This window comes from Variovorax ureilyticus (genome assembly GCF_037889935.1).
GTDB lineage: Bacteria > Pseudomonadota > Gammaproteobacteria > Burkholderiales > Burkholderiaceae_C > Variovorax > Variovorax ureilyticus.
This window is the reverse complement of the sequence record NZ_JBBKZU010000001.1, coordinates 1-224153: the sequence shown is the minus strand read 5'-3', so window position 1 is coordinate 224153 and position 224153 is coordinate 1. Positions and strand designations below refer to the sequence as shown.

The following is a 224153-nucleotide window of genomic DNA, read 5'->3' as shown; positions in this document are numbered from 1 at the left end:
GATGGCGGTCGGCGCCACCTGGATCACGTACTTCGCGGCGCTCTACCTGAACTTCTGCGACTTCTCGCGCTTTGCCAAGAACAAGGATGCCGTGCGCACGGGCAACCTGTGGGGCCTGCCGATCAACCTGATCGCCTTTTCGCTGGTTGCCGGCGTCACGACCATCGCGGCCTTCAAGGTCTACGGCGAAGTGCTGCTGCATCCCGAGCAGATCTCGGCCAAGTTCGACAGCTGGGTGCTTGCCCTGATCGCAGCGATCACCTTCGCGGTCGCCACGCTGGGCATCAACGTGGTGGCCAACTTCGTGTCGGCTGCGTTCGATATCTCGAACACCTTTCCGAAGGTGATCAGTTTCAAGCGGGGAGGGGTGATCGCCGCACTGATCGCGCTCGTGCTCTACCCCTTCGCGCCGTGGGAGGGCAACGCAGCCCATTTCGTGAATGCGATCGGCGCCACGATGGGTCCGCTCCTGGGCGTGATCCTGGTGGACTACTACATCGTGGCCAAGAGCAACATCAACGTCGCGGCCCTCTACCAGGAGCATGGCGAGTACCGGTACGAAGGCGGATGGAACGTCAACGCGCTGGTCGCGACCGGCATCGGCAGCCTGTTCTCCACCTTCCTGCCCAACTTCACGAACCTGCTGCCGGCCTGGTGGAACATCTATGGCTGGTTCATCGGCGTGGCGGTCGGCGGCGGTGTGTACCTGGTGATGGCCACGCTGCGCCCACGGCACGCGACGGTCACCGCCCACGCCTGAGGGAGCGGGCAATGACTGACCCGATCAACCGGCTTCGTCGCAGACTCGTTGCAGGCGGCACGGGCGCCGTCGCCGGCCTCGGGCTGGGCCCGCTCGGCCGGGCCGCCTTCGCGCAGGCCGCGACCGTCGAGATGCCCTTCGTCAATGGCAAGCGCAACCTCGCGGCCTACCCCGAAAAGCGGCCGCTGATCGTGCTGACCTCGCGCCCGCCGCAACTGGAAACGCCGTTCGAGGTTTTCAACGAAGGCCTGCTCACGCCCAATGACGCTTTCTTCGTGCGCTACCACAACGCCGGCATTCCCACCTCGATCGATGGCGACAGGCACGTGGTCAGGATCGGCGGCAATGCGGTCGGCAAGCCTTTCGAGCTGACGGTGGCCGAACTGCGTGCGCAGTTCAAGCCGATCGAGTATGTGGCGGTCAACCAGTGCTCCGGCAACGGCCGTGGACTGTTCGAGCCGCGGGTCACGGGGGGGCAATTGGGCAACGGCGCGATGGGCAACGCGCGCTGGGTCGGCGTAGCCCTCAAGGACGTCCTGGCACGTGCGGAACCGAAGAGCAGTGCCCGCCAGGTGACGTTCAAGGGACTGGACATGGCGCTCTTCGGCGGCGGCGACTTCGTCAAGGCGCTCGACGCCGGTCACGCGATGGATGGCGAGGTGATGCTCGCGTGGCAGATGAACGGCGCCGACATCCCCATGCTGAACGGCTACCCGCTCAAGCTCATCGTGCCGGGCTACTACGGGACCTACTGGGTCAAGCACGTCTCGGAGATCCAGGTGATCGACACGGTCTTCGACGGCTTCTGGATGAAGACGGCCTACCGCGTGCCCGACAACGAATGCGCCTGCGTGGAGCCCGGCACCGTGCCGGCGGTGACCCGGCCGATCGGCCGCTTCAACGTGCGCTCGTTCATCACCTCGCTGGCCGACGGTGCGCACGTGCGGGCGGCCCAGACGCTCGTCGTGCGCGGCGTCGCATTCGACGGAGGGCAGGGCATTCGCGAAGTCGCCTGGTCGGACGATGACGGACAAAGCTGGCGCAGCGCCAGGCTCGGCAACGACATGGGGCGCTATTCGTTCCGGGAGTTCTCCTTCGGCTTCACCCCCAGGAAGGGAAACCACGTGCTGCGCGTGAGGGCCTGGAACCGTTCCGGCCAGAGCCAGCCCATGGAAGCGCTCTGGCAGCCCGCGGGCTACATGCGCAACGTGGTCGAGCGAGTCAAGGTGCTTGCCGCGTAGGGAGCGACAACATGAAATGCAGCGCCTTCATTACCGCGATCGCTTCCGCGCTGGCCCTGTGCATCGGGGCGGCGAGTGCCGGCGCCGCCGAAAGAACGATCACCTTGCCGCCGGACGGCGTGCAGCTCAAGGCGAGCACGTTGCCCGGCTACGAGAAGGCGCAAGCCAACTGCATGACCTGCCATTCGGCGGAGTACATGCTCTACCAGCCGCCCACCGCGCCACGCCCTTATTGGGAGGCCATGGTCAAGCGGATGAAGCAGGTTTTCAACGGCCCGATCAATGAAGAAGACATGCCACTGATCGTGGACTACCTCGTGAAGACCTATGGCAACGAGCAGCCCAAATAGGTATTGAACCGTTCGCCCGCTTTGCGGGGTGAACCGTCATGGCCGGGTAGTGCAGAGCACCGAAGGCCGCGATGCGGATGACCGGTAGCGGAGCCGTGGGCATTCGAATCTCTGGAAGGGAAAGAAAGCGGGCGAAGGCTCGACGCCGGATCGGCCTTCGCGTCCTTGATTTTACATAATATACATTGTGTTCGAATTCAGTCCGAGAAGGATCGGCGGGGCAACGGCGCGCTTCACTCGACACCGCCTGCGCTCACCACTTGCCGTCCGCGGGTCTCTTGGCCTTGGCTCCGGCCTCGTTGATCATCTGGAGCGCGTCCGTGCGATTGGCCTTCTGCGCGAAATCGGCGGCGGTCATTCCGAGCTGGTTCTTCATCAGCGGATCCGCGCCTTCTTCGAGCAGCAGCTTCACCGCAGCCGCCGAGCCGTACATCGCGGCCATCATCAGCGGCGTGGTGCCGTTGGGCGACTGCGCGTCGATGAACGCGTCCTTGTCGAGCAACTGCTTCATGATCGCCACATGGCCGTTGGTCGCGGCGTAATGCAGCGGCGTCCAGCCGGGCTTGTTGATGTCGGCGTCGCGCTCTATCAGCTTGGTGACGACGTCCTGCTGGCCCTTGATCGCGGCCAGCATCAACGGGCTTTCGTCCTTCGGATTGCGCGCCTCGACGTCGGTCTTGGGCCAGTCGATGAGGACCTGGATCACCTTCGGCGACGGTTCGCGCAACGCGATCAGCAGACCGGTCTGGCCCTGCGCATCCCGGGTGTTGGGATCGAAACCGCGATTCAGGAGGCTCTTGACGCCGCTCGCGTTGTCCGCACGGACAGCCCTGAAGAAGTCGTCGAACGAATCCGCATGAGCCGCAAAAGTCCCTGTGATAACAATAAGATATAGAAGTTTTTTAAAGTAATTTTTCATGATTTTGCGACCGCAAAGAGGCGGTCGAAGTTGTCGCTCGTCGCGTTGCCGATCGTTTCAACCGGCACACTCCGCAGTTCGGCGATCTGCTGTGCGACGAAGGGAACGTACGCTGGACTGTTCGTCTTTCCGCGGTATGGCACCGGGGCGAGATACGGACTGTCGGTCTCGATGAGCATCCGGTCCAGTGGCACGAATGCCGCCACATCCCGCAGGTCCTGCGCCTTTTTGAAGGTCAGGATGCCCGAGAAGGAAATGTAGAAACCCAGGTCGAGCGCGGCCCGGGCCACTTCGGCAGTCTCGGTGAAGCAATGGAAGACCCCGCCTGCGCTCCCCGGTCCTCCGTCCTCGCCCTCCTCCTTCAGGATGGCCAGGGTGTCGGCCGAGGCTTCCCGGGTGTGGATTACCAGCGGCTTGCGCGTCTGCTGCGCAGCCCGGATGTGCACGCGAAAGCGGTCGCGTTGCCATTCGAGGTCGGCGATGCTGCGGCCGCCCTTGCGCTCTTCCATCTGGTAGTAGTCGAGTCCCGTCTCGCCGATGGCGATCACTTTCGGGAGTGCCGATCGACGCACCAGGTCATCCAAAGTGGGCTCAAGGACATCTTCGCTGTCCGGATGGACGCCTACGGAGGCCCAAAAGTTGTCGTAACCGGCCGCGAGGGCTTGGACGTCGTCGAATTCTTCGAGGGTCGTGCAGATGCAAAGCGCCCGGTCGACCCGCGCGGCCGCCATGGCGGCGCGGACCTGCGGCATCTGGTCCGCGAACTCGGGAAAGGTCAGGTGGCAGTGGGAGTCGGTAAACATCGCGGGATGGAATGAGCAGGGCGCTGTCGCGCCGCTGGCGGTCCGCGCCCCGGAAGCACGGGATTCGGATCAGATGGTCTGGGTGGGACGGTCGGAAGCCATGGTGCCGCCGAGCGCCTCCTCGATGCGCGCCTTGAGCTGGCGCGACTTGTCGTCGGACGGAAAGCGGATGCCGACGCCCGGCGCCCGGTTGCCAGCCGCGCGGGACGGCGTGATCCAGGCCACCTTGCCGGCGATCGGATAACGTTGCGGATCGTCCGGCAGGGTCAAGAGCACGTAGACGTCGTCGCCGAGACGGTATTCGCGAGAGGTCGGAATGAAGATGCCGCCCTCGGCGAACAACGGAATGTAGGCTGCATAGAGCGCGCCCTTTTCCTTGATGGCCAGCTGGATGACGCTGGGCCGGACGGGCGCGGCGGGGGTGGAAGCTGCTGGTGTATTCATGGGCGGCGGCGTGCGGAGTTTAGGGTGGTTCGCGCTTCGCTCACAAGCGCTTCGAGCATGAGGCCCGCATTGAACGGGTGTTCCGCGGTTTTTGCCGCATTCGCGAGCGACTTCGACCAGCGCGCCAATGCGCCCCTGGGCGGCACTGGCGGCAGGTCAGCGCTGTCGAAGAAGCGCGGTTCGGCGCCGCTGTCGGTTGCCATGAGGTCGTGGCAAAGCTTCTGCAGGACGTCGATCGCCTGCGCCGGCGCGTGATCGGCCAACGCACCGACATCGCCCCGCACCATCGCCTTGGGCAGCAATCCCCAGGCCTTGGGCGACTGGCCCTGGGCCGCGAGGCGAAGCGCATCGCTTGGTCGTCCGCCAGCCGCGCGCAGCAGGGCGGTCGCATCGGCCGCCGCAACGCCCTGTCCGACCAGCCAGTCGCGTGCTTCCTCCGGCGCCGGCCAGGGCAGCGTGAAGCCAAGGCAGCGGCTGCGAATCGTCGGCAAAAGCTGCCACGCCGCCTCGCTGGCGAGGACGAATCGCACGTCGCCGACGGGCTCCTCCAGCGTCTTGAGCAGCGCATTCGCGGTGATCGTGTTCATGCGCTCGGCCGGATAGACCAGCACCACCTTGCCGAGGCCGCGTGCGCTGGTCCGCTGAGCGAAACCGACGGCATCACGCATCGCCTCGACGCGGATCTCGCGACTCGGCTTGCGCTTCTTGTCGTCGATGTCGGCCTGCGCCTTTTCATCGAGCGGCCACCCGAGCGCCTGCATCGCGACTTCGGGCATGAGCACGCAAAGGTCCGCATGCGTGCGGACCTTGATGGCGTGGCAGCTGGGGCAGTGCCCGCAGGCGCCCTCCTTCCTGGCCTCTTCAGGCTGCTCGCATAGCCAGGCCGCGGCCAACGCAAGACCGAGCTCGTATTGGCCCAACCCTGAAGGCCCCTGCAGCAGCCACGCATGGCCCCGCTGGCGCAGCAACTCGGCGAGCGGCTTGCGCAGCCACGGCGAGAGCGTGTCCGCGCTCACTGGGCAACCTCCGTGCCTCGCACTGCGGTGCGAGCCCCCTTCGGAACGGCCGGGCGGGGGCTCATGGCGCTCCTCCGCTTTGCGATGCAACGAGGCCGCGCTCGGCCAGGGCCGCTTCGATCTGCTGCCACACCGCCTCGCGCGACTGGTCGGCGTCGATGCGGACGAACCGCGGCGCGTCTTTCGCGCGCGCGGCATAGCCTGCCGCGACGCGCTTGAAGAACTCCACCGGCTGCGACTCGAACTTGTCCGGCACGCGCGCCCCGGCCAGCCGCTCGGCCGCGATCTCCGGCGCCAGGTCGAACCAGACCGTGATGTCGGGCTGCAGGAGCCCGCGGGCTGCAGCGTCCGCATCCGCTTGCACCCACCCTTCGAGTGTCGACAGCACCGCCGGATCGAAGCCGCGCCCCGCCCCTTGATACGCAAAGGTCGCGTCGGTGAATCGGTCGCACAGCACGACATCGCCACGCGCCAGCGCCGGCTCGATGACGCGCACGACATGGTCGCGCCGGGCCGCGAAGACCAGAAGCGATTCGGTCAGCGGGTCCATGGGCTGTTCGAGGATCAGCGCGCGCAGGGTTTCGGCCAGTGGCGTGCCGCCAGGTTCGCGCGTGCGCGTGACCTGTCGGCCCTGCGCTGTGAACAGCGCTTCGAGCGCATCGATATGGCTCGATTTGCCGGCACCGTCGATGCCTTCGAGCGTGAGGAAAAGCCCCTTCATTGACCGCTCCGCTGGTTCGGATCGGTGGTGCCGCGCTGATAGCGGTTCACCGCCTTGTTGTGCTCGTCGAGCGAGCTGCTGAACTGACTCGTGCCGTCGCCGCGCGAAACGAAATAGAGCGACTTGCTCTGCGCCGGCTGCACCGCGGCCAGGAGCGCCGCCTTGCCCGGCATGGCGATCGGCGTCGGCGGCAGGCCGTTGCGCGTGTAGGTGTTCCACGGGGTGTCGGTCTGCAAATCCTTCTTGCGCAGGTTGCCGTCGAAGCGCTGGCCCATGCCGTAGATCACGGTCGGATCGGTCTGCAGCGGCATGCCCATGCGCAGCCGGTTGTGAAAGACGGCCGAGATCTCCGCACGGTCCTGGGCCTTGCCCGTCTCCTTTTCGACAATGCTGGCGAGAATCAGCGCCTCGTCGGGCGTCTTGAGCGCCACGCCGGACGCCCGGGCCGCCCAGGCCGCTTCGAGCTTCTTGTCCATGGCGCGCATGGCGCGCTGCAGCAGCGCGAAATCGGTCGAGCCTTTCGAATAGGTATAGGTGTCCGGAAAGAAGCGTCCCTCGGGATGTTGCCCTGCCCGGCCGAGCCGGGTCATCAGCTCCTCGTCGGTCAGTCCGACGGTTTCGGCCTTCAGCTGGTCGGCCTTGGCGAGCGCCGCGCGCACCTGGCGGATGTTCCAGCCTTCCACAAGGACGATGCTGCGCGTGGCTTCCTCGCCGCGCACCAGCACGCTCAGCAGCGTCCGTGGCGTGATGCCGCGCTCCAGCTCGTAGCTGCCGGCGCGCATCTGCCGATCCTGACCCGAGAAGCGGAACCACCAGTAGAGCAGTTGCGGGGGCACGTCCACGCCGGTGTCGGCGACGGCTTGGGCGATGCCGCGCGGCGTGGTTCCCGGCTCGATCGACAGGTCGACGCTCGGTGCCGGAAGCCGCAAGGGTTGGTTGACCCACCAGAGGCCCGCCGCGCCGATGCCCAGAGCGCCCAGGGCGGCCAACAGAAAGATCGTGAGGAAGAAGCGGCGCACGGAATCCGGCGAAGGGAGCAAAGAGAGTGGGAAGCGGCGGAAGCCCTGCCGATCGAACGGATCGGGACCGGCCATGATAATTCAGCGATGACCTCAGTCGTTCTGAATGGCGTGACCGCCCTCTCCCACCTCGGTGTCATCCGGGCCGAAGGCCCCGACGCCGCCAGTTTCCTGCATGGCCAGCTGACCCAGGACTTCGCGCTGCTCGACGCCGCCGAAGCCCGGCTTGCAGCCCTGTGCACCGCCAAGGGGCGGGCGATCGCGAGCTTCATCGGCATCCGCCCGCAAACGGACCGGATCCTGCTCGTCTGCAGCCGGGACATCCTGCCCGCGACGCTCAAGCGGCTGTCGATGTATGTGCTGCGCGCGAAGGCCAAGCTCACCGATGCGAGCGACGAATTCGCGCTCTACGGCCTCGCCGGCACGGCCCTGGCGGCCAACGACGTCGATCCGGCCTCGCTGCCCGGGCGCTCCATCGCGGTGGGTGAAGCACATGCCGTGACGCTCTATCCCTCCGACCGCATTCCGCGTGCCCTCTGGATCGCGCCCGCCGGCAGCGCCGCGCCGAAGGGACCGGCCGTCGACCCGGCACTGTGGCAATGGAGCGAAGTGCGAAGCGGCATCGTGACGCTGACCTCGCCGATCGTCGAAGCCTTCGTGCCGCAGATGATCAACTACGAGTCGGTCGGCGGCGTGAACTTCAAGAAGGGTTGCTATCCAGGCCAGGAAGTGGTCGCGCGAAGCCAGTTCCGCGGGACGCTGAAGCGGCGCACCTACCTGGTCCAGGCGAATGACGAGATCGCAGCCGGACAGGAAGTGTTTGCCGCCGGCGACCCCGGGCAGCCAGTCGGACTGGTCGCGCAGGCGGCTCCGGCGCCCGGCGGCGGATGGGCCGGGCTGATCTCGATCCAGATCGCGGCGATCGAAGCAGGCGGCCTGCACGCACGCGCAGCCGACGGGCCGGCGCTCACGGTCGAGCCCCTGCCCTATCCCCTGCTGGAAGACATCTGAGCGATTCAGCAGCAGCGGCCCTTGCCGCTGCCATAGCGCGCCTCCAGCCGCTCCCTGAAGAACGCCTCGTAGCTCATGGGCTCGCGATCAGGATGCGTGCGTTCCATGTGGCTCAGATAAGCGTCGTAGTCGGGCATGCCGACCATCAGGCGCAGCGACTGCACCACCGAGCGCGCCAGATAACGCCCGGATTCCGTGAGGCTGGCGCCTGCGGTTCTCATGATGCAGCGGCCGGCACCGGCATCGGCTCGAAAGGCGTCTCGCGCGCAGTCGGCTTGCTGGCCGAGCGCGCGGCCAGGCAGCTCTTCACGCTGTAGACGAGCACGCTCAGCACCACGAAGATGAAGAGCCCGCACAGCGCGGCGTCGAGGCGGTCGTTGAAGACGATGCGCGACATGGCTTCCGGCGTCTTGGCCGGGGCGATGAGAACGCCCTGTGCCAGGCCGTCGGCGTATTTCGCCGCGTGCGACAGGAAGCCGACCTTCGGGTCCGGCGAGAAGATCTTCTGCCAGCCGGCGGTCAGCGTGCAGACCAGCAGCCATGCGGCCGGCGCAATGGCGACCCAGGCATAGCGCTCGCGCTTCATGCGGTACAGCACCACCACGCCCAGCATCAGCGCCACGGCGGCGAGCATCTGGTTGGAGATGCCGAAAAGCGGCCACAGCGTGTTGATGCCGCCGAGCGGATCGACCACGCCCTGATAGAGGAAGTAACCCCAGGCGGCAACGCACAGGAACGTCGCGGTCAGGTTGGCCACGACGAGGTCGGTACGCTTCAGCACGGGCACGAAGCTTCCCAGCAGGTCCTGCAGCATGAAGCGGCCGGCGCGCGTGCCGGCGTCCACCGCCGTCAGGATGAAGAGCGCCTCGAACAGGATCGCGAAGTGGTACCAGAAGGCCATCATGGCCTGCCCGCCCACGACCTGGTGAAGGATGTGGGCCATACCCACCGCCAGCGTCGGCGCACCGCCCGCACGGCCGAGGATGGTCGTCTCGCCGACGTCCTTGGCGGTCTGCAGCAGCATGTCGGGCGTGACCGAGAAACCCCAGCCGGAGATCGCCTGTGCCACCGCGTCCGGCGTGGAGCCGACCAGCGCGGCCGGGCTGTTCATCGCGAAGTACACGCCGGGATCGATGCACGCGGCCGCGACCAGCGCCATCACCGCGACGAAGGATTCGGCCAGCATGCCGCCGTAACCGATGAAGCGTGCGTGACGCTCGTTGTCCAGCATCTTCGGGGTGGTGCCCGACGAAATCAGCGCATGGAAGCCCGACACCGCGCCGCAGGCGATGGTGATGAAGAGGAACGGGAACAGGCTGCCAGACCAGACCGGTCCATTGCCCTGCGCGAACTGCGTGATCGCCGGCATCTGCAGCTGCGGCGCGACGAAGACGATGCCGATCGCCAGCGCGATGATCGTGCCGATCTTCAGGAAGGTCGAAAGGTAGTCACGAGGCGCGAGCAGCAGCCATACCGGCAGACTCGCGGCGATGAAGCCGTAGCCGATCAGCATCCATGTGAGCGCCTTGCCGTCGAAGGTGAACATCGCGGCCCAATCGGGGTTCTGGCTCACCACTTGGCCGCCGTAGATCGCGAGCATCAGCAGCGCGAAGCCGATGATGGAAATCTCGCCGATGCGGCCCGGCCGGATGTAGCGCAGGTAGATCCCCATGAAGATCGCGACCGGAATCGTCGCTGCGACCGTGAACGTGCCCCACGGCGATTCGGCGAGCGCCTTCACCACGATCAGTGCCAGCACCGCGAGGATGATGATCATGATCATGAAGGTGCCGAACAGCGCGATCATGCCGGGCACCGTGCCCATCTCCTGCTTGATCAGGTCGCCGAGCGAGCGGCCGTCGCGCCGCGTCGAGATGAACAGCACGATGAAGTCCTGCACCGCCCCGGCGAACACCACGCCGGCCAGGATCCACAGCAGCCCGGGCAGATAGCCCATCTGCGCCGCGAGCACCGGCCCGACCAGCGGCCCTGCACCCGCGATGGCCGCGAAGTGGTGGCCAAACAGCACGTTCTTGTCGGTCGGCACGTAGTCGAGCCCGTCGTTGTGGCGATGGGCCGGCGTCATGCGGCTGGCGTCGAGACCGAGCACCTGCTGCGCGATGAAGAGGCTGTAGTAGCGGTACGCGATGAGGTAGGTGCAGATGGCCGCGACGACGATCCACAGCGCATTGATGGATTCGCCTCGCGACAGCGCCACCGTTCCGAGTGCGAAAGCGCCGACGACGGCGACGACGAGCCACACCAGGTGGCGGCGAAGGGTTTGCATACGGATGTCTCCTGAAGCTGTTCCCGGCGAGTGTCGCGAGAGACAACTTTCTGCGCATCGGTTGCACTGCGCAAGCACCCCTCGCGGGATTGCCTAAGGGATAACCCTCAGTGTTTCCTCGCGTGCTCGACCGCGTACTTGATCAGCTCGGCCTGTCCCTCGATGCCCAGGCGGCGCTTGATGCTCTGCCGGTGCGCCTCGACGGTGCGCACGCTCAGGCCCAGTTCGAGCGCGATCTCCTTGCTCGATGCGCCACGCCCGAGCGCCGAGAGGATCTCGCTTTCGCGCGGCGTCAGCAGCGGCCGCGGCGCCTGGTTGCGGAAGAGCCGCTTCGAAACCGCCGGGCTCAGGAACGTACCGCCCGCCGCCACCGCACCGATGGCCGCGACGATCTCGCTGGCCGGCGCATCCTTGAGCACGTAGCCGCGCGCACCGGCCTGAAGCGCCTGCTGCACGTACTCGGGGTTGTCGTACATGCTGAGCATGACCACGCGCACCTGCGGCTGCCGTTCCTGGAGCCGGGCGGCAAGTTCGATGCCATTGATGTCCTTCATGCCGACGTCGGCCAGCACGAGGTCGGGCTCGAGCGCCTCGATCATCGGCAGCGCCTCGGCGGCGCCGTCCGCCTCGCCGACGATGTCGATTTCGGGCAGCGACGAAAGGCGCGCACGCAGCCCGTCGCGCACCAGCGGGTGGTCGTCCACCAGGAACAGGCGAATGGTGTCGTGGTTCCTCATGCAGCCCCCGGACCTTCGAGTGCCACCTCGGCAACGATCGAGGTGCCGGACGCTTCGGAAAGCACATCCAGATGCCCCCCGATCGCCGCGATGCGTTCGCGCATGTTGCGCAGGCCGATGCCGGCGCGGGGGTCGGCCTGCATCGCTTTTTCATCGAAGCCGCGTCCGTCGTCGGTGATGTCGAGGCGGACGTAAAAGCCATCGAACGCGAGCGAGATGTCGACCTTCGTGGCATGCGAATGCTTGTGCACGTTCGTCAATGCCTCCTGCGCGACACGGAACAGCGCCGTCTTCACTTCCTGCGGCAACTCGCGCGGCGTGCCGTGGATCGACACCGCCGCCTCGATCGGCCCCTCGTCGCCGAACTCGGCGCCCAGCCGTTCCAGCGCCGCCGGCAGGCCCAGCGTGTCGAGCAGCGCCGGACGCAGCCGGTGCGAAATGCCGCGCACTTCCGAAAGCGATTCATTGAGCCGCTGCAGCGCCTTCGACAGCGACGCCGGCACCGCCTGCCGACCTCGCTCCAGCGCGTCCACCGCCGATTCGATCAGCAGCTTCGCGGACACCAGGGTCTGGCTGGTGCCGTCGTGCAGTTCGCGGGCCAGATGGGCGCGTTCGTCCTCCTGCGACTGCACCACCTGGCGCGCGAGCTGGCGCAGCTTGGTTTCGGCGACACGGTGCTCGCTCAGGTTCAACAGCAGTCCCGTTGCGCTCACCACCGCGATCCCGAGCGCTGCGATCCCGACGATCCACAGCATCGTGGTGGTGAGGTTGGCGCTCATCTGCTGGTCGAGGCGATGCATCGCGGTATCGATGTCGTCGAGATACAGGCCGGTGCCGACCATCCAGTTCCAGCGCGGAAGAATGGTCACGTAGCCCAGCTTGGGCGCCATCTGCTGATTGGACGGCTTGCGCCACTCGTACTCGACGTAGCCGCCGCCGTTGCGCGCCTGCGCGATCAGCTCCTGGATCGTGGGGCGGCCCTTCGAATCGCGCAGTTCCCAGAGCCGTTGCCCGACCAGTTCGGGCTGCCGTGAATGCATCAGCGATCGGCCTTCGAGGTCGTAGACGAAGAAGTAGCCGTCATCGCCATAGTCCAGCGCGGCCAGCAGGCGCAGCGCCTCGGCGCGGACCGCCTCGTCGTCCTTGCCGGTGTCGTAGAGCGGTCGCACGACACTCACCGCCAGATCGACGTAGCTGCGCAGTTCGTTGCGCCGCTGCGCCATGTAGGTCTGTTCTGCCAGTTCGCGCTCGCGCTGCGCGAGGTCACGCTCCTGGTGCCGCACCGCGAAGGCGACCAGCACCAGCGCCGTCAGCAGCGGCACGATGGCGAGCGCAACGATCTTCGTGCGGAGATTCATGGGGCGGCAAGACTACCACCGCCGCCCTCCCCGCTCCGGCGCCGAGTCAGGCCAGCTTCAGGCCAGCTTGAGCAGCTCGGCAGCCAGTTCCTTGGGCATGTCGACCATCACGTCGTGGCTGCACGGCAGCTTGATCGAGCGCCAGCCGGGCGCCGATTCGACCTTCGCGGCGAAGTAGCGGAATGGACTCGGATCCCAGCCATCGGCCAGGATGTAGAGCCGGTTCCTGATCGAATCGCCCGCGCCGGTGAGCAGGAGCGGCATCTCGAAGGTCGCGAGCGCCTGGGGCCGGCACAACCGGTCCACGCGTGCGCGGTTGGCTTGTGCGATGTTGAACATCTCGGCCGGAATCGGCTGCATCAGCCCGCCGTGGCCTTGCAGCGCCGTGCCGCGGAAGGCGCCGACGAACTGCGCCGCCACCTCGGGCGCGAGCGCCTTGTCGATCAGGCGGATCAGCGAATCGCCGTTCTCAGGCACGAAGGCATCGAGATACACCAGGCTGCGGATGCGCTCGCTCATGCGGTCGGCAACACCGGTGATGACCATGCCGCCATACGAGTGCCCGACCAGGATCACGTCGTTCAACTCTTCCCACTCGATGCAGCCGCAGACATCGCGGACGTGGGTTTCGAGCGTGACGTTCTCCGCCGACTGATGAAAGCGCTCGCCGACGCCCGTGTGAGTCGGCGTGAACACCGTGTGTCCGGCCGCGCGGAGCGCATTCGCCGTTTCCCGGTAGCACCACCCACCATGCCACGCGCCGTGAACGAGAACAAAGTTGGCCATCGCCGTGTCTCCGAAACAATTCGAAGCGGCCATCTTGAGCGGCACCCGACCGGCGTGCCACGGGGTTTCCCCGGCGGGAAATGCCGAGAGCGTGAGCCCAGAATCCCGCGGAACCGGCTAGGCCGGGCCGCCGGGATTGCCCCCTGCAAGGGGGTGCAGAGCCACACGAAGTGGGCGAGGCTGGGGGTGGGTCAAAGCTTTCGGCGCATTTCGATGTGCGGGATGCCGGCTTCCTCGAAAGGCTCGCCGTGCGGCGCATAGCCGAGGCGCGCATAGAAGTTCTCGGCGCTGCGCTGGGCGTGCAGCATGATTTCCTTGTCGCCGAGTGTGGCCGCCGCGGCTTCGAGCGCGCGCAGCACCGCTTCGCCATGGCCGCCGCCGCGCAGCGTGCGATGCACCGCCATGCGCCCGACGCGGCCGAGTCCGGGCGACTCCTGCATCAGCCGACCGGTCGCAATCGCCTGCCCCAGCCGGTTGCGCGCGACCGCATGCACCGCGATCGCGTCATGCTCGTCCCACTCCAGCTCCTTCGGAATGCGCTGTTCGTCGATGAAGACGTCGCGCCGCACCTTGCCCGCGCCTTCGCCGATCGCATCCCAGTTGCCGGTGACGACCTCGCGCATCGGCTCCCCGGCCTCGTAGGCCGCGAGGATCTCGCGCAAGAGCGGCGGCACCGGTTTCGACGTCTGCGTGGCGGGATCGGCGTAGACGTAGACCAGCTCGCAGGTCACCAGCAACTCGTCGCCGCGGAACAGGCCACCCAGGAACAGGATCGACGAATTGCCCACGCGCACGCACTTCATGCCGACGTCGAGCACGTCGTCCACCCGTGCCGAGGCATTGAATTCGACCGTGGCCTTGCGCACGTACAGATCGCCGCCAAGCGACAGCATCGCCTCTTCGTACGGCAACGCCATCGCGCGCCAGTAGTCGGCGATCGCGGTGTCGAAATACATCAGGTAGTGCGCATTGAAGACGATCTTCTGCATGTCCACCTCGGCCCAGCGCACGCGCAGGCGGTGGAAGAAGCGGAAGTCGGATTTCTTGAGGGTCGTCGTCTCGGTCATGGCTGTCGTCATGGTTGCAAGGCTTCTCTGAGCGCGCGGGCGGCGTCTTCATGCGCCTGGAGCGCTTCGGGGATGGCGCGGCCCATCTTGACGAACTCGTGGATCACGCCGCGATAGATTTCCAGTTCGACCGGCACGCCCGAGGCGCGAAGTTTGTCGGCGTAGGCGACGCCTTCGTCCACCACCGGGTCGCATTCGGCGAGGCCGATCCAGGCGGGCGCGACGCCGTCCACGTCGTCGGCGTTGAGCGGCGCGAACCGCCAGTCGTCGCGATCGGCCTTCGAGTTCACGTACTGGGCGAAGAAATAGCTGATGAGCGCCTCGCCGAGCAGCGGGCCGGTGGCGAAGCGAAGGTGCGAGGCGGTGTCCTGGTGCGACGTGGTTCCCGGGTAGATCAGCATCTGCAGCGCAATGGGCAAACCGGCATCGCGCCCTTGGATCGCGCACACCGCGGCCAGCGTGCCACCCGCGCTGTCGCCGCCGACCGCCATGCGCGCGCCGTCGAGCCCGAATTGCGCCGCGTTCCTCGCCAGGTGCTGGAGGCCGTCCCATGCATCGTTCGACGCCGTCGGGAACTTGTGCTCGGGTGCGAGCCGGTAGTCGAGCGAGACCACCGCGCAACCGCTCTTCTGGCTCAACACGCGGCACAGGATGTCGTGCGTGCCGATACTGCCGACGGTGAAGCCGCCGCCATGGAAGAACATCAACACCGGCAGCACCTCGTTCGAGGGCGCATAGAGCCGCGCCGGCAGCGCATGGCCATCGCGCGCCGGAAGCAGGAAGTCCTCGACGCGCGCGAGCTGCGGCTTCGGCACTTCGAGCACGCCGGCGCCTTTCTCGTAGGCGGCGCGGGCCTCGGCCGGTGTCAGGGCGTGGAGCGGCGGGCGGCCGGCGCGCTCCATCCGCTCGATCACGTTGGCCATCTTAGGTGTCAGCGCGCTCATCGGGTCCATGCCGGGCGGTTTGTCCCGGTTGCGTCAAGCGCAGGGGTTTCAGGAGTGTCCAAGGTGCTCGGTGCTTGTTAGATTCGAGGACCCGCATCGTACCGTCCGGACCCCGACCCCATGGCTCTCATCCAATACCTCACCCAGATCCAGTTCGACTTCGGCGCCATCCAGCTGCTGCGCAGCGAATGCGAGCGCGTCGGCATCACGCGGCCGCTGGTCGTGACCGATGCCGGCGTGCGCGCCGTCGGCATCCTGCAGAAGGCGCTCGATGCACTCGGCGACCTGCCCAGCGCGGTGTTCGACCAGACACCGTCGAACCCGACCGAGGCCGCCGTGCGCGCCGCCGCCGCGATCTATCGCGACCAGCGCTGCGACGGACTGATCGCGGTCGGCGGCGGCTCGGCCATCGACTGCGCCAAGGGCGTCGCAATTGCCGCGACGCACGAAGGCCCCCTCAAGACCTACGCCACCATCGAAGGCGGCTCGCCGAAGATCACCGACCGCGTCGCGCCGCTGATCGCGATCCCCACCACCAGCGGCACCGGCAGCGAAGTCGCGCGCGGCGCGATCGTCATCGTCGACGACCACCGCAAGCTCGGCTTCCACAGCTGGTTCCTGATGCCCAAGGCCGCGATCTGCGACCCCGAACTCACGCTGGGCCTGCCGCCCAAGCTCACGGCCGCCACCGGCATGGACGCGATCGCGCACTGCATGGAGACCTTCATGTCGGCCGCCTTCAACCCTCCGGCGGACGGCATCGCGCTCGACGGGCTGGAGCGCGCGTGGGGTCACATCGAACGCGCGACCCGGGACGGCAGCGACCGGGAGGCACGGCTCAATCTCATGAGCGCGTCGATGCAGGGCGCGATGGCCTTCCAGAAAGGCCTGGGCTGCGTGCATTCGCTGAGCCACAGCCTCGGCGGCATCGATCCGCGGCTGCACCACGGCACGCTCAACGCCCTCTTCCTGCCGGCGGTGATCCAGTTCAATTCGGGCGCCGAATCGGTGCGCAAGGAGCAGCGGCTGCAGCGCATGGCGCAGGCCATGCACCTCGATTCGCCGGGCGATCTCGGTGGCGCGATCCGCGACATGAACGCGCGGCTTGGGCTGCCGCAGGGGCTCGCCGAGGTCGGGGTCACCACCGACATGTTCGAGAAGATCATCGACGGCGCGATGGCCGACCACTGCCACAAGACCAATCCGCGTCTCGCCACGCGCGAGGACTACCGGCAGATGCTTGAAGCCTCGATGTGAGGTCCGCATGGCGCACGACCACCACCCCGACCACGGCCACGACGACCACAGCGAGCTCGGCGAGATGGACCTGCGGGTCCGCGCGCTCGAAACCGTGCTCACGGAAAAGGGCTACATCGACCCGGCCGCGCTCGACGTGCTCATCGACACCTACCAGACGAAGATCGGCCCCCGCAACGGTGCCCGCGTGGTCGCCAAGGCATGGGCAGACCCGGCGTTCCACGACTGGCTGCTGAACGACGCGACCGCTGCGATCGCCTCGCTCGGCTACGCCGGCCGCCAGGGCGAGCACATGGTCGCGCTGGCCAATTCAGACGAGCAGCATCACATGGTGGTCTGTACGCTCTGCAGCTGCTATCCGTGGCCGGTGCTCGGCCTGCCGCCCACCTGGTACAAGAGCGCGCCATACCGGTCGCGTGTCGTGAAGGACCCGCGCGGCGTGCTGGCCGAGTTCGGCGTCGAGTTGCCCGCGTCGACGCGCATCCGAGTCTGGGACTCGACCGCCGAAGTGCGCTATCTCGTGATCCCGCAGCGCCCGGCCGGCACCGAGGGCTGGAGCGAAGAGCAGCTCGCCGACCTCGTCACGCGCGATTCGATGATCGGCACCGGCCTCGCCCTTGCGCCGGGAGCGGCGCCGTGACCTACATCAGCCACGCCGACCTCGGCGGCAAGGACGTTCCCGGCCGCATCGTGCCGGAGCCGGAGGACGAACGCTTCCATGCCGGCTGGGAAGCACGCGCGCTCGCGCTGACCCTCGCCATGGGCGGCACCGGTTCATGGAACATCGACGCCAGTCGCAGCGCCCGCGAAACGCTGCCGGCCTATGCGCAGATGAGCTACTACGAGATCTGGCTCGCGGCGCTCGAAAAGCTCATGGCGGAGCGTGCACAGGTCATGCCCGACGAGATCGCGGCCGGCCACATGCTGCATCCGCCGCAACCGGTGAAGCGCGTGCTGCGCGCGGCCGACGTGCCGGGGGTGCTCGCCAAGGGCACGAACGTCGAGCGGCCGGCCACCGGGCCGGCGCGCTTCACCGTCGGCCAGCGGGTGCGGACCCGTGCGGGTCACGTCGATCACCACACGCGACTTCCTGCCTACGTGCGGGGCAAGTCCGGGACCATCGCCCACCGGCATGGCGTGCACGTCTTCGCCGACGCGCACGCGCAGGGCCTCGGCGAAGAGCCGCAGTGGCTCTACACGGTCGTCTTCGCCGGCGAGGACCTGTGGGGACCGGGCTCGGAGCCCGGCCTCAGTGTTTCGGTGGATGCGTGGGAGAGCTACCTGGAGGCCGCCGAATGACCGCCGCGACGCCCTTGCTGCCCGGGATGCCGACCGACGACGGCGCCCAGCCGGTCTTCCGCGAGCCCTGGGAGGCCCATGCCTTCGCGATGGCGGTGACGCTCCACCAGCGCGGCCTGTTCACGTGGCCCGAATGGGCGCTGGCCCTCGCAGGGCAGATCGCCGCCGCGCAGGCCGCCGGCGATGAGGACCGCGGCGATACCTACTACCGGCACTGGCTCGCCGCGCTCGAAGCGCTCGTCGCGGCCAAGGGCGCCAGCACCGCCGATGAACTCGCACGTTACCGCGACGCCTGGGACCGAGCCGCCGACCGCACGCCGCACGGCCAGCCGATCGAGCTGCGTCCGCGCGATTTCGGCTGAGGCCATGCCCATCGTCTGGCTCTATGCGGCCCTCCTCGCGCTGCTCTTCGTCGGCCTGAGTTTCCGTACGCTGGTGATGCGGCGACGCCTGCGCATCGTGATCGGCGACGCAGGCGACGAGCGCATGCTGCGCGCCATGCGCGTGCATTCCAACTTCGCGGAATACGTGCCGTTGAACCTGCTGCTGATGTACTTCGTGTCGTCGACGCTGCCGCAGCCCTGGTTCCTTCACGCGCTGGGCATCTCGATCCTGCTCGGGCGCGTGCTGCATGCCGTTGGCGTGAGCCAGATCAGGGAGCGCTATGGGTTCCGCGTGACCGGCATGGCGCTCACCTTCGCGCCGATGCTGGCGTCGGCGCTGACGCTGCTCGCGTCCTATGGCCGAACGGGGAGCGGCTGAATCAGCCCTTCCGGCCGCCGAACACCAGGAGCGCGCCGCCCACCACGATGGCCGAAACACCGGCCCAGATCGGGAAGTTCACTTCCTGCTTCTCCTTGATCGCCAGCTCGATGGGTCCGATCTTGGCCTGGTGGGTTTCCTTCGTGTAGCTGAAGCCGCCCATCCCGAGGGCCACGATGCCCGCGACGATGAGGATCAGGCCGATGACGCGCGTCAGGTTCATGAACTCTCTCCGATGCGCCTCGACTTTAGCCGGCCATCGGCCACAAGTCACAGGGGCAGCACATCGTCCGTGCCTCCGCGATGCAGGAACTCGGCGAGTTCGTCCGCCAGCCGTTGCGACTCTTTCGCGGCGGTACTCCATGCCTTGACCCGCGCCGGCACATCGTTGCCGTAGCGCACGAAGTCGTTGCGGTCCGGCAGCTTGCCATTGGGCAGGCTGCGAACCCATTCGGGACTGGGCGCGAGCACCACCATGCGATCGAGGAAGCCGGTGGCCTTGTGGCGCCACTTGAGTCCCTTGTCCAGCCAGCCAGGCACCACCGCCTTCTGGAAATGCGGATACAGCACGATGCCGTCGGCATTGCCGTAGTCGAGATGCAGGTGGTAGTCGGTGATGCCGCCGTCCCAGTAGGCACCGCGCGGCGCACCCGGAATGTCGTGCACCGCTTCGAGCATGAACGGGATGGAGCACGAGGCCTGAAGTGCCAATTCGAAGTTGCCCTTGATCAGCTCGACCTGCCGCGTGCGGAAATCGCGCGTGCCGAAAGGCAGCGCCGCACCCGGCGTGGAGAACACCACCCGCTCCAGCCACGCACCGAGGCTCTTGCGATGCACGCTGTTGGTGATGAAGGCACCGAGATACCCGACCGGCGTACGCGCCCTGCCTTCACGGCCCAGGATGTGCCGGCCGCGCGCGGTGATCACGTGAAGCCTGTAGCGCGAATGACGCAGCACCTCGTCGATGCGCCCGCCATAGAAGTTGCGCAGCCCCTCGCCGAACTGCGCGCTGACCTGCCGCGCCGTCAGCCGCTTCTGCCCCGGAGGTACTTCGAAGTGCTGGTGGATGTAGCCCTGCTCGAACTGCACGAAGGCGTCCTTCGTGTCCTGCAGGCAGGCATTGGCGAGGCGCCATGCACCGATGGATGCGCCGACCAGATCGACCGGCTGCGTCGATTGCGGCAGCCAGTCGCCGAAGAGAAAGCGGTCGATCGGCCCGAGGATCAAGCCCTTCGGCCCGCCGGCGGCGCCGGGGACGGTGCGAACGTCCTGCGGACGCAGGCCGTTCGCGGCGATGTGTTCGCGGGCGGCAGGCCCGGCGTAGATGCGAAGCGCCCTCATGCCCTGCCCGCTGCCGCGTCCAATTACTTGCGCAAGCCCTGCAGCTTGGCGAACGCGTTGGCCATCTGGCCGGCCGGCTGCGGCGAGTTGTCGCGCCGCGAGCCCTGCTGGTAGCCGCGCCCCGCGCCTTCGAAGCGGTTCTCGCGCGGACCATCGCGCCGCGAAGGCGCGGCATCGAGCTTCATCGAGAGGCCGATGCGCTTGCGCGCCACGTCGACTTCCATCACCTTGACCTTGACGATGTCGCCGGTCTTCACGACCTCGCGCGCGTCATTGACGAACTTGTGCGAGAGCTGGCTCACATGCACGAGGCCGTCCTGGTGCACGCCCAGATCGACGAACGCGCCGAACTGCGCGACGTTGCTCACCGTGCCTTCGAGGACCATGCCCTCGACCAGGTCGGTGATGTCCTCCACGCCTTCGTTGAAGCGCGCGACCTTGAAGTCGGGACGCGGATCGCGGCCGGGCTTTTCCAGTTCGCCGAGGATGTCCTTGACCGTGATGACGCCGAACTTCTCGTTCGCGAACAGTTCGGGCTTGAGCGTCTTGAGCATGTCCGCGCGGCCCATCAGCTCGCTCACCGGCTTGCCTGTCTTTTCGATCATCTGCTCGACGACCGGATAGGTTTCGGGGTGCACGCCGGTCATGTCCAGCGGATTGGCGCCGCCGCGAATGCGCAGGAAGCCCGCGCTCTGCTCGAAGGTCTTCGCGCCGAAGCCGGTCACGTCCAGCAACTGCTGCCGGCTCGCGAACGCGCCGTTGGCTTCGCGCCAGCGCACCACCGCCTTGGCCACGCTCGACGACAAACCCGAGACGCGCGACAGCAGCGGCACGCTAGCGGTGTTGAGGTCGACGCCGACCGAGTTCACGCAGTCCTCGACCACCGCGCTCAGGGTGCGCGCGAGTTCGCTCTGGTTCACGTCGTGCTGGTACTGGCCCACGCCGATCGATTTGGGATCGATCTTCACGAGTTCGGCCAGCGGATCCTGCAGCCGGCGCGCAATGCTGGCCGCGCCGCGCAGGCTCACGTCCACGTCGGGCATTTCCTGCGCCGCGAATTCGCTCGCGGAGTAGACCGAGGCGCCCGCCTCGCTCACCACCACCTTCTCGATGGCGTGCGTGCCGGCGCCGGCCTGGGCGCTCATCTTAGCCAGCAGCTTGATGAGGTCGGCGGCGAGCTTGTCGGTCTCGCGGCTGGCGGTGCCGTTGCCGATCGCGATGAGGTTCACGCTGTGCTTGGCGCAGAGCTTGCCGAGCGTGTGCAGCGAGCCTTCCCAGTCCTTGCGCGGCTCGTGCGGGAAAACGGTCGCGGTCTCGACGAGCTTGCCGGTGGCATCGACCACCGCCACCTTCACGCCGGTGCGGATGCCCGGATCGAGGCCCATCACCACGCGCTGGCCGGCCGGCGCGGCGAGCAGCAGATCGCGCAGGTTGTCGGCGAAGACCTTGATCGCGACCTTCTCGGCGTCTTCGCGCAGTCGGGTGAACAGGTCGCGCTCGGTCGACAGCGCGAGCTTCACGCGCCATGTCCACGCCACGCACTTGCGAATGAGGTCATCGGACGCGCGACCCGAGTGGCTCCAGCCCAGGTGCAGCGCGATCTTTCCTTCGGCGATCGACGGCTTGCCCGGCTCAGGTTCGACCGGCAGCGCGAGCTTCGCGTCCAGGATTTCGAGCGCGCGGCCGCGGAACACCGCCAGCGCGCGATGCGAGGGCACGCGCCCGATCGGCTCGTCGTAGTCGAAGTAGTCGCGGAACTTGGCGACCTCGGCGTTGTTCTCGTCCTTGCCCGCCATCAGGCTCGACTTGAAGAGGCCTTCGCTCCACAGCCATTCGCGCAGCTTCTGCACCAGCGCGGCGTCTTCGGCCCAGCGCTCGGAGAGGATGTCCCGCACGCCGTCGAGCACGGCCGGCACCGTCGAGAAATCGGGGCCCGGCTTTCCGTCGTCGAGCGTGGTGGCCGGCTGCAGGAAGGCCTTGGCCTCGACTGCCGGATCGAGCGTCGGATCGGCCAGCAGCTTGTCCGCCAGCGGCTCGATGCCGAACTCGCGCGCGATCTGGCCCTTGGTGCGGCGCTTCTGCTTGAAGGGCAGGTACAGGTCCTCGACCTCCTGCTTGGTCGGCGCGGCTTCGATCGCGGCGCGCAGCTCGGGGGTGAGCTTGCCCTGCTCGTCGATGTTCTTGATGACCGCGGCGCGGCGGTCCTCGAGCTCGCGCAGGTACGAAAGGCGCGCTTCGAGTTCACGCAGCTGGGTGTCGTCGAGGCCGTTGGTCGCCTCCTTGCGGTAGCGGGCGATGAAGGGCACGGTGGCGCCCCCGTCGAGCAGCTCGACGGCGGCCTTCACCTGGTGCTCGCCGACCTTGATCTCTGCGGCGAGCTGGCGAATGATTTTCTGCATGCTGAAAGGACGTCCCTGAGTCCGGCGCCAGGTTTCAGGCGCGTTGCGAATGAAGCGAAAGCGCGGAAGTTTGCCATAGGCAGTGGGGTCCACCCGGGTGATGACTTCGCATTACCTCGTGTATCGAGTTGCCTCCACGGACGCCCCACAATGGCCTGCAATGGGCCTCCTCAAGAAACTCCTGCGCGTTCTCGCGGCGATCGTGATCGTGCCGGTGCTGCTGTTCGAGGAATGGGGCTGGGAGCCGCTCGCGCGGCTGGTCGCGCAGCTCGCGCGCCTGCCGATCTGGGCGCGCGTCGAGCAGGCCTTGCGCAACCTTCCGCCGTGGGGCGCGGTGCTCGCCTTCTTCGTGCCGGTCGTCCTGCTCTTTCCGATCAAGCTCATCGGCCTGTTTCTGCTCGCGGAAGGTCACGCGAAAAGCGCTGTGATGCTGCTCCTGGCAGCCAAGCTGGCGGGCACCGCGATCGTGGCGCGGCTCTTCCAGCTCGTCGAGCCCGCGCTGATGCGCATCCCGCTGTTCGCACGCTGGTATCCCCGCTGGAAGGGGTGGAAGGACCGGCTGATGTGCATGGTCCGGCAAAGCCTGCCCTGGCGCGTCGGCCGCACGATCAGCAACAGCGTGCGGCGCTCGTGGCGCAGCTTCCGGCGCGCACGCTGAGCGCTTTTTTACCCGGGTAGATTGCGCTTCGATTTTTGCCCGGGTATTATTCGCGCCCATGTCTCCCCCCCCCGAAACCCATCTCACGGCCTTCGCCGGCTTCCAGCGGATCGCGTCGGGTCCCCGCGCCAAGGTCATCGCCCAGGTGCGCAAGCAATGCGCCGGCTCCGGGCAAGTGCAGCCCTTCGTGTTCGACGACAGCACCGGCGAGCGGCTGGACATCGATCTGCGCGAAGGCGAAGGCGCGCCTGCCATCGCGAACGACGAGCCTTCCGCGCGCGGCGTCGGGCGGCCCAAGCTGGGCGTGGTCGCGCGCGAGGTCACGCTGCTGCCGCGCCACTGGGAGTGGCTGGGCCGCCAGCCGGGCGGCGCATCGGTCGCGCTGCGGCGGCTGATCGACGAAGCGCGCCATGTGCACGCCGACCGCGACGCGCAGCGCGCCGCGCGCGAAGCCACCTACCGTTTCATGACGGTCATCGCCGGTGATCTGTCCGGCTTCGAGGAAGCGGCCCGCGCGCTCTTTGCCGGCGATCGCGCACGTTTCGACGCACACATCGCCAACTGGCCCGAAGACGTCCGGGCACATCTGCACAAGCTGGCTACGGCGGCCTGGAGTGCCGCCGCATGAGCCGCCCGGCCGTTCCGAAGGCGAATACCGAAGCGCTGCTGCGCGAAGGTACTCCAATGAGCCATCCGATGCAGACCCAGACCGCGCCCCATCCCATCGATCCGGAAGACATCCAGCACGCCGGCGAGATCACCGCGCCACCGGCGTCGGTGGCCGACCCGGTGCCGCCGCCGGTCGCCTCGCACGCCAATGCCCGCGCGGCTGCGATGGCGACCCGGCCGCTGTGGAAGACCTTCCTCGTCTTCCTCGCGCCGATGCTGCTCAGCAACATCCTGCAGTCGCTGTCGGGCACGCTCAACAACGTGTTCCTCGGCCAGATGATCGGCGTCGGCGCGCTGGCCGCGGTGTCGGGCTTCTTCCCGGTGATGTTCTTCTTCATTGCCTTCACCATCGGGCTCGGGGCGGGCGCCTCGGTGCTGATCGGCCAGGCCTGGGGGGCGCGCGAGCCGGACAAGGCGCGCGCCGTCGCCGGTACGACGCTGACAGTCGGCGTGCTGTTCGGCCTCGGCGTGGCGCTGTTCGGCGGTGCCTTCACCGAGCCGATGCTGCGCATGCTCGGCACGCCGCACGACATCCTGGCCGACGCGACGAGCTACGCGCGGATCATCCTGATCGCGATGCCGGGCCTCTTCATCTTCCTTCTGTCCACCGCGATGCTGCGCGGCGTGGGCGACACGGTGACGCCGCTCTACACGCTGATGATCTCCACCCTGATGGGCCTGTTCATCACGCCGGCGCTGATCCGCGGCTGGTTCGGCCTGCCGCAGATGGGCGTGGCGAGCGGCGCCTGCGCGACCGTGATCTCCTTCGTGGTCGCGACGACGTGGCTCGCGTTCCATCTGCGGCGCAAGAAGAGCCCGCTCGCGCCCGATGGCGATTTCGTGCGGCATCTGCGGGTGCGGCCGGCGCTGCTCAAGGCGGTGCTCAAGGTCGGCGTGCCGACCGGCGTGCAGATGATCGTGGTGTCGCTGGCCGAGCTCGCGCTGCTGTCCTTCGTGAACACCTACGGGTCGGATGCGACCGCCGCCTACGGCGCGGTGAACCAGGTCGTCGCGTACGTGCAGTTCCCGGCGATCTCGATCGCGATCACCGCCTCCATCCTCGGCGCGCAGGCCATCGGCGCGGGGCGCACCGACCGCCTCGGCGCGATCACGCGCACCGCGCTGATGATGAACCTCGTGCTCACCGGCGCGCTGGTGGTGCTGGGCTACCTGTTCTCGCGGCCGCTGATGGGCTTCTTCATCACCAGCGAGCCGGTGATCGAAGTCGCGCAGACGCTGCTGCACATCATGCTGTGGAGCACCGTGATCTTCGGCATGGGCTCGGCGCTCTCGGGGATCATGCGCGCGAGCGGCTCGGTGCTGGTGCCGACCAGCATCTCGATCTTCTGCATCGCATTGATCGAAGTGCCGGTGGCGTGGTGGATGAGCCACCGCATCGGCCTCAACGGCATCTGGGTCGCGTACCCCGTGGCCTTCACGGCGATGCTGACGATGCAGGCCTGCTACTACCGCTTCGTGTGGCGCAAGAAGACCATCCGCCGATTGATCTGACGATGCCGCAAGCGCTGCCGGTGCTGTATTCGTTCCGCCGCTGCCCCTATGCGATGCGGGCGCGGATGGCGATCGCGGCAAGCGGCCAGCACTGCGAGCTGCGTGAAGTCGTGCTGCGCGACAAGCCCGCCGAACTGCTCGCTGCATCGCCGAAGGGCACGGTGCCGGTGCTGGTCGACCCGCACGGCATCGTGATCGACCAGAGCCTGGACATCATGCTGTGGGCGCTTAGGAGCAACGACCCCGAAGGATGGCTGCGCCCGGCGCACGGAACGCTGGACGGCATGCTGGCCCTCGTCGCCGAGTGCGACGGCACGTTCAAGCGGCACCTCGATGGCTACAAATACCCCGATCGGCAGCCTGAGGCCCTGCGCGATGCGGCCCTGCACCGCGCGGAAGGCGCCGTCTTCCTGAAGGCGCTGGATGTGCGCCTGCAGTCCTTCCGCTGCCTGTTTGGCGACAAGCCCGCCCTCGCCGATATCGCAATCGCGCCCTTCGTCCGCCAGTTCGCGCAGGTCGATGCGACATGGTTCGACGCGCAACCCTGGTCACGACTGCATGAGTGGCTCTCGGCGCGATTGAAGGCGCCGGTCTTCGCACAGGTCATGGACAAGTACGCGCCCTGGCGGGCTGGCCGACCTGGGATCAGATTCCCTGCATGAATCGGCGCTTCCGGGAGATGTGCGCGCGCCCCCTAAATGACCGGCGATTGCACTTTTCGTGACACCCCGCCTACAACTTGCCTCGTGGGCGCCGATAGGCAGAGCCATGGACACGCCAGATTCACACCAGCCGTCGGGAGTGCTGCCCCAGCTCCCCAGAGACAGCATCCTGCAGGACGACGGGGAGCACCTTCTCGTCTCGACCAAAGGCGTGGAAGGCTCCAGGAGCGACGGCATCCTGCTGCGCCGCTGCGCCTTCTCGCTGACGACGCCGCTGGGCTGCGAATTCCTCGGCCAGTACCGCCACCTCTCGGACGGCCTCTGGCACGCCACCATGCGCAGCAAGCGCCGAGACGACGGCTCCACCGGGCCGCCGCAGGTCGGCATCTATGCGACGGAACTCGATGCGATGGTCAATCTGTGGGCCAATCGCCGGTCATTCGACCTCGGCCAGCGGGCCTGATCCGGGAGGCGCGGGAAACAGGCAGTCCCTATTCGAACGCCTCGTCCCCCGTCGGCTCGAAGTGCGGCACCGCATTCATGTTGTGCCGCAGCGTCGACAGCGCCCAGTACATCCGCTTTCTCGCACGGCTCTGGTTGCCGAGCGGCCGATGCTCGGCAATGGTGTGCCAGGGGTTGTATGAAAGCCGCTTGGCAAATTCCATTTGCGCGGGCGAATCGAACTTCTGGCGGGGCAGGCGCAAGGTCGCGACGCTGATGCGCGGCGAGAGTTTCTCCGGCCACAGCACGCCCGCGTTCTCGATCGGCATGAGGTGCGAGTCGGTCTGCATCTGGATGCGGAAGTCGAGTTCCACGTCGCCTTCTGCGAGGGAAGCCACCATCGCGTTGCGCAGATAGTCGTCGGGCGGACGCAGCGGCAGGCGCGGGATCGGCGTGCGCTTGTTCGTCTTCGGCCACACCGAGTACTGCATCGCTTGCCCTTCGCCCATCAGGTACGGCACGCAGCTGAAGTACGGCGCCTCGAAGGGGCTGCTCTGCGTCTTGATGAAGAGCGACTGCATCACGAGGTCGAGGATGTGCGACTCGCGCAGGTTCACGAAGTAGAAGATCTGCGCGTTCTTCACGCTCTCGATCTGCAGGGCCGCATTGCAGCGCGCGTCCGGCGTCACGAAGGTGGGCGTGGAGACGGCGAACATGTCCAGCGTGTGCTTCTCCTCGTCCATCAGTTTGTCGCCGGGCACGCCCATGAGCTTGATGCTGATGCTCATGAAGCCCACGTCGTCGATGTCCGGGGTGATGTAGGGTCCGGGCCCCGAGAAGCGCACCCATGCGCGAAAGGTCTGCGGCTTCGCGTAGATGCCGCGCTTCATGTGTTCCGGGATGTCTTCGTGGACGACGAACTCGCCGCGCACGATGCCCTGCGTCTTGGTGTTGCCGCCGCGCTCGAAGCCGCCGGGCTTCCACAGGTCGGTCATCTGGCGCGTGAAGCTCTTGACGATGGAATCGGTGAAGCTCTCCTCGTCGGGCAGCAGGCGTTCTTCCGCGATGCCGAGCCCTTCGTTCTGACGCCGGCTGTTGATCAGCGATGTGGTGAAGCGCGCCAGCGGATCGCGCAGGAAGGCGTCGAACGCCGGCCTGAACAGCGGATCGAAGCGCCGCTCCAGACGGATGAACGCCATGCCCGCATCGCTGACCATGTTGCGCCACAACGAGCCCGTGTTGGCGCGCGGCGTCGGACGGCTGGCGTTCGAATTCATGGCTCTCCCTTCGCGATATAGCGCAGCGCACGAAGCCCGGGCAGGAAGAAGTACGCCCCGCCGAGCACGGTCACGAACTGCGGCAGGCCGCACACCCGCTGCGCCGGTCCAGCGGCCACGGGCATCGAGAAGCAGTCGGTCGCGGTGCCGTCGGCGCGCGGGAGGTGGTTGCCGATCAACGGATCGCTTTCGTCCGGCGATCCGTTGAAACGGATGCCCGAGAGCCAGGCCGACTGCACGAATTCGAACTGCCGCGCGATGTTCGCGCCGAGGCAGATGAAATGCAGCCCGGTGCCCTCCTGCGGCACCTGTCCTGCGACGGCGTCGGCAAGCGAGACGCCGGGGCCGTATTCACGCCCGCGCCGCAGCAGCCGATGGAAGCGCGTCGAGGCGACGAGATCGCCCGCGAGCGCCTCGGCATCGAAGCCGAGTGTTCGCTTGGCCCAGGAGACGAAGCCCGGCGGCCCTGCCGGCAGATCGGCATTGCGCGGGTTGCTGCGGCGGATGTGCGCACCGATCGGGCAGCGCAGGCCCGCGTCGTCGTCGCGGTAGGTGAAGCTGTTGCGCGGGTCGTCCTCGCCGTCGATCGCCTCGTTGGTACGGCCCACGAGCGGCTCGCCGTCCATCGTGCGGCCGACCATCGCTTCGGCGAGCCGCTTGCGGTCCGTCGGGTCGCCCTGCACCTGCGCGTCGATGAAGCGCCAGAAGCCGGAGACATCCTGCTCGAGCTGCCGCAGCACGAGGTAGCTGCCGTTGCGGCCGAAGTCGGCCTTGTCGGGCGCCTCCTCTGCGGGCGAGAGCAGCGCATCGGGATCGCGCTGCGGATCGAGCAGCGGCCGATCGGTGTAGCCGCCGTATTCGTTCGGATAGCCCAGCAGGTACTCGCCGAGACACGAGAGATTGGTGTAGTCCTCGCGCTCCTCGTCGCGCGCCGGGCGCTCGCGCTGCCAGTCGATCGTGGGTTCCGAGATGCCGTCCACGAAGCCGAAGGGCTCGACGCCGTCCATGTCGGACGTGCCGAGGCCGGCAAGCTGCACGAAGCCCTCTTCCGCGCCAGCCATCGCCTCCATGCCCCAGGCTTCGAGGCCGCCGGGTTCGGCATAGAGCATCACCATCACATGCGGGATCGCCTCGGGCGCGCCGCCCCACTGCCACTGCGCGGGATCGCTCGGGCCAATGTCGCCCAGCCGCCGTGCGTGCGCCGGATCGCTGCTCATGCCGACGATGAACTCGCTCGAGAAGCCTTCGATGATGTCCTCGGCCACGCCGAGCGCGCGCAGGCCTTCGCTCGTGAAGGCGATCTGCAGCGCGGTCGTGGGTGGCGGCTCCTGCGTCATGGCGCTGGTGATGCGCGCGTTCGCGAGCCACGCACGCGCGGCATCGGCATTCGTCACGCGCAGCAACAGGAAGACCGCCTGCGTCATGCGCCTGTAGCCGAAGCGCACGATGCCCTGGATGTCCTCGTAGTCGACCTGTCGCGCCGGGCGCCTCATAGCAGCCTCACCCATGCGAGCGCCTCTTCGTCGCTCATCGATGCCATCTCGAAGCCTTCGCGGATGCGCTGGTTGCGGTTCAGGTCCGTGAGGGTGAGGCCGGGGTAGGCCTTGTACCAGACCTGCGTGGGCAACTGGTGTCGGCGCTGGTAGTACTTGAAGCGCAGTTCGTGGCGCGCCCCGCCCTTGATCAGCCAGTCGGTGCGCGGCCAGCCGAAGCCGTTGCTGAAGATCAGGTTCAGGCCCCACGCGGCCTTGTTGATGAAGTCGTCCATGTAGCTCTCGTGGCTGCCGTCGTAGTTGCTCGCGAACAGCACCCGCGCCTTGTCGTCAAGGAAGACCCAGCGCGCGAAGTGGATCGTCTGCACGCGCGCGAGATGCCCTCGGCCGAAGACATGGCGCGCCGCGTAGTCGATCAGCAGCAGCAGGAGCTGCGTCAGCCTGCGGCGGAACCAGCCGGGCTTGACGGGACCGAGCGCGGTGAAGCTGTTGGTGAGGTCGTGGTCTTCGAGCTGCTGCATCTCGCGCACCGCGGCCCGCTCGGGGCGCGGACAGAACTCGGGATCGCTCTTCTCGTGGCGACGCAGCAGCACGATGGCGAAAGGCGCGAGCACGATGATCAGCGGCAGCAGGATCAGCCCGATCAGGGGAATGCCCACCGCGTGCAGGACATTGCGCAGTTGCCAGTCGAAGGGCGTGCGCTCCTCGGATGTCAGCAGTAGACGGCCCTGGAGCTGCTCCTCCTGCACGAAGGCCATCAATGCGTGGCGCGCGGCCTGCGGATCATCGGCAGCGGTTCCGTCTCGCGGCACCTGCGAAGACAGCGCTTTCTGCAGCGCGGTGTTCTCGCGGACCTGCCTGACGGTGCGGCCGATCCAGTTCACATAGCCCGCAGAGGTGGGCGTCTGATGGGCCTTGAGCCAGGCGAGCAGATCTCCACGCGCATCGAAGCCTTGGCAGTGAGCGAAGATGCGACGCAGCCCCTCGCCTGCCTTGTCGGCGAACTCCGCGAGCTGCGCCTGCGCCGGCCCGTCGCATTCGCCGAGGAACGCGAGATACAGCGGCGCCTGCGGCCTCGGAAGATCGAAGACCTCGAAGTCGGCGCCGACGGTGTCGGGGAGTACGGCGAAGCGCGCGAAGTGCAGGCGCTCGAATTCGCCAAAGGGCACGAGTGCATTCGCAGGATCGGCCATGCCCGGCAACAGGTTCATCGTGTCCAGCAGCGCACGCAGCCCGGACTCCCGGTCCGGCACGATCGCTGCCACCACCATGAAGTGGGATTGGGGCGTCACCGCATCATCAGAACTTGAGGCAGAAGTCGATCAGCCGTTCCTTGCCCCAATACACCTTGCCCAGGTAGAAGTCGGGCGAAATGAGGCGGATCTCGTCGCGGATCCAGTGCGCGACCAGCGAGGTGGCGGAGTAGTCGAGCACGATGCACTCCTTGCCGTCGAGCCAGCTCTCGCCCTTGCCGACCTTGGCGACGATCGCTTCGACGCCGAAGGGCGTGACCTTGTTCTTCAGGACGCCCTTCTCGGCATCGAAGACTTTGCCCTGCCACCCGAAGAAGTTGATGATCTTCGCGATCGATTCCGTGTAGCGCGTGCCGGGCGCGATGATCGCGGTGCCCTCGGCTTCGCCGTTGGGGATGTCGCCGGCCGGGCTTGCGCGGAACAGGTCGTCGAGCTGCTGCTGCGACATGTCCAGCAACTGCTGCACGTCATATGCCATACGCCTTCTCCTCGGGGGGAAGCCCCTGTGTTCACAAAGTGTCTGCCGACCGACGGGGGGCGTCAATTTGCCGAAAGAGGTGTGCGCCCCGCCTCCTGCAGCAGCACGTCGGCCGCCTTCTCCGCGATCATGTAGACCGCCGCGACCACGAAGAAGCCCGGGATGCGCGGGAACACCGAGGCATCGACCACGCGCAGGCGCTTCACGCCGTGCACCCTGAAGGTGCTGTCGAGCACGCCGCCCTCTTCCTCCGCGCCGATGGGGCACGAGCATGAGGCGTGATGGCCCCATGCGGTGTCGCGCACGTACGCGGCCAGCGCCTCGTCGCTCTGCGCATCGGGGCCGGGTGCGATCTCTTCGGCGATCCAGCCGCTCTCGATCAGCGGTGCGGTCATGCGGCGCACGAAGCGGATCGCCTCGACCACCGCCCGAAGGTCTTCGCTCGTCCCATCGCTGTGTTCGTCGAAGTAGTGGAAGTCGATCTCGGGCGTGTCGCACGGGTCCGCCGAGCGCAGGCGCACGGTGCCGGCGCGATTGCGCGTATGGGCCTTGAGCACCGCCCATGTGAGTCGGTCCTGGTAGTCGCCGATCCACTTCGAGAAGCCGCTGAAATAGCCCTCGAAGCGCGCCAGCAGCGCCATGCAGAACAGGTCCGGTGCCTGCCCGCCCCGCTGCGCGGACTGCGAACGCTGCACCACGCCGAGCGCCGCACCGTTCGACGCATACATGCCCGACTCGCCGTTGTTCCAGTGGCGCCACAGCGTGTCGTCGCGATCGAAGCGCGCACCATCGAGCACTTCCCACGGCGCGCGCATGCGGTGGGTGACCGCCACCTCGTAGCGGTCCTGCAGATTGCGCCCGACGCCCGGAAGATCCACGCGCACCGGGATGCCGAGTGCCCTCAGGTGATCCGCGGGACCGATGCCGGAGAGCATGAGCAATTGCGGCGTGTTAAACGCGCCGCCGCACAGGACGACTTCGCGCTGCGCCCGGACCTCATGCAGGTCACCGTTCGATGAACGCGGATGGGCATGGGCGCGATAGAGCCTTTCGCCCTTGCGGTACTCGACGCCGCTGACGCCGCCATCGGAATCGAACAGCAGCCGCGTGGCGAGCGCACCCAGTTCGATGTGCAGGCGATCGGGATGCCGACCTGCGACATCGACGAGCCGCTCGCGCACGCCAGTACGCCGGTGGTCCCGGGTGGAAAGGGGGGTGTAGCAGATGCCCTCGAAGTCCTTGCCTGCAGCGCGCCGTGCATTGGGATCACCCATGCCGCCGCGCAGCCAGCGCAGCGTGCTGAGCAAGGGCGTGGGCAGGCTGCTCGTGAAGGTCCGCGCGGTGTCGCGCAGCACGCGCACCAGGCCGTCGTCGCCGAGCACGGTGAGCGGGATGGCCTTCTCGGTGCGCAGCCAGCCGTGCCAGCCATGCCCGGTCGGATCGAGCCCGAGATGCCGCAGCGCCCGCCACACCGGGCGATGGCGGCAGTCCTCCACCCGCTGCGCATAGCGCCGCATGTGGCTCGCACGCCAGGAGAGATCGCCGGTGAGCTGCGCGATGTGGTCCCAGTCCGAGGCATGCGGCAGCATGAAGATCATCGCGTTGTGCGCGGTGCAGCCGCCGAGGCCCGCCGCACGCGGATAGAACACGCCCTGCCCCGGCGCGTACTTCCAGTCCCGGGCCTGCTGCGCCTCGTCGGCGTAGTGGCGCACATGGAAGTTCCAGCTCATCGCCGGGTTCTCGCAGGCGAAGGCATGGAAGGCCGGCACGTCGTAGTCGTCCGGCAGGCGGCTGTCGCCCGCGCGCGGATCGCCCCCGGCCTCGATCAGGAAGACGCGCATGCCCGCCTCGGCGAGCCGCGCCGCCAGCGTGCCGCCGCCCGCGCCCGATCCGATGACCACGTAGTCCCACTCGGTCGGGTCGGATCCGTGCATGAGGCGCGGCCGGCGTCGCGGTCAGAAGGTCTTGAGAAAGGCGATCAATGCGCGCTTGTCGTCATCGCTCAGCACCGGCTCGCGGCCGAACGATTTCTCGTCGGCGCTCAGGCCCTCCTGCTGGTTGAATTGCGCGGTGCCGAAATAGTGGCCGCGATTCACCACGAAATCGGGGCACTTGCTCAACTCCAGCATCGGGCCACGCACTGTGGAGAAATGCTTGCGCAGTTCCTCGTCGCTCGCGCCTGCGGGCACCGTGGCGAGCGTGCGCTTGAGCTTGACGAGAAGTTCCCCCACGTCCTTCACATGGCTGATCTTCTCGTCGACGCCATCGGCCTCGGCGCGCAGCTTGAGATTGGCCAGCAGGTTCACCGGCACGCCCTTGGGAATCGGCCCGAGCACGACGTCGCCTTCGTCCTTGACCAGCCACGGCAGCCAGCGGTGCAGCATGCCTTGCAGCGGCTGTGCCGCTTCGGGCACGAAGCCCGCGGGAACGGTCACGGTGCTGCGCTCGGTCGTGCGGTCGATCATGCCGCCGGCCTTCGCGCCGAGTTCGGGATCGGTCTTGCGCTTCTCGGGCCACAGCATCTGTTCGATCGAGGCATCGAAGACCTTCATGCGTGCTTCGACCGAAGGGTTGTTGTCGGGGTCCGCCTCGCCGACCGTGTTGTTCAGGAGGAACGGCGCGGTCGACCACGCGCTGATCAGCGAAGGCACGCGCGTGAAGCCGCGCCCGCCCGCGGGCATCAGGTAAGGCTTCGGCTCGCCGGTGAAGGGATCGACGATGGTGATGGTGCCCACCGAAGGCAGGTTCTTGTAGGTCTGCGACGAGAAGTTGTCCCAGATGTTGCCGCGCAGCGCGTTGGTCGCAAGCGGGCTGCACGCATTGGTGCGCAGCAGCGTCACGGGGATGCGCTGGTCGGTGGAGAGGTAGTTGCCGTCCAGGAAGTCCGGCGCCTGGACGACCTTGCGCATCTGCGCCTTGTACTCGTCGGTCTGCGTCCAGTTCCAGTAGCGCTTGAAGCATTCGACGTAGCCCGGTCCGGCGCAGCGCGCAGGCGTCAGGCCGAGCGATTCGGGCAGCGGCGGCGCCTTGCTCGAATGGCAGCGCGCGCAGGTGTCCGCGAACGCGACCTTGCCGCGATCCAGCGTGGCGGCATCGGCCCCGTATTTGTCGCCGCCGGGGGCGTCCTTGAGGTGGTCGGGCTTCGCAGCCTTCAGGAAGAACTTCGCCGTGTCGAAGTTGCCGATCTCGGTGGCCTGCCAGTAGCTCGAGTTCTTCTGTGCCGATGCGATGAGGATCGGCGTGATCGTCTTGCCGCCGGCCACGGGATTGAAGTGCAGCAGCCACTCCTCGCTGAAGAGGCCGATGTTCAGGTACACGCGATTGAGCGCCCCCAGGAGCCCGACAGAATCCGCGCCATCCTTCAGCACGCGCGGCGTGCGCACGATGCTGTCGCCCTTCGAGAAGAACCCGGTCAGCGGCCCGTCGGAGAGGAAGTCGTTGAACTGCTTGTTGTCCAGCTCGCCGCCCGCGAGCTTCTCGGCGCCGAGCCGCTTGGCCAGGCCCATGCGCGCGCCGAACTCGTACACCGCGTTCATGGTGCGCGGGTTGTTGATCATGTCGGTGGAGACCAGCGAGGTGTCCATCGTGCCCGGCCGGTAGGTGTGCGCGAGCTGGTACATGTAGTTGGTGCGGCCCTCCGGCTTGTTCGAGTTGTGGATGAAGAGCCGGTCCACCCACATGTACTGCGCACCCACCGACGAACTCAGGTTCTCGAACTTCGGGCTGTTCGGATCCGCGGGCGGCTTCACCGGGCTCGGCCCGAGGTGGCAGAAGCCGCAAGACATCCCGACGCGGTACGGCCGCACGAGGTCCTTGCGGTTGTAGTAGCTCGGGTCGGTGTAGTACTTCTCGGCATCCCATTCCTTGGCGGCCTTCTCGTCGAAGGCGGGATTGGGAAAGAGCCTGAGGCCCGCGATGCCGGTCGCATAGCCGTAGTACGAACCCACCGGCTGCGTGGTGCCATCGCCCAGCGGCTGGCCGCGCGAGCCGATCTTGACGCCCGGATACTTGCTCTCGTTCTCGAAGGGGTCGGGTGCGCAGTCCTTGCTGCGCACGTCGAGCCACAGGCCGCGGCGGTTCTTGTCGGGACCGGTGGCGTTCTCGAAGCAGGGCTCGTTCACCAGCCCGAAGTACTTCCACCGATTGGCGCGCGAATAGCCCTGGCTCGGATGCGAGCTGATGATCTTCAACAGGTCGAAGGCGCCGAAGGTGTATTCGGTCATCAGGTTCCAGAAGCGGTCGTTGCCGCCGCTCCAGACCAGCCACATGTTGCGGCCGCGGATCTCGTCGGGCGAGAGCGCGATGCCGTTGTCCATGTCGTGGAAGTAATCCTCTTCAGCCTGCGGAAACGACTTGGCGTCGCGCCCGGCCAGCCGGGCCTCGTCGAGAACCTCGCCGGGCTTCGGGCCCTTGGAACACGCCGCAAGCACGGCGCAAGCGAGAAGCGGCAGGAGACTTGCCGCGCGCCAGCTACTCTGGGTCATGCTTTCCCTCCTGCGTCAGCGCCCGCGCCCGCGCGAGCGGACGGCTGAGATGGCGCAGTTTGGAGGGGGGTGCCCGCCTTGGGTATCAGCCATGCGCGCTAACGCGAAGGGAGTATGCGGCGCAGCGCAGTGCAAAGGCCCTTTCAGCGCGTCTTGCCGGCCTTGCGGTAGCGCCCTGTGACCTCCGCCACCATCGCCTCCTTCGGCAGCAGCTTGGTGCCGCCGACCCACAGTTCGGTCGCCCTGCCCTTGCCGTCACGCACGCGGCGCACCGTCTGCCCCGGGCTGTTGAATGCGGAGGTCTTGCGGATCGTCCCCTCGTCCTTGCCGGTGATCGTGAACTCGGTCGTGGCACTGTCGAACGGCGTGAGCATCGCCGGCGCGATCTGGCAGACCACCTTGCCCATCGCGACCAGATCGGTGGTGCCCCACATCGACCACCAGCGGCCGTTCCAGTCCTGCAATGCCTTCGCCGGTGCGCCATGCATACCAAAGGCGGAAAGGATGCTCGCGATGCCGTCGACCCATGCAAACGCCAGGCCGTCGATCGCGTTGGTGAGAACGGTGATGGTGAAGCCCGTCGCCGGAAAGCGTGCCGTGCGCGAGATGAAGCCCTGCAGGCTGCCGGTGTGGCCGAACCATTCCTTCGGCCCGCGCTCGTTCATCATCGTGCCGAAGCCGTAGTGGAACTCCAGAGTGTTGCACTCGTCGCGCCAGCGGCGATGCATCATCTCGCGCCGGCTGGCCGGCGAGAGGATGCTCTTCCTGCTCTCGGGCGCGAGCTGCGCGAAGAAGCGGGCCACATCCGAAGCAGTGGAGACGAACCCGCCCGCCGGCGCGATCGCGTTGCAGGCGTTGTCGCCCGGCACGATCAGTCGCTGACCGAACGGGAACTCGGTGGTGTGGCCCGAAGCCATGGGCGCGGACTTCGGCAGTTGCGGCATGTCGGGCACTGTCTCTTTCAGACCGGCGGCTTCGATCACGTTGCGCGCGATCCAGTCCGTGTACGCCGTTCCGCTGACCTCCTCGATCAGGATGCCGAGCAGGCCGTAGCCGTGGTTCGAATACTTCAGCTGAAGTCCGGGCTCCAGCGGCTGCTTCTTCCTGAGTTCGTCCAGCAGTTCGGCGCGCGACAGATAGGGCCGACGATCGAGGAACTGGCCGGCGTCCGCACCATCGCGCACCACGCCCGCCCCGTGCGACAGCAATTCGCCGATGCGCGCCTTGGCGAGATCCTTGTGCAGGCCGCCGACGTAGTGGCCAATGGGATCGTCGAGCCCCAGCTTGCCCTGTTCGCGCAGCAGCATCACGCCGCTGGCGGTGAAGGTCTTGGAATGCGAAGCGATGCGGAAGCGATGCCGCGGCGTCATCGGCTTGCCGGTGCGCATGTCCGCGACACCGACGCCGAACTCGGCCATCACCTGGTCGCCCTGGGCGAGGGCCACTGCGCAGCCCGGCTGACGGTGGCGTTCGATCTGGAAGTCGAGCCACCGGGGGATGTAGTCCAGGGCGGCGGGCATCCACGAGGGACTCTTTTTCTCATTCCTCTTCATGGGCTCTCGGGTCTCCGATCAGAAAAAGGGGCCGGGAGTGTAGCCGGCCGGCGGCCGATGAAGAACCACGCGCTCAACGCACTCAGCAGCGCCAGCGCCGCACAGATGCCCATCACCCACCGGAATCCCGACACGAACGCCGCGTTCACCGCATGCCGTAGCGCCTTGCCGCTCGCCTCGTCCACGCCGGGCGGGAGCGCCGCGCCCGCAAGCTGGCTTCGCTGCGATTCGAGAAACGCCGTGGCCTGCGCGGATGCACCCGCATCGCGCAGCCCCGCCGCCAGCTGCGAATCGAACGCCCACGCCATCACCACCCCGAACAGCGCGATCGCGAGCACCGCGGCCGCGCGGGACACCGCGTTGTTCACGCCCGATGCGACACCCGCCAGGTCCGGTCCGACGGCGTTCATCACGGTCGTCGTGAGCGGCGCGACGGTCACGGTCATGCCGAAGCCCAGCACCACCACCGCGGGCAAGAACGCGGTCCAGTAGTTGACGCCCACGCCCGGCACCGAGAAGAGCGCGAACCCCACCGCTGCGATGCTCGGCCCGATGACGAGAGGGCCGCGCGGTCCGAAGCGATCGACGAGCTGCCCCGCCCATCCCGACAGCGCGAACATGATGAGGATGAATGGCAGCAGCGCCGCACCGGCCGCTGTCGCCGAATAGCCTTGCACCTGGATCAGGTTGAGCGGGAAGAAATAGAGCCCGCCACCCAGCGCCGCATAGAGCAGCAGGGTCAGCAGATTCGCCCCGCCGAAATTCCCGATGCGCATCAATGACAGCGGCAGCATCGGCGAGCGCACGCGCAGTTCGACCACCACGAACGCGATAGCGGCGACGACGCCCGCGACGAGCGCGGCGAGCACCGTGGGCGCGTTCCAGCCCTGCGTCGGCGCTTCGATGAAGGCATAGACCACGCCGCCCAGCGCAAGCGTCGCGAGCGCAGCGCCCGGCACGTCGAGCCCGGCCGCCGACTCGCCGCCCCGGCTTTCCGGCACATGCCGCCACACGATCAGCAGCACCGCGATGGCCATGGGCACATTGACCAGAAAGGCCCAGATCCACGAATAGCGGTCGACGAGGAAGCCGCCGAGCACCGGCCCGATCGCGGCGGTGATGCCGCTGAAGCCCGACCATGTGCCGATCGCGCGGCCGCGCTCTTTCTCCGGGAACGATGCGCTGATCAGCGCCAGGCTGCCCGGAACGAGCATGGCGCCCCCTACGCCTTGCGCGGCGCGCGCGAGGATGAGCTGCTGCACATCGCGCGACAGCGCGCATGCGACCGAGGCGATCGCGAACAGCGTCACGCCGATCGCGAAGATCCTGCGTCGCCCGAAGCGATCCCCCAGCGCGCCGCCGACCAGCAGCAGCGCCGCAAGGAACAGCGCGTACGACTCGACCACCCATTGCGCCTGGAAGGCCGTCGCGTGCAGGTCCGCCTGGATCGCTGGCAGCGCGACGTTCACCACCGTGCCGTCGATGAAGGCCATGCTGGAGCCGATGATCGCCGCGGCCAGCACCCAGGGCCTTGCGGCCGGCGCGCAGTCTGCCGTCTCGCAGCCGTGGCGGATCAGCGCGTCGTCGCCCGGCGGCTTGCCGATCTGGGTCATTGGGTAACCTCCGTGCGTTGCACTGCGGTGCGAGCCCCCTTCGGAGCGGCCGGGCGCGGGCTCATGGGTTGCCTTCCACTTGCCATCGAAGGCTCGCCAGTATGAAGGCAAGCGGCACGCGCCGTGCAAGGCGATCGAATGCGTGCATGCCAACGCACCCTGCGTGCTAGATTGCCCGCCGGCAGCGGCACGATGCCGCGCAAGGACGAGAGGGCTGCAATGGTTTCCCGGTTGTTAAAGTTCCTGAAGTGGACTGCGCTGGTGCTGGTCATCGTGATCCTCACGGCAATCGCCCTGCGCACCTACGACATCCACCGCGGGCCGCCGCTCGAGCTGTGGCACACCTTCGTTCCCCACGAACTCTCTCGCGACGCGCTTCGCAAGGCCGACTGGGCCGCCTACATCACCGCCGAGAACAGCGCCTTCGACGAAGTGCGCACCCAGGTCACCGAGAAGCTGCCGCCCGAAGCGCAGGTGCCCAGCAACCGCTACTACAAGGACAGCGTGATCTATCCGTCCCGCTTCGCGCAGGACTGGAACCGGTCGTACATCCTCGAGCCCGAAGGCGCGCCGCGCGGCGCGGTCGTGCTGTTGCACGGGCTGACCGATTCGCCCTACAGCCTGCGCCACATCGCGCGCCTGTACCGCGATCGCGGCTTCGTCGCGGTGGCGATCCGCATGCCGGGCCACGGCACGGTGCCCTCGGGGCTCACGAAGGTCGATTGGGAAGACTGGTCGGAGGCCACGCGCCTCGCGGTGCGCGAAGCGCGGCGGCGCGCGCCGGCGCCGATGCCGCTGCATGTGGTGGGCTTCTCCAACGGCGGTGCGCTCGCGATGAAGTTCGCGCTCGACGGGCTCGATGACCAGGCCCTCGCACGACCCGACCGCGTCATCCTGATCGCGCCGATGATCGGCATCACGGAACTCTCGCGCTTCGCGGGCGTGTTCGGCTGGCCGGCGATCTTCCCGGCGTTCGCGAAGGCGGCGTGGCTGGGCATCGTGCCGGAGTTCAACCCCTTCAAGTACAACTCGTTCCCGGTCAACGGTGCGCGGCAGTCGTCGCTGCTCACGCGCGACCTTCGCGCCCACATCGCGCGCGAGGAAAGCGCGGGCAATCTCGCGAAGCTGCCGCCGATCCTCACCTTCCAGTCGCTGATCGACTTCACGGTGAGCACCCGCGCGATCGTGACCGGCCTCTATTCACGCTTGCCGGCCAACGGCAGCGAACTGGTGCTCTTCGACCTGAACCGCAGCGTCAAGTTCGGCCCCCTGCTGCGCTCGGGCAGCGACCTGCGGCTGGACCGCATCCTGCCGGCCGCGCCGAGAAACTTCCGCTCGACCATCATCACCAACACCGGGCCCGACAGCCGTCAGGTGGTGGAGCGCGTCACCGAGGCCGGCGCGACCACCGAGCAGACGCGCACGCTGGACCTGGAGTTTCCGCTGGAGGTGTTCTCGCTCTCGCACCTCGCGCTGCCCTTTCCGATGAACGATTCGCTGTATGGCATGCGGCCCGACAACACCGACGAATTCGGCGTCAACCTCGGCTCGCTGGCGATGCGCGGCGAACGGGGCGCGCTGATCATCAGCCTCGATTCGCTGTCGCGGCTATCGTCGAATCCGTTCTTTCCCTACATGGCCGAGCGCATCGGCAACGCCATTCCGGCCCAATAGCTTCAGGCGTGGCGGGGGGTGGGCTGGCGCGTGCGCAATGTGCTGAACACCGCCGCGACCGCCGCGCAGCAGGCGGCGATGGTCAGCGCGATCACCTGGCCCTTGCCGTCATGCGGCGGCCAGAAGCTGAAGACGCCGGCCAGGATCACCGCGCCCAGCGTCTGGCCCGTGAGCCGCGCCGTGCCCAGCATGCCGCTCGCCGCACCGCTGCGATGGGCCGGCGGCGAGGTCACGATCGTGTGGTTGTTGGGCGACTGGAACAGCCCGAAGCCGAGGCCGCACAGCACCATGCGCCAAGCGATGTCTGCGTTGCCCGGATGCGCGGGCAAGGCGGCCAGCAGCGCCAGTCCCGTGGCGAGCGTCGCCAGGCCGATTCCGCCGAGCAGGCCATCGGGATACTTGCCGATCAGTCGCCCTGCGATCGGCGCCATGAAGACGATGGCGAGCGGCCATGCGGTGATTAGCAGGCCGGCTTCGAAATGCGAACGGCCATACGTCTCCAGCAGCAGGAACGGCAGCGCGATGAACGACAGCATCTGCGCGCAGAACGCGCCGACCGAGGTGCCCATCGACAGCGTGAACACCGGAATGCGCAACAGGTCGACCGGAAAGAGCGGCACCGCGAGCGAGAGCTGCCGCCGGATGTAGACGAACCCGACCGCCACGCCCGCCAACAGGATCGCCCACGCCCCGGCGCCAACGCCCTGCCCCGAGTCGCCGCGCACGCCAAGCCGGTCTGCGCCAATGAAGATCAGCGAGAACATGAGCACGTTGAGCAGCACGTCGATACCCGAGAAGCGACGCCCCGATGCCGGGGCGGCTTCGCTGACCGGCAACGCCTTCATGCCAAGCACCAACACGAGGATGCCCAACGGTACGTTGAGCGCGAAGAGCCAGGGCCACGAAGCGACCGACAGGATCGCCGCCGCGACCGATGGCCCCGCGACCGATGCAGTCGCCACGACCATCGAGTTGATCGCCATGCCGCGCCCAAGCTGCGAGCGAGGGTAGACGAGCCGCACAAGCGCCGAGTTGACGCTCATGATCCCCGCCGCGCCCAGTCCCTGCAGCGCCCGCGCGCCGATCAACATGCCGAGCGAATTCGAGAAGGTCGCCAGCACCGACGCCGCCGCGAAGAGCGCCATGCCCACCAGGTACACACGCCGGTAGCCGATCAGGTCGCCGAGCGAGGCGAGCGGCAGCAACATCACCAGCGTCGCGATCTGATAGGCGTTGACTACCCAGATCGCATGGGAAGCGTCGGACTTCAGTTCTCGCGCGATGCCGGGCAGCGCGAGGTTGACGATCGTGCCGTCGAGCACCGCTACCGCGATGCCGAGGATGATGACCACCATCGCATGCCAGCGTTGCGGTATCGGCAGGCCGTCGCGGGCGCCGACAGCGGGTGTACGTGCTGCTGTCGCCGACATCGATTCACCCGGCCGCGTAGCGGGTTGCCCGGCGGCCTCCGAGCGTGATCCAGGCGAGCACCACCGCGATCAACGCGCCGCCCGCCATGCCCGCGACCATCGGCAGCGGCCGCCCGTCGGTGAAGAAGCCCACGACCGTCATGACCACCGCACCGGTGAGCATCTGCAGCGTGCCGAGCAGCGCCGAGGCGGTGCCGGCGATCGCGCCGTGCTGTTCGAGCGCGAGCACCGAGGTGGTCGGGATCACGAAGCCCATCAGCGCGCTCGCGATGAAGTACAGCGCGATCAGCACCGCGAGCGCGTCGCCGCCGCCCAGGTAGTAGAGGAACATCGCCGTCATCACGAGGCCGCAGGCGCTGACGCTGGTCTTGACCACGCGCACGATGCCGAAGCGTTCGCACAGCATGCCGTTGAGCTGGGCCGCGCCGAAGAAGGCCGCGGCATTGACGCCGAAGGCCACGCTGTACATCGTGGGCGACAGGCCGTAGTGGTCGATCATCACGAAGGAGGAGTTCGCGAGATAGGTGAAGAAGCCCGCCATCGCGAACGCGCCGATGAAGACGAGCCCGAGGTAATGCGTGTCGCGCAGCAGGACGCCGTAGGCGCGCAGCGCGCTGCCCAGGCTGCTTTCCACACGCTCCGCGGCGGGCCGGGTTTCCTTGAGCACCCACGCGATGGTCGCCAGCCCGATCACCGCCGCGATCGAGACCGCCCAGAACACGCCGCGCCATCCGGTGAGCGCGATGACTGCGCTGCCGGCCAGCGGCGCGAGGATCGGCGACACGCTGAAGACCAGCATCAACAGCGACATCAGCCGCGCCGCGTCGTTGCCGGTATGCAGGTCGCGCACCACCGCGCGCGGGATCGCCATGCCGGCGGCGGCGCCGAGGCCCTGGACGAAGCGCAGCGCGATGAGTATCTGGATGTCGGTCGCCAGCGCACAGCCGATGCTCGCGAGCGCGAAGAGACCCAGCCCGAAATACAGCGGCGGCTTGCGCCCTACCATGTCCGACACCGGCCCGTACAGCAGTTGTCCCACGCCGAGCGCGAGGAAGAACACCGTGAGGCTCATCTGCACCGGCCCGATGGCGGCGTCGAGGCTGCTGCCGATCTCGGGCAAGGCGGGGAGGTACATGTCGATCGCGAACGGTCCGATGGCCGACAAGAGGCCCAGCACCAGCGCGATCCTGAAGAAGCGCGAAGAAGTCACCCGGCAGATTGTCGCCAAGGTCCGGATGATCAGTGCGATGCACGAAGCACAGAGATGTGCTAGCCCCCAGCCTCGCCCACTTCTTGTGGTTCGGGCATTTCCTGGCAGGGGGCGGCCCCGGCGGCCCGGCGAAGCCGGTTCGGCGGAGTTCCTGGTTTCTGCGTCAGAAAAGCGGTGCGGTACCGCTTTCCGGCCGCGCGCCCTCGATCGCCAGCATGCGCAGCTTCGACGCCGCACCGCCGTGAGCCGAGAAGCCGCCCCACTTGCCGCCTGCAGCAAGCACGCGGTGGCACGGCACCACGGGTGCAAACGGGTTGAGTCCGAGCGCCTGACCGACGGCTCGCGCCAAGCCCTTATCCCCGAGTTCCTCCGCGATGTCTCCGTAGGTCCGCGTGCGGCCGGGCGGGATTCGCCGCGCGATCGCGTAGACGCGCTGGTGAAACTCGCTCACACCATCGAGGTCCAGCTCGATCTCGGCGAGGTCCAGCGGCTCACCCTGGAGCAGCGCCCGGATCGAGGCCATGGCGCGCTGCACCTCGGGCGGCGGCTCGCACTCGTTCAGCGCCGGAAAGCGCCGCGCCATGCGCGCCCGCGTGGCACTGTCCCCTGCTTCGGGCAACTGCACGCCGACCAGCCCGCGCGGCCCCCACGCGATGCCGCAAGCGCCGATAGCGGTCGTGAACAGCGCGAAGCCGGTCGGGTTCATGGCGGTGGCCCGCAGCTCAGGCCGCGCAGGTCGGAATCTGGTTCGCCTTCACCGCCGACACACTGCCGGCGATCGCATCGGCCAGCCTGGCGGTGACGCGCTGCGCGCCTTGCGCCAGCGCATCGAAGCCCGGGCCCACCGGCTCGGAAATCGACAACTGGCAGCCGGTGGCCGGGCTCTCGTCGGTGCGGCGCACGGTCCAGGTGAAGCTGGCATCGACCCGCTTTCCTTCGACCGCATCGAATTGGCCCAGTTGCACCGCGATGCGTGTCGCGGGCTGGCCGCGCTGGCGCCCGGTCTTGGTCACGTCGACCGCGCCCAGCCGGCTTGCGATGCCGCTGCCGAGCGCATCGCGCAGTTCGTCCTCGAACGACGAGGACCAGCGATGCTGTTCGAGGATGTCCACTGCCGGGCTGTCCGGCGTGTCCTTCTTGCGCACCACGAACTGCGGCCGCGCGAAGCGTTCGGGCATCGCGATCGGCGCGAGTTCGATGTAGGCCGGCGCAGCACCGGTCTTCGCTGCGGCAGGCGATGGCGGGCTCGCTTCGGCGAGGCTGTAGTACTGCGGCCCGCCGGCACTGCCGCAGGCGGCCATCAGACAGGCGGTGGCAAGCGCCGCAGCGGCGAGGCGGAAGGGGTTGTTCTTCATTTCTGCTTGTCCTCCGGTTTGCCGCGCAGCAGGGATTCGGGATGCCGCTCGAGGTAGTCGGTCAGCACGCGCAGCGAGCCGGCGGCGCGCGTGACCTCCTGGAGCGTCTGGCGCAGGTCCTGCTGCAGCGGCGAGTCGTCGGCAATGGTTTTCTCGGCCGTGCTCAGCGTGCGGCGCACGTCTTTCACTGCGGCGGCCATCTCCGGCGAGACGTTGTCGTTCAGGCCCTTGATCAGTTGCTCGCTGGAGACGAGCGTCCGGTTCAACGAAGCGATGGACTTGCGCAGGTCGCCGCTGATCTCGTCGAACGGCACCTTGTTGAGCTTGCGCGCGATTTCCGTGATCTGCGACTGAAGCTCGTCCAGGCTGTTGGGCGCGGTCGGCAGTTCCAGCGGATTGCGCGTGGTGTCGAGCTTGGCCGGCGGCGCATCGGGGAAGAAATCGATCGCCACGTAGACCTGCCCGGTCAGCAGGTTGCCGGTTCGCAGCTGGGCGCGCAGGCCCTTGCCGACGAGAAACTGCCACCGGTCGAGTTGCGTGAAGCGCGGGTCGGGCTGGGTGGTCGCGCGGCGCCGTAGACGGTCCGGATAGATCTGGATCACGACCGGCATCTTGAACTCGCGCTCGTCGCGATCGAACTCCACCCCGATGGACTTGACCTCGCCGATCACCACGCCGCGGAAGTCCACCGGCGCGCCCGGCGACAGCCCGCGCAGCGACTGGTTGAAGTAGAGCAGCATGGTTTGCGACGGTCCGTCGGGCTCCTTCATCGCGGAGGTTTCGTCGTTTGAGAGCGTGAAGGCCGTGTTCTCCTGCGCCACGGGTCCGCTCACGTCGTCGGGCGACTGGAAGGCGATGCCTCCGAGCAGCACGGTCGCCAGCGACTGCGTGCGCACCTTGAGGCCGCCCGCGCCGAGTTCGACGTCGAAGCCGCTCGCATGCCAGAAGCGCGTGTTGACGCCGACGAACTTGTCGTAAGGCGCATTGATGAACACGCGCAGCGTGACGCCACGCCCGTCGCCATCCAACTCGAAGGCGGCGATCTGGCCGACCTTGATGCGGCGGAAATACACCGGCGAGCCGATGTCGAGCGAACCCACGTCGCGCGCGCGCAGCAGGAACTGCCGCCCGGATGCGTCGCGCGTCACGATGGGCGGTGTCTCGAGGCCGGTGAATTCGCCCGAGCTGTCCTCGGAGGTGCCCGCATCCGCGCCGATGTACGCGCCAGAAAGCAAGGTGCCGAGGCCGGAGATCCCCGACGTGTCGAGCCGCGGCCGGACCACCCAGAAATGCGTGTCCTTGGCGGTGAAGCCCGAGGCTTCCTTCTTGAGCTGCACCAGCACGCGCACGTGCGACCGGTCGTGCGCCAGGCGGATGTTCTGCACCGTGCCGATCTGCACGTCCTTGTACTTGACGGCGGTCTTGCCGGCCTCCAGCCCTTCGGCGGTGCGGAAGGTCAGCACGATCTCGGGGCCGCGCTCCATCAGCAGCTTGACGACCAGCGTCACGCCGACCAGTGCCGCCACGATGGGGATCAGCCAGATCAGCGACGGCAGCCAGTTGCGCCGTTTCGCGACCGCCGGTGCGGCCAGCGGGGGTGTGGTCATGCGGTTTCTCCACTTCTCTTCATTTCGTCCTCGGCGCTGGCTTCCGGCGCGGGTGCGTCCCGCACGTCCCAGGTGGAACGCGGGTCGAAGCTCAGCGATGCGAGCATGGTCAGCACCACCACCGCACCGAAGGCGGCGATGCCGAATCCTGCGGTGATCTCGGCAAACCCATGGATGCGCACCAGTCCGGCAAGCAGCGCCACCACGAAGACATCGAGCATCGACCAGCGGCCGATCACTTCGAGGATCCGGTAGAGCTTGGCGCGCTCCAGCTGCCGCCAGTCGCTGCCGCGTTGTGACAGGTAGGTGAGCAGCGTCAGCGCCGTCAGCTTGAAGAGCGGGACCAGGAAGCTCGCGACGAAGATCAGCGCAGCGAGCCCGTACGCGCCCGAGACCCAGAAGTAGATGACGCCGCTCAGGATGGTGTCCTGCTGCGTGCCGAACAGGCTCTTGGTGATCATCACCGGCAGCATGTTCGCCGGCAGGTAGAGGATGGCCGCCGCGATCAGGTAGGCCCAGGTGCGGTTGAAGGTGTCGGGCTTGCGGCTGTGCAGCTTCGTGGCGCATCGCGCGCAGGGCTCGCCCTCTGCAGCGCCTTCCCACACGGAGCCGCAATGGTGGCAGCTCTTGAGGCCGCACCGCACCGCGGTTTCGACGACAGGGGCCAGCGGATCGCTCATGGCTCTTGTCCCGGCCGCGGCTCGAAGGCCATTTCCCAGAAGGCGCGCGGGTTGAACGAAATGACGGCCGTCAACAACACCGTGAGCCCCGCGAAGGCCCAGAGCGCCGGCCCGGCGATGACCTGCGCCATGCTGCTCAGCTTGATGATCGCCACCAGCACGCCGAGCAAAAACACCTCGACCATGCCCCAGGGCCGAAGCGATTGCAGCAGCTTCACCAGCACGCCGAAGCCCGCCGGACGGCGCTCGTAGGCCATCGGCACCAGGAGGTAGGCCAGGATGCACAGTTGCAGCAGCGGAAAGAGGATCGTCGTCGCCAGCACCAGCAACGCGACCGGCGACATGCCTTCGGAGGTGAGCGCGACCACCGCCCCGGCGAGCGTGGTCTCGCTCGACAACCCTTGCAGCTCCATCTCGACGATAGGGAACAGGTTGGCGATCGCGAAGAGGATCAGGCAGGCCACCGTGAGCGGCAGGATGCGCGCGCTCTGGTCGCCGGCGTGCCGGTCGAGCTCGGTGCCGCAGCGCGGACAGTGCGACACCTCGCGCGGGCGCAGCGCGACGCGGCGGTAGATCGCGTCGCAGCCTTCGCAGACGATGGCGTCGGGGATTTCTTTCATGGCTTGGGCCGCCCATTGTCGGTGACGTTGGCGACGAGAAAATCAAGCACCGCCCGTACCCGCGCCGGAAGCCTCCCGGCCTTGCCGAGATAAACGGCGTGGATCGGGGCGACGTCTCCCGGGTTGAATTCCTCCATGACCGGCACGAGGCGGCCCGCGTCGATGTCGCCCTGGACGTGGTAGCGCGACAGTCTCGCGAGCCCGAGTCCTTCCACCACCAGCACGCGCAGCGTCTCGCCATCGGCCGCGCGCACATTGCCGGCGGCGGGCATCTCGATCGTGCGGCCGTCCACGCGCAGCGCCCATTCGGCCGACCTTCGGTGACGCGTGTAGCCGAGCCTGTTGTGCGCTTCGAGCTCCTCCGGCGTGCGCGGGGTGCCGTAGCGCGACAGGTAGGCAGGCGAGGCGACGATCACCTGCCGCGTCGTGCCCAGCCGGCGCGCGACCAGGTCGGACGGCGGCAGTTCGCCCCAGCGGATCGCGACGTCGGCGCGCTCCTCCATCAGATCGACCACCCGGTCGGTGAGCGAAAGATCGAGCGTCACGTCGGGATGCTGCCGGGTGAAGCGCGGGATCAGCGGCGCCAGCACATGGTGCCCGAAGGACACGCTCGCGTTGATGCTGACCCGCCCGCGCGGCAGCGCACCGGCGGCGGCGCAGCGCTCGGCCTCGTCCATGTCGGCCAGCACGCGCACGCTGCGCTCGTAGAAGTTGCGCCCCTCGGGCGTGAGTTGCAGCTTGCGGGTCGACCGGTGCACCAGTTGCGTGCCCAGCCGCCCTTCCAGCCGCAGGATCAGCTTGCTGACCGCCGAGGGCGTCATCCCCAACACGCGGGCGCCGGCCGAGAAACTGCCGCGATCGACCACCTGGACGAAAGCTTCCATTTCTCCGGAGCGATTGACTTCGATACGGGGCATGGCGATTGGCGATTTGTGACTTCAGATCACAGCTCTATATCCGACGCGCATTCTAGTCACGAAGCGGCGGCGCCCGCACAGTACGGGACATCATGCCCATCGCCCTACTCGCCCTCACCGCCGGTGCCTTCGGAATAGGCACCACCGAATTCGTCATCATGGGCCTGCTGATGCAGGTCTCGTCGGATCTTCATGTCTCCATCGCCACCGCCGGCCTGCTCATCTCGGGCTACGCCGTCGGCGTGGCGGTCGGGGCGCCGCTCTTGACCATCGCCACGCGCCGCATGCCGCGCAAGACCGTGCTGCTCGCGCTGATGGCGATCTTCACCATCGGCAACATCGCCTGTGCGCTGGCCGCCAACTACGAGATGCTGATGGCCGCGCGCGTCGTCACCTCGCTGGCGCACGGCACCTTCTTCGGCGTCGGCTCGGTCGTCGCGACCGGCCTCGTGCCGCCGGAGCGCCGCGCATCGGCGATCTCGATCATGTTCACCGGCCTGACGGCCGCCACCCTGCTCGGCGTGCCGGCCGGCGCATGGCTCGGGTTGCACTTCGGCTGGCGCGCGACCTTCTGGGCCGTGGCGCTGATCGGCGTCATCGCCTTCACGGTGCTCGCAGTCTTCGTGCCGCGCGGCCAGGCCGACGGCCAGCAGGCGCCGCTGCGCGAGGAGATCGCGGTGCTCGGCCGGCCGCAGGTACTGCTCGGCCTCGCGGTCACCATCCTCGGCTTCGCCGGCGTGTTCCTGGTCTTCACCTTCATCCAGCCGCTGCTGACGCAGGTCACCGGCGTGGCGGAATCGTCGGTCTCGCCGATCCTGCTGGTCTTCGGCGGCGGGCTGGCGATCGGCAACCTGCTGGGCGGCCGGCTCGCGGACCGCGCACTGATGCCCGCGCTCATCGGCACCCTGCTCGCGCTGGCCGTGGCGCTCGGCGCGATGCAGTGGCTGATCCACACGCCGGCCACCGCCGTGCTCTTCGTGCTGCTGCTCGGCATCGCCTCCTTCGCGACGGTCGCGCCGATGCAGATGCGCGTGCTGGAAAAAGCCGCGGGCGCCGGCCAGAACCTCGCATCGAGCCTGAACATCGCGGCCTTCAACCTTGGCAACGCGCTCGGCGCATGGGCCGGCGGCATGGTGATCGACCACGGCCCGGGCCTCGCGGCACTGGGCTGGACCGCCGCGCTGTTCACTCTCGGCGGCCTGGGCATCGCACTCTGGAGCCGCGCGCTCGACCGGCGCGTCGCGTTGCCCGACTGCGCGAGCGTCGGCGCCTGACACACGCCCAAGCCCTTCCTGCGATCAACCGAGAACCTCGTGGAGCAACGCTATCTCGGCAACTCCGGCTTCAAGGTGCCGGCACTCGGCTTCGGCACAGGCACCTGCAGTGGCACGGCCCGCTCTTCGGCGCTTGGGGCATCAGTTCTCGGGACCAACCCGCAGCGGCTCAGCCGGTCAAGCCTCGACCAGCACCTCGAACCCGCCCCAGAACATGCGCTTGGCATCGAAGGGCAGGTTCTTGGTGTCCATCATGTCGGCCAGGCGCGGGTCGCTCATCACCTTTGCGTTGACCTCGTCGCGATGGTCGCGCGATTCGAAGACGATGTATGAGAAGACAACCGTCTCGCCGTCCTTGAGCAGGACGCTTTGAGGAAAGGACGTGACCTCTCCGGACTTCACGTCGTCGGCGATGCACTCGCGGTACTCGAGCGCACCGTGCTCGCGCCAGATGGCGGCGGCGCGCTGCGCGAGTTCCTTGTACTTCTCGATGCTGTTCTTGGGGACGGGAAGGACGTATCCATCGACATAGGCCATACAAGCATCTCCTGGATGTGATTGGCAACGACACCGAACCGTGAGTTCAGTTTAAGCAGCCTCCCCTGCCGCACCCAAGTCCCGCGCACCGGTGCGGGCATTGGCCCGCACCATGGATGAGCCGCCGTTACTCGGCGCGAAGCTGCGCGCGCAGGTTCACACCGATCTCCGGGCGCTCCAGGAAAGGATCGGCCGGGTTCTCGATGGCGACGATGTGCTCCATCCGGCTCTTCACGTTGCCGAGCGCCTTCGGGTGGCTGAACACGTAGAACTGGTTCGCGCTGATGGCATCGAACACCTTCTGCGCGACTTCCGCGGCCGTGACCTTGCCGCTGCTCACCGCCTTGTCGCTCATGGCCTGACCGATGAGCTGGCTCTTCGTCGGCTTTCCGGCAGCGAGTTCGCCCGGCCGGTTGCGCTGGCTCTGGCTGATGCCCGTGGGCACGAAGTACGGGCACAGCAGGCTCGCGCCGATCTGATCGGTGACGAGCTTCAGGTCCTGATAGAGCGTCTCGGTCAGGCTCACCACGCCGGCCTTCGCGGTGTTGTAGATGCCCATGTTGGGCGGCGTCAGCAGGCCCGCCATGCTCGATGTGTTGACGATGTGGCCGCGGTACGACGGGTCCTTGGCGGCGGCTTCGAGCATCATCGGTGTGAAGAGGCGCACGCCGTGGATCACGCCCCAGAGGTCGACGCCCAGCACCCATTCCCAGTCGGCCACGGTGTTTTCCCACACCAGCCCGCCCGCGCCGACGCCCGCGTTGTTGAAGACGAAATGTGGCGCACCGAAGCGCTCCTGCACGGCCTTGGCGAGGTCTTCCATCTGCTTCGCGTCGGCCACGTCCACCTTGCGCGCCATGACCTGCACGCCGGCGGCTTCCATCTCTGCCTTCGCCTTGTCGAGCGCGTCCTGCTGCACGTCGATCAGCACGAGGTTCATGCCGCGGGCCGCGCCGATGCGTGCGCATTCGAGGCCGAAGCCGGAACCGGCACCGGTGAGAACGGCCGTTGTGCCCTTGAAATCCTGAATCATTTGCGCGTGTCCTTTCGTCTCTTGGGTGGTGTGCGAAACCGCTATTGAAATACGGAATTCCGCTCGGCGCAGTCGCGAAGGTGATGAAGCTCGCCCCCAGGCTGCGCGCACTGCGTGTCGCTTCGCCAACCCCCTGCCGGGGGCAATACCGGCGGCCCGGCAAAGCCGGTTCCGCGGTATTCCTGGGCTAGGATGGCACGTGGAAGCTACCCAGGAGGCACGCAATGGCGATTCCCGCTTCGGACATCAAGTTTTCCGGCTCGATCCCAGCCCTCTACGACGAGTACCTCGTCCCGCTGATCTTCGAGGCGTATGCCGCCGAAACCGCGCCGCGGGTCGCCGCCCTGGCGCCGTCGCGCGTGCTGGAAACTGCGGCAGGCACGGGCGTCGTGACGCGCGCGATGGCGCGCATGCTCCCGGCCAGTGTCGAACTGATCGCCACCGACCTGAATCAGCCGATGCTCGATCGCGCCGCCGCCACGGGCACCCAACGGCCGGTGCACTGGCAGCAGGCCGACGCGATGAAACTGCCCTTCGAGGATGCAAGCTTCGACGCGGTGGTCTGCCAATTCGGCGCGATGTTCTTTCCGGACCGGTCCGCGGCGTACGCTGAAGCGCGTCGCGTGCTCCGACCGGGCGGCACCTTCGTCTTCGCCGTCTGGGACCGGATCGAGGACAACGAATTCGCCGACGTCGCGACGCAGGCGCTGGCCACGCTGTTCCCCTCCGATCCCCCGCGCTTCATGGAACGGGTGCCGCACGGCTACTACGAACGCGAGGTGATCGAGCGCGATCTTGCCAACGCGGGATTCGCTGCATCGCCGGGCTTCGAAACCATCGCCGCACGCAGCCGCGCCGAATCGGCGCACATCGCGGCCCTGGCCTATTGCGAGGGCACGCCGATGCGCAACGAGATCGAAGGCCGCTCGGGCAGTCTGACCGAGGCCACCGCGGTCTGCGAGGAAGCCTTGGCGCGGCGGTTCGGCACCGGGCCGATCGACGGCAAGATCCAGGCGCACATCATCACTGCGCGCCGCTGAACCCGTTCAGCTCTCGACCTTGCGCAGCACATAGCCCACGCGCGGGAAGTGCACGTGCACCGTGCCGAAGCGCTCGCCGGTGCGCCGCAGCGTGTAGTGCGTGCGCGTGGCGGCGATGAGTTCGCCGTCCGTCGGCTCCGGGCCGAAGGTTTCGGCAGTGACCGTGACGTGTGAACCGAGCGGAATCCCGTGGTCGTCCTGGAAGGTGCTGTCCGACAGCAGGGTGTGCGGCAGCGAGGCGCGGGCGACCTCGAAGGCCTGGGCCTCGTCGAAGGTCTCCATCGTGCCGTGGCCGATGCCCGCCATGCGGTCGAGCCAATCCACCACCGCGGGCGTGAGCTGCAGGATGTCGGCCATCGACGGCGTGCGCTTGCGCGTGAACCACAGCGGGTGGTAGCAGGCGAAGTCCGCCACCGTCGGGTAGCCGCCGAGCAGGTAGTCGGTGTCGTCGAGCATGTCCGACAGTCGCCGCAGGTACGACTTGTAGGCCGATGTGGCGTCGCCCGGCCGCAGGCGCACCATGTTGCTGCTCATCGCCTTGCGATCCTCGCCGAAGGCCTTGGCGGCCTCGGGCGGCGCTTTGGCGAAGACATCCGCCGCCCCCTTGCCGCTGAGGTTGTGAGCCATCGCGGCCCAGAAGAGGCTGCTGTCGGCCCACTGGGCGACCACCCTCGACAGGCCCTTGCCCGGCTCGGGATAGAGCGACGGCAGCGGCGTGAGATGTTCGAGCACGTCGCAGATCAGCGCGGTGTCGCAGTAGATGTCGGCGCCGATCTGCAGCACCGGCACCCGGCGGTAGCCGCCGGTGAGCGCCACGTAGTCGGGCTTGGGCATGATCGACGGAACGATCACCGACTTCCACGTGAGCTTCTTGTAGCCCATGATCAGCCGGACCTTCTCGCTGAAAGGCGAGGTCGCGTAATGGTGGAGGATCAGTTCTGCCATGGAAGTCCTTCGCGTTGCGTGGGTTCAGTGCGGCTGCGCGCGCGAAATGATCGCATCGAAATCGACCGATGAGCCCAGTGTGCCGAAAACATGGCCCCAGTCACCACCCAGGCGAGATGCACAGAATGCGCTCGTGACGTCGCCCGGCGCGGTCTGCGCGAGCAAGGCCGCCTGGACCGCGAGTGCCACGTCCTGGGCCAGGCGGCGTGCTTCGATCTCGGTCGCCATCGCCTCGATGCGCGCGGGCAAGGCATCGGCGAGACGATCGAGCGCCGCATCGGTGCCGCGCGCGGGCGCAAGCTCGTGCGCGATCGCCGCGACCGCATCACCCTTGCGCAAGCCGCGCAGCAGATCGAGCGCCATGATGTTCCCCGCGCCCTCCCAGATGGAGTTGAGCGGCATCTCGCGATAGATGCGCGCCATCACGCCTTCACCGCCCTCTTCCACGTAGCCGTTGCCGCCGAGGCATTCCATCGCCTCCTGCGCGAAGAGGCTGCCGCGCTTGCAGATCCAGAACTTGGCGACTGGCGTGAGCAGGCGGGCCATCAGGCGCTCGTGCTCGTCGTCCTGGTGGTCGAACGCGCGCGCGAGCCGGATCGCAAGCGCCGTGGCGGCTTCGCTTTCGAGCGCCAGATCGGCCAGTACGTTCTTCATCAGCGGCTGCTCGATCAGCGGCTTGCCGAAAGCGCTGCGCTGCGCGGTGTGGTTGAGCGCCAGGCTCAGCGCCTGCCGCATCAGCCCGCTGGTGCCGAGCGCGCAGTCGAGCCGCGTCATCGTGCCCATTTCGAGGATTTGCGGGACGCCGCGGCCCTCCTCGCCGACGAGCCATGCGCTCGCGCCGCGGAACTCGACCTCGGAGCTGGCATTGGCCTTGTTGCCGAGTTTGTCCTTCAGCCGCTGGATCTGGATCGCGTTGCGGCTGCCGTCATCGAGCACGCGCGGCAGGAAGAAGCACGACAGTCCCGCGGGCGCCTGCGCGAGGATCAGGAACGCATCGCACATCGGCGCGGAGAAGAACCACTTGTGGCCGGTGATCTCGTAGCGCTCGCCCCAAGCATCGCTGCCGACGCGGACGGCCCGCGTGGTGTTGGCGCGAACGTCCGAGCCGCCCTGCTTCTCGGTCATTCCCATGCCCATCGTCACACCCGGCTTGTCGGACCAGGGCTGGAGGCTCGGGTCGTACCAGAGGCTGGACAGCTTCGGCCCCCAGTCCGCATGGACGGCCGCGTTGCCGCGCAATGCGGGAGCGACCGCGTAGGTCATCGAGATCGGGCACAGGATGGACGGCTCCAGCTCGGTGAACAGCATGAAGCCGGCGGCGCGATGGACATGCGCCGAAGGGCCGGACGCCGCCCATGCCGCACCGTGCAGGCCGGCGCCGACGGCCGTCGACATCAGCGCGTGGTAGCTCGGATGGAACTCCACCTCGTCGATGCGGCGCCCGAAGCGGTCGTGCGTGTGCAGCACCGGCGCGTGGATGTTCGCGAGCCGCGCATGCGCCTGCATCTCGGCCGAGCCGAGCGCCGCGCCCAGATGGCCGAGGGCGGCCGTGTGCAGCTGCGGCGCGTTGAACTTCAGCGCATCGCGCAGCGGCCGGTTGCTCTCGAAGAGGTTGTAGCCGGTCAGCGGAGCCGGCTGGTTGAAGACTTCATGAGTCGCATCCATGGCCGGTCTCCGTGAGGTTGTCAGATCAGCTTGACGAGCTGCTTGCCGAAGTTCCGGCCCTTCAGCAGGCCGAGGAATGCTTCGGGCGCGGCCTCGATGCCCTGCGCCACCGATTCGCGCGGTCGCAGCTTGCCGCTGGCCACCAGGCCGCCGAGTTCCGCCAGCGCTTCGGGCCAGACTTCCATGTGCTCGCTGACGATGAAGCCTTCGAGCTTGATGCGGTTGATGAGGAACAGCGACGGGTTCGCGAGCGGCAGCGGCTGGCCGTCGTAGCCCGCGATCATTCCGCACAACGCGACGCGTGCGAAGGCGTTGGCGCGCAGCAGCACGGCGTCGAAGATGTAGCCGCCGACGTTCTCGAAGTAGCCGTCGATGCCGTTCGGGCAGGCTTCCTTGAGCGCCGCGCTCATGCTCTTGACGTCGGGATGCTGGCGGTAGTCGATGCAGGCGTCGAAGCCGAGTTCGTCGGTCACGTACTTGCATTTGTCGGCACCGCCGGCGATGCCCACCACGCGGCAGCCGCGCGCCTTCGCGAGCGCGCCGAAGGCACTGCCGACCGCGCCGCTCGCAGCGGTGACGACCAGCGTCTCGCCGGCCTTGGGGTTGATGATTTTCACGAGGCCGTACCAGGCGGTGACGCCCGGCATGCCGACCGCGCCGAGGTAGTGCGACAGCGGCACATGCGTGGTGTCCACCTTGCGCAGCATGCCGGGTTGCGAGGCATCGACCACGCTGTATTCCTGCCAGCCGCCGAAGCCGACGACCTTGTCGCCGACCGCGAACTTGGGATGCCTGCTTTCGACGATCTCGCCGACGGTGCCGCCCTGCATCACCTGCCCGAGCGGCTGCGGCTGCGCGTAGCTCTTCGATTCGTTCATGCGGCCGCGCATGTAGGGGTCGAGGCTCATGTAGTGATGGCGGACCAGCACCTGGTTGTCCTTGAGCGCGGGCGTCTCGCTGGTCACGAGCTTGAAGTTGCTGGCGACGGCTTCGCCTTCGGGGCGGTTGTCGAGGATCTGTTGCTTGTTGATGGGCATGGAAGTCTCCGTATCGGATTCAGTCTGTGGAGGGCGGGCGCATGTCGTTGGCGCTCGCGGGTCCGGTCGGCAGTCGTCGCTTCACGTACTTGAAGGTGCCGGTGGCGTGCGCGCAGATGCGGTCCTGCGCGTCGTAGATCTTCGCTTCGGTGAAGCCCATCGTCGCGGTTCGCGTCAGCAGCTTGCCGCGCGCGATGAGGGGGCCGACCGAAGGCGCCATGAAGGTGGTCTTCATCTCGATCGTGACCACGCCGATCTCCGGCGTCTCGCTGCGTGCCGCGGCGGCCATGGCGATGTCGAGCATCGTCATCACCGCACCGCCGTGCGTCACGTCGAAGGTGTTCAGGTGCTCCGGCTTCGCCGTATAGCGCAGCTCCGATTCACCGCCCTCGAACTTCGTGATCTGGAAGCCCAGGTGGCGCGCGAAGGGAATCTGATCCGTGTAGGACCGCAGGTTGATGGTGTCGTTGGTATCCGTCATCTCAAGCGCCGAGAACCACACTCACGCCGCCGTCAACAGCCAGCCATTGGCCCGTGATGTGCTTGCCCGCATCACTTGCATAGAGCAGCGTGATGCCCTTCAGATCTTCGTCGTCGCCGAGGCGGCCCAGCGGCGCATGCGATGCCATCTTTTCCTCGCCGATCGACTTGATCAGGCCCGCCGCCATCTTCGTCATGAAGAAGCCCGGGCAGATCGCGTTGACGTTGATGCCGTACTTGCCCCACTCCGCCGCCAGCGTGTGCGTGAAGCCGATGACCGCGCTCTTCGAGGTGTTGTAGGCGATGGTCTGCATTTCCGGCGGGTTGCCGTTCAGGCCCGCGATCGACGCGATGTTGATGATGCGCCCGCTCTTCTTCGGGATCATGTAGCTGCGCGCGATCTGCTGCGACAGGATGAAGTAGCCGCGCACGTTGAGGTTCATGACCTTGTCCCACGCCTCGACCGGATGGTTCTCGGCCGGCGCGCCCCAGCTCGCACCGGCGTTGTTGACCAGGATGTCGACCGCGCCCAGGCGCTCCAGGGTTTCATCGGCGAGGCGGCGCGTGTCTTCTTCCTTCGAGCAGTCGGCGGCGATCCAGCGCGCGTCGATGCCGGCGGCCTGCAGCTCGGCCGTGGCCTGTTCGAGATCGTCCGCCTTGCGCGAACTCAGCATGACCTTCGCGCCCGCCTCGCCGAGCGCATGGGCCATCTGCAGGCCGAGGCCGCGCGAACCGCCCGTGACGAGCGCGACCTTGCCGGTCAGGTCGAAAAGTTGCTGGATGCTTCGTACAGTCATGGTGTCTCCAAATCAGTTGTTCAACATTTCAGCTCGCGACCCTGGAGCCGCCCCGGCCAAGACCAGGGCACCCGCGGAACCGGCTTTGCCGGGCCGCCGGGTGCGCCCCCTCGAGGGGGGAAGCGGCTACACGAAGTGAGCAAGCAACGGGGGTGGGTTCATGTTTCGTAGTCGAGCACGGTGCGCGATTCGCGCAGGCCGCCAAGGACGCCCGACACCTCGACGTGCACCGGGTGCTCCAGGTAGGCCTGCAATGCCGCCCTGTCGTCGAAGGCCGAGACGAGCACGACATCCACGTTGGCCTCGAGGCCTTCGGTGCGGACCGCCGCTTCGAATTCGCGCATGCCGGGCACCAGGCCCTTGCAACTGTCGAGCTGGGCCTTGAACTTGGCCGCGTCGCCCGGGTTCTTGAGCTTCCACATGACGATGTGTTTGATCATGGCTGTTCCTCGGGTCACTTGTTCGAAAGACGGGAGCGCACGTAGATCAGAACGACGCCCACGGCGGCGGCCACCGCACCGGGCACGGCCATCGCCCAGCCCAGCGTCTCGGCGCCTTCCTGGCGCCCGGTCGCGATGCCGAGGATCAGGGCCAGCAGCCCGCCGTAGATCAGGATCCAGATCCATTTTTCCAGTGTGGCGTGCGGTTTGGTAGCGGTCATCAGAAAGCCTCCTCGGGCAGTGCGGCACAAGTCGGGTCACGCGACTCCACGACATTGAGCCACGCGCCGATCTTGGGCAGTTCGTAGTTGAAGAAAAAGTCCGTTGCGCCGACGCGGCCCGCGGTGGCCGGCTGCGACTTCGCGGCATCGGCCTCCAGGGCGCGCTCGGCGACATCGAGCCAGATCCAGGCCAGCACCACATGGCCGAAGGCCTGCATGTACGGCACCGCATTGGCCAGCGCTTCCTGCGGATTGCCGGTGGCCCATGCGGCCTTCGTTGCGGAAGCGATGCGTTGCAGCGCCGCGCCGAGCGACTTGGCGTGGCCGGCCAGCGCGGGCTGCGCAGCGGCGCGCCGGATGGTATCCGCGATCCGCCCGCCCAGCAGCGTGAGGCCGCGCCCGTCTTCCATCAGCACCTTGCGGCCCAGCAGGTCCGCGGCCTGGATGCCGTGGGTGCCCTCGTGGATCATGTTCAGCCGGTTGTCGCGCCAGTATTGCTCGACCGGGAAATCGCGGGTATAGCCGTAGCCGCCATGGATCTGGATCGCCAGCGAGTTGGCTTCGAGGCACCACTCGCTCGGCCAGCTCTTGGCGATCGGGGTCAGCACCTCCAGCAGCAGCCGTGCGTCGTCGGCGGCCTCGGGCGTGCCGGTCTTCTGCTCGTCGACCAGCCGCGCGCAGTAAAGCTCCAGCGCGAGCGCGCCTTCGCAGTACGCCTTCTGCGCCAGCAGCATGCGGCGCACGTCGCTGTGTTCGATGATCCGCACCTGCGGCTTCGCGGAATCCTTGCCCGCGGGCCCGGCGGGACGCCCTTGTGGGCGCGTCTTCGCGTACTCGAGCGAGGCGTGATAGCCGGCCATGCCGAGCATCACCGCCGCGGTGCCCACGCCGATGCGCGCCTCGTTCATCATGTGGAACATGCAGTGCAGGCCCTTGCCGGGCTGGCCGACCAGGTAGCCGACCGCGCCGGCCTTGCCGCCCACCGGGTACTTGCCTTCGCCGAAGTTGAGCAGCGTGTTGGTCGTGCCGCGCCAGCCGAGCTTGTGATTCAGGCCCGCGAGCGCGACGTCGTTGCGTTCGCCGGTCAGGTTGCCCCGCGTGTCGACCATTCGCTTGGGCACGATGAAGAGCGAAATCCCCCGCGTGCCGGGAATCAGCTTGCCGTTCTCGTCCGGGATCTTGGCGAGCACGATGTGCACGATGTTCTCGGTCAGCTCATGGTCGCCGGACGAGATCCACATCTTGTTGCCGGTGAGGCGGTAGCGCGGGCCGAGCGGATCGTTCTGGAAATCCGGGCCGTCCGGCACCGCGCGGGTCGCCACATCGCTGAGACTGGAGCCGGCCTGTGGCTCCGACAGGCACATGGTGCCCGCCCAACGGCCCGAGAATTCATTCTTGGCGAAGACCTCTTTCTGCATCTCGGTGCCGTGCACCATCAACAGGTTGGCATTGCCGCTGGTCAGCATGTTCGAGCCGATGCTGACCGACGCCATCGCGAAGAAGGCGTTGGCCGCCGCCTGCACGGTGTACGGCAGCTGCATCCCGCCGATGTCGTAGTCCTGCGCCGCGCTCATCATTCCGGATTCGACGAACGCCTTGTGGGCGTCATGCGTAGCCTGGGGAAGGATCACCTTCTCGCCATCGAAATGCGGCTCCTGCGTGTCGACGATGCGGTTGAACGGCGCGTACTTCTCGCGCGCGATGCGCTCGCAGGTGTCGAGCACCGCGTCGAAGGTCTCGCGCGAATGGTCGGCGAAGCGCTCGCGCTCGTTGAGCGACTCGGCATGGAGCCAGTCGTACAGAAGAAAGTCGAGGGTGGGACGAAGGCTCATGATCAATTCTCAATGAACGGCCCGGGGAAAGGCCAGAAACCCCGTGGAACCGGCCTTGCCGGGCCACTGGGGTTGCCCCCGGTAGGGGGTGGAGAGCGACACGAAGTGCGCGAGCCTGGGGGCGAGCTACAAGATTTCGAAGACACCGGCAGCGCCCATGCCGCCGCCGATGCACATCGTGACCACGACTTTCTTCGCGCCGCGGCGCTTGCCTTCGATCAGCGCATGGCCGGTCAGGCGCTGGCCGCTCACGCCGTAGGGGTGGCCCACCGCGATCGCGCCGCCGTTGACGTTCAGGCGGTCACCCGGGATGCCGAGCTTGTCGCGGCAGTAGATCACCTGCACCGCGAAGGCTTCGTTCAGTTCCCAGAGGTCGATGTCGCTGACCTTCAGGCCCAGGCGCTTGAGCACCTTCGGCACCGCGAAGACCGGGCCGATGCCCATCTCGTCAGGCTCGCAGCCCGCGACCGCGAAGCCGAGGAAGCGGCCGAGCGGCTTCAGGCCCTTCTGCTCGGCGTACTTCTCGTCGACGACCACGCAGGCGCCGCCGCCGTCCGAGAACTGGCTGGCGTTGCCCGCCGAGATCAGGCCGCCGGGCAGCGCCGAGCGGATGCCGCTGATGCCTTCCTTGGTGGTGCCGGCGCGGATGCCTTCGTCGTTCTCGACGGTGACTTCCTTCGTGCGCAGGCCCATCACCGGATCGGCCACGCCGGCCAGCACGGTGATCGGTGCGATCTCGGCCTTGAAGAGGCCCGCTTCGAGCGCGGCGGTGGCCCTCTGCTGGCTGGCGGCGCCGTACTCGTCCATCGCATCGCGGCCGATGTTGTAGCGCTTGGCGACCTGCTCGGCCGTCTGCAGCATGTTCCAGTAGATCTCGGGCTTGTGCTTGACCAGCCACGGATCGGCCAGCATGTGCTTGTTGGCCTCGTTCTGCACGCAGGAGATGCTTTCGACGCCGCCTGCGACGTAGACATCGCCCTCGCCCGCGATGATGCGCTGGGCAGCCGTCGCGATGGTCTGCAGGCCCGACGAGCAGAAGCGGTTGATGGTCATGCCCGAGGTCGTGATCGGCAGGCCGGCGCGCAATGCGATCTGGCGCGCGATGTTGGAGCCGGTCGCGCCTTCTGGCGTCGCGCAGCCCATGATCACGTCATCCACTACGGCCGGGTCGATGCCGGCGCGCTGGACCGCATGCTGCACCGCGTGGCCGCCGAGCGTGGCGCCGTGCGTCATGTTGAAGGAACCCTTCCAGCTCTTCGCGAGCGGCGTGCGGGCGGTGGAAACGATGACGGCGCTGGTCATGATGTGGTCCTTTTGAAGAAGAGGAATGTCGGTTACTGGGGCTGTGCGGTGTCGCGCAGCAGCTGCTGATAAAAGTTGATCGCCTCGCCGTAGTTCGAGATGGCCAGACGCTCGTTGGTGCCGTGGAAGCGCGCGAGGTCCTCGCCCTTCGCGCGGAACGGCGAGAAGCGATAGACCTGGTCGCTCACGAGGCTGAAGTGGCGCGAATCGGTGGCAGCGACCATCAGGCCCGGCGCGACGATGGCGTCCGGAAAGGCCTGCCGGACCGAGCGCTCGATGGCGCGATAGCCGTCGCCATCGGTCGGCGAAACGGGCGACGGCTCCGAATTGCCCGGATAGCGCTTGATCTGGATCGCATCGTTGCCGAGCGCGGCCTTCAAATGCGTCTCCACGCTGTCGATGGTGTCGCCCGGCAGGATGCGGAAGTTCACCGCCGCCTCGGCCCGGCCCGGTAGCACGTTGTCCTTGTTGCCGGCGCGCACGATGGTGAGGGCCGTGGTCGTACGCAGCATCGCGTTGCTGCTGGGACTCTTCTCCAGTTGGCTTTCGACCAGCGGGCCGGTGAGCCACAGGTTCGACAGGAGCACGCGGTTGAGGCCGCTCATCTCCGGCGCCAGCGTGCCGAACATCTGGCCCGCGATGCCCTTGATGCCGCCCGGCATCGGCTTGGATTCGAGGCGTGCGAGCGCCGCGCTCATCTGGCCGATCGCGCTGTGCGCCGGCGGCATCGACGAGTGGCCCGGCGCGGTGTCCAGCGACAGGAAGAAGGTCGCGTAGCCCTTCTCGGCCAAGCCGATCAGCGCCGAGGGCTTCGACAGGCCCGGCAGCACGCCGTCGAGCACCAAGAGGCCTTCGTCGAGCACCCAGTCCAGCCGCACGCCACGCGACTTGAGGAGTTCGGCGATCGGCAGCGCGCCACGCAGGCCGCTCACCTCCTCGTCGTCGCCCATCACGAGGTAGACCGTCTGCGTCGGCCTGAAGCCGCTGCCGATGAGCGCTTCGATCGCTTCCATCTGCGCGAACAGGTTGCCCTTGTTGTCGAGCGCGCCGCGGCCCCAGATGAAGCCGTCCTCGATCACGCCGCCGAACGGGTCGACCTTCCAGGCTTTCTCGGTGCCGGGCGCGATGGGCACCATGTCCTGGTGCGCCATCAACGCGACCGGCGTGGCCTTGGGATCGGAGCCGGTCCAAGTGTAGAGCAGCGCATGCTGCCCGATCACTTCCTTCTTGAGCGTGGAATGGAGCTTCGGGAACTGCTCGGCGAGGTACGCATGCAGCTTGTCGAATTCCGCCGAGTTGCCGGCAGGATCCTCGAGGCTCGACACGGTGCGGAACTGGATCCCGCCCGCGAGCCGCTTGGCAGCGGCCGGGAGATCGATGGCGAGCGGCGGCGCCGGCGCCACGGCAACCTGCCGCGACGGCGTGCGCCATGTATTGACAGCGACCGCTGCCACCAGTGCCGCGAGCACCAGCACCAGCGTGAGGAACAGACGTTTCAGCATGGAAGCCATCCTTTTCTACCGGCCGCCTCTGGCGGCCGCCCGGAGGCGGCTACACGCAGTGAGCAAGCAACGGGGGTGGACTTCATTAGCTGAATGACTTGCCTTCGGCGACCAGCTTCTGGATGAGCGCCGCAGGCTGCCAGAACTTCGCATCGTCGTGCGGGTTCTTCGCAAAGCGCTTCATCGACTCGGCCACGTTGAACAGGCCGACCTGCGAGGCGTAGTGCATCGGGCCGCCGCGCCAGATCGGGAAGCCGTAGCCCGTCAGGTACACCATGTCGATGTCGCCGGACTTCGAGGCGATGCCGTCTTCGAGGATGTGCGCGCCTTCGTTGACGAGCGAATACACCAGGCGCTGCACGATCTCCTCGTCGGAGATCTTGCGCGGCGTGATGCCGAGTTCCTTTCGGTGGTCCTCGATCATCTTGTTCACGAGTCCCGACGGGATCGCATCGCGCTTGCCGGCTTGATAGTCGTACCACCCTGCCCCGGTCTTCTGGCCGAAGCGGCCCAACTCGCAGAGCTTGTCGGCCGTGCGGCTGTACTTCATGTCGGCGATCTCGGTGGCGCGGCGCTTGCGGATCGCCCAGCCGATGTCGTTGCCCGCGAGGTCGCCCATGCGAAACGGGCCCATCGCGAAGCCGAACTTCTCGATCGCCTTGTCCACCTGCTGCGGCGTCGCACCTTCGTCGAGCAGGAAGCCGGCCTGGCGCGAGTACTGCTCGATCATGCGGTTGCCGATGAAGCCGTCGCACACGCCCGAGACCACGGCCGTCTTCTTGATCTTCTTGGCGATGTCCATCACGGTGGCGAGCACGTCCTTGGCGGTCTGCTTGCCGCGCACCACCTCGAGCAGCTTCATCACGTTGGCCGGGCTGAAGAAGTGCATGCCGACCACGTCCTGCGGACGCTTGGTGAAGGCGGCGATCTTGTCGACGTCGAGCGTGGAGGTGTTGGAAGCGAGGATCGCGCCGGGCTTGGCCACGCGGTCGAGCTCGGTGAACACCTTTTCCTTGACGCCGAGTTCCTCGAACACGGCTTCGATCACGAGGTCCGCGTCCTTCAGGTCGTCATAGGACAGCGTGGTCTTGAGCAGCGCCATGCGCTGTTCGTACTTGTCCTGCTTGAGCTTGCCTTTCTTGACCTGCGCCTCGTAGTTCTTCTTGATCGTGGCGATGCCGCGGTCCAGCGCTTCCTGCTTCATCTCCAGAATGGTGACCGGGATGCCGGCGTTCAGGAAGTTCATCGAGATACCGCCGCCCATGGTGCCGGCGCCGATCACGCCGACCGACTTGACGGGGCGCTGGGGCGTGTCACCGGGCACGTCGGGGATGTGCGAAGCCGCACGCTCGGCCATGAACAGGTGGCGCAGCGCGATCGATTCGGGGGTGAACATCAGCGCGGTGAAGATGCGGCGCTCTTCGGCCATGCCGTCGTCGAACTTCATCTTCGTGGCGGCCTGTACCGCATCGACGCACTTGAGCGGCGCCGGGTAGTTCTTCGACATGCCGCCGACCATGTTGCGCGCGAACTGGAAGTAGGCGTCGCCCTGCGGGTGCTTGCACGGCAGGCTGCGCACCAGGGGCAGCGCTTCGCCGGTCTTGCCGGCGACCGACTTCGCGAATTCGAGCGCTTCGTCGAACAGCGACTCGGCCGATGCTGCGAGCTTGTCGAACAGCTTCTGGCCCGGCAGCGAAGCGAGCAGTTCGCTCTTGACCGGCTCGCCGCTCACGATCATGTTGAGCGCAGTCTCGACGCCGAGTACGCGCGGCAGGCGCTGCGTGCCGCCCGCGCCGGGGATCAGGCCCAGCTTGACTTCAGGCAGCGCGACATTGGTGCCGGGCGCGACCACACGGTAGTGACAGCCGAGCGCGAGTTCGAGGCCGCCGCCCATGCAGATCGAATGGATCGCAGCCACGATCGGCTTGGTCGAGCCTTCGAGCGCGAGGATCACGCTCAGCAGATTGGGCTCCTGCAGCGCCTTGGGCGTGCCGAATTCCTTGATGTCCGCGCCGCCCGAAAACGCCTTGCCGGCGCCGGTGATGACGATCGCCTTGACCGCCGGATCGTCGATGGCCTTGGAGAGACCGTCAGTGATGCCGATGCGCGTCGAGAAACCGAGGCCATTGACCGGGGGGTTGGTCATGGTGATCACGGCGACGTCGCCGAGCACTTTGTATTCAGCCGTCATGCTGGGTTCCTTTGGATTGGGAGAGGATCGAAAAAAACGGGGCTCACGCTCAAAAAGCACGAGTGTTCTTTTTTGTGAAATTCTAGGCGTTTCGGAAGTCGCCGCAATGGCATTCAGTCGCTACCGAGACAACGTTCGTCGTCCCTAGACCTCCAGCCATTCCTTGCGGATGGCGGCATCGGCGCGCAATGAATCGGGCGTGCCGTCGAACACGATGCTGCCGTGGCCCATGACGAGCGCGCGGTCGGAGATCTGCATGGCAATGGTCAGCTTCTGCTCGATCAGCAGCACCGAGATGCCCTTGTCCTTGAGCGTGCGCAGGTACTGGCCCACCAACTCGACGATCTTCGGCGCGAGTCCTTCGGTGGGCTCGTCGATGATGATCAGGTCCGGGTCGCCCATCAGCGTGCGGCACAGCGTCAGCATCTGCTGCTCGCCGCCCGACAGCACGCCCGCCTCGGTGTGCTGCCGTTCCTTCAGGCGCGGGAACATCCCGTACATGTCGTCGAAGGACCAGCGGCTGCCTTTGCCCGAGCCCTTCTGGCCGAGCAGCAGGTTCTGGTGCACCGTCAGCTTCGGAAAGATGTCGCGGTTCTCCGGCACGTAGCCGATGCCCAGGTGCGCGATCTCGTAGGCCTTGCGGCGAAGGATGTCCTGCTCCTTCCAGTGCAGCTTCCCCTCCGCATGCACGAGGCCCATGATGGCCTTCGCGGTGGTCGAGCGGCCGGAGCCATTGCGGCCCAGCAGTGCGACGATCTCGCCGGGGCGCACGTCGAACGAAACACCATGCAACACATGGCTCTTGCCGTAATAGGCGTGGATGTCGTGAAGCTTCAACATATCAGTGTCCAGCGCCCTGAGCATCGGCGACCGCCGAACCGAGATAGGCTTCCTGCACGCGCGGATTGGCGCGCACCGCGGCCGGCGTGTCGAAGGCGATGACTTCGCCGTAGACCACCACGGCGATCTTGTCGGCGAGGCCGAACACCACGCCCATGTCGTGCTCCACCGTAAGCAGCGTCTTGCCGACGGTGACCTGCTTGATCAGCGAGATGAAATGCTGCGTCTCGGTCTTGCTCATGCCGGCGGTGGGTTCGTCAAGCAGGATCACGTCGGCGCCGCCTGCGATGGTCACGCCGATCTCCAGCGCACGCTGCTCCGCGTAGGTGAGGTTGACCGCGAGCACATCGCGCTTCTTGCCGAGGCCGACCTGGTGGATGAGCTCCTCGGTGCGCTCGTTGGCATCGTCGAGGTTCGAGAGAAAGCGCAGGAAGGTATAGCGGTAGCCGAGGCTCCACAGCACGCCGCAGCGCAGGTTCTCGAACACGCTGAGCTTCGGAAAGATGTTCGTGATCTGGAAGCTGCGCGACAGGCCCAGCCGGTTGATCTCGAACGGCCGCATGCCGTCGATGCGCTTGCCGTTGAGCAGCACTTCACCGCTCGTAGGCGCGAGCCGGCCGCTGATCAGGTTGAACAGCGTGGACTTGCCCGCGCCGTTCGGCCCGATGATCGCGACGCGATCGCCAGCCTCGACGGCGAGGTCCACGCCGCGGATGATTTCCGTCTTTCCGAAGCTCTTGCGCAAGCCTTTGAGCTCGATGGCGTGGGTCTTGTTCTGAACGTTGCTCATGCCATCTCCCTCCGCTTGATCTCGGCTTCGATCTCCTCCTGCGCATGTCCCCAGAGCCGCACGAAGCGACGGCGCACCGCTTCCAGCAGGCCGAGTCCGACCAGCAGGATCAGCGCCGCGCCGAACCAGCTCATGAACGACGAGGTGTCGAGCGTCACGCGCATGAAGTCGAGCGTCGGGCCCAACGCAGAGTTAAGCTGGATGTGATAAATCATCTCGATGATCGCGGCGGCACCGATCACCACGGGGATCGCGGTCAGCACCAGAGCGCCGTAAAGGCCCCAGAAGCGATTGAGCTTGCCGAACTTCGCAACGCGCAGGTTCATCATGATGAGACTCGCGATGCCGCCCGGCGCGAACATCACCATGAAGACGAACACCAGCCCGAAGTAGAGCTGCCAGGCCTTCGTGAGCTCCGACAGCAGCACCGCGGCGAACACCAGCAGCACCGCGCCGATGATCGGCCCGAAGAAGAAGACCGCACCGCCGAGGAAGGTGAAAAGCAGATAACTGCCCGAACGGAAGGCATTGAGGCTGTCCGCCGCGTTGACGATCTCGAAATTGATCGCCGCGAGACCGCCGCCGATGCCCGCGAAGAAGCCCGCGATGATGAAGGCGAAGTAGCGCACCCGCTGGGTGTTGTAGCCGATGAACTCCACGCGCTCCGGGTTGTCGCGCACCGCGTTCAGGATGCGCCCGAGCGGCGTGCCGGTGAAGGCGTACATCAGCCCGGTGCAGATGAAGCAGTACACCGCGATCAGGTAATACACCTGGTTCTGCGGACCGAAGGTGATGCCGAAGAAGGGCTTGCCGTAGACGCGGTCGGTGGTCACGCCGCCCTCGCCGCCGAAGAAGCCGGGGAACATCAGCGCCATCGATGCCACGAGCTCGCCGATGCCCAGCGTGATCATCGCGAAGGTGGTGCCCGACTTCTTGGTGGTGACGTAGCCGAAGAGGATCGCGAAGAAACTCCCCGCCAGACCGCCCACGATGGGGATCAGCACCAGCGGGATCGGCCAGCCGCCCTTGCCCGCGAGGTTCATCGCATGGATGGCGATGAACGAGCCGAGACCCACGTAGACCGCATGCCCGAAGCTGAGCATGCCGCCCTGCCCGAGCAGGATGTTGTAGCTCAGGCAGATGATGATGAGATAGCCCATCTGCGAGAGCATCGTGAGCGCCAAGCTGCTCTTGAAGATCATCGGCGCGACGATCAGCACGATCGCGAACAGCGACCAGATGATGATGCGTCCGAGGTTCCAGGGCTTGAAACGGTAGTAGGCGGGAGAAGTCGTCATGGTGCTCATGGATCAGTCTTCCCGGGTGCCGAGCAGACCCTTGGGCCTGAAGATCAGGATCAGGACGAGGAACAGGTAAGGAAGAATCGGCGCGACCTGTGAGATCGTGAGGTTCAGCAGCGGATAGCCGAAGGTGCTTTCGGTCACCGCGACGCCCATGGCCCTGAGGCCGGTTGCCATGGAATGGTCCAGCGCGACCGCGAAGGTCTGCACGATGCCGATCAGCAGTGACGCCAGGAACGCTCCCGCCAGCGACCCGAGCCCGCCCACGACGACCACCACGAAGATGATCGAACCGACCGATGCCGCCATCGCAGGCTCGGTCACATAGGTATTGCCGCCGACCACGCCCGCGAGCCCTGCCAGCGCGGCGCCGCCGCCGAACACCAGCATGAAGACGCGCGGCACGTTGTGGCCGAGTGCCTCTACCATTTCCGGATGCTTGAGCGCCGCCTGGATCACGAGGCCGATGCGCGTGCGCGTGAGCAGCAGCCACACCGACAGCAGCATCAGCAGCGCGACCAGCATGATGAAGGAGCGCGACTTCGGGAACTGCGTGCCGAAGAGCGTGAAGAGCGGCCCCTGCAGTTGCGTCGGAAGGCCGTAGGGCACGGTGGAGCGTCCCCAGACGAGTTGCACCACTTCGAGGATGAGGAACGACAGGCCGAAGGTCACCAGCAGTTCGGGCACATGGCCGTACTTGTGCACGCGGCGCAGGCTGTAGCGCTCGAAAGCGGCACCCATGGCGCCGACCAGCAGCGGCGCGATGAACAGCGCCGGCCAGAAACCGACGACGCCGGAGATGGTGTAGGCCAGGTAGGCCCCGAGCATGTAGAAGCTGGTGTGCGCGAAATTGAGCACGCCCATCATGCTGAAGATCAGCGTCAGGCCAGAGCTCAGCATGAACAACAGCAAGCCGTAGCTCACGCCGTTGAGCAGCGAGATGACGAAGAATTCGACGGTCATCGATTCGTTAGGTCACGTTTGAAAAAGAAAGAGGCCCGAGTGTTGAAGTCGGGCCTCGACCGGTCATGCCTCGCGAGGTATCAGGAGCTCGGACGCTTCATCTCGCACGTCGTCGGCGTGCTGGCGACGTAGGGCTCGAAGTACTTCACCGGAACGAAGGTGTAGCCCGTGCCTTCCTCGTCGACCGGGTACTTGCCGCCCGCCTTGTCCCATTTGGTGATGTAGAGGCCCTGCTGGAGCTGGTGGTCGGTCTTGCGCATCTCGACGTCGCCGTTGAAGCTCTTGAAGCGCATGCCTTCGAGCACCGGCGCGACCTTGACCGGATCGGTCGACTTGGCCTTGGCGAAGGCTTCGCTCAGCATCGTCAGGGCAGTGTAGGCCGACTGCGTGTAGAGGTCTTCCTTGAACCTCTTGGTGAACTCGGTGCCCAGGCGCTGGATCTCGCCGCCCATGTTGGTGTGGCCGTAGGCGACCTGGTACACCTTGCCGGCCGAGGCGGCGCCCATGGCCGTCGGCGTGCCGCTCACGCTGCCGTAGTAGACGAAGAACTTGACGTTGTTGAGGCCTGCGTCGTTGGCCGCCTTGATCAGGAGCGCGAGGTCGGAGCCCCAGTTGCCCGTGATGACGGAGTCCGCGCCCGATGCCTTGATCTTGGCGATGTACGGCGCGAAGTCGCGCACCTGAGCCAGCGGGTGGAGGTCTTCGCCGACGATCTGGATGTCGGGGCGCTTGCGGGCGAGATTTTCCTTCGCGTACTTGGCCACCTGCACGCCGTGCGAATAGTTCTGGCCGATGATGTAGACCTTCTTGATGTCCGGCTGGTCCTTCATGAAGGTGGTCAATGCTTCCATCTTCATGGAGGTGTCGGCATCGAGCCGGAAGTGCCAGTAGCTGCACTTGCTGTTGGTCAGGTCGGGATCGACTGCCGCGTAGTTGACGTAGAGGACTTCCTTGCCCGGATTGCGCGCGTTGTTCTTCTCCAGCGCGTCGATGATCGCCAGCGCCGCGCCCGAGCCATTGCCCTGCAGCACGTAGCGCGCGCCCTGGTCCATGGCCGAGCGCAGCGCGCTGGTGGTTTCCTGCGGGCTCAGCTTGTTGTCGATGCCGATGATCTCGAACTTGACGCCGGCGGCGTTCTTCTTGTTGAACTCCTCCGTGAGGAACTGATAGGTCTTCAACTGGTTGGTGCCAACCGCAGCCATCAGCCCAGAGAGCGGGTCGAGCCAGGCGACTTTCACGGTCTCTCCCTTCTGCGCGAGAGCACCGGTGGCGCATGCCGCAAGCACGGCAGCGGTGGCGAATTTCAGAGCGAACTTCATTGCGTGTCTCCTGGTCAGCTGTCGAAATGCGGGACGAGATTACAAGTGTTTGGAACCTCGCCCGTCAGGGAATGCCCGTAAGGAAATCGCCGCCGGGCCGGTTTCTATCACCCAGGCGACAGCGGGCCTCCTGTTGGTGCTACCCGGCGGTAGAAATCCGGCCTCAGACGCCCGGAAGCTTGTAGTCGCGCAGCTGCTCGCGCAGCCGGGCCTTGAGGATCTTGCCCGTCGCGCCGAGGGGGATCGCGTCGACGAAGACCACGTCGTCCGGGATCTGCCATTTGGCCGTCTTGCCCTCGTAGAAGGCGAGCAGTTCGTCGCGCGTGACCTCGCCGCCGGGCTTCTTCACCACCACCACGATCGGCCGTTCGTCCCACTTCGGATGCTTCACGCCGATGCATGCCGCCATCGCGATTGCTGGATGGGCCACAGCGATGTTCTCGACGTCGATCGAGCTGATCCATTCGCCGCCGGACTTGATCACGTCCTTGCTGCGGTCGGTGATCTGCAGGAAGCCGTCCGCGTCGATGGTCGCGACGTCGCCGGTCGGGAACCAGCCGCGTCCGTTCTCGTCGTCGACGAGCGGATTGCCGCCCTCGCCCTTGAAGTATTCCTTGACCACCCAGGGGCCCTTGACCAGCAGATCGCCGTAGGCCTTGCCGTCCCATGGCAGGTCCCGGCCGTCGCCGTCGATGATCTTCATGTCCACGCCGAAGATCGCCCGGCCCTGCTTCATGCGGATCGCGGTCTGCTCTTCCTGCGGCAGTGCGAGGTGCTTGTTCTTCAGCGTGCACAGGGTGCCGAGCGGCGACATCTCGGTCATGCCCCACGCATGCAGCACTTCGACGCCGTACTGCTGCTGGAAGGCATTGATCATGGCCGGCGGGCAGGCCGAGCCGCCGATCACCGTGCGCTTGAGCGTCGAGAAGCGCAGCCCGTTGGCCTGCAGGTGGCCGAGCAGCATCTGCCACACCGTCGGCACGCCGGCGGCGAAGCTCACCTTCTCGGCTTCGATCAGTTCATAGACCGACTTGCCATCGAGCGCCGGGCCCGGGAACACCACCTTGGCGCCGACCAGCGCGGCCGAGTACGGAATGCCCCAGGCATTGACGTGGAACATCGGCACCACCGGCAGCACGGAATCGCGCGCGGACAGCGTCATCACGTCGGGCAAGGCCGCCGCATAGGCGTGCAGCAAGGTCGAGCGATGGCTGTACAGCGCCGCCTTCGGGTTGCCGGTCGTGCCGCTCGTGTAGCACATGCTGGACGCCGAGTTCTCGTCGAAGCTCGGCCAGGCGTAGTCGGTGGAGCGCTGGCCCATCCAGGCCTCGTAACTCACCAGATTGGGGATTCCGGTGTCGGCCGGCAGCTTGTCGGCGTCGCACAGCGCGATCCATTTCTTCACCGTGGTGCATTTTGCGTGCACCGCCTGCACCAGCGGCAGGAAGGTCATGTCGAAGCAGAGGATCTGGTCTTCGGCATGGTTGGCGATCCACGCGATCTGGTCCGGATGCAGGCGCGGGTTGATGGTGTGCAGCACGCGGCCGGAACCGCTGACGCCGTAATACAGCTCCAGGTGGCGGTAGCCGTTCCACGCCAGCGTCGCGACGCGATCGCTGAACAGCAGTTGTTCGTCCTCGAGCGCATTGGCCACCTGTCGCGACCGTGCGGCGACCTGCCGCCATGTGGTGCGGTGGATATCGCCTTCCACCCTGCGCGAGACGATCTCGGCGTCGCCGTGGTGGCGCTCGGCGAACTCGATCAGCGACGAGATCAGCAACGGTTGGTCCTGCATCAAACCCAGCATCTATTGGCTCCTTCTTGAACGGGCTTTGTCGATTCGGCGGCAACGCGATGTCACCAGCGCCTTGCGGGCAAAGGTTCACCCAGCAGGGCGCGTCACACAATGACAGAAACCCGCAGTAAACCCGCAGTCGAAGCCGGCACACGTCGTGTGCGGGACAATCCGCCCATGAGCACGCTTGCAGAAGAAACCGAAGTCGTGGATCTCGGCTTGCGCTGGGTTCCTGGCTTCTCGTCGCTGGGCCCCGCGTTCTTCACCGAACTCCGGCCGACGCCGCTGCCCGAGCCCTACTGGGTGGGCCGGAACCTCTCCATGGCGATGGAACTCGGGCTGGATGCCGACCGGTTCGAATCTGACGACGCCCTGGCGGCTTTCACGGGCAATGCGCGCGTGGCCGGCACGCGGACGCTCGCCACGGTCTATAGCGGGCACCAATTCGGTGTGTGGGCCGGCCAGCTCGGCGACGGCCGCGCGATTCTCCTTGGGGAAACCGAGGGCGGGCTCGAGGTCCAGCTCAAGGGCAGCGGGCTCACGCCCTACTCCCGCATGGGCGATGGCCGCGCGGTCCTGCGCTCCAGCATTCGCGAATTCCTCTGCAGCGAGGCAATGAATGCGCTCGGCATTCCGACGACGCGCGCCCTGTGCGTGACCGGCTCCGATGCCCCCGTGCGCCGCGAGGAAATCGAAACCTCCGCCGTCGTGACCCGGGTTGCGCCGACCTTCATCCGCTTCGGCCATTTCGAGCACTTCGCCGCCCGCGAGCGCGACGAGGAACTGCGCGCCCTGGCCGACTACGTGATCGACCGCTACTACCCGGCCTGTCGCACCACCGACCGCTTCAACGGCAACGCCTACGCCGCGCTGCTCGAAGCGGTGAGCGAACGTACCGCGGCGCTGCTTGCGCAATGGCAGGCTGTCGGCTTCTGCCATGGGGTGATGAACACCGACAACATGAGCATCCTCGGGCTCACCATCGACTATGGGCCGTTCCAGTTCCTCGACGGCTTCGATCCGCGACACATCTGCAACCACAGCGACACGTCCGGACGTTATGCCTACAACCAGCAGCCCAACGTGGCGTACTGGAATCTCTTCTGTCTCGCACAAGCGCTGCTGCCGCTCGTCGGCGACCAGGAGATCGCGGTCGCCGCGCTCGAGTCGTACAAGACCATCTTCCCGGACGAATATGAAGCGCGCATGCGCGCGAAGCTCGGGCTGCCGGACCGGTCCGACGCCGATCGCCCGCTGATCGAGCAGTTGCTGAAACTGCTGGCGCAGGAAAAGGTCGACTACCCGATCTTCTGGCGCCGGCTCTCCCGGGTCGTGGCCGGCGACAATCCGGACACGGTCCGCGACCTGTTCATCGACCGCGACGGCTTCGACGCGTGGTTCCGGTCGTTCACCGAGCGCCACGCCGACATTTCCCCGGCGAAGGCGGCCGACCTGATGCTCGCCAGCAATCCCAAGTTCGTGCTGCGGAACCATCTGGGCCAGCAGGCCATCGAAGCCTCCCAGCGCAAGGACCATTCGGGCGTCGCCACCTTGCTGGCGCTGCTCGAATCCCCATTTGAAGAACACGCCGGCCACGAGGACTTCGCCGGCTTCCCGCCCGACTGGGCTTCAACGATCGAAATCAGCTGTTCATCATGACCGCACCCATCCAGAAGACCGACGCCGAATGGAAAGCCATCCTTGCCGACAAAGGTGCCGAGCGCGGCGCCTTCGAGGTCACGCGCCATGCGGCCACCGAGCGCCCTTTCACCGGCAAATACGAAGCGCACTGGGAAGACGGCACCTACCACTGCATCTGCTGCGGGGCCAAGCTGTTCGAATCGGCGACCAAGTTCGACGCAGGCTGCGGCTGGCCCAGCTTCTCGCAGGAGGCGGTGCCCGGCGCAATCCGCAACATCGTCGACCGCTCGCATGGCATGGTTCGCACCGAAAATGTGTGCGCCAATTGCGGCGCGCACCTTGGCCACGTGTTTCCCGACGGGCCGACCGAGACGGGCCTGCGCTACTGCATGAATTCGGCCGCGCTGGACTTCCAGAAGCGCTGAGCCGCCGCGAAAGACCGAACGCCCCATCATGAAACTGATCCTCGACTTCTTCCCCATCCTGCTCTTCTTCGGGGCGTTCAAGCTTTACGACATCTACACCGCCACCGGCGTGCTGATGGCCGGCACCGTCATCCAGATGAGCATCATCTGGCTGCGCGAGCGCAAGCTGCTGCCGATGCAGAAGGCCACGCTGGTGCTGATCCTGCTCTTCGGCTCGCTGACGCTGGCGCTGCACGACGACCGCTTCATCAAGTGGAAGCCGACGGTGCTGTACGGCGCGATGGCCCTGGCGCTCGCGGTGGCGCTATGGGGCTTCAAGAAGAACTTCCTGAAGATGCTGCTGGGCACCCAGCTCGACCTGCCGACGCACATCTGGGGCCGGCTCAACGTGGCGTGGGTCGCGTACTGCTTGTTCATGGCCGTGCTCAATGGCTATGTGGCGGCGTATTTCAGCACTGAGGCGTGGGTCAATTTCAAGTTGTGGGGGTACGTCTTCCCGATCGTGTTCCTGGTCGCGCAAGGCCTGTACATCTCGCCGTACCTCAAGTCCGACGAGCCCGCCGCATGAGCGCAGCGCCGGGCCGCCCAAAGCAAGCTCGCACCCCCTCGGGGGGCAGCGAGGACACGAAGTGCCGAGCATGGGGGCGCACATGATGCCGCCGACCTCACGCGATCTCGAGGCGCGGCTGCGCGACGCGCTCCAGCCGACCATGCTCGAAGTCATCGACGAGAGCGCCGCGCACGCCGGCCATTCGGGCGCCAACGCAGAGGGGTACGGCACGCATTTCCGGGTGCGAATCGCCTCGCCGCGCTTCGCCGGCAAGTCCCGCGTGGCGCGCCATCGGCTTGTGTATGATGCGCTGCAGCTTTTCATCGCACAGGGTCTTCACGCGATTGCCATCGAGACGTTCTAAGCCGCTCTGATCGCACCCCGGCCGTACTCCTTGCGGCGAAAAACTCCCCTCCCTTTTTCATCCAGCGCTTTACTCAACCGCGCCCAAGGCGCGTCTACCTCCCAGGACAGAGGCTCCCAACATGAAGAAACATATCCTGCACGCCGTCGCAGCCGCCGTACTCGTTGGCGCGGTCCCCGTGGCCGCCTTGGCGCAGAACGCGGCCATCGTCAACGGCAAGCCGGTTCCGAAGGCGCGCATGGAAGTGCTGGCTCAACAGCTGGCCGCCGCCGGCCGGCCCGTCACGCCCGAGATGCAAGACCAGCTCCGCGAGGAAGTCATCGCCCGCGAGGTCTTCATGCAGGAAGCGCAGAAGCAGGGCCTGGATGCCACCGACGACTACAAGAACCAGCTCGAACTCGCGCGCCAGGCAATCCTGATCCGCCAGCTGTTCGAGAACTATCGCAAGACCAACACCGTGTCGGACGCCGACGCCAAGGCCGAGTACGACAAGTTCGTCGCCGCCAACAGCGGCAAGGAATACAAGGCCCGCCACATCCTGGTCGAGACCGAAGACCAGGCCAACAAGATCCTTGCCGACCTCAAGAAGGGCGCCAAGTTCGAGGACATCGCCAAGAAGCAGAGCAAGGACCCGGGATCGGGCGCCAACGGCGGCGACCTCGACTGGGCATCGCCCGCGAGCTTCGTGCCCGAGTTCTCCGAAGCGATGGTCAAGCTCGGCAAGGGCGAGATGACCCAGAAGCCGGTCAAGTCGCAGTTCGGCTATCACATCATCCGTGTGGACGACATCCGCCAGGCGCAACTGCCGAAGTTCGAGGAAGTGAAGCCGCAGATCGTCCAGCAGCTGCAGCAACAGCGCCTGCAGAAGTACCAGGAAGACCTGCGCGCGAAGGCGAAGGTCGAGTAAGCGGCCCGGCCTCCCTTCCAGGCGAAGCGGTCCCTCGGGACCGCTTTTCTTTTGGGCTCATCGCGGGACGATGCGACAGGCGCGGGCCCTGACGTCGGTATTTCCATCGTCGTCGATGAGCGTGAAGGCGGCCGTAGCCTCCGTTCTGGCTGCGTCCTCCGGTTTGATGTCCACGTCCGCATCGCCGTGTGGCGCGACCGTGAGGGCCTCGGCCACTTCCTCGGCGGCGTGCGTGAACTGCAGCTTGGCCAGGTTCGCGAAGTACGGCGTGGGATTCTTCACCGTCAGGTGCGGGCGTCCGGGTTCGTCGTCGAGCAGGAATTCGAGCTTGGCCGCCACCTCGCTCGATGATGCCGACAAGCCCTGCGGGCGCACGAAGACCTTCATCTGCGTGCGGATCGCCACCGTGAGCGTGGCCGTATCGAGCGAACGGTCGAGTTCGGTGGGCGGAATTTCGTAGAGGTTCAGCCAGAACAGCGACTCGCGATCCTTGGGCAGCGGTGCGCCCGAATACAGCAGGCGCAGGCTGATCTGGCCGTGAGGGTCCATGCGGAAGATCGGCGGCAAGGGAAGGATCGGCGCGCGCGAGTTCTCGGGCAGCGAATCGAGTTCGCCGTCATCCACCCACGCCTCCACCACGACCGGGTAGTCATTCAGATTGATCAGTTGCAGGGAACGCTCGCCCGCGCCGGCCATGAAGACGACCCGGGTCGACTCGGCCACGACGCCGGCGAAGGCGTTTCGCCCCGCGAACAACCCGATTGCCAGCAAGAAGAGGATGCGAGCGAACGGCATTCGAAGGATCGCCATGAGGTCGACTCCTGTTACTGGACGCGGATGACGACCTGCGCCCGCGCGTTGATCTTGCCCGGCGTCACGGTGCGGCCCGGGATCCTCTTGAGCGTCGCCTGCAGGCGCTTGGTGTAGCTCGTCACGCCCGCGGCGACGCCAGTGGAGGACGCGTCGCTCAGCACGGCGTACCAGCCGGCGTTGTTGCCGCTGCCGGTCACCATCTCGTTGCCGAGGAAGTTGAGCGGCGTGCCATTGGCGAGAGCGAGCGAGATCCCCACGCCGGTCGCGACGCCGGAATCCGTCCCGTATCCATCGGGCAGCAGATAGGTCGCCCCACCGCCGGCTGTGGTCAAGCCCTGAGCAGCCGCGCTCTGGTAGTTGGCCGCCGGGACGAGCACGCCCATCGCGGTCTGCCCGGCGTTGACCCCGCTCGCGAGCGCAGTCAGCCCGGTGTTGGCCGGCGCACCGGTCTGGCATTCGAAGGTGATGTCGATCGGCATCTGCCGCGTGGCGCCGGCCTCGAGCTCCGCAACGGTCATCAGCGGGAAGCGGACATTCGGTGTCACGTTCGTCACCGCACAGGTGGCCGAGCGGCGCACGGTGAGGCGGTTGTACAGATTGATCGTGCCGGGCCAGGCGTTGTACCAGCCGTCGAAGTATGAATTCGAGTCGCGCCCGTCCACCAGATTGTTCGACCAGCCCGGCCCCTTGAACGCGATGTAGGCCGCCGGCTGGGAATAGCTGTAAATGCCAGAACCGGTAGAGCCCTCCGTGTTGCTGACACGGAACAGTTCCACCCGCACGTCGCTGAAGTTCTTGGCCTTGACCAGGATCTTGCCCTGGCTGTCGCGGTCCAGGCCGGTCAGCGGCCGGGATTGCCAGTAGCGGCTGAAGTAGTTGCCGGTCTGCGTGTGCGTGACGCGGATCACCATGCCCCGAAAGTAGGTCCGGTAAGCGCCTGGCAAGCCGAAGCTCGCGCCGTCCTCGTAGCGGCCGCCGTAGTCGTTGTCGCCGTTGGTCGCATAGAACTCGAAGAGGCTTCCTGCGTCCGCCGCATCACAGCGGAACAGCACCTGCTCGGCGGTGTAGGCCTCGTTGCCCAGCATGAGGATGCTGGCGCTGCCGCTGGCCAGCAAGGTGCCGTCGGGCTGGAAGGTGCTGCTGTTGAGATTCACCGACGAGACCGCGAGGCCGCTGGCGCCGGCGGTGTCGAGCGACCCCGTCCAGGTGTTGTGCGTGCCGTGTGCCGGGTCGACGTAGTACACGTCGTTGCTCGGATAGGTCATCCCGGGCGCATAGCTGATCCGGTAGCAGGTGGCCCACGCGGGAACGCACAGGCTCAGCATCGCAGCCAGCGCTCCCCAGGTGAGCCACCTGCACGCGCGGAGCATGGAAGTGGAGGCACGGATGGGGATGGATGTCGGCGCCATGTTCATCCTCTCAACGCCCGGCCGTCCGGCACGCGGCTTCGAAGCGATGCAGCAGTTCATCGGCCTTCGGGTCGATGTTGAACGGGAAGTCGCAGCGCTCCGACGGCGCGTCGCCCCATTTGACCGTCAGCACGCCTTCGGTTTGGCCGACCCGCGCATAGACCTGGCCGCCCTGCCCCACCATGCCGACGTTCACGCCATCGCTCGCGAGGACCGGCGCACCCAGCGGCAATGGCTTTCCGCTTTCGGTGCCGACACGCGCCAGCAGCGCATAGCCGATGCGGGTGGCGAACTTGAGGTGGACCGCCGCGCCGGCCGATGGTGCGGTCCGCTGCAGGCTGCCGTCGAGTTCGGCGTTGCGGTTGATGCCTTGCGAGTCGAGCCCGACATCGTTGTAGCGGTACGGGGCGAGCGAAGGAATGATCGCGAAGCCGGCACCGTCCACGCGCGCGCCCAGCCCGTTGCGCACCGCGGCACCGCTGGCGCCTGGCGCCTCGACCACTCCGAAGGTTTCGCTCAGGTAGGGCCCGGGCGTCAGGCCTCCGGCATGTGCGACCAGCGCACCGCGCGCGCTGGCGCCCGCCTGCCAGAAGCCGGTGCCGCGCGAATAGCTCGCGCCGACGCTGGCAATGGACAGCCGCTTCTGCAGGTTGCCGCTGACGCTCGTCGCCGACGACGACGTTCCGCCGGACTCGGCACTGTCGTAGGCGTCATGCGTCGCGCTGATGCCGTAGCTGAGCGTCTGCGCCTCGTCCGCGACACCGGAGACCGAGGTCTGGTAGCTCGTGCCGCCACCGCTTCTGCGGACCACCGATCCCGACGCCGACGCGGTGCGCGGCCCCGAGCCCAGCGGAATCGAGACGGTGAACATCACCACGTTGACGAGTCGCGAATCGATCGCCAGCACGGCAGGCGCTGTGAAGTTGGGGAATGCCGCAGCCGCCGTGTTCGTGCCGAAGAGCGCCCCGGTACGTTGGCGGGAGATGTTGACGCCGTAGCTGATCGACCGAAACACGTTGCTGTAGCTGAGCTGGAATTGCGTGTCGCGGTCCTTCAGCCGGCCGTGGTAGTCGCTCAGCGATGCGGTGAGGAACAGTTGCCCGTAGCTGCCCAGGCTCTGGTTCGCATTGGCGACGAGTTGGTTGCGCAGCAGGTACGTGGTCGACTGAAGAATGGTCAGGTTCGGCTGCGCGGCCAGCGAAGCCAGCGCATCGGACATCTCCCGATAGCCCTGCGAGTAGTGGTAACCCGTCAGTGCGAGGCTCGTGCCCATCGGCTGGAACGACTGGCTGTACGACACGCCGACGCGCCAGCCGGTCAGGTTGCCGTCGCCCGAGGGGTTCTTCGAAACCGCATAGGTCGCGTCGCTTCCCAACGCACCGAACGAGGTTCCCCAGACCACCCCGCCGAGCAGGGCCTGGTAGTCGCTCGCGCCGCGTACGCCGAGGTTTGCAGTCAGTTCGTTCGAGAGGCCATGCTGGTACACGCCTTCGCCGAAGACGGCGCGGCTGTCCTCGATGTTGCGCACGCGGCCCACGGTGGCTGCGTACCGCGACGTGCCGGGCCGCATCGAGCCCGGAACCGCCGCGAACGGCACCGTGAAAGTCGACACCCGGCCGTCCGCCTCGGTGACCGTCACCTGCAGGTCGCCCTGGAAGCTGGTGGGGTACAGGTCCTCGATCGAGAACGGACCGGGGGCCACCGTCGTCTGGTAGATCTCGTTGCCCGCTTGCCGCACTGTCACGCGCGCATTCGTCAATGCAACACCGCGCACCACCGGCGCGAACCCCCGCTGGGAGTCGGGCAGCATGCGCTCGTCCGTGGCGACCTGGACGCCCTCGAAGCCGACCGTGCCGAACAGGCGTCCGGTCGTGAAGCTCTGGCCGATGGTCAGTTCGCTGCCCCAGTCCGGCAAGGCCCGCTGGGCGTAGGCGCGGATGGAGTTCCAGTGGCCTTCGCTGGTGTCGCGGCCGGCGAAATAGCTGTAGCTGGACTGCTGCCGGAAGCGCCACATGCCAAGGTTCGCGCCGAAGTTCATCCCGAGGAACATCGATTCGTTGGAAGTGCCCTGGCTGCTCGCGCGGAAGTAGTTGGCGTCGTAGTTGAGAAAACCCGCGGTGACGCCCGGATCGATGTCCGCCCGATCGACCGCCCCGCGGATCGTTCGCTTCATCAGTGCCTGCGGGATCGACAGGTCCAGCCGCAGCCGGGGCACATCGAAACTCGTGCGCGCGCCGGGAATGCGCTGGCCGAGGGGCCGGCAGGCCTGCGTGGCGTCGTCCGCCGCCCCCTCCGCGGGCGCCGTGAAACTGGAGGGCAGCACGCCGGCAGCCACGAGAAACGACGTCTCCAGGCACGGCGCCACCTCGTTGCCGACCGCGCGGAATTCCACGTTCTTGCGCGAGCGGAACATGCCGTTGACGAAGACGTCGACCTGGTACACGCCAGGGTCGACCGCCTGGACCCGATTGAAGCGCTCGATGTCGCCGGCCCCGAGCGAAGAACCCAGCAGGAAACGGCTGTCGAACTGGTAGGCCGCCGGCGCTTCGGGCTCCGCGGCCTGGCCCGAAGACGAAAACAGCGCTGCGCCGATGGCGGACCCCCAAAAAAACGCCGGCCGTGCTCGCATCAGGAAGTCGGATTCGCGCCCTAGCGGCCGACGAGGAGAGGCACCTCGGCGTTGTTTTCGCCGCCATAGTCGTTGACGAAGACGAACTTGACGCTCCACCCGCCGGCCGCGAGATCTTCATCGCTCTTGATGCGCCATTCGAACGTGGACTTGGGCGCCACCATGTCCGGCTGAAGGGCGACGCCGCCCCGCCCGGACTTGACGATCTGCGCATTCGTCAGGGATACATGGAATGCCGAGTCGTTCGTTGCCACGACCTTCCATTCGCTGCCCTCGCGAGTAAGGCCGAACCTGAGCTTTTCCGCCGCGCGTTCGGGCTCGCCCGCCAAGCCGCTCGGCCGGTAGAACAGCTTCACCCGATTGCGCAGCAGCAACAGCATCTTGTTGCGATCGGCCTCCGCCTGGCTCAGTGCCGGAATCTGCACCGCATTGATGAAGAAGACGGATTCGCGATCCTGCGGCAGGTCCTTGCCGGTGAAGATGAGGCGTGCGGTTTGCCCGGCCTTGGACTCCATACGGAAAACGGGCGGCGTCACCACGAAGGGCGCCTTCGCGGTCTCCGGCGTGGAGTTGGGATCGCCGCTGTCGACCCAGACCTGGACGACGTTAGGAACATCGTCCTGGTTGGTGAACTGGATGCTGCGTTCCGCAGCGCCGCCCGGATAGATGACTCGCGTGCCGGTCATCACCACGCTGGCCAAGGAGGAAAAGGCCGCGAACCCGGCCACGAAGAGTGACAGCAGCAAGCGAACCTTGCGTCTCATACGGATACCCCCTCCAGAGCGCAATGCCGATCGCCCTCCGGCGATCGGCAATTTTTCGCAGCCTACTGCGAATCCGCGTGAATCGATCTTTTCCCGTTGACCTTGACAAGCTTCCCCGGCCCTGTCCGACACGCCGGGGAACTGCAGCTTACGGGTAGGTCACCGCGTATTGAACCGCGCTGATCACGCTGCCCGGCGTGGCCGCGCCTTCCGCGTAATAGCGCACCGCGAATTGATGCGAAGCCGTGGTTTCGTTCGCCGCCACGACCAGGCCCGGGGCCGAATGACCGCCGGTCAGATTGAACGGCGTGCCGCCCTGCGGATCGAGCAATTGCAGGCTCACGTTCGAGGCGGTGCCGGTATTCGCGAGATTGCCGCTGCCGGTCACGGTATTCGGCATGAACGTCGTATTGATAGCCTGCGCCGATCCGCTGGTCGCGCAACCGCTGACGGAAACGGTGAATTCGGTCTCACCGGCCGACTTGCCCAGGACATTGAGTTCGGACTGGCTGACCGTCGGCAACAGGACGACCGGATTGGTCGCATTGCCGTTCACGGCCACCGAGCAGGTCTGCGCGGCGACTTCGCCCTGGAAGGTGATGGTGTTCGCACTTTGAGCAAAGGCGAAGAAGGGGGTGGAGACGAGGGCTGCGAAGAGAATCGACTTGTTCATGGAAATACCTTTAATTGAAATGTTGAAAAATTTGATGGCTCGATTTTGACATTTCGCACCACCCATCAAAAGGAAAGAATCCACAAATTAATTATTCTTGTCTTTGCGATGTCTTCCTGCCTCGGTCTTCGAAGATCAATATTTATTGATCAACTCAACCATGACTCAACTGTAATTAAATGGTCGATCCGGATGAATAAGAACTTTCTCAAAAATCAAGAACTTTCTCTATAGGCGATGGGAAAAGCACCAGAGAAAGCGAGCGCGGCCGCGCGCCCCTCGAGGGCGGCGGCCGTGTGGCCCGGGCGGAAATGCATGCCCCTGCAGCCGCCCCGAAGGGCGACAGCAGGGGCCGATCAAACGCTGAAAGAGAGGATGGGCGGCGTCAGCCGACCCACTTGCGCGCGTTGCGCCAGATACGCATCCATGGGCTGAGCTCGCTCCGGTTGGCCGAAGTCCAGCTCATCTGGATGTTGCGGAAGACGCGCTCCGGATGCGGCATCAGCGCGGTGAAGCGGCCATCGGGCGTCGTCACCGAAGTCAGTCCACCGGCGCTGCCGTTGGGATTGAATGGGTAGCGCTCGGTCGGCTGGCCATGGTTGTCCACGTAGCGCATGGCCGCGATGGCCTTGGCCGCATCGCCGCGGTGACGGAAGTTGGCATAGCCCTCGCCGTGCGCGACCGCGATCGGCAGGCGGCTGCCGGCCATGCCGGCGAAGAAGAGGCTCGGCGAATCCAGCACCTCGACCATCGACAGGCGGGCCTCGAAGCGTTCGCTCTGGTTGGTGGTGAAACGCGGCCACGCCTCGGCGCCCGGGATGATGTCGGCCAGCTCGGCGAACATCTGGCAGCCGTTGCACACGCCCAGGCCGAAGGTATCGCTGCGGCCGAAGAAGCCCTTGAACTGCTCGGCCAGACGCGGGTTGAAGGTGATGCTGCGCGCCCAGCCGATGCCGGCGCCCAGCGTGTCCCCGTAGCTGAAGCCGCCGCAGGCCACCACCCCCTTGAAGTCCGCCAGATCCGCCCTGCCCGTCTGCAGGTCGGTCATGTGGACATCAAAGGCCTCGAAGCCGGCTTCGGTGAAGGCGTAGGCCATCTCGACGTGCGAGTTGACGCCCTGCTCGCGCAGGATCGCGACCTTGGGACGCGCGAGGTTCAGGAACGGCGCGGCGACGTTTTCGAGAACGCCAGCGGCCAGATGCACGTGCATGCCAGGGTCCTGCGGATCGCCGGCGGCCGCGTGCTCGGCGTCGGCGCAGTCCGGGTTGTCGCGGTCGCGGCAGATCTGCCAGCTCACCGAATCCCAGACCTGGTGCAGGTCGCTGAGACTTGCGCTGAAGACCGACTTGGCGTCGCGCCACACCTCGACCTTGCCCTTGCCCGCGTCCATCGACGAACTCTCGGGACGGGTCTTGCCGACGAAATGGCTGTGGGTGCTCAGACCATGAGCGCGCAGAGTCTGCATGACGTCATTGCGGTCCGCGGTGCGCACCTGCAGCAGCATGCCCAGTTCTTCGTTGAAGAGCGCCTTGAGCGTGAGTTCCTCGCGCCGCGCGCTGACCTGCCCGGCCCAGTTCTTGGCATCGCCGTACTCGGCGCGGCTGTCGCTGATGCCGTCGCCTTCGGTGACCAGCATGTCGACATTGAGCGCGACCCCGACGTGGCCCGCAAAGGCCATTTCGCAGGCCGCCGCGAAGAGGCCGCCGTCGCTGCGGTCGTGCATCGCGAGGATCTTGCCTTGGGCGCGCAGTGCATTGACCGCGCTCACCAGCTTCACGAGATCCTGCGGATCGTCGAGGTCAGGCACTGCATCGCCGCTCTGCTCCAGCGTCTGCGCGAGGATGCTGCCGGCCATGCGCAGCTTGCCGCGTCCAAGGTCGATGAGCACCAGCGTGCTGTCGGGCTCGGTGGCATCGAGCTGGGGCGTGAGCGTGCCTCGCACATCCGCGACCGTCGCAAAGGCGCTCACGATCAGGCTGACCGGCGAGGTGACTTTCTTGTCCGCGGCGCCTTCCTTCCACTGCGTACGCATCGACAGCGAATCCTTGCCGACCGGAATCGAGATGCCGAGCGCCGGGCAGAGTTCGAGGCCCACCGCCTTCACGGTTTCGTAGAGCGCCGCATCCTCGCCGGCCTCGCCGCAGGCAGCCATCCAGTTGGCGGACAGCTTGACGCGCGACAACTCGATCGGCGCGGCCAGCAGGTTCGTGATCGCCTCGGCCACCGCCATGCGGCCGGAAGCCGGTGCGTCGAGCGCGGCGAGCGGCGTGCGCTCGCCCATGCTCATCGCCTCGCCGGCGAATCCCTTGTAGTCGGCCAGCGTGACCGCGCAATCGGCCACCGGCACCTGCCACGGTCCGACCATCTGGTCGCGGTGGCTCATCCCGCCGACCGTGCGGTCGCCGATGGTGACCAGGAAGCGCTTCGATGCCACGGTGGGGTGCGAAAGCACGTCTATCGCGGCCTTTTGCAGATCGACGCCGGTCAGGTCGAGCGGCTTGAAGCGGCGCACGATCGACTTCACGTCGCGCAGCATCTTGGGCGGCTTGCCGAGCAGCACGTCCATCGGCATGTCGACCGGCTGGTCTTCAGCGCCCTCGTCGGCCAGCAGCAGCTGGCGTTCGTCGGTGGCAACGCCCACGACGGCGAACGGGCAGCGCTCACGCTCGCAGAAACTGCGGAACAGGTCGAGCGATTCGGGAGCGATCGCCAGCACATAGCGCTCCTGGCTCTCGTTGCACCAGATTTCCTTGGGCGCCATGCCGGATTCTTCGAGCGGCACCGCCCGCAGGTCGAAGCGCGCGCCACGGCCGGCGTCGTTGGTGATTTCGGGGAAGGCGTTGCTCAGGCCGCCTGCACCGACGTCGTGGATCGCGAGGATCGGGTTGGCCGCGCCCTGCTGCCAGCAGTGGTTGATGACCTCCTGCGCACGACGCTCGATCTCGGGGTTGCCGCGCTGGACGGAGTCGAAGTCGAGTTCGGCCGCGTTCGCGCCGGTCGCCATCGAGCTGGCGGCGCTGCCGCCCATGCCGATACGCATGCCGGGCCCGCCGAGCTGGATCAGGAGCGTGCCGGCCGGGAACTGGATCTTCTTGGTCTGCGCCGCGTCGATGCTGCCGAGGCCGCCCGCGATCATGATCGGCTTGTGATAGCCGCGCTGCACGGTGTCGACGTCGCTCGCCGCGGTCTGCTCGTACTCGCGGAAGTAGCCGAGCAGGTTCGGCCGGCCGAATTCGTTGTTGAACGCGGCGCCGCCGAGCGGGCCCTCGGTCATGATCTGGAGCGGGCTGGCGATGTGCTCGGGCTTGCCGTAGCTGCCCTCCTTCGGCCAGAGCTTCGAGACGGTGAAGCCGGTCAGGCCCGCCTTGGGACGCGAACCGCGCCCGGTGGCGCCTTCGTCGCGGATCTCGCCGCCCGCGCCGGTCGATGCGCCAGGGAAAGGCGAAATCGCGGTCGGGTGGTTGTGCGTCTCGACCTTCATCAGCACATGGTGAGTCGCGTCGGTCTTGCCGTAGCAGGCCGAACCGGCTGCCGGCACGAAGCGCTCGACCGCATGGCCTTCCATGATCGAGGCGTTATCCGCGTAGGCGACGATGGTGTGCTGCGGGTTCTGCCGCTCGGTGTGCCGGATCATCGAGAACAGGCTCTGCGGCTGCGGCTGGCCGTCGATGATGAAGTCGGCGTTGAAGATCTTGTGGCGGCAATGCTCGCTGTTGGCCTGCGCGAACATCATCAGCTCGACGTCGCTCGGGTTGCGGCCCAGCCTGGTGAACGCATCGACGAGGTAGTCGATCTCGTCCTCGGCCAGCGCGAGGCCGAAGGTCTTGTTGGCTTCGACCAGCGCGGCACGTCCGCCGCCCTGCACATCGACATGGGCCATCGGCTGCGGGGGCAGTTCGGCGAAGAGACCGGCGGCGGCGTCGAGGCGCGGCAGCACGGACTCGGTCATCCTGTCATGCAAAAGCGCTGCGACGGCAGCGAACTTGTCGCCGTCGAGCGCGGCCGACTTGCCGAGCGCCTTGTCCAGCAGCGGCGCCTTCAGCGTCAGGTGGTATTCGGTGACCCGCTCGACCCGGTGCAGGGCCAACCCGCAGTTGTGGGCGATGTCGGTGGCCTTGGACGCCCAGGGCGACACGGTGCCCAGGCGCGGCGTGACCACGACGGTCGCGCCGGTCTTCGCCGGGGCGACGAAGGGCTCCCCGTAGCCCAGGAGCGCCGAAAACTGCTCGCGCGCCGCCGCGTCCGGCGCCTTGTCGGTGCTGACCAGGTGCACGAACCGGGCACCGACGCCTTCGATGCGGGGCTCCACGGCCTGAAGCTTCGGCAGGAGTTGCCGTGCCCGGAAGTCGCTGAGTGCGCTGCCGCCCTCGAAGAAAGTCACCACATGGGCGGGATGGGAAGACGGGTTCACGGGCAACGTCACGTTCGGCTTGGCCGGGTGGCCGGATTGAGGATGAAGAAAGCGTAGACGGCGGCAGCCGCTGACTGGGGCCATCCGCGCGAACCCTGAATTTTAGGCCACCGCCGGGCCGCTCCGAAGGTGGCCGCAGCTCCTCGGGGGCCGCGAGGGCGCGAAGTGCCCGGCCCGGGGCAGGATCGAGATGTCAATGGGATAATTCCGGCCCATGAGCATTACCTACAAAGACGCCGAAGGCGTGGCCGGCATGCGCGTGGCGTGCCGCCTCGCGTCCGAAGTGCTGGACCACCTGACCCCTCACATCAAGCCCGGCGTCACCACCAACGAGATCGACAAGCTCGCCCACGACTACATCACGCAGGTCCAGGGCGCGATCCCCGCCCCGCTGAACTACATGGGCGCCAGCAGCGTGCCCTACCCGAAGTCGATCTGCACCTCGGTCAACCACGTGGTCTGCCACGGCATCCCGAACGACAAGCCGCTCAAGAAGGGCGACATCGTCAACCTCGACATCACCGTCATCAAGGACGGCTGGCACGGCGACACCAGCCGCATGTTCATCGTCGGCGACGCTTCGATCGCGGCCAAGCGCCTGTGCGCGATGACGTACGAAGCCATGTGGCACGGCATTGTCAAGGTCAGGCCGGGCATCCATCTCGGGGACATCGGCCACGCGATCCAGCGCTTTGCCGAAGGCAACGGCTTCTCGGTGGTGCGCGAGTTCTGCGGCCACGGCATCGGGCGCGGTTTTCATGAAGAACCGCAGGTGCTGCACTACGGCCGGCCCGGCACGCTCGAAGAACTCAAGCCCGGCATGACCTTCACCATCGAGCCGATGATCAACGCCGGCAAGCGCGACATCAAGGAAGACGCCAAGGGCGGGCAGTACGACGGCTGGACCATCGTCACGCGCGACCATTCGCTCTCCGCGCAGTGGGAGCACACGGTGCTGGTCACCGAGACCGGCTACGAGGTCCTCACGCTGTCGGCCGGAAGCCCGCCACCCCCCGACTTCGTGACCGCCGCGGCTTGAAACCGGGCGTGCTCTTCAGGGGAGCCATGATGGACATCCCATCGCTGCGCGACGCCTATCGCACGCACAAGCTGGCGCTGTTCGACCAGCTGCGCAGCGCCCGCGCCCCGACGCGCAGTGTCCACACGGTGCTGCGCCAGCTTTCGGCGCTGGCGGACGAAACCCTCACCGCGCTCTGGACCGATGCGGACTTCGGCACCGAGTTCGCGCTCGTCGCGGTCGGCGGCTTCGGGCGGGGCGAGCTCTTCCCCTACTCCGACGTCGACGTGCTGCTGCTGCTCCCCGAAGGAGGCGCCCGGATCGACCCTGCACGCATCGAGGCCTTCATCGGCCATTGCTGGGACGCCGGCCTGGAGATCGGCTCCAGCGTGCGAACCGTCTCCGAATGCCTGGCCGAAGCGGCGAAGGACGTGACCGTCCAGACCTCCCTGCTGGAATCGCGCCTCATCGCCGGCGACAAGAAGCTCTATTCCGCCTTCCGCAAGCGCTTCCTCGCGGCCATCGACCCGCAGGCCTTCTTCACGGCCAAGACGCAGGAAATGCGTCATCGCCACCAGAAGTTCGAGAACACGCCCTACGCGCTCGAGCCCAACTGCAAGGAATCGCCCGGCGGACTGCGCGATCTGCAGATCATCCTCTGGGCGACCAAGGCGGCCGGGTTCGGCAACCGCTGGGACGACCTCGCCAAGAACGGCCTGGCCACCACCTTCGAGGTGCAGCAGATCAAGCGCAACGAGGCCTTGCTGAGCCTGATCCGCGCGCGCCTGCACGTGACCGCGAACCGCCGCGAGGACCGGCTGGTGTTCGACCTGCAGACCGCCGTCGCCGCCACCTTCGGCTACGTCGGCGAATCGCAGCGCAAGGCCAGCGAGGCGCTGATGCGGCGCTACTACTGGGCCGCCAAGGCAGTGTCGCAGCTCAACCAGATCCTGCTGCTCAACATCGCCGACCGGCTGCAGCCGCAGGCCGACCAGCCGACGCCGATCAACGAGCGCTTCTTCGAAAAAGGCGGAATGATCGAGGTCGCGAGCGACGACCTCTACCTCAAGGAACCGCACGCGATCCTCGAGACCTTCCTGCTCTACCAGAAGACCATCGGCGTCACCGGCCTGTCGGCCCGCACGCTGCGCGCGCTCTACAACGCGCGCCATGTGATGGACAGCAAGTTCCGCAACGATCCGGAGAACCACAAGACTTTCATGCGGATGCTGCTGCAGCCGCGCGGCATCACGCACGCGCTGCGGCTCATGAACCAGACCTCGGTACTGGGCCGTTATCTGCGCGTGTTCCGAAGCATCGTGGGGCAGATGCAGCACGACCTGTTCCACGTCTACACGGTGGACCAGCACATCCTGATGGTGCTGCGCAATGTACGGCGCTTCTTCATCGCCGAACATGCGCACGAATATCCCGGCTGCTCCCAACTGGCGGCGGGGTGGGACAAGCCCTGGATCCTCTACATCGCGGCGCTCTTCCATGACATCGCCAAGGGGCGCGGCGGCGACCATTCGACGCTCGGCGCGCGCGACGTGCGGCGCTTCTGCCGCCAGCACGAGATCGCGCGAGAGGACGCGAAGCTGATCGAATTCCTCGTGGCCGAGCATCTGGTGATGAGCCAGGTCGCGCAGAAGCAGGACCTGGGCGATCCGGAAGTGATCGGCGCCTTCGCGAAGCGCGTGGGCAACGAGCGCTATCTCACGGCCCTCTACCTGCTCACGGTGGCCGACATCCGCGGCACCTCGCCGCGCGTGTGGAATGCGTGGAAGGGCAAGCTTCTCGAGGACCTCTACCGCTTCACGCTGCGCGCCCTGGGAGGCCGCATGCCCGATCCAGGCGCCGAGATCGAAGCGCGCAAGCGCGAGGCGATCGCGCAGCTCGCCCTGCATGCCGAGCCGCTCGACGCGCACAAGGCGCTGTGGGACACGCTCGACGTGAGCTATTTCATGCGCCACGACCCTTCGGAGATCGCATGGCACGCGCGGCAGCTCTCCTACCATGTGCCGCCCGCGGGCGTGCCGGTCGACCTGCACCGGCCGCCCATCGTGCGCGCGCGGATTTCGCCAGTGGGCGAAGGGCTGCAGGTGGCGGTCTACACGCCCGACCAGCCGGACCTGTTCGTGCGCATCTGCGGCTACTTCGACCAGGCCTCGTTCAGCATCCTCGATGCCAAGGTCTACACGACGAGCAACGGCTTCGCGCTGGACACGTTCCAGGTCATCACGACCTTCATTCCCGAGCACTACCGCGACCTCATCAACATGGTCGAGGCGGGCCTCGCCAAGACCCTGAGCGAAGCCGGACCGCTGCCGACGCCGAGCAAGGGCCGCGTGTCGCGCCGCGTGCGCAGCTTCCCGATCAAGCCGCGCGTCAGCCTGCTGCCGGACGAGAAGGCGCAGCGCTGGCTGCTCAACATCTCCGCCAGCGACCGCGCGGGGCTGCTCTACTCGGTCGCGCGGGTGCTGGCGCGGCACCATCTGAACCTGCAGCTCGCCAAGGTCACGACGCTGGGCGAGCGGGTGGAAGACACCTTCCTGATCAGCGGGCCCGAATTGCAGGGCCAGCGCGCGCAGGCGGCGATCGAAACCGAGCTCCTGGACGCGCTCGCGGCATAGCATGGACTCACCCCCAGCCTCGCCCACTGCGTGTCGCTCGGACATCCCGTCTCCGGGGGCAACCCCGGCGGCCCGGCTAAGCCGGTTCCGCGGGGTTCCTGGCCTCGGGCGTGTCAGTTTCATACGTCGCCGGTCATGCGTCAGCGTGGTGGAAAGCTGATACGGGTCGCCGATCTTGGATGCCGTCCCGCTGCGCCTGAACCCCGGTGACGATCTTCGCGCCGCGCTGGATGCGGCCCGCGCGGCGCACGGATGCGAAGCCGCGTTCGTCGTGGCAGGCATCGGCAGCCTGAGCACCGCGCGCCTGCGGCTTGCCGGCGCCAAGGAGCCGCAATCGCTGGCCGGCGACCTGGAGATCCTCACGCTCTGCGGAACGCTCTCCGTCGATGGCTCGCATCTGCACATGAGCATCGCCGACGCTGGCGGGCGGGTGCTCGGCGGCCATGTCGCTCCGGGCTGCATCGTCCGCACGACGGCCGAACTGCTGATCGCGTGGCTGCCCGAATGGCGCTTCAGCCGCGAGCCGGACGCACGGACCGGCTACGCCGAACTGATGGCACGCAAGGCCTGATCAGGACTCCAGCTGGAGGTGCCCCGCGGCAAGCCGCCGCTCCAGCCAGGCGCTGTACCGCGACAGCCCGAAGCACAGCACCCAGTACACCAGCGCGATGAACAGGTAGCCCTCGAGGTAGAACGGCCGCCAGGTCGGATCGCCGCCGAGCGCCAGGCCGAGGGCGCCGGTCAACTCGAACAGGCCGACGACCGTGACCAGCGACGTGTCCTTCAGCGTACCGACCACGCTGTTGGTCAGTGCGGGGACGACCAGCCGCAGCGCCTGCGGCAGCACGATGTCGCGCTGCACCGGCCAGCGGCCGAAGCCGAGCGCCATCGCCACTTCGGTCTGGCCGCGCGGCACGGCCTGCAGGCCGCCGCGGATGATCTCGGCCAGATAGGCAGCGACGAACAGCGACAGCCCGGCCAGCACCCGCAGCAGCACATCGGGCTGCCAGCCCGCCGGCCAAAGCAGCGGCAGCAGGAACGAGGCCATGAACAGCACCGAGATCAACGGCACGCCGCGCACCAGCTCGATGTAGGTGGCGCAGAGCGTGCGCACCACCGGCCATTGCGAGCGCCTGCCCAGTGCCAGCGCCAGCGACAGCGGAAACGCCAGGGCCAGCCCGACGACGGCGAGGCCGATGGTCAGCGGCAAGCCGCCCCAGCGGTTCGTCGGCACGGATTCGAGTCCCAGCACACCGCCGCGCATGAGCACCAGGAAGAACACGAGCGAAACCAGCCAGACAGGCAGGAGCCACCACCGCCAGGTGCGCGGCCAGGCGCTCAGCATCGTGGTGAGCGACAGCACGACGACCGCGACCGCCGGTCGCCATTGGTCTTCATACGGATAGCGGCCGAAAAGGATCGGCCGCCATTTCTCGGCAATCACGCCCCAGCAAGCGCCATGCGGCACTGCGCGGCACGCCTGTGCGTCGGGCCGGAACACCGCATGGACCACCGCCCACTCGAGCACGTGCAAGCCGCCCCACGCGAACCCCGCCGCGAGCACGGCGGTGAACACCGCCCGCAGCGGCGAACCCCACAACTCCTTGCGCCATTCGATGGGAGAACGCGCCGCGCCGATCAATGCCACCCCCTCAGTGCGACACGCGCGTTGTAGCGGTTCATCGCGGCCGAAATGAGCAGCGAGAGCGCGAGGTACACCGCCATGATCACCGCGATGCACTCGAAGGCGCGCCCCGTCGAGTTGAGCGAGGTGTTCGCCACCGACACCAGTTCCGGATAGCCGACCGCCACCGCGAGCGAGGAGTTCTTGGTCAGGCTCAACAACTGGTTCGTCAGCGCCGGGACGATCACCCGCAGCGCCTGCGGCAGCACCACGATGCGAAGCTGTTGCACCGGCGCAAGGCCCAGCGCCTGCGCCGCGAGCTTCTGCCCCTCTGATACCGAGGTGATCCCCGCCCGCACGATCTCCGCAACGAAAGCGGCCGTGTAGAGGGCCAGCGCGATCACCACCGCAAGGTATTCCGGGCTCAGCGCCGCGCCGCCGCTGACGTTGAAGCTGCCGCGCTCGGGCCATTCGAAATGGCTCGGCCAGAAGCTCCCCTCGTCCGCGACCGGCCAGGGCATGGACAAGCCCCCCTTGCTGAGCCAGAAACCGTCGACCAGTTCGATCGGCTCGGTCGAGTCCGGCAGCAGTTGCGTGAGCGCGAAGTACAGCATCAGCAACTGCACGAGCAGCGGCACGTTGCGCACCACCTGCACATAGAACCCGCAAAGCCCGCGCACCAGCACGTGCGGCGCCAGCCGGCCGATACCCAGGAACGTGCCCAGGACGACCGCCATCGCGGCGGCCGGGATCGCCGCCCGGATCGTGTTGACCAGCCCGGCGAGGAACGCACGCCAGAACGGCTGGCCCGAGCTGAAGTCCAGCCAGCCCTCGGAGATCTCGAAGCCGGCCGGCTGCAGCAGAAAGTCGAAACCCGAACGCACGCCGCGCGCACGCAGCACTTCCAGGGCGTGGTTCACCAACCACAAGACCCCGCCGACCACCGCCGCGATCAGCAGCACCTGCACCATCCAGGCCAGCCAGACGGCGCGGCGCCCGCGAGCGCCTTCGGGCGGCCGTACGGCGCTCACCGAACCGGCAATCCGTACATCTGGCCGCCCTTGTTCCAGAGGTTGTTCGTGCCGCGCGGCAGCTTCAGCACGGACTTCGGCCCGACGTTGCGCTCGAAGATCTCGCCGTAGTTGCCCACGGCCTTGATCGCGCGGTACGACCATTCCTTGTCCAGGCCCAGGAGCTTGCCGAGGTCGTCACCGGTGCCGACCAGGCGCATCTGCGCCGGATCCTTGCTGTTGGCCTTCAGGTCGTCGATGTTGGCCTGCGTGACGCCGAACTCCTCGGCCTCGATGAGCGCATTGGGCACCCATTTGACGATGGCGAACCACTCGTCGTCGCCGCGGCGCACCAGCGGCGCCAGCGGCTCCTTGGAGATCAGTTCGGGCAGGATGACGTAGTCGTCGGGGTTCGGCGCTTCTTTGTTGCGCAGGCCTGCGAGCGCGGAGGTGTCGGTCGTGAAAGCCTGGCAGCGACCGGCGAAGAAGGCCTTGAACGATGCCTCGAAACTCTCGAACACCACTGTCTTCACCGGGATGTTCTGCGCCTTGAAGTAATCGGCGACGTTCTTCTCGTTGGTGGTGCCGGCCTGCGTGCAGATCGTGGCGTTCTTGAGCTGCTTGGCGCTCGTCACCTTGAGCTTCTTCGGCACCAGGAAGCCCTGGCCGTCGAAGTAGGTGATGGTCGTGAAATGGAAGCCGAGCGACGCATCGCGCGTGAGCGTCCAGGTGGTGTTGCGCGCGAGGATGTCGATCTCGCCGGCCTGCAGTGCCGAGAAGCGCTGCTGCGAGTTGAGCGGCACGAATTCCACCTTCTTGCCGTCACCGAGTACCGCGGCGGCCACTGCACGGCAGGTGTCGACGTCGAGGCCCGACCAGTTGCCCTGCGTGTCGGGCGCGGAGAAACCGGCCACGCCGTTCGTCACACCGCACTTGACGGTGCCACGCTGCTTCACCGCATCGAGCGTCTTGCCCGCAAACGCCGGTGTGGCAGCGAAGGCCAGGACGGCGGCCACGGAAGCCAGCATGGGACGGAAAGCCTTGTTCATTCGGAACCCCTCTTGATTTGTTGTGTCGGAATTGACGGCAGCGGGCAGTTTACGAGGGCTCGAGGACATCTGCCAAAGAACCGCGGGTTGGCAGCACATGCCATTTCGGTGCATCGACATCGACCACAATCTCGCCTTTCTTCAACTCCAACTCGACTCGAAAAGAGGATGACTCGACCATGATTCGTTCCGATGACACCGGCAAGTTCGTTCTGCGCGTCGCGCTCGGCGCTCTGATCCTGCTGCATGGCATTGCCAAGCTCACCGGCGGCGGCGTTGGCGGCATCGCGAACATGCTGAGCTCGCACGGCATTCCCGGCGCCGTGGCCTATCTGGTCTATGTGGGCGAGATACTGGCACCGGTGCTGCTGATCGCCGGCATCTACACGCGGACAGCCGCCTGGGTCGTGGCGATCAACATGGTCTTCGCGATCTGGCTGGTGCATACGGGCCAGGTCTGGGACCTCGGCAAGAGCGGCGGCTGGGCACTCGAGCTCCAGGGCATGTACCTCTTCGGCGCCATCGCCTGCGCCTTCCTCGGCGCGGGCCGCTTCAGCGTCGGCGGCACCGGCGGCCGGTATAACTGAGCCCACCCCCGTTGCTTGCTCACTTCGTGTAGCCGCATCCCCCCTCGAGGGGGCGCACCCGGCGGCCCGGCAGAGCCGGTTCCGCGGGTGCCTGCGAGGGGGCCTGCTGCGCGGCCCTGCTGTTCAGTCGTCTTCGCCGGCGTCCAGGCCCGGGAAGAGGACCTCGGTGAAGCCGAAGCGCGAGAAATCGCGCACCCGCATCGGGTAGAGCTTGCCCAGCAGGTGGTCGACCTCGTGCTGGACCACGCGGGCATGGAAGCCGCTCACCGTGCGGTCGATCGGATCGCCGTAAGGGTCGAAGCCGGTGTAGCGGATGTTGGCGAAACGCGGCACGACGCCGCGCAGGCCCGGCACCGACAGGCAGCCCTCCCAGCCCTCTTCCTCGTCGTCGCCGATCGGCGTGATCACGGGATTCACAAGAACCGTGCGCGGCACGATCGGCGCGTCCGGATAGCGCGGATTGACCGTGTCGGTCCCGAAGATCACGACCTGCAGATCGACCCCGATCTGAGGCGCGGCCAGCCCGGCGCCGTTGACCGCGTGCATGGTTTCGAACATGTCCCGCACCAGCAGGTGAAGTTCGTCAGTGTCGAAGTCGGCGACCGGCTGCGCGATGCGCAGCAGCCGGGGATCGCCCATTTTCAGGATTTCGCGGATGGCCATCGCGCCATTATCGTGACGCCGCATTCAGCCTTCAGACGCGTCCCCTTCGCGCCCAACCCGCGCCACCGCGATAGCCGCCGTAGTAGCCTGCGTGGCCCCAGTACGGATACCGCCCGTACCCGTAGTACGGTCGCCCGTAGTACCCATGACCGTAGTACCCATGACCGTAGTAGCCATAGGATCCGCTGAGGTAGATCGAGGGCCACCCGTAGTAGGGGTAGTAATAGGGATAAGAGGAATAGGGATAGGCGTAGGCAGGCTGTGAATACACGGCACCGCTGCCGTAGTACGGGCCCGCAGGGACGGCCACGCAGCCACCCAGCACGGCAGTGCCGCCCGCCACGATGCATGCTACGAGAAGACGAACTCCGTTCATGACGCACTCCTGGTCACACCACCGATGTTCAACGCCAGCATGCCACTGTTGTTGACAGCGCGCTCACCCGGCCTTGTAAAGCCGGGTCGTCAGCCTTCAGGAAGACTGCTCAGAGTCCGTTCCGCAGAATCTCCAGCATTCCCGCTTCGTCGATCACCGCCACGCTCAGGCTCTGCGCCTTTTCCAGCTTGCTGCCCGCCTCGGCGCCGGCGACCACGTAGTCGGTCTTCTTGCTGACCGAACCGGCCACCTTGGCGCCCGCCGACTCCAGCATGTCCTTGGCCTCGTCGCGACTCAGCGTAGGTAGCGTGCCGGTCAACACGAAGGTCTTGCCCGCCAGCGGCTTGGGCGCGCGCGCTTCGGGCTCGGATTCCTCCCAGTGCACGCCGGCGGCACGAAGCTGCTCGACCACTTCGCGGTTGTGCGGCTGGTCGAAGAAGGTGTGCAGGCTCTGCGCAACCACCGGGCCGACGTCGTTGACTTCGAGCAGCTGCTCCTCGGTCGCGTCCATGATCGCGTCGAGCTTGCCGAAATGCCGCGCGAGGTCCTTCGCGGTGCTTTCGCCGATGTGCCGGATGCCCAGGCCGAAGAGGAAGCGCGGCAACGTGGTCTTCTTCGAGGACTCCAGCGCGTCGATGAGGTTCCGAGCCGATTTCTCGGCCATGCGGTCGAGGCCGGCGAGCGTCACCAGCCCCAGCTTGTAGAGATCGGGCAGCGTCCGGATCAGGCTGCCGTCGACCATTTGCTCGACCAGCTTGTCGCCCAGGCCTTCGATGTCCAGTGCACGGCGCTGCGCGTAGTGCAGGATCGCCTCCTTGCGCTGCGCGCCGCAGAACAGCCCGCCGGTGCAGCGATAGTCGACTTCGCCCTCTTCCCGCACCGCATCGGAATCGCAGACCGGGCACTTGTGCGGCATCGTGAAGACGGGGCCGCGCTCGCTGTCGGGCCGCTGCGCGCTTTCAGGCACGACGCCGACCACCTCGGGAATCACGTCGCCGGCGCGCCGGACGATCACGGTGTCGCCCACGCGCACGTCCTTGCGGCGGGCTTCGTCCTCGTTGTGCAGGGTGGCATTGGTCACCGTGACGCCGCCGACGAACACCGGGGCGAGCTTGGCGACCGGCGTGAGCTTGCCGGTGCGGCCCACCTGTACTTCGATGCCGAGCACCTGCGTGAGCTGTTCCTGCGCCGGGTATTTGTGCGCGACCGCCCAGCGCGGCTCGCGCGAGACGAAGCCGAGCTGCCGCTGCAGTTCGAGGCTGTCGACCTTGTAGACCACGCCGTCGATGTCGTAGGGCAAGGCATCGCGCTGGCGACCGATCGTTTCGTGGAAGGCGATCAACTCGAGCGCCCCGCGCGCGCGCGCCGTCTGCTGGGCGACAGGAAAGCCCCAGGCGCCGAACTGCTGCAGCCATTCGAACTGAGTGGCAAACGCGGGCCCGCCCTGCTCCGGCGGCGTCACCTCGCCGAGCCCGTAGGCGAAAAAGCTCAGCGGCCGATCCGCGGCAATCGCCGGATCGAGCTGGCGAACAGCGCCGGCCGCCGCGTTGCGCGGATTGACGAACACCTTCTCGTTCTTCTGGCCGTCGGCGATCTTCTGGCGCTGCCGTTCGTTGAGCGACTCGAAATCGTCCCGGCGCATGTAGATCTCGCCGCGCACCTCCACCACCGCGGGAACCTTCGAAGGCTCACCATGCAGCCGCAACGGAATCTGTTGCACCGTGCGGATGTTCTGCGTGACCTCCTCGCCGATCTCGCCGTCGCCGCGCGTCGCGGCCTGCACCAGCACACCGTTCTCGTAGCGCAGGTTGATGGCCAAGCCATCGAACTTGAGCTCGCACACGTAGTCGACCTGCGGCCCGTCTTCGGCGAGGCCCAGTTCCCGCCGCACGCGCGCATCGAAGGCGCTGGCGCCGGCCGGCGTGATGTCGGTCTCGGTGCGGATGGACAGCATCGGCACCTTGTGGCGCACCTTGGTGAAGCCTTCGAGCGGCTTGCCGCCCACGCGCTGGGTCGGGGAGTCGGGCGTGCGCAGCTCGGGGTATTCGGCCTCGAGCGCCTGCAGGCGCTGGAAGAGCCTGTCGTACTCCGCGTCCGGGATTTCCGGCGCGTCGAGAACGTAGTAAAGGTGCGAGTGGCGGTGGAGCTGCTCGCTCAATGCGGCGGCCTCGCGGGCCGCGTCTTCAAAACCGGTCTTCATCACTGTCCTTTTTCCCATTTCCCGCCTGGGATACCGCGGACCGCCGGGCCGCTGGTATCGCCCGTCGAGAAGGGTGGCGGCCACACGAAGTGGGCAACCCTGGGGCGGTCAACTGAACAAGCGACGTGCCAGCGGCGATCCGGCCGACAGGTCACGCGCGTCGAGGGTGTCGTAGAGCTGTTCGAGATCGACGCCGATCGCGTCCATGGTCTCGCCGCGCAGCGGCTGGCCATCGCTGTCGGTCACGATGCCGTCCATGTCGTGCGCCAGCACCGAAGCGGCATTGCGCATCCGCTCGAACGGCTTTTCAGCACGGTCGACCTGCGGCACGTCGAGGCTGATCGAGAGCTGGCGGATCGCCGATTGCGCCGGATCGTCGGCCAGCGCGGCCTGCGTATCGAACGACAGTCCGAGGATCGGCGGCAGGCCCAGTTCAGCCGCCGGCAGCACCATGCGGCCGGGGATCATGCCCGGCACGAAGCCCAGGCGCGCGGCGTTCTGCTGCACGTAGCCCGGGCTCCATGCGGCGTGCCGCGCCCGCAGCACGAAGCTCAGTTGCGCGTCGTGCGAGCTGGCGAACTGGTCGAGCTCGCGTGCCCGGGCGACTTCGTCGAGCATCTCGGGGAACTCCAGCGCGCCGTTCACCGCATCCGCGAAGGCCTGGGCCTTGACGACGAATTCCGAGTACTCGATCTCGTTGAGTGCGCCGGTGCGATTGGCCAGTTGCACGCCGACCTGGAATGCGCTGTAGCGCTGGCCCTGCACCGCAGGCTCCCACACGCCCGTGTGTTCGTTGAGTCCCTCGACCGCCACCGGCTTGCTGCCGGCCCGGCGCGTGGCCGGCATCGCGGCCATCGCCGCGTCCCCCGAGGCCAGTCCGTCGAGGGAGATCGGTGCGATCACGTCGATCAGCGGATCGAGGCCCCCGCGGCGCTCGGCCGATGGCGCGGGCACGGCGCTCGGCGCCGGCAGCGCCGGATCGAATAGCGGTTCGTGCCGCTCGGCACCGGCGACCTGGTGAGGATCGACGCGGAGCACCGGCTCGCGGTCTTCCTGCGGCGCGTCGCCCTCCGATTCGGGAGGCTGCGTGTTCCGCGCGTCCGGCTGACGCGGCGCATTGCGGTGCGAGGTCCATGCGTTGTAGCCGACCACCGCGGCCAAGGTGAGCCCGCCGAGGATGGCGAGTGCGACCGTGAGACTGCTCATTGGAGCCCCCTCGCGCAGCGGCGCTCCGGGATTCGCCTTGGGGCGGCCCGGCGGCTCATGGGGGAAACCTCCGCGCAGCGGCGCTCCGGGATTCGCCTTGGGGCGGCCCGGCGGCTCATGGGAGAAACCTCCGCGCAGCGGCGCTCCGGGATTCGCCTTGGGGCGGCCCGGCGGCTCATGCAGCCTCGACCATCGAAACGGCCGATTCCATGTCCACCGCGACGATGCGCGAGACGCCCTGCTCCTGCATGGTCACGCCGATGAGCTGTTCCGCCATTTCCATCGCGATCTTGTTGTGGCTGATGAAGAGGAACTGGGTTTCGCGGCTCATCGAGGTCACGAGCTTGGCGTAGCGCTCAGTGTTCGCGTCGTCGAGCGGCGCATCCACTTCGTCCAACAGGCAGAACGGCGCCGGGTTGAGCTGGAAGATCGCGAACACGAGCGCAATGGCCGTGAGCGCCTTCTCGCCGCCCGAGAGCAGGTGGATGGTCTGGTTCTTCTTGCCTGGCGGTTGTGCCATGACCTGCACGCCCGAGTCGAGGATCTCGTCCCCGGTCATCATGAGCCTGGCATTGCCGCCACCGAACAGCTCGGGGAACATGCGGCTGAAGTGGTCGTTGACCGTCTTGAAGGTGCCGCCGAGCAGTTCGCGGGTCTCGCCGTCGATCTTGCGGATCGCGTCTTCCAGCGTGCCGATGGCCTCGTTCAGGTCGGCCGACTGCGAATCGAGGAAGGTCTTGCGCTCGCGCGCCACCGCGAGTTCGTCCAGGGCCGCGAGATTGACCGCACCGAGCCCGGCCACTTCGCGGTTGAGCCTGTCGATCTCGCCTTGCAGGCCCGTGAGGCGCACCTTGTCGGTCTCGATCGACTGCGCAACGGCTTCGAGGTCGGCCTGCGCATCGGCCAGCAGCTGCTGGTACTGCTCGAAGCCCAGGCGCGCGGCCTGTTCCTTGAGCTGGAACTCCGTGATGCGCTGGCGCAGCGGATCGAGTCCGCGTTCGAGCTGGAGCCGGCGCTCGTCGCTCGCGCGCAGCTTGAGCGTGAGGTCGTCGTACTGGCTGCGCGCCGCCCCCAACGCGGCTTCGCGTTCGAGCTTGACCGACAGGGCGTCCTGCAGGCCGGCTTGCGCCGCGGCATCCGACAGGCGCCCCAGCTCGGCGCGCGCGCGTTCGTCTTCATCGGCGAGCGAGGTGGTCTGCTGCGAGGCCGTCTCGATGGCGCGGCTGAGCTCGGCGCGGCGCGCCTCGAGCGTCCGCTGCGCGAAGGTGGCTTCCTGCGCCTGGCGTTCGAGGCTGCGATGCTGTTCGCGGCTCGCGGCGAGCACCCGTGCTGCTTCGATCACGCGCTCGTCGAGTTGGGCATGGCGCTCCTGGCTGTCGGCGAGCTGCATGTCGAGTTCTTCGAAGCGCGACTCGGCGGTGATGCGGCGTTCCTGCAGTTCTTCGAGCTGAGCGGTGACTTCGCCGAGATCGCTGGAGAGCTGCTCGCTGCGCGCGCGGGTCTGTTCGGCCAACTGCGTGAGGCGCAGCGTCTCGACCTGCAGTTCGTGCGCGCGCGATTGCGTGTCCGTGGCCTCGCGGCGCGCGGTGACGAGCCGCTGCGCCGCATCGGCATACGCCGACTCGGCGCGCGAGAGCGCCGTGCGCGACTCTTCGGCGATCAGCGTCTGCGCGCGCAGCTGGCGCTCCAGGTTTTCCATTTCCTGCTGGCGCGCGAGCAGGCCGGCCTGTTCGGAATCCTGCGCGTAGAAGCTCACGCTGTGCGCGGTGACCGCATGGCCGCTCTTGACATAGATGGCCTGCCCGGCCTGGAGCTGCTCGCGCTGCGCAAGCGCCTCTTCCAGCGTTTGCGCGGTGAAGCAGCCGTGCAGCCATTCTTCGAACAGCGCCTGCTGGCCGGCGTCGCTGAGACGAAGCAGCGCAGCGAGCCGCGGCAATGCGCCCTCGCCCTGCGGCGCGGCAGCCGATGGCGGCGTATAGAAAGCAAGCTTGGCCGGCGGCGCGTCGTTGCCGAACGCGCGCACCATGTCGAGCCGGCTGACTTCGAGCGCGCCCAGGCGTTCGCGCAGCGCGGCTTCGAGCGCGTTCTCCCAGCCCTGCTCGATGTGGATGCGGCTCCACAGGCCGTGCAGGCTTTCGAGTCCGTGCTTGGCGAGCCAGGGCGCGAGCTTGCCGTCGGTCTTGACCTTTTCCTGCAGCGCCTTCAGCGCTTCGAGACGCGCGGCGAGTTCCGCATGCCGTGCGCCTTCGGCGTTCACCGTCTGCTGGCGGTTGCGGCGGTCCTCGTCGAGCTGCGGAACGGAGTCCTGCAGCTCATGCAGGCGCGCTTCGGCTTCCGCGGAAGCTTCCTGCGCGGCGGCCAGTTGCTCCTGCATGTCCTGCAGACGCGCTTCGTCGGGCACGGCAAGCGCGTTCTGGTCGCTGCGCAGCCGCTCGGCGCGCTGGTTGAGCTGGCGGCTCTGCTCTTCGATGTTGCGCTGGTCGGCGGCCAGCACCTGGATCTGCTGCTGCACCTGCGCGACCGCGGCGCGTTGTGCATTGGCCTCGTTCTGCGCGCGCTGCTGCGCGTCTTCCAGTTCGGGCATGCGCGCGTCGTGCTCTTCGAGCTGCGCGGCGAGCAGTTCGGCCTGCTCCTCGGCGTTCACACCCTGCCCGGCGAGGGTCTCGATCTCGGCTTCGGCGTCTTCGCGGCGCGCATTCCATTGCGCGATCTGCTCGCGCAACTGCACGAGCCGCTGCTCGACGCGCTGGCGTCCTTCGACCACGAAGCGGATCTCGCCTTCGAGCCGGCCCACCTCGGCGCTGGCTTCGTACAGCTTGCCCTGCGCCTGGTTGACCTGGTCGCCCGACGCGTAGTGCGCCTGGCGGATGGTTTCGAGTTCGGCCTCGACGTGGCGTAGGTCGGCCGTGCGCGATTCGAGGTCGTTGATCGCCTTTTCGGCGTCGAGCTTGATGCGGGTCTGGTCCGATTCGCTTTCGCCGCGCTTCAGGAACCAGAGCTGGTGCTGCTTGCGCGTCGCATCGGCGTGCAGCGTGTTGTAGCGCGCGGCGACCTCGGCCTGCTTCTCGAGCTTCTCGAGGTTGCTGTTGAGCTCGCGCAGGATGTCTTCGACACGGGTGAGGTTCTCGCGCGTGTCGCCGAGGCGGTTCTCGGTCTCGCGGCGGCGTTCCTTGTATTTGGAAACGCCCGCGGCTTCTTCGAGAAAGAGGCGCAGTTCCTCGGGCTTGGATTCGATGATCCGGCTGATCGTGCCCTGCCCGATGATCGCGTAGGCGCGCGGGCCGAGGCCGGTGCCGAGGAACACGTCCTGCACGTCGCGGCGGCGCACCGGCTGGTTGTTGATGTAGTAGCTCGAATTGCCGTCGCGCGTCAGCACGCGCTTGACCGCGATTTCGGCGAACTGCGACCACTGGCCGCCGGCGCGGTGATCGGCGTTGTCGAAGACCAACTCGACGCTCGAACGGCTCGCCTGCTTGCGGCTGGTCGTGCCGTTGAAGATCACGTCCTGCATCGACTCGCCGCGCAGTTCGGACGCGCGCGATTCGCCGAGCACCCAGCGCACCGCGTCCATGATGTTCGACTTGCCGCAGCCGTTGGGGCCGACGACGCCGACGAGTTGGCCGGGAAGCAGGAAATTGGTGGGTTCGGCGAACGACTTGAAGCCGGAGAGCTTGATGGAGTTAAGACGCACGACAGGTCGGCCCTAAGCCAAGGTGTTGATTTGTAAGGGAAATTTCACTGACCGGCACGGACTAGCGCGGCCGCCACCCGAGGCGGGGATGATAACGTGCGGACCATGCGTGCCCTGTCCCGTTCCCCTCTCGATTTCCCTCTCGATTTCCCCCTCGTTCGACGTCTTTTCTGGCTGCCCCTGACCTGCGCCGCGGCCCTGCTGGTCATGGGTTGCGCCTCGACCCAGCGCGCGGAGCCTTACGAAAACAAGGAATGGCTTCAGACCAGCACCAACCGCATCGCCAATCTGGCGCTGCGCGACAACATCCAGTCCGTCAAACGCGTGCAGTTGTCGCTCTACCGGCGCAATCCGCGCGAATGGCACAAATGGGCCACCAGCGCCGAGGACGCCACCAACCGCACCTGGAATGCGATCACCCAGGAGCAGCCGCTGCCCGCCGTGCAGGGGAACACGGGCATCGACGCCATCCGCCTCGCATTCGAGACTGCTCCCAAGCCCTACGGAGGCGATCGCGTGGCCGCGCTGGTGGTCGGATGGGCGAGCCTGCTCAAGCAGGCCAACGGCAACACCTGGGAGCAGACCATGATCGACGGCGTGAACGCCGAGAACAGCTACCGGGCGGCGCGCAACTTCGAGATCTCGCTCTGGCTCATCAGCTCCAAGGTCGGTCCGGATGGACAACCGCTGCTGCTTGCGACCGAAATCAGCGACCGGGGCCGGAATCTGCTGATCGATCGCGAACTGTCGAAGGTGGTCGCTCGACTCGATCTGCTGGCCGCGCAGGCCGACGAGAAATACCGTCGGGCCGCGCTGGACTTCAGTCAGAACTGGCTTCTCGGAAACCTCGGTCCGTTCTTCTCGATGTTGCCCAAAAACTAGGAGGGTCGCCCATGCCGGATGCCAAGGCTTCGTTGCGCGTTCGATGGCTCGCGATGCTGGCGCTCTGCACCCTGGCGGCCGGTTGTTCGCTCCTGCAGGCGGACCGGCAGATGCGGCGGCTGGACAACTCGATGTACTTCACCGGGATCGTCCAGACGGAGAACGAAGCCCGCGGCCCGATCGTGGTCGTGCTCTACGAGGTGGACACGACACCGACACCGAGGCCGGTCTTCCTCGATGTGGTGCCCCGAAGCCGCGGCGTCTACCACCTGGCCGGCGCGCCGGCCCGATACCGGATCCTGGCGTTCGAGGACATCGATGGCGACATGACGCGCCAACCCGGCGAGCCCGGCGTGGACTACGAGGGAACAGCCCTCGGCATCGACGCGGTCAACGATCCACCGACCGCGTCGAGCGGACTGGACCACATCAGGATCCCCTCCGGCGCGCCGGCTGCCGGGCTGCCGGTGTTCCCGCCCGAGACGTATGCCGCGCTGGTGCAGCGACGGCGCCAGGAATTCGGCTCTGCGGCCAGCATCAGCGAAGAGCGGTTCTCCCCGCCGCTCATCCGGGAAGGCATGTTTCAACCCTTCCGGTTCCTCGAAGAGGGGCGTTCCGGCCTGTTCATGCTCGAACCCTACGACCCCCAGCGAGTGCCGGTGATCTTGGTGCACGGCATCGGCGGTTCCCCGCGCGACTGGGAGCATGTGATCGAGAAGCTCGATCGCACGAGGTTTCAGCCCTGGGTCTTCTACTACCCCAGCGGCTTCTCGATCGGCCTGTCGGCCATGATGCTGAACAACGCGGTCGACGAACTGCAGTTCCGCCACGGCTTCCCGACCAGCATCGTGGTGGCGCACAGCATGGGCGGCCTGGTCGCGCGTGGTGCACTGAACATCATCCTGCGCGAAGGCCGCGAGCCCCCGGTCCATCATGTGATCACGATCTCCACGCCTTGGCTCGGACAGGAAAGCGCTCGCTGGGCCGACGTCGGCCCCACGCGCGTGCCGGCTTCGTGGCTCGACATGGCGCCGGGCTCGCAGTACCTGAGCGAGCTCACCGTCGTGCGGCGTCCGCCCGACATCCGCTACACGCTGTTCTTCGGCTACGGCGGGCGATCCAGCTTCGCCTCGGGTAACAACGACGGTGTCGTGTCGATGCGCAGCATGCTCCCGCCCGAGCTTCAGTCGCGCGCCAATTTCATCTTCGGATTCGACGAGGACCACAGCTCCATCCTTGCGTCCGACGCCATGATCGACAAGCTGCAGATGCGCATGAAGGTCGAACTCGGGCACTGGTCGGAATCGAGATGAAAGCCCCCGCAGGGCCGGCCCATAGAATGCTTCGCACTCATCCATTCCCACTCTGCAGGAACCTTCATGAGCTCCCTGAACTTCATCGGCGGTGAAAAGGGCGGTGTCGGCAAATCGGTGACGGCGCGCGTGCTGGCGCAGTACTTCATCGATCACAGCCGGCCTTTCGTGGGTTTCGACACCGATCGCTCGCACAGCTCCTTCACCCGCTTCTACGAAGGCTTTGCGTCGCAGGTGGTGGTGGACAGCTTCGAGGGTCTCGACACCGTGGTGAACGGCTTCGAGCACAACCCGCAGCAGAACGTCATCGTCGACCTCGCCGCGCAGACGCTGGCGCCGCTTGCCCGCTGGATCAAGGAGTCGGACCTCTTCGACCTTTTCGCCGAACTTGGCGTGTCGGTGAACTTCTGGCATGTGCTCGACGACGGCAGGGACTCCACCGACCTGCTCGGCGTCCTGATCGATACCTTCGGCAATCGGCCGAACTACATCGTGGTGCAGAACTACGGCCGCGGCAGCGACTTCGGCATGCTGCTCGGATCCCAATCGCTGGCCAAGGCAACCGCGCACGGCGCGCGCGTGATCACCCTGCCGCGCCTGCACGAAGCCAGCATGCGCAAGATCGACGCGCACAACACCAGCTTCTGGAAGGCGGTCAACGACCGCGAGGGCCCGCATGCGCTGGGCCTGCTGGAACGCCAACGCGTGAAGACCTGGCTGGCAACCGCCTACGCGGCGTTCGATACGCTGCCGCTTTGACGCGTCGCGCAATTGCGTAATTCCGTAATTGCCCGCGAAAGCTTATTTGGGCTCGACTGCACGAGCCTGTAGCAATTCCGCAACGCGGCACCGAATTAGACGCGTCGATCCTGCAGGATCGTGACGCAATTCAGCAGGATTGCGCCAGCCATTTGCAAATCGCTCTGATGGAATCACACCAACTTCCCAAAAGGAGGTTGGCCGGGCCCGGTAAAGACCGGCGCCCTATGTTTAACCTTGGAGTAATTTGCAATGAAAAAAACTCTGGTCGCCGTGGCCGCTCTGGCCGCCATCGGCACTGCCTCGGCTCAATCGTCTGTCACAATTTTCGGCGTCGTGGATGCCTCGATCAGCAGCTATTCGAACAAGGCTGAAGACAGAAAATACCCCACCGTAGCGAACCCGAACTATTTCAACGTCGGTACCGTGACGACCAGCCGCACGGGGCTGGGCAATTCCGGCTACAACGCGAGCCGTCTGGGCTTCCGCGGCACGGAAGACCTGGGCGGGGGCATGGCTGCCAGCTTCTGGCTGGAGGCCGGCCTTGGGAACGACCAGGGCACCGCAGGCAAGAGCGGCCTGGCCTTCAATCGTCGCTCGACGGTCAGCCTGTCGGGCCCGTTCGGTGAAGTCCGCCTCGGCCGCGACTACACCCCGACGTACTGGAACGACACCGTGTTCGATCCGTTCGGCACCAGCGGCGTGGGCACCAGCCTCATCTATTCGGCCAACAACGGGTACAAGGGCAACACGAACTATGACCGCGCCAGCAACTCGGTGGGCTACTTCCTGCCTCCGAACCTTGGTGGTTTCTACGGCCAGGTGATGTACTCGTTCCACGAGCAGGTCAAGTACACCCCCGGCAACGCCACCCCCGATGAACTCAACAACTCTCGCACCGGCCGCTACGTCGGTGGACGCTTCGGCTATGCGACCGGATCGCTGGATGTTGCAGCATCGATCGGTTCTTCCACCGTGGGTGACAACTTCCATGACGGCCTGACCAGCAAGGTCAACACCTGGAACCTCGGCGCTTCGTACGATTTCGGCCCCGTCAAGCTGTTCGGCGAATACTCGCAGGCCAAGAACAGGGTGTCGGACAGCATCACCGACCCGCTGATGGGCTTCCGCTCGCCCAACGAGCCCTCGGTCAAGGGTTGGCTGGTCGGCGCGACCGTCCCCGTCGGTGCCGGCCTCGTCCGCGTGTCCTACTCGTCGGTCAAATACGACCTCGACGAAGCCACGACTCTGGCGAACCCGGGCGCAGCTTTCGATCCGATCTTCAACCCCTACGTGTCGAACCCGGACCCGAAGGCCAACAAGTTCGCGATCGGCTACGTGCACAACCTGTCGAAGCGCACGGCCCTGTACGCCACGGTGGCGCGCGTGAGCAACAAGGATGGCGCAGGCCTGTCCGTGAACGGCGATCTCGGCTTCGCGCAGTCGTACCGCCCCACCTTCAGCACAGCGCAAGCCGCTGCCCTGACGCCGAAGACGTCGACCGGCTACGACATCGGCATCCGTCACACATTCTGATCAGGCGACCCGCTTCGATCATCCAGGTCTGATCCTGAAGGCTGCCCCGGCGAAAGCCGGGCAGCCTTTTTCGCATTGCCGGAAAAAACCAACAAGAAGAATCCGGCCAGGGAATTTCCGAATGCCGAACAACAATATTCTGTCCATCCATACCGCGGATGAAATGATCGACCTGAACGATCTCCGCGTCTTTGCCTATGTGGCCTCATTCGCCAGCTTTTCATTGGCCGCTGACGCATTGAAAATCCACAAATCGAGCGTCAGCCGCAGCATTGCCCGGCTTGAATCAATGCTGGAAACGCCATTGATCCAGCGCACGACGCGCAAGGTGGAATTGACCGGCCGCGGCATTGCGTTGCGGGAGCGGTGTCTTGAAATCGTCTCCCAGGTGAACGAGACGATCAATTTCGTGACGACGACGCAGAAGGAATTGGCGCGAGGTCGAAAAAACGGCCGCGCGGCTGCGTCGGCTTCGATGGAGCCGGCCGCGACCTAGCGCCGATGTCGGGACGCGCGGCTTCTCGCCGCCGTCCGCTTTTCCTTATCGGGCGGCCGCCCCGCTCCACTGCAGACCGCCGCGCAATGCCTGCCGCATCTTGCTCGGCGCGACCTGATACCAGCTCTTGAACTTGCGCCCGAAGCTGGTCGGGTCCGCATAGCCGAGTTGCGAAGCGATCGTTTCGACCGGCAGTTCCGTGTGCTGCAAATACCAGGCCGCATGCGTCTTGCGCAGGTCGTCCTTGATGTCGGAGAACGTCACACCGACCTCGCCGAGCCTGCGGACCAGCGTGCGGGCCGAGATTCCCAGGCAGGACGCCAGTTCGGCGACATCGGGATTGGTCGTCAACTGGTCGAGCAGCGCGCCGCGCACGCGCTGGACGAAGCCGCCATGCCGCATTTCGGATTCCAGCTTCTGGCAGGTCTGCGCGGCGTCGAAAAACACCTTCGCATCGGCCGAGACACAAGGCAGATGGAGCAATTCGGACGGCAGTTGGAGCGTCAGGTGCTCTTGCCCGAACACCGCCCTTCGCACGTACCGCAAGCACGGCACGTCGGTGCCGTCGGGATGGGAATACGGCAGCCCCACCGCGAGTTCATCTGCCGGGCGGCCCAGGATCGCCTCCAGCAGGCGGCAATAGGCACCGACGATCGACTGCATCACGAAAACGAGCGTTTCGAACAGAGGACGCGTCGGCCTGACCCTCAGCGTGCTCACCCTCGGACCGGTTTCGAGATGGAACTCCAGGCTTCCGAAGATCAACTTGGAGTAACGGCTGAGGAACTGCAGCCCCTTGCCGAGCGTTTCGCTGCTCACGGCGGCGATGCCGACAGGGCTGTGATACGGCTGGAGCATCGATCCTGCCATCAAGCCCAGCGCGGGCTCGCCGCTGGCCTCGACCGCGTGCGCGACAAAGCGGCGAAAGAGGGCGAAGTCGACCATGTGCTTTCCGTCGTGCAGATCGTGCCAAGCGAGACCCGCTCGTTCGAGGACGGTCGAGGGCCGCACGCCGCGGCTGTTCAGGCAATCAAGGACGCTTCGGACGTAGACGGGATGCGCGAACGGGAGGGAGACCTCGCCCGTGGCGTTGATGTTCATGAGGTGACAGCGGGGGCTGGCCTGGCAGCCTATTCAGCCATCAAAGCGTCCCGAGGGAAGCAACGCTCAAGCCATGCGTTGGCACGACGAGCTGCGATGGAATCGTGGGGAGACGGGGACTTGCCAGGGCGTGTTATTTGACAGATCAAATTTACCGCCCTGCGCCTCACGCCCTGCCCCATGAGCGCGAGGGAACGTCGGACTACGCCAACGAAAACTCTCGACTGGAACTGGAAACCGGAGCGCCGGATTCAGCGGGTTCCGCGCCGGAACATCAGAACCAGCAGCAGCACCGCGAAAACGCTGAACGCGATGAACGACCAGTTGGCGATCGAAAGGCCGAGGAAGGTCCAGTCGACCTTGGTGCAGTCCCCTGCCCCACGGAAGATCATCGGGACCGCGCGCTGCAGCGGGAACATCTCGATCATTCCGTAGATGTCGCGGCCGCAGGAAACCACTTCCGGCGGGTGCCACTGCAACCAGCTTTGTCGAGCCGCGGTGTAGGCGCCGCCGATGGCCATGACCAGGCCAAGCAGCGAGCCGGTGATCTGCAGGCCTCTGCGGCGGCTCATGGCGGCCAACCCTGCGAACAGCGCGACCAGCACGAGGGCATAGCGCTGCACGATGCACATCGGACACGGCTCGAGCCCCACCACATGCTGAAGGTACATGCCGAACGCCAGCATGGCGATGCATGCGGCACAGATCAACGCAAGTGCACGCCGCGGCGCGCCGAAATACCAATCGATCAAGGTGATACCCAGTCCTCTACGAACACCCGGGCCTTGCGCGGCGTGGCGACGACCTTGTCGCCCTCACGAAGACCCAGTTCCCGGAACTGTTGCGCAGGGAGTTGCGCCTCGATGATGGTTCCGGAGCCCGGATTATCAGGATTCGATTCGACGGGTTCGAGTTCCAGACGCGCGATGGGTCCGACGACGATCGCTCGTGACAAAGTCGACACGATGCCCGAGACACCTTGCTTGTACGGCACGACATCGAGATCGTGCGGACGCACATAGGCCAGGGCCTTGCCGTCGCGCAGGTCGCGATGCTCGGGCGAATCGATGCGAAAGCCCTCGACATGCACTTCGCCCTCGTGGGCCCGGCCATGGAACAGGTTCACGTCGCCGAGGAAGCCGTAGACGAACGGGCTGGCCGGGTGGTCCCACACGTCCTGCGGCGAACCGGTCTGCTCCACCTTGCCGCTGTTCATCAGCACGACGCGGTCGGCGACTTCGAGCGCCTCCTCCTGGTCGTGCGTGACGAAGATGCTGGTGACGTGCAGTTCGTCGTGCAGGCGCCGCAGCCAGCGGCGAAGCTCCTTGCGCACCTTGGCGTCGAGCGCGCCGAAAGGCTCGTCGAGCAGCAGCACCTTGGGCTCCACCGCGAGCGCTCGCGCCAGCGCAATGCGCTGCCGCTGGCCACCCGAGAGCTGGGAGGGATAGCGGTCTGCCAGCCAGTCGAGCTGCACCAGCTTCAGCAGATCGGTCACCTTGGCCTTGATCTGCGCCTCGCTGGGCCTGAGGCTCCTGGGCTTCACGCGCAGGCCGAAGGCCACGTTCTCGAACACCGACATATGGCGGAACAGCGCGTAGTGCTGGAACACGAAGCCGACCTGGCGCTCGCGCACATGCACGTCCGTGGTGTCTTCGCCCGAGAAAAGAATGCTGCCCGTGTCCGCGGTTTCGAGCCCCGCGATGATGCGCAGCAGCGTAGTCTTGCCGCAGCCCGAGGGGCCGAGCAGCGCGATCAGTTCGCCCGACGACACATCCAGGCTCACGTCGCGCAGGGCGTGGAAGTCGCCGAAGCGCTTGCTGACGTTGCGGATTTCGATACTCATGATTTCTCTCTTTCACTTTGCCTGTCCCATCCCAGGAACACCGCGGAACCGGCTCTGCCGGGCCACTGGTGTTGCCCCCCGGCAGGGGGGTGCAGAGCCACACGAAGTGGGCGAGGCTGGGGGGTGAGCTTCATACTGGCCGTTCAGGCGGCAAGTCGGCAATCGCCTTCATCTCACGCTCGTGGCGCCACTCGACGAAGGACTTGATCACCAGCGTGACCAGCGCCAGGATGGCCAGCAGCGAGGCCACCGCGAAGGCCGCGACGGACTGGTATTCGTTGTAGAGCACTTCCACGTGCAGCGGCATGGTGTTGGTCTGGCCGCGGATGTGGCCCGAGACCACCGACACCGCGCCGAACTCGCCCATCGCCCGCGCATTGCAGAGGATCACGCCGTAGATCAGGCCCCACTTGATGTTGGGCAAGGTCACGCGCCAGAACGTCTGCCAGCCCGTCGCACCGAGCACGATCGCCGCCTGCTCTTCATCGGTGCCCTGCGCCTGCATCAGCGGGATCAGTTCGCGCGCGATGAACGGGAAGGTCACGAAGATCGTTGCGAGCACGATGCCCGGCACGGCGAAGATGATCTTGATGTCGTGCTCGGCGAGCCACGGCCCGAACCAGCCCTGCGCGCCGAACACCAGCACGTAGATCAGGCCCGCGACCACCGGCGACACCGCGAACGGCAGGTCGACCAGCGTGGTCAGGAACGCCTTGCCGCGGAACTCGAACTTGGCGATCGCCCACGCGGCGCAGATGCCGAAGACGAGGTTCAACGGCACCGCGATTGCCGCGGTCAGCAGGGTCAGGCGGATCGCGCTCCATGCGTCGGGCTCCTTGAGCGCCTCGAAGTAGGCACCGAAGCCCTTGCGCAGCGCCTCGGTCGCGACCGCAGCGAGCGGCAGCAGCAGGAACAGCAGCATGAAGAGCAGCGCGACGCCGGTCAGCGTCCAGCGCACCCATGCGGATTCGGTCGTGCCCGCCTGCGCTCGGCGGACGATCTTTGTCGTCGCGTTCATGCCGGCGCTCCGGAGCGGCGGCGCTGCCACGCCTGCAGGCCATTGATGACGAGCAGCATCACGAACGAGATCACAAGCATCACCAGCGCCACCGCGGTCGCGCCTGCGAAGTCGTACTGCTCGAGCTTGCCGATGATGATGAGCGGCGTGATCTCCGAGATCATCGGCATGTTGCCGGCGATGAAGATGACGGAGCCGTACTCGCCGATCGCGCGCGCGAAAGCCATCGCGAAGCCAGTGAGCAGCGCCGGCGTGATCGACGGCAGGATCACCTTGGTAAAGGTCTGCAGGCGTGTCGCACCGAGGCTGGTCGCGGCTTCTTCCAGTTCCTTTTCGGTGTCTTCGAGCACCGGCTGCACCGTGCGAACCACGAAAGGCAGGCCGATGAAGATGAGCGCGATCACCACGCCCGCAGGCGTGAACGCGAGCTTGATGCCCAGCGGCTCGAGGTACTGCCCGATCCAGCCGTTGCCTGCGAGCAGCGCGGTGAGCGAAATGCCGGCCACCGCGGTGGGCAGCGCAAAAGGCAGATCGACCAGCGCATCGACGATGCGCTTGCCCGGGAACTTGTAGCGCACCAGCACCCAGGCCACGAGCAGCCCGAACACGAGATTGACCAGCGCCGCGATGAACGAAGCGCCGAAGGTCAGCCGATATGAAGCCATCACGCGCGGCGCCGTGACCGCCGCCCAGAACTGCTCCCAGGTCAGCGCGAAGGTCTTGAAGACCAGCGCCGACAGCGGGATCAGCACGATCAGGCCGAGGTACAGCAGCGAATAGCCGAGCGTCAGATGAAAGCCCGGCAGCACGCGCCGGGACACACCTGTGCCGCCAGAGCGCGCGAGCGGCGCCGCCGAAGACGGCAGCGCCGAGGAGACTGCGCCGCTCATCGGCCCCCCGCGCTCAGCACTGTGTTGTCGTGGCTGCCCCCCGAGGGGGCGTTCGCTTGCTCGAAGCGGTTCAGCGCGGCGCTCATTACTTGGCGCCAGGCGTATAGATCTTGTCGAACTGCCCGCCGTCGTTGAAGTGCACCTTCTGCGCTTCACCCAGGCTGCCGAACAGTTCCTGCACCGTGAAGAGCTGCAGCGGCTTGAAGGTCGCGGCATGCTTCTTGAGCACGGCTTCGGAGCGCGGACGCAGCGCGTGCTTGGCGGCGATTTCCTGCGCCTCGTCGGAATAGAGATAGTCGAGATAGGCCTTCGCCAGATCACCCGAACCACGCTTGTTGGTCGTGCGTTCGACCACGGCCACCGGGTTCTCCGCGAGGATGCTGATCGACGGGTAGACCGCATCGACCTTGCCCGCACCGAACTCGCGGTCGATCGAGACCACTTCCGATTCGAAGGTGATCAGCACGTCCCCGATGTTGCGTTGCAGGAAGGCGGTCGTCGCGTCACGGCCGCCGCGCGCGAGCACCGGCACGTTCTTGAACAGCTTGCCAACGAACTCGGCTGCCTGGGCGTCCGTTCCGCCCTTCTTCTTCACATAGCCCCATGCAGCGAGGTAGGCGTAGCGGCCGTTGCCGCCGGTCTTGGGGTTCACGATCACGACCTGCACGCCGGGCTTGACCAGGTCATCCCAGTCCTTGATGCCCTTCGGGTTGCCGTTGCGCGTCAGGAACAGCATGGTCGAGGTGGTCGGCGATGCGTTGTACGGGAAGCGCTTGGGCCAGTCCTTCGCGACCACGCCGGCGTTGGCGAGGAAATCGATGTCGGTGCTGGTGTTCATCGTCACTACGTCGGCATCGAGGCCGTCGGCCACCGCGCGCGCCTGCGCGCTGGAGCCGGCGTGCGACTGGTCGACCTTGACGTCCTTGCCGGTGGTCTGCTTGTAGTGCGCCACGAACGCGGCGTTGTAGTCCTTGTAGAACTCGCGCGCCACGTCATAAGACACGTTGAGCAGGGTCGTCGGCTGCGCGGAAGCGATGCCGGCGGTGGCCAGCGCGAAAGCGCCGATGAGGGTCTTGATTCTTGAAGTCATAGGGTTGCCAGGGGTTCCAGATTCTTGCGGCCGTCCAGGAGGGGAAACGGCTCGTCCGTCAACGATTGCAGCAGCGCGAGGCCGAGCGGCCAGTCACCATGGCCCGATTCGATGTTGATGTGCCCGGCATTCTGCATCCGGACGAATTCGCTTCCCCAAGCGCGGGCATAGGCGCCCGCGAGACGCACCGGGCAATAGGGGTCGTTGCTGCTGGCCACGACGATGCTGCGGTACGGCAGCTTCGCGTACGGGACCGGCGCGAAATCGGAAAGCACCGCGCGGCGTTCGGGATCGGCGGGCGCGACCAGCAGCGCACCGCTGATCCGGGCCGTGGCCGCTTCGGACAGATGCGCGGTCGCGATGCAGCCAAGGCTGTGCGCAACGATGACCACCGGCTGAGGGCTGCCGAGCACGAGCTTTTCGAGCGACGCCACCCACGCCTCGCGGCGCGGGGTGAGCCAGTCGTCCTGTGTGACGCGGACGGCGCCCTGCATCCGCTCGGCCCACAAGCTCTGCCAGTGGCCAGGACCGGAATCGCGCCAGCCCGGCACGATGATGATGGTCGGCTTCGCCACGTGGGCCATGGTTCCTCTTGCTCGCTCTCGATGATGGGGAACCGGCGATTCTCCGAAGCCTTCCTTCAAAGACAAACGAATATCTGATTGTTTGAATATGACGTTTTCAGCATAAGAGATTAGATCACGTAGTCGTGCGGCTCTTCGCGGTCGAGGTTTTCGACCAGGAAATCGATGAGCTGCCGAACCGCCGGCACCAGCGCGCGCCGCGCCGGAAACATCGCGTGGGTGATGCCCGGCGCCGGTCCCCAGCCGGGCAGGACCTCCACCAGGGTCCCGGCCTTGAGTTCGGCCCGGCACATGTAATCAGGCAGGACCGAGGCGCCCGTGCCCTGCACCACCGCGAACTTCAGCGTCAGCAGATCGTCCGCCACATAGCGCGGAACGTGCGTGTGCACCACCACCTTGCCGGCCGGGCCTTCGAGCCGCCAGTTGGCACGCCCGTCGCCAGTGGACATCGAGACGGTGTCCAGCCTCCCCAGATCCGACGGCGTCTGCACCGGACCCTGCCGGCGCAGCAGGTCGGGGCTCGCGACCAGGATGCCGCGGCTGATGCCGAAGGTCCTGGCGACCAGCGTGGCACTGTCCTCGATCTCGGGCCGCACGCGCAAAGCGAGATCGACGCCCTCCTCGACCGGATCGACCGGCCGGTTGAGCACCCGCATCTCGACGCGCACAGCAGGAAAACGCGCCATGAAGCGCGGCAGCAAGGGGCCGACGCTGCCTTGCGCGAGCGTGACCGGGCAACTCAGCCGCACCGTGCCGTGCGGCTCGGTCTGCACCTGGGCCACGGCCTCGGAGGCGGCCTGTGCAGCGTCGCGCATGGCCGCGCAGTGCTTCAGGTAGATCTCGCCGGCGGGCGTCAGCGAAAGGCGCCGGGTGCTTCGCTGCATCAGTTGCACGCCCAGTTGCGCCTCGAGGTCCGCCACGCGCCGCGAGAGCCGTGATTTGGGAATGCCGAGCGCGCGGCTCGCGGCGGCAAAGCCGCCTCGCTCGGCGACTTCGGCGAAGAACACCATGTCGTTCAGGTCTTGCATAGAGTCGATTGTCCTATCGGTGGAACGAACTGGAGCAGTTTTGCCGACTTATCAGCGAATCGCCACAAAAATAGAATTCTCTCCACGCCGACCGATTTCCGTGCCGGCACTGTTCAAGAAAGACCATCGATCATGAAACTGCTGCACGTCGACTCCAGCGTCCTGGGTACCAACTCCGTCTCGCGCCAACTCACGGCCGAGATCGTGGCCGAATGGCGCAAGACCCACCCGAACACCACGGTCGACTACCTCGACCTGGCGGTGGACACGCCCAACCACTTCAGCGCCGACGCGCTCGGCATCAAGGTGGGCGTCCAGGCCGAACCGACCGAAGCCCAGCGTCGCGAGAACGAAGTGTCCGAGCGCCTGGTGAGCCAGTTCCTCGCCTCCGACGTGATCGTCATCGGCGCGCCGCTCTACAACTTCACCGTGCCGACCCAGCTCAAGGCATGGATCGACCGCCTCGCCCAGACCGGCCGCACCTTCAAGTACACCGACAAGGGCCCGGTCGGTCTCGCCGGCGGCAAGACGGTGATCGTGGCTTCGACGCGCGGCGGCATGTACTCGACCAGCGAAGGCGGTCAGGCCATGGAGCACCAGGAAAGCTACCTGAAGGTGATCTTCGGTTTCTTCGGCATTACCGACGTGCGCTTCGTGCGTGCGGAAGGCATCGGGATGGGTGACGCGGCCAAGGCGGCTGCATTCACCGCCGCCCGCGCCGACATCGCTGCGGCGACCGGCGAGGCCGCCAACCAGGACCAGGCCACCCTGGCCGCCTGATCCGGCGCTCCCAACGAAAAAGGGCGGGTACCCGATGGGGTACCCGCCCTTTTCCTCGTCTGTCGATTACTTGGAGTGGTCGTTGACCCAGGCGACGTACTTGTCGACCCAGCCTTGCAGGAATTGCTTGCTGCCTTCGGCCACGTGGCCCTTGTCGTCGAAGAGCCCCTCCTTGTTCTGCAGGAAGACTTCCGGCTGGCCGAGCGTCGGCATGTCCAGATAGGCCAGCACAGCGCGCAGTTGCTGCTGGGCGACGGCCGTGCCGATCTGGCCGATGGAGATGCCGACCACACCGGCCGGCTTGCCCGCCCATGCGCTTTGGCCGTAGGGACGCGATGCGTTGTCGATCGCGTTCTTGAGCACGCCCGGAATCGCGCGGTTGTACTCGGGCGTCACGAACAGCACGCCGTCCGCAGCCGCGATCTCCGTCTTGAGCCGCTTGACCGCGGGCGCCTGGTTGCCGTCCTGGTCCTGGTCGTAGAGCGGCAGGTCATCGATGCGGACGTGCTCGAAGGTGAAGTCCGGGGGCGCGAGGTGTGCGATCGCCAGCGCGAGCTTTCGGTTGAGCGAATCCTTGCGCAAGCTGCCGACGACGACGGCAATCTTCTTCTGAGCCATGGAAACTCCTTGTGGTGCGGGTTGAAGGAAGTCGTGACGTGTGGATTGTGCGACTCAGGCGGCCGCCTTGCGCGGGGCGTTCTGCAGGCTCGCCTGCGACACGCTGGCGCCGGGCGGCACATCGTCGGTGATCCACACGTTGCCGCCGATGGTCGCCCCCTTGCCGAGCGTCACCCGCCCCAGGATGGTCGCGCCGGCATAGATGACCACGTCGTCTTCCACGATCGGGTGGCGCGGCTGCCCTTTCTGGAGATTGCCTTCGGCATCGGTCGGAAAGCGCTTGGCACCCAATGTCACGGCCTGGTAGATCCGCACGCGCTTGCCGATCACGGCCGTTTCGCCGATCACGACACCGGTGCCGTGGTCGATGAAGAAGCCCGCATCGATCTTCGCGCCGGGATGGAGGTCGATGCCCGTCACGCTGTGCGCGAGCTCGGCCACGATGCGCGCGAGCAGCGGCAGGCCCAGGCCGTAAAGCTGGTGCGCAAGCCGGTGGTGAATCATCGCGAGGATGCCGGGATAGCACAGCAGCACTTCATCCACGCTGCGCGCCGCCGGGTCGCCCTGGTAGGCGGCCAGCACGTCGCCGTCGAGCAAGCGTCGGATGGCCGGCAGCGCCGCCGCGAATTCACGCACGGCTGCGGTGGCCTGCTCATCGATTTCTTCAGGCGAGCGCGGATCGTGGCGCGAGGTGTAGCGCAGTTCCAGGCGGGCCTGCGTCCACAGCGACTGCAACACCGCGTCGAGCGTATAGCCCACGTAGAAGTCCTCGCTCTCGCGGCGCAGGTCGGGCGGACCGAGCCGCATCGGAAAGAGCGCTCCCTTGAGCGATTCGACGATATCGGCGAGCGCTTCCCGCGAGGGAAATTCGCGGCTGCCGGGCTCGCGCGATCGTTTCTGGGCGTCGCGCCATTCGTCGCGTGCCGCATGCAGCGCGGCAACGATGTCGCTCACATCGAACAAAGACATGCCATTCCTCCGGGTCGTGGGTCTGACCATGCACCATCGCGCAAAACCCCACCTCGAGCGGGTTTCTACACGAAACCCGCCCGGCCCGGCGGCAACCTCAAGCGCGGCTTACCAGCCGGCCAGCACCGAGCCCTTGAATTCGTTCTGGATGTAGTTGCGCACCTCGTCCGAGTGATAGGCCTTCACCAGCTTGGCGACCCAAGGCTTGCTCTTGTCCTGCTCGCGCACGACGAGGATGTTCACGTAGGGGCTCTTCGCGCCTTCCTTCGCGATCGCGTCCTTGCCCGGGTTGAGGCCGGCCGAGAGCGCGAAGTTGGTGTTGATGCCCGCGGCATCGAGGTCGTCGAGCGAGCGTGGGAGCTGGGCGGCATCGACTTCGACAAACTTGATCTTCTTCGGGTTCTCGATCACGTCGAGCGGCGTGGCCTTGAGACCCGCCTCCGGCTTGAGCTTGATCAGGCCCTGGTCCTGGAACACCAGCAGCACGCGGCCGCCGTTGGTCGGGTCGTTCGGGATGCCCACACGCGCGCCGTCCTTCAGATCCTTCAGGCTCTTGACCTTCTTCGAATAGATGCCGATCGGGAAGTTGACCGTGTAGGCCACGTCCACGAGCTTGTAGTTGCGATCCTTGACCTGCTGGTCGAGATAGGGCTTGTGCTGGTAGCTGTTGGCGTCGAGATCGCCGGCGGCCAGTGCGGCGTTCGGCTGCACGTAGTCGCTGAACTCGACGATCTGGATCTTGAGGCCGTCCTTCTCGGCAACCTTCTTGACCTGCTCGAAGATCTGCGCGTGCGGGCCGCCGGTGACGCCGACCTTGATCGGCTTGTCCTGTGCGAATGCCGGCACGGCCGCGAAGCCCGACGTGATCGCCAGTGCGACGATCGACTGGAGAAGCTTGCGTTTGGATGAAGACATGAAGCGTGTTCCTTGTGGGAGGGAGAAAGAAGGACCGGTGGGCCCCCGGAGAAAGAATCGGATCACTTGTGGCTGAGCCGGCGCACCAGCCAGTCGCCGCCGCTCTGCAGCGCCTGCACGAAGAGGATCAGCACGATCACCACGGCCAGCATCACCTCGGGCAGGAAGCGCTGGTAGCCGTAGCGGATGCCCAGGTCGCCGAGCCCGCCGCCGCCGATCGCGCCCGCCATCGCGGAGTAGCCGGTGAGGCTCACGAAGGAGATCGTCACGCCCGCCACGATCCCGGGCAAGGCTTCGGGCAGCAGCACCTTCCAGACGATCTGGCGCGTGGTCGCGCCCATGGCCTGCGCCGCTTCGACGAGGCCGCGGTCGACTTCGCGCAGCGACGTCTCGACCAGCCGCGCGACGAAGGGCGCGGCGGCGATGCTCAGGGGCACTACGGCTGCGGCGGTCCCGATCGACGAGCCCGTCAACAGGCGCGTGAGCGGAATGATCGCCACCAGCAGGATGATGAAGGGCGTGGAGCGCACCGCATTCACGATGGCGCCCACGATGCGGTTGGCCGGCCGGTTCTCGAGCACGCCGCCGGTGTCCGTGAGATGCAGGTACACGCCCAGCGGCACGCCGACCGCCGCGCCGATCAGGCCCGAGATGCCGACCATCACGATGGTTTCCCACAGCGAGGTCGCGAAGAGTTCCAGCATGGGGCCGGTGAAGACGTCAAACATGCGCCACCTCCTGCACCGCCACGCCGGCGCCGCGCAGATAGGCGACGGCCGATGCCACCGATTCGCCCGCGCCGCGCGCCAGCACGGCGAGCGACCCGAAAGGCCGCCCCTGGATCTCGTCGACCTGCCCATGCACGATCGACAGATCGATGCCGAAGCGCCGAATCACCTGCGAGAGCAGCGGCTGATCGGCGGCATCGTCGCCCGCGAAGGCCAGTCGCAAGAGCTGGGGCGCCTCGCTGCTGCCGTCGTGCATCAGGGTACGGATGCGCGCCAGCACGCTTTCGGGGAGTTCCTGCGGCGCGATGTCGTCGAGCAGGCTGCGCGTGGTCTCGTGCTGTGGGCGGGTGAAGACATCGAGCACGGCGCCCTGCTCCACGATGCGGCCATGGTCGATCACCGCGACCTGTTGCGCGAGCTGCTTGATGACCTGCATCTCGTGCGTGATGAGCACGACCGTCAGGCCGAACTCGCGGTTGATCTGCTGCAGCAGCGCGAGGATGGAGCGCGTGGTCTCGGGGTCCAGCGCCGAGGTGGCCTCGTCCGACAGGAGCACCTTCGGCCGATTCGCGAGCGCACGCGCAATGCCTACGCGCTGCTTCTGCCCGCCGCTGATCTGCGCCGGGTAGCGATCACGCAGGCCGGTCAGGCCCACCAGTTCGAGCAGCGGCTCGACGCGACCGCGGACGTCCGACGGCGGCAGACCCGCAAGCTCGAGTGGCAGCGCCACGTTCTCGTAGACGGTGCGCGAGGCGAGCAGGTTGAAGTGCTGGAAGATCATGCCGATGCCCTGGCGCGCAGCGCGCAGTTCGGCGTCATCGAGCGCGGTGAGTTCGCGCCCGTCCACGCGCACGCTGCCGCGCACGGGACGATTGAGAAGATTGATGGTGCGCACCAGCGAGCTCTTGCCCGCCCCGCTGCGCCCGATCACGCCGAACACTTCGCCCGGCGCCACCGTCAGATCGATGCCCTTGAGGGCCTCGACCGGCCCGCTCGGGCCTTGATAGATCTGGTGAATGTCAGAGAGTTGGATCATCCCCATTTTAGAGCTTGGCGATCGACACCTCGGTCGACTTCACCAGGGCAACCACGTCGGATCCGACCTTGAGCTGCAGTTCGTCGACGGAGCGCGTGGTGATGACCGAGGTCACGATGCCCCAGGCGGTCTCGACGTCGACTTCGGAGACGACGTCGCCGCGGATGATCTCGCGGACCTTGCCCTTGAACTGGTTGCGGACGTTGATGGCTTGGATGGACATGAGGAACTCCTTGTGGGTTGGGAAAAGGATGTCGGGGTCAGACGGCCCAGCGCAGTGCATGCGCGGGTCCATCGGCCCAACGGGTGTCATTGGCGGGCTCGGGCGCATCGGGCTTCTGCAGCACGCGATCGAGGATGCGCTTCTCGATCGCGGCGAACGACGGATCGCCCTGCGAGCGAGGCCGCGCGAGCGTGATGTTCTCGTCGAGCGCGATGCGGCCGTCCTCGATGAGGATCACGCGGTCCGCCAGCGCGACGGCCTCCTGCACGTCGTGCGTGACCAGCAGCGCGGTGAAGCGGTGACGCCGCCAGAGGCTCTCGATGAGCCGATGCATCTCGATGCGCGTCAAGGCATCGAGCGCGCCCAGCGGCTCGTCGAGCAGCAGCAGCCGCGGGTGATGCACCAAAGCACGCGCCAGCGCCACGCGCTGCCGCTGGCCGCCGGAGAGGCGCGCGGGCCAATCGTCCTTGCGCTCCGCGAGCCCGACCTGCGCCAGCACCTCGGCGCCGCGCGCCCTGAGCCCGGCCGGCAGGCCCAGGGTCACGTTGTCGAGCACGCGCCGCCACGGCAACAGGCGCGCTTCCTGGAACATGATCCGCGTGTCGTCGTGCAGTCCGTCGACCGCCTTGCCGTCGGTGTAGAGCGCGCCTTCGGACGCCTGCTCCAGTCCCGCGACCAGACGCAGCAAGGTGCTCTTGCCGCAGCCGCTGCGGCCCACGATCGCAACGAACTGGCCGGGCTCGACCGTCAGTTGCGTATTGCTCAGCACCTCGCGTTCGCCGTAGCGCTTGGACAGGCCGCGGATGTCGAGGCGCACGCCGCCGGGCACGTCGGCCTCGCGCTGCGCGGTCTGGGGGATGGCACTCATGGTCTTCTCTTCCTCACTTTGCGGATTGGTAGCCCGGATGCCAGCGCAGCCACCAGCGCTCCAGCGCCCGGGCGAACAGGTCGGCCAGCTTGCCCAGCAGCGCGTAGAGCAGGATGCCCACGAGCACGATGTCGGTCTGCAGGAACTCGCGTGCGTTCATCGTCAGGTAGCCGATGCCCGACTGCGCGGAGATGGTCTCCGCCACGATCAGGATCACCCACATCAGCCCCAGCGAGAAGCGCAGGCCCACGAGGATCGACGAGGTCGCCCCCGGCAGGATCACTTCCTTGTAGAGCTGCCGGCGCGAGAGCCCGTAGGTGCGGCCCATCTCGATCAGTTGCGGATCGACGTTGCGGATGCCGTGGAAGGTGTTCAGGTAGATCGGGAAGAACACCGACACCGAGATCAGGAACAGCTTGGCCGATTCGTCGATGCCGAACCACAGGATCACCAGCGGAATCAGCGCCAGCGCCGGGATGTTGCGCACCATCTGGATGCTCGAATCAAGCAGCGTCTCGAAGAAGCGGATCGAACCGGTGAGCAGCCCCAGCGCGAGCCCGAGCCCGCCGCCGATCGCGAGGCCGGCGAGCGCGCGCCCGGCGCTCACCTTCACATGGGTCCACAGCTCGCCGGAGACCGAGAGATTCCACGCCGCCTTCACCACGTCGACGGGCGCCGGCAGCACGCGGGTCGACAGCCAGCCGAGCGAGGATGCGATCTGCCAGGCCGCGACGAGGCCCACCGGCACGAGCCACGGGACGAGCCGCTTCGCCACCGAGAGGCCAAACGCCTTCGCACCGTTCAGCGATGGCACGGGCGCTGGCAGCGGCTGTGTTTGTACTTGTTCTGTCATGGGGTTCCTTTGTGCGCGTCGCCGGTCAGCTCTGCGAGAGCAGCCTCGAAGGCGCATCGAGATTCGCGACCACTTCGCCGAAAGGCCCGGTCAGCGCCTGCGACGGCGCGTGGGCGCGTTGCTTGCGCGGCAGCAGCGGGAAGACGAGCTCGGCAAAGCGGTAGGACTCTTCCAGGTGCGGATAGCCCGAGAGGATGAAGCTTTCGATGCCCAGCGACGCGTATTCCTCGATGCGCGCCGCGACCGTCTTCGGATCACCGACCAGCGCAGTGCCCGCACCGCCGCGCACCAACCCAACACCCGCCCACAGGTTCGGGCTGATCTCCAGGTCGGCGCGGCTGCGCCTGGCACCGCCCGCATGCAGCGCGGCCATGCGGCGCTGGCCTTCGGAATCCATGCGCGCGAAGGCGGCTTGTGCGCGGATGACGGTGTCGTCATTCACGCGGCTGATCAGCGATTCGGCGGCGCGCCAGGCTTCGTCCTCGGTCTCGCGCACGATGACGTGCAGGCGGATGCCGAACTTGACCGTGCGGCCCTTGCGTGCTGCGCGCTGGCGGACATCGGCGATCTTCTTCGCCACCTCTGCAGGCGTTTCGCCCCAGGTCAGATAGGCATCGACCTGCTCGGCGGCGAGTTCGTGCGCCGCTTCGGACGAGCCGCCGAACCACACCGGCGGATACGGCTTCTGCGTCGGCGGGAACAGCAGCTTCGCACCCTTGACGCAGAGGTGCTTGCCCTCGTAGTCGAAGCTCTGGCCGTCATGGCTGCGCGCGATGATCTCGCGCCAGATGCGGATGAACTCGGCCGATTGTTCGTAGCGCTCGGCGTGCGGCAGAAACACGCCATCGCCTTCGAGCTCCGCCTGATCGCCGCCGGTCACGAGATTGACCAGCACGCGGCCACCCGAAAGCCGGTCGAAGGTCGCGGCCATGCGCGCCGCAAGGCTCGGCTGATGCAAGCCGGGCCGCACGGCGACCAGGAAACGCAGCCGCTCCGTGGCGCCGATCAGGCTCGCGGCGACGACCCACGGGTCCTCGCACGAGCGGCCCGTCGGGATCAGCACGCCTTCGTAGCCCAGTCGATCGGCCGCACCCGCAATCTGTTGCAGGTACGCCAGATCGACCGGACGCGCGCCCTCGGTCGTGCCGAGATAGCGGCTGTCGCCGTGCGTGGGGAGGAACCAGAAGATGTTCATGCCGTTGTCCGTGCTTCGTCGTCAGGGTTTGGTGGAGGCGAGACGCGTGTCCGGGCGCCACACGATGCGCGCGACCTCCACGGGCTTCGGAATGAGTCCGAGCTTGTGGAAGGCATCGGCGACACGCTGCTGGTCGATCACCGTCGCGGGCTGGATCGGCCCCACGGGCGACGGCGGCCGCCGTTGAAGAAACAGGCTCACGATGCCTGCGTCGAGGCCGCTGAAGTCGGCGATCAGCTTGATGGCGGCAGCGCGCGCCTGCTGCACCAGGCGATCGGCGCGGGTCAATTCCTCGAAGAGCGCGGCGATCACGGCTGCATGTTTGTCCGCGAACGGCCGCGACGCGAGATAGAAGGAGTTGTTTCCCGACAGTCCGCGGCCGGTGGTCAGCGCCCGCGGCTGGATTGCGAGTTCGGTCGCCGCATAGAACGGGTCCCAGATCGCCCACGCGTCGACGCTGCCTCGCTCGAAGGCTGCGCGCGCGTCGGCCGGCGCCAGATAGACGGGCTGAATGTCGCTCCATTGCAGGCCGGCCTTCTCGACCGCGCGCACCAGCAGGTAGTGCGCGCTCGACCCTTTCTGCAGCGCCACCTTGCGGCCCTTGAGGTCGGCGAGCGTCCTGATCGTCGATTCCTTCAGCACCAGCACGGCGGAGCTGTCGGGTTTCGGCGGCTCGGCGCCGACGTAGACGAGGTCCTTGCCCGCGGCCTGCGCGAACACCGGCGGCGAATCGCCGGTGAGCCCGAACTCGAGGCTGCCGACCGAGAGCGCCTCCAGCAATTGAGGCCCGGCCGGGAACTCGATCCACGTGATCTTCGCGTTCGGGAAGCGCTTCTCCAGCCAGCCGGACTGCTTCACGATCACGAGGTTGGCAGCGGACTTCTGGTAGCCGATCCGAAGCTGCTGGAGTGGCTCGGACGAGGCCGACGAAGCCGACGAGGTCGGCTGCGCCAGCGCAACAGGCCCGCCCAGCCCCCAGGTCGAAGCCGTGACCGCGAGCAGTTGCAGCAGGCGGCGGCGCGCGATCGTCCGCGTGCTCATGACGTGGCGGCGATGAAGCCGGTGATGAGCGCGACTGCGACGACCACCAGCGCGCTGATGGCGAGGTCCGCGACGACCCACCACGCGGAGCGCGGCGGCGTCAGGGTGTTCGAGGTCAAAGGAGGCATGTTCTTCTTTCTTCGGACGTAGGCGTCCCCTGGCCGCATGGCAGCAGCCCAATGGGTCGGGACGGAAGTTGTACGGAGGCGGCGCCGCTCGGGCGCCCGGACGACGGACGACGGACGACCGTCAGACGCTACATCGCACCTGTTCGAAAGCCACGGGCTCGAAGCCCCAGGTCGCCGGCAGCCTGAGGCCTTCCTTGGCAAGCGTCTCGACCGCATCGTCCAGACGCTGCGACAGGTCCGCCTGCAACTGATAGGCGCCTTCGGGTTGCAGCGTGACCTGCCCGTCGGTCGCGTAGACGCCCGGCAGGATGTGCCGCGCGGCAAGCGACTGCAGCACCGGCCGCAGCGCGTAATCGAGCGCCAGCATGTGATGCGGGCTGCCGCCGGTCGCGAGCGGAAGGACCGTCTTGCCCTTCAACGCGGATTGCGGCAGCAGGTCGAGGAACACCTTCAGCACGCCGCTGTACGCGGCCTTGTAGACGGGCGTCGCGATCACGATCACGTCGGCGCGATGCACCTGCTCGGCCGCTTGCTGCACCGTGGGGTGCGAGGCTTCGCCCAGCAGCAGCGCATGCGCGGCGAGTTCGCGGATCGCGAGACGATCCACTTTGACTTTGCGCAGCGCCAGCCGCGCCGCCACGGCATCCAGCAGGACCGCCGAGCGGGACGGCGCAGAGGGACTGCCGGCGATCAGGAGAACGGACACTTCGGAAATCTTTCAGGCAGTTCGCGTGAGCGGGGTCACTTGTTCAGATAGATCTGGTCGAACGAGCCACCATCCGCGAAGTGCGCCTTGTCGGCCTTGGTCCAGCCGCCGAAGGCTTCGTCGATCGTGAACAGCGTGAGCTTCGGGAACTGGTTCGCGTACTTGGCCTTGGCCTTGTCGGACGTCGGACGGTAGTAGTTGCGGCCGGCGATGTCCTGGCCTTCGTCCGAGTAGAGGTACTTCAGGTATTCCTCTGCGACGGCACGCGTGCCTTTCTTGTCGACCACCTTGTCGACCACCGTCACGGTCGGTTCCGCGAGGATGCTGATCGACGGCACGACGATGTCGAACTTGTCGGGGCCGAATTCCTTCAATGCGAGGAAGGCTTCGTTCTCCCAGGCGAGCAGCACGTCGCCCACGCCGCGCTGCACGAAGGTGATGGTCGAGCCGCGCGCGCCGGTGTCGAGCACGGGCACGTTCTTGTAGAGCTTGCCGACGAATTCCTTGGCCTTGGCGTCGCCGCCGTACTTGCGCTTGGCGAACTCCCATGCAGCGAGGTAGTTCCAGCGGGCACCGCCGGAGGTCTTCGGGTTGGGCGTGATCACCTGCACGCCCGGCTTCGCGAGGTCGTCCCAGTCCTTCAGGCCCTTCGGATTGCCCTTCTTCACGAGGAAGACGATGGTCGAGGTGTACGGCGCCGAGTTCTGCGGCAGGCGCTTTTGCCAGTCGGGCTTGACCAGGCCCCCGTGCGTGACGAGCGCGTCGGTATCGCCGGCCAGCGCAAGCGTCGCGACGTCGGCATCGATGCCGTCGATGATCGAGCGGGCCTGCTTGCCCGAACCGCCGTGCGATTGCTTGATCGTCACGTCCTGCCCGGTCTTGCCCTTCCAGTACTTCGCAAAGGCCTGGTTGTAGTCCACATACAGCTCGCGCGTCGGGTCGTAGGACACGTTCAGCAGCGTCACGCCGCCTTGGGCGAACGACGGCAATGCCGTCAGGGCGATGCCCGCCACAGCGGCGGCACCCAGGGAAAGCTTGATAAAGTCGCGGCGAAGGCTCATGGTCTTGTGCTCGTAAATGGCATAAAGCAGATGCCGCGTATTCTGGATAGAGCATATGGAAACCGGAACGACCGAGTTTTCAGTTCTAAATAGCGAAATCAACTAAGACACCCCAAAGGCATCCAAATGGCACGCATGGTCCAGTGCATCAAGCTCGGCAAAGAAGCCGAAGGTCTCGACTTCCCGCCCTACCCCGGCGAGCTCGGCAAACGCATCTGGGAGAGCGTGAGCAAGGAGGCCTGGGCCGCCTGGCTCAAGCAGCAGACCATGCTGGTCAACGAAAACCGCCTGAACCTCGCCGATGCCCGCGCGCGCCAGTACCTGGCCCGCCAGATGGAAAAGCACTTCTTCGGCGACGGCGCCGACGTGGCGCAGGGATACGTTCCCCCCAGCAACTGATCCACGCGCGCGCATGGCCGAACCGGTCGAATGGCGCGCGGACGGCATCCCGCGCAGCCCGCGGTTCGACGACATCTACCACTCCGAAAGCGGCGCAGCCGCACAGGCCCGGCACGTCTTCCTGGGCGGCTGCGGCCTGCCGGCGGCCTGGTCGGGGAAGCCGCAGTGGCGGGTTCTCGAAACCGGCTTCGGCTTCGGGCTCAACTTCCTGACAACCTGGCAGGCCTGGCGCGCGGACCCGAACCGCTGCCGGCTGCTGCACTTCGTCTCGATCGAGGCCTATCCGGTCTCGCGCGAGGATCTGCTGCGCGCGGCCGCCGCCTCTCCTGAGCTGCTTGCGCTGGCGGAGGAACTGGCAGCGCAATGGCACGGCCTGCTGCCGGGATTTCAACGGCTCTGGCTCGACGAGGGCCAGGTGTTGCTGACCCTGTGCGTCGGCGATGTGCAGCCGATGCTGCGCGCGCAGCGCTTCGAGGCGGACAGCATCTATCTCGACGGTTTCAGTCCCCAGCGCAATCCGCAGATGTGGTCGGCCGAGACGCTGAAGTCGGTCTCGCGTTTCGCCCGGCGCGGCACGCGCATCGCGACCTGGACCATCGCACGGGCGGTGCGGGATGCGTTGGCGCAGTGCGGCTTTCAGGTCGAGAAGACGCCGGGGCTGCCTCCGAAGCGCGACTGCCTCCAGGGAATCTACGACCCTGCCTGGGAACTGCGCCGCCGTGATCCGTCGCCCGAGGAGATCGCGCAGCCCGGCCATTGCGTCGTGATCGGCGCAGGCCTCGCCGGTGCCGCGGTCGCATCGAGCCTCGCGCGGCGGGGCTGGCGCGTGACGGTTCTCGAAGCATCCGCGCAGCCTGCCACCGGCGCATCGGGCCTGCCGGTGGGTGTGCTGGCGCCCCATGTGTCGCCGGACGATGCGCTGCTCTCGCGCCTGACGCGCGCCGGCATTCGGGCCACATGGCCGCAGCTCGAGCAGTGGCTGGTCGAAGGCCGCGACTGGGGCGCGACCGGCGTGGTCGAACGGCGCGCGCCGGGTGATGCGCGCCTGCCGCGCAGTTGGACCGCCGAAGGTCCGAACGAATCGTGGCACGCGACGCCGGAGCAGCTTCGCGCGCTGGGCGTGCCGGACGACGCCGACGCCATCCGCCATGCCCGCGCCGGATGGGTACGCCCTGCCTCGCTCGTGCGAGCCTGGCTTGCGCAACCCGGCATCCGCGTGATGACCGGTGCCCGCGTGGTCCGTATCGAACCCTCGCCCGCGCCGTCCGATGGTGCGCCGCGCTGGGCCGTGCACGGAGAGAACGACAGGCGCCTAGCAGAAGCCGACAGGGTCGTCCTCGCCGCAGGCATCGACAGTCGCGGCTTCGCACCGGCGCTGCCCCTGCAGCCGGTGCGCGGCCAGGTCGCCTGGGGCGTCACGGACCCCGACGCCCTGCTCCCTGCGGTGCCGCTGAACGGCGACGGCCACCTGGTCGCGCATGTGCCCGATGCAGGCGGCGAACTGTGGCTCACCGGAGCGACCTTCGATCGCGACAGCGACGACCGAACGCTGCGGGCGGAAGACAACGCGATCAACCTCGAAAAGCTCCGCCGCCTCCACCCCCATGCGGCGGCGCGACTGTTCCCCGCTTTCGAGAGCGGACGGGCGCATGCCTGGGCCGGTGTGCGCTGCGCATCCGCCGACCGGCGGCCGCTGGTCGGACCTCTGCAAGCCGGGGCGGAGCGCGGCCCCTGGGTCTGCACCGCGTTGGGCTCGCGCGGCATGACCTTCGCCGCGCTGTGCGCCGAACTGCTTGCCGCGCGCTGGCACGGCGAGCCTTTGCCGCTGCCCGCGCGGCTCGCGGGCGCGCTCGACACGCGGCGCGCGTGGCCGGCCGAAGCTCAGAGATTGGCGAGCGCCATGTAGTCGAGCACCGTCGTTCCGCCGAGCGTGGCGAACGGCAGCAGCAGCGCCTTGAGCAAGGGCTGCTGCCAGAACGGCGCGAAAGCGCCCTCGTGCAGGTCTTCGAAGCGGCTTTCGAGAAGTCCACCGCATCTCCCGAACGAACAGCACCCCCGCGGCAAGCAGCACGATCGCCACGATGCCATTGCCCGGCAAGCCACTGGACCCGGATTTCGACTCCTTGTCCATCAACCTCTTCTGGTTTCGTGTGCGCTGCACGACGCAACCATTTCACAATGCATCCCACGTCACCGGCATCCCCACAGGATCGAGATCCGAGAGAGAACACCCAGGGGGAGAAAACCATGCCCATCCACTACGACATCACCCACACCACGGTCTACCGCTACAAGAAGCCGGTGCGTTTCGGCCTGCACCGGGTGATGTTCCGGCCGCGCGAGAGCCATGACCTGCGCGTGCTGGCGACCGATCTCCAGGTGAGCCCGGACGCGAGCATCCGCATGATCCAGGATCCGCATTCCAACTCCGTCGCGCTGGTACAGCCGATCGGCGAGGCGACAGAGCTGCGCATCGTCTGCCGCTTCTCGATCGAGCACGTGCCGACCAGCGTCGACCAACTGGCGCTCGATCCGTCCGCCGAACGGCTGCCCTTCGCTTACTCCGTGGACGACCGCTTCGATCTCGAGCGCTACCTTCGTCCCCATCATGACGATCCCGACGGCCGTCTGATCCGCTGGGCGCATCAGTTTCTGGAAGACGGCAACGACACGCGCGAGGTGCTCGCCCGGATGAATGCCTACATCGGCCAGAACTTCACCTACGCGGCGCGCGATGAAGAAGGCACCCAGACCCCGCTGCAGACGCTCGACCTGGGCAGCGGGAGCTGCCGCGACTACGCACTGCTGATGATGGAGGCCGTTCGAAGGCTCGGCGTGGCGACGCGTTTCGTGACGGGCTACTTGTACGACGCTGCGCTCGACGTCGAAGGCGAATCCGCGGAAGAGTCGGTGATCGGCGCGGGAACGACTCACGCATGGCTGCATGCCTATCTGCCCGGGGCGGGCTGGATCGCGTTCGATCCCACCAACAACCTCATGGGCGGCGGCCAGTTGATCCGCGTCGCGGTCGCTCGCGACCCGTCGTTGGCCGCTCCCATCTCAGGCACCTGGTACGGGGACGCCGGGCACTACGAAGGCCTGGAGGCTTCCGTCGTGGTGCGGAAAGTGAGGGACTGAGCCGGTCTCACGGAAAGGCGCGGGGCCGCTCGCTCACGTTCACGCCGGGCTGCGGCGCTTCCTTGTCCGCGACGTCGACCCAGCCGCCGCCGAGCGAACGATAGAGCGCCGCCGACTGGAGCAGCACGCTGCCCTGCTGCTGGGCCAGCTGCAGGCGTGCGCTGAACAGCGCGCGATCGGCGTCGAGCACTTCGAGATAGCTGGTGTAGCCGCCTTCGAACCGCCTGCGCGCGAGCCGGGCGTAGTTGTCGAGCGCGGCGACCTGCATCAGCTGCGCATCGAGCGCGGTGCGCGAGGTGGTGATGCCGGACAGCGCGTTCTCCGTTTCGCCGAACGCGGCCTGCACCGCCTTGCGGTACTGCGCAACCGACGCCCGCTGCGCCGCTTCGGCGCTCGTGACCTGGCCCGCGATCGCACCGGCGGTAAAGATCGGCATCGTGATGTTCGCGCCATAGGTCCACAGGCGCGACGGTCCTTCCCACAGATCGGACAGCGAACGGCTTGCCTGACCGAACGCGCCGGTGAGCGAGATCGTCGGGAAATACGCCGCCTTCGCCGCACCGATGCGGGCATTGGCAGCGATCATCGATTGCTCCGCCTGCCGGATGTCGGGGCGCCGCTCCAGCAGATCGGACGGCAGGCCCGCCGGCACCGGCGGCAGCATGAGCTGGTCGATCGCCTTGCCGCGCGCGATCGGGCCCGGATTGCGGCCGACCAGGTTGGCGAGCGCGTTCTCCAGTTGCACGATCGACTGTTCGAGCAACGGGATCGCCCGCAGCGCCGTCGCGTATTCCGACCGTGCCTGGCTGACCTCGACCTCGGACACCACGCCGCCCTTGAAGCGCCGCTCGAAGAGGTTCAAGGCATCGAGCCGCAGGCCCAGCGTCTCGCGCGACACCTCCAACTCGCGATCCTGCTCGCGCAGGTTGACGTAGCCCGAGGTGATCGCCGTCACGACCGAAAGCACGGTGCCGCGGCGGAAGGCTTCGCTCGCCTCCAGTTCCGCCGTCGCGGCTTCGGTAAGCCGCCGGGTACGGCCGAAGAGGTCGATCTCCCAGCTCAGGAGCAGACTCGCCTGCACCGCGTTGTACGGATTGGTCAACGGCGCCCCGGGAATCGCGTGCTCGCTCGCGCGCGTGCGGCTGCCACTCACCTGCGCGCCCACCTGCGGGAAGAGCTGCGAGCGCGTGGTGCCGAGCACGCCGTAGAACTGCTCCACGCGCGCGGCCGCGGCGACCAGGTCCTGGTTGTTGCGCAGACCCTCGCTGATCAGGGCATCGAGCGCCGGATCGTTGAACTGCTGCCACCATGCCGATTCGGTGGCAGCCGCATCGACCGCGCCCATCGGCGTGGCACTGCGGTATTGCGTCGGAACGTCGAGATCGGGCCGCTTGTAGTCCGGGCCGAGCATGCAGCCGCCGAGCGGCAGGCCCAGGAACAGCGCGCACACCAGTGCCGCCGCGCCGCGACAAGTCGCATCAGTGCGGCGCATCGGTGGCTCCCTGTCCGGTCGCTTCCGGACCCTCGCCCTTCGCATGCTCGGCCTTCTTGCCGCTCATGCGATCGCTGAACGTTTCCAGGCCCCAGAAGAACATCGGGATGAAGAAGATCGCGATCACGGTCGCGCCGAGCATGCCGCCGATCACGCCGGTGCCGAGCGACTGCCGGCTGGCGGCCGAAGCGCCGCTGGCGATCGCGAGCGGAATACACCCGAGGATGAAGGCCAGCGACGTCATGATGATCGGCCGCAAACGCAGCTTGGCCGCGCCGACCGCCGCGTCGTAGGGCGAGAGCCCTTCCTTGTGGCGCAGCTCGACCGCGAATTCGAAGATCAGGATGGCGTTCTTGGCCGCCAGCGCGATCAGCACCGTGAGGCCGATCTGGAAGTACACGTCGTTCTGGATGCCGCGCAGCCAGATCGCCGCGATGGCACCGAACAGCGCGAACGGCACCGCGAGCAGCACACCGAAGGGCAAGGACCATTTCTCGTACTGCGCCGCGAGGATCAGGAACACCATCACCAGCGCGAAGGCGAACACCAATCCGGCCGTCGAGCCGGCCTTGCGCTCTTCGTAGGCCTCGCCGGACCATGCGAACGAGAAGCCCGCCGGCAGCACCTCGTGCGCAATCTCTTCCATCGCGGCCAGCGCCTGCCCCGAGCTGTAGCCGATGCCCGCGTCGCCCGTGACCTTGGCCGCGACGAAGTTGTTGAAGCGGGTGACGATGTCGGCGCCGGTCACGTACCGCGTGGTCGCGACCGCCTTGAGCGGCACCATCTTGCCCTCCTTGTTGCGCACGTACATGTTCTGCAGGTCTTCGGGCTTGGTGCGGAAGTCCGGCTCCGCCTGCAGGATCACCTGGAACAGCCGGCTGTTCTTCGGGAACTGGCTCACGTAGAGCGAGCCGAACAGCGTCTGCAGGGTGGAATAGACGTCCTGCGTCGGCACGCCGAGGCTCTCGGCCTTGTCGCGGTCGACATCCACCATCAACTGGCGCGAGCGCGTGTTGATGGTCGAGTTCAGGCCTCTGAGTTCGGGCCGCTGCCTGGCCTTGGCGATGAAGTCGCGCGTGACCTGCTCCACCCGCTGCAGCGGCGCGTCGCCCTCGCTCTGGATCCAGAACTCGAAGCCGCCGGTCGTGCCCAGGCCCGGGATGGACGGCGGATTGACCGGCACCAGCACGGCCTCCTTGAAGGTCGAGAACTCCGCGCTGGCCTGCCCGATCAGCGCGTCGGCGCGATCGTCCGGCGACTGCCGCTCCGCGAAGCTCTTGAGCGACACGAACAGAACGCCCGCGTTGGATTTGTTCTGCGAATCGATCAGGCTGTAGCCAGGCACGGTCGCCACCGCTTTCACGCCGGGCTGCTTGCTGAACCACTGCTGCGCGCGGTCGGTGATGGCTTCGGTGCGATCCAGGCTCGCGGCGTCCGGCATGATGACCGCGGTGAAGATGTAGCCCTGGTCCTCCACCGGCAGGAAGGTGGTCGGCACCTTCCTGAACAGGCCCATCATGACGACGATCATGCCGGCGATCAGGAGCACCGAAACCAGCACGCGCTTGATCGCCAGCTTGGTCGTCGACGTATAGCCTTCGGTCACCCGGTCGAAGCTGCGGTTGAACCAGCCGAAGAAGCCCTTCTTCTCGTGCTCACCCGCTTTCGGCGGCTTCAGCAGCAGCGCGGCAAGTGCGGGCGACAGCGTCAGCGCCACCAGACCGGACAGCACCACGGACACCGCGATCGTGATCGCGAACTGCTTGTAGAGCTGCCCGGTGATGCCCGAGAGGAACGCGACCGGGATGAACACCGCGCACAGCACGAGCACGATGGCGATCACCGGCCCGCTCACTTCATCCATCGCGCGCTTGGCCGCGTCCTTGGGCGACAAGCCGAACTCGCTCATGTTGCGCTCGACGTTCTCGACCACCACGATCGCATCGTCCACCACGATGCCGATCGCGAGCACCATGCCGAACAATGTGAGCATGTTGATCGAGAAGCCCATCGCGGTCATGCCGATGAAGGCCCCGAGGATCGAGACCGGCACCGCCAGGATCGGCACCAGGGTCGCGCGGAAGCTCTGCAGGAACACGAACACCACGATCACCACCAGCACCACGGCCTCGAAGAAGGTGTGGACCACTTCGTTGATCGATTCCTGCACGAACTCGGTGGTGTCCAGCGCGATGTCGTAGTCCAGCCCGGCCGGGAAGGACTTCTTCAGCTCGGTCATCAGCGCGCGCGTGTCCTTCGCGACCTGCAGCGCATTGGCGCCGGGCTGCTGGTAGATCGCGATCAGCGTCGCGGTCTTGCCGTTGTACTTCGAACGGATGGAGTAGTCCTTGGAGCCCAGCTCGGCGCGGCCGATGTCCTTGACGCGCACGATGGCGCCGGTGCCCTGCTGCGAGGCGCGCAGGATGATGTTGTCGAACTGCGTGGGCTCGGTCATGCGACCCGAGGTCGCCACCGGAATGGTCTGCTGCACCGGCGTGACCGTCGGCGAGGCGCCGAGCCGGCCCGCGGCGTACTGCTGGTTCTGCGCGGCGACCGCGTTCTGCACGTCGGTCGCGGTCATGCCCAGGCTCGCCATGCGGTCGGGCTTGAGCCACAGGCGCATCGCGTAGTCGGGCGAGCCGAAGATCGAGCTCTGGTTGGCACCCGGGATGCGCTTGATCGCATCGAGCACGTTGATGTTGGCGTAGTTCGCGACGAAGGTCGGGTCCTGGCTGTTGTCGGGCGAATAGATCGCCACGATCAGCATGAAGGCCTGCGACTTCTTCTGCACGCTCACGCCCTGCTGGCTCACCGCCGAGGGCAACTGCGGCAGCGCGAGGTTCACGCGGTTCTGCACGTCGACCTGCGCGAGCGAGGGGTCGGTGCCGATCTCGAAGTAGACCGACAGCGTCATGTTCCCCGTCGAGCTCGACGTGGAGTTCATGTACATCATGCGGTCGGCGCCGTTGACCTGCTGCTCGATCGGCGCGGCCACGTTCTCGGCCACCACCGACGAACTCGCGCCCGGGTAGGTGGCACTGACGGAAATCTGCGGCGGGGTGATGTCCGGAAACTGCGCGATCGGCAGATTGAACATCGCCACCACCCCGGCGATGACCAGGATGATCGAGATGACGGACGCGAAGATGGGACGGTCGATGAAGAAGTGCGCGAACTTCATCGTGCCTCCGCCAGGATGACATCGACGCGGCGCGCCATGGCGGGCGAATCGCCGCCGACGATGTTCGCCGGCGCCTTCATCTCGATCTGCTTGGCCGGCACATCGGCCGCCAGCAGCGCATCGCGGACCGCTTCCGCGCGCCGCTTGGCGAGCGCTGCGTTGACCTTCGGATCACCGCTCGAATCGACGTAGCCGTGCAGGACGACGCGCAGGTCGGGCTTGGCTTTCAGCGCAGCGATGATCGAGACCAGCCGCACCTGGCCCGTCGCGTCGAGCGCGGTGCGGCCGCGGTCGAAGTAGACGGCATCGCCGTTGGCGCCCGCACTGCCGGACGCGGACGCCGAGCCCGCGGGCGGCGACGCCGCAGCAGCCTTCGCGGTGCCGCCCGCCGGGCCTGCGCCCGAATTCGGCATCACCGAAGCCGCGGCGGCCACCGCGCCCGCAGGCGTCGGCCCCGCCGGGCGTTCGGTTGCCTTTCCCTCCGGCAGCGGATCCGGCGGCACGTCCTTCACCTTGACCGGCGCACCCGGCGCGAGCCGCATGAAGCCGTCGACCACGACGCGCTCCCCGTCCTTCAGGCCGGCAGTCACCAGCCATTGATCGCCCATCCAGTCGCCGACACTCACCAGCCGCTGGGACGCCTTGCCCTCGCCATCGACGACCCAGACGTACTCGCCGCGCGGGCCCTCCTGCACCGCGCGCTGCGGCACGATGATCGAGTTGGGTCGCTGGAAGCCGTGGACCTTGACCCGCACGAACTGTCCCGGGCGCAGTTCGCCTTTCGGATTGGGCAGCTCGGCGCGCAGCAGGAAGGTGCCCGTCTCCTGGCTGAAGGAGGCATCTGCAAAGGTGATGCGCCCCTGCGCGGGAAAGCTCGAGCCGTCGGCCAGCAGCAGTTCCACCGCGTAGTCGTCGCGCAGCGCCTTGATCAGCTTGCCTTTGGCGATCTCGTCCTGCAGGCGCAGCGACTCGTTTTCCGAGAGGCTGAAGTTCACCCGCATCGGGTCGAGCTTCGCCACGTAGGTGAGCAAGCTGTTCTCGGCGTTCACGTAGGCGCCGTCCTGGACCTTGGCGAACGACGACTGGCCGGCCACCGGCGAGGTGATCGTGGTGTAGCCGAGGTTCAACTGCGCATCGGTGACCTTCGCGGCCGCGGCCTCTACCGCGGCAGAGGCGGCCTGTTCGGTGCCGGTGGCGTCGTCGAGATCCTTGACCGCCAGGGCGTTGTCGGCGACGAGCGGCTTGACCCGCGCGAGGTTCGCGCGCGCGGTGGCAAGGCGAGCCTGCTGCTGCGCAAGCTCCGCCTTCGCGGCCTTCAGGCTGGCCTCGAAGGGCTTCACGTCCATCCTGAAAAGGACCTGGCCGGGCTCGACGAACGTGCCTTCGGTGTAGACCCTCTTTTCCAGAAAACCGTTGACCCGGGCCCGGATCTCCACCTGCTGCGAACTCTCGGTCTGGCCGACGAACTCGTAGGTCACGGGAACGGTCTGCGCCTTGACGGCCAGGGCGGAGACTTCGGTGGGAGGTGGAGCAGCCTTTTCAGGTTCGGACTTCGAACAGGCGGACAGGAGCACCGCGGCGCATAACAGCGGGAGCAGGCCGTGAACACTCCGCACAGCACCTGTCCGGAAGAGGCCCGCACGTCGTGCTCGCAAGGCCACGTCACTCGACAAACCCATAGACCATCCTCCTCGCCCACGCGGCCACGCACGACGACCGACCCGACGCAGGCTGTTCAGTGAAACGCTAATGTCGCTTCAAAGCACCGCGCAGGCAATGGCCCCTTGGTGCAATTCCCGAGCCCCGCCCAGGCCGACGCGGGACTGTCATGCGGCCCCGCCATGATCCGCCGCTACCACCTTTTCCTGTTCGCCGCACGCTTGACGATGGTCAAACGATCGCCTTGAGTCGGACCCACCACTCACATAGGATGGCCCGGCCATCGCGCTGGCGCGGGCATTGCTTGGTGTGCATGACGGCGCGATGCGCTTGGAGGAATCGTTTGAAAACACTTCCGATTGACCTTGCATTGCAAGGCGGTGGCGCCCACGGCGCATTCACCTGGGGCGTACTCGATCGTCTCCTCGAGGAATCGTGGCTGCGCATCGACGGCGTCTCCGGCACTTCCGCGGGCGCGATGAACGCCGCTGTGCTGGCCTGCGGACATGCGGGCGGCGGCGCCGAGGGCGCGCGCGAATCGCTGGAGAAGTTCTGGCGCGGCGTATCGGAAGCGGCCCGGTTCAGCCCCTTCCAGCGCAGCTGGATCGAGATGATCTCCGGCCGCTGGACGCTCGACAACTCTCCGACCTTCCTCGCCGCGGACCTCGCGATGCGCGTGTGGTCGCCCTACAACCTCAACCCGCAGGGCATGAACCCGCTGCGCGGCATCCTCCGGGAGCTGATCGACTTCGAGCGCCTGGCTTCGTCGCCCATCAAGCTCTTCGTGACCGCGACCAACGTGCGCACCGGCCGGGGGCGCGTGTTCCGCAATGCCGAGATCAGCCCCGACGTCCTGCTCGCGTCGGCCTGCCTGCCGTCGATGTTCCATGCGGTGGAGATCGACGGCGACCCCTACTGGGATGGCGGCTACGCAGGCAACCCGACGATGACCCCGCTGATTCGCGAATGCTCCTCCAGCGACACCATCCTGGTGCAGATCAATCCGGTGGAGCGTCCGGGCGTCCCGCGCAGCGCGCAGGAAATCAACAACCGGCTCAACGAGATCTCCTTCAATTCGCCGCTGCTGAAGGAACTGCGCATGATCGCGATGCTGCACCAGGTGGCCGACCCCGGCCACGGCGAAGGCGCGGCATGGGCGCGCATGCGCATCCACCGTATCGCGACCGATGCGATGCTCGATCTGGGCTATTCGTCGAAGCTGATCGCGGAATGGGCCTTCCTGTGCAAGCTGCGCGACGAGGGCCGGCGTGCAGCCACCGCCTTCCTCGCGGCGCACGCGGGCGACATCGGCAAGCGCTCGACGCTCGATCTCGACGCACTGCTCGAAGGGGTTTGAACCGATGGGACTCGCAGGAATCTTCGCCGGCCTCGGCCTGCTGATCTGGCTTTCCTACCGCGGCTGGAGCGTGCTGGTGCTCGCGCCGCTCGCAGCACTCATCGCAGCGCTGTTCGCGCGCGAACCGCTGCTCGCGCACTGGACGCAGACCTTCATGGGTTCCGCGGCAGGCTTTCTTGCCAGTTTCTTTCCGCTCTTCCTGCTGGGCGCGATCTTCGGCAAGCTCATGGACGACAGCGGCTCGGTGCAGACCATCGCGCGCTTCATGACCGAGAAGCTCGGCCCGCAGCGGGCGATGCTCGCGGTGGTGCTGGCGGGTGCGATGGTGACGTATGGCGGAGTGAGCCTCTTCGTCGCCTTCTTCGTGCTCGCGCCGATGGCACAGGCGCTGTTTCGCGCGGCCAACGTACCCGCGCGGCTGATGCCCGCGGCGATCGCGCTCGGCACGTCGACCTTCACGATGTCCGCACTGCCAGGCACGCCGGCGATCCAGAACGCGATCCCGATGCCCTTCTTCGGGACCACCGCGTTCGCCGCGCCCGGGCTGGGCGTGATCGCCGCCGCCATCATGCTGGGCTTCGGGATGTGGTGGCTGCGCCGCGCCGAGAACGCCGCACGCAAGGCCGGCGAAGGCTTCGGCACCGTCACGGTGGACAAGCACATGGACGCCTCTGCCGACCCGGTGGTGCGCGAGCGCGCGAGCACGTCCGGCAGCTTCGATCCCGCCGAGGCCACGCGCGGCGGTCACAGCGACAGGGAGCCCGGCGTCTTCATCGCCCTGCTGCCCCTGATCGTGGTCGTTCTGGTCAATCTGCTGATGGCACTGGTGGTGCTTCCGCGGCTCGATACCGACTACCTCGCCGAGCCGCGCTTCGGCGGCATCTCGATCGCCAACGTGGGCGGCGTCTGGGCGGTGCTGGTGGCGCTGATGGCGGCGATCGTGGTGCTGATCGCCTGCAACTGGAACCGGCTGCCTTCGCTGCGCGAGACGATCGACGCGGGCGCCAATGCCTCGGTGCTGCCGGTCGTGTCGGTGGCGAGCCTGGTGGGCTTCGGCGCGGTGGTGGCCGCCATGCCGGCCTTCGAGATGGTGCGCGAATGGGTGCTGGGCATCGGCGGCGGGCCGCTGGTGTCACTGGCGCTGTCGACCAACATCCTGGCCGCGCTCACCGGTTCGGCCTCGGGTGGCCTGACGATCGCGCTCGATGCGCTCGGCGCGACCTACATGCAGCTGGCCGCCACGACCGGGCTCGATCCGGCGCTGATGCACCGGGTCGCGGTGATCGGGGCGGGGACGCTCGACAGCCTGCCGCACAACGGCGCCGTGGTCACGCTGCTCGCCGTGTGCGGCACGGGCCACAAGGAGAGCTACTTCGACATCGTGATGGTAGGCATCGTCGGCGCGCTGCTGGCGCTGGTCGCGGTGATCGTGCTGGGGTCGACCTTCGGGTCGTTCTGAATCGCCGGGCGCCTCACGCGACCCGGGCGCGGTGGACGAGCTTCTCGGACAGCACCGCGACGCATTTCGCGTATTCCGCCTCGGCCTTCTCCTGCGCCTCGCACAGGCGCGCGAGCGCCTGCATCTCCACGGACCCGGGCGGCTGCGTGTCGGCGCCGCAGAGCCAATCGCCCAGCGCCTCGATGAGTTCGCCACGCGCGGCTTCCACCGCAAGGCGACTCACGACGACGGCCTGGTAGAGCTGGGTCAGTTCGCCTCTCCTTTCGCGCTGCACACGTTCTCCTGAAGTTGCGGACCATCTTCAAGACTACTTATGTATTACATATGAACGTGTAGGTCCATACCGCGAAGGCGGTAGACATTTGCCCGGAGCCGCAGTGGCTGCTACGGTTTCGCGGCCGCCCCGGCCTCTGCCAGGCGAGCCTCGAGTTCGGCCACCAGCGCCCTCGCCTCGTCGCCCTCGGGAATCGGCCGACCGCTGTCGCGCCAGGCCACCGCGCTCTTGAAGCCCTCCACCTCGGCCTGCCGGCGGAACCACAGGCCCTCGGGGTTATGGCGGGTGATGCCGTCGAAGACCGTGGCGAACATCTGCGTCTGCTCCAGGCCCATCGAGAGCCAGACCTGGTTGACCACCAGCTTGTGCATCATGAGATGGGAGCGCGGCACCCCAGCGATGCGCAGCGCGAGTCGCAGCGTGGCGTCGTCCAATTCGCCAGCCGGAACCGCGAAGTTGGCGAGGCCCCAATCGGCAGCCTGTGCACCGGTGATGGTGTCGCCGGTGAACATGAGTTGCTTGGCCCGCATCGCGCCGAGCCGGTAGGTCCACATCGCGGTGGTCGGGCAGCCCCAGACGCGCGTGGGCATGTAGCCGATCTTCGCGTCGTCGGCCATCGCGAGCAGGTCGCAGCACAGCGCAATGTCGCTGCCGCCCGCGACCGCGTAGCCGTGCACCTTGGCGATGGTCGGCTTGGTGCAGCGCCAGAGCGACATGAAGTCCTCGGTGTTGCCCTTCATCGCCGCGTAGTCGAGCATCGGATCCCAGGGCGTCTTCTCCTGCCGACAGGGGTGGTCGCCGCCAGCGCGGTCGACATGGCCCTCCGCGTAGTCGCCCAGGTCGTACCCCGCGCAGAAGGCGCGGCCGGCGCCTTCGACGACGATGACATGCACCTCGTCCTCGGCCTGCGCCCAGGCGACGGCCTGCCGGATGTCCGACGGCGTGGTTTCGCCGATGGCGTTGAGCTTTTCCGGACGATTCAGCAGCAGCCGCGCGATGCGTGGATGAGCAGGGTCCTTGTCGATCACAACGGTGTTGAACACGGGCATGAGGTCTCCTTGGCCTTGATTTGGCCCGCCATTTCACTGCACGCCCGATCGGCCATGCAAGCGATGCCGCCGATCCGCTGTACGACCGGGCGCACAAGGCGGCGGTTTCGTAGGAATGGGGGCACGGGCAAATCAGTCATCGCGGCGTTGCCTGGACTGAGGGCGCCTACGTGCCCGGCGTGGCGCACGGCCTATCTTGAAGACAAAGGAGCCTGCCATGTCACTCGCACTGCCCACCCCCGATTTCGAACCCTCCGAACTGAGCCTCGCACGCCATCTCGCCGCCTTCCGCAGCCAGCAGATCGAAGCCGCGACGACCGTCCGCGAGCCGCATCCCGGCGAGGATGAGACGGACCCTGCCAGCGGCCACCCGAAGCTCGATCCGCGCCAGCTCAGCCTGGTCTTCGGCGAGCGGCGCTGATCGGGCCGCTCGACCAGAGGCCATACGCACCTCTCCGGCCGAGCTCTGCCGATCGTCAGAGGTCGCCGCGGCGCACCCTGCCGATCCGCCAGCGCCAACGGTAGATGTATGAAAACGTAAACCGGTGTCTCATGGGGTCACCGCAGTGCTTCTGCGCGCATCCGGCGCTACGGGAAGACTGCAACACCTGGGGCGAAGATCATGTACCACGGTGAACGCTTCAACGGCTACAGCCACCTGTGCGGCTTTCTTCTCGCAACCGCCGGATGCGCCACGCTGATTTCTAAGACCATCGCCGGCGACGATCCGGCCAAGACGGCCAGCGCGCTCGTGTTCGGCGTCTCGATGATGGTGCTATACGCCGCCTCGACCCTCTTCCACAGCACGCGCGGGCCGATGAAGCTGTTCTGGCAGCGGGCCGATCATTGCGCGATCTACCTGCTCATCGCGGGCAGCTACACGCCTTTCGCGCTGGTCACCCTCCATGGCCCGTGGGGATGGGCACTGCTCGCGGGCATCTGGGCCGGAGCCATCGTCGGCATCGGCCGCGAGCTGCGACCGGGCGATCCTCCGAAGCCGTCGCTGCTCATCTACCTGGGGATGGGTTGGCTCGGCGCGCTGGTGCTCGGGCCGCTGGTCGAGCGACTCGACGCTGTCGCCGTCGCGTGGGTGCTGACCGGCGCCCTGCTCTATTCGGCGGGCACGATCTTCTATGCCAATCCGCGCGGCTGGCGCCATGCGCACGGCACGTGGCACCTGTTCGTGATCGGCGGCACGCTGTGCCACTACGTCGCGGTCAACCAGTTCGTGCTCTAGTGGCGCCACGGCGAGATTCCCGACCCTAGAATTCGCCCCGATTCGCGTGCGGCCCGGCCGCGCCGGACAGCCGTCCCGGTCCAGTCCGCCTTATCCCGAATAAGCAATCAATCGCCCGCAAACCCGCATGGGGACTGGCGAATAAGCTTATCCGCATAAAGCGCGAACCAAAAAATCGTTCGTTTTCATAAGGCTCGCTTCTAAAGTTGCGGCCTCGTTGACCGGGGCCGGTGGACGCACTGCCTTCAACAACTGACACACGATGTACCAATACACAGATTTCGACCGCCAGTTCGTGCACCTGCGCGCGGCGCAATTCCGCGATCAACTCGAACGCTGGCAGACGGGCAAGCTGTCCGAGGATGAGTTCCGCCCCCTGCGCCTGCAGAACGGCTGGTATGTGCAGCGCTACGCGCCGATGCTGCGCGTCGCTGTGCCGTACGGCGAGCTGTCGAGCAAGCAGCTGCGCGTGCTCGCGAAGATCGCCCGCGAGTACGACGAGCCGGAGGCCGAGGTCTACAAGAACGCGGTGGCCACGCAGGGCAAGCTGGGCTCGCACAAGCTGCCGACGCACTACGCGCACTTCACCACCCGCCAGAACGTCCAGTACAACTGGATCCCGCTTTCCAGGTCGGCGGACGTGATGGAGCTGCTCGCTTCGGTCGACATGCACGGCATCCAGACCAGCGGCAATTGCATCCGCAACATCACGAGCGACGAACGTGCCGGCGTCGCGATCGACGAAGTGGCCGATCCGCGCCCCTACGCCGAAATCATGCGCCAGTGGAGCACGCTGCACCCCGAGTTCGCCTTCCTGCCGCGCAAGTTCAAGATCGCGATCACCGGCGCCGCCGAAGACCGCGCCGCGACCGGCTGGCATGACGTGGGCCTGCGTCTCGTCAAGAACGACAAGGGCGAAATCGGCTTCCGCGTGCAGGTGGGCGGCGGCATGGGCCGCACCCCGATCGTCGGCACCGTGCTGCGCGAATTCCTGCCGTGGAACCAGATCATGAATTACCTCGAAGCGGTGATCCGGGTCTACAACCGCTACGGCCGCCGCGACAACATCTACAAGGCGCGCATCAAGATCCTCGTGAAGGCCGAAGGACAGGTCTATATCGACGACGTCGAGGCCGAGTACAACCAGATCATCGAACACGACGGCGCGCCGCACACCATCTCGCAGGCCGAGCTGGACCGCGTGAAGGCCTCCTTCGTACCGCCCACGCTCGCCACCCGCGTGTTCCGCAGCGCCGAGGAAACCGACGCCGAGTTGCGCGCGCAAGCCGCCGACGACGTGATGTTCGCGCGCTGGCTGGCCCGCAATGTCGCACCGCACAAGAACCCGGCCCTGCGCGCGGTGACGCTGTCGTTCAAGCGCCGCCTGCAGGCGCCCGGCGATGCGTCGGCCGATCAGCTGGAAGCCGTTGCCACACTGGCCGACCGCTTCAGCGCCGGCGAGGCCCGCGTGACGCACGACCAGAACGTGCTGCTGCCGTGGGTGCATGCCGAAGACCTGCACGCGTTGTGGCTCGCCGCCCGCGAAGCCGGCTTCGCGAGCGCCAATGTGCACCTGCTCACGGACATGATCGCGTGCCCCGGCGGCGACTTCTGCGCGCTGGCGAATGCACGCTCGATCCCGATCGCCGAAGCGATCACCGAGCGCTACCAGGACCTGGACGAACTCGACGACCTCGGCGAGATCGACCTGCACATCAGCGGCTGCATCAACTCGTGCGGCCACCACCACAGCGGCCACATCGGCATCCTCGGCGTCGACAAGGACGGCAAGGAGTGGTATCAGGTCACGCTCGGCGGCTCCGACGGCTCGGACCTCAGCGGTCCGGCGCAGGCCGGCAAGGTCGTGGGCCCGTCGTTCTCGGCGGCCGAAGTGCCCGGCGTGATCGAAGCGGTGCTCAACACCTACCGCGACACGCGCGAATCCGGCGAATCGTTCATCGACGCATTGCGTCGCCTGGGCATCGAGCCCTTCAAGACCGCCGCCAACGCGGCACGTTTCAAGGTCGAGGAGGCCGCAGCGTGAACAAGACCCTGAAGATCCTTGCAGCCGAAGAACACGTCGACAACGGCGAGCCGAACGTCCTGCAACTGGCGAACGACGCCGACCCGCTCGCGATCGAGGTGTGCCTCGACGACGTGGAACGCATCGACCTCGACTTCCCGAAGTTCACCGATGGCCGCGCCTATAGCCAGGCCTACCTGCTGCGCCGCCGCCTCGGCTTCAAGGGCGACATCCGCGCCACGGGCGATGTGCTGATCGACCAGCTCGTCCAGATGCAGCGCACGGGTTTCTCCAGCGCAGTGCTGAAGGAAGGCGTGGACGCCACGGCGGCACAACGCCAGTTCGACCGCTTCGCGGCCTACTACCAGGGCGATGCGGTGGACACCGCCCCGCTGTTCACACGCGCCTGAGCGGCCCGGCCTTCATCGGAATCCTCGTCAAATGAGCATCGATCTCGCACAAGTCAACGCCAAGTTCGGCCACAACGCCGAAGGTCTCGTGGACTGGGCCGTCGGCCTGGGCCAGTCGGCGATCATCACCACCAACTTCCGGCCCTTCGAGGCCGTGATCCTGCACATGGTCACGCGCGCCAAGCCCGACGTGCCGGTGGTCTGGATGGACAACGGCTACAACACCGAAGCCACCTACCGCTTCGCCGACGAAGTGACGAAGCTGCTCGATCTGGATCTGCGCATCTTCGTGCCCCGGCGCTCGCGCGCGCATCGCGAAGCGGTGGAAGGCCCGACGCCGGCGCTCGACGATCCGCGCCACGCCGCCTTCACTGAAGAAGTGAAGCTGGAGCCCTTCGCCCGCGCGCTGCGCGAGATGGCGCCGAAGGTCTGGTTCACCGCACTGCGTGCCACGGACACTGCGGTGCGCGCGCAGATGGACCCCGTCAGCATCAATCCCGATGGCCTGATCAAGGTCGCACCGCTGCTTCATTGGTCGTCCAAGGACCTGTACGAGTACTGCCAGAAGCACGGCCTGCCGAACAACTTCGACTACGTGGATCCGACCAAGGGCGAGGACAACCGGGAGTGCGGGCTGCACCTCGCGCACTGAAGCTCACACCGCCACCGAACAATTTTTCCGAGCGCTCCATCCCCATGAATGCCCGTACCGAACACGAACTGCTGCAAACCACTTCGCAGTCGCTCGCGCGCCTGTCCAACACGCACCTCGATGCGCTCGAAGAAGAGACCATCTTCATCCTGCGCGAAGTTGCAGCCTCCTTCGAGCGCCCCACGCTGCTGTTCTCCGGCGGCAAGGATTCGCTGGTGCTGCTGAAGTGCGCTGAGAAGGCCTTCGGCGTCGGCCGCATTCCGTATCCGCTCCTGATGATCGACACGGGCCACAACTTCCCCGAAGTGACGGACTTCCGTGACCAGCGCGCCAGGGAACTGGGCGCCGAGCTGATCGTGCGCAGCGTCGAGGATTCGATGAAGCGCGGCACGGTACGGCTGGCGCATCCGGGCGAATCGCGCAATGTGCACCAATCGGTGACCTTGCTCGAAGCCATCGAGGAATTCCGCTTCGACGCGCTGATCGGTGGCGCGCGCCGGGACGAGGAAAAGGCCCGCGCCAAGGAGCGCATCTTTTCGCACCGCGACAGCTTCGGCCAGTGGCAGCCCAAGGATCAGCGCCCCGAGCTGTGGACGCTGTTCAACACCCGGCTCGCACCGGGCGAGCACTTCCGCGTGTTCCCGATCTCCAACTGGACCGAGCTCGACGTGTGGCAGTACATCGAGCGCGAGCAGATCGCCCTGCCCTCGATCTACTACACCCACAAGCGTGAAGTGGTCGAGCGCCGCGGCCTCCTGGTGCCGGTGACCGAACTCACCCCGCCGCGCGACGATGAAAAGGTCGAAGTGCGCGACGTGCGCTTCCGAACCGTGGGCGACATCACCTGCACCTGCCCGGTGGAAAGCCTCGCGGCCGATGCGGCCGACGTCGTGGTCGAGACGCTGGCCGCCGACGTGAGCGAGCGCGGTGCAACCCGCATGGACGACAAAACCTCTGAAGCTTCGATGGAGAAGCGCAAGAAGGATGGTTACTTCTGATGAACGCGACGACGACGATGAACAAGGTTGAAGCTGAAACCGGCGCCGCGCTGCGCTTCATCACCTGCGGCAGCGTGGACGACGGCAAGAGCACGCTGATCGGCCGCCTGCTGGTGGACAGCAAGACGGTGCTGCAGGACCAGTTGGCCGGCGTGCAGCGAGGCGGCGAAGTCGATCTGGCACTGCTCACCGACGGCCTTTCGGCCGAGCGCGAGCAAGGCATCACGATCGACGTGGCGTACCGCTACTTCTCGACCGCGCACCGCAAGTTCGTGATCGGCGACGCGCCGGGCCATGAGCAGTACACCCGCAACATGGTCACGGCCGCGTCGAGCGCCGATGCCGCCGTGGTGCTGGTCGACGCGACCAAGCTGCCCTGGGCCGCCGAAGTCGGCGACGGCGAAGTCGTGAAGCGCGAACTGCTGCCGCAGACGCGCCGCCATACCCTGCTGTGCCATCTGCTGCGCGTGCAGTCGATCGTGTTCGCGGTCAACAAGCTCGACGCGATCGACGACGCCGAACTCGCGTTCGAGCGCATTTCCGCTGCGCTCGCGAACTTCGCCGAAGCCGCGGGCGTGCAGGTCGCCGCGACCGTGCCGATCTCGGCGCTCAAGGGCTGGAACGTGGCTTCCCGACACGCCAACTGGGCAGGCTACGAAGGCCCGAGCCTGCTCGAACTGCTCGAATCGCTGCCGGTCACCGCGCAGGACGAGGCCGTTCCCTTTGCCTTCCCGGTCCAGTGGGTCGAGAAGTTCTCGGCATCGGCCGATACCTCGCGCGGCCGCCGCGTGTTCTGGGGCCGCGTCGCCAGCGGCCACGTCGAGCCCGGCCAGCGCATCACGGTGCTGCCCGGCAATCAGACCGCCACCGTCGCGCAGGTGCTGAGCCACACCCGCCAGCCCAAGACCGTGCATGCGGGCCACAGCGCCGGCATCGTGCTCGATCGCGAACTCGATGTGTCACGCGGCGACTGGCTGCTGGAACCGGGCGCGTTCGAGCCGCAGCGCGAGATCACCGCGACCATCGCATGGCTCGACGACGAGCCGCTGGTGGCGGGCCGCGTCTACTGGGCGCTGCAGGGTCATCGCTGGGTGAAGGCCAAGGTCGCGCGCATCGTCGACCGGGTCAACATCACCACGCTCGAATCCGAGCCGGCAGACCAGCTCGAAGCCAATGCGATCGGCGACGTGGTGCTCAGCCTGCAGCAGCCGCTCGCGGTGCTGCCGTTCACGCAATCGCGTGCGCTGGGCTCGCTGATCCTGGTCGATACCGCCTCGCACCGGACCTCCGCAGCCGTGCTCGTGCAGCCCTCTGTCACAAACGCCTAAAATTCGGGGTTTTCCCGATCACACACTCGTCCAGCTCACCATGACCCACGTCGTCTCCGAAGCCTGCATCCGCTGCAAATACACCGACTGCGTCGACGTATGCCCGGTCGATTGCTTCCGCGAGGGGCCGAACATGCTGGTGATCGACCCGGACGAATGCATCGATTGCGCCGTCTGCATCCCCGAATGCCCGGTCAACGCGATCTACGCCGAGGAAGACCTCCCGGCCGACCAGCTCGCCTTCATCAAGCTCAACGCCGAGTTGGCCCTGGCCGACGGCTGGAAGAGCATCACCAAGCGCAAGCCGGCGCTGCCCGACGCTGAAGAGTGGAAGGACAAGACCGGCAAGATCTCGGAGCTGGTGCGCTGAGCACGGCACCCGCCCCGATCGAAACCGACGCGCTGATCATCGGCGCCGGACCGGTCGGGCTGTTCCAGGCCTTCCAGCTGGGCCTGCTCGAAGTTTCCTGTCACATCGTCGACGCACTGCCCCGCGCTGGCGGCCAGTGCGTCGAGCTGTATGGCGACAAGCCGATCTACGACATTCCCGGCACGCCGAAGACCACCGGGCGCGGCCTGGTGGAATCGCTGCTGGAGCAGGTCGCACCTTTCAAGCCCCGGTTCCACCTCGGCGAGCAGATCGAAACGCTCGCGCGGCAGGATGACGGACGGATTCTGCTGGCGACCCATCGCGGCAAGCGCTTTCTGGCCAGGACGGTTTTCATCGCGGCCGGGGTCGGCGCCTTCGTACCCAAGCGGATCGCTGTCGAGGGCATCGAGCGGCTGGAGGGCACGAAGCTCTTCTACCACCCCGACAGTGAAGCGCTCGGCCGCTTCACCGGGCAGACGGTCGTGGTCAACGGCGGCGACGAAGCAGCGGTCGAAACCGCACTGGCGCTCGCGTCCGTTGCGAAGCAGGTCACGCTCGTCCACCGGCGCGATGTCTTCCAGGGCGACGAGGCCACCGTCGCCATGCTGCGTCGGCGCGTCGCGGAGGGCTCGATCCGGCTTGCCATCGGCCAGCCTTCCGCCGTCGACGATGCGGGCTTGAAGCTCATCACGCCGGAGGCACAGAACCTCTTCCTACCTTTCGACGCGATCGTCGGGTGCCTCGGCATCTCCCCCCGCCTCGGACCGATCGCCCACTGGGGCCTCGAACTGGTCCGCAAGCAGATCCCCGTCGACACCGAGAAGTACGAGACGCGCGAACGCGGCATCTTCGCGATCGGCGATATCAACACCTACCCGGGCAAGAAGAAGCTGATCGTCTGCGGCTTCCACGAGGCCACGCTGGCCGCTTGGGGCGCGACGGCGATTGTCTTTCCCGACAAATCGATTCCGCTGCAGTACACGACTACGAGCACCCGCCTGCACGAGCTGCTCGGCGTGAAGCACTGACCGCCGCCCTCGCGTACGCGCCGCGCCACGGGCCTACAATCCATCCTGCTTCGCCAGACTGAAGCAACGCTAGGGGTGCCGGCCCATCGTTCATCGATGAGTCGGCTGAGAGAGTCCCTTTGAACCTGACTGAGGTAATCCTCGCGCAGGGAAGCTGGTCCGGCGGCCGCACGTTTTCTCGCGTGCCGGATCCGTCGCCGTGGCCTCGCCCACCTGCCAAACAATTTGCACTGGAGCAAATGGATGGCAAACACCGACAACACCGAGGCGCCCTTGGGCGCCAATGAAGCGCTCACGCCGCTTCGCGAAGCCGGACGCGTTTTCCGGTGGCACGACCACATGGCGCTCTGGTTCAGCCTGGGGGTCGGCCTGCTGGTCATGCAGGTCGGCGCCTTCCTCGTACCGGCGGTCGGCACACGCGATGCCGCGGTGGCGATCGTGCTGGGCTCGTGCATCGGCGCGGGCCTGCTGGCCTGGACCGCCCGCATCGGCTGCGAGAGCGGCCTCGCCAGCGCAGGGCTCATGCATGCCACCTACGGCAGCGCATTCGCCCGACTGCCGGTGATCCTGAACATCGTCCAGCTGATCGGCTGGACCACCTTCGAGATCGTCATCATGCGCGAAGGCACACAGGCCATCGGCAAGCAGGCGTTCGGCTGGTCGCTGGACGGCAGCATCGGCACGGTGATCACCACGCTGGTCTGGGGTGCGGTGCTGCTGGCCCTTCTCGCCGGCTCGATGGTGAAGCTCGTGCGGCGCTTCGTCAGCCGGTTCGGGCTGCCGCTCGTGATCCTGTCGCTGGTGTGGCTGAGCTGGCAGTTCGCTGCGCGCCTCCATGCAAAGGGGCTCGAAGCGTTCTGGTCACGCCCCGGCGATGGAAGCATGGGCATGTTCGGCGCACTGGACCTGGTGATCGCGATGCCCGTCTCGTGGCTGCCGCTCGTTGCCGACTACGCCCGCCACGGCAAACGCAGCAGGAGCGGTCTGGGTGGCGCGTTCGGCGGCACCTGGCTCGGCTATGCCGTCGCGAACGTCTGGTGCTATGCGCTCGGCGTGATGGTCGTCAGCGTGGCGGAACCGGGCACCGACATGCTCGCTGCCCTGTTGCTCGCGCAGGGCGGGCTGGTGGCGTTGGGGTTGATCCTGGTCGACGAGCTAGACAATGCCTACGGCGATGTCTACTCGGGCTCCGTCTCTTCGCACAGCCTGTTCCCGCAATGGAGCATCCGCCGCTGGGGACTGATGCTCGCCGCGATGTGCATCGCCCTCGCGCTGGTGCTCCCGATGCACTCGCTGGAGCCGTTCCTGCTGCTGTTGAGCTCGGTCTTCGTGCCACTCTACGGCGTGATCCTCGGGCGGCTGGGCGTCAGCGTCAGCGTCAATGCGATCGATGCGCGGCGCGTGGACATCGCCGCGGCAGCCATCTGGATCGGCGGTATCGCGATCTACCACTCGTGCGCCGCGTGGGTGCCTCAGTGGGGTTCCGCGCTGCCGACCCTCGCGGTCACCTTCGTGCTGGCCTGGGTCACGCGCCCGTCGCCGGCAGGCGGAACGTCGGCACTGGCGCAAACCCGTGGTTGAGGGGGCCATGTCCGCTTCCAACTTTCACGTCCGCGCCCGCCGCCATCGCGGCAACGACGTAGTTGCGCGCGCGCTCGACCGCCTGTGCGAGGTCGTAGCCGAGCGCCAGGTGCGACGCAATGGCAGACGACAGCGTGCACCCGGTGCCGTGCAGATTGCGGCTCACGATGCGCGTCGAAGCCAGCTGCAGGCGGTCCCCATTGGATTGCGCGAGCAGATCGACCACGTCCTCCCCAGGCAGATGACCGCCCTTGAGAAGAACCGCGCTGGCGCCCAGGGCAAGCAGCTCGCTCGCCGCGTCGTCCAGTGCGTCGACGCTGTCGATCGCATGGCCGATCAGCAGCGCGGCCTCGTCCAGATTGGGCGTGACCACCATCGCGCGTGGGAACAGCTCGCGCACCAGCACCTGCACCGTTTCGGCGGCGATGAGCCGGTCGCCGCTCGTGGCGACCATCACGGGATCCAGAACCACGTTGGGCAGCTTGTAGTGGTCGATTGCCCAGGCGACGACTTCGACGACTTCGGGCGCGTGCAGCATGCCGAGCTTGACCGCGTCCACGCCGATGTCCTCGACGACGGCCTGGATCTGCGCCTTGAGGAACTCGGGAGGGACGCCGTGGATGCCCGAGACACCCAGCGTGTTCTGCGCGGTCAGCGCCGTGATGGCGGTCATGCCGTAGCAGCCAAGGGCCGCAAAGGTCTTGAGGTCCGCCTGGATGCCGGCGCCGCCGCCGCTGTCGGAGCCCGCGATCGAGAGCACACGGGCGTAGCGGGAGAATGCATGGGTCATGATGAAAATTATCGGCCACGCCGTACGTGTCGCGTGAGGGATCGATGACCAGCCGTATCGAATTTCCTTTCCGCCATGCCGCGATCCTTGGTGCCGGCCTCATGGGGCGTCTTCTCGCACTGACGCTGGCTCAGGCCGGCTGCAAGGTGGATCTCTACGAAGCCGGCGGCCCGGACGCGAACGGTGCGGCGGCCCGCGTGGCTGCCGCGATGCTGGCGCCCTTGGCCGAGTCCGCCGTGGCGCCGCCTTCGGTCGTCCGGATGGGGCACTACGCGCTTTCGCGCTGGCCCGCGCTGATCGCGTCGCTCGACAGGCCCGTGTTCTTTCAACGCGAAGGCACGCTGGTGCTCTGGCATCGTCAGGACGCTTCCGAAGCGGCACGGCTGGCCCGTGTGCTGACGGGAACGAACGATGCCGTCCCCGAACTGCCGGCCATGCAGAAGCTGGATGCGGCCGCCATCGATGCCCTGGAACCATCGCTCGGCCGTCGGTTCGCGCAAGGACTGCTGCTGCCGGACGAAGGCCAGCTCGACAACCGCGAGCTGCTCGCAGCGCTTCTCGCCACGCTGCAGGCCATGCCGCAGGTCCGCCTGCACTGGGATTCGCCGCGCACGCTCGATGAGTTCAGGCCAGGCGAGGCCGGGCAGCCCGACCGCGTTATCGACTGCCGCGGCCTCGGCGCGCGCCCTGAATGGAGCGCCCTGCGTGGGGTGCGCGGCGAAGTGATCCGCGTGCATGCGCCGGAGGTCACGCTGCATCGGCCCACGCGGCTGGTGCATCCGCGCTATCCGCTCTACATCGCGCCGAAGCCCGGCAGCGTGTTCGTGATCGGCGCCACCGAGATCGAATCGGACGACATGTCGCCCGCGAGCGTGCGTTCGACGCTCGAACTCCTGAGTGCTGCGTACGCAGTGCACAGCGGTTTTGCCGAAGCGCGCATCATCGAGATCGCGACGCAGTGCCGCCCCACCCTGCCCGACAACCTGCCTGCCGTGCGGCAGCCCCGGCCCGGCGTCATGCAGATCAACGGCCTCTACAGGCACGGCTTCATGATCGCGCCGGCGGTGCTCGACGTGGCGGTGGAACTGCTCGCGACCGGGCATTCATCCCTCGCGAGCCGATTCGACCTGGCGTCCGGCCTGGAAGAAATCCTCCCATGAACATCCTGATCAACGACATTCCTCACACGCTGCCGCCGGAAGCGAAGCTCGCCGATGCGCTGCGCCTCATCAATGCCACGCCGCCGTTCGCCGCGGCGGTGAATCGCCAGTTCGTGCCCCGCTCCCACTATGAATCGCATGCGCTGCAGACTGACGATCGCATCGAAGTCATCCGACCGGTCACCGGGGGCTGAGAAGAACCATGACACATCCAAACGACAGCGACACGCTCGTTCTCTACGGACAGCGCTTTCAAAGCCGCCTTCTGCTCGGCACGGCGCGCTACCCCTCGCCCGATGTTCTCGAGGCCGCGGTACGGCGCGCCAAGCCCGCGATGCTGACCGCGTCATTGCGCAGGCAGACCGCAACGCCGAACGGGCCGGGCACCGACAACGGCTTCTGGGAGCTGATGAAGCGCCTCGATGTGCCGATGCTTCCCAACACCGCCGGCTGCCACAGCGTGCAGGAAGTGATCGCCACTGCGCAGATGGCGCGCGAGCTTTTCGAGACGCCGTGGATCAAGCTCGAACTGATCGGCGACGACTACACCCTGCAGCCGGACACCCTGAACCTCGTCGATGCCGCCTCGCGACTGATCCGCGACGGCTTTCAGGTGCTGCCCTATTGCACCGAAGACCTCGTGCTGTGCCAGCGGCTGGTCGACGTCGGCTGCCAGGCGGTGATGCCGTGGGCAGCGCCGATCGGCACCGGGCGCGGACCCGTCAATCCCTACGCATTGCAGGTGCTGCGCGAACGTCTCGATGTTCCGCTGCTCGTCGATGCCGGGCTGGGCCTGCCCTCTCACGCATGCCAGGTCATGGAGTGGGGATTCGACGGCGTGCTGCTCAATACCGCGGTGGCACTGGCGCAGGACCCGGTCGCCATGGCAGGCGCGTTCGCGGATGCCGTGCAGGCCGGCCGCGGGGCGCACCTCGCGGGCGCCATGGCCGCGCAGGAGTCCGCACAGCCGAGCACCCCCGTGCTGGGCACGCCGTTCTGGCATCACGCTTCCACGCAATGAACACATCGAACGCGATGACTGAACTTGACACACCCGACGTGATTGCGCGATCCATCGTCGCGGCACACGCCTCGCGCTTCGGCGAGTTCGCCGGCGACGCTGCCTCTTTCTCGTCGGAAGATCCCATCTATCGCGGCGCCAAGCAGGCATGCACCACACTCGGATTCATCGACATCGATGCCGAATGCCTCGCGCGGGCCTGGCAGGCACAGACCCAACGCGCTGGAAGGTTCGACGCTAACGCATGGCCCGAACATCCAGCCGACTTCGGCATGCGGCCGTTTCCTCCGGGAGTTCGGGAAGACGCATTCCCACCCTGCCCGGAGAAGCTCGGTCTCTATGCGGTGCTGCCGGATGCGCAGTGGGTCGGTCGCATGGCGCGCGCGGGCGTTCCCACCGTTCAGCTGCGTTTCAAGTCGAGCGATGACCAGGCGATTGCGCGCGAAGTGAGCGCGGCAGTCCGGGCGGTCCAGGGCACCGGCAGCCTGCTCTTCATCAACGATCACTGGCGTGCGGCCATCGAGGCGCAAGCCTACGGCTTGCACCTCGGGCAGGAAGACCTCGATGCGCTGACACCCGAGGCCCTGAAGACCATCCGCGCCTCCGGCATCCGCCTCGGCGTGAGCACGCACGGCTACGCGGAAATGGTCCGCGCCGACGCGGTGAGCCCGAGCTACATCGCGATGGGTGCGATCTATCCCACCACGCTCAAGCAGATGGCCACCGCGCCGCAAGGCGTTGCGCGGCTCGCAGCCTATGCACGGCTGATGCGCGGCTATCCGCAAGTCGGCATAGGCGGTGTCGACGTCGCACGCATGCCCGAAGTGTTGGACACCGGCGTCGGCTCGGTCGCGGTGGTTCGCGCGCTGGTCGCCGACCCGGATCCCGAAGCTGCAGCGGCTAAACTCATGCGCATCGTCGCCGACCCGGCGAACGCACGATAAAGAACTTCAAAGATTTTTTCATGCCTTCGGGAAGGCCAAAAAAAGACGCTATAATTTAAGTCTTGTTCCTCGATAGCTCAGTCGGTAGAGCGCCGGACTGTTAATCCGTAGGTCCCTGGTTCGAGCCCAGGTCGAGGAGCCACTACAAGCCGCAAGGCCTCTGGAATGCCCCGCTATCCAAACGATGGCGGGGCATTTTCTTTTGGTGGTCTTTGCCGGCCATCAATGCATTTCGACGCATCGGACTTGAAGTCGCCGCGCTCCCCTCCTATAAGACTTGCTTGGGGAATCGTGAAGGAGCAGACATGTCTGTCGATATGAACCACTTCAAGCCGCTGGATCCCGGACGGATCAATACGCTGGACCCTGTCGAGTTGCAGTACTGGTGCCGGGAACTGCATTGCACCGAAGCGCAATTGCACGACGCCATCAGCCACGTCGGCGATCACGTCACCGCGGTACGTGATCGGCTGTCTTCGAAGAAATGACGTAGCGGACAGCGACAGTCGTCTCGCGCTTTTATTTCTTCTTCTCGGAAACAAGCCGCCGCAGCTCGTCTTCGGCGCTGGCGAGGTCGAGCCGGAGCTGCATGATCACGTTCTTCTGTCGCATCACGCGGGCTTCGTGCGTATCCCTGGACGCGATTTCATCGCAGCGAGCACGCAGCGCGTCCAGCGACTCCTGAAGTTGCCGGCGGCGCAGCATCTGTCCTCTGGAACGCGCATCCCTCATGTCCTTTTCGAGGGCCGCCTGCTGGGCATAGCAATCGGCCTCCGTCTTTTTCGATGGTTCCGGCTGGGCGTTCGCCGGCAGCGAAACGAGCAGGCTCATCGCCAGAGAAGCAAGGCACAGGTGCAGTTTCATGGGTTGGTTCGGGTCATCGGATGCGACATGTTGCACCAAGTCCCCGCATCGAGGAACCGGATTCAGCCTGCCGTGGCCGACACCCCACGGCGATAGGGCTGAGGCGTGACATAAGCGCCAAGGAAGCCCACCACGCGCTCGGCGGTGACTCGGCCGATTCCCCTGAATGAGGCAACGTCACCGCGCGAGGCCGCGACGCGCAGGGCTCCGAGGGTATGAATTCCGCACGCCCCCAGGGAGTCGACGGACGTGCCGAGCCAAGGGCGCAATTCCCCGATCGGTGTTTCCGGCGCCGTTGGAATCGACAGTTCCTTGGTCGAGGCCAAGCCATGTCGCCACAGTTCGATCGGGGCCGCAGAACCGGCAAACGGGCGGTCCGTCAGCATCAGCAGATCGTAGATCTCGCGCGCCTCGCGCTTGCCGTAGTTCTCGCACAGCACGAGCAGCGGAAGGCGGCGCAGGTCGCCCACCATGTCATGGCCATTCGCCAAGGCGCGGCTCAAGGTGGATGAACGCAGACCCAACGCCGACACCGGCGCGGAATCTTCAAGGTTGCGCAATGCAAGCGCACGCGCCTCGTAGGGAAGCGCGAGCACGGCCTTGCTCTGCTCGCGCGCACGCTCTTCCGTATTCGGATTCGGAAGGAAATCCAGCCCGACGCGCGCCAGGATCTCCCTCAGACGTCCCACGGTCTTGGCGCCGATCGCCTCTTCCTGCAACAACTCCTGCTCGCTGATCGCGGAGAGATCTTCGATGCAGAAGATGCTCAGTTCTCTCAATGCTTCACGCGCACTCGCGCGAACGGAAATCTCGTCGATCGGCGTGTCGGGCTTCAGCTGAATCGGTGTATCGAGTCTCTGCGGCCCCTTGGGTCGCCAGTTGAATGAAGAGAATACGAAGGGCGAATCGACAGGAATGAGGTGTTCCCGCAGCGCGATGGCATGCTGGCGCTTCGCTTCGACAATGCCTGCACGCAATGCGCCAAGGCATGACAGCAACTCTCCGTCTGGCAGTTGCGCCAGATCGTCAACGGATCGGATGGTTCGATTTGACACAAGGACCTCTCTGAATCGTGCAGCCGCGCGTGCCGTCGAGGCTCGGATACAACACACAAACGACTTCAGCGGGTACGCGAACAGCGACTCGCCGCCAAGTTCCGGCGGTGGCTAAGTATTGAGAGTCACCGATCAGATGTCCATGCCGATAGCGAATGATCGCTATGCACGTATCGAATTTTCTTGCTTCACGACCTGATCGAAGGAGTACACATTGTCGTGATCGAGACTTTTCACGACCTGATCACGAAACCACATGTGCGCGGCATGGCGATGTGTCCGGTCGTGCCATGACAAATAGATATCAAGGGGAGGCACTTCGATCGGCATCTGAATCTCGATCAGATCCATGTGCGAACGAAAGCGCGTCAACAGCAACTCGGGAAGGAGCGCCACCATGTCGGAGCTTCCAACCAGTTGGGGCGCGGTCAGATAGTTGGGCGTGACGTAACGGCTGTTGCGACTGACATCATGCTTTTCGAGCGCCACGTCGACGATTTCACCGAAACAGGTCACGGTATTCGGCTTGATGACGAGGTGCTCGAGCGCCGCGAATTCCTCTATGCTGAGTTTCTTTCCCGCGGCCCGATGCCCTGCCCTGGCTGCACAGACGATCCTGTCCTTGAACAATGGACGATGACGAAGATCGTGGAGCGCCGACGGCAGTATTCCGATTGCAAAATCGACTTCGCCGGTTTCGAGCACCTTGGTGAATTGCGACGGATGAACTGGATGTCGAACCGAGACGCCAATGCCCGGAAATGCGGCACCGAGGTGCCGCAGCAGGCGTTCCATGAAGATCGCCTCCATGTAGTCCGAAACGACCATCCGGAATTCGTGCCGGGTCACGGTGGGATCGAAAGCCGTTGCATTACCGAGCAGCCGCTCCATTTCCTGAAGGATTCGGTCGGCGAATTCGCGCAGTTGAACGGCCTTGGCCGTGGGAATGAGGCCGCTGCCGCCTTTGACGAGGATGGGGTCATTGGTGACTGCGCGCAACTGGCTCATTGCCCGGCTCATGGCAGGTTGACTGATCAACAACGCATCGGCTGCGCGTGAAACATGCGAATGGTCGACCAACGCGACCAGGCACTTCAAGAGGTGGAAGTTCAGCTCGCCACTGTCGTTACGTTTTTGTCGCATGTGCCCCCCTTTGGCGTCAGCGAGAGATTCGCCCGCCAAAAGTATCACACTGCGCCTGTGGAGCCCTCAGCGGCCGCTTCAAGACTCGGGCTTGACACCGAGTTTGATGAGGTCGATTTCGTCCAATCTGCCCGGGATCGTCACCAGTCGAAGCGCTTGCGCCTCGCCGATAGGCCCGCTGTTTCCGAGAAATCGGATTTGGTAGCTGCCGATCTTGATTTCATCGCCATTGTTCAAGGCGACCGATTGCCGGCGCTCGCCATTCACGTAGGTTCCGTTGTGACTATGGAGGTCACGGATCGTCATCGCGGCGCCGACCATCTCGAACACTGCGTGCGACCGGCTGACCAGTTGGTTGTCGAGCACGAGGTCGCTAGCGTCCGATCGCCCAATTACGAATGGGGTGGTGGTGATGGTGACCTGCCGCGCGGATCCGTTTTTCTGCAGCACGATGAGTCTTGGCATTCTTCAGTCCCTTTCGCTGGTGCTTGCCTCACACCAATCCTCCGACCTTCCGGAGTATGCCGCCTGGACGATCATTGCCCCATTAGAGAGATTCCCGACACAGCCGGCCTCGCGTAATTTCGGTGAATGCAACAGATCGCCGTGCTGGCAACCCGATTTCGGAGCGCGTTTTCTTCGCCGTTCGTGCGTCGGCCGCGAAAGCCTGAATGCATCCGGACCCCGCAGCCCCTGATCGTGCTGCGCGGGGTTTCGCAAAGGGAGACCATCCGCTCGCGCGCCGCCAAGGTGATCGCAGTGACGGCGATCGATTTCGGCATCGGCCTTCGTTAGGACCCGCGTGCCGAAGAATTACAGCGCCGGGTGATCGGTGGTCGAGAACATGCAGGAGTCGGGGCCGTCCGGCAAGGACATCGGATCTTCCGCGGATCCGCCGGTTTCTCCGAAGCCGACTGCATTGACCGGTTTTCCGAACGGCGCGAGCCCTTGAAGGACGCGAAGGGCCGAGGCGCCTTGAATCAGCGCTTCGGAGTAGTCGGGCAGCCCCTGGGTCGACGAATCGATGGGGCGATAGCCCAGGCACTCCTCGGACTCGGCCTGCACCGGCTCCATCAGGACCCAATGAAACTCATTGGGTTCCAGTTCGAGAACGGTCAGAGCAATATCGCGAAGTGCCATAGGGAAATCTCTTATTCAGTTGTTTCACGAATTGTTACAGCTGCAAGAAACTTCGACCAAGGCACTTTTGCACATCGGGCCGTACGAGGGGCCGCGAACCGGAACAAAGTCTCAAAGGACCCCGGCTCGCGAACCGCACGATCAGCCCAGGCGGACCGGCACGAAGATCTTGTCGCCGTCGCGCTGGATGAGCAACGCGACGGACTTGTCGGACTTCGCCACCGCTTCGCGAACCTGCTCGATGTTCTTCGCGGGCGTGCCGTTGATGGCCAGCAGCACGTCGCCGCTCTGAACGCCTGCCATGGCGGCAGGCCCCCCCACATTCACGATCAACAGACCACCCTCGACCGATGCTTGGCGCTGCTCCTCGGGCTGGAGCGGACGCAATGCAAGACCCAGCTTGCCCTGCGATGCGCCATCCTCGTTCTTGGCGACCGTCGCAGTCTTCTCGGCTGCATCGCCCAGCTTCGCGGTGAGTTCCTCACGCGATCCCTGGCGCCACACCTCGAGCGTGACCTTGCTGCCCGGCTTCTTCTGCCCGATCAGGGCCGGAAGATCACCTGAGGCCACGATCGGATCGCCATCGACCTTGCGGATCACGTCGCCCGAGCGCAGGCCGGCCTGGTCCGCGGGACTGCCCTTCTCCACGTTCGACACCAGGGCGCCTTCCGGCTTGTCGAGCTTGAAGGAGTCGGCGAAGGTCTGATTGACCTCCTGCACCGCCACGCCAAGACGGGCGTGGCTGGCCTTGCCGGTGGCGACGATCTGGTCCTTGATCTGGATCGCCACATCGATGGGGATCGCGAACGAAACGCCCTGGTAGCCGCCGCTGCGGCTGTAGATCTGCGAATTGATGCCGACCACCTCGCCGCGCGTGTTGATCAGCGGACCGCCGGAGTTGCCGGGGTTCACCGCCACGTCGGTCTGAATGAACGGCACGTAGCTGTCGTCCGGCAGCGTGCGGCCCTTGGCGCTGACGACGCCCGCAGTCACGGTGTTCTCGAAGCCGAAAGGCGAACCGATTGCCAGCACCCATTCGCCGACCTTCAGATCCTTGGTCTTGCCCATGGACAGCGTCGGCAGGTTCTTCGCATCGATCTTGATGACCGCGACATCGGTCTTCGGATCGGAGCCCAGCACCTTCGCGCGGAACTCGCGGCGGTCGGTCAGCTTGACGGTCACTTCCGTCGCATCCTTCACGACGTGTGCATTGGTCAGGATGATGCCGTCAGCGCTCACGATGAAGCCGGAGCCCTGGCCGCGCACCGGCACCTCGCGCTGCTGCTGTTGCTTGCCGCGCGGCATGCCCTGGCCCTGGAAACGTCGGAAGAAGTCGTACATCGGATCATCCGGGTCCATGCCGGGGATGCCCTGCGGGCTTTCTGCGGCAGCGGTCTTGGTGGTTCCGACGACGCTGATGTTGACCACCGCCGGTCCGGTCTGGGCGGTGACGGTGGAGAAATCGGGCATGGAAACCAGCGGCGCGGACGGCGCAGCCGCGGCTGCGGCCGGCTGGGCGGACGCGACTGCGTTCGCGCTGGTGTACGCGCCGGTGGCGGCCGCGCCGATCACGCCGGCGGCCGCCAGCGAAAGGACGAGCGCGCGGGGCGAAGTCAGACTTTTCTTCATTTGAGATCCTTTCGAGGTTTTGGGAATCGACGAAAGGAATGTCGTGGCTCCCGCTTAAGCCCGACTTAAACACGCACGCATGCGCGATATACCGCGACGCCGGTTCAGGCCGGGGGCCGAAAGCGCACCACCACGCGAAGCCCGCCAAGTGACTCCGAGCGTTCCAGTTTCACGGCCGCGCCATGCAGGTCGGCAATCGACTTCACGATGGCCAGCCCGAGCCCGCTGCCGGGAGCCTGTGGTTCGCCGGATCGATAGAAGCGATCCAGCACCCGTTCGCGCTCCGGGGCGTCGATGCCCGGACCGTTGTCGTCCACACTCAGTTCTGCGCCATCTGGGAGCGCGGCGATGTTCACGTCCACCCGCCCGCCCTCCGGCGTGTACTTGATGGCGTTGTCGAGCAGATTGCGAAGCAGCATCCGGAGTGCCTCCGGCTGTCCCGCCACCTTCACCGGATCGGCCTGCACGATGCCGACGTCGATATGCCGGGCCTGCGCGCCCGCGATCGCGTCGGAGATCGCAAGACGCGCGACCTCGGACAGACTGACCTCTTCACGTTCGGCGCCCGAAGCGGCACTGGCTTCGTGGCGCGCGAGCGCGAGCATCTGCTCGACGAGCCGACTCGCACGATCGATGCCCGCAGCGAGACGCGCCACTGCAAGCTCGCGGGTGGGTTCCTCGGTTGCACGCTGCAAACCCTGCACCTGAAGCTTCAGCGCAGCGAGAGGTGAACGCAGTTCGTGCGCCGCATCGGCGACGAAATGCTTCTGGGCTTCGAAGGCCTTCTGGACGCGGGCGAACAGCAGGTTGAGTTCATGGACCAGCGGTCGGACTTCCTCGGGAAGATCGCTCTCGCTCAGCGGGGAGAGGTCGTCCGCCTGCCGCTCCGCAACCTGTCGCCGCACCCGCGCCACCGGCGCGAGTGAAAAGCTGACCACCCACCAGACCACCAGCATGAGCAGCGGCGCCGCCAGCGCGATCGGCCCCACGGTGCGCAGCGCGAGCGAGCCGGCCATCCGCCGACGCGCCGCCATGTCCTGCGCGACCTGGATCACCAGCGGGCCGGCCTGCATCGAAAACACCCGATAGGTGGTTCCGCGAGCCTGGACATTCGAGAAGCCGAGCACCGCACGCTGCGGCAGCGCCGGGTGCGACGCGGACTGGAAGATCAGCAGGCCGTCCGCCGTCCAGACCTGGACGATGAACTCGAAGTTCTCCTCCCCTGTCCCGAGATTCCCGAGCCCGCCGACCGTGGCACTCGGCGGCAACCCCGCGCGCAGCGACAGCGCCATCTGCTGCATGTGGTGGTCGAAGATGTCGTCGGCCTCTTCCAGCACCGTGCGATAGGCCACGAACGCCTGGATACCGGCGGCCACCACGATCGTGGCCAGGAGGAACCACAACAGGCGCGCACGCAGGGATTTCATCGGCCGGTCATTCCTTCGGCACCATGTAGCCGACGCCGCGCACGTTGCGGATCAGGTCCGCGCCCAGCTTCTTGCGCAGTCCATGGACGTAGACCTCCACGGCATTGCTGCTGATCTCGTCCTTCCAGCTGTAGAGCTTTTCCTCGAGCTGGGCACGGGAAAGCACCATGCCCGGTCGGGCGATCAACGGTTCGAGCACCGCCCATTCGCGCGCGGAAAGCGTCACCGGCTGGCCACGCACCGAGACTTCGCGGGTGGTCGGATTCACCGTGACGCCCATGTGCTCGTACACCGGCTCCGCGCGCCCGGATGCGCGGCGCAGCAAGGCCCGGATGCGGGCGAGGAGTTCGTCGAGGTCGTAGGGTTTCAGCACGTAGTCGTCCGCGCCGGCATCGAGACCTTCGATGCGCTGCTGCACGGAATCGCGCGCGGTCGCGATCAGCACGGGCATCCGCTGCTTGCGGGCCCGCAACGCGCGCAGGACGTCCAGCCCGTCGCGGCGCGGCACACCCAAGTCGAGCAGGACCAGGTCGTACTGCTGGGAGCGCAGCGCGCTGTCGGCCATCTCGCCGTCCTTGACCCAGTCGACGGCGTACTGCTCGGCTCGCAGGAGGTCGAGCACGGTCTCGCCGATCATCACATCGTCTTCAAGCAGCAGGAGTCGCATGGCTATTGGGTCCTCCGGACGCAGTGCGGGAGATCGTAGCGCCGCTCGCCGGCACCTAGAGAAGCGCCCGGACTTCCCGCGCCGCCTCGAAGAGCAGCGGGAGCATGTCGCGCCGCAGCGTCTCTTCGTTGTGGTGACTGCCCGAAAGCACCACGTTGAGCGCGGCGACGGTGTGCCCCTGCATGTCGCGCAGCGGCACCGCCAGCGCCTGGACGCCGAGTTCGTGCTCTTCGCTGGCAAAGCAGAAGTCGTCCTTGCGGGCCTGGGCGATCCGTTGCCGGAGCACGCTCGTCTTCGTGACCGTGTGGGGCGTCAGGCGCGGGAGCGTGCGCCCCTTCAGCCATTGCGAGAGTTCGGCGGTGGCGAGGCCGGCCAGCAGGACACGCCCGGTCGACGTGGCGTGCGCAGGAAGCCGCGCACCCAGGTGCAGTCCATACGCCAGCACGCGGGTCGGCGCGCCGTAGCTGCCGCTGCGCGCGACGATGACCACCTCTTCGCCATCGAGCACCACCGCCGAGAACGACTCCTGCGTCTGCGCCGCGAGCCGGTTGAGGGTGGGCTGCAGCGCGCGCGGCAGGCGCGAGGACGCCAGGTAGCTGCCTGAAAAGCGCAGCACCTTTGGCGCCATCCAGAAGTAGCTGCCGTCGGTTTCGAGGTAGCCGAGATGCGCCAGCGTCAGCAGATGCCGCCGGGCTGCGGCACGGGTCAGGCCGGCGCGTTCGGCAGCCAGCGTGGCATTGAGCCGCTGGCGTTCGGTGTCGAAGCTCTCGAGCACGGCCATTCCCTTGGCGATGCCTTCGATGAAGTCGGGCTTTGCGATGGTCATTTGGCGAAAGAGTTGCGCGATCATCGCGCAGGTGGCCTCATGATCGCACACAGCCTGCACATCCGCCGAGACAACACCCCATGGCCCGCCCTACGCTCGCGGATTGCCATCTGGAGACAACCATGCGAACACAAGTAGCCATCATCGGGGCCGGACCGGCAGGACTGCTGCTCGGGCAGCTGCTGCACAAGGCCGGCATCGACAACATCATCGTGGAGCGGCAGACCGCCGACTACGTGCTCGGCCGCATTCGAGCCGGCGTCCTGGAGCAGGTCACGATGGACCTGCTCAAGCGGGCCGGCGTCGATGCCCGCGCCATCGAGGAAGGGCTCCCGCACGAGGGCATCGAACTGCTGTTCAAGGGCGCCCGCCACCGCATCGACATGCACGGCCTGACCGACGGAAAACAGGTGACTGTCTACGGACAGACCGAAGTCACGCGCGACCTCATGGCCGCGCGCGACGCAGAAGGCCTCACCACGATCTACAGCGCGGCATCGGTCAGCCTGCACGATTTCGATACCGCCAAGCCCCGCGTCCGCTACGAGAAGGACGGCACCACGCATGAAATCGAGTGCGACTTCATCGCCGGCTGTGACGGCTACCACGGCGTGAGCCGCGCGAGCGTGCCGTCGCAATCGATCCACACGTACGAAAAGATCTACCCGTTCGGCTGGCTCGGCGTGCTGGCGGACGTACCACCCGTTTCGCACGAGTTGATCTATGCCAACACCTCGCGCGGTTTCGCCCTGTGCAGCATGCGCAGCGCCACGCGCAGCCGCTACTACGTGCAGGTGCCGACCGAGGAACGCGTCGAGAACTGGAGCGACGACGCATTCTGGAACGAACTGCGTCTACGGCTGGACCCCGAGGCGCGCGAACGCCTGGTCACCGGCCCATCGCTCGAAAAGAGCATCGCGCCACTGCGCAGCTTCGTGGCCGAGCCCATGCGCTTCGGCAGCCTGTTCCTGGCTGGGGACGCGGCGCACATCGTGCCGCCCACCGGCGCGAAGGGCCTGAACCTCGCGACCGCTGACGTCGGCTACCTCTCGCGCGCGTTCGAGATCTTCTATGCGGAGAAGTCGGCCTCCGCGCTCGATCGCTATTCCGACCTGTGCCTGCGCCGCGTCTGGAAGGCCGAGCGATTCTCGTGGTGGTTCACCTCGCTGATGCACCGCTTTCCCGAAACCGGCGAATTCGGCCAGAAGATCCAGGAAGCCGAGCTCGACTACCTGGTCAACTCCCGCGCCGCGTCGACGTCGCTGGCCGAAAACTACGTCGGCCTGCCGCTCGAAGACTTCTGAGCGACCTGGCCGGCGCCTTCAGGCAGCTGAACTCATCAACTGCCAGAGCCGGTCCGGGGTCAACGGCATGTCCAGGCGCGGCGACAGCTTGGCCATGCCATTGCGCGCCAGTGCATCGGCCACAGCGTTCACGATGGCAGGCGTGGCACCGATGGTGCCCAGTTCCCCGACACCCTTGACCCCCAGCGGGTTGTTCTTGCAGGGCGTGGATTCGTCCATTTCCATGCGGAACATGGTGGCGATGATGTCCGCGCGCGGCGCGGCGTAGTCCATCAGGCTGCCGGTCAGCGGCTGGCCGGTCTGCGGGTCGTACACGACGCGCTCGCAGAGCGCCTGCCCGATGCCCTGAACCGCCCCGCCCTCGAGCTGGCCGCGCACGATCAGCGGGTTGACGACCCGGCCGACGTCGTTGACCGATGCGTACGTCATCACGCCCACCTCGCCCGTCGCCGGATCGAGTTCCACCTCAGTGATGTGACAGCCGTTCGGCCACGTCGGACCGGACACCGTGCTGGTCGAATCCACGAAGATTTCGCCCTCGGGCTGCCGGCTTGCCAGCGTGAAAAGGTCGAGCTGAAGGTCGGTCCCGGCGACATTGAAAAGGCCCGCGGCGTACTGAACATCGGCGGGGGAAACCTCGAACTCCTTCGCCGCGAGTTCACGGGCCTTGTCGATCGTCCGCTCGGCGCCGATCCGCACCGCCGAACCGCCGGTGAAGAGCGATCGCGAACCGGCGCTCCCGAACCCGTCGCCGCGATCGGTGTCGCCGAGAACGATGCGCACCTTCTCGATCGGCACGTCGAAGGCGTCCACCACCAGTTGGGCGAGCGTGGTCGCGATGCCCTGCCCCATGGCGTTCACGGCCGAGTACACCTCGATGACGCCATCGGACTGCACGGATACCGTGACACGCTCCTCGAAGACATTGCCGCCCGTCCATTCGAGGAAGGTCGCAATGCCCAGCCCGCGCACGCGGCCCGCGCGCTTCGACTCGGCGGCCCGCGCCTCGAAACCGCCCCAGTCGGCGAGCTTCAGCGCCTGGTCCATGACGGACTCGAACTGGCCCGTGTCATAGGTCTGCTGCATCGGGTTCTTGTACGGCATCTGCTCGGGGCGGATGAAATTCCGGCGACGGAGCTCGACGCGGTCGATGCCTGTCTGGCGAGCCGCCTCGTCCATCAGGCGCTCCATGTTGTAGATCGCCTCCGGTCGTCCGGCGCCGCGATAGGCGCCGGTCGGTGCCGTGTTGGTCAGCACTGCCTTGAAGTGGAAATCGATGGTCTGGATGTCGTAGACGCTGGTCTGGACCCATGGTCCGATCAGTAGCTGGATCGCCACCCCCGTCCCCGTCGCGTAGGCGCCGACGTTGGCGTGTGTCCTGATGCGCAGGCCGAGAATCTTTCCGTTGGCATCGAGCGCCAGCTCGGCGTGCGCCTCGATGTCGCGCCCGTGCGACGTGGAGAGGAATTCCTCGCTCCGGTCCGCGATCCATTTGACCGCGCGCTTCAAGGTATGCGCCGCAAAAGCGACCGCGATGTCCTCCGGATAGGCGCCGGTCTTCATGCCGAAGCCGCCGCCGACGTCGCCGACGACCACCCGCACCTTTTCCTTGGGCAGGCCGAGGGCCGCGCACACGGAATCGCGCACACCCGAAGGCATCTGCGTACTCATCCGGATGGTGATGCGGCCTGACGCGGCATCGAAGTCCGCCAGCACCGAGCGCGGCTCGATCGTGAGCGCAACGACGCGCTGGTTGACGATGTCGAGTTCCACGACATGGCTCGCCTTGGCGAAGGCCTGGGCAGTTGCTTCCGCACTGCCGTGCCGCATCTCGGCAGCGATGTTTCCCGTCGCGGCGTCGAAGACGAGCGGTGCGCCGCCGGCCGTCGCACCCGCGATGTCGACGACCATCGGCAGTTCCGCGTACTCGACCATCACCGCTTCGGCGGCATCGCGCGCCAGCTGCGCCGTCTCGGCGACCACGATCGCCACCGGCTCGCCGACGAAACGTACCCTGTCCTGCGCCAGAACATGCCGGTCGGGCGTCGCGCAGTCCGAACCGTCGGCGCGCTTGAAGGCTGCGGCACCGGGCATCGGTTGAACACCGGCCGCAGCCAGGTCCGCACCGGTAAAGACGCCGAGCACACCGGGCATCGCTGCCGCCGATTCACGATCGATCGACACGACCTTCGCGTGGGGGTAGGGTGACCGGACGAAGCTCAGCCAGGCCTGGCCCGGCACCGAGACATCGTCGGTATAGCGGCCGGCGCCGGCCAGCAGGGCTTCATCCTCCAGTCGCTTGACTGCCTGACCGCTTCCGAAGCGCGTGGGGTTCGTTTCAGTTGTCACCGTCGTCCTTTGTTGGGGTCGTGGGAATTTGTCGGGGCCACGAACGACTATAGGGTCTTCGGGTACTTTCGGCTCGATGCGATCCCGCTCGAGCCAAAGCGTGCAAATATTCGAACATGCAACTGCCTTGGCTCGAGCCCAACGATCCTCTCCCTGACGCCGCCATGGCGTGGGGTGATACCGACCCCGTGCCTGGCCTGCTGGCGGCCGGCGGATCGCTCGATGTCGCCAACCTCCTTCAGGCCTACGCCAGCGGCATCTTTCCGTGGTTCAGCGAGGGCCAGCCCATTCTTTGGTGGAGTCCCGATCCGCGCATGGTGCTCCAGGTCGGCAAATTCCGCCTGCACCGCTCCCTGCGCAAGACGCTTGCCCGCTTTGTCGCAGACAACCGGTGCGAAATCCGCATAGACCATGCATTCGGAACGGTGATTTCGCACTGCTCGCAGTCGCCCCGCCCCGGCCAGACCGGAACCTGGATCCTGCCCGACATGGTGCGCGCCTACACCGCGCTCCACCGTGCAGGCCATGCCCACAGCGTCGAGACCTGGATGGGCGGCGAACTTGTCGGCGGCCTCTATTGCGTGGCCATCGGGCGCGCAGTCTTCGGCGAATCAATGTTCGCGCGGCGGAGGGACGCCTCCAAGATCGCTCTGTCGGCGCTGGTTTGCTTCTGCCTGCGTCATGGGATCCCGATGATCGATTGCCAGCAGAACACGGCCCACCTCGCCAGTCTCGGTGCGCACGAAATGCCGCGAGCCGACTTCGTGTCGCACGTGGCCCGCGCCCGCGAATTGCCCGGTCCTGCCTGGCGCTTCGAGCCCGTATACTGGGATCAACTCCTGTCCGCGCGAAATTTCTTGACGACGTGACGCACCTCAAGGACCTCCCGCTCCACACGCTGCAGTTCTACGCGACGGCACCCTATCCGTGCAGCTATCTGCCTGACCGTCAGGCGCGATCCCAGGTCGCCACGCCAAGCCACCTCATTCACAACGACGCCTACTCGGATCTGGTGTTGAGCGGGTTCCGTCGCAGCGGCATGTTCACGTACCGACCGTATTGCGACGGGTGCAATGCATGCGTTCCGCTGCGGGTGCTGGTCAATGGATTCACCCCCAACCGGAGCCAGCGCCGTGCGCTGTCGCGGCACTCGGATCTCCAGGCGCGGGTGCTCAAGCTGTGTTTCGTGCCCGAGCACTACCAGCTCTACCTGCGCTACCAGAACGGCCGACATGCGGGCGGCGGCATGGACCATGACAGCATCGACCAGTACACGCAGTTCCTGCTGCAAAGCCGCGTCAACTCGCGGTTGGTGGAGTTTCGCGAGACGCGGCCGGACGGCAGTGCCGGTGCGCTCAAGATGGTGTCCATCCTCGACGTCCTCAACGACGGACTGTCCGCGGTGTACACCTTCTATGAGCCGGAGACTGGCGCGAGCTACGGCAACTTCAGCGTGCTCTGGCAGATCGAGCAGGCCCGCAAGCTTGGGCTGCCCCATGTGTACCTGGGCTACTGGATCGAGGGCAGTGCCAAGATGAACTACAAGGCGCGGTACAGCCCGCACGAAGTTCTTCTCGACGGCCAATGGCGGTTACCACCGAGTCATTTCACCAAGTAAAATCGCGACCGGCTTCGAACCGTGTTGCAAATGAAAAAGCTCCAATCCGACGTTCCCGCTACTCCCGTGATCCAGGTGATCGAGCGCATGTTCGCGCTGATCGACGTACTCGCGTCGCGGGAAGAAGCGATTTCGCTCAAGGAGATCAGCGAGAAGACAGGGTTGCACCCGTCCACCACCCACCGCATCCTGAATGACCTGGCGGTCGGTCGCTTCGTCGACCGCCCGGAGGCTGGAAGCTATCGGCTCGGCATGCGCTTGCTGGAGCTCGGCAACCTGGTCAAAGGCCGCTTGAATGTCCGCGATGCCGCGATGGCGCCGATGCGCGAGCTCCACAAGCTCACGCAGCAGCCGGTGAACCTGAGCATGCGGCAAGGCGACGAGATCGTCTACATCGAGCGCGCCTACAGCGAGCGCTCCGGCATGCAGGTGGTCCGCGCGATCGGCGGGCGGGCGCCTCTGCACCTGACTTCGACCGGCAAGCTATTCCTCGCGGTGGATGAGCCCCAGCGTGTTCGCAGCTACGCCACGCGCACCGGCCTGGCCGGCCATACGCGCAACAGCATCACGCAGTTGCCTGTTCTCGAACGCGAACTGTCGAAGGCGCGCCAGTACGGCATCGCGCGCGACAACGAGGAGCTCGAACTCGGCGTTCGCTGCATGGCGGCGGGAATCTATGACGACCAGGGAAAGCTGGTTGCCGGTCTCTCGATCTCCGCTCCCGCCGACCGGCTGGACGACGGCTGGCTGCCGAAGCTGCAGGCTACCGCGAACGAGATCTCCAGTGCGCTGGGCTACAAGGCGAGTCCGGCAAGCGCAACCTGAAAGCAAAAGGCCGCGATCCTGACGGATGACGCGGCCCGCTCGGGGGATCAGGTCGAAGGCAATCAGGTCGCGTTGCTCGAGGCCACGTGCTGCTGCGCGGCCCTGTTGATCATGTGATTGGCCTCCACCCAGCGGCGAACGCGCTCGGCATCGCCGATACGGCTCAACTTCCCTGCCGAATCGAGAAACACCATGATCAGCTTGCGGCCTGCAATCTTCGCCTGCATCACGAGGCACTGCCCTGCCTCGCTGATGTAGCCGGTCTTCTGGACGCCAATATCCCAATCCGGGTTCTTCACCAGCCGATTGGTGGTATTGAACTGGAGCACACGATTGCCGACTTCGACTTGATACTCCGGCGAGGTCGACAATTGGCGAACGGTGGCGTCCGCATAGGCGGCGTTCACCAGCAGGGCCAGATCCTGCGCGCTCGACTGGTTACGGCTCGACAGGCCAGTCGGTTCGACGTAGCTCGTGTCCTTCATGCCCAGCATCTTCGCCTTCGCGTTCATGACGCTCACGAAGGTTTCGAGACCACCGGGATAGGTGCGGCCGAGCGCATGCGCGGCGCGGTTCTCGCTGGACATCAGCGCGAGATGAAGGAGTTCGCCCCGCGGCAGGGTCGTCCCGACGCTCAGGCGCGAGCCGCTTCGCTTCTCGGTGTCGACGTCGTCCTGCGTGATGGTGATCAGTTCATCCGACGGCAGCTTGGCCTCGCTGATGAGCAGGCCGGTCATGAGCTTGGTCAACGAAGCGATGGGAAGAACGGCGTGGTCGTTCTTGCTCAGGAGCACTTCATGGGTGTCCTGGTCGATCACCAGGGCCACGCTGGACTTCAGATCGAGTGCATCCGGTGTTTGATGCAGTCCGGCCAATTGGCCGAACGAAAGGCGCGGCGATTCTGCAACGCGTACGACGGAACGGCGTTGCACGGCCACGACGGTGCGGCCATTCTTTTGGCGAACCGTTGCAACCACGTTCCGACCGCCACTGACAACTTTCTCGTCCTTGTCCGCGCCAGCCTTCCGCTTCGAGGATGCGGAAGACGCGGTTTCACGTGTCGGCACCGACGCGGTCTTACGCTTGGTGTCGGCGGTAGCCGTTTTCTTGGTTGCCGGTCCCTTCTTCTCGGCTTGGGCGGCAGGCAACAAAAACGCCGTGGCGCAGAGCGCGACGGCGAGCATGCGAAACGCGGGAAGGAACCGCTGGCTTGAAACTCGATTTGTACGGGCTTCGGGCATTAAAAACTCTCCAGCGGACGATAAGGTTCCGCAGTGTATCGAAATCAAAAAAGGCACGCAATATCAGTTACTTGCATCCTCTTCTTCATTCGAAAACAAGGAGCACTTTAATTTTCAACCTTGTGCCGCAACTCTCTCAGCTTGGCTCTGCAACTTGTTGAGCGCACTCAAATAAGCCTTGGCCGACGCCACCACGATATCGGGGTCCGCCCCAACACCGTTGACGACCCGGCCCGCATTTTGCAGGCGCACGGTCACCTCTCCCTGACTTTCAGTCGATCCGCTGATGGCATTGACCGAATACAGCACCATCTCGGCTCCACTCTTGACGTGCGCTTCGATCGCCTTCAGCGAAGCATCGACCGGACCATTGCCGTCCGACTCCCCGGTGACCTCCTTGCCGTTCACGGTGAAGACGATGCGCGCCTGAGGCCGCTCACCTGTTTCACTATGTTGCGCCAGGGAAACAAAACCAAACTGTTCCCCAACGTGCGAGTGATCCTCGTCGCTGACCAGCGCGAGGATGTCTTCGTCAAAAATCTCACTTTTGCGATCGGCGAGTTCCTTGAAGCGCGCAAACGCGGCGTTGATGTCCGCTTCGCTTTCCATGGTCACGCCCAGTTCTTGAAGGCGCTGCTTGAACGCATTGCGGCCGCTGAGCTTGCCGAGCACGATCTTGTTGGCGGTCCAGCCCACGTCCTCGGCACGCATGATTTCGTAGGTATCGCGCGCCTTGAGGACGCCGTCCTGGTGGATGCCCGACGCGTGCGCAAAGGCGTTCGCCCCAACGACCGCCTTGTTCGGCTGCACCACGAAACCGGTCGTCTGGCTGACCATGCGGCTCGCCGCCACGATGTGCCGGGTGTCGATGCCCAGATCCAGACCGAAATAGTCCTTGCGGGTCTTCACCGCCATCACGATCTCTTCCAGGGAGCAGTTGCCGGCGCGCTCGCCCAGGCCGTTGATGGTGCATTCGACCTGCCGGGCGCCGCCGATCTTCACTCCGGCGAGTGAATTGGCGACCGCCATGCCCAGGTCGTTGTGGCAGTGGACGGACCAGATCGCCTTGTCGCTGTTCGGGATTCTCTCGCGCAGCGTCTTGATGAAATTGCCGTAGAGCTCCGGGATCGCGTAGCCGACGGTGTCGGGAACATTGATCGTGGTGGCACCCTCGTTAATGACTGCCTCCAGCACCCGGCACAGGAAGTCCGGGTCGCTTCGATAGCCGTCCTCCGGGCTGAACTCGACATCGGCGATCAGATTGCGCGCAAAGCGCACCGACAGCTTCGCCTGTTCGAACACCTCGTCGGGCGTCATCCGCAGCTTCTTCTCCATGTGCAACGGCGAGGTCGCAATGAACGTGTGGATCCGCCCACGGGCCGCGCCCTTGAGCGCTTCGGCCGCGCGCGAAATGTCGCGGTCATTGGCGCGCGACAGGCCGCAGACGATCGATTCCTTGATCGCGTTGGCGATCGCGACCACCGCTTCGAAGTCGCCGTTCGAGCTCGCGGGAAATCCGGCCTCGATCACGTCGACCCGGAGACGCTCGAGCTGGCGCGCGATGCGCAGCTTCTCGTCCTTGGTCATGGAGGCACCGGGCGACTGCTCGCCGTCGCGCAAGGTGGTGTCGAAAATGATCAGTTTGTCGGCCATCGTGGATCTCCTTTGTTCCATGTCACGGCCCGGCAGTGCGCACACTGCCGGGCGAAGGCCGCGCCGCGGCCCTTCCGCCGGCTCAGGCGGGTTCAGCCACCGATTGTGCGCTGGCCGCGGGCTGCGTCCGAGCCCTCGTCAACCCCGAGACGATGGCCTTCAACGAGGCCGAGATGATGTTCGCATCCATCCCGACGCCGAACAGCGTCTTGGATTCGTCGACCCGCAGTTCGAGGTACGCGACCGCCTGGGCGTCGGCACCGGAGCCGATCGCGTGCTGGTGATAGTCGATGACGCGGATCGAGTGCCCCGTGGCCTGCGCCAACGCATGGATGAAAGCGTCGATCGGGCCGTTGCCTCGCCCTTCGATCCGTCGGACTTCGCCTTCCCAAGGCAAGTCGGCACGAAGGACCACGGAAGCGTCGGCTCCTTCGCCCTGCTCTTCGAGCACCCGATGCTGCGGGCCCGCCGCTTCCCGAATCCGATATTCGCCTTCGAAGAGCGCCCAGAGATCGGCGGCCGTAAGTTCCTTGCCGGCGACGTCCATCACACGTTGCACGATCTGACTGAATTCCATCTGCAGGCGTCGCGGCAGTTCGAGCCCGTATTCGCTCTCGAGAAGATAGGCGATGCCGCCCTTGCCCGACTGGCTGTTGACCCGAATCACCGCTTCGTAGGTGCGCCCCACGTCCTTGGGATCGATCGGCAGATAGGGCATGTCCCAGACGTCGCCGTCCTTGCGCGCGGCGAACGCCTTCCTGATCGCATCCTGGTGCGAGCCCGAGAAAGAGGTGTAGACCAGATCGCCCACATAGGGGTGACGCGGATGCACGGGCAACTGGTTGCAGTGCTCCACGGTGGCGCGGATCTCATCGATGTTCGAGAAATCGAGATCGGGGGACACGCCCTGCGTATAGAGGTTGAGGGCCACGTTCACGAGGTCGAGATTCCCGGTGCGCTCGCCGTTGCCGAAGAGGCAGCCTTCGATCCGGTCCGCGCCGGCCATGAGAGCGAATTCGCCGGCCGCGGTGCCGGTGCCGCGATCGTTGTGCGGGTGGACCGACAGCACGATCGAGTCGCGGCGCGCGAGATGGCGGTGCATCCACTCGATCATGTCCGCGAAGATGTTCGGGGTCGAGTGCTCGACCGTCGACGGCAGGTTGACGATGCACTTCCTCTCCGGCGTCGGTGCCCACACCTCCGTCACCGCATCGACGACGCGCTTGGAGAATCCGAGGTCCGTGCCCGAGAACATCTCCGGCGAATACTGGAACGTCCACTGCGTGTTCGGCTGCCTTGCTGCGAGTTCGTTGAACATCCGCGCATGCGTCGTCGCAAGCTCCACGATCTCGGCCTCGTCCATGCCGAGCACCACGCGGCGCATGATCGGCGCCACGGCGTTGTACAGGTGGACGATCGCGCGCGGCGCACCCTGCAAGGCCTCGAAGGTGCGCTCGATCAGGTGATCGCGAGCCTGCGTCAGAACCTGGATCGTCACGTCGTCCGGAATGCGGTCCTCTTCGATGAGCTTGCGCACGAAGTCGAACTCGATCTGCGAGGCCGACGGAAAGCCGATCTCGATCTCCTTGAAGCCGATCTCAACCAGCATCTCGAACATCCGCATCTTGCGAGTGATGTCCATCGGCTCGACCAGTGCCTGATTGCCGTCGCGCAGATCGGTCGACAGCCAGATCGGGGCCTTCGTCAGCACGGCATCGGGCCAGGTGCGATCTTTGAGGCCGACCGGCGCAAACGCACGGTACTTGAGGTCGGGTTGCTTCAACATCTGATATTTCTCGCTGTGGTTGGATCAACCAGCAACCCAAAGACAAACGGCCCGTTGCTGGTGCGAACGGGCCGTTGTCAGGAATTTGCGCGCGCGCTACCTTCTCCGCCCGTAGGGGATCAGTAGTAGGGCCAGCGAAATCTTGTTCATAGGAGGCCTGAATGTAGCACAGCAGTGGCTACTTGTGCAGCCCTCTTTCATCAGGTTCATCCGTCGAGATGCTGATGACGCTGACATGCTGTCCCTTGGCCTTGCGCCATCCGTAGACGACATAGCCGCTGAGGCCATAGGCAACGAACACGCCGAAGAGCACCGTTGGAGGATGGATGTTGATGATGGCGATCGCCAGCGCGATCAGCACGATGACGGCAAAGGGCACGCTCCGCTTCACCTGCACGTCCTTGAAGCTGTAGAACGGCGCATTGGTCACCATCGACAGCCCCGCATACAGCGTAAAGGCGAAGGTGATCCAGGTGATCTGCTGCCACGAGAGGTACAGCACTTCGCCGCCGCGCTTGCCCCATTCGGTCACCAACCAGATGAAGCCTGCGACCAGTGCCGCAGCCGCGGGCGACGGCAGCCCCTGGAACCAGCGCTTGTCGACGACACCCGTGTTGACGTTGAACCGAGCGAGTCGCAATGCAGCGCATGCGCAGTAGACGAAAGCGGCGATCCAGCCCCACCGGCCCAATCCCTTCAGCGACCACTCGTAGGCGATCAACGCCGGCGCGGCACCGAAGGACACCATGTCGGACAGCGAATCCATCTGCTCGCCGAACGCACTCTGCGTGTTGGTGAGCCGAGCGACGCGACCGTCGAGGCTGTCGAGGATCATGGCAGCGAAGACACCCAGCGCAGCCAGATCGAATCGCGCATTCATCGCCATCACGATGGCGTAGAACCCCCCGAACAAGGCCGCGAGCGTGAACAGGTTCGGCAGGATGTAGATACCCTTCCGGCGCTTCTTGGGCGCCAGTTCCTCGGGCATCGTGTCGTCATGCATTCCGCCGTCCTCCAGCGCGCGCCGCGGCGCCATGGACTGTCGGATTCAGGACGAATGAGGGGGTCGATTGCATCGGTCTCAGTGTAGTTCAGGCGCCATGGCGCTCAGAAAGAAAAGGGCCACCGGATGGTGGCCCTGATCATGCTCGGAGAGATCCCGATCAGTTGCGGGTCTGGTCGACCAGCTTGTTCTTCTTGATCCACGGCATCATCGCGCGCAGCTTCTCGCCGACCACTTCGATCTGGTGCTCGGCGTTGAGGCGGCGGCGGCTGATGAGCGTCGGCGCGCCGGCTGCGTTTTCCAGCACGAAGCTCTTCGCGTACTCGCCGGTCTGGATGTCCTTCAGGACCTGCTTCATGACCTTCTTGGTTTCTTCGGTCACGACGCGCGGACCCGTCACGTACTCGCCATACTCGGCGTTGTTCGAGATCGAGTAGTTCATGTTGGCGATGCCGCCTTCATAGATCAGGTCGACGATGAGCTTCAGTTCGTGCAGGCATTCGAAGTACGCCATTTCGGGCGCGTAGCCGGCTTCCACCAGCGTCTCGAAACCGGCCTTGATCAGCTCGACGGTGCCACCGCACAGAACGGCCTGCTCGCCGAACAGGTCGGTTTCGGTCTCTTCGCGGAAGTTGGTCTCGATGATGCCGGCCTTGCCGCCGCCGTTGGCGGTGGCGTAGGACAGCGCGAGATCACGGGCCTTGCCGCTGCGATCGGCATGGACGGCGATCAGATGCGGAACCCCGCCGCCTTGCGTGTAGGTGCTGCGAACCGTGTGGCCGGGGGCTTTGGGCGCGACCATCCACACGTCGAGATCGGCGCGCGGCTGGACGAAACCATAGTGCACGTTGAAGCCGTGCGCGAAGACGAGCGAAGCGCCTTCCTTGATGTGCGGCGCGACGTCGTTCTTGTAGACGCTGGCGATCTGCTCATCCGGCAGGAGGATCATGACGACGTCGGCCGACTTCACGGCCTCGGCGACCTCGGCCACCTTGAGACCGGCCTTCTCGACCTTCGACCACGATGCGCCGCCCTTGCGCAGGCCGACGACGACCTTGACGCCGCTGTCGTTCAGGTTCTGCGCGTGCGCGTGACCCTGGCTGCCGTAGCCGATGATTGCAACCGTCTTGCCCTTGATGAGACTGAGATCGGCGTCCTTGTCGTAGTAGACCTTCATGAGATTTCTCCTTCGTTGATTCAGTGGATGTGGAACGGTGGTTGTCAGACGCGCAAGATGCGCTCGCCGCGGCCGATGCCGCTGGCGCCGGTACGGACAGTCTCGAGGATCGCGCCGCGATCGATGGCCTCGAGGAAAGCGTCGTTCTTTCCGTGATCGCCGGTGAGCTCGATGGTGTAGCTCTTGTCGGTCACGTCGATGATGCGGCCGCGGAAGATCTCCGCCATGCGCATCATCTCTTCGCGCTCCTTGCCGACGGCGCGCACCTTCACCATCATGAGCTCGCGCTCGGTGTAGGCACCTTCGGTGAGATCGACGACCTTGACGACCTCGATGAGCCTGTTGAGATGCTTGGTGATCTGCTCGATCACGTCGTCGGACCCCGCCGTGACGATGGTCATCCGGGAGAGGCTCGGGTCCTCGGTGGGCGCGACGGTGAGCGATTCGATGTTGTAGCCGCGGGCGGAAAACAGGCCGACGACGCGGGAAAGTGCACCGGGCTCGTTCTCGAGCAGCACGGCAATGATGTGTTTCATGGCGATAGGACTCCTCTTTTCGCCGCCCTCCCCCGCGCACGGTAATGCGCGGGCTTGGCGGGCAATAGATTCGTCAATGAATTGGACAACAACCCGGTCCTTCGGACACGGGGACTTTGGACTGGCGTATCAGAGGTCTTCGGAGCCGAGCAGCATTTCGGTGATGCCCATGCCCGCCTTGACCATCGGGAACACGTTCTCGGTGGGATCGGTGCGGAAGTCCATGAACACCGTGCGGTCCTTGAGCTTGCGCGCCTCGCGCAGCGCCGGTTCCACGTCCTGCGGGCGCTCGATCAGCATGCCGACATGGCCGTAGGCTTCGGCCAGCTTCACGAAGTTGGGCAGCGCGTCCATGTAGCTGTGGCTGTAGCGGCCCGAATACTCGATCTCCTGCCACTGCCGCACCATGCCCAGGTAGCGGTTGTTGAGCGAGACGATCTTGATCGGCGTGTTGTACTGCAGGCAGGTCGAGAGCTCCTGGATGCACATCTGCACCGAGCCCTCGCCGGTGACGCAGAACACTTCCGAATCCGGCTTGGCGAGCTTGATGCCCATGGCGTAGGGGATGCCCACGCCCATCGTGCCCAGCCCGCCCGAGTTGATCCAGCGGCGCGGCTCGTCGAAGCGGTAGTACTGCGCGGCCCACATCTGGTGCTGGCCGACATCCGACGTGATGTACGTGTCGGTGTCCTTGGTCATGTTCCAGAGGGTCTCGATCACGCGCTGCGGCTTGATCACGTCCTTGTTGCCGCGGTCGTACTTGAGGCAGTCCTTGCTGCGCCAGCCTTCGATGGTGTCCCACCAGCTCGCGAGAGCGCCTGCATCGGGACGGGTGGTGCTTTCGCGGATCATCGAGATCAGCTCGGTGAGCACGTCCTTCACGTCGCCGACGATCGGGATGTCGACCTTCACGCGCTTGGAGATGCTCGACGGATCGATGTCGATGTGGATGATCTTGCGTTCGTTCTGCGCGAAGTGCTTCGGGTTGCCGATCACGCGGTCGTCGAAGCGCGCACCCACGGCCAGCAGCACGTCGCAGTTCTGCATCGCGTTGTTGGCCTCGATGGTGCCGTGCATGCCCAGCATGCCGAGGAACTTGCGGTCCGACGCAGGATAGGCGCCCAGGCCCATCAGCGTGTTCGTGACCGGATAGCCGAGCATGTCGACCAGCGTGCGCAGCTCGCTCGTCGCGTTGCCGAGCAGCACACCGCCGCCGGTATAGATATAGGGACGCTTGGCGTTCAGCAGCAGCTGCAGCGCCTTGCGGATCTGGCCGCCATGCCCCTTGCGCACCGGGTTGTACGAGCGCATCTCGACCTTCTCGGGATAGCCGCTGTACGGAACCTTCTTGAAGGAGACATCCTTCGGCACGTCCACCACCACAGGGCCCGGGCGGCCGCTGCGGGCGATGTGGAAGGCCTTCTTCATCGTCAGGGCCAGATCCTTCGGGTCCTTGACCAGGAAGTTGTGCTTGACGATGGGCCGGGTGATACCGACCGTGTCGCATTCCTGGAAAGCATCGAGACCAATCGCCGCCGTGGGCACCTGGCCGGAAATGATGACCATCGGGATGCTGTCCATGTACGCGGTCGCGATGCCGGTCACGGCGTTCGTGAGGCCTGGTCCGGACGTCACGAGTGCCACGCCCACGTCGCCGGTGGCTCGCGCATAGCCGTCGGCCGCATGAACCGCAGCCTGCTCATGGCGAACCAGCACGTGCTGGATGGTGTCCTGCTTGTAGAAAGCGTCGTAGATGTAGAGAACCGCGCCGCCGGGGTAGCCCCAGACGTACTTGACGCCTTCAGCCTGAAGTGCCTTGACCAGCACCTCGGCGCCCATGAGTTCTTGCGTTTGACTGCCGGTGACGGCTGCTGCGGAAGCAAGTTCCGCCTTTGACATTTCCATGATGAACCTTTGCGATTTTCGGGAACGAAAAACCTTGGGTGCCCCTTCGCCAGCTCTTTTGAAGCCGCATCGGGACTTGAGGCCATAACCATGGGCGGATTTGTCATACCACCGAGTCGTGACCCGTTTGCCTTTTGACTTGCAGCGCGGATTATGACATCGGAAGGCACCCGAAGGGCCAAGACACAGTCAATTAAGGCTCGCAGGCATAATCCGCGGCGAAAAAGACACCGTTCCCTCCGAGATACTTCGCACGCGGCGCACCCCCGGCGCCGGACTCGCTTGGCCACTGAAAAAGAACTATCCGATTTCCTGAAGAGCGTCGAACGACGGGCCTTCAAGCGGTCCGTCTACCACGTCCGGGACGAAGAAGCGGCGCTGGACATCGTGCAGGACAGCATGATGAAGCTGGCCGAGCACTACGGCGACAAGCCAGTGAACGAACTGCCGCTTCTGTTCCAGCGCATCCTTTCGAATTGCACCCTCGACTGGTTCCGGCGGCAAAAGACCCGCAAGGCTCTTTTCTCCAACCTGAGCGATTTCGAGAATCTGGACGACGACGGTGATTTCGACCTCCTCGAGCACATCCAGCTTTCGTCGGAATCCCAGGAATCCGAGAGTGCCGAGGACACGACGAGGCGGGCGCAGATTTTTCGCGAGATCGAGGAACAAATCGCAGCGCTGCCGGGTCGTCAACGCGAGGCCTTTCTGATGCGTTACTGGGAGGAAATGGATGTCGCAGAGACGGCGGCCGCCATGGGGTGTTCCGAAGGGAGCGTCAAGACCCACTGTTCGCGCGCCGTCCACGCCTTGAGCAAGGCGCTCAAAGCCAAGGGAATTTCGCTATGAACACTACGCAAACTGCCTCTTCCGCCGCACTCGAGGAGCGGTTCGGCCGCCAGGTGGCCGCGCGCCTGACCGCCGGCAATGGCGAGTTGTCGCACGAGGTCGGCGAGCGCTTGCGAGCCGCGAGGGTGCAGGCCGTCGCCCGCCGCAAGGTCGCCCAGCAGCTTCGCCCGGCGCCCGTGGTGCTCTCGCGCGGCGGCACGGCAGTGCTCGGCGGCAGTTGGTGGACGCGGATCGGCTCGGTGATCCCGCTGGTCGCGCTTGTCGCCGGCCTCGTGGCGATCAGCGTGATGCAGGAAGACAACCGCACCAACGAGCTCGCCGCGATCGACTCCGCGCTGCTGACCGACGACCTCCCTCCCGCGGCCTATACCGATCCGGGATTTGCGCAGTTCCTGAAGACGTCGGACGACTCGTCCGAACGCTGATCGCCCGGCAACCGAATGCATCGACGCCGCCCTTCCCGCGCTGAAGCGCTCGGTCTCGAGCGCGCTCGCCCGCGGGCGACGGCCGTCTGGCTGAGCACGGGCCTCCTGATTGGCGCCGCTGGTCTTGCCGCCTCGCCTGTCCACGCCCAATCCGTCAAGAGTTCAGCGCCCCCACAGGCGACGGCTCCGGCGAAGCCGCCGGTCGTCTCCAAGCCGCTGTGGCGCGATCTCACTGCACGCCAGCAGAAGGCCCTGCAGCCGCTCGCGCCCTATTGGGACGAACTGACGGAACCCCACAAGCGAAAGTGGCTGGCAGTTTCACGCGACTACGCCAAGATGTCCCCCGAGGAGCAGGAGATGCTCCATAGCCGCATGACCGATTGGGCGGGCCTGACCAACCAGCAGCGCGCTCAGGCGAGGGTCAATTTCGCCAACGTCAAGCAGGTCCCGGTCGATGAGCGCAAGGCGAAGTGGGAGGCCTACCAGGCACTCAGCGACGAGGAAAAGAGCAAGCTGGCCGAGCGCGCCAAGAGCGTGAAGGCACCCGGCGCGGCGCCGACGATCCGCCCCGTGCCCGAGCAGAAACTCGTTCCCATCCCGGCCGCCGGGCAAGACGGCCAGCACACGCCGAGGATTCAGCTCGCTCCGCCGCCCGCGCCGGTCGCGTCAGCCCAGCGTCCTGCGTCGGCGCCCGTGCCCGCATCAGCACCCGTCGCGTCTCCGGCACCGAGCCTTCCACCGGTGAGCGCCGAGGCGCAGTTTCCGCCGCCGAGCGCGACGGACGTCGCGCCGAAGGCGCCGGACCAGCCTGCTTCGGCGCCCTGACACAGGTGCCAATGCGTTCCGCGCCTCCCGGCAATCCCGGGTCCCTTCGACCGCCCGCCGACGACACCGCAGCCCCGCACCTTGCGGCACCCGGACTCTGGCGCCGCATGGCTTGCTGGCTCTACGAGGGCATGCTGCTTTTCGCCGTCGTGTTCATCGCCGGCTGGCTGTTCAGCACCCTGAGCCAGATGCGCAGCGGCATGGATTCACGACGCCATCTTCTTCAGGCCTTCCTTTTCATCGTCTTCGGGGTCTATTTCGTCTGGTTCTGGGCCCATGGGCAAACCCTGGCGATGAAGACCTGGGGCATACGGATCGTCGACCGGCACGGCCGGGCGCTCACCCAGGGCCGGGCGCTGCTGCGCTACTTGCTGAGTTGGATCTGGTTCCTGCCGCCGCTCGCAGCCATCTCGCCCTTCGGCCTGGGCGCCGGTGAATCGGCAGTGCTCATCTTCGGCTGGGTTATCGTGTGGGCACTCCTGGCGCGCTTTCAGGCCGAACAGCAGTTCTGGCACGATGTATGGGCGGGCACCCGGCTCGTTACCTCGAAGCCGCTGAGCAAGTCGTGAGCGCCACCGACCCCCTTGTCAATCCGCAAAAAAGCCGCCGCGGACTGATCCGCGTGTGGCACGCAACCATGATTTCGCTCCACGGCTTACGGGAAGGCTGGCGCGAGCCTGCATTCCGCCAGGAAGTCCTCTTCGCGATCGTGATGCTGCCCGCGGCGTTCTGGATCGGTCGCAGTTGGGTCGAAACCGCGCTGCTCATCGCCCTGGTGGCGATTGTCCTGATCGTCGAACTGCTCAACAGCGGCATCGAAGCGGCGATCGACCGCGTCGGGCCCGAATGGCACAGCTTCTCCAAGAAAGCGAAGGATCTCGGCAGCGCCGCCGTCCTCCTGTCGATCCTCCTGTGCGGCGGCGTGTGGATCGCCGCGCTGTGGCAACGGTTTGCCACATAGCCGACGCCCGAGCCGGGCATGATCGGGGGATGACTCCTTCTTTTTCAATTTGCGTCTATTGCGGCTCCCGCCCTGGCGAGCGTCCGGAATTCGTTCAGGTGGCGCAGGCCGTCGGCCGCTGGATCGGCGAACGCGGCGGGCAACTGGTCTACGGCGGCGGGCGAACCGGCCTGATGGGCACGGTCGCCGAGGCTACCCGTAGCGCAGGCGGCCGCGTGGTGGGCGTCATTCCCAAGGCGCTGGTCGACAAGGAACTGGCCAACCGCCAGAGCGACGAACTCCACGTTGTCGACACCATGCATGAGCGCAAGGCCATGATGGGCGAACGCGCCGACGCCTTCCTGGCGCTGCCGGGTGGCATCGGCACCCTGGAGGAATTGTTCGAAATCTGGACCTGGCGCCAACTCGGCTATCACGACAAGCCGGTCGGCATCCTGAACGCAGGCGGCTACTACGACGCCCTGCTCGGCTTCCTGGCGCACAGCGTGCGCGAAGGCTTCATGGGCGAATGGCAGATGGATCTCGTGCGCTCCGACAACGATGCCCCGGCCTTGCTCGAAGCCCTCGTCGAAGAAGCCGGCCGCCACCCCCGAGGCGACAAGCTCGCCGAAGTCCTATAAATCAGACCCGCACAAGATGCGGGAAGCACCGTGGACCCGACTCCGCCGGTCCACCGGTGCTGCCCCCGGAAGGGGGTTGGCGAAGCGACACGAAGTGCGCGCAGCCTGGGGGCGAGCTTATACCGCCGCTTCGTCTTCCTCGCCGGTGCGGATACGAACGACCCGCTCGACATTCGTCACGAAAATCTTGCCGTCACCGATCTTGCCGGTACGCGCCGCACTGACGATCGCGTCGACGCAGCGATCGACGTCGTTCTCGTTGACCACGACCTCGACCTTCATCTTCGGCAGAAAATCCACGACGTATTCGGCGCCCCTATAAAGCTCGGTGTGCCCCTTCTGGCGGCCGAAGCCCTTCACTTCGGTCACGGTGAGCCCGGTGACGCCCACCTCGGCCAAGGCCTCGCGCACATCATCGAGCTTGAACGGTTTGAGGATGGCTGTGATTTGCTTCATACGGTCTTTCATTCAAAGCGGGGAACGGCCGAACGATTATGTCATCCGCGTTTCTCGCCTCCGCCGCGCAACCCTCAAGCCACGCGTGATCGCATGGGCTGTTACCCTCACCCAGCCATGCGCACCGGTTCCCCCTTTGCCAATTTCTTCGACTCGGTCATCCCGAGCCCGCAAGGCCAGGCCTACGTCCTGCTGGTCTTCACCACGCTGATCTGGGGCGCCAATGCGGTCGCCGCGCGGCTTGCGGTCGGCGAGGTCTCGCCGATGATGCTCACCTTTTCGCGCTGGATCGTCTGCTGTGTGGCGCTCGGCTTCACATCGCGGCGCGAGATCGCAGCGCACTGGCGAACGCTGCTGCCGTCGTGGCGCGCCATTGCGCTGATGGGTACGCTGGGCTTCACCGGATTCAACGCGCTCTTCTATGCGGCGGCACACCACACGACCGCCATCAACATTGCGATCATCCAGGGCACCATTCCGGTGCTGGTGCTTGTCGGCTGCTTTCTCTTTCTCGGCGCGAGAATTCGCAGCCTGCAGATCATCGGCGTCGTGATGACGGTCGCCGGCATCGGCGTCGTGGCCTCGCGCGGCGATCTGGCGCTGCTCGCGAGCCTGGGCTTCAACATCGGCGACGTCTGGATGATCGTGGCCTGCCTGCTGTACGCCGGCTACGCATTGGGCCTGCGTCACCGGCCGGCCGTGCCGGCGATCGTGTTCTTTGCCGCGACCGCCACCGTGGCCTGCGTGGTCTCGCTGCCACTGGTCGCGGCAGAGATCGCGATGGGCCAGTTCTTCATGCCGACCCTCAAGGGTCTCGCGCTGATCGTCTTCATCGGCCTCCTGCCCTCCTTCGTGTCACAGATCACCTTCATCCACGCCGTCGGGCTGATCGGCCCCGCGCGGGCCGGCGTGTTTCTCAATCTGGTGCCGATCTTCGGGCCGCTGCTCGCGGTGCTCATCCTTGGCGAGCCGCTGTCGCTGTATCACGCGGCCGCACTGGCCCTCGTGCTCGGCGGCATCTACGTGGCCGAGACGCTCGGCGCCCGAAGGAACTGATGGGACTCCCGTGAGCGAACCGTTCGTCCGCATCCACCGTTCGGTCGCCGAGATCGACGCTGCCGCCTGGGACGGCCTGCTCGCCCGGCAGGCGGCACCCTCGCCCTTCATGCGCCACGCCTACCTGGACGCATTGGACGCGAGCGGCAGCGCATCGCCTCGCACCGGTTGGGCGCCGCACTTCATCACGCTGTGGCAGGACGATGTGCTCATGGCCGCGTGCCCGCTCTACGTCAAGGACCATTCATATGGCGAGTACGTCTTCGATTGGGCCTGGGCCAACGCCTATGAGCAGCATGGGCTGCATTACTATCCCAAGGCGGTCGTCGCCGTTCCCTTCACGCCGGTGCCCGGCGCCCGCGTCCTCGCGCGCGATGCGCTCAGCCGTGCGCTGCTTCTGCGCGCACTGGTCGCGTGGTGCGAGCAGACGCAGGTGTCCTCGCTGCACCTGCTCTTCGGCGCCGACGACGACATCGCGGCCTGCGCCGACGCCGGGCTGATGCTTCGCCATACGGTCCAGTTCCACTGGACCAACGAGGGCTGGCGCGATTTTGACGCCTTCCTCGCGAACCTCTCGCACGACAAGCGCAAGAAGATCCGGCAGGAGCGCCGCAAGGTCCGCGACGCGGGCGTGAGCTTCCGCTGGTCGCGCGGCGCGGACATCTCCAATGCGGACTGGGATTTCTTCTATCGCTGCTACGCCCGCACCTATCGCGAGCACGGAAATCCGCCCTACCTGAACCGCGATTTCTTCCATCGCATGGCGGCGACGATGCCGGAGGCGTGGCTGCTCTTCATTGCGGAGCGCGAAGGCAAGCCGATCGCGTCGAGCCTGATCGCGCTATCGGCGGGTCTGGCCGGAGACAACGCGTCCGACCATCCGCTGCTGGCCTACGGGCGCTACTGGGGCGCGCTCGAACGCGTGGACTGCCTGCACTTCGAGGCCTGTTACTACCAACCGCTGCGGTGGTGCATCGAGCATGGCGTGCGACGCCTCGAAGGCGGCGCGCAGGGCGAACACAAGATGGCCCGCGCCCTGATGCCGGTCAAGACCACCAGCGCCCACTGGCTGGCCCATCCGGCATTCGCGGATGCGGTGGAGCGCTTTCTCGAACGCGAAGACGCAGGTATCCAGAACTACGTAGACCACCTCGGGGACCGCAGTCCCTTCCGTCACGAAGAATGAGGTTCAGCGCTGCGCGCCCAACCCGATTGGCGCCGGCACGGCGTTGACGATGCGCCTGAAGAGCGCCGCATAGTCCGGTTCGGGTTCGCAGCCGGTCAGCGGATCGCGATTGGCGAGAAAGGCCTCGTCGAGCTGTGCCCAGTCGTCCTTGGTGAGCACCTTCTCGGCAAGCGGAAGAATCTCCCGTTCTTCCAACGCCATGTGTGACAGATAGAACTCGACGTAGCGCTCGACCGCCTGCTCGAAGGCCTGTCGGCGCGGCTCGCCGATCATCTCGAAGGCGAGCAGCGCGTGCTCCACCTCGCGGATCCTGCGTTCGCCGCGGGCGTGATCGTCGTCCAGCCTGTCGAGCAGTTCGCGCGAGATCGGCGTGCGCGCGCGCAGCTTCGGGAACAGCAGCTCGGATTCCTTGCGATGGTGCCGCTTCTCGGGGAACTCGTCGACGTAGAACAGCATCGCGCGCAACGCCGCGAAGTCGGGCAGCGTTCGCTTGGAGCGATGCTCCGCGAGCAACAGGACGATCGACCGCAGCATGGCCGAAAGGGCCGAATGTTCGTCCCGAATGATTCGCAAGGTGGCGTGTGTCATGCCTCTCTCCGTGGTTGCTGGCAGCTTCGCACGCCAAGTGCTTCACAACCTTGAGGCAGATCAAACGCGTGCACGGCGGCACGCATCCGCCGGCTTACTTGACGAGCTTCAGCGTGCCCTTCATCAAGGCCGAGTGACCCGGGAACGAGCAGATGTACATGTAGCTCTGGTCGGCCTTGAGTTTGCTGGTGTCGAAAGTCACCGAGGTCGACTCGCCGCCGCCGACGATCGGCGAGGCGGCGATGACCCGTGCGTCGCCGGGCTTCAGATAATTCTTGTCGAGACCGGCGGCAATGCCGTCGGTCGCCACCGCCTGCGCATCGGCAGATGTCGTCAGCACCCAGTTGTGACCCATGGCCGACTTGGGCAGCTTGCCGGCATGCTTGAGCTTCACCGTGAACTGCTTGCAGCTCTGCGGCACATCGATGCTGCTCTTGTTGAACTGCATCGCGTCGTTGCCTTCGATCTCCACATCGCAGGTGGCGGCCGATGCCGTACCCAACAATGCCAGCCAGAGCGCCGCAGCGCATGTCATTTTCATTTTCATTTTCATTTTCATCATTTACTCCTTTTCGAATTCGAGTTTGCGCGCGATCGGCCGGTTTCGGGAACCCCGTTCAGCGGCACCATTGATCGATCTGCCGGCCGAGATCGGACCACAGCGCGTGAAAAGCCACGGCGGCGAGCAAGGCGCCGGCAAGACGGCTCCCCCACTCCCTGCGCGCGAAGACGGCGCCGGTGTTCAGGTGTTGCCAAAGCCACGGCGCGGCGATGAGCGAGAGACCGCTCCCGGCCGCGAAGCAAGCCATCGCGATCGCGCCTTGCAAGGGTCCCTCGGCCAGCCCGGCCAGCATGAGGGCGGAATAGAGAAGGCCGCATGGCATGGCGACCCAGAGCGCGCCGGTCGCCAGCACCCCGGCCGCCCGGCCCGTCAGCGGCCGAAGCCGCGCCTGGAGCGCGCCTCCGAGGCGATGCGCCCAGACCGGCTGGCGCCCGAGCACCGCGAGGGAGAGGCCCCACATCAGCGCTGCGACGTGCAAAAGTACCCAGAACGGCCGCAAGGCCGCAAGGTGCTCGCTCGCAAGCCCGACGCCCTGCACCGCCATGGCGGCGACAGCACCGGCCGCGGCGTAGCTCGCGATGCGCCCGGCGTGAAACGCCAGCGTCGCCCGCTGCCCCTGAAGGCCGCTGACCACCGACGCAGCCCCGCCCTGCGGCGCTTGAACGATCCGGATGACGCCCGCGCAGGCCGCGCCACACATTGCGACACAGTGCGGGCCGCCGGCGAGCCCCATCAGAAGCGCCGTTCCGAGTAGCGCCGTCTGCATCGTTCAGACGATCCGGGAGAAGCGGGTGCGGTTGCGGTCGGCCTGCAGATAGCGGTCGAAGACCATCGCCACGGCGCGCACGAAGAACCAGCCGGTCGGTGTCACCTCGATGTCATGGTCCCTGATTCGCACCAGCCCCTGCGCGGCCAGCGGCGCGAGCGCGGCGAGTTCGGGCGCGAAATGGTCCTTGAAGTCGATCAGATGCGCGAGGTTGACGGCCTCGAAGTCGACATGCCCCTGGCACATGATCGCCATGATGACCGCGCGGCGAAGCACGTCGTCGCGCGTGAGCGCCAGGCCCCGCACCACCGGAAGACGCCCCTGCTCGAGCAGGTCGTAGTACTCCTCGAGCGTCTTGGCGTTCTGGCTGTAGGTCGCGCCGACGCGGCCGATGGCCGACACGCCCAGCGCCACAAGGTCGCAGTCCGGCTGCGTGCTGTAGCCCTGGAAATTGCGGTGCAGCCGGCCCTGCCGCTTGGCGATCGCGAGCGGGTCGTCCGGCAGCGCGAAATGGTCCATGCCGATGTAGACATAGCCAGCGGCGGTGAAAGCGGCAATCGCGCGCGACAGCATCTCGACCTTGGTCTTCGCGTCCGGGAGGTCCTCTGCCGCAATGCGCCGCTGCGGCTTGAAACGCTCCGGCAGGTGCGCGTAGGCATAGAGGGCGATCCGGTCCGGCCGCAAGTCGCACACCTGCGCCAGCGTGCGGTCGAAAGAGGCCCGGCTCTGCTTAGGCAAACCGTAGATGAGGTCGATGTTGATCGAGCGGTAGCCGAGCGCCCGCGCGCTTCCCATCAGGTCGAAGACCTCCCTGGCAGGCTGGATGCGATGGACCGCCTTCTGCACGTCGGGGTCGAAGTCCTGCACACCGAAGCTCAGCCGGTTGAAGCCCATTTCGGCCAACCGTTCCAGGCGTCCACCGTCCACGGTGCGCGGGTCGATCTCGATGGACTGCTCGCGCTCGGGCGAGAGCGTGAACTCGCGCCCGAGCAACGCCAGCAGCCTTCTCAGCCCCTCGTCGTCAAGGAAGGTCGGCGTTCCGCCGCCCAGATGCAACTGGCTGACCACCACGCCGCGCCCCAGTTCGGCGACCTGCAGCGCCACCTCCCGCTCGAGGTAATCGATGTATTCGGCCGCCCAGTGCTTGTGGCGGGTGACGATCTTGTTGCAGGCACAGTAATAGCAGAGCGACTCGCAGAACGGCAGGTGCACGTACAGCGACAGCGGCCGCCCGTTCATCCCGGTCGCGTTGCGCTGATGCACTGCCTGGACGTAGTCGTCGGCGGTAAAGGCATCCACGAATCGATCCGCCGTCGGGTAGGAGGTATAACGCGGGCCGGCGACATCAAAGCGCCGCAGCACGGCGGGCGACGGCAGCTCCTGGGAATGCGAAGCGGTCGCGAATGCAGGGGAAGAGTTCATCGCAGGCGATCAGAGGCGGTGTGCGGACCACTATGCCGCCGGGCCGCCCCCGGATCCTTGATGTGGATCAAGCCCCATGCCAACGCCCCGTTACAGAATCGGCACATACTCGACATACATCAATGAAAACCGAAAACATCAAGGTCGCCTGCTCCAGTTGCAATCTGCGGGAGCTGTGCATGCCGGTCGGCCTCGAGCCCACCGAACTGCAGCGTATCGACGACATCGTGGCCAAGCGTCGCAAGGTCCGCCGTCGCGAGATGCTCTTTCGGAACGGCGACCGGTTCACCTCGCTCTACGCGATCCGCACCGGCGTCTTCAAGACCCGGGTGGCCAGCCAGGACGGCCGCGACCAGGTGACGGGTTTCCAGATGGCCGGCGAGATCATCGGCCTCGACGGCATCGTCAACGACCAGCACACCTGCGACGCGGTGGCGCTGGAGGATTCCGAAGTCTGCGTGATGCCCTTCGACCGTATCGAAGAACTGTCCCGCGAGGTCACGGCGCTGCAGCGGCACGTGCACCAGATCATGAGCCGCGAGATCGTGCGCGAGCACGGCGTGATGATGCTGCTGGGGAGCATGCGGGCCGAAGAGCGCCTGGCGGCCTTCCTTCTGAACCTCGCGCAGCGCCTGCACGCACGCGGGTTCTCGCGCTCCGAGCTCGTGCTGCGCATGACGCGCGAGGAAATCGGCAGCTACCTCGGGCTCAAGCTCGAGACCGTGAGCCGCACCCTGTCCAAGTTCATGGACGACGGCCTCATCGAAGTCCAGCAGCGCAACCTGCGGATCGTCGACTCCGAGGGACTTCGCCGGCTGATCACGCCGGCGGCCTGCTGATTCCAATTTTCAGCGCTTTGGCGCTGGCACGTCATCTGCCGGGGTTGCCGCGTGGTTGCGGCCGGTGAGCGCCGGCATGAGCTTCTTGTCGGCCAGCGTCCTGTTGATCTCGATACCCTGCCGATAGTAGTCCTCCGCGATCACGGGGTCGGGCGAGCGCATGGCAAGCCACAGGGTCACGAAACTCGCGACCACCACCACCGCTGGACCGGCCAGGACCATCCACAGCAACGGGAAGCGCCACCAGGGTTCGCTCCGGGCCGCTTCGTTCGCCTGTTTCGTATCGTTCGTTGCGCTCATCGTCATCTCCTTGATCGGCATCACCGGGGGACCATGAAGGTCGCCTTCTCCGAGACCTGCGCGCCGCCTTCGGCCGCACGCACGTCGAAATAGACCGGATGCGAGCCCGGCTGCGCTCCGCCATATGGCAGTTGCAGGCGAACCGCCACCCAGCGCGATTGCGCAGGCCCCACCTCCACAGGCTGCTCGGGCGACGCCTGCAGTCCGTCGAGGCCACGAGCCTCGATGCGATAGTGCTGCGTCTTTTCGGTGGCATTCATGATCTGCAGGCGGTAGACGTTCTCGATACGTCCGCCTTCGGCGATGCGCGCCAGCGTGCCACGGTCGCGCACCACGTCCACCTTGAATGGCGTGCGGATGACCAGGCTGGCCAGCAGGCCGATGCAGAGCGCGACCAGGATGCCGCTGTAGATCAGCACCCGTGGACGCAGCACGCGCCGAAGGATCTGCCGCGATGACCATCCGCCCGCCATGCTGTTCTGCGTGGCGTAACGGATCAGGCCGCGCGGCGAGGCGAGTTTGTCCATGACCGTGTTGCAGGCATCCACGCACAGGCCGCAGCCAATGCACTCGTATTGCAAGCCCTGCCGGATGTCGATGCCCGTCGGGCACACCTGCACGCACAATGAGCAGTCGATGCAGTCGCCCTGGCCCTGCGCACGCGCATCCGTGCCTTTGGCCCGCACGCCGCGAGGCTCGCCCCGCGCCGCGTCGTAACTGACGATCAGCGTGTCGCGGTCGAACATCGCGCTCTGGAAACGCGCATAGGGGCACATGTACATGCAGACCTGCTCGCGCATGAAGCCCGCGTTGCCATAGGTCGCGAAGCCGTAGAACAGCACCCAGAAGATTTCCCATCCGGTCATGCGCGTCTGCAGGAAGGCCATCCCCAGGTCGCGGATCGGGGTGAAATAACCGACGAAGCTGAAGCCGGTCCACAGGGCGATGCCCAGCCACACCACGTGTTTGAACCACTTCTTGACGAGCTTCTCGATCGACAGGTCACTGTCGTCCAGTCGTATGCGCGCGGTGCGGTTGCCCTCGATCTTCTGCTCGATCCACAGGAACATCTCCGAGTAGACCGTCTGCGGGCAGGTGTAGCCGCACCACAGCCGACCGGCCACTGCAGTGAAGAGGAACAGCGACAACGCCGAGATGACCAGCAGCCCGGTCAGGTAGATCAGGTCCTGCGGGTACAGCACCAGCCCGAAGATGTAGAAGCGCCGCGAGGCCAGGTCGAAGAGCACCGCCTGCCGCTGCCCCCATTCGAGCCACGGCATGCCGTAGAACACGAGTTGGGTGACGAACACCATCACCCAGCGCCATCGCGCGAACACGCCGTCGATCGAGCGCGGGTAGACCTTCTTGTGGGCCTGGTAGAGGCCCACGTTCTTCTCGGCCGCCGCGATCGGAATCACGCGGCGCGGTCTCGGCGCGGAGTCCGTCACGTCGCGACCCCTCACCCTCAGGGTGCGCCGGCACCGGGGGTCTTGGCGTTCGACAAGCCCCACACGTACCCGGTCAGCACATGGATCTGCGCCTCCGTCAGGCGGCCCTGCTGCGCCGGCATCTGATTGGTCTTGCCCGTGTTGATCATCTGAATGATCGCGTCCAGGCCGTAACCGTGCAGCCAGATCCGGTCCGATAGATTGGGCGCGCCGACTGCCGTGTTGCCGACGCCGCCGATGCCATGGCAGGACGCGCAGACGGTGAACTTGCTCTTGCCCAGCCCGGCGCGCACCGAGTCGTGCGGACTGCCGGAAAGACTCAGCACGTAGTTGGCGAGGTTCTTCACGTCCTCCGGCGTGCCGACCGCCTCGGCCATCGGCGGCATCACGCCGATGCGCCCTCGCGTGATCGACTCCTTGATCTTTTCGGGCGAGCCGCCGTGCAGCCAGTCGTTGTCGGTGAGGTTCGGGAAGCCCTTGCCGCCGCGCGCATCGGAGCCATGGCACTGTGCACAGTTGTTGAGGAAGAGGCGCTCGCCGATCGCCATCGCCCCGGGATCAGTCGCCACCTTCTCCACCGGCAGTGCGGTGTAGGCGGCATAGACCGGCTCGAGTTCGCGGTTGGCCTTCGCGAGGTCCTTGGTGTATTCGCCGTCGGTGCTCCATTCGAGCCGTCCCTTGTAGCTGCCGAGCCCCGGGAAGACGAAAAGGTAGCCGAGCCCGAACACGATGGTCAGCACGAACAGGCCCATCCACCAGCGCGGCATCGGGTTGTTCATCTCGCGCAGGTCCTCGTCCCAGACGTGGCCGGTGGTGTTGTCTTCGCTGGCGGGCGTCTTGGCGCGCGCGGTGATCCACAGCAGCAGCAGGCACGCGAGGATGCTTGCGAGGGTGGCGATCGCGACGTAGTGCGACCAGAAATCGTGAATGAAATCGCTCATGGTGTCAGTCCTGCTCGAAGGGCAAGCGGGCCGCCGCCTCGAAGGCTGCGGCGCGGCGGCGCGAATAGGCCCACACGAGGATGCCGATGAAGGTCGCGAAAGAAGCCAGCGTGGCCACGATGCGCAGGGTGGTGATGTCCATCGTGTGCTCCTTCACTTGAGCGCAAGGCCCAGCGATTGCAGATACGCCACCAGCGCATCCAACTCCGTCTTGCCCTTGACCTCGCCCGGCGCGGCGGCGATCTGCTCGTCGGTGAACGGCACACCCACGCGGCGCAGCGCGCGCATGTGGTCCGCGGCCTCGGACGGCGTGACCTGCGTCTTGTCGAGCCACGGGTACGCGGGCATGTTCGATTCGGGCACCACGTCGCGCGGGTTGTTCAGGTGGATGCGGTGCCACTCATCGCTGTAGCGGCCGCCCACGCGATGCAGGTCCGGGCCGGTGCGCTTGCTACCCCACTGGAAGGGATGGTCGTACACGAATTCGCCCGCCACCGAGTAGTGGCCGTAGCGCAGCGTCTCCGCGCGGAACGGACGGATCATCTGCGAATGGCAGTTGTAGCAACCCTCGCGCACGTATACGTCTCGGCCGAGCACCTGCAGTGCGGTAGGCGGCGCGAGGCCGGTGATCGGCTCCGTGGTCGACTTCTGGAAGAAGAGCGGCACGATCTCGACCAGGCCGCCGACGGCGACGACCAGCAGGATCAGCACGATCATCAGGAAGTTGTTGGTCTCGATCTTCTGATGCGAGAAGGTGGAGGGTTCGGGGGTGCGGGAGCTCATTGTTGTTTCCTCGATTCCTTCAGGCATGGGCCGCGGCAGGCACGGGGATGCGCGCCCGCACCGAGTGGCCGGCGCCGATCGTCATGACGACGTTCCACGCCATCACCAGCATGCCGGCGAGATACAGGAGGCCGCCGATCAGGCGCACCACGTAGTACGGATAGGTGGCCTTCACGCCTTCGACGAAGGTGTAGGTGAGCGTGCCGTCGGGGTTGATCGAGCGCCACATCAGCCCCTGCATCACGCCGGCGATCCACATCGCGGCGATGTAGAGCACGATGCCCACGGTCGACATCCAGAAGTGCAGCTCGATCGCCTTCATGCTGTACATCTCGGTGCGGTTGTACAGGCGCGGGATCAGGTAGTAGAGAGAGCCCATCGTGATGAGGCCGACCCAACCGAGCGCGCCGGCATGCACGTGGCCGATGGTCCACTCGGTGTAGTGCGACAGCGCGTTCACCGTCTTCACCGACATCATCGGGCCCTCGAAGGTCGCCATGCCGTAGAAGGACAGCGCCACGATCAGGAAGCGGATGATCGGGTCGGTGCGCAGCTTGTGCCATGCACCCGAGAGCGTCATGATCCCGTTGATCATCCCGCCCCAGCTCGGCGCCAGCAGGATCAGCGAGAACACCATGCCGATGGACTGCGTCCAGTCGGGCAGTGCGGTGTAGTGCAGATGGTGCGGACCCGCCCACATGTAGGTGAAGATCAGTGCCCAGAAGTGCACGATCGACAGCCGGTACGAATACACCGGCCGGCCCGCCTGCTTGGGGATGTAGTAGTACATCATCCCGAGGAAGCCCGCGGTGAGGAAGAAGCCCACTGCGTTGTGACCGTACCACCACTGCACCATCGCGTCCTGCACGCCCGCATAGGCCGAGTAGCTCTTCATCCAGCCCGCAGGAACGGCGGCGCTGTTGACGATGTGCAGCAAGGCCACCGCGATGATGAACGCACCGTAGAACCAGTTGGCCACGTAGATGTGCTTGACCTTGCGGATGCCGATCGTGCCGAAGAACACGATTGCATAGGCCACCCACACCGCCGCGATCAGGATGTCGATCGGCCATTCGAGTTCGGCGTATTCCTTGCCGCTGGTGTAGCCCAGCGGCAGGCTGATGGCGGCGGCCACGATCACGGCCTGCCAGCCCCAGAACACGAAGGAAGCCAGTGCCGGTGCGAAGAGGCGGACCTGGCAGGTGCGCTGCACCACGTGGAAGCTCGTCGCCATCAGCGCGCATCCACCGAACGCGAAGATCACCGCATTGGTGTGCAGCGGACGCAGCCGGCCGTAGCTGAGCCACGGGATGCCGAAGTTGAGCTCGGGCCACGCCAGCTGCGAGGCGATGACCACGCCGACGAGCATGCCCACGACGCCCCAGACCACCGACATGATGGCGAACTGCCGCACCGCGGTGTCGCTGTAGACCGCTGCGGGAGGATTCGGAGATTGCATCGTCGGACCTCTGTTCTTGAAACTCTTGTGGAACTCATCCGAGTTTCCAAGTGGCCCGCCAGAGCGGGATTGATGCAGATCAATCGTTGCGCAGAATGCGCTCGCCCTCGTGGTCGACGTTGTCGAACTGACCACAGTGCACCGCCCACCAGAGCCCGCCGAGGATCATCAGCACGAGCACCACGGAGAACGGGATGAGGAGAAAGAGAATGTCCATGGGGATCAGGCGCCGGGCTGAAGCGCGGCATTCGCGCCATTCGCGCCATTCGCGGGATGCGCGACGTGCGCGAGCCGCGCCGCGTTGAGCACCACGAACAGCGAACTGGCCGCCATGCCGAGCCCCGCGAGCCAAGGCGGCAGCCAACCCGCCAGTGCCAGCGGCACGCACAGCGCGTTGTAGCCGCCAGCCCACCAGAGGTTCTGCCGAACCACCCGCAAGGTGCGCTTCGCCTGGGCGATCGTCTGCACGATGGCCGAAAGCTCGCCGCCCATGACGATGAAATCCGCGCGTGCCTGGGTCAGCGGCACCGCATCCCCGAATGCGAAGGAGGCATCCGCCTGCGCGATCACCGGGCCGTCGTTGAGGCCGTCGCCGACCATCACGACGCGATGCCCCTGCGCCTGCCGTTGCCGCAGGACGCGAAGCTTCTCTTCCGGGAGGCATTCGCCGCTCGCGTTACGGATGCCGGCTCGCTGCGCAACTTCCTTGGCCGCCGCATCGCGATCGCCGGAAAGAAGCTGTACCGACAGTCCCTGCCGCTCCAACTCGGCCACGACCGATGCAGCGTCGGCACGCAAGTCCTCGGCCAGCACGAAGCTCGCGATCCAGCCCTCCTCGTCCGCCAGATGAACCTGCGCCGCGGCCGACTGCAGGGGTTCGACACCGCAGAAGGCCGCTGCTCCCAAACGAACGGCCCGCACCTTGCCGCCTGCCTCGCACCGGCGACGCAGGCGGCCGGCGATTCCTTCGCCGGCGTGCTCCTTCGCTTCGACCAGATCCCATGACGGTGGTGAACGGAACTGCCCATTCCACGCATTCACCAACGCGCGAGAGGCGGGATGCAGCGACTGCGCAGCCAACGCGGCGGCGAGTTCGACCGCATCGCCGGGCCGCAGGCCCTTGCGGCAATAGACGCGCTCCAGGCGCGGCACCTCGCGCGTGAGCGTGCCGGTCTTGTCGAACACCACGGTGTCGACCGAAGCCAGCGTCTCGAGCGCCTGCAGGTTGTGCACCATCACACCGTGCCGGGCGAGCGAGCCGGCACTCGCGAGCATTGCTGCCGGCGTCGCCAGCGACAGCGCACACGGACAGGTGACGATCAACACCGAGACCGCCACCATCAGCGCCTTGCCTGAATCGATGTGCCACCACAATGCCGCCGCCAGCGCCGCAGCCACGAGGACCGCGAACAGGAAAGGCCGCGCGGCCCGATCGGCCAGTTGCGCAAGCCGCGGCTTCTGCAGCGAGGCGCTTTCCATCAGCGCGACGATCTGCGCGAAGCGCGTGCCCTGCCCGATCGATTCGATCCGCACCCGCACCGCGGACGCGATGTTGTGGCTGCCCGCCAGCACGCGATCCCCGCAAAGCCGCGGCACGGGGCGCGACTCGCCGGTCAACAATGCCTCGTCGGCGCTCGTGTCGCCTGCGATCACGACACCATCCGCAGGGAAAGCCTCTCCCGGCAGCACACGGATCACGTCGCCCACGGCCAGACGGCGAACCGAAACACGCGTGAAGACGCCACCCTCGCCGAGACGCTCGACGCTGTCCGGCAGCCGGTTCATCAACGCTTCGAGCGCGCCGGCGGTGCGGTCGCGCAGCCGCGTCTCCAGCCAGCGGCCGGTGAGCAGGAAGAAAACGAACATCGTGAGCGAATCGAAGTACACCTCGTGGCCGAGCGCGCCCCCGGCGTCGAAGGTCGCGGAGGTACTCACGATGAAGGCGATCGCGATGCCCAGCGACACCGGGAGGTCCATGCCGATGCGGCGCGCGCGCAGATCGCGCCAGGCACTGCGGAAGAACGGACCGCAGGAAAACAGCATCACGGGCAGCGTGAGCACCCAGGAAGCCCATCGCAGCAACTGCGCCGCATCGGCCGACATGTCGCCGGGCTGCGCGATGTACGCGGGGTAGGCGTACATCATGACCTGCATCATGCAGAAGCCCGCGACGAGCCAGCGCCAGAGCGCCAGCCGGGCTTCGCGGGAACGTCTGCCGCGCGCCGACATGTCGCCCGCCGGCACCAACGCGTAGCCGGCGGCGGCCGAGGCCTCGAACCAGCGCGATGGCTTGACGACGGCGGAAGACCAGACGATGCGTGCTCGATGGCTGGCGGCATTCACTTCCACGCACTCGACACCGGGAACGCGACCCACGGCCTCTTCCACCGAGAGCGCGCACGCGGCGCAATGCATGCCTTCGACCACCACCTGCGATTCCCAACGGCCGTCCGCCCCGTCGCCTTCGACCGGTCGGCCGAACATCGGCCACTCGGCCGGATCGTCGAGCAGCAACCAGTCCGGCTGCGTCGCCGCCTCTTCGGGGCGATGTGGGAACGAGCGCGCGGCCGGGCCGTGCGTGAGCGCAGCTTGCATGGGGCAAGGCTAGCCACCTCGATGCACGACGGCTTTGATCCAGGTCAAGTCCGCAGGCGGCCCCAAAAGAAAAAGCGCCTCGCGGCACATACCGCGAGGCGCTCTTCACGAAAACGTCCGGTGCCGAAACTTACTTCGATTCTTCTTTCTTGTAGTTCGCGATGCCGTCCGTGATTTCCTTCTTCGCGGCATCGATGCCTTCCCAGCCGAGCACCTTGACCCACTTGCCGGCTTCAAGGTCCTTGTAGTGCTCGAAGAAGTGCGTGATGGCCTTCAGGCGCATCGGGTTGACGTCCTCGACCTTCTTCCAGTGGCTGTAGATGGGCAGCACCTTGTCGGTCGGCACGGCGAGCACCTTGCCGTCGACGCCTGCTTCGTCTTCCATCATCAGGATGCCGAGCGGACGGCATGGCACCACGACGCCAGGCACCAGCGCATAGGGAGTGATGACCAGCACGTCGACCGGATCGCCGTCGCCCGACAGCGTCTGCGGCACGTAGCCGTAGTTCGTCGGGTAATGCATGGCGGTGGTCATGAAGCGGTCGACGAAGATCGCGCCCGATTCCTTGTCGACTTCGTACTTGATCGGATCGGCGTTCATCGGAATCTCGATGACGACGTTGAAGGCTTCGGGAGCGTTTTTGCCGGGGGAAACTTTGCCGAGGGACATGGTCTGGCTTCGTAGTTTGAAAGTGTTAGTGGGATGCGGACAAACCCGAAGTTTACTTTCCATGTCACGGACCGGTCGCACAGAACCGTGGATTTGCCTGTAAATTGGCCTCGTTGGCCAATCGTTCCCAGCCGTCAAGGCACCGGGCCTCGAGGAAGCAACGCGACGGAAGCACTGACCCGTACGCGTTGCGCACAGGGTCCGGCCTACGTCTCCACCAAGTTTGACGAACTACTGGAGAAGCAACGCATGACTGGCAACACCCCACTCGTCCTCGCCATCGTCTGCGGCCTCGTGGCCGTAGCCTATGGCTTCTGGGCACGCAGTTGGATCCTCTCGAAAGACGCGGGCAACGCACGAATGCAGGAGATCGCCGCGGCGATCCAGACCGGCGCGGCGGCCTATCTCGCAAAGCAGTACCGCACCATCGCGATCGTCGGTGTGGTGCTCGCGATACTCATCGGTATCTTCCTCGACGGGACCACGGCCGTGGGCTTCGTGGTCGGCGCAGTGCTCTCGGGCGCCTGCGGGTTCATCGGCATGAATGTGTCGGTTCGCGCCAATGTGCGCACGGCGCAGGCCGCCACGCAGGGCATCAGCCCCGCGCTCGACGTCGCGTTCCGCGGCGGGGCGATCACCGGCATGCTGGTGGTCGGCCTGGGCCTGCTGGGTGTCACGGCCTTCTACTGGTTCCTCGCGGGCAACGGCGTGCTGACGCCGGACAGGAAGCTTTCCGCGGTCCTCAATCCGCTGATCGGCTTCGCCTTCGGCTCATCGCTCATCTCGATCTTCGCGCGGCTCGGCGGCGGCATCTTCACCAAGGGCGCCGACGTGGGCGCGGACCTCGTCGGCAAGGTGGAAGCCGGCATCCCCGAGGACGATCCGCGCAACCCCGCCGTGATCGCCGACAACGTGGGCGACAACGTCGGCGACTGCGCCGGCATGGCCGCCGACCTGTTCGAGACCTACGCGGTGACGCTGATCGCGACCATGGTGCTCGGTGCGCTGATGGTCGCCTCGGCGCCGGTCAACGCGGTGATGTACCCGCTCGCGCTCGGCGCCGTATCGATCATCGCGTCGATCATCGGCTGCTTCTTCGTGAAGGCGAAGCCGGGCATGGTCAATGTGATGCCGGCGCTCTACAAGGGCCTCGCGGTGGCGGGCATCCTGTCGCTGATCGCGTTCTGGTTCGTGACCGCATGGCTGATTCCGGACAACGCGATCGCGGCGACCGGCAGCCAGCTCAAGCTCTTCGGCGCGTGCTTCGTGGGTCTTGCGCTCACCGCGGCGCTGGTGTGGATCACCGAGTTCTACACCGGCACGCAATACTCGCCGGTGCGTCACATCGCGCAGGCATCTACGACGGGTCACGGCACGAACATCATCGCGGGCCTCGGCGTGTCGATGCGCTCGACCGCATGGCCGGTGATCTTCGTGTGCATCGCGATCATCGTGTCGTACACGCTCGCGGGCCTCTATGGCATCGCAGTCGCCGCCACCTCGATGCTGAGCATGGCCGGCATCGTGGTCGCACTCGACGCCTACGGCCCGATCACCGACAACGCCGGCGGCATCGCAGAGATGTCGGAACTGCCGGCGTCGGTGCGCGACATCACCGATCCGCTCGATGCGGTGGGCAACACCACCAAGGCCGTGACCAAGGGCTACGCGATCGGCTCGGCGGGCCTGGCCTCGCTGGTGCTCTTCGCGGATTACACGCACAAGCTCGAAAGCTTCGGGCAGGAAATCAGCTTCAACCTGAGCGATCCGATGGTGATCGTGGGCCTCTTCATCGGCGGCCTGATCCCCTACCTCTTCGGCGCGATGGCGATGGAAGCCGTCGGCCGCGCAGCGGGTTCGGTGGTGGAGGAAGTGCGCCGCCAGTTCCGCGAGATCAAGGGGATCATGGAAGGCACCGGCAAGCCCGAATACGGCCGCGCCGTGAGCATGCTGACGGGTGCCGCAATCAAGGAAATGATGATCCCTTCGCTGCTGCCGGTGGTGGTGCCGATCCTGGTCGGCCTGCTGCTCGGGCCGAAGGCGCTCGGCGGTCTGCTGATGGGCACTATCGTCACCGGCCTCTTCGTCGCGATCTCGATGTGCACGGGCGGCGGTGCATGGGACAACGCCAAGAAGTACATCGAGGACGGCCATCACGGCGGCAAGGGCTCGGAGGCGCACAAGGCGGCGGTGACCGGCGACACGGTCGGCGACCCGTACAAGGACACGGCAGGCCCGGCGGTGAATCCGCTGATCAAGATCATCAACATCGTGGCGCTGCTCATCGTGCCGCTGGTGGTGAAGTTCCACGCCGGCGATGTCGGTGCCCATGCGGCGCCTGCACCGGCACCAGTGACCGCGCCGGCAGCGTCTGGCGCACCCCAGGCCGCGGCGCCCGCATCGGCGGCGCCCGTGGCCGCCGCAGACGGCAGCGCATCGAAGTGAAGGTGCGATAGAAAGAAAAAAGTCCCGCACCGGCCGGTGCGGGACTTCGTGGAAACGAGTGCGATCAGTTCAGGCTGATGGTGCGCGAAGGCTCGCTGCGCAGCGGCACACCTTGCAGGGTATCGAAGTCCGACGATGCCTCGGGCGGACGCATCTGCATTTCCTCGAGTTCGTGCAGGGACTGCACCCAGCGGCCCGCCGCCGATTCCGCCGGCTCGTCGTTGGTGAAGATGCCGTCGCGGATGTAGAAGATTTCCCCGTCCGGGCGTTCCATGTGCAGTTCGAGCAGGCGTGCGATCGGGAAGGTGTAGGTCACCAGCTTTTCCTTCGTCTTGCGGTCCTTCGCGCCGCAATTGAAGTAGCCCTCCGACGCGATGACGATGCACGAGCCGTCGACTTGGCTGTCGATGTCGCTTCCGTAGCGCCACACCGCCGAGGGCAGGCGCACCCGGACCTTGTCGATCACCAGATCGCGCTGCTTGTTGAGCGAATTGAGGGGCGGCACCAGCGAACGCAGTTGCCTCAGCCGTTCCGCGAAGTTGTCGTCCATCACGAACTCGACGTGATGCGTCGATCCGCCGGATCGCTTGACGACTTGCATGATGACGTGGCGTTGTCGGCTCACTGGGCCCGTCCTTTCGCATTCAATCGAAACAGACCCACGGCCTCGCCGGCCTTCGATTTCATCGGGATCATTGAATCGATCATCAATTAGAACTTTGGTATTGATGCAATTCACATCAATTGTTTCTAACTGTAGATTGATTTTTCCCGATTTGATAGGCGGTATGAAGTACTAAATTCAGCGCGCTGAATTGGCCCATTCGTGAAACAAATCACGGGCCCAGGCGTTCAGCCCCCGCCGTTGGCCACCAGCTCGTCGAGCGCCTTGCAGGACGGTGCGCACACCGTTTGGGCCTTGCCCAGGAGCTGCCGCGTACGCAATTGCGAGCGAACGCGATGCTTGCCGCACATGAAGCACGACATCGTCGCTCCGCTGAACGAGGCGGAAGCGCGGAACGGCGAACCCGGTGCCTTCGCCTTGTAGCGCAGCCCGTCGGCCAGCACGGTCGTCTTGACGTCGGCCTTACTCATGCGCGGTCTCCGGGCCACGGCGCATGGCGCGCTCGATCGCACTCCTGGCCGCCAGTTCCGCGGTCAGCGATGCATCCAGCCCCGAGCGGCATAGCCCGGCGTGCTGGTAGTTCATGTTCTCGTACACCTCGGCCGCAGCCGGATAGGCATCCAGCAACTGACCCAACTGCACGCCGGGTTCCACATCGCGGAACTCGTCGACCAGGTGCATCACGACCGAACGGTATTGCTCGGCGCCGACGGGAACGGGGCTGTGCTCGAGCCGCTCGAGGAGCTGGGCCAGGACGTGCGTCACCGCCAGATCGGCCTTGTGAGCAGGGGTGTTGGTAGCGTTCATGCGAAGCATGTGGGGCGCCACCGGAGGATTGCAAGGGGGAGGGAGCGACAGGAGCATCCCGGGATTACAACAGCATTTCCGGGATGATCGGCGCCACGAGGGTGTTGTAGAAGCGCTGGAAAAACCCCGCTTCCGGCTCCGAGGTCAGGATCATTTCCTTTTCCCCATCCGTCGTCAGCCATTGCAATGCGCCGGTTTCGCCGTCCAGCCGCAGTCGATAGGAATTCTGCAATTTGCTGATGTTGATGACGCGCAGCATTTCTCGCGCGAGTTGCGGACTGTCGACGACGACGCCCATCTCCGTGTTCTGCGTGGCCGAGCGCGGATCGAGGTTCATCGAGCCGACGAAGATGCGTTCCTTGTCGATCGCCGCCGTCTTCGCATGCAGCCGGCCCAGCGAATTGCCGAACATGCCCAGGCGCTTGTTGGCGGTGGTGCGTTCCGGGCTGAGCTCGTAGAGATCCGCGCCGCTGCGCAACAGCCGCTCGCGGTAGCGCGCATAGCCGGTGTGGACCAGCGGTTCGTCGTTGGCCGCCAGCGAGTTGGTCAGGAGCGTCAGCTTGACCTTGCGCCGCATCAGGTCGTCGAAGGCCGCCATGCCTTTCTCGCCCGGCACCAGATAGGGCGAGGTCAGGTCGACCTCGGACTTCGCATCGAGCAGCAGTCCCCAGACCTTCATCGTCACGCTGGTCGCGAGCGCCTCATCGGGCGTCATGTACTTCGGCTTGCTCGGCGGATCGGCAATGGCATGGGCCTCACCCCACAGCAGGCCCATGCGGCCGGCATCGAGTTCCTCGGCGATCGGGCCGTAACCCAGCACGTCGACCGGCGGGATTTCCAGCCTGGGCGGGGGCGCGGCCATCCCGATCCAGTCGTCGAACTCCCGTGCGGTGGGTTTGCGCCCGCCCTCTCCCGTCACGATGTCCCCGATCGGCCAGACCTGCTCGGCGTTCCAGAAGGCATCGAAGACCGCCTCCAGTTCAGCCACCACCTTGCCGACCACGAGCGCGTCCATGTCGATGAAGTTCTGCGCCTGGCTCAAGACGAAATATTCGTCCGCGATGTTGCGTCCGCCGACCACCGCGGCGACCCCGTCGGCGATGAACAGCTTGTTGTGCATGCGGTGGTTGAGCCGCGGGATGTCCTGCGGTGATGCCGCGAAGCGCGACACGATCCCGCCCCGGCCGCAGCAGAAGGGATTGAAAAGTCGCACCTCCACGTTCGGCGTCTGCGCGAACGCCAGCAGCGGCTGCTGGCTCTTGCTCGTGTAGAGGTCGTCAACCAGCACCCGGACTTTCACGCCGCGCGCACCGGCCTCGCGCAGCGCGCGCATCAGCAGGCGCCCGGTGGCGTCGTTCTCGAACTGGTAGTACTGCACCACGAGCGAGCGCTGTGCGCGCTGCGCCAGCTGGATGCGGGCATCGAGCGAATAGACACCCAGCGGCATCAGGCGGAAGCCGGAGTGCTCGCCGGGCGGCGTGGAGGCCGCAACGATCTTCGCGAGCGGGGTCGACGGATCCGGCGCGGCGGCGCGTTCATCGGGCCGCTCTGGCATCCTCGGCAGCGCGCCGCAGGCGGTGAGCACGGCGATCACCGCGGACAAGCTCACGATGCCCAGAAAACGGGCGAAAGCGAAAGCCTTGGACGTCATGTTCAGTCCCTCTTTTCTTCAGGTCGGCTGCCGACGGCATCAGCCCCTCGGTCCTAGAATTCGGAACGCCTTCCTTCGGGGTTACATGATGATGCTCCACACTCCCGTGCGCGCCGCGCTTTTTGCTCTGGTCGCTGCCGTGGCGCCGACGGCCTTCGCCGCGCTCGACATCGGCGATGCCGTCCCGAAGTTCACCGCGACCGCGGCGCTGGGCGGCAAAGTCTTCAGCTACTCGCTCGCGGAGGCGCTCGCCAAAGGACCGGTGGTGGTGTATTTCTTTCCGGCGGCGGACACTGCCGACTGCTCGATCGAGGCGCACGCGTTCGCCGAAGCCATCGACCAGTTCGCCGCCCTCGGCGCCACGGTGATCGGCATCTCGGCCGACGACATCGACACGCTCGCCAAGTTCTCGGTCAAGTCCTGCCAGAGCCGCTTCCCGGTGGCGTCCGACCTGTCCAAGACGGTCATCCAGGGCTTCGACGCGGTGATGCAGACCCGGCCGGATTTCGCAAACCGGCTCTCGTACGTGGTCACCCCCAACGGCCGCGTTGCGTACTACTACCAGAACCTCAATCCCGACAAGCACGTCGAGCGCATGCTCAATGCGCTGCGCGCCCTGCCCCGGGCGACCGCGGCGCGGTGAGCGCTAAGATTTCTCCCATGCAACTCAACTACATCGGCAACGAGAGCGTTGCTTCCTCTTCCGGCCGCACGCTGCCGGTGATCGACCCCTCCGACGGTCAGACCTTCGACGAACTGCAGCGTAGCAACGCGGCAGATATCGACGCCGCCGTTCAGGCTGCACGCCATTGTTTCGAGACGAGCTGGCAGAAGGTCAGCGCCGCCGAGCGCGGACGCCTGCTCTACAAGCTCTCGCAGAAGATCGCGGCCCACACCGACGAGCTCGCGCTCATCGAGCAGCGCGACTGCGGCAAGCCCGTCAAGCAGGCCCGAGCCGATGCATTGGCGCTGGTGCGCTACTTCGAGTTCTACGCCGGCGCCTGCGACAAGCTGCACGGCGAAACCATCCCCTACCAGGACGGCTACAGCGTGCTGACGTGGCGCGAGCCGCATGGCGTGACCGGCCACATCGTGCCCTGGAACTACCCGATGCAGATCTTCGGGCGCAGCGTCGGCGGCGCCCTGGCGGCCGGCAACGTCTGCGTGGTCAAGCCGTCGGAAGACGCCTGCCTGTCGCTGATCCGCGTGGCGCAGCTGGCGGCCGAGGTCGGCTTTCCGCCCGGCGCCATCAACATCGTGACCGGCTACGGCCACGAAGTCGGCGACGCGCTGGCGCGGCACGAAGGCATCGACCACATCAGCTTCACCGGCAGCCCGTCGGTGGGCACGCTCATCCAGCAGGTGGCCGCCGAGCGGCATTGCCCTGTCACGCTCGAACTCGGCGGCAAGAGCCCGCAGATCATCTTCGCCGATGCCGACCTGAACGCGGCCATCCCGGTGCTGATCAACGCGATCGTGCAGAACGCGGGCCAGACCTGTTCGGCGGGCTCGCGCGTGCTGATCCAGCGTGACATCTACGAGCCGCTGCTCGAACGCCTCGGGCACGCCTTCGAAGCACTGCGCGTGGGCCCGGCGGCCATGGACCTCGACGTCGGTCCCCTGATCCGCCAGACGCAGCAGCAGCGCGTGTGGGATTTCCTGTCGGATGCCCAGGTCGCCGGCATCCCGATGGTCGGCCAAGGCACCGTGGTCGACGAGGCGCCCCAAAGTGGCTTCTATCAGGCGCCGACCCTGCTGCGCGACGTGCCGGTCGATCATCGGCTCGCGCAGGAGGAAGTCTTCGGCCCGGTGCTCGCCGCGATGCGCTTCCATGACGAAGACGAAGCCGTAGCGCTCGCCAACGCCACGCGTTTCGGCCTGGTCGCCGGCATCTGGACCGAGAACGGCTCGCGCCAACTTCGCATGGCCAAGCGCGTGAAGAGCGGCCAGGTGTTCATCAACAACTACGGCGCCGGCGGCGGTGTCGAATTGCCCTTCGGCGGCGTCAAGTCCTCCGGCTACGGGCGCGAAAAGGGCTTCGAGGCGCTCTACGGATTCACGACGCTCAAGACCGTCGCGATCCGGCACGGGTGAATCCGCGCCGCCTCTTCGCCTCAGGGTCAAGCGGTCTCGGCATGTCGCCGCGCGAGGGGATGGGTTAAATTGCCTCCCCCATGAGCCAGCATGTCATCCCCGTTTCCGATATTGGCCGCGCCCGGCCCGCGGCGGCGATGGCCGACGTCGGGGTGCCGGCCACCGGCGTGCTGCTCGATCGCCTTCAACGGCCGCTGACCGACCTGCGCATCAGCGTCACCGACCGGTGCAACTTCCGCTGCAGCTACTGCATGCCGAAGGAAGTCTTCGACAAGGACTACCAGTACCTTCCGCACAGCGCACTGCTGAGCTTCGAGGAAATCACGCGGCTCGCGCGCCTCTTCGCCGCGCACGGCGTGCACAAGATCCGGCTCACCGGCGGCGAGCCGCTGCTTCGCAAGAATCTCGAAGTGCTGATCGAGCAGCTCGCCGCATTGCGCACGCCGGAGGGCCAGCCGCTCGACCTCACGCTGACGACCAACGGCTCGCTGCTCGCCCGCAAGGCCCAGGCGCTCAAGGCGGCCGGGCTGCGGCGCGTCACGGTCAGCCTCGACGGCCTCGACGACCTCACCTTCCGCAGCATGAACGACGTGGACTTCCCGGTCGCGGAAGTCCTGGCCGGCATCGACGCTGCCAAGGCCGCGGGACTGGGCCCGATCAAGGTCAACATGGTCGTCAAGCGCGGCACCAACGAGCAGGAGATCCTGCCGATGGCCCGCCACTTCCGCGGCACCGGCGCGGTGTTGCGCTTCATCGAGTACATGGACGTCGGCGCCACCAACGGCTGGCGCATGGACGAGGTGCTGCCTTCGGCTGAAGTCGTGCGCCGCATCGCGGAGGAATTTCCTCTCACGCCCCTCGAAGCGACCGCACCGGGCGAAACCGCCCAGCGCTGGGCCTACCAGGACGGCGGCGGCGAAATCGGCGTGATCAGCAGCGTCACGCAGGCTTTCTGCCGCGACTGCAGTCGCGCGCGCCTGTCGACCGAAGGCAAGCTCTACCTGTGCCTCTTCGCGAATGCGGGCCATGACCTGCGCCCGCTCCTGCGCGGCGGGTCCAGCGACGAACAGATCACCTCGGCGATCGGCCACATCTGGCAAGGCCGGGCCGATCGCTATTCCGAACTCCGCGCCCTGCGCGCACCCGACACCGACGGCGCTGCGCCGCGGCGGGTCGAAATGAGCTACATCGGCGGATGACCACCCCACCAGCCATCACCACCGGCGACATCACCGGCCTCGTGCTCGCGGGCGGCCGCGGCACCCGCATGGGCGGGGTCGACAAGGGCCTGCAGAACTTCAACGGCACCGCGCTCGCCATGCATGCCGTCATGCGGCTCGGCATGCAGGTCGGCGAGTTGATGATCAACGCCAACCGGAATCTCTCGGCCTACGAGTCGTTCGGCGTGCCGGTCTGGCCCGACGGGCTGGCCGACTATGCAGGGCCGCTCGCAGGGTTCCTTACCGGGCTCGAGCATTGCGAGACGCCCTACCTCCTGACCGTGCCGTGCGACACGCCGCTCTTTCCGCTCGATCTGGCAAGCCGCCTCTCTGAGGCACTGGTTGCGAACGATGCGGAAATCGCCATGGTGTCAGCGCCCGAGCCCTCGGAAGACCCCGGGGGCGCCACCGCCCTGCGCGCGCAGCCCGTGTTCTGCCTGCTGAACGCCACCCTGCTCGAAAGCCTCGTGCGCTTCACCCAGGCCGGCGGCCGGAAGATCGACAAATGGACGGCCGAGCATCGCACGGTGCTGGTGCCCTTCGACCAGCCCGGTGACGCGCCGGATGCATTCTTCAATGCCAACACGCTGGCCGAGCTGCACTCGCTCGAATCCCAGCGCAACTGATCTCCTGCTGCCTCCATGAGCCGTATCGCAGATATCGCCGCCGCACTGGCGGGCTACGACCCGAAGGCCCTGGGCGTCGATGCGGTACAGGCCTTCCTCGCGCAGCTGGCCGAGCCGGCCGTCCTCACGCAGGCCGAGCGCATTGCCTTGCGCGATGCCCTCGGCCGGGTGCTGGCAGAGGACATCGTCTCGCCCGTCAGCGTGCCGCCGCACGACAACTCGGCGATGGACGGCTTCGCCTTCGACGGCCGCCTGCTGGAGGGGCTCGCGAACGACGCGACGGTCGAACTGCGCGTCGTCGGCACGGCACTGGCCGGCGCGGCGTGGCGCGGCAACGTGGGCGCCGGCGACGCGGTGAAGATCATGACCGGCGCCGTGATGCCCGCCGGCCTCGACACCGTCATCCCCCAGGAGTTCTGTTCGGTCGAGGGCGAGAGCGTCCGCTTCCCCGCCAAGGCGCTGCGCCGGGGCGACAACCGGCGCCTGGCCGGCGAGGACCTGATGCAGGGCAAGCCTGCGCTGCGGCGCGGCGAGATCATTTCCCCCGCCGCGCTCGGCATGGTCGCGAGCCTGGGCCTGCCGATGGTGCCGGTGCTGCGGCGCCTGCGCGTGGCCTACTTCTCGACCGGCGACGAAATCCTGAGCCTCGGCGAGCTGCCGCGCGAAGGCGCGGTGTACGACAGCAACCGCTACACCGTCTTCGGGCTGCTGACGCGGCTCGGCTGCGAGGTGATCGACCTCGGCCTCGTGCGCGACGATCCGGCCGCCCTCGAATCGGCGCTCCGCCGCGCCGCGAGCGAAGCCGACGCGATCATCACCAGCGGCGGCGTCAGCGTCGGTGAGGCCGATCACACACGAGCCGTGATGCAGCGCCTGGGCGACATGGCGTTCTGGCGCGTGGCGATGCGGCCGGGCCGGCCGATGGCGGTCGGCCTGATCCCGACGGAGAGGCCGGATCGCGGCCCCGCCGTGCTCTTCGGGCTGCCCGGCAATCCGGTCGCGGTCATGGTCACCTTCCTGGCCTTCGTGCGGCCCGCACTTCTTCGCATGATGGGCTGCAACGATGCCTGCGCCGCCCCACCGCCGCTGCTTCGCGCGCGGAGCGTAGGCGCCATCCGCAAGAAGCCCGGGCGCACCGAATACCAGCGCGGCCACGTCCAGCCGGTGGCCGGGTCATTGCCCGAAGTGCGCATCGCGGGCAACCAGGGCTCGGGCGTCCTGAGCTCGATGGTCGAAGCCAACGGCCTCGTCGTTCTGCATCACGACCAGGGCAGCGTGGCAGACGGCGACCCCGTCGATGTCATGATGTTCGACGGCGTGATCTAGCGTCAGCTTTCCAACCGGCAAGGAGCTGTGCATGGCATCAAGAATCGAGCTGATCCAGCAGATGCCCATCTTCGGCGCCATCGGTGGTGAAACCATCGAATTCCTGCTCGGCGAAGCACCCGTGAGCCATGTACGGCGCGGCGACTTCTTCTTCCACGAGAACGACACGCCCACCTGCATGTTCGTGCTGGAGAGCGGCCATGTCACGGTCTCGAAGAGCTGGCAGGACCACGAGCTGCTCATCCGGCGCCTGGGCCCGGGCGACTGCTTTGGCGAGATGGCCCTGCTCGACCTCTGCCCCCGCAGCGCCACGGTACGGGCCGACGAGGACTGCAGGGCGATCGAATTGACCTCCGACAACCTCTACCGGCTGTTCGAGCACGACGTCGAGCAGTTCGCGCTGATCCAGATGAACATCGCCCGCGAGATGAGCCGCCGCCTGCGCGTCACCGACGACCTGCTGTTCCGCGCTCAAATGGGCGAGGCGCTGGAAGCGCCGGAACGCCTCTAGATGCGTCCGAGCGCGCGCTCGACGCCCTTGTTCGCCAGTGCGTCCGCGCGCTCGTTGCCCGGATCGCCCGAGTGCCCCTTGACCCAGCGCCATTCGATCTGGTGGCCGCCTTCCGATACCAGCTTGTCCAGCTGTTGCCAGAGCTCCACGTTCTTGACCGCCTGCTTGGTCGAGGTGCGCCAGCCCTTGGCCTTCCAGCCGCGGATCCACTCGGTGATGCCCATGCGCACGTACTGGCTGTCGAGATAGAGGACGACCTTGCACGGCCGCTTCAGCGCCGCGAGCCCCTCGATGACCGCCTGGAGCTCCATGCGGTTGTTGGTGGTGTTGAGTTCGCCGCCGAACAATTCCTTTTCGGTCGCTCCCGATTTCAGCCATGCGCCCCAGCCGCCGGGGCCGGGATTGCCCTTGCAGGCGCCATCGGTGTAGATCTGTACTTCGTTCAAGAACCTTTTCCTTGTTTCTTTCGATGAGGTGAGCGGCGGACGTGGTCGCGATGGTCGCGGTGCTCGCGATGCACCCTTCCTGCGATCGGCACCGGCGCGCTGGCCCTTGCCGCTGCGCGTCGCCAGTCGGCGCTCAAAAGCCGCATGCCGCGAACCCGCTTGACCGCCACCAGGAAATACACCGCGCCGAAAATCGGCCACCAGCGCTCCCCGGCGGAATCGAACCAGTGGCAGCGCTCGAGCCAGGCCTCGCTGCGGACCGCCGGCCGATAGATACCGAAGCGGCCCGATTCGACCTCGAAGCTCAGCAGCCGCAGCCAGTCGCGCATCCGCCGATAGCCGATGAACTCGCCGGCATCCGGCAGGAAGAGTTCGCCGAACCCCAGCCGCTGGTAGATGCGTGCCCGCCGCTGCCGCATGCCCCAGAGGCTCGCCGGATTCAGTCCGCAGATCACGACCCGTCCTTCAGGCACCAGCACCCGTTCTACCTCCCGCAGCGTCGCGTGCGGGTCCGGACTCAGTTCGAGCGTGTGCGGCAGCACGACGAGATCGAGGCTGTTGGCCGGAAACGGCAGCGCCGAGAAGTCGGTGACAAGCGAACTGCGCGGCGCCATGTCCGACTCGGAAAGCGCCAGCCAGCGATGCGGCATGCGGTTGGCGCGCAGTGCCTGCACCTCGGGCAGCCCGAGCTGGAGCGCGTGGTAGCCAAAGACGTCCGCCACGGCCTGGTCGAACTGATCCTGCTCCCAGTCCAGCAGGTAGCGCCCTGGAGGGGTCTCGAACCAATCGTGCAAACCTATAATTTGACCGCTCATGACCCTCGTTCCGCTGCCCGCTTTTGCCGACAACTACATCTGGATGCTGCAGGACGGACGCAACGCGATCGTGGTCGACCCAGGGGATGCCGGGCCAGTGTTCGAAGCACTCCGGCACGACAATCTGCAGTTGGCCGCGATTCTAGTCACGCACCATCACGCCGATCACACCGGCGGTGTCGACGCGTTGCGCGAAGCCACCGGCGCACCGGTGTTCGGCCCTGCGCGCGAACGCATTCCGCAGCCCTACACCCCGCTCGTCGCAGGCGATCACGCCGAGGTGCTGGGCCTTCGCTTCGAAGTGATCGAGGTTCCGGGGCACACCGCCGGACACATCGCCTACTTCCTGCCGGCCGACGCACGCAACGCATCGGCGGGCGACATCGCTCCGCTGGTCTTTTGTGGTGACACTTTGTTTTCAGGCGGCTGCGGCCGGCTTTTCGAGGGCACACCCGCGCAGATGCTTGCATCGCTCGATGCACTGTCCACGCTGCCGGGCGACACCCGCGTGTGCTGCGCCCACGAATACACACTTGCTAACCTGAGATTCGCCCATGCCGTGGAACCCGGCAACGCCGATCTCGCTCAGTACACGGCGCAATGCGAAGCCTTGCGTGCGCGCGATGAACCGACGCTGCCGTCGCAGCTCGCGACCGAGCGCCGTGTCAACCCTTTTCTTCGCAGCCGCGAATCCTCCGTCCGCCTGGCAGTCCAGGCCCAGGCCGGCCTGTCGACACAGGCCGCCGAAGCCGAGGTGTTCGCTGCGCTGCGCCAATGGAAGAACAATTTTCGATGAGACTCATCGTTGCCGCCTGCCTCGCGGGCTCCCTGTTTCTCGCGGGCTGCGCCACCGGTACGGGTCCTTCGTCCTCTGCATCGGGCACTGCCGCCGCGCCCGTCTATCCGGACGGGGCACTCAAGCCGATCACCTCCGGCCAGACGAAATCGCGCGCCGTCGTCACGCTCGCGCCGCCCACCGACATGTGGGACCGCATCCGCCGCGGCTTCAAGATGCCCGACCTCGACAACGACCTCGTGCATGACCGCGAGCAGTGGTATGCGAGCCGGCCCGACTACATGCAGCGCATGACCGCGCGCTCCAGCCGCTATATCTTCCATATCGTCGAGGAACTCGAGCGCCGCGACATGCCGACCGAGATCGCGCTGCTGCCGTTCGTCGAAAGCGCCTTCAACCCGCAGGCGGTGTCCAGCGCCCGAGCGGCTGGCATGTGGCAGTTCATGCCCGCCACCGGCACCGACTACGACCTCAAGCAGAACATCTTCCGCGACGATCGTCGCGACGTGGTCGCCTCCACGCGCGCGGCGCTCGACTACCTGCAGAAGCTCTACGGCATGTTCGGCGACTGGCATCTCGCGCTCGCCGCCTACAACTGGGGCGAAGGCAATGTGAGCCGCGCCATCGCGAAGAACCAGCGGGCCGGACTGCCCACCGGCTACACCGACCTGTCGATGCCCGCCGAAACACGCATGTACGTGCCGAAGCTGCAGGCGGTGAAGAACATCGTGGCCAGCCCGGATCGCTTCAACACCGACCTGCCTCTGATCGCGAACCACCCGTACTTCCAGACCGTCGAGCTCAAGCGCGACCTCGACGTCGACCTTGCGGCGAAGCTGGCGGACGTCAAGATCGAGGACTTCCGCGCGCTCAATCCGTCCGCCCACAAGCCTGTGCTGCTGGCCGCGGGCACGCCGGAGATCCTGCTGCCGTGGGACAACGCGGCAGTTTTCCAGCGCAACTTCGAGGCCTATTCGCAAGGCCAGTACGCGAGTTGGACCGCATGGACCGTGCCCAGCACCATGACGGTCGCGGACGCGGCCCAGCGCTCGGGCATGAGCGAAGCCGATCTGCGCGCGATCAACAGCGTGCCGCCGCGGATGCTGATCAAGGCCGGCTCGACGCTGATCGTGCCGCGCACCGCGCGCATGCAGGAAGACGTCGATGCGGCCGTCGCCGACAGCGGCCACCTGAGCTTCCAGCCCGAGATCGTCACGCGCCGCACCGTCATCAAGGCGGGCAAGCGGGACAGCGTCGCGAGCATTGCCCAGCGCTATCGCCTGAGCCCGGCCAGCGTGGCCGAATGGAATGACGTGAAGACCAACCACGCATTCCCCAAGGGCTACGACGTGGTTGTCTACCTGCCGGTGAAAGCGGCCCCTGCCACCCGCGTCGGCGCCGGACTCGCGCACCTGACGGGCGGCAAGACGCTCAAGGCCAACAGCGTGATTTCGAGGGAGCCGAAGGCTTCCAAGGTGACGAAGAAGCCAGCCGAGAAGCAGGTCGTGCGCGAGCCGCGCGGCGGAACGCCTTCCAAGAAGAAGCGCTGATCGGGCAGCACGCGGTCAGAGCTTTTCCGTTTCGCCGCTGCGCGGCTGCCATTTCATCAGCCGCCGTTCCAGCACACCGACGATGCCGTCGAGCACCAGCGCAAAGCCGGTCAGCACCACGATGCCGGCGAACACCGTGTTGACATCGAAGGTGCCTTCGGCCTGCAGGATGAGGTAGCCCACCCCGCGCGCGGAGCCCAGGTACTCGCCGACGACCGCGCCCACGAATGCGAGGCCGACCGAGGTGTGCAGGCTCGAGAACACCCAGCTCGTCGCACTCGGCAGGTACACCGTGCGCAGAAGCTGGCGCTGGTTCGCGCCCAGCATGCGCGCATTGGCGAGCACGACCGGACTCACCTCCCTCACGCCCTGGTAGACGTTGAAGAACACGATGAAGAACACCAGCGTGACCGCCAGCGCCACCTTGCTCCAGATCCCGAGGCCGAACCACAGCGCGAAGATCGGCGCGAGGATGACGCGCGGCATCGAGTTCGCCGCCTTGATGTAGGGATCGAAGACGAGGCTCGCGGTCGGCGCCAGAGCGAGCCACAGGCCGAAGGCCAGCCCCAGCACCGTGCCGATGACGAAGGCCAGCACCGTTTCGAGCAGCGTCACGCCGAGGTGCAGGTAGACATCCGCGTTGCCCGGCAGCCCTTCGGGAAACAAGGGGTTCGGAGGGATCGCGACCGGCATGAACCAGCTCCAGATCCGGCCCGCGACCTTGATCGGTTCGCCGACGAAGAACGCGAATTGTTCGTTGCGCGACGAGAGATGCCACACCACCAGCAGGAGCAGCAGCAGCAAGACCTGCCAGAAGCGCGCATTGCTTTCGTTGGGCCGAAGGCTCATGTCAGGCCGCCTTCTTCAATTGCTGCGCGTAACCCTTCAGGACTTCATCGCGAAGCACGGCCCAGATCTGCGAATGCAGTTCGACGAATCGTGGATGCGTACGAACCTCGGCCACGTCGCGCGGACGCGGCAGGTCGATCTCGAACTCGCCGATCGGCCGCGTGGCCGGCCCCGCGGACAGCACGACGACGCGGTCGCTCATCGCGATGGCCTCGTCGAGGTCGTGGGTGATGAAGAGCACCGCCTTCTTCTTGCTCGCCCAGAGCGCGAGCACCTCGTTTTCCATGAGTTGCCGCGTCTGGACGTCGAGCGCGCTGAAAGGCTCGTCCATAAGAATGATGTCCGGGTCCAGCGCCAGCACCTGCGCCAGCGCCGCCCGCTTGCGCATGCCGCCGGAAAGCTGGTGCGGATAGCTGTCGCCGAAGCCCGCGAGGCCCACGCGCGCGAGCCACTCGCTGGCCAGTGCGCGCGCCTTCGCTTCGGGCATGCCGCGGTACTGCAGGCCGAGCATCACGTTGTCCATCGCACTGCGCCAAGGCATGAGCGCTTCGCTCTGGAACATGTACCCCGCGCGCGCGTTGATGCCTTCGAGCGGCCGCCCAAAGACCTTCACCTCGCCCGATGAAGGTTCGAGAAGGCCGGCACCCACGTTGAGCAGCGTCGATTTGCCACACCCCGTCGGCCCCACCACCGACACGAACTCTCCCGCGCGCACGCGCAGGGTGGCATCCGCGACGGCCGTGTAGCGCTGCGCCCGGTCGTCCTTCGCGCGGAAGATGCAACTGATGTTCAAGAGTTCGAGTGCGTGGTCCACCATGAGGTCAAATAAAAAACCCGGCCGGAGCCGGGTTGCTGGACGCGCAAGTCAGGCCTTGAACCTGTCCTTCGCACGCCGCGCAAACTCGTTGGTATAGAGCTTCGAGAGGTCGATCTTGTCGGCCTTGACCGTCGGGTCGAAGCTCGCGATGGCGTTCAATGCGGTCTTCGGCCCGTCTGCCGGAACGATCCCGTCGGTGGCGATCGCCTCGCGCACCTTGTCGAACGAAGCGAGATACAGCGCCCGGTCGCCGAGCAGATAGGTCTCGGGCACCGTCTTGATGATGTCCCCCGGCCCTGCCGTCTGCAGCCACTTGAGGCCATGCACGATGGCATTGGCCAGCGCCTGGCAGGTGTTCGGATGCTTCTGCACGAACTCCGAGGACGCATAGAGGCATGCCGCCGGCATCAGTCCGCCGAATACGTCCTGCGTACCCTTGAGCGTGCGCGTGTCGCTGATGATCTTCACGTCGCCTTTCTGCTCGAGCATCGTCATGACCGGGTCAGTGTTGCTGATGGCATCGATCTGCCCCGAGCGCAGCGCCGTCAATGCGCCGGCCGCAACGCCCACGCCGATATAGCTCACGTCGCTGGCCTTGAGTCCACCCCGCGAGAGGACCAGGTTCGCCACCATGTTGGTCGAGGAACCGGGCGCGGAGACACCGATCTTCTTGCCCTTGAGATCGGCGACACCGCCGTAGGCCGGCATGTTCTTCGTCGATACGCCGATCGCGATCTGCGGTGCGCGCCCTTGCAGTACGAAGGACTGGAAGTACTGGTTCTTGGCCTGCAGGTTGATGGTGTGCTCGAAGGCGCCGGAGCACACGTCGGCGGATCCGCCCACGACCGCCTGCAGCGCACGTGAGCCGCCTGCGAAATCCGAGATCTCGACTTCAAGGCCTTCAGCCTGGAAGTAGCCGAGCTGCTCGGAGATGGTCAGCGGCAGGTAGTAGAACGCCGCCTTGCCCCCGACGGCGATCGAGATCTTCGACTTCTCCAGCTTCGGCTGTCCATGGACCAGCGGCGCCCCGATGGCAGCGGCTCCCAGTGCCGCAGCGACGGTGAAGGTACGGCGATTGAGCAGCATGGATGACGACGCCTGAGGCTCTGTTTTCGTGGTTCGAAACGAGCTTAGGGGCGCGGTTGGGCGCCTGCATCGGGAACATCCCGTGCGGGTTTTTACGTAAACATGAAGACCTCTATCGGCCCGCGAAGAGGATCGCGATGTTCACCAGAAAGCCCAGCGCCCACACGGCGCTGCGCACGGTTCCGATGCCCCAGATATACACGCCGATGTAGACAACGCGCAGCACCACGTAACGCGAGGGTCAGCATGTCGAGAGTCGCTGCCGGCTGCCCCATTCGCACGGGGCCTTGTTGTCCTTGAGACCGAATGCGCCGGCCTTCGCGATGTAGGCCGAGATATGGGGCAGCACCGCAGCGGCCAGGACACACCAGTAGGCCAGCGTCAGATGGGGGAGGCTATGCGCGCGTCTCCTCGCGATGACTTTTCGCTCAGCGACGATCGACCAGTGCGTGCGCAATGGTGCCCAGGTCGACGTATTCGAGCTCGCTGCCGGCCGGCACGCCGCGCGCCAGGCGCGTCACCGTGAGGCCGCGCTGCTTGAGCGCCTCGCCGATGACATGCGCGGTCGCCTCGCCTTCGGCGGTGAAGTTGGTCGCGAGGATCACTTCGCTCACCGTGCCGTCGAGGGCGCGCTCGAACAGCTTGGCAAGCCCGATGTCCTTGGGCCCGATGCCGTCGAGCGGGCTGAGCTTGCCCATCAGCACGAAGTAGTAGCCCTTGAACGCGCCGGTGCGCTCGAGTGCCGCCTGGTCGGCGGGCGTCTCGATCACGCAGAGCTTGGTCGCATCGCGGCGCGGATCGCTGCACACGTTGCAGATCGCTGCTTCCGTGAAGGTGTTGCACCGAGAACAATGCCGCACGCTGCTCGCCGCCTGCTGCAGCGCGCGCGCGAGCATCTGCGCGCCCTCGCGGTCGTGCTGCAGCAAATGGAAGGCCATGCGCGAGGCCGACTTCGCACCGACGCCGGGGAGCCGGCGCAATGCATCGACCAGCGCATCGAGCGAGCCGGAATCCGCCATTCAGGCTCGCGCGCTCAGAACGGCAGCTTCATGCCGGGCGGCAGGCCAGGCATGCCGGCTGCGAGCTTGCCCATCTTCTGCTCGCTGGTTTCCTCGGCCTTGCGCACCGCGGCGTTGAAGGCGGCCGCCACGAGGTCTTCGAGCATGTCCTTGTCGTCGGTCAGCAGGCTCGGGTCAATCGTGATGCGCTTGACGTCGTGCTTGCACGTCATCACCACTTTCACGAGGCCGGCACCCGATTCGCCTTCGACCTCGATCGTGGCGAGCTCTTCCTGTGCCTTCTTGAGGTTGTCCTGCATCGCCTGCGCCTGCTTCATGAGGCCGGCCAGTTGTCCTTTGTTGAACATCGTTGGTCCTGTCGATCGTTGAAAGAAATTGGAAACACTAGGCGGGTCGAAGCGTGCCCGGGACGATCCTTGCGTCCCACTCGCGCATCATCGATTGCACGTCTGGATCGTTGCGTATCGCCTCTTCGGCGACGCGCTGGCGCTCCTCGGCAGCCTGCTTGTTGCGCCGCGCCGGGCTGTCGACGACGCTGCCGATCTCGATCACGATTTTCACGTCATGGCCGAGGGCCGCAAGCGCCGCCTGGACCTTGTCCCGGCTGCCCGACTGATTGAGCGATTCTCGCTCGACGCGCAGCAGCCACTGGTCGACGTCGCGAGCGACCAGTTGCGACTGCAGCGCAAGCTCCCGCGCCAGCGCCGCAATGGATTCGGCCGCCACCATCTGCGTGACTGTGGCGTGCCAGAAATCCCCCTCCTCACTGGGCGGGATCGGGTGCGATGCGGCCGAAGCCGTCGATTCGCCCTCACGCGCACCCGCAGGCGGCTGAACGCGCACGGGCACGGCCATGACCTGGGTCGGGGCCGGCCCGGGCTCGTCGATAGCCCTCGGTCGCGGCGAAGCCGCTGTATTGAGCGCCGGTGCATCGACCACCGGCAGACGATGGCCCGGCCGCGCAGCAGGCGCCGCCGAATCCACGCGCGGGGGCGCTTCGGCCACTGGCGGCGCGGCTTCCGCGGGCGCGACGCGCGCAACGGGCACCACCGGTGGTTCGCGCCGCGGCGCTTCATTCAGAGTTTTTTTTTCCTCGGCGACCGACCCGCTTGGCTTGAATGCCAGCAGCCGCAGCAGGACCATCGTGAGCGCCGCGTATTCGTCGGGCGCGAGTCCCAGTTCGGTGCGGCCGTGCAGGCACAGGCTGTAGAGCAGTTGCGTCTCGTCGGCCGGCATCAGCGCAGCGAGGCGGGCCGTTTCGGCCGCATCGGGGTCGCCACCCGCATCTGCGCCCGCGCGCGAGGGCACGGCCTGAAGCACGGCCATGGCCTGCAGCACCGCCGTCATTTCCTCGAGCGTCGACGCGGCCGACAAACCGTCGCGCCGCAAGCCCTCGGCCGTTTCGACGACGGTCTTGCCGTCGCCCTGAGACAGCGCCTCGATGAGCCTGAACACATGGCCCCGGTCCACGCTGCCCAGCATGTGGCGCACGCCGCCTTCCTGGAGTTCGCCGTTGCCGAAGGCGATCGCCTGGTCGGTGAGCGACAGTGCATCGCGCATCGACCCCCGCGCGGCACGCGCAATCAGCCGCAGCGCCTGCGGCTCGGCGGGGACCGACTCGGTCTGCAGCACGCGCGTGAGATGTTCGAGCACGGTCTCGGGCGCCATCGGCCGCAGGTTGAACTGCAGGCAGCGCGACAGCACGGTGACCGGCACCTTCTGCGGATCGGTCGTCGCGAGCACGAACTTGAGGTACTCCGGCGGCTCTTCCAGCGTCTTCAGCATCGCGTTGAAGGCGTGCCCGGTGAGCATGTGCACTTCGTCGATCATGAAGACCTTGAAGCGGCCCTGCACCGGCTTGTAGACCGCCTGTTCGAGCAGGGCCTGCACTTCGTCCACGCCGCGGTTGGACGCCGCATCGAGCTCGGTGTAGTCGACGAACCGGCCCGCGTCGATGTCCCTGCACGCCTGGCATATGCCGCAGGGCGTGGCGGTGATGCCGCCCTGACCGTCGGGGCCCTGACAGTTGAGCGATTTGGCAAGAATGCGCGAGACGGTCGTCTTGCCGACGCCGCGCGTACCGGTGAAGAGATAGGCGTGATGCAGGCGCTGCGAGGTCAGCGCGTTTTCGAGCGCCTGCACGACATGCTCCTGCCCCACCATCTCGCTGAAGGTTTTCGGACGGTGTTTGCGAGCGAGCACGAGATAGGCCATCGGCGCATTTTAGGTCGCCCGCCCGGGCGCCCCGGCCACGAACTAGGCCATCTTTCAGATGGAAATCCCGACTGCGTGTCCTAGCATGAAATCCGTTGGAGGAGACCACCATGGCCACTGCATCGCGCAAGTCCGCAGGCACCGCCGTCGCCCGGACATCCCCGCCCGCCGAGGACACCGGCCCGCGCCGTTACTGCGCCCAACCCATCCAGCCGCTGCGCCAGTTCGAAGTCGGCATGCCCGCCGGCCGCACCCGCGCCATCCTGGCTGCGAGCAAGAAATGGGTGAGCGGCACGCAGATCACCTACTACTGCTTCAAGAGCGGCGACTCGGTGCCCGCTGCATGGCTCGGCGGCAATGCGGACGTTGGGGTGGTCGCCGAGGCTTTCGATACCTGGGCCAAGCTGGGCATCGGGATCGGCTTCCGCCGCGTCAGCACGCCGGAAGACGCCATGGTGCGAATCGGATTCAACCCGAACGACGGCTCGTGGTCCTACGTGGGCCGCGACGTGCTCAACATCAAGTCGCTGCAGGAACGCACGATGAACTTCGGCTGGCCGCTCACGACCGCGTACGGCCGCGACACCGCGCTGCACGAGATCGGCCACACCATCGGCCTGGAGCACGAGCACCAGAACCCCAACGCCGGCATCACCTGGAACCGGCAGGCGGTGATCGACTACTTCAAGGGACCGCCGAACAACTGGGACGACGCGCAGATCGAGTGGAACATCCTGCGCAAGATCCCGGCCTCGGAGATCAAGGGAACGACCTGGGACCCCGATTCGGTCATGGAATACCAGTTCGACGCCGGACTGATCGACGCCCCGGCCGCCTACAAGGCGGGGATCAAGCCGAAGGGCGGCCTGTCCGCCGCGGACAAGTCGTGGGTGCTGGCTTCGTATCCCGGCGTCAAGGCACCTGACGTTCCGGCACTCACCGTCGGACTGTCGCAGTTGCTGAAGCTCAACGCCGGCGAGACACGCGTCTTCGATTTCTCGCCGCCCCGCACGCGCACCTACAACATCGGGACCTTCGGCACGTCCGACACGGTCCTCGTGCTGTTCGAGGTCACGCCAGCCGGCAACGTCCAGATCGCCGGGGCCGACGACAGCGGCACGGATCTCAATGCCAAGGTCAGCATGCGCCTGCAGAAGGGACGGCGCTACCAGATCGGGGTGCGGCTGTACTACGCCGATGCGGCGCTCGAGACCTCCCTGATGGTGTGGTGAATCGTCGCCTACAATCGTCGGTTGACGGGCCTCCCCGCATGGTGAAGTGGCCAACCGGGTCAGGTGGGGAACCAAGCAGCCCTAACTGCGTAGCCAGTGCCGGGGGTAAGGCTCGTCATCTTCATTCCAAAAAGCCGTGAGTTCTGAAGAACTTACGTGCTATCAAGGACTTACAAGCTCCTCCCTGTATCACCTAGCTGTGTCACTTCCTCGCAACAAGCGCGGCGGAAAACCCGCCACGAACACGGGAAACGACATGGCAAAGGTGCCCGCACTGAACCGCAGGGGTTCTCGATACTTCGTTCGCATCGTCATCCCCGACGACCTCCAGAAGGTCTACGGAAAGACACGTGTAAATCCCGCTTTGGGGACCGGCGACTACCGCGAGGCAACCCTTCTGGCGACCATAAAGCGGGCCGAATGGGGTGCGGAATTTGAAGCCAAGCGGAGCGAACTGGCGCCGTCCGCAATCGATGCGGTCACCCCTGAGCTTGCCGCTCTCCTTGCCGAACGGGTTCGCGCTTTCGTTCTGGCAGACGATGACCGGGTGCGCTCCGACCTGCCGTTGCTGGCTGAGATGGTCCACATCCGCCGCGAACTGAGGCGCCGCGATGCAAACCCTTTGCTGATCCCTCAATGGGACCTGCCTGAGCCCCGCATAGATGACCTGAGCGGTGCCACCGCAGAGGAGCGCCAAGAGCTGGAGGGCCTGAATGCCTATCTGGACGGCAAGGCCGCGATTGCGCAGGCAGGCGGGGACCTCCGCACTGTTCTACCCCTCGTGAAGGCCGAGGCGGCAAAGCTCGGGGTCTCATTCGATGCCAAGACACCGGGCGCTCGGGGTGCCCTGCTCGCGTGCCTGAAGGCTTACCGCACGGCGCACAAAGAGGTGACCCTGAGGGATGCCGGGGAGGTAGTCGATACGCCTGTGGTCTTCGCAAGGCCCGAAGCCCTGAAGCCCGTCAAGCCGCGAACGCTGCGTGACGTTTTCGACAAGTGGAAGACCTCCGGCGACTCGGCACGCTCCGCCGATTCCATCGGGGCCTACGACCGCGCCCTGAAGCAATTCGAGGGGCAGCACAAGGGCCTCCCCCTGGAGGGCGTCACACGGGAGATCGGCGACGCCTACCGAACGTGGCTCCGGGAAAACTGCGCTACGCCGAAGACCGCACGTGACCGTCTCACCGCTATCAAGTCCCTGCTGAAGTACGCGCATGAGACCCTTGAATGGGTCCCCAAGCAGCCTTGGCGAGGCTTGGACATCAAGGCCCCGACGACGAACAAGCGCCGACCGTGGACCACGGAGGAACTGAAAACGCTGTTCGCCGCACCGCTGCACACCGCGTATGCCCTTCCCGAGGCCCGCTATGGGGGCCGGGAGGCTGCGTACTGGATTCCCCTCTTGGGGCTCTTCACGGGGACCCGCCTGGGGGAACTCTGCCAACTGCGGACGGCTGACGTGCAGAAGGTCGAGGGCATCGATGTGCTGGTGCTGACGAACGAGGGCGAGGGGCAGAGCATCAAGAGCGATGCCGGCCATCGCAGTGTCCCGATTCACAGCGAACTCATCCGGCTCGGGTTCCTCAAGTACGTTGAGGCCATCAAGAAGACCCGCGGCGACTCCCTATGGCCCGCCCTGCCGCTGCGCAAGGGGAAGCCGAGCGACTTCTTCGGCCGTTGGTTTGGCGACCATTGCAGGGCATTGGGGCTCGCGCCCACCTTTCATTACCTTCGCCACACGGTGCGCCCGCTGATGCGCAAGGCGGGTCATAGCGAGGGAACCATGGACAAGGTAACCGGGCACAAGACCGTAGGCAGCATCGGGACCGTGGTTTATGACCATCGCACGCTGAGCGAGGTTCAGGAGGCCGTAGAGGCGATCCAGTACCCTGCCCTCAAACTGGCCGTTGTGGGGCCTTACGGGGCCTGAGGGTCGCCTTCGGCGGCAGAGGCCCTGACCTTCGAAGGCTCCGTGACGGCAGCAGTCCGGGAAGGCGGTGCCTGAGCATGGCCCCGGTCTCGGCTTTTATGATCGCGACTCCTTCGGCTTCTGGAAACCAAGTGGCAACAAGAAAAACAGGCTCGACCAGCCTGCCTCCCCCCCTGGAACTGACGATCGCTCACGACGCCGCCAAGGCTAGGCTGCAAGAACGGATTGCAAAAGGCATGGAGATCAAGAGAGGGTCGGTGCGTTCCCGCGAGGAATACGAGCACCTACAAAATGAGTTCTACAAGTGGGATGCATTCAATACGGAGTTGCTCAAGCGCACCTTCACCACCACCGAACTCGCGGATGAGTACAGCCACTTTGTCGGCCTGCTCAGCGTCGGCGGCGTGGACACCCTCGGCGAGATGATTGCCGACCTGTTCAAAGACATTGACGGCAAGATACATCGGATCGATTCCATCATTGAGAGGCTCGAACTGATCCCCATGGCGGGCAGCGCCGCCGTAGCTGAGTCAGCGACTCGCAGCGATCGACCGGCCTCGAAGGTCAGCAACAAGGTGTTCGTTGTCCACGGACGCGATGAGGTCGCCAAAACAAACCTTGAGGTCTTCCTGCACGAGAACAAGCTGGAGCCCATCGTGCTACATCGTCAGGCAGACGAAGGCATGACCATCATCGAGAAATTTGAGAAGCACGGCGACGTGGGTTACGCATTCATTCTCCTCACGCCGGATGAGATTGCGTACCTCGCTGCGGAAGAGGTGAAACCGGATGCGGAGCGCCGGAAAGAGTTCCGCGCACGTCCAAATGTGATCTTTGAGTTTGGCTACTTCGTGGGACGTCTGGGAAGGGCGCGCGTCTGCTGCCTTTACACCGGGGATGTCGTCATCCCGAGCGATCTGAGCGGCATGGTTTACAAGCGGTACGAGAGGAGTATCGAAGAGGTGGCCTATCCGATCCTCAAGGACTTGAGGGCCTCGGGCTACAACGTCTAGGCCGACCTCCGTAGGGGCGCCCGGAAGATGCCCTTGAGGGGGTCCGACAGATACTCTCAGGGACGCTATCATTTTGATAGCAAAGCCACAGACGATAGGAGCGAGCTTCCGCCCGCCCCCAGATCAATGCGCCGGCGTCCGTGTCTGGTACTTGCCGGGGGCGACCTTTCCGCCATAGGTCGGCGTGAGGAACCGCACTAGCACGTCCTGGTTGTTGACCAAGCCCGATCCAATGGCCGCGAGGGCCGATTCGTAGCATTTGGCGTATAGGGCTGCATCAGCGGTATCGAGAACATCCCGAACGCCGCGCCCGAAGGTCTCCCTCCACCACCCCGCCCGGTGCCCCGTGAGGACGAAACACACGGTGTCCTTGAGGCGCTTCTCGCGTTCCGTTGCTTTGGGTCGGACGGCGGCTTTTGGAATGCGGCCTGCCTTGGCGTCATCACCGGCCCGCCTGCGCATCATGTGGGTGACCTCTCGATCCGTCTCCACGATGGCCGTAACGCGAACCCCGAGGTGGACGGCGAGCCGTTGCGCGAGGTCTTCCATGTCCAAGAAGTAATCCCGGATGTCGGCGCCCTCGCGGGTGTTCGCCATCATGGCAAGCTGCGCAGCCACGTAGCGACTCAGCATGTAGTCTGTGCGAGGCGTCCCTCGGGCTGGAACCGTTAGAGCGGAAATTTCCGCGCTTAATTCGCCCGCCGCCAGCAGCGGCTTGATGTAGGCCGCAGCCCAATCACGAAAGCGCCTGTGCGGCTTGCCGATGCGCTCCCACAACTTGCGAGCGTCGAGGCATGGCGCCCTGCGGTCTTCGACCAGCGGCAGCACACGGCGAACTCGAATGATGCGCTCTGCTTGCGAAGGTGTCAGCCCGAGCGTGAGCATGGTGGAAGTCGGCACCGTGTTGATGGTGCTGATGAGGGAGCGCCCATCGCGAACGGCGCCCCGGGATGACGAGCTTGCGCCCATCAATGTTGAAGTGTTCATGACGTAGAAATGGAAAGACCCCACACGGCAACCGTCTGAGGGTCACCATGTGGGGTCTGGTGGGGGAGCCGCGAGGGCTACGGTTGCCGCTGGCCCGGTCGGGCGCTGCGGTCGGGATTGGTGATCCCGCTGAAGTCGATCTCCGGCAGGGGGCCGGGGGCACGGGGCGTGAGGGCCTCCATCGTGCTGACCGTCTTCTTCATCTCAGCCTTCCGCGTGGCGTGGCGTTGCTCGTCCGCGGCCTTCTGCTTGGCGTCCGGGCGCTTCGAGATGGCATCCATCACGTCCGCCTGTTCCTTCGTCGCGTACCACTTCTGGATGTTCTCCTTCGAGTACACCGCGAGGGTGTTGTCCGCATTGGTCAACGGGACGGCGCCGACAAACGCCTGATAGGCACGCGAGGCGGGGTTCCATTCGAGGCGAACATCCTGGGGCTTCCCATATTGCTCCTTCGCGCGGCCCTTGGGGACCTCGTTGATGAACCGCTCGAACCACTCCTCCTGCGTCTTGGACGGGGGACCCATCGGCATCTCCGAACGGAGGTACACCGTGCCGTTGATCTTCGCTGTAACCGCAGGGTTGGCGAGGTACTTGAACGATGCCTCAATGGCGGAGGGCGCATCCGGGTACTGCCCGCTATGCACGAGTAGTTCCGAGTAGCGGCGCAGGGTGCCGGTCATCTGCGCGGTGTTCGCCACGGTGTTGTCGCCCCACAGGCGCTGCGCCCAGTCGAACTTGTAGAAGGGGTCCGCCTGAATCTTGCCGACTTGCGAGCGCACGCCCTTCACCAGCTTGTCCACGTCCGAGCCTTCGACCACAGGCATGTCCACGGCGGTAGCGAGCCCTGCGGCATCGTCCACGCTGCGGCCCATCTTCGTGAGGAACGCGATGTTGTCGAAGCGGTTGTATTGCTTCTCGGGCATCAGGGTCTTGGCGTAGTCCCCGTAGAGGTTCAATTGCTTGAACAACTCCAGGCCCGCCTTCCCGGCATCGTTCAGTTGCCCCCGCGGTTTCCCGTTGGAGTCCACCCCGATGGTGTTGAGGTTGAAGAACGATGCCTGAATCGTCGCTTCCCAGTTCGGGTTCTTGAGCCCGTTCTGTGCGAAGAAGCCCACTTGCTGATCGAAGGGCATCCCTTGGGTGCGGCGCACGGCGATCTTCTCGGCCATGTCCTGCACGTCCTTGTCGGACAGGTCCTTGGGCTCCCCGTGCTTGTCCAGCACCTGGGGCTTGTTGGTGCCCATCACGGTAGGCAGTTGGCCGTTCACGAGGGCCGCTTCAACCCGCCGCTCGGCCTCCGCTTGGGATGCCTGAATGGCGCCCGCCATGGACGACTTGTAGAGCTCGTTCTGCTGACGGGCGAGAGCCGCCATGTTGGCCCGCTCGATGGAGTGGACGGTGGCCGCGGAGATGTAGTCCTTGTTGCCCGGGGCGGTGTGCCAAGCGTTGAACTTCTCGGGGTTGAGTTCCCCGTTGTCCGCGGCTCGGTAGAAGGGCAGGACCTCATCATCGATGCGCTTGCGCTGCTGACCATCGAACACCGTGGTGGCGTGGTTGAGGAACGTCTGGGCCTTCGCCTCTCCGAGGAAGCCACGGACCTTGCCGATGCCCTCCATGTCGGTATCGAAGAAAGCGTTGAGGAGGTCCTTGCGCCCCGAGCCAGCCATGCGGGCGACCATCTCGCCCATCGCACCCTTCGCGGCGGAGTCCGGCAGGGTCTTCGTGTGGCGCATCAGTTGGTACTGCGACATGAGTTGCGCAGCGGCCTCCTGAGGGGTGCCCTTGAAGTCGTCCGCGGAGACCGCGTTCAGGGAGTTCGCTAGGGATGGTCTGCAGAACGTGATCTGCGGACGCGATTGAATGAACCCGACGATGACGATGCATCCGCTTTGCTCATTCGAGCAAGCTCGGCATCGTTTTGCTGGGCAGC

General features: G+C 66.2%; 217 protein-coding genes, 1 tRNA gene, 1 other RNA gene and 1 riboswitch (1 of these 220 running past the window's edge). Of the genes, 80 read left to right on the top strand and 139 right to left on the bottom strand.

What is annotated here, in order from left to right:
* The 3 genes in view from WKW77_RS01095 to sorB are tightly spaced (at most 11 nt apart) and all read left to right on the top strand, a layout consistent with a single transcriptional unit that may run on beyond the window.
* Positions 1-760, top strand: the 3' portion of a protein-coding gene (locus tag WKW77_RS01095; protein ID WP_340354981.1) for an NCS1 family nucleobase:cation symporter-1. 698 nt of this gene lie to the left of the window's left edge; the window shows 760 of its 1458 coding nt (coding positions 699-1458); its start codon lies beyond the left edge, outside the window; the stop codon is at positions 758-760.
* An 11-nt stretch (positions 761-771) separates the two neighbouring features.
* Entirely contained in the window at positions 772-2001 is a 1230-nt protein-coding gene (gene sorA / locus WKW77_RS01090) for a SorA family sulfite dehydrogenase catalytic subunit (protein WP_340354980.1), read from the top strand.
* An 11-nt stretch (positions 2002-2012) separates the two neighbouring features.
* Complete coding sequence (gene sorB / locus WKW77_RS01085; RefSeq protein ID WP_340354979.1) at positions 2013-2351, top strand: SorB family sulfite dehydrogenase c-type cytochrome subunit; 339 nt, start codon at positions 2013-2015, stop codon at positions 2349-2351.
* Between the two features lie 253 nt (positions 2352-2604).
* Here the strand turns inward: sorB and WKW77_RS01080 are convergent, their stop codons facing one another.
* The 6 genes from WKW77_RS01080 to mltG form a co-directional block, all read right to left on the bottom strand.
* Positions 2605-3270 (bottom strand): ankyrin repeat domain-containing protein, encoded by a 666-nt coding sequence (locus tag WKW77_RS01080; protein WP_340354978.1) that lies wholly within the window; start codon positions 3268-3270, stop codon positions 2605-2607.
* On the bottom strand, positions 3267-4073 hold the full coding sequence (locus tag WKW77_RS01075; RefSeq protein WP_340354977.1) for a TatD family hydrolase: 807 nt from the start codon (positions 4071-4073) through the stop codon (positions 3267-3269). Before WKW77_RS01075 ends, WKW77_RS01080 begins: the two co-directional genes overlap by 4 nt.
* A gap of 69 nt (positions 4074-4142) precedes the next feature.
* Positions 4143-4517, bottom strand: coding sequence for a PilZ domain-containing protein (locus tag WKW77_RS01070; protein WP_093158783.1), 375 nt, complete (start codon positions 4515-4517; stop codon positions 4143-4145).
* Positions 4514-5533, bottom strand: coding sequence for a DNA polymerase III subunit delta' (locus WKW77_RS01065; RefSeq protein ID WP_340354976.1), 1020 nt, complete (start codon positions 5531-5533; stop codon positions 4514-4516). The genes WKW77_RS01070 and WKW77_RS01065 overlap by 4 nt, the downstream gene beginning before the upstream one ends.
* Before the next feature lie 61 nt (positions 5534-5594).
* Positions 5595-6254: a dTMP kinase gene (gene tmk, locus WKW77_RS01060; protein WP_340354975.1), complete on the bottom strand. Its 660-nt coding sequence runs from the start codon at positions 6252-6254 to the stop codon at positions 5595-5597.
* On the bottom strand, positions 6251-7273 hold the full coding sequence (mltG, locus tag WKW77_RS01055; RefSeq protein WP_340355577.1) for an endolytic transglycosylase MltG: 1023 nt from the start codon (positions 7271-7273) through the stop codon (positions 6251-6253). The genes tmk and mltG overlap by 4 nt, the downstream gene beginning before the upstream one ends.
* Before the next feature lie 87 nt (positions 7274-7360).
* Between mltG and ygfZ the strand changes: the two genes are divergently transcribed.
* Positions 7361-8284, top strand: coding sequence for a CAF17-like 4Fe-4S cluster assembly/insertion protein YgfZ (gene ygfZ / locus WKW77_RS01050; RefSeq protein WP_340354974.1), 924 nt, complete (start codon positions 7361-7363; stop codon positions 8282-8284).
* A 5-nt stretch (positions 8285-8289) separates the two neighbouring features.
* Here the strand turns inward: ygfZ and WKW77_RS01045 are convergent, their stop codons facing one another.
* The 7 genes from WKW77_RS01045 to WKW77_RS01015 all read right to left on the bottom strand — a co-directional run bounded on the left by WKW77_RS01045 (position 8290) and on the right by WKW77_RS01015 (position 15472).
* A complete protein-coding gene (locus WKW77_RS01045) occupies positions 8290-8505 on the bottom strand; it encodes a YbdD/YjiX family protein (RefSeq protein WP_340354973.1) in 216 nt (71 codons plus the stop codon).
* Positions 8502-10571, bottom strand: a complete 2070-nt coding sequence (locus WKW77_RS01040) for a carbon starvation CstA family protein (protein WP_340354972.1) — start codon at positions 10569-10571, stop codon at positions 8502-8504. The genes WKW77_RS01045 and WKW77_RS01040 overlap by 4 nt, the downstream gene beginning before the upstream one ends.
* 107 nt (positions 10572-10678) lie before the next feature.
* Positions 10679-11308 (bottom strand): response regulator transcription factor, encoded by a 630-nt coding sequence (locus WKW77_RS01035; protein WP_340354971.1) that lies wholly within the window; start codon positions 11306-11308, stop codon positions 10679-10681.
* The gene (locus tag WKW77_RS01030; RefSeq protein ID WP_340354970.1) at positions 11305-12666 is read right to left on the bottom strand and encodes a cache domain-containing protein; all 1362 of its coding nucleotides are present in this window, start codon (positions 12664-12666) and stop codon (positions 11305-11307) included. The genes WKW77_RS01035 and WKW77_RS01030 overlap by 4 nt, the downstream gene beginning before the upstream one ends.
* A gap of 57 nt (positions 12667-12723) precedes the next feature.
* A complete protein-coding gene (locus tag WKW77_RS01025) occupies positions 12724-13452 on the bottom strand; it encodes an alpha/beta fold hydrolase (RefSeq protein WP_340354969.1) in 729 nt (242 codons plus the stop codon).
* A gap of 191 nt (positions 13453-13643) precedes the next feature.
* Complete coding sequence (locus tag WKW77_RS01020; RefSeq protein WP_340354968.1) at positions 13644-14531, bottom strand: YbgC/FadM family acyl-CoA thioesterase; 888 nt, start codon at positions 14529-14531, stop codon at positions 13644-13646.
* Positions 14528-15472 carry an alpha/beta hydrolase gene (locus WKW77_RS01015; RefSeq protein ID WP_340354967.1) on the bottom strand — a complete coding sequence of 315 codons (945 nt, stop codon included), beginning with the start codon at positions 15470-15472 and terminating at the stop codon, positions 14528-14530. The genes WKW77_RS01020 and WKW77_RS01015 overlap by 4 nt, the downstream gene beginning before the upstream one ends.
* 111 nt (positions 15473-15583) lie before the next feature.
* Between WKW77_RS01015 and WKW77_RS01010 the strand changes: the two genes are divergently transcribed.
* From WKW77_RS01010 to WKW77_RS00990, 5 genes are read left to right on the top strand one after another with little or no spacing between them, the layout of a single operon-like run.
* On the top strand, positions 15584-16720 hold the full coding sequence (locus WKW77_RS01010) for an iron-containing alcohol dehydrogenase (protein WP_340354966.1): 1137 nt from the start codon (positions 15584-15586) through the stop codon (positions 16718-16720).
* Between the two features lie 7 nt (positions 16721-16727).
* Positions 16728-17360, top strand: a complete 633-nt coding sequence (nthA, locus tag WKW77_RS01005) for a nitrile hydratase subunit alpha (RefSeq protein WP_340354965.1) — start codon at positions 16728-16730, stop codon at positions 17358-17360.
* A complete protein-coding gene (gene nthB / locus WKW77_RS01000; RefSeq protein WP_340354964.1) occupies positions 17357-18019 on the top strand; it encodes a nitrile hydratase subunit beta in 663 nt (220 codons plus the stop codon). The genes nthA and nthB overlap by 4 nt, the downstream gene beginning before the upstream one ends.
* Entirely contained in the window at positions 18016-18381 is a 366-nt protein-coding gene (locus WKW77_RS00995; RefSeq protein ID WP_340354963.1) for a nitrile hydratase accessory protein, read from the top strand. Before nthB ends, WKW77_RS00995 begins: the two co-directional genes overlap by 4 nt.
* Positions 18382-18385: 4 nt before the next feature.
* Complete coding sequence (locus WKW77_RS00990) at positions 18386-18781, top strand: MAPEG family protein (RefSeq protein ID WP_340354962.1); 396 nt, start codon at positions 18386-18388, stop codon at positions 18779-18781.
* A gap of 1 nt (position 18782) precedes the next feature.
* Here WKW77_RS00990 and WKW77_RS00985 read toward each other — a convergent pair whose 3' ends face one another.
* From WKW77_RS00985 to WKW77_RS00975, 3 genes are read right to left on the bottom strand one after another with little or no spacing between them, the layout of a single operon-like run.
* Positions 18783-19004 (bottom strand): hypothetical protein, encoded by a 222-nt coding sequence (locus WKW77_RS00985; protein WP_340354961.1) that lies wholly within the window; start codon positions 19002-19004, stop codon positions 18783-18785.
* A gap of 47 nt (positions 19005-19051) precedes the next feature.
* Positions 19052-20122, bottom strand: coding sequence for a patatin-like phospholipase domain-containing protein (locus WKW77_RS00980; protein WP_340354960.1), 1071 nt, complete (start codon positions 20120-20122; stop codon positions 19052-19054).
* Between the two features lie 23 nt (positions 20123-20145).
* A complete protein-coding gene (locus WKW77_RS00975; protein WP_340354959.1) occupies positions 20146-22521 on the bottom strand; it encodes a Tex family protein in 2376 nt (791 codons plus the stop codon).
* A gap of 160 nt (positions 22522-22681) precedes the next feature.
* Here WKW77_RS00975 and WKW77_RS00970 point away from each other — a divergent pair, with 160 nt between their 5' ends.
* From WKW77_RS00970 to WKW77_RS00950, 5 genes are all read left to right on the top strand, one after another.
* Entirely contained in the window at positions 22682-23179 is a 498-nt protein-coding gene (locus WKW77_RS00970; protein WP_340354958.1) for a hypothetical protein, read from the top strand.
* Between the two features lie 58 nt (positions 23180-23237).
* A complete protein-coding gene (locus tag WKW77_RS00965; protein WP_340354957.1) occupies positions 23238-23807 on the top strand; it encodes a DUF2239 family protein in 570 nt (189 codons plus the stop codon).
* Positions 23808-24013: 206 nt separating this feature from the next.
* Positions 24014-25360 carry an MATE family efflux transporter gene (locus tag WKW77_RS00960; protein ID WP_340355576.1) on the top strand — a complete coding sequence of 449 codons (1347 nt, stop codon included), beginning with the start codon at positions 24014-24016 and terminating at the stop codon, positions 25358-25360.
* 2 nt (positions 25361-25362) lie between these two features.
* Positions 25363-26022, top strand: coding sequence for a glutathione S-transferase (locus WKW77_RS00955; protein ID WP_340354956.1), 660 nt, complete (start codon positions 25363-25365; stop codon positions 26020-26022).
* A 106-nt stretch (positions 26023-26128) separates the two neighbouring features.
* Positions 26129-26485, top strand: a complete 357-nt coding sequence (locus WKW77_RS00950) for a hypothetical protein (RefSeq protein ID WP_340354955.1) — start codon at positions 26129-26131, stop codon at positions 26483-26485.
* Positions 26486-26513: 28 nt separating this feature from the next.
* On the opposite strand, the gene WKW77_RS00945 is transcribed toward WKW77_RS00950, so the two are convergent.
* The 8 genes from WKW77_RS00945 to WKW77_RS00910 all read right to left on the bottom strand — a co-directional run bounded on the left by WKW77_RS00945 (position 26514) and on the right by WKW77_RS00910 (position 38614).
* The gene (locus tag WKW77_RS00945) at positions 26514-27740 is read right to left on the bottom strand and encodes a catalase family protein (protein ID WP_340354954.1); all 1227 of its coding nucleotides are present in this window, start codon (positions 27738-27740) and stop codon (positions 26514-26516) included.
* Complete coding sequence (locus WKW77_RS00940; protein WP_340354953.1) at positions 27737-29248, bottom strand: Dyp-type peroxidase; 1512 nt, start codon at positions 29246-29248, stop codon at positions 27737-27739. Before WKW77_RS00940 ends, WKW77_RS00945 begins: the two co-directional genes overlap by 4 nt.
* The gene (locus WKW77_RS00935; RefSeq protein ID WP_340354952.1) at positions 29230-30525 is read right to left on the bottom strand and encodes a hypothetical protein; all 1296 of its coding nucleotides are present in this window, start codon (positions 30523-30525) and stop codon (positions 29230-29232) included. Before WKW77_RS00935 ends, WKW77_RS00940 begins: the two co-directional genes overlap by 19 nt.
* Positions 30526-30532: 7 nt before the next feature.
* Positions 30533-30964 (bottom strand): hypothetical protein, encoded by a 432-nt coding sequence (locus WKW77_RS00930; protein ID WP_340354951.1) that lies wholly within the window; start codon positions 30962-30964, stop codon positions 30533-30535.
* Between the two features lie 62 nt (positions 30965-31026).
* Complete coding sequence (locus WKW77_RS00925) at positions 31027-32898, bottom strand: GMC family oxidoreductase (RefSeq protein WP_340354950.1); 1872 nt, start codon at positions 32896-32898, stop codon at positions 31027-31029.
* Positions 32899-32919: 21 nt separating this feature from the next.
* Positions 32920-35448 carry a hypothetical protein gene (locus WKW77_RS00920; RefSeq protein ID WP_340354949.1) on the bottom strand — a complete coding sequence of 843 codons (2529 nt, stop codon included), beginning with the start codon at positions 35446-35448 and terminating at the stop codon, positions 32920-32922.
* A 143-nt stretch (positions 35449-35591) separates the two neighbouring features.
* Entirely contained in the window at positions 35592-36968 is a 1377-nt protein-coding gene (locus tag WKW77_RS00915) for a serine hydrolase domain-containing protein (RefSeq protein ID WP_340354948.1), read from the bottom strand.
* Positions 36969-36997: 29 nt separating this feature from the next.
* Positions 36998-38614: an MFS transporter gene (locus tag WKW77_RS00910; protein ID WP_340354947.1), complete on the bottom strand. Its 1617-nt coding sequence runs from the start codon at positions 38612-38614 to the stop codon at positions 36998-37000.
* A gap of 138 nt (positions 38615-38752) precedes the next feature.
* Here WKW77_RS00910 and WKW77_RS00905 point away from each other — a divergent pair, with 138 nt between their 5' ends.
* Entirely contained in the window at positions 38753-40288 is a 1536-nt protein-coding gene (locus WKW77_RS00905) for an alpha/beta hydrolase (protein ID WP_340354946.1), read from the top strand.
* Between the two features lie 2 nt (positions 40289-40290).
* Here the strand turns inward: WKW77_RS00905 and WKW77_RS00900 are convergent, their stop codons facing one another.
* The 8 genes from WKW77_RS00900 to WKW77_RS00865 form a co-directional block, all read right to left on the bottom strand.
* The gene (locus WKW77_RS00900; protein ID WP_340354945.1) at positions 40291-41718 is read right to left on the bottom strand and encodes an MFS transporter; all 1428 of its coding nucleotides are present in this window, start codon (positions 41716-41718) and stop codon (positions 40291-40293) included.
* A gap of 4 nt (positions 41719-41722) precedes the next feature.
* Entirely contained in the window at positions 41723-42928 is a 1206-nt protein-coding gene (locus WKW77_RS00895; RefSeq protein ID WP_340354944.1) for a multidrug effflux MFS transporter, read from the bottom strand.
* Between the two features lie 163 nt (positions 42929-43091).
* Positions 43092-43634: a methylated-DNA--[protein]-cysteine S-methyltransferase gene (locus WKW77_RS00890; protein WP_340354943.1), complete on the bottom strand. Its 543-nt coding sequence runs from the start codon at positions 43632-43634 to the stop codon at positions 43092-43094.
* Positions 43635-43650: 16 nt separating this feature from the next.
* A complete protein-coding gene (locus WKW77_RS00885) occupies positions 43651-44283 on the bottom strand; it encodes a PqiC family protein (protein WP_340354942.1) in 633 nt (210 codons plus the stop codon).
* Positions 44280-45890, bottom strand: a complete 1611-nt coding sequence (locus WKW77_RS00880; RefSeq protein ID WP_340354941.1) for a PqiB family protein — start codon at positions 45888-45890, stop codon at positions 44280-44282. Before WKW77_RS00880 ends, WKW77_RS00885 begins: the two co-directional genes overlap by 4 nt.
* Entirely contained in the window at positions 45887-46570 is a 684-nt protein-coding gene (locus WKW77_RS00875) for a paraquat-inducible protein A (RefSeq protein ID WP_340354940.1), read from the bottom strand. The genes WKW77_RS00880 and WKW77_RS00875 overlap by 4 nt, the downstream gene beginning before the upstream one ends.
* The gene (locus WKW77_RS00870; protein WP_340354939.1) at positions 46567-47190 is read right to left on the bottom strand and encodes a paraquat-inducible protein A; all 624 of its coding nucleotides are present in this window, start codon (positions 47188-47190) and stop codon (positions 46567-46569) included. The genes WKW77_RS00875 and WKW77_RS00870 overlap by 4 nt, the downstream gene beginning before the upstream one ends.
* Positions 47187-48107, bottom strand: a complete 921-nt coding sequence (locus WKW77_RS00865) for a LysR family transcriptional regulator (protein WP_340354938.1) — start codon at positions 48105-48107, stop codon at positions 47187-47189. The genes WKW77_RS00870 and WKW77_RS00865 overlap by 4 nt, the downstream gene beginning before the upstream one ends.
* A gap of 92 nt (positions 48108-48199) precedes the next feature.
* On the opposite strand from WKW77_RS00865, the gene WKW77_RS00860 reads away from it, so the two are divergent.
* The gene (locus tag WKW77_RS00860) at positions 48200-49381 is read left to right on the top strand and encodes an MFS transporter (RefSeq protein ID WP_340354937.1); all 1182 of its coding nucleotides are present in this window, start codon (positions 48200-48202) and stop codon (positions 49379-49381) included.
* 177 nt (positions 49382-49558) lie between these two features.
* Here the strand turns inward: WKW77_RS00860 and WKW77_RS00855 are convergent, their stop codons facing one another.
* Positions 49559-49918 carry a DUF1428 domain-containing protein gene (locus WKW77_RS00855; RefSeq protein ID WP_340354936.1) on the bottom strand — a complete coding sequence of 120 codons (360 nt, stop codon included), beginning with the start codon at positions 49916-49918 and terminating at the stop codon, positions 49559-49561.
* Between the two features lie 127 nt (positions 49919-50045).
* A complete protein-coding gene (locus WKW77_RS00850; RefSeq protein WP_340354935.1) occupies positions 50046-50951 on the bottom strand; it encodes an SDR family oxidoreductase in 906 nt (301 codons plus the stop codon).
* 224 nt (positions 50952-51175) lie between these two features.
* Between WKW77_RS00850 and WKW77_RS00845 the strand changes: the two genes are divergently transcribed.
* Positions 51176-51991 (top strand): class I SAM-dependent methyltransferase, encoded by an 816-nt coding sequence (locus WKW77_RS00845; RefSeq protein ID WP_340354934.1) that lies wholly within the window; start codon positions 51176-51178, stop codon positions 51989-51991.
* 6 nt (positions 51992-51997) lie between these two features.
* Here WKW77_RS00845 and WKW77_RS00840 read toward each other — a convergent pair whose 3' ends face one another.
* The 17 genes from WKW77_RS00840 to WKW77_RS00760 all read right to left on the bottom strand — a co-directional run bounded on the left by WKW77_RS00840 (position 51998) and on the right by WKW77_RS00760 (position 71423).
* On the bottom strand, positions 51998-52936 hold the full coding sequence (locus WKW77_RS00840) for a glutathione S-transferase family protein (protein ID WP_340354933.1): 939 nt from the start codon (positions 52934-52936) through the stop codon (positions 51998-52000).
* 24 nt (positions 52937-52960) lie between these two features.
* A complete protein-coding gene (locus WKW77_RS00835) occupies positions 52961-54601 on the bottom strand; it encodes an isovaleryl-CoA dehydrogenase (RefSeq protein WP_340354932.1) in 1641 nt (546 codons plus the stop codon).
* A gap of 20 nt (positions 54602-54621) precedes the next feature.
* Positions 54622-55638, bottom strand: a complete 1017-nt coding sequence (locus tag WKW77_RS00830) for an NADP-dependent oxidoreductase (protein ID WP_340354931.1) — start codon at positions 55636-55638, stop codon at positions 54622-54624.
* A gap of 19 nt (positions 55639-55657) precedes the next feature.
* On the bottom strand, positions 55658-56119 hold the full coding sequence (locus WKW77_RS00825; protein WP_340354930.1) for a PaaI family thioesterase: 462 nt from the start codon (positions 56117-56119) through the stop codon (positions 55658-55660).
* Position 56120: 1 nt separating this feature from the next.
* Entirely contained in the window at positions 56121-56915 is a 795-nt protein-coding gene (locus WKW77_RS00820; protein ID WP_340354929.1) for an SDR family oxidoreductase, read from the bottom strand.
* Positions 56916-57073: 158 nt separating this feature from the next.
* Entirely contained in the window at positions 57074-57355 is a 282-nt protein-coding gene (locus WKW77_RS00815) for a Dabb family protein (RefSeq protein WP_340354928.1), read from the bottom strand.
* 14 nt (positions 57356-57369) lie between these two features.
* Complete coding sequence (locus WKW77_RS00810; RefSeq protein WP_340354927.1) at positions 57370-57576, bottom strand: hypothetical protein; 207 nt, start codon at positions 57574-57576, stop codon at positions 57370-57372.
* Positions 57576-59408, bottom strand: coding sequence for an acyl-CoA dehydrogenase (locus tag WKW77_RS00805; RefSeq protein WP_340354926.1), 1833 nt, complete (start codon positions 59406-59408; stop codon positions 57576-57578). The genes WKW77_RS00810 and WKW77_RS00805 overlap by 1 nt, the downstream gene beginning before the upstream one ends.
* Before the next feature lie 126 nt (positions 59409-59534).
* Positions 59535-60710, bottom strand: a complete 1176-nt coding sequence (locus WKW77_RS00800; RefSeq protein ID WP_340354925.1) for an acetyl-CoA C-acyltransferase — start codon at positions 60708-60710, stop codon at positions 59535-59537.
* Positions 60711-60742: 32 nt separating this feature from the next.
* Positions 60743-62212, bottom strand: a complete 1470-nt coding sequence (locus WKW77_RS00795; RefSeq protein ID WP_340354924.1) for a M20 family peptidase — start codon at positions 62210-62212, stop codon at positions 60743-60745.
* Positions 62213-62297: 85 nt separating this feature from the next.
* Positions 62298-64403, bottom strand: a complete 2106-nt coding sequence (locus WKW77_RS00790) for a 3-hydroxyacyl-CoA dehydrogenase NAD-binding domain-containing protein (protein ID WP_340354923.1) — start codon at positions 64401-64403, stop codon at positions 62298-62300.
* A gap of 144 nt (positions 64404-64547) precedes the next feature.
* Positions 64548-65243 (bottom strand): ABC transporter ATP-binding protein, encoded by a 696-nt coding sequence (locus tag WKW77_RS00785; RefSeq protein WP_340354922.1) that lies wholly within the window; start codon positions 65241-65243, stop codon positions 64548-64550.
* 1 nt (position 65244) lies between these two features.
* Positions 65245-66033, bottom strand: a complete 789-nt coding sequence (locus WKW77_RS00780; protein ID WP_340354921.1) for an ABC transporter ATP-binding protein — start codon at positions 66031-66033, stop codon at positions 65245-65247.
* Positions 66030-67340: a branched-chain amino acid ABC transporter permease gene (locus tag WKW77_RS00775; protein ID WP_340354920.1), complete on the bottom strand. Its 1311-nt coding sequence runs from the start codon at positions 67338-67340 to the stop codon at positions 66030-66032. The genes WKW77_RS00780 and WKW77_RS00775 overlap by 4 nt, the downstream gene beginning before the upstream one ends.
* A gap of 3 nt (positions 67341-67343) precedes the next feature.
* A complete protein-coding gene (locus WKW77_RS00770; protein WP_340354919.1) occupies positions 67344-68297 on the bottom strand; it encodes a branched-chain amino acid ABC transporter permease in 954 nt (317 codons plus the stop codon).
* Between the two features lie 80 nt (positions 68298-68377).
* Positions 68378-69616 carry a branched-chain amino acid ABC transporter substrate-binding protein gene (locus WKW77_RS00765; RefSeq protein WP_340354918.1) on the bottom strand — a complete coding sequence of 413 codons (1239 nt, stop codon included), beginning with the start codon at positions 69614-69616 and terminating at the stop codon, positions 68378-68380.
* A gap of 163 nt (positions 69617-69779) precedes the next feature.
* Positions 69780-71423: a 3-(methylthio)propionyl-CoA ligase gene (locus tag WKW77_RS00760; protein WP_340354917.1), complete on the bottom strand. Its 1644-nt coding sequence runs from the start codon at positions 71421-71423 to the stop codon at positions 69780-69782.
* Positions 71424-71588: 165 nt separating this feature from the next.
* Between WKW77_RS00760 and WKW77_RS00755 the strand changes: the two genes are divergently transcribed.
* From WKW77_RS00755 to WKW77_RS00735, 5 genes are all read left to right on the top strand, one after another.
* Positions 71589-73070, top strand: coding sequence for a protein adenylyltransferase SelO (locus WKW77_RS00755; protein WP_340354916.1), 1482 nt, complete (start codon positions 71589-71591; stop codon positions 73068-73070).
* Positions 73067-73477, top strand: a complete 411-nt coding sequence (msrB, locus tag WKW77_RS00750; RefSeq protein WP_340354915.1) for a peptide-methionine (R)-S-oxide reductase MsrB — start codon at positions 73067-73069, stop codon at positions 73475-73477. Before WKW77_RS00755 ends, msrB begins: the two co-directional genes overlap by 4 nt.
* Positions 73478-73505: 28 nt before the next feature.
* Positions 73506-74045, top strand: coding sequence for a septation protein A (locus tag WKW77_RS00745; protein ID WP_340354914.1), 540 nt, complete (start codon positions 73506-73508; stop codon positions 74043-74045).
* An 85-nt stretch (positions 74046-74130) separates the two neighbouring features.
* Positions 74131-74391 carry a BolA family protein gene (locus tag WKW77_RS00740; protein WP_340355575.1) on the top strand — a complete coding sequence of 87 codons (261 nt, stop codon included), beginning with the start codon at positions 74131-74133 and terminating at the stop codon, positions 74389-74391.
* Between the two features lie 121 nt (positions 74392-74512).
* On the top strand, positions 74513-75298 hold the full coding sequence (locus WKW77_RS00735; protein ID WP_340354913.1) for a peptidylprolyl isomerase: 786 nt from the start codon (positions 74513-74515) through the stop codon (positions 75296-75298).
* Between the two features lie 57 nt (positions 75299-75355).
* On the opposite strand, the gene WKW77_RS00730 is transcribed toward WKW77_RS00735, so the two are convergent.
* From WKW77_RS00730 to purL, 6 genes are all read right to left on the bottom strand, one after another.
* Entirely contained in the window at positions 75356-76108 is a 753-nt protein-coding gene (locus WKW77_RS00730; protein ID WP_340354912.1) for a fimbrial biogenesis chaperone, read from the bottom strand.
* A gap of 14 nt (positions 76109-76122) precedes the next feature.
* Complete coding sequence (locus tag WKW77_RS00725; protein ID WP_340354911.1) at positions 76123-77520, bottom strand: fimbrial protein; 1398 nt, start codon at positions 77518-77520, stop codon at positions 76123-76125.
* A 10-nt stretch (positions 77521-77530) separates the two neighbouring features.
* On the bottom strand, positions 77531-80149 hold the full coding sequence (locus WKW77_RS00720) for a fimbria/pilus outer membrane usher protein (RefSeq protein ID WP_340354910.1): 2619 nt from the start codon (positions 80147-80149) through the stop codon (positions 77531-77533).
* Positions 80150-80169: 20 nt separating this feature from the next.
* Positions 80170-80913, bottom strand: coding sequence for a fimbrial biogenesis chaperone (locus WKW77_RS00715; protein WP_340354909.1), 744 nt, complete (start codon positions 80911-80913; stop codon positions 80170-80172).
* Between the two features lie 148 nt (positions 80914-81061).
* Entirely contained in the window at positions 81062-81670 is a 609-nt protein-coding gene (locus WKW77_RS00710) for a fimbrial protein (RefSeq protein ID WP_340354908.1), read from the bottom strand.
* Positions 81671-81971: 301 nt separating this feature from the next.
* A complete protein-coding gene (gene purL / locus WKW77_RS00705) occupies positions 81972-86081 on the bottom strand; it encodes a phosphoribosylformylglycinamidine synthase (RefSeq protein WP_422823096.1) in 4110 nt (1369 codons plus the stop codon).
* A gap of 130 nt (positions 86082-86211) precedes the next feature.
* On the opposite strand from purL, the gene map reads away from it, so the two are divergent.
* From map to WKW77_RS00690, 3 genes are all read left to right on the top strand, one after another.
* Positions 86212-87036 carry a type I methionyl aminopeptidase gene (map, locus tag WKW77_RS00700; protein ID WP_340354906.1) on the top strand — a complete coding sequence of 275 codons (825 nt, stop codon included), beginning with the start codon at positions 86212-86214 and terminating at the stop codon, positions 87034-87036.
* Between the two features lie 26 nt (positions 87037-87062).
* Positions 87063-89648, top strand: coding sequence for a [protein-PII] uridylyltransferase (locus WKW77_RS00695; RefSeq protein ID WP_340354905.1), 2586 nt, complete (start codon positions 87063-87065; stop codon positions 89646-89648).
* Between the two features lie 175 nt (positions 89649-89823).
* Entirely contained in the window at positions 89824-90219 is a 396-nt protein-coding gene (locus tag WKW77_RS00690) for a PPC domain-containing DNA-binding protein (RefSeq protein ID WP_340354904.1), read from the top strand.
* Here the strand turns inward: WKW77_RS00690 and WKW77_RS00685 are convergent, their stop codons facing one another.
* Genes WKW77_RS00685 through WKW77_RS00675 form a run of 3 tightly spaced genes read right to left on the bottom strand, consistent with a single transcriptional unit; the run spans position 90220 to position 93331 of the window.
* Positions 90220-91290, bottom strand: a complete 1071-nt coding sequence (locus WKW77_RS00685) for an amino acid ABC transporter permease (protein WP_340355574.1) — start codon at positions 91288-91290, stop codon at positions 90220-90222.
* Positions 91287-92243: an amino acid ABC transporter permease gene (locus WKW77_RS00680; protein WP_422823116.1), complete on the bottom strand. Its 957-nt coding sequence runs from the start codon at positions 92241-92243 to the stop codon at positions 91287-91289. Before WKW77_RS00680 ends, WKW77_RS00685 begins: the two co-directional genes overlap by 4 nt.
* Positions 92244-92299: 56 nt before the next feature.
* Complete coding sequence (locus tag WKW77_RS00675; RefSeq protein ID WP_340354902.1) at positions 92300-93331, bottom strand: amino acid ABC transporter substrate-binding protein; 1032 nt, start codon at positions 93329-93331, stop codon at positions 92300-92302.
* Between the two features lie 179 nt (positions 93332-93510).
* Between WKW77_RS00675 and WKW77_RS00670 the strand changes: the two genes are divergently transcribed.
* On the top strand, positions 93511-93918 hold the full coding sequence (locus tag WKW77_RS00670) for a DoxX family protein (protein WP_340354901.1): 408 nt from the start codon (positions 93511-93513) through the stop codon (positions 93916-93918).
* 123 nt (positions 93919-94041) lie between these two features.
* Here WKW77_RS00670 and def read toward each other — a convergent pair whose 3' ends face one another.
* The 5 genes from def to smc form a co-directional block, all read right to left on the bottom strand.
* Entirely contained in the window at positions 94042-94581 is a 540-nt protein-coding gene (gene def, locus WKW77_RS00665; protein ID WP_340354900.1) for a peptide deformylase, read from the bottom strand.
* A 31-nt stretch (positions 94582-94612) separates the two neighbouring features.
* Complete coding sequence (locus WKW77_RS00660; protein ID WP_340354899.1) at positions 94613-94957, bottom strand: hypothetical protein; 345 nt, start codon at positions 94955-94957, stop codon at positions 94613-94615.
* A gap of 109 nt (positions 94958-95066) precedes the next feature.
* Positions 95067-97157, bottom strand: coding sequence for an NAD-dependent DNA ligase LigA (gene ligA, locus WKW77_RS00655; protein WP_340354898.1), 2091 nt, complete (start codon positions 97155-97157; stop codon positions 95067-95069).
* A 108-nt stretch (positions 97158-97265) separates the two neighbouring features.
* On the bottom strand, positions 97266-98363 hold the full coding sequence (locus WKW77_RS00650) for a cell division protein ZipA C-terminal FtsZ-binding domain-containing protein (RefSeq protein ID WP_340354897.1): 1098 nt from the start codon (positions 98361-98363) through the stop codon (positions 97266-97268).
* A gap of 175 nt (positions 98364-98538) precedes the next feature.
* Positions 98539-102054, bottom strand: coding sequence for a chromosome segregation protein SMC (gene smc / locus WKW77_RS00645; RefSeq protein ID WP_340354896.1), 3516 nt, complete (start codon positions 102052-102054; stop codon positions 98539-98541).
* Between the two features lie 105 nt (positions 102055-102159).
* Between smc and WKW77_RS00640 the strand changes: the two genes are divergently transcribed.
* The 5 genes from WKW77_RS00640 to WKW77_RS00620 all read left to right on the top strand — a co-directional run bounded on the left by WKW77_RS00640 (position 102160) and on the right by WKW77_RS00620 (position 107040).
* Positions 102160-102936 (top strand): hypothetical protein, encoded by a 777-nt coding sequence (locus tag WKW77_RS00640; protein ID WP_340354895.1) that lies wholly within the window; start codon positions 102160-102162, stop codon positions 102934-102936.
* 11 nt (positions 102937-102947) lie between these two features.
* Positions 102948-104249, top strand: coding sequence for a lipase family alpha/beta hydrolase (locus WKW77_RS00635; protein WP_340354894.1), 1302 nt, complete (start codon positions 102948-102950; stop codon positions 104247-104249).
* Positions 104250-104315: 66 nt separating this feature from the next.
* Positions 104316-105008 (top strand): P-loop NTPase family protein, encoded by a 693-nt coding sequence (locus WKW77_RS00630; RefSeq protein ID WP_340354893.1) that lies wholly within the window; start codon positions 104316-104318, stop codon positions 105006-105008.
* Between the two features lie 252 nt (positions 105009-105260).
* Positions 105261-106544, top strand: a complete 1284-nt coding sequence (locus WKW77_RS00625; protein ID WP_340354892.1) for a porin — start codon at positions 105261-105263, stop codon at positions 106542-106544.
* A 121-nt stretch (positions 106545-106665) separates the two neighbouring features.
* A complete protein-coding gene (locus WKW77_RS00620) occupies positions 106666-107040 on the top strand; it encodes a LysR family transcriptional regulator (RefSeq protein WP_340354891.1) in 375 nt (124 codons plus the stop codon).
* Between the two features lie 45 nt (positions 107041-107085).
* Here WKW77_RS00620 and WKW77_RS00615 read toward each other — a convergent pair whose 3' ends face one another.
* From WKW77_RS00615 to WKW77_RS00580, 8 genes are all read right to left on the bottom strand, one after another.
* The gene (locus WKW77_RS00615; protein ID WP_340354890.1) at positions 107086-108141 is read right to left on the bottom strand and encodes an AraC family transcriptional regulator; all 1056 of its coding nucleotides are present in this window, start codon (positions 108139-108141) and stop codon (positions 107086-107088) included.
* Positions 108142-108392: 251 nt separating this feature from the next.
* Positions 108393-108893 carry a disulfide bond formation protein B gene (locus tag WKW77_RS00610; RefSeq protein ID WP_340354889.1) on the bottom strand — a complete coding sequence of 167 codons (501 nt, stop codon included), beginning with the start codon at positions 108891-108893 and terminating at the stop codon, positions 108393-108395.
* Complete coding sequence (locus WKW77_RS00605) at positions 108890-109984, bottom strand: sulfate/molybdate ABC transporter ATP-binding protein (RefSeq protein WP_340354888.1); 1095 nt, start codon at positions 109982-109984, stop codon at positions 108890-108892. The genes WKW77_RS00610 and WKW77_RS00605 overlap by 4 nt, the downstream gene beginning before the upstream one ends.
* A 130-nt stretch (positions 109985-110114) precedes the next feature.
* Entirely contained in the window at positions 110115-111002 is an 888-nt protein-coding gene (gene cysW, locus WKW77_RS00600; RefSeq protein WP_340354887.1) for a sulfate ABC transporter permease subunit CysW, read from the bottom strand.
* Entirely contained in the window at positions 110999-111892 is an 894-nt protein-coding gene (gene cysT / locus WKW77_RS00595; RefSeq protein WP_340354886.1) for a sulfate ABC transporter permease subunit CysT, read from the bottom strand. The genes cysW and cysT overlap by 4 nt, the downstream gene beginning before the upstream one ends.
* Positions 111893-111977: 85 nt before the next feature.
* A complete protein-coding gene (locus WKW77_RS00590) occupies positions 111978-112982 on the bottom strand; it encodes a sulfate ABC transporter substrate-binding protein (protein ID WP_340354885.1) in 1005 nt (334 codons plus the stop codon).
* Positions 112979-113566 (bottom strand): RBBP9/YdeN family alpha/beta hydrolase, encoded by a 588-nt coding sequence (locus WKW77_RS00585; protein WP_340354884.1) that lies wholly within the window; start codon positions 113564-113566, stop codon positions 112979-112981. The genes WKW77_RS00590 and WKW77_RS00585 overlap by 4 nt, the downstream gene beginning before the upstream one ends.
* A gap of 110 nt (positions 113567-113676) precedes the next feature.
* Positions 113677-114594, bottom strand: a complete 918-nt coding sequence (locus WKW77_RS00580) for a LysR family transcriptional regulator (RefSeq protein ID WP_340354883.1) — start codon at positions 114592-114594, stop codon at positions 113677-113679.
* 132 nt (positions 114595-114726) lie between these two features.
* Between WKW77_RS00580 and WKW77_RS00575 the strand changes: the two genes are divergently transcribed.
* Positions 114727-115374, top strand: a complete 648-nt coding sequence (locus tag WKW77_RS00575) for an FMN-dependent NADH-azoreductase (protein WP_340354882.1) — start codon at positions 114727-114729, stop codon at positions 115372-115374.
* Positions 115375-115440: 66 nt separating this feature from the next.
* Here the strand turns inward: WKW77_RS00575 and WKW77_RS00570 are convergent, their stop codons facing one another.
* The 13 genes from WKW77_RS00570 to WKW77_RS00510 form a co-directional block, all read right to left on the bottom strand.
* Complete coding sequence (locus WKW77_RS00570; protein WP_340354881.1) at positions 115441-115992, bottom strand: NADPH-dependent FMN reductase; 552 nt, start codon at positions 115990-115992, stop codon at positions 115441-115443.
* Positions 115993-116046: 54 nt separating this feature from the next.
* Entirely contained in the window at positions 116047-116961 is a 915-nt protein-coding gene (gene epsC / locus WKW77_RS00565; protein WP_340354880.1) for a serine O-acetyltransferase EpsC, read from the bottom strand.
* Positions 116962-117069: 108 nt separating this feature from the next.
* Positions 117070-117876 carry a MetQ/NlpA family ABC transporter substrate-binding protein gene (locus WKW77_RS00560; protein WP_340354879.1) on the bottom strand — a complete coding sequence of 269 codons (807 nt, stop codon included), beginning with the start codon at positions 117874-117876 and terminating at the stop codon, positions 117070-117072.
* Positions 117877-117938: 62 nt separating this feature from the next.
* Positions 117939-118604: a methionine ABC transporter permease gene (locus tag WKW77_RS00555; RefSeq protein ID WP_340354878.1), complete on the bottom strand. Its 666-nt coding sequence runs from the start codon at positions 118602-118604 to the stop codon at positions 117939-117941.
* A complete protein-coding gene (locus WKW77_RS00550; protein ID WP_340354877.1) occupies positions 118597-119640 on the bottom strand; it encodes a methionine ABC transporter ATP-binding protein in 1044 nt (347 codons plus the stop codon). The genes WKW77_RS00555 and WKW77_RS00550 overlap by 8 nt, the downstream gene beginning before the upstream one ends.
* Positions 119641-119647: 7 nt before the next feature.
* A complete protein-coding gene (locus WKW77_RS00545; RefSeq protein WP_007829250.1) occupies positions 119648-119863 on the bottom strand; it encodes a TOBE domain-containing protein in 216 nt (71 codons plus the stop codon).
* Positions 119864-119900: 37 nt separating this feature from the next.
* Positions 119901-120731, bottom strand: coding sequence for an ATP-binding cassette domain-containing protein (locus tag WKW77_RS00540; protein ID WP_340354876.1), 831 nt, complete (start codon positions 120729-120731; stop codon positions 119901-119903).
* Between the two features lie 13 nt (positions 120732-120744).
* Positions 120745-121584 (bottom strand): aliphatic sulfonate ABC transporter permease SsuC, encoded by an 840-nt coding sequence (ssuC, locus tag WKW77_RS00535; RefSeq protein ID WP_340354875.1) that lies wholly within the window; start codon positions 121582-121584, stop codon positions 120745-120747.
* Between the two features lie 25 nt (positions 121585-121609).
* Entirely contained in the window at positions 121610-122779 is a 1170-nt protein-coding gene (gene ssuD / locus WKW77_RS00530) for an FMNH2-dependent alkanesulfonate monooxygenase (protein WP_340354874.1), read from the bottom strand.
* A gap of 21 nt (positions 122780-122800) precedes the next feature.
* Entirely contained in the window at positions 122801-123820 is a 1020-nt protein-coding gene (locus tag WKW77_RS00525; RefSeq protein WP_340354873.1) for a sulfonate ABC transporter substrate-binding protein, read from the bottom strand.
* Positions 123817-123948 (bottom strand): hypothetical protein, encoded by a 132-nt coding sequence (locus WKW77_RS00520; protein ID WP_260303634.1) that lies wholly within the window; start codon positions 123946-123948, stop codon positions 123817-123819. The genes WKW77_RS00525 and WKW77_RS00520 overlap by 4 nt, the downstream gene beginning before the upstream one ends.
* A 121-nt stretch (positions 123949-124069) precedes the next feature.
* A complete protein-coding gene (gene ssuE / locus WKW77_RS00515; RefSeq protein WP_340354872.1) occupies positions 124070-124654 on the bottom strand; it encodes an NADPH-dependent FMN reductase in 585 nt (194 codons plus the stop codon).
* Positions 124655-124689: 35 nt separating this feature from the next.
* Positions 124690-125715 carry a sulfate ABC transporter substrate-binding protein gene (locus tag WKW77_RS00510; protein WP_340354871.1) on the bottom strand — a complete coding sequence of 342 codons (1026 nt, stop codon included), beginning with the start codon at positions 125713-125715 and terminating at the stop codon, positions 124690-124692.
* A 126-nt stretch (positions 125716-125841) separates the two neighbouring features.
* Here WKW77_RS00510 and WKW77_RS00505 point away from each other — a divergent pair, with 126 nt between their 5' ends.
* A complete protein-coding gene (locus WKW77_RS00505) occupies positions 125842-126114 on the top strand; it encodes an oxidative damage protection protein (RefSeq protein ID WP_093158505.1) in 273 nt (90 codons plus the stop codon).
* A 13-nt stretch (positions 126115-126127) separates the two neighbouring features.
* Positions 126128-128020, top strand: a complete 1893-nt coding sequence (mnmC, locus tag WKW77_RS00500; protein WP_340354870.1) for a bifunctional tRNA (5-methylaminomethyl-2-thiouridine)(34)-methyltransferase MnmC2/FAD-dependent 5-carboxymethylaminomethyl-2-thiouridine(34) oxidoreductase MnmC1 — start codon at positions 126128-126130, stop codon at positions 128018-128020.
* Here mnmC and WKW77_RS00495 read toward each other — a convergent pair.
* Positions 127996-128202: a hypothetical protein gene (locus tag WKW77_RS00495; RefSeq protein WP_340354869.1), complete on the bottom strand. Its 207-nt coding sequence runs from the start codon at positions 128200-128202 to the stop codon at positions 127996-127998. The two genes, mnmC and WKW77_RS00495, sit on opposite strands and share 25 nt — an antisense overlap.
* A 159-nt stretch (positions 128203-128361) precedes the next feature.
* Between WKW77_RS00495 and WKW77_RS00490 the strand changes: the two genes are divergently transcribed.
* Positions 128362-129252 (top strand): transglutaminase family protein, encoded by an 891-nt coding sequence (locus WKW77_RS00490; protein ID WP_340354868.1) that lies wholly within the window; start codon positions 128362-128364, stop codon positions 129250-129252.
* Positions 129253-129259: 7 nt separating this feature from the next.
* Here the strand turns inward: WKW77_RS00490 and WKW77_RS00485 are convergent, their stop codons facing one another.
* The 3 genes from WKW77_RS00485 to WKW77_RS00475 are packed head-to-tail and all read right to left on the bottom strand — an operon-like array spanning position 129260 to position 135403.
* Positions 129260-130744, bottom strand: coding sequence for an efflux transporter outer membrane subunit (locus WKW77_RS00485; RefSeq protein ID WP_340354867.1), 1485 nt, complete (start codon positions 130742-130744; stop codon positions 129260-129262).
* Positions 130731-133925: an efflux RND transporter permease subunit gene (locus tag WKW77_RS00480; RefSeq protein WP_340354866.1), complete on the bottom strand. Its 3195-nt coding sequence runs from the start codon at positions 133923-133925 to the stop codon at positions 130731-130733. Before WKW77_RS00480 ends, WKW77_RS00485 begins: the two co-directional genes overlap by 14 nt.
* Entirely contained in the window at positions 133922-135403 is a 1482-nt protein-coding gene (locus WKW77_RS00475) for an efflux RND transporter periplasmic adaptor subunit (RefSeq protein WP_422823095.1), read from the bottom strand. Before WKW77_RS00475 ends, WKW77_RS00480 begins: the two co-directional genes overlap by 4 nt.
* Positions 135404-135897: 494 nt before the next feature.
* On the opposite strand from WKW77_RS00475, the gene WKW77_RS00470 reads away from it, so the two are divergent.
* Positions 135898-136941 (top strand): patatin-like phospholipase family protein, encoded by a 1044-nt coding sequence (locus tag WKW77_RS00470; protein WP_422823094.1) that lies wholly within the window; start codon positions 135898-135900, stop codon positions 136939-136941.
* Positions 136942-136945: 4 nt separating this feature from the next.
* Complete coding sequence (locus tag WKW77_RS00465) at positions 136946-138400, top strand: GntP family permease (protein ID WP_340354863.1); 1455 nt, start codon at positions 136946-136948, stop codon at positions 138398-138400.
* A 13-nt stretch (positions 138401-138413) separates the two neighbouring features.
* Here WKW77_RS00465 and WKW77_RS00460 read toward each other — a convergent pair whose 3' ends face one another.
* Positions 138414-138674, bottom strand: coding sequence for a hypothetical protein (locus tag WKW77_RS00460; protein ID WP_340354862.1), 261 nt, complete (start codon positions 138672-138674; stop codon positions 138414-138416).
* 110 nt (positions 138675-138784) lie between these two features.
* Positions 138785-139723 (bottom strand): crotonase/enoyl-CoA hydratase family protein, encoded by a 939-nt coding sequence (locus WKW77_RS00455; RefSeq protein ID WP_340354861.1) that lies wholly within the window; start codon positions 139721-139723, stop codon positions 138785-138787.
* 217 nt (positions 139724-139940) lie between these two features.
* Here WKW77_RS00455 and WKW77_RS00450 point away from each other — a divergent pair, with 217 nt between their 5' ends.
* The 10 genes from WKW77_RS00450 (at position 139941) to WKW77_RS00405 (ending at position 149350) form a co-directional block, all read left to right on the top strand.
* Positions 139941-140144 (top strand): hypothetical protein, encoded by a 204-nt coding sequence (locus tag WKW77_RS00450; protein ID WP_340354860.1) that lies wholly within the window; start codon positions 139941-139943, stop codon positions 140142-140144.
* Between the two features lie 201 nt (positions 140145-140345).
* Complete coding sequence (gene trhA / locus WKW77_RS00445) at positions 140346-140960, top strand: PAQR family membrane homeostasis protein TrhA (RefSeq protein ID WP_340354859.1); 615 nt, start codon at positions 140346-140348, stop codon at positions 140958-140960.
* 262 nt (positions 140961-141222) lie between these two features.
* A complete protein-coding gene (locus WKW77_RS00440; protein ID WP_340354858.1) occupies positions 141223-143004 on the top strand; it encodes a nitrite/sulfite reductase in 1782 nt (593 codons plus the stop codon).
* Positions 143001-143393 (top strand): DUF934 domain-containing protein, encoded by a 393-nt coding sequence (locus tag WKW77_RS00435; protein WP_340354857.1) that lies wholly within the window; start codon positions 143001-143003, stop codon positions 143391-143393. The genes WKW77_RS00440 and WKW77_RS00435 overlap by 4 nt, the downstream gene beginning before the upstream one ends.
* A gap of 31 nt (positions 143394-143424) precedes the next feature.
* Positions 143425-144045, top strand: a complete 621-nt coding sequence (locus WKW77_RS00430; protein WP_340354856.1) for a phosphoadenosine phosphosulfate reductase domain-containing protein — start codon at positions 143425-143427, stop codon at positions 144043-144045.
* Between the two features lie 44 nt (positions 144046-144089).
* Positions 144090-145043, top strand: coding sequence for a sulfate adenylyltransferase subunit CysD (gene cysD / locus WKW77_RS00425; protein ID WP_340354855.1), 954 nt, complete (start codon positions 144090-144092; stop codon positions 145041-145043).
* Entirely contained in the window at positions 145043-146371 is a 1329-nt protein-coding gene (locus WKW77_RS00420) for a sulfate adenylyltransferase subunit 1 (RefSeq protein ID WP_340354854.1), read from the top strand. The genes cysD and WKW77_RS00420 overlap by 1 nt, the downstream gene beginning before the upstream one ends.
* 40 nt (positions 146372-146411) lie before the next feature.
* Positions 146412-146741: a ferredoxin FdxA gene (fdxA, locus tag WKW77_RS00415; protein ID WP_340354853.1), complete on the top strand. Its 330-nt coding sequence runs from the start codon at positions 146412-146414 to the stop codon at positions 146739-146741.
* Complete coding sequence (locus WKW77_RS00410; RefSeq protein ID WP_340354852.1) at positions 146699-147769, top strand: NAD(P)/FAD-dependent oxidoreductase; 1071 nt, start codon at positions 146699-146701, stop codon at positions 147767-147769. Before fdxA ends, WKW77_RS00410 begins: the two co-directional genes overlap by 43 nt.
* Before the next feature lie 61 nt (positions 147770-147830).
* A riboswitch (TPP riboswitch) is annotated at positions 147831-147938 on the top strand.
* A gap of 74 nt (positions 147939-148012) precedes the next feature.
* A complete protein-coding gene (locus WKW77_RS00405; RefSeq protein ID WP_340354851.1) occupies positions 148013-149350 on the top strand; it encodes a purine-cytosine permease family protein in 1338 nt (445 codons plus the stop codon).
* On the opposite strand, the gene thiD is transcribed toward WKW77_RS00405, so the two are convergent.
* A complete protein-coding gene (gene thiD / locus WKW77_RS00400) occupies positions 149295-150140 on the bottom strand; it encodes a bifunctional hydroxymethylpyrimidine kinase/phosphomethylpyrimidine kinase (protein WP_340354850.1) in 846 nt (281 codons plus the stop codon). The two genes, WKW77_RS00405 and thiD, sit on opposite strands and share 56 nt — an antisense overlap.
* 44 nt (positions 150141-150184) lie before the next feature.
* Between thiD and WKW77_RS00395 the strand changes: the two genes are divergently transcribed.
* The 6 genes from WKW77_RS00395 (at position 150185) to WKW77_RS00370 (ending at position 153753) form a co-directional block, all read left to right on the top strand.
* Positions 150185-151300 carry an FAD-dependent oxidoreductase gene (locus tag WKW77_RS00395; protein ID WP_340354849.1) on the top strand — a complete coding sequence of 372 codons (1116 nt, stop codon included), beginning with the start codon at positions 150185-150187 and terminating at the stop codon, positions 151298-151300.
* On the top strand, positions 151297-151494 hold the full coding sequence (gene thiS / locus WKW77_RS00390; RefSeq protein WP_093158452.1) for a sulfur carrier protein ThiS: 198 nt from the start codon (positions 151297-151299) through the stop codon (positions 151492-151494). The genes WKW77_RS00395 and thiS overlap by 4 nt, the downstream gene beginning before the upstream one ends.
* Before the next feature lie 8 nt (positions 151495-151502).
* The gene (locus WKW77_RS00385) at positions 151503-152321 is read left to right on the top strand and encodes a thiazole synthase (RefSeq protein WP_340354848.1); all 819 of its coding nucleotides are present in this window, start codon (positions 151503-151505) and stop codon (positions 152319-152321) included.
* Positions 152322-152335: 14 nt separating this feature from the next.
* Positions 152336-153265 (top strand): thiamine phosphate synthase, encoded by a 930-nt coding sequence (locus tag WKW77_RS00380; protein WP_340354847.1) that lies wholly within the window; start codon positions 152336-152338, stop codon positions 153263-153265.
* A gap of 66 nt (positions 153266-153331) precedes the next feature.
* A tRNA-Asn gene (locus WKW77_RS00375) sits at positions 153332-153407 on the top strand.
* A gap of 163 nt (positions 153408-153570) precedes the next feature.
* Complete coding sequence (locus WKW77_RS00370) at positions 153571-153753, top strand: DUF3606 domain-containing protein (RefSeq protein WP_340354846.1); 183 nt, start codon at positions 153571-153573, stop codon at positions 153751-153753.
* Positions 153754-153784: 31 nt separating this feature from the next.
* On the opposite strand, the gene WKW77_RS00365 is transcribed toward WKW77_RS00370, so the two are convergent.
* The 4 genes from WKW77_RS00365 to WKW77_RS00350 form a co-directional block, all read right to left on the bottom strand.
* Positions 153785-154129 carry a DUF1090 family protein gene (locus WKW77_RS00365; protein WP_340354845.1) on the bottom strand — a complete coding sequence of 115 codons (345 nt, stop codon included), beginning with the start codon at positions 154127-154129 and terminating at the stop codon, positions 153785-153787.
* A 62-nt stretch (positions 154130-154191) separates the two neighbouring features.
* The gene (locus tag WKW77_RS00360) at positions 154192-155184 is read right to left on the bottom strand and encodes a helix-hairpin-helix domain-containing protein (protein ID WP_340354844.1); all 993 of its coding nucleotides are present in this window, start codon (positions 155182-155184) and stop codon (positions 154192-154194) included.
* Between the two features lie 162 nt (positions 155185-155346).
* Positions 155347-156327 (bottom strand): LysR family transcriptional regulator, encoded by a 981-nt coding sequence (locus WKW77_RS00355; RefSeq protein WP_340354843.1) that lies wholly within the window; start codon positions 156325-156327, stop codon positions 155347-155349.
* Between the two features lie 78 nt (positions 156328-156405).
* Positions 156406-156792: an FHA domain-containing protein gene (locus WKW77_RS00350; protein WP_340354842.1), complete on the bottom strand. Its 387-nt coding sequence runs from the start codon at positions 156790-156792 to the stop codon at positions 156406-156408.
* 126 nt (positions 156793-156918) lie between these two features.
* On the opposite strand from WKW77_RS00350, the gene WKW77_RS00345 reads away from it, so the two are divergent.
* The gene (locus WKW77_RS00345) at positions 156919-157122 is read left to right on the top strand and encodes a hypothetical protein (protein ID WP_340354841.1); all 204 of its coding nucleotides are present in this window, start codon (positions 156919-156921) and stop codon (positions 157120-157122) included.
* 18 nt (positions 157123-157140) lie between these two features.
* Here the strand turns inward: WKW77_RS00345 and WKW77_RS00340 are convergent, their stop codons facing one another.
* The 5 genes from WKW77_RS00340 to WKW77_RS00320 all read right to left on the bottom strand — a co-directional run bounded on the left by WKW77_RS00340 (position 157141) and on the right by WKW77_RS00320 (position 162016).
* A complete protein-coding gene (locus WKW77_RS00340) occupies positions 157141-157467 on the bottom strand; it encodes a hypothetical protein (protein WP_340354840.1) in 327 nt (108 codons plus the stop codon).
* Positions 157468-157608: 141 nt separating this feature from the next.
* A complete protein-coding gene (locus WKW77_RS00335) occupies positions 157609-159096 on the bottom strand; it encodes a DegQ family serine endoprotease (protein WP_340354839.1) in 1488 nt (495 codons plus the stop codon).
* A 104-nt stretch (positions 159097-159200) separates the two neighbouring features.
* The gene (locus tag WKW77_RS00330; protein ID WP_340354838.1) at positions 159201-160523 is read right to left on the bottom strand and encodes an ATP-binding protein; all 1323 of its coding nucleotides are present in this window, start codon (positions 160521-160523) and stop codon (positions 159201-159203) included.
* Between the two features lie 7 nt (positions 160524-160530).
* Positions 160531-161190, bottom strand: coding sequence for a response regulator (locus WKW77_RS00325; RefSeq protein ID WP_340354837.1), 660 nt, complete (start codon positions 161188-161190; stop codon positions 160531-160533).
* 55 nt (positions 161191-161245) lie between these two features.
* Positions 161246-162016: an IclR family transcriptional regulator domain-containing protein gene (locus WKW77_RS00320; protein ID WP_340354836.1), complete on the bottom strand. Its 771-nt coding sequence runs from the start codon at positions 162014-162016 to the stop codon at positions 161246-161248.
* Between the two features lie 122 nt (positions 162017-162138).
* Here WKW77_RS00320 and pobA point away from each other — a divergent pair, with 122 nt between their 5' ends.
* On the top strand, positions 162139-163320 hold the full coding sequence (pobA, locus tag WKW77_RS00315) for a 4-hydroxybenzoate 3-monooxygenase (protein WP_340354835.1): 1182 nt from the start codon (positions 162139-162141) through the stop codon (positions 163318-163320).
* 18 nt (positions 163321-163338) lie between these two features.
* Here pobA and WKW77_RS00310 read toward each other — a convergent pair whose 3' ends face one another.
* Positions 163339-165669 (bottom strand): xanthine dehydrogenase family protein molybdopterin-binding subunit, encoded by a 2331-nt coding sequence (locus tag WKW77_RS00310; RefSeq protein WP_340354834.1) that lies wholly within the window; start codon positions 165667-165669, stop codon positions 163339-163341.
* Positions 165670-165785: 116 nt separating this feature from the next.
* On the opposite strand from WKW77_RS00310, the gene aat reads away from it, so the two are divergent.
* The 3 genes from aat to WKW77_RS00295 are packed head-to-tail and all read left to right on the top strand — an operon-like array spanning position 165786 to position 168112.
* Positions 165786-166538: a leucyl/phenylalanyl-tRNA--protein transferase gene (gene aat, locus WKW77_RS00305; protein WP_340354833.1), complete on the top strand. Its 753-nt coding sequence runs from the start codon at positions 165786-165788 to the stop codon at positions 166536-166538.
* Complete coding sequence (locus tag WKW77_RS00300; protein ID WP_340354832.1) at positions 166535-167287, top strand: arginyltransferase; 753 nt, start codon at positions 166535-166537, stop codon at positions 167285-167287. The genes aat and WKW77_RS00300 overlap by 4 nt, the downstream gene beginning before the upstream one ends.
* A gap of 30 nt (positions 167288-167317) precedes the next feature.
* Complete coding sequence (locus WKW77_RS00295; RefSeq protein ID WP_340354831.1) at positions 167318-168112, top strand: IclR family transcriptional regulator; 795 nt, start codon at positions 167318-167320, stop codon at positions 168110-168112.
* A 62-nt stretch (positions 168113-168174) separates the two neighbouring features.
* Here the strand turns inward: WKW77_RS00295 and WKW77_RS00290 are convergent, their stop codons facing one another.
* The 7 genes from WKW77_RS00290 to WKW77_RS00260 form a co-directional block, all read right to left on the bottom strand.
* Positions 168175-169353 (bottom strand): serine hydrolase, encoded by a 1179-nt coding sequence (locus WKW77_RS00290; RefSeq protein ID WP_340354830.1) that lies wholly within the window; start codon positions 169351-169353, stop codon positions 168175-168177.
* 114 nt (positions 169354-169467) lie between these two features.
* Entirely contained in the window at positions 169468-171006 is a 1539-nt protein-coding gene (locus tag WKW77_RS00285) for a 2-isopropylmalate synthase (protein WP_340354829.1), read from the bottom strand.
* Between the two features lie 82 nt (positions 171007-171088).
* Positions 171089-172792, bottom strand: a complete 1704-nt coding sequence (leuA, locus tag WKW77_RS00280) for a 2-isopropylmalate synthase (protein ID WP_340354828.1) — start codon at positions 172790-172792, stop codon at positions 171089-171091.
* A 178-nt stretch (positions 172793-172970) separates the two neighbouring features.
* Entirely contained in the window at positions 172971-173795 is an 825-nt protein-coding gene (gene pssA, locus WKW77_RS00275; RefSeq protein ID WP_340354827.1) for a CDP-diacylglycerol--serine O-phosphatidyltransferase, read from the bottom strand.
* 160 nt (positions 173796-173955) lie between these two features.
* Complete coding sequence (gene ilvC / locus WKW77_RS00270; RefSeq protein ID WP_340354826.1) at positions 173956-174972, bottom strand: ketol-acid reductoisomerase; 1017 nt, start codon at positions 174970-174972, stop codon at positions 173956-173958.
* A gap of 44 nt (positions 174973-175016) precedes the next feature.
* A complete protein-coding gene (gene ilvN / locus WKW77_RS00265; protein ID WP_076998466.1) occupies positions 175017-175508 on the bottom strand; it encodes an acetolactate synthase small subunit in 492 nt (163 codons plus the stop codon).
* A 129-nt stretch (positions 175509-175637) separates the two neighbouring features.
* Positions 175638-177413: an acetolactate synthase 3 catalytic subunit gene (locus tag WKW77_RS00260; protein ID WP_340354825.1), complete on the bottom strand. Its 1776-nt coding sequence runs from the start codon at positions 177411-177413 to the stop codon at positions 175638-175640.
* 282 nt (positions 177414-177695) lie between these two features.
* Here WKW77_RS00260 and WKW77_RS00255 point away from each other — a divergent pair, with 282 nt between their 5' ends.
* From WKW77_RS00255 to WKW77_RS00230, 6 genes are all read left to right on the top strand, one after another.
* Positions 177696-178262 (top strand): RNA polymerase sigma factor, encoded by a 567-nt coding sequence (locus WKW77_RS00255; protein ID WP_340354824.1) that lies wholly within the window; start codon positions 177696-177698, stop codon positions 178260-178262.
* Positions 178259-178687, top strand: a complete 429-nt coding sequence (locus tag WKW77_RS00250; protein WP_340354823.1) for a DUF3619 family protein — start codon at positions 178259-178261, stop codon at positions 178685-178687. Before WKW77_RS00255 ends, WKW77_RS00250 begins: the two co-directional genes overlap by 4 nt.
* A gap of 15 nt (positions 178688-178702) precedes the next feature.
* The gene (locus WKW77_RS00245) at positions 178703-179512 is read left to right on the top strand and encodes a DUF3106 domain-containing protein (protein WP_340354822.1); all 810 of its coding nucleotides are present in this window, start codon (positions 178703-178705) and stop codon (positions 179510-179512) included.
* Positions 179513-179619: 107 nt separating this feature from the next.
* Positions 179620-180081 carry an RDD family protein gene (locus tag WKW77_RS00240; RefSeq protein WP_422823092.1) on the top strand — a complete coding sequence of 154 codons (462 nt, stop codon included), beginning with the start codon at positions 179620-179622 and terminating at the stop codon, positions 180079-180081.
* Positions 180033-180473: a diacylglycerol kinase gene (locus tag WKW77_RS00235; protein WP_340354821.1), complete on the top strand. Its 441-nt coding sequence runs from the start codon at positions 180033-180035 to the stop codon at positions 180471-180473. The genes WKW77_RS00240 and WKW77_RS00235 overlap by 49 nt, the downstream gene beginning before the upstream one ends.
* 29 nt (positions 180474-180502) lie before the next feature.
* Positions 180503-181093 carry an LOG family protein gene (locus WKW77_RS00230; RefSeq protein ID WP_340354820.1) on the top strand — a complete coding sequence of 197 codons (591 nt, stop codon included), beginning with the start codon at positions 180503-180505 and terminating at the stop codon, positions 181091-181093.
* Positions 181094-181210: 117 nt separating this feature from the next.
* Here WKW77_RS00230 and WKW77_RS00225 read toward each other — a convergent pair whose 3' ends face one another.
* Positions 181211-181549 (bottom strand): P-II family nitrogen regulator, encoded by a 339-nt coding sequence (locus WKW77_RS00225; RefSeq protein ID WP_088957270.1) that lies wholly within the window; start codon positions 181547-181549, stop codon positions 181211-181213.
* 117 nt (positions 181550-181666) lie between these two features.
* Here WKW77_RS00225 and WKW77_RS00220 point away from each other — a divergent pair, with 117 nt between their 5' ends.
* Both WKW77_RS00220 and WKW77_RS00215 read left to right on the top strand, forming a co-directional pair.
* A complete protein-coding gene (locus WKW77_RS00220) occupies positions 181667-182605 on the top strand; it encodes a DMT family transporter (RefSeq protein ID WP_340354819.1) in 939 nt (312 codons plus the stop codon).
* 10 nt (positions 182606-182615) lie between these two features.
* Positions 182616-183791, top strand: coding sequence for a GNAT family N-acetyltransferase (locus WKW77_RS00215; protein ID WP_340354818.1), 1176 nt, complete (start codon positions 182616-182618; stop codon positions 183789-183791).
* A gap of 3 nt (positions 183792-183794) precedes the next feature.
* On the opposite strand, the gene WKW77_RS00210 is transcribed toward WKW77_RS00215, so the two are convergent.
* The 4 genes from WKW77_RS00210 to hemN all read right to left on the bottom strand — a co-directional run bounded on the left by WKW77_RS00210 (position 183795) and on the right by hemN (position 187129).
* Positions 183795-184379 (bottom strand): hemerythrin domain-containing protein, encoded by a 585-nt coding sequence (locus tag WKW77_RS00210; RefSeq protein WP_340354817.1) that lies wholly within the window; start codon positions 184377-184379, stop codon positions 183795-183797.
* A gap of 94 nt (positions 184380-184473) precedes the next feature.
* The gene (gene azu / locus WKW77_RS00205; protein WP_340354816.1) at positions 184474-184920 is read right to left on the bottom strand and encodes an azurin; all 447 of its coding nucleotides are present in this window, start codon (positions 184918-184920) and stop codon (positions 184474-184476) included.
* Positions 184921-184996: 76 nt separating this feature from the next.
* Complete coding sequence (locus WKW77_RS00200) at positions 184997-185707, bottom strand: sulfite exporter TauE/SafE family protein (protein WP_340354815.1); 711 nt, start codon at positions 185705-185707, stop codon at positions 184997-184999.
* 3 nt (positions 185708-185710) lie between these two features.
* Positions 185711-187129 (bottom strand): oxygen-independent coproporphyrinogen III oxidase, encoded by a 1419-nt coding sequence (gene hemN, locus WKW77_RS00195; protein WP_340354814.1) that lies wholly within the window; start codon positions 187127-187129, stop codon positions 185711-185713.
* A gap of 122 nt (positions 187130-187251) precedes the next feature.
* Here hemN and fnr point away from each other — a divergent pair, with 122 nt between their 5' ends.
* A complete protein-coding gene (fnr, locus tag WKW77_RS00190; RefSeq protein ID WP_340354813.1) occupies positions 187252-187968 on the top strand; it encodes a fumarate/nitrate reduction transcriptional regulator Fnr in 717 nt (238 codons plus the stop codon).
* Positions 187969-187977: 9 nt separating this feature from the next.
* Here fnr and WKW77_RS00185 read toward each other — a convergent pair whose 3' ends face one another.
* From WKW77_RS00185 to ppa, 9 genes are all read right to left on the bottom strand, one after another.
* Entirely contained in the window at positions 187978-188268 is a 291-nt protein-coding gene (locus WKW77_RS00185) for a FixH family protein (protein WP_340354812.1), read from the bottom strand.
* A 20-nt stretch (positions 188269-188288) separates the two neighbouring features.
* Positions 188289-189716, bottom strand: a complete 1428-nt coding sequence (gene ccoG, locus WKW77_RS00180; protein ID WP_340354811.1) for a cytochrome c oxidase accessory protein CcoG — start codon at positions 189714-189716, stop codon at positions 188289-188291.
* Between the two features lie 17 nt (positions 189717-189733).
* A complete protein-coding gene (gene ccoP, locus WKW77_RS00175; RefSeq protein ID WP_340354810.1) occupies positions 189734-190657 on the bottom strand; it encodes a cytochrome-c oxidase, cbb3-type subunit III in 924 nt (307 codons plus the stop codon).
* Between the two features lie 4 nt (positions 190658-190661).
* The gene (locus WKW77_RS00170; protein WP_340354809.1) at positions 190662-190799 is read right to left on the bottom strand and encodes a CcoQ/FixQ family Cbb3-type cytochrome c oxidase assembly chaperone; all 138 of its coding nucleotides are present in this window, start codon (positions 190797-190799) and stop codon (positions 190662-190664) included.
* 11 nt (positions 190800-190810) lie between these two features.
* Complete coding sequence (gene ccoO / locus WKW77_RS00165; RefSeq protein ID WP_340354808.1) at positions 190811-191440, bottom strand: cytochrome-c oxidase, cbb3-type subunit II; 630 nt, start codon at positions 191438-191440, stop codon at positions 190811-190813.
* Positions 191441-191459: 19 nt separating this feature from the next.
* Positions 191460-192899, bottom strand: a complete 1440-nt coding sequence (gene ccoN / locus WKW77_RS00160; protein ID WP_340354807.1) for a cytochrome-c oxidase, cbb3-type subunit I — start codon at positions 192897-192899, stop codon at positions 191460-191462.
* 79 nt (positions 192900-192978) lie between these two features.
* On the bottom strand, positions 192979-193116 hold the full coding sequence (gene ccoS, locus WKW77_RS00155) for a cbb3-type cytochrome oxidase assembly protein CcoS (protein ID WP_093158343.1): 138 nt from the start codon (positions 193114-193116) through the stop codon (positions 192979-192981).
* A 5-nt stretch (positions 193117-193121) separates the two neighbouring features.
* Positions 193122-195494, bottom strand: a complete 2373-nt coding sequence (locus tag WKW77_RS00150; protein WP_340354806.1) for a heavy metal translocating P-type ATPase — start codon at positions 195492-195494, stop codon at positions 193122-193124.
* A 130-nt stretch (positions 195495-195624) separates the two neighbouring features.
* Entirely contained in the window at positions 195625-196164 is a 540-nt protein-coding gene (gene ppa, locus WKW77_RS00145) for an inorganic diphosphatase (protein ID WP_340354805.1), read from the bottom strand.
* 249 nt (positions 196165-196413) lie between these two features.
* On the opposite strand from ppa, the gene WKW77_RS00140 reads away from it, so the two are divergent.
* A complete protein-coding gene (locus WKW77_RS00140) occupies positions 196414-198609 on the top strand; it encodes a sodium-translocating pyrophosphatase (RefSeq protein ID WP_340354804.1) in 2196 nt (731 codons plus the stop codon).
* Between the two features lie 64 nt (positions 198610-198673).
* On the opposite strand, the gene WKW77_RS00135 is transcribed toward WKW77_RS00140, so the two are convergent.
* From WKW77_RS00135 to WKW77_RS00120, 4 genes are all read right to left on the bottom strand, one after another.
* Positions 198674-199234: a hypothetical protein gene (locus WKW77_RS00135; RefSeq protein WP_340354803.1), complete on the bottom strand. Its 561-nt coding sequence runs from the start codon at positions 199232-199234 to the stop codon at positions 198674-198676.
* Between the two features lie 227 nt (positions 199235-199461).
* The gene (locus tag WKW77_RS00130) at positions 199462-199704 is read right to left on the bottom strand and encodes a hypothetical protein (protein ID WP_340354802.1); all 243 of its coding nucleotides are present in this window, start codon (positions 199702-199704) and stop codon (positions 199462-199464) included.
* Positions 199697-200041, bottom strand: coding sequence for a hypothetical protein (locus tag WKW77_RS00125; RefSeq protein WP_340354801.1), 345 nt, complete (start codon positions 200039-200041; stop codon positions 199697-199699). Before WKW77_RS00125 ends, WKW77_RS00130 begins: the two co-directional genes overlap by 8 nt.
* Before the next feature lie 64 nt (positions 200042-200105).
* Complete coding sequence (locus tag WKW77_RS00120; protein ID WP_340354800.1) at positions 200106-201692, bottom strand: phospholipase D family protein; 1587 nt, start codon at positions 201690-201692, stop codon at positions 200106-200108.
* A gap of 91 nt (positions 201693-201783) precedes the next feature.
* On the opposite strand from WKW77_RS00120, the gene WKW77_RS00115 reads away from it, so the two are divergent.
* The 6 genes from WKW77_RS00115 to WKW77_RS00090 all read left to right on the top strand — a co-directional run bounded on the left by WKW77_RS00115 (position 201784) and on the right by WKW77_RS00090 (position 207469).
* A complete protein-coding gene (locus tag WKW77_RS00115) occupies positions 201784-202335 on the top strand; it encodes a peroxiredoxin (RefSeq protein ID WP_340355573.1) in 552 nt (183 codons plus the stop codon).
* A gap of 17 nt (positions 202336-202352) precedes the next feature.
* Positions 202353-203786, top strand: coding sequence for an aldehyde dehydrogenase family protein (locus tag WKW77_RS00110; protein WP_340354799.1), 1434 nt, complete (start codon positions 202353-202355; stop codon positions 203784-203786).
* Positions 203787-203866: 80 nt separating this feature from the next.
* Positions 203867-204985, top strand: coding sequence for a GTP 3',8-cyclase MoaA (moaA, locus tag WKW77_RS00105; RefSeq protein WP_340354798.1), 1119 nt, complete (start codon positions 203867-203869; stop codon positions 204983-204985).
* Entirely contained in the window at positions 204982-205632 is a 651-nt protein-coding gene (mobA, locus tag WKW77_RS00100) for a molybdenum cofactor guanylyltransferase MobA (RefSeq protein ID WP_340354797.1), read from the top strand. Before moaA ends, mobA begins: the two co-directional genes overlap by 4 nt.
* 15 nt (positions 205633-205647) lie before the next feature.
* On the top strand, positions 205648-206958 hold the full coding sequence (gene moeA, locus WKW77_RS00095) for a molybdopterin molybdotransferase MoeA (RefSeq protein ID WP_340354796.1): 1311 nt from the start codon (positions 205648-205650) through the stop codon (positions 206956-206958).
* 31 nt (positions 206959-206989) lie between these two features.
* Positions 206990-207469: a cyclic nucleotide-binding domain-containing protein gene (locus WKW77_RS00090; RefSeq protein ID WP_340354795.1), complete on the top strand. Its 480-nt coding sequence runs from the start codon at positions 206990-206992 to the stop codon at positions 207467-207469.
* Here WKW77_RS00090 and rnhA read toward each other — a convergent pair.
* Positions 207466-207915, bottom strand: a complete 450-nt coding sequence (rnhA, locus tag WKW77_RS00085) for a ribonuclease HI (RefSeq protein WP_340354794.1) — start codon at positions 207913-207915, stop codon at positions 207466-207468. The genes WKW77_RS00090 and rnhA overlap by 4 nt on opposite strands.
* Entirely contained in the window at positions 207912-208730 is an 819-nt protein-coding gene (locus tag WKW77_RS00080) for a class I SAM-dependent methyltransferase (protein ID WP_340354793.1), read from the bottom strand. Before WKW77_RS00080 ends, rnhA begins: the two co-directional genes overlap by 4 nt.
* Between WKW77_RS00080 and gloB the strand changes: the two genes are divergently transcribed.
* Together gloB and WKW77_RS00070 are read left to right on the top strand one after the other, a co-directional pair.
* Entirely contained in the window at positions 208729-209526 is a 798-nt protein-coding gene (gene gloB / locus WKW77_RS00075; RefSeq protein ID WP_340354792.1) for a hydroxyacylglutathione hydrolase, read from the top strand. The genes WKW77_RS00080 and gloB overlap by 2 nt on opposite strands.
* The gene (locus WKW77_RS00070; RefSeq protein WP_340354791.1) at positions 209523-211076 is read left to right on the top strand and encodes a transglycosylase SLT domain-containing protein; all 1554 of its coding nucleotides are present in this window, start codon (positions 209523-209525) and stop codon (positions 211074-211076) included. Before gloB ends, WKW77_RS00070 begins: the two co-directional genes overlap by 4 nt.
* Before the next feature lie 15 nt (positions 211077-211091).
* On the opposite strand, the gene WKW77_RS00065 is transcribed toward WKW77_RS00070, so the two are convergent.
* The 7 genes from WKW77_RS00065 to dnaX form a co-directional block, all read right to left on the bottom strand.
* Complete coding sequence (locus WKW77_RS00065; protein ID WP_340354790.1) at positions 211092-211925, bottom strand: ABC transporter permease; 834 nt, start codon at positions 211923-211925, stop codon at positions 211092-211094.
* Position 211926: 1 nt separating this feature from the next.
* Positions 211927-212742, bottom strand: coding sequence for an ABC transporter ATP-binding protein (locus WKW77_RS00060; RefSeq protein ID WP_340354789.1), 816 nt, complete (start codon positions 212740-212742; stop codon positions 211927-211929).
* A gap of 48 nt (positions 212743-212790) precedes the next feature.
* Positions 212791-213828, bottom strand: a complete 1038-nt coding sequence (locus tag WKW77_RS00055) for an ABC transporter substrate-binding protein (RefSeq protein ID WP_422823091.1) — start codon at positions 213826-213828, stop codon at positions 212791-212793.
* 112 nt (positions 213829-213940) lie between these two features.
* Positions 213941-214054, bottom strand: coding sequence for an MAPEG family protein (locus tag WKW77_RS00050; protein WP_340354788.1), 114 nt, complete (start codon positions 214052-214054; stop codon positions 213941-213943).
* Between the two features lie 202 nt (positions 214055-214256).
* Positions 214257-214847, bottom strand: a complete 591-nt coding sequence (gene recR, locus WKW77_RS00045; RefSeq protein WP_340354787.1) for a recombination mediator RecR — start codon at positions 214845-214847, stop codon at positions 214257-214259.
* A 14-nt stretch (positions 214848-214861) separates the two neighbouring features.
* Positions 214862-215194 (bottom strand): YbaB/EbfC family nucleoid-associated protein, encoded by a 333-nt coding sequence (locus tag WKW77_RS00040; RefSeq protein ID WP_340354786.1) that lies wholly within the window; start codon positions 215192-215194, stop codon positions 214862-214864.
* Between the two features lie 37 nt (positions 215195-215231).
* Positions 215232-217061: a DNA polymerase III subunit gamma/tau gene (gene dnaX, locus WKW77_RS00035; RefSeq protein ID WP_340354785.1), complete on the bottom strand. Its 1830-nt coding sequence runs from the start codon at positions 217059-217061 to the stop codon at positions 215232-215234.
* A 110-nt stretch (positions 217062-217171) separates the two neighbouring features.
* On the opposite strand from dnaX, the gene WKW77_RS00030 reads away from it, so the two are divergent.
* The 4 genes from WKW77_RS00030 (at position 217172) to WKW77_RS00015 (ending at position 221236) form a co-directional block, all read left to right on the top strand.
* Complete coding sequence (locus tag WKW77_RS00030; protein ID WP_340354784.1) at positions 217172-218293, top strand: M12 family metallopeptidase; 1122 nt, start codon at positions 217172-217174, stop codon at positions 218291-218293.
* A gap of 23 nt (positions 218294-218316) precedes the next feature.
* Positions 218317-218413, top strand: an RNA gene (ffs, locus tag WKW77_RS00025) — signal recognition particle sRNA small type.
* Positions 218414-218549: 136 nt separating this feature from the next.
* Positions 218550-220223, top strand: coding sequence for a DUF6538 domain-containing protein (locus tag WKW77_RS00020; RefSeq protein ID WP_340354783.1), 1674 nt, complete (start codon positions 218550-218552; stop codon positions 220221-220223).
* A 131-nt stretch (positions 220224-220354) separates the two neighbouring features.
* A complete protein-coding gene (locus WKW77_RS00015; RefSeq protein WP_340354782.1) occupies positions 220355-221236 on the top strand; it encodes a TIR domain-containing protein in 882 nt (293 codons plus the stop codon).
* 123 nt (positions 221237-221359) lie between these two features.
* On the opposite strand, the gene WKW77_RS00010 is transcribed toward WKW77_RS00015, so the two are convergent.
* A complete protein-coding gene (locus tag WKW77_RS00010; RefSeq protein WP_340354781.1) occupies positions 221360-222223 on the bottom strand; it encodes an antA/AntB antirepressor family protein in 864 nt (287 codons plus the stop codon).
* Between the two features lie 77 nt (positions 222224-222300).
* Positions 222301-223974, bottom strand: a complete 1674-nt coding sequence (locus tag WKW77_RS00005; protein WP_340354780.1) for a hypothetical protein — start codon at positions 223972-223974, stop codon at positions 222301-222303.
* Positions 223975-224153: the final 179 nt, after the last annotated feature.

What these genes read in the sequence shown, in the direction of transcription:
- sorA (WP_340354980.1), top strand. Translation starts at nt 772, where the DNA reads ATGACTGACCCGATCAACCGGCTTCGTCGCAGACTCGTTGCAGGCGGC.
- sorB (WP_340354979.1), top strand. Translation starts at nt 2,013, where the DNA reads ATGAAATGCAGCGCCTTCATTACCGCGATCGCTTCCGCGCTGGCCCTG.
- WKW77_RS01080 (WP_340354978.1), bottom strand. Translation starts at nt 3,270, where the DNA reads ATGAAAAATTACTTTAAAAAACTTCTATATCTTATTGTTATCACAGGG.
- WKW77_RS01075 (WP_340354977.1), bottom strand. Translation starts at nt 4,073, where the DNA reads ATGTTTACCGACTCCCACTGCCACCTGACCTTTCCCGAGTTCGCGGAC.
- WKW77_RS01070 (WP_093158783.1), bottom strand. Translation starts at nt 4,517, where the DNA reads ATGAATACACCAGCAGCTTCCACCCCCGCCGCGCCCGTCCGGCCCAGC.
- tmk (WP_340354975.1), bottom strand. Translation starts at nt 6,254, where the DNA reads ATGAAGGGGCTTTTCCTCACGCTCGAAGGCATCGACGGTGCCGGCAAA.
- ygfZ (WP_340354974.1), top strand. Translation starts at nt 7,361, where the DNA reads ATGACCTCAGTCGTTCTGAATGGCGTGACCGCCCTCTCCCACCTCGGT.
- WKW77_RS01045 (WP_340354973.1), bottom strand. Translation starts at nt 8,505, where the DNA reads ATGAGAACCGCAGGCGCCAGCCTCACGGAATCCGGGCGTTATCTGGCG.
- WKW77_RS01040 (WP_340354972.1), bottom strand. Translation starts at nt 10,571, where the DNA reads ATGCAAACCCTTCGCCGCCACCTGGTGTGGCTCGTCGTCGCCGTCGTC.
- WKW77_RS01035 (WP_340354971.1), bottom strand. Translation starts at nt 11,308, where the DNA reads ATGAGGAACCACGACACCATTCGCCTGTTCCTGGTGGACGACCACCCG.
- WKW77_RS01030 (WP_340354970.1), bottom strand. Translation starts at nt 12,666, where the DNA reads ATGAATCTCCGCACGAAGATCGTTGCGCTCGCCATCGTGCCGCTGCTG.
- WKW77_RS01025 (WP_340354969.1), bottom strand. Translation starts at nt 13,452, where the DNA reads ATGGCCAACTTTGTTCTCGTTCACGGCGCGTGGCATGGTGGGTGGTGC.
- WKW77_RS01020 (WP_340354968.1), bottom strand. Translation starts at nt 14,531, where the DNA reads ATGACGACAGCCATGACCGAGACGACGACCCTCAAGAAATCCGACTTC.
- WKW77_RS01015 (WP_340354967.1), bottom strand. Translation starts at nt 15,472, where the DNA reads ATGGACCCGATGAGCGCGCTGACACCTAAGATGGCCAACGTGATCGAG.
- WKW77_RS01010 (WP_340354966.1), top strand. Translation starts at nt 15,584, where the DNA reads ATGGCTCTCATCCAATACCTCACCCAGATCCAGTTCGACTTCGGCGCC.
- nthA (WP_340354965.1), top strand. Translation starts at nt 16,728, where the DNA reads ATGGCGCACGACCACCACCCCGACCACGGCCACGACGACCACAGCGAG.
- WKW77_RS00995 (WP_340354963.1), top strand. Translation starts at nt 18,016, where the DNA reads ATGACCGCCGCGACGCCCTTGCTGCCCGGGATGCCGACCGACGACGGC.
- WKW77_RS00990 (WP_340354962.1), top strand. Translation starts at nt 18,386, where the DNA reads ATGCCCATCGTCTGGCTCTATGCGGCCCTCCTCGCGCTGCTCTTCGTC.
- WKW77_RS00985 (WP_340354961.1), bottom strand. Translation starts at nt 19,004, where the DNA reads ATGAACCTGACGCGCGTCATCGGCCTGATCCTCATCGTCGCGGGCATC.
- WKW77_RS00980 (WP_340354960.1), bottom strand. Translation starts at nt 20,122, where the DNA reads ATGAGGGCGCTTCGCATCTACGCCGGGCCTGCCGCCCGCGAACACATC.
- WKW77_RS00975 (WP_340354959.1), bottom strand. Translation starts at nt 22,521, where the DNA reads ATGCAGAAAATCATTCGCCAGCTCGCCGCAGAGATCAAGGTCGGCGAG.
- WKW77_RS00970 (WP_340354958.1), top strand. Translation starts at nt 22,682, where the DNA reads ATGGGCCTCCTCAAGAAACTCCTGCGCGTTCTCGCGGCGATCGTGATC.
- WKW77_RS00965 (WP_340354957.1), top strand. Translation starts at nt 23,238, where the DNA reads ATGTCTCCCCCCCCCGAAACCCATCTCACGGCCTTCGCCGGCTTCCAG.
- WKW77_RS00960 (WP_340355576.1), top strand. Translation starts at nt 24,014, where the DNA reads ATGGCGACCCGGCCGCTGTGGAAGACCTTCCTCGTCTTCCTCGCGCCG.
- WKW77_RS00955 (WP_340354956.1), top strand. Translation starts at nt 25,363, where the DNA reads ATGCCGCAAGCGCTGCCGGTGCTGTATTCGTTCCGCCGCTGCCCCTAT.
- WKW77_RS00950 (WP_340354955.1), top strand. Translation starts at nt 26,129, where the DNA reads ATGGACACGCCAGATTCACACCAGCCGTCGGGAGTGCTGCCCCAGCTC.
- WKW77_RS00945 (WP_340354954.1), bottom strand. Translation starts at nt 27,740, where the DNA reads ATGAATTCGAACGCCAGCCGTCCGACGCCGCGCGCCAACACGGGCTCG.
- WKW77_RS00940 (WP_340354953.1), bottom strand. Translation starts at nt 29,248, where the DNA reads ATGGGTGAGGCTGCTATGAGGCGCCCGGCGCGACAGGTCGACTACGAG.
- WKW77_RS00930 (WP_340354951.1), bottom strand. Translation starts at nt 30,964, where the DNA reads ATGGCATATGACGTGCAGCAGTTGCTGGACATGTCGCAGCAGCAGCTC.
- WKW77_RS00925 (WP_340354950.1), bottom strand. Translation starts at nt 32,898, where the DNA reads ATGCACGGATCCGACCCGACCGAGTGGGACTACGTGGTCATCGGATCG.
- WKW77_RS00920 (WP_340354949.1), bottom strand. Translation starts at nt 35,448, where the DNA reads ATGACCCAGAGTAGCTGGCGCGCGGCAAGTCTCCTGCCGCTTCTCGCT.
- WKW77_RS00915 (WP_340354948.1), bottom strand. Translation starts at nt 36,968, where the DNA reads ATGCCCGCCGCCCTGGACTACATCCCCCGGTGGCTCGACTTCCAGATC.
- WKW77_RS00910 (WP_340354947.1), bottom strand. Translation starts at nt 38,614, where the DNA reads ATGACCCAGATCGGCAAGCCGCCGGGCGACGACGCGCTGATCCGCCAC.
- WKW77_RS00905 (WP_340354946.1), top strand. Translation starts at nt 38,753, where the DNA reads ATGCGTGCATGCCAACGCACCCTGCGTGCTAGATTGCCCGCCGGCAGC.
- WKW77_RS00900 (WP_340354945.1), bottom strand. Translation starts at nt 41,718, where the DNA reads ATGTCGGCGACAGCAGCACGTACACCCGCTGTCGGCGCCCGCGACGGC.
- WKW77_RS00890 (WP_340354943.1), bottom strand. Translation starts at nt 43,634, where the DNA reads ATGAACCCGACCGGCTTCGCGCTGTTCACGACCGCTATCGGCGCTTGC.
- WKW77_RS00885 (WP_340354942.1), bottom strand. Translation starts at nt 44,283, where the DNA reads ATGAAGAACAACCCCTTCCGCCTCGCCGCTGCGGCGCTTGCCACCGCC.
- WKW77_RS00880 (WP_340354941.1), bottom strand. Translation starts at nt 45,890, where the DNA reads ATGACCACACCCCCGCTGGCCGCACCGGCGGTCGCGAAACGGCGCAAC.
- WKW77_RS00875 (WP_340354940.1), bottom strand. Translation starts at nt 46,570, where the DNA reads ATGAGCGATCCGCTGGCCCCTGTCGTCGAAACCGCGGTGCGGTGCGGC.
- WKW77_RS00870 (WP_340354939.1), bottom strand. Translation starts at nt 47,190, where the DNA reads ATGAAAGAAATCCCCGACGCCATCGTCTGCGAAGGCTGCGACGCGATC.
- WKW77_RS00865 (WP_340354938.1), bottom strand. Translation starts at nt 48,107, where the DNA reads ATGCCCCGTATCGAAGTCAATCGCTCCGGAGAAATGGAAGCTTTCGTC.
- WKW77_RS00860 (WP_340354937.1), top strand. Translation starts at nt 48,200, where the DNA reads ATGCCCATCGCCCTACTCGCCCTCACCGCCGGTGCCTTCGGAATAGGC.
- WKW77_RS00855 (WP_340354936.1), bottom strand. Translation starts at nt 49,918, where the DNA reads ATGGCCTATGTCGATGGATACGTCCTTCCCGTCCCCAAGAACAGCATC.
- WKW77_RS00850 (WP_340354935.1), bottom strand. Translation starts at nt 50,951, where the DNA reads ATGATTCAGGATTTCAAGGGCACAACGGCCGTTCTCACCGGTGCCGGT.
- WKW77_RS00845 (WP_340354934.1), top strand. Translation starts at nt 51,176, where the DNA reads ATGGCGATTCCCGCTTCGGACATCAAGTTTTCCGGCTCGATCCCAGCC.
- WKW77_RS00840 (WP_340354933.1), bottom strand. Translation starts at nt 52,936, where the DNA reads ATGGCAGAACTGATCCTCCACCATTACGCGACCTCGCCTTTCAGCGAG.
- WKW77_RS00835 (WP_340354932.1), bottom strand. Translation starts at nt 54,601, where the DNA reads ATGGATGCGACTCATGAAGTCTTCAACCAGCCGGCTCCGCTGACCGGC.
- WKW77_RS00830 (WP_340354931.1), bottom strand. Translation starts at nt 55,638, where the DNA reads ATGCCCATCAACAAGCAACAGATCCTCGACAACCGCCCCGAAGGCGAA.
- WKW77_RS00825 (WP_340354930.1), bottom strand. Translation starts at nt 56,119, where the DNA reads ATGACGGATACCAACGACACCATCAACCTGCGGTCCTACACGGATCAG.
- WKW77_RS00820 (WP_340354929.1), bottom strand. Translation starts at nt 56,915, where the DNA reads ATGACTGTACGAAGCATCCAGCAACTTTTCGACCTGACCGGCAAGGTC.
- WKW77_RS00815 (WP_340354928.1), bottom strand. Translation starts at nt 57,355, where the DNA reads ATGATCAAACACATCGTCATGTGGAAGCTCAAGAACCCGGGCGACGCG.
- WKW77_RS00810 (WP_340354927.1), bottom strand. Translation starts at nt 57,576, where the DNA reads ATGACCGCTACCAAACCGCACGCCACACTGGAAAAATGGATCTGGATC.
- WKW77_RS00805 (WP_340354926.1), bottom strand. Translation starts at nt 59,408, where the DNA reads ATGAGCCTTCGTCCCACCCTCGACTTTCTTCTGTACGACTGGCTCCAT.
- WKW77_RS00800 (WP_340354925.1), bottom strand. Translation starts at nt 60,710, where the DNA reads ATGACCAGCGCCGTCATCGTTTCCACCGCCCGCACGCCGCTCGCGAAG.
- WKW77_RS00795 (WP_340354924.1), bottom strand. Translation starts at nt 62,212, where the DNA reads ATGCTGAAACGTCTGTTCCTCACGCTGGTGCTGGTGCTCGCGGCACTG.
- WKW77_RS00790 (WP_340354923.1), bottom strand. Translation starts at nt 64,403, where the DNA reads ATGACGGCTGAATACAAAGTGCTCGGCGACGTCGCCGTGATCACCATG.
- WKW77_RS00785 (WP_340354922.1), bottom strand. Translation starts at nt 65,243, where the DNA reads ATGTTGAAGCTTCACGACATCCACGCCTATTACGGCAAGAGCCATGTG.
- WKW77_RS00780 (WP_340354921.1), bottom strand. Translation starts at nt 66,033, where the DNA reads ATGAGCAACGTTCAGAACAAGACCCACGCCATCGAGCTCAAAGGCTTG.
- WKW77_RS00775 (WP_340354920.1), bottom strand. Translation starts at nt 67,340, where the DNA reads ATGAGCACCATGACGACTTCTCCCGCCTACTACCGTTTCAAGCCCTGG.
- WKW77_RS00770 (WP_340354919.1), bottom strand. Translation starts at nt 68,297, where the DNA reads ATGACCGTCGAATTCTTCGTCATCTCGCTGCTCAACGGCGTGAGCTAC.
- WKW77_RS00765 (WP_340354918.1), bottom strand. Translation starts at nt 69,616, where the DNA reads ATGAAGTTCGCTCTGAAATTCGCCACCGCTGCCGTGCTTGCGGCATGC.
- WKW77_RS00760 (WP_340354917.1), bottom strand. Translation starts at nt 71,423, where the DNA reads ATGCTGGGTTTGATGCAGGACCAACCGTTGCTGATCTCGTCGCTGATC.
- WKW77_RS00755 (WP_340354916.1), top strand. Translation starts at nt 71,589, where the DNA reads ATGAGCACGCTTGCAGAAGAAACCGAAGTCGTGGATCTCGGCTTGCGC.
- msrB (WP_340354915.1), top strand. Translation starts at nt 73,067, where the DNA reads ATGACCGCACCCATCCAGAAGACCGACGCCGAATGGAAAGCCATCCTT.
- WKW77_RS00745 (WP_340354914.1), top strand. Translation starts at nt 73,506, where the DNA reads ATGAAACTGATCCTCGACTTCTTCCCCATCCTGCTCTTCTTCGGGGCG.
- WKW77_RS00740 (WP_340355575.1), top strand. Translation starts at nt 74,131, where the DNA reads ATGCCGCCGACCTCACGCGATCTCGAGGCGCGGCTGCGCGACGCGCTC.
- WKW77_RS00735 (WP_340354913.1), top strand. Translation starts at nt 74,513, where the DNA reads ATGAAGAAACATATCCTGCACGCCGTCGCAGCCGCCGTACTCGTTGGC.
- WKW77_RS00730 (WP_340354912.1), bottom strand. Translation starts at nt 76,108, where the DNA reads ATGGCGATCCTTCGAATGCCGTTCGCTCGCATCCTCTTCTTGCTGGCA.
- WKW77_RS00725 (WP_340354911.1), bottom strand. Translation starts at nt 77,520, where the DNA reads ATGGCGCCGACATCCATCCCCATCCGTGCCTCCACTTCCATGCTCCGC.
- WKW77_RS00720 (WP_340354910.1), bottom strand. Translation starts at nt 80,149, where the DNA reads ATGCGAGCACGGCCGGCGTTTTTTTGGGGGTCCGCCATCGGCGCAGCG.
- WKW77_RS00715 (WP_340354909.1), bottom strand. Translation starts at nt 80,913, where the DNA reads ATGAGACGCAAGGTTCGCTTGCTGCTGTCACTCTTCGTGGCCGGGTTC.
- purL (WP_422823096.1), bottom strand. Translation starts at nt 86,081, where the DNA reads ATGGCCCCAGTCAGCGGCTGCCGCCGTCTACGCTTTCTTCATCCTCAA.
- map (WP_340354906.1), top strand. Translation starts at nt 86,212, where the DNA reads ATGAGCATTACCTACAAAGACGCCGAAGGCGTGGCCGGCATGCGCGTG.
- WKW77_RS00695 (WP_340354905.1), top strand. Translation starts at nt 87,063, where the DNA reads ATGATGGACATCCCATCGCTGCGCGACGCCTATCGCACGCACAAGCTG.
- WKW77_RS00680 (WP_422823116.1), bottom strand. Translation starts at nt 92,243, where the DNA reads ATGGTGCAGGTGCTGCTGATCGCGGCGGTGGTCGGCGGGGTCTTGTGG.
- WKW77_RS00675 (WP_340354902.1), bottom strand. Translation starts at nt 93,331, where the DNA reads ATGAACAAGGCTTTCCGTCCCATGCTGGCTTCCGTGGCCGCCGTCCTG.
- WKW77_RS00670 (WP_340354901.1), top strand. Translation starts at nt 93,511, where the DNA reads ATGATTCGTTCCGATGACACCGGCAAGTTCGTTCTGCGCGTCGCGCTC.
- def (WP_340354900.1), bottom strand. Translation starts at nt 94,581, where the DNA reads ATGGCCATCCGCGAAATCCTGAAAATGGGCGATCCCCGGCTGCTGCGC.
- WKW77_RS00660 (WP_340354899.1), bottom strand. Translation starts at nt 94,957, where the DNA reads ATGAACGGAGTTCGTCTTCTCGTAGCATGCATCGTGGCGGGCGGCACT.
- ligA (WP_340354898.1), bottom strand. Translation starts at nt 97,157, where the DNA reads ATGAAGACCGGTTTTGAAGACGCGGCCCGCGAGGCCGCCGCATTGAGC.
- WKW77_RS00650 (WP_340354897.1), bottom strand. Translation starts at nt 98,363, where the DNA reads ATGAGCAGTCTCACGGTCGCACTCGCCATCCTCGGCGGGCTCACCTTG.
- WKW77_RS00640 (WP_340354895.1), top strand. Translation starts at nt 102,160, where the DNA reads ATGCGTGCCCTGTCCCGTTCCCCTCTCGATTTCCCTCTCGATTTCCCC.
- WKW77_RS00635 (WP_340354894.1), top strand. Translation starts at nt 102,948, where the DNA reads ATGCCGGATGCCAAGGCTTCGTTGCGCGTTCGATGGCTCGCGATGCTG.
- WKW77_RS00630 (WP_340354893.1), top strand. Translation starts at nt 104,316, where the DNA reads ATGAGCTCCCTGAACTTCATCGGCGGTGAAAAGGGCGGTGTCGGCAAA.
- WKW77_RS00625 (WP_340354892.1), top strand. Translation starts at nt 105,261, where the DNA reads ATGAAAAAAACTCTGGTCGCCGTGGCCGCTCTGGCCGCCATCGGCACT.
- WKW77_RS00620 (WP_340354891.1), top strand. Translation starts at nt 106,666, where the DNA reads ATGCCGAACAACAATATTCTGTCCATCCATACCGCGGATGAAATGATC.
- WKW77_RS00615 (WP_340354890.1), bottom strand. Translation starts at nt 108,141, where the DNA reads ATGAACATCAACGCCACGGGCGAGGTCTCCCTCCCGTTCGCGCATCCC.
- WKW77_RS00605 (WP_340354888.1), bottom strand. Translation starts at nt 109,984, where the DNA reads ATGAGTATCGAAATCCGCAACGTCAGCAAGCGCTTCGGCGACTTCCAC.
- cysW (WP_340354887.1), bottom strand. Translation starts at nt 111,002, where the DNA reads ATGAACGCGACGACAAAGATCGTCCGCCGAGCGCAGGCGGGCACGACC.
- cysT (WP_340354886.1), bottom strand. Translation starts at nt 111,892, where the DNA reads ATGAGCGGCGCAGTCTCCTCGGCGCTGCCGTCTTCGGCGGCGCCGCTC.
- WKW77_RS00590 (WP_340354885.1), bottom strand. Translation starts at nt 112,982, where the DNA reads ATGACTTCAAGAATCAAGACCCTCATCGGCGCTTTCGCGCTGGCCACC.
- WKW77_RS00585 (WP_340354884.1), bottom strand. Translation starts at nt 113,566, where the DNA reads ATGGCCCACGTGGCGAAGCCGACCATCATCATCGTGCCGGGCTGGCGC.
- WKW77_RS00580 (WP_340354883.1), bottom strand. Translation starts at nt 114,594, where the DNA reads ATGCAAGACCTGAACGACATGGTGTTCTTCGCCGAAGTCGCCGAGCGA.
- WKW77_RS00575 (WP_340354882.1), top strand. Translation starts at nt 114,727, where the DNA reads ATGAAACTGCTGCACGTCGACTCCAGCGTCCTGGGTACCAACTCCGTC.
- WKW77_RS00570 (WP_340354881.1), bottom strand. Translation starts at nt 115,992, where the DNA reads ATGGCTCAGAAGAAGATTGCCGTCGTCGTCGGCAGCTTGCGCAAGGAT.
- epsC (WP_340354880.1), bottom strand. Translation starts at nt 116,961, where the DNA reads ATGTCTTTGTTCGATGTGAGCGACATCGTTGCCGCGCTGCATGCGGCA.
- WKW77_RS00560 (WP_340354879.1), bottom strand. Translation starts at nt 117,876, where the DNA reads ATGTCTTCATCCAAACGCAAGCTTCTCCAGTCGATCGTCGCACTGGCG.
- WKW77_RS00555 (WP_340354878.1), bottom strand. Translation starts at nt 118,604, where the DNA reads ATGTTTGACGTCTTCACCGGCCCCATGCTGGAACTCTTCGCGACCTCG.
- WKW77_RS00550 (WP_340354877.1), bottom strand. Translation starts at nt 119,640, where the DNA reads ATGATCCAACTCTCTGACATTCACCAGATCTATCAAGGCCCGAGCGGG.
- WKW77_RS00545 (WP_007829250.1), bottom strand. Translation starts at nt 119,863, where the DNA reads ATGTCCATCCAAGCCATCAACGTCCGCAACCAGTTCAAGGGCAAGGTC.
- WKW77_RS00540 (WP_340354876.1), bottom strand. Translation starts at nt 120,731, where the DNA reads ATGAGTGCCATCCCCCAGACCGCGCAGCGCGAGGCCGACGTGCCCGGC.
- ssuC (WP_340354875.1), bottom strand. Translation starts at nt 121,584, where the DNA reads ATGACAGAACAAGTACAAACACAGCCGCTGCCAGCGCCCGTGCCATCG.
- ssuD (WP_340354874.1), bottom strand. Translation starts at nt 122,779, where the DNA reads ATGAACATCTTCTGGTTCCTCCCCACGCACGGCGACAGCCGCTATCTC.
- WKW77_RS00525 (WP_340354873.1), bottom strand. Translation starts at nt 123,820, where the DNA reads ATGAGCACGCGGACGATCGCGCGCCGCCGCCTGCTGCAACTGCTCGCG.
- WKW77_RS00520 (WP_260303634.1), bottom strand. Translation starts at nt 123,948, where the DNA reads ATGCCTCCTTTGACCTCGAACACCCTGACGCCGCCGCGCTCCGCGTGG.
- WKW77_RS00510 (WP_340354871.1), bottom strand. Translation starts at nt 125,715, where the DNA reads ATGAGCCTTCGCCGCGACTTTATCAAGCTTTCCCTGGGTGCCGCCGCT.
- WKW77_RS00505 (WP_093158505.1), top strand. Translation starts at nt 125,842, where the DNA reads ATGGCACGCATGGTCCAGTGCATCAAGCTCGGCAAAGAAGCCGAAGGT.
- mnmC (WP_340354870.1), top strand. Translation starts at nt 126,128, where the DNA reads ATGGCCGAACCGGTCGAATGGCGCGCGGACGGCATCCCGCGCAGCCCG.
- WKW77_RS00495 (WP_340354869.1), bottom strand. Translation starts at nt 128,202, where the DNA reads ATGGCATCGTGGCGATCGTGCTGCTTGCCGCGGGGGTGCTGTTCGTTC.
- WKW77_RS00490 (WP_340354868.1), top strand. Translation starts at nt 128,362, where the DNA reads ATGCCCATCCACTACGACATCACCCACACCACGGTCTACCGCTACAAG.
- WKW77_RS00485 (WP_340354867.1), bottom strand. Translation starts at nt 130,744, where the DNA reads ATGCGCCGCACTGATGCGACTTGTCGCGGCGCGGCGGCACTGGTGTGC.
- WKW77_RS00480 (WP_340354866.1), bottom strand. Translation starts at nt 133,925, where the DNA reads ATGAAGTTCGCGCACTTCTTCATCGACCGTCCCATCTTCGCGTCCGTC.
- WKW77_RS00470 (WP_422823094.1), top strand. Translation starts at nt 135,898, where the DNA reads ATGACGGCGCGATGCGCTTGGAGGAATCGTTTGAAAACACTTCCGATT.
- WKW77_RS00465 (WP_340354863.1), top strand. Translation starts at nt 136,946, where the DNA reads ATGGGACTCGCAGGAATCTTCGCCGGCCTCGGCCTGCTGATCTGGCTT.
- WKW77_RS00455 (WP_340354861.1), bottom strand. Translation starts at nt 139,723, where the DNA reads ATGCCCGTGTTCAACACCGTTGTGATCGACAAGGACCCTGCTCATCCA.
- WKW77_RS00450 (WP_340354860.1), top strand. Translation starts at nt 139,941, where the DNA reads ATGTCACTCGCACTGCCCACCCCCGATTTCGAACCCTCCGAACTGAGC.
- trhA (WP_340354859.1), top strand. Translation starts at nt 140,346, where the DNA reads ATGTACCACGGTGAACGCTTCAACGGCTACAGCCACCTGTGCGGCTTT.
- WKW77_RS00440 (WP_340354858.1), top strand. Translation starts at nt 141,223, where the DNA reads ATGTACCAATACACAGATTTCGACCGCCAGTTCGTGCACCTGCGCGCG.
- WKW77_RS00430 (WP_340354856.1), top strand. Translation starts at nt 143,425, where the DNA reads ATGAGCATCGATCTCGCACAAGTCAACGCCAAGTTCGGCCACAACGCC.
- cysD (WP_340354855.1), top strand. Translation starts at nt 144,090, where the DNA reads ATGAATGCCCGTACCGAACACGAACTGCTGCAAACCACTTCGCAGTCG.
- WKW77_RS00420 (WP_340354854.1), top strand. Translation starts at nt 145,043, where the DNA reads ATGAACGCGACGACGACGATGAACAAGGTTGAAGCTGAAACCGGCGCC.
- fdxA (WP_340354853.1), top strand. Translation starts at nt 146,412, where the DNA reads ATGACCCACGTCGTCTCCGAAGCCTGCATCCGCTGCAAATACACCGAC.
- WKW77_RS00405 (WP_340354851.1), top strand. Translation starts at nt 148,013, where the DNA reads ATGGCAAACACCGACAACACCGAGGCGCCCTTGGGCGCCAATGAAGCG.
- thiD (WP_340354850.1), bottom strand. Translation starts at nt 150,140, where the DNA reads ATGACCCATGCATTCTCCCGCTACGCCCGTGTGCTCTCGATCGCGGGC.
- WKW77_RS00395 (WP_340354849.1), top strand. Translation starts at nt 150,185, where the DNA reads ATGACCAGCCGTATCGAATTTCCTTTCCGCCATGCCGCGATCCTTGGT.
- thiS (WP_093158452.1), top strand. Translation starts at nt 151,297, where the DNA reads ATGAACATCCTGATCAACGACATTCCTCACACGCTGCCGCCGGAAGCG.
- WKW77_RS00385 (WP_340354848.1), top strand. Translation starts at nt 151,503, where the DNA reads ATGACACATCCAAACGACAGCGACACGCTCGTTCTCTACGGACAGCGC.
- WKW77_RS00380 (WP_340354847.1), top strand. Translation starts at nt 152,336, where the DNA reads ATGACTGAACTTGACACACCCGACGTGATTGCGCGATCCATCGTCGCG.
- WKW77_RS00370 (WP_340354846.1), top strand. Translation starts at nt 153,571, where the DNA reads ATGTCTGTCGATATGAACCACTTCAAGCCGCTGGATCCCGGACGGATC.
- WKW77_RS00365 (WP_340354845.1), bottom strand. Translation starts at nt 154,129, where the DNA reads ATGAAACTGCACCTGTGCCTTGCTTCTCTGGCGATGAGCCTGCTCGTT.
- WKW77_RS00355 (WP_340354843.1), bottom strand. Translation starts at nt 156,327, where the DNA reads ATGCGACAAAAACGTAACGACAGTGGCGAGCTGAACTTCCACCTCTTG.
- WKW77_RS00350 (WP_340354842.1), bottom strand. Translation starts at nt 156,792, where the DNA reads ATGCCAAGACTCATCGTGCTGCAGAAAAACGGATCCGCGCGGCAGGTC.
- WKW77_RS00345 (WP_340354841.1), top strand. Translation starts at nt 156,919, where the DNA reads ATGCAACAGATCGCCGTGCTGGCAACCCGATTTCGGAGCGCGTTTTCT.
- WKW77_RS00340 (WP_340354840.1), bottom strand. Translation starts at nt 157,467, where the DNA reads ATGGCACTTCGCGATATTGCTCTGACCGTTCTCGAACTGGAACCCAAT.
- WKW77_RS00335 (WP_340354839.1), bottom strand. Translation starts at nt 159,096, where the DNA reads ATGAAGAAAAGTCTGACTTCGCCCCGCGCGCTCGTCCTTTCGCTGGCG.
- WKW77_RS00330 (WP_340354838.1), bottom strand. Translation starts at nt 160,523, where the DNA reads ATGAAATCCCTGCGTGCGCGCCTGTTGTGGTTCCTCCTGGCCACGATC.
- WKW77_RS00325 (WP_340354837.1), bottom strand. Translation starts at nt 161,190, where the DNA reads ATGCGACTCCTGCTGCTTGAAGACGATGTGATGATCGGCGAGACCGTG.
- WKW77_RS00320 (WP_340354836.1), bottom strand. Translation starts at nt 162,016, where the DNA reads ATGACCATCGCAAAGCCCGACTTCATCGAAGGCATCGCCAAGGGAATG.
- pobA (WP_340354835.1), top strand. Translation starts at nt 162,139, where the DNA reads ATGCGAACACAAGTAGCCATCATCGGGGCCGGACCGGCAGGACTGCTG.
- aat (WP_340354833.1), top strand. Translation starts at nt 165,786, where the DNA reads ATGCAACTGCCTTGGCTCGAGCCCAACGATCCTCTCCCTGACGCCGCC.
- WKW77_RS00295 (WP_340354831.1), top strand. Translation starts at nt 167,318, where the DNA reads ATGAAAAAGCTCCAATCCGACGTTCCCGCTACTCCCGTGATCCAGGTG.
- WKW77_RS00290 (WP_340354830.1), bottom strand. Translation starts at nt 169,353, where the DNA reads ATGCCCGAAGCCCGTACAAATCGAGTTTCAAGCCAGCGGTTCCTTCCC.
- WKW77_RS00285 (WP_340354829.1), bottom strand. Translation starts at nt 171,006, where the DNA reads ATGGCCGACAAACTGATCATTTTCGACACCACCTTGCGCGACGGCGAG.
- leuA (WP_340354828.1), bottom strand. Translation starts at nt 172,792, where the DNA reads ATGTTGAAGCAACCCGACCTCAAGTACCGTGCGTTTGCGCCGGTCGGC.
- pssA (WP_340354827.1), bottom strand. Translation starts at nt 173,795, where the DNA reads ATGCATGACGACACGATGCCCGAGGAACTGGCGCCCAAGAAGCGCCGG.
- ilvC (WP_340354826.1), bottom strand. Translation starts at nt 174,972, where the DNA reads ATGAAGGTCTACTACGACAAGGACGCCGATCTCAGTCTCATCAAGGGC.
- ilvN (WP_076998466.1), bottom strand. Translation starts at nt 175,508, where the DNA reads ATGAAACACATCATTGCCGTGCTGCTCGAGAACGAGCCCGGTGCACTT.
- WKW77_RS00260 (WP_340354825.1), bottom strand. Translation starts at nt 177,413, where the DNA reads ATGGAAATGTCAAAGGCGGAACTTGCTTCCGCAGCAGCCGTCACCGGC.
- WKW77_RS00250 (WP_340354823.1), top strand. Translation starts at nt 178,259, where the DNA reads ATGAACACTACGCAAACTGCCTCTTCCGCCGCACTCGAGGAGCGGTTC.
- WKW77_RS00245 (WP_340354822.1), top strand. Translation starts at nt 178,703, where the DNA reads ATGCATCGACGCCGCCCTTCCCGCGCTGAAGCGCTCGGTCTCGAGCGC.
- WKW77_RS00240 (WP_422823092.1), top strand. Translation starts at nt 179,620, where the DNA reads ATGGCTTGCTGGCTCTACGAGGGCATGCTGCTTTTCGCCGTCGTGTTC.
- WKW77_RS00235 (WP_340354821.1), top strand. Translation starts at nt 180,033, where the DNA reads ATGGGCGGGCACCCGGCTCGTTACCTCGAAGCCGCTGAGCAAGTCGTG.
- WKW77_RS00230 (WP_340354820.1), top strand. Translation starts at nt 180,503, where the DNA reads ATGACTCCTTCTTTTTCAATTTGCGTCTATTGCGGCTCCCGCCCTGGC.
- WKW77_RS00225 (WP_088957270.1), bottom strand. Translation starts at nt 181,549, where the DNA reads ATGAAGCAAATCACAGCCATCCTCAAACCGTTCAAGCTCGATGATGTG.
- WKW77_RS00220 (WP_340354819.1), top strand. Translation starts at nt 181,667, where the DNA reads ATGCGCACCGGTTCCCCCTTTGCCAATTTCTTCGACTCGGTCATCCCG.
- WKW77_RS00210 (WP_340354817.1), bottom strand. Translation starts at nt 184,379, where the DNA reads ATGACACACGCCACCTTGCGAATCATTCGGGACGAACATTCGGCCCTT.
- azu (WP_340354816.1), bottom strand. Translation starts at nt 184,920, where the DNA reads ATGAAAATGACATGCGCTGCGGCGCTCTGGCTGGCATTGTTGGGTACG.
- WKW77_RS00200 (WP_340354815.1), bottom strand. Translation starts at nt 185,707, where the DNA reads ATGCAGACGGCGCTACTCGGAACGGCGCTTCTGATGGGGCTCGCCGGC.
- hemN (WP_340354814.1), bottom strand. Translation starts at nt 187,129, where the DNA reads ATGAACTCTTCCCCTGCATTCGCGACCGCTTCGCATTCCCAGGAGCTG.
- fnr (WP_340354813.1), top strand. Translation starts at nt 187,252, where the DNA reads ATGAAAACCGAAAACATCAAGGTCGCCTGCTCCAGTTGCAATCTGCGG.
- WKW77_RS00185 (WP_340354812.1), bottom strand. Translation starts at nt 188,268, where the DNA reads ATGAGCGCAACGAACGATACGAAACAGGCGAACGAAGCGGCCCGGAGC.
- ccoP (WP_340354810.1), bottom strand. Translation starts at nt 190,657, where the DNA reads ATGAGCGATTTCATTCACGATTTCTGGTCGCACTACGTCGCGATCGCC.
- WKW77_RS00170 (WP_340354809.1), bottom strand. Translation starts at nt 190,799, where the DNA reads ATGGACATCACCACCCTGCGCATCGTGGCCACGCTGGCTTCTTTCGCG.
- ccoO (WP_340354808.1), bottom strand. Translation starts at nt 191,440, where the DNA reads ATGAGCTCCCGCACCCCCGAACCCTCCACCTTCTCGCATCAGAAGATC.
- ccoN (WP_340354807.1), bottom strand. Translation starts at nt 192,899, where the DNA reads ATGCAATCTCCGAATCCTCCCGCAGCGGTCTACAGCGACACCGCGGTG.
- ccoS (WP_093158343.1), bottom strand. Translation starts at nt 193,116, where the DNA reads ATGGACATTCTCTTTCTCCTCATCCCGTTCTCCGTGGTGCTCGTGCTG.
- WKW77_RS00150 (WP_340354806.1), bottom strand. Translation starts at nt 195,494, where the DNA reads ATGCAAGCTGCGCTCACGCACGGCCCGGCCGCGCGCTCGTTCCCACAT.
- ppa (WP_340354805.1), bottom strand. Translation starts at nt 196,164, where the DNA reads ATGTCCCTCGGCAAAGTTTCCCCCGGCAAAAACGCTCCCGAAGCCTTC.
- WKW77_RS00140 (WP_340354804.1), top strand. Translation starts at nt 196,414, where the DNA reads ATGACTGGCAACACCCCACTCGTCCTCGCCATCGTCTGCGGCCTCGTG.
- WKW77_RS00130 (WP_340354802.1), bottom strand. Translation starts at nt 199,704, where the DNA reads ATGAGTAAGGCCGACGTCAAGACGACCGTGCTGGCCGACGGGCTGCGC.
- WKW77_RS00125 (WP_340354801.1), bottom strand. Translation starts at nt 200,041, where the DNA reads ATGAACGCTACCAACACCCCTGCTCACAAGGCCGATCTGGCGGTGACG.
- WKW77_RS00120 (WP_340354800.1), bottom strand. Translation starts at nt 201,692, where the DNA reads ATGACGTCCAAGGCTTTCGCTTTCGCCCGTTTTCTGGGCATCGTGAGC.
- WKW77_RS00115 (WP_340355573.1), top strand. Translation starts at nt 201,784, where the DNA reads ATGCTCCACACTCCCGTGCGCGCCGCGCTTTTTGCTCTGGTCGCTGCC.
- WKW77_RS00110 (WP_340354799.1), top strand. Translation starts at nt 202,353, where the DNA reads ATGCAACTCAACTACATCGGCAACGAGAGCGTTGCTTCCTCTTCCGGC.
- moaA (WP_340354798.1), top strand. Translation starts at nt 203,867, where the DNA reads ATGAGCCAGCATGTCATCCCCGTTTCCGATATTGGCCGCGCCCGGCCC.
- mobA (WP_340354797.1), top strand. Translation starts at nt 204,982, where the DNA reads ATGACCACCCCACCAGCCATCACCACCGGCGACATCACCGGCCTCGTG.
- moeA (WP_340354796.1), top strand. Translation starts at nt 205,648, where the DNA reads ATGAGCCGTATCGCAGATATCGCCGCCGCACTGGCGGGCTACGACCCG.
- WKW77_RS00090 (WP_340354795.1), top strand. Translation starts at nt 206,990, where the DNA reads ATGGCATCAAGAATCGAGCTGATCCAGCAGATGCCCATCTTCGGCGCC.
- gloB (WP_340354792.1), top strand. Translation starts at nt 208,729, where the DNA reads ATGACCCTCGTTCCGCTGCCCGCTTTTGCCGACAACTACATCTGGATG.
- WKW77_RS00080 (WP_340354793.1), bottom strand. Translation starts at nt 208,730, where the DNA reads ATGAGCGGTCAAATTATAGGTTTGCACGATTGGTTCGAGACCCCTCCA.
- WKW77_RS00070 (WP_340354791.1), top strand. Translation starts at nt 209,523, where the DNA reads ATGAGACTCATCGTTGCCGCCTGCCTCGCGGGCTCCCTGTTTCTCGCG.
- WKW77_RS00065 (WP_340354790.1), bottom strand. Translation starts at nt 211,925, where the DNA reads ATGAGCCTTCGGCCCAACGAAAGCAATGCGCGCTTCTGGCAGGTCTTG.
- WKW77_RS00060 (WP_340354789.1), bottom strand. Translation starts at nt 212,742, where the DNA reads ATGGTGGACCACGCACTCGAACTCTTGAACATCAGTTGCATCTTCCGC.
- WKW77_RS00055 (WP_422823091.1), bottom strand. Translation starts at nt 213,828, where the DNA reads ATGCTGCTCAATCGCCGTACCTTCACCGTCGCTGCGGCACTGGGAGCC.
- recR (WP_340354787.1), bottom strand. Translation starts at nt 214,847, where the DNA reads ATGGCGGATTCCGGCTCGCTCGATGCGCTGGTCGATGCATTGCGCCGG.
- WKW77_RS00040 (WP_340354786.1), bottom strand. Translation starts at nt 215,194, where the DNA reads ATGTTCAACAAAGGACAACTGGCCGGCCTCATGAAGCAGGCGCAGGCG.
- dnaX (WP_340354785.1), bottom strand. Translation starts at nt 217,061, where the DNA reads ATGGCCTATCTCGTGCTCGCTCGCAAACACCGTCCGAAAACCTTCAGC.
- WKW77_RS00030 (WP_340354784.1), top strand. Translation starts at nt 217,172, where the DNA reads ATGGCCACTGCATCGCGCAAGTCCGCAGGCACCGCCGTCGCCCGGACA.
- WKW77_RS00020 (WP_340354783.1), top strand. Translation starts at nt 218,550, where the DNA reads ATGGCAAAGGTGCCCGCACTGAACCGCAGGGGTTCTCGATACTTCGTT.
- WKW77_RS00010 (WP_340354781.1), bottom strand. Translation starts at nt 222,223, where the DNA reads ATGAACACTTCAACATTGATGGGCGCAAGCTCGTCATCCCGGGGCGCC.
- WKW77_RS00005 (WP_340354780.1), bottom strand. Translation starts at nt 223,974, where the DNA reads ATGTCGCAGTACCAACTGATGCGCCACACGAAGACCCTGCCGGACTCC.